Below are 230686 nucleotides of genomic sequence, written 5' to 3' on the forward strand. Positions count from 1 at the left end.
GCGGACCGGAAGGACCTGGAAGAAAAATACGCCCGCATCCGCGGGCTTTCCAGAACCGCCAACGGGGAACAGAGCGGCAAACAGAAGCTCGACTTCGAGCAATATGTTCAGGCGGCCTATTTCGGCCGCGTGCTGCAGCAGGCAAACCGGCGCCTTTCCGCCATGACCAACGGCAGGTATGTCCTGCTCCGAAGGGAAAATCCATCCGACCTGCGCTCCCGTTCCGGGCTGGAGATCGACGTGCTGGACAATTACAACGGCAAGACGCGTGACGTCCGCTCCCTTTCCGGCGGGGAATCCTTCAAGGCTTCGCTTTCGCTTGCGCTCGGCCTTTCGGACGTCGTGCAGAGCTTTGCGGGCGGCGTGCGGATCGAAACCATGTTCATCGACGAAGGATTCGGCTCCCTGGACGACGAGTCCCGCCAGCAGGCCATCGCGACGCTGGCCGGCCTTGCGGAAGGGGACCGGCTGGTTGGCATCATCTCCCACGTCGCCGAGCTGCGGGAGCAAATCGACCGGCAGATTATTATACAAAAAGGAGTATGCGGCAGCAAAATACGGATTGTTAAATAAATATGCCAAGATGCCTCGGATTCCGGCGAATTGCGGCGCCGCCCGGCGGAAATGACCCATGCGAACCGGATTCCGGCGGCTCGGCTCGAAAACGATCCGATATTGGAGTTTTGAAAAGAAATATTACTTTCCGTAACATTTGATTATAATATACTATATGTTATTTCAAAGCCGATTGAAGAAGCCGATGCTGCAATTCCAGCATCGGCTTTTTTCTCAGTCAGCATTCCTTTTTAATAGAAGCATTGCACAAGGATCGGGAACAGCGGCATGGTCAAAGCGGAGAACAGCGTGGTCAGGGCAACGGCTTTCGAGCCGAGACGCGTATCCCCTCCGAACTGCGCCGCAAACATCACCGAATTTGCCGCGGACGGCGCCGAGGAAAGAATCAGGAGCGAAGTGAAAATCGTTCTGTCGACGTGCAGCGGAAGCAAAAGGCAGAAGCAGATCAGGGGGACCGCCAGCAGACGCGCCAGCGAAAGCACGTAAAGGCTGGCATCGTTAAAGAGTTCGCGGAAGGGGACCTGCGTAATGTAAACGCCGACCACCAGCATTGCAAGCGGCGTATTCATTTCGGAAAAACACTGCATCGGGGATAAAATCACTTCCGGCAAACGAACGGAAAAAACAAAAAGAACAAAGCCGGCCGCGAATCCAAGCACGCCCGGATTCACGATCGCATTTTTGCAGTCGATCTGCGGTTCCATCTTCATGCTGGAGACGCCGTGCGTCCACACAAACAAATTGAAAACGGCCATGAACACGGAAGCATAGGCCACTCCCTGGCTTCCCAGAACCGCGTCCACCAGCGGCAGGCCCACAAAGCCGCAGTTGGAATACGCCACGGCGAAACGGAGGATTTTCCTTCGCTCCGGCGGAGCTTTTCGGAACAGCAGATAGCTGAAGCCGATGGCGGCCACGGCGCAGACGGCGGAAAGCGCGCCGGAGAGGAGAAGGCTGCCCACGCTGACTTTGCCGAGCATATCCTGCAGGGACGTGATGATCACGCAGGGAGTGACGACCCAAAAAAGGACGGAGGTCATTTCTTTCGCCCCGCCGTCCGAAATAAAATTTATTTTACCGCAGACATAGCCCGCCCCGATCATCAAAAACAGGATGGCTACCTTGAGCAGAACACTGAGGAATAAGGATATCATTTCTAACCACCCTGCCGCATCAGGCTGACTTTCCGGCATTGGCCGGAAAGTCGAATTTCCTGTTTTTATGAGATATAGTTAAGTATAAAGCGCCCGGTTCCTTCTGTCAAGGATTCCAAAGCGCAAATAAATTTTATAATTCTTTTTTCCATTTTAACCCGGCGGCCAGTATGATATGATAAACAAACAAATGAAAGCTGTCCGGGATAAAGGGGAGTAGCTGAATTTCGGAAGGTCAACAACCGTTGCGCAAGCTTCTGGCCTCCGATCCAAACTCTTTTGGAAAGCAAGACCTTTACCAGAAATGTTTGTTTCTGGCAGGGGTCTTTTTCTTTTCCTCCGCCGAAACTGCAAATAATGAGAGAGGGATGCGTGATTTGCTGAAAAATCAGGATACCATAAGAAGGGAATCCGTTTGGAAGGAGGAGCTGCCCTTGAATAGCTATCTGAAAGAATCCGCCGACGTACTGCGGGAACTCAACAGCCGCACCGACGGCCTTTCACCGGAGGAGGCGAAGCGCCGGCTGCTGGAGCAGGGGCCGAACCGGCTGAAGGACGCCGAAAAAAAATCATTTCTGTCCCGGCTGAAAGAACAGCTCATGAATCCGATGATTTTGATCCTGCTGGCCGCGGCGGTCATTTCCGGACTGATGGGAGAAATGACGGACGCCTCCGTTATTTTGTTCGTGGTCCTGCTCAACTCCATCCTTGGGATCGTGCAGGAGAACAAATCCGAAAAGGCGATTGAGGCACTGCAGAAAATGACTGCCTCCCGGGCCAAAGTGCGTCGCGGCGGTGAGATCTCCTCCATTCCCTCCTCCGAACTGGTGAGGGGCGACATCGTCCTATTGGAGGCGGGGGACGCCGTCCCCGCGGATTTGCGCCTTCTGGAGGCGGCTTCGCTGAAAATGGAAGAGGCCGCGCTGACCGGCGAATCCGTCCCCGTGGACAAAACATCGGACGCTCTCCAGGCCTCGGAGGGAGTTCCTCTGGGCGACCGGACCAATATGGCCTATCTGGGGGGCAGCACCGTTTACGGCCGCGGAACAGGCGTTGTCACAGCGACTGGAATGAACACTGAAATGGGGAAAATCGCAGACACGCTGGCCAAAGCGAAAGAAGAAGAAACCCCGCTGCAGCGGCGGCTGGATCAGCTCAGCCGCCTGCTGAGCATCGGAGTGCTCGCCATCTGCGCGTTCGTGTTTGCGTTCAGCCTTTTTACCCTGCACGATTACAGCTCTCAGGCCGTGCTGAACACCTTTCTGCTGGCGGTCAGCCTGGCCGTCGCCGCCGTTCCGGAAGGTCTTGCGGCCGTGGTGACGATCGTGCTTTCGATCGGCGTTTCCAAAATGTCGGCCCGAAATGCGATTATCCGAAAACTGACGGCGGTGGAGACTCTTGGATGCACCCAGGTGATCTGCACGGATAAAACCGGGACCCTGACTCAAAACAAAATGACGGTAGTCGATACGTTCGGCGAACGCACGCTGCTGCCAAAAGCTTTCGCCCTGTGCAGCGATTCCCGCCTGAACCCCCAGAGCGGCGAAATCGTCGGCGAGCCGACCGAAAACGCGCTGGTCGCCTTCGCGCTGAAGGAAGGCTTCGACAAAAACGGATTGGAAGCCGGATTTCCGCGCAGGGGCGAGGCCCCGTTCGACTCGATGCGCAAAATGATGACCACTGTGCACGTCCTTCCGGAGGGCGGGCTGATCCAGTACACAAAAGGCGCGCCGGATGAAATCTTAAAGCGCTGCGGCAGCGTGATGCGGGACGGAGCCGTTCTTCCGATGACGGAGGAGTTCCGCCGGGAAATTCTCGACGCGAACCGTGACATGGCGGGCCGGGCCCTGCGGGTCCTGGCCGCCGCGCAGAAGCCGCTGTCCGCCCTGCCGGACGGCTTTACTCCGGAAAAGCTGGAAACCGGCCTGACTTTTCTGGGCCTTGCCGGCATGATCGACCCCGTGAGGGAAGAAGCCGCGGAAGCCGTGCGCGAATGCCGCCGGGCCGGAATCCGCCCGGTTATGATTACCGGGGACCACAAGGATACCGCGGCGGCCATCGCCGCCCAGATCGGCATCGCGGGACCCGGGGAAACCGTCATGACCGGCAGCGAGCTGGACCGCCTCTCCGACGGGGAGCTCAGGGAAGCCGTGCAGCGCTGCGGGGCCTACGCCCGGGTGCAGCCGGAGCATAAAGTCCGCATTGTCAGCGCTTTGAAAGACCTCGGCCTGATCACCGCCATGACCGGTGACGGCGTGAACGACGCTCCCGCCCTGAAAACGGCGGATATCGGCGTCGGGATGGGCATCACCGGCACGGATGTGACCAAAAACGCGGCGGACATGGTGCTGGCCGACGACAATTTCGCCACCATCGTCTACGCGGTTCGGGAAGGGCGCAGGATCTACGACAACATCCTGAAAACCATCCAGTTCCTGCTCTCCTCCAACCTCAGCGAAGTGATCTCCATTTTTGTCGCGACTCTGCTCGGCTTCTCCCTGTTCCGGCCGATCCATATTCTTTGGATCAACCTGATCACCGATAGTCTGCCGGCCGTCGCTCTTGGGACGGAACCGGCCGAAAAAGGGATCATGGGACGCCCGCCCCGCGGCAAAAGCGAAAGCCTGTTCGCGGACGGACTCGGAGCCGACGTTCTCTACCAGGGCGCCGCGGTCGCCGCGCTGACCCTGCTCGTCTACTGGATCGGCAGCCAAAGCGGGCCGGACGTCGGCACCACCATGGCCTTCGTCACCCTGTCGATGTGCGAAATCTTTCACTCGTTTAATCTGCGTTCCCGCAGAGGCTCCGTATTTCTTCTGCACGGTCAGAATAAGATCCTTCTCGGCACCATGCTGGCCGCTCTGCTGCTGACCTTCGCAATGGTCGAGCTTCCGTTTCTGGCCTCCGTCTTCTCAATGGTGTCGCTGACGGCGCGCCAGTACATGATCTCCATCGGAACGGCGCTGCTGATTCTGCCCATCGTGGAAGCGGTGAAGGCGGTCCAGCGTTTTTTGAGCCGCTGACCGGCTCCGGGTTGCAGCGATGTGATATAATAGGGGAAAAAAGGGGAAATACAGATGAACGCTGAAATCCGGTATTTGTATCACAGCGGTTTCTCGTTGGAAACCGCCGGTCATTTTCTGATCTTTGATTATTATCTCGACACTCCGAAGGGCTGCGGGCTGTCGAAAGGGGTCATTGATCCGGAGGAAATCCGCGATAAGAACGTCGTCGTTTTCGCCTCCCACAGCCATCCGGATCATTACAGCCCAAAAATTTTCAGTTGGAGGAAAGCCGTCGCGAACATTCGCTATGTCCTCGCGGATGAGATCCACGCGCCCGAGGACGCCGTGAAAATCGCGCCGGGCGAAACCGCCGACCTGGGCGGCCTGACCGTGCGCGCGCTGGAATCGACCGATCTGGGCGTTGCGTTTTTGGTCCATACCGACGGACTGTGCGTCTACCATGCGGGCGATCTGAACTGGTGGCACTGGGATGGCGAACCGGAGGAGGACAACGAAGAGATGGGCCGGCGCTACCGGGAACAGATCGACAAACTGCGCGGCGAGGAAATCGACGTGGCCTTTCTGCCTGTCGATCCCAGGCAGGAGCAGAACGCGCTGCTCGGCCTGACTTATTTTATGAAAACGGTCGGAGCAGAATCCGTCGTTCCGATGCATTCATTTGGGAAACTGGAATTTTACGAATCGCTGAAAACCGATCCCTCATTGAAACCCTGGTTGAACAAGGTGCTGTTTTACCGGGACCGGGGAGATGTCATGACCTATCAAAAGCGCTGAAAAGCTATAAAGGGAGGCTCCCGTGCGGGGAGCCTCCCTTTTTTTAGACCGGACGAAAATCCGTTAATCCTGCAGCTTCAGCTGGCTCAGCGTGTTCTTGAGCACCTGGGCAAGGCGGTTCAGTTCCTGGCTGGTCGCGGAGCTCTGCTCCGCCGTTGCGGAATTGGACTGCACTACGGCAGAAATTTGCTCGGAGCCCTGATTGATCTGCCCGATCGCCCTTGCCTCCTCGGCCGCGGATTTCGAGATGGCTCCAAACAGAGTGGTCATCGACTCGACGCTGTCCACAATTTCCTTCAGGGACGTGGCTGTCTCATCCGCTATTCTGCGCCCTTCCGTCACGGCGCCGATCGAATCCTGAATCAGCACGGAGGTGTTCTTTGCCGCTTCCGAGCTCTTTCCGGCCAGGTTGCGCACTTCGTCCGCAACAACCGAAAATCCCTTGCCGGCCTCTCCCGCCCTCGCGGCTTCCACCGCCGCGTTCAGCGCGAGGATATTGGTCTGGAATGCGATGTCCTCAATCGTCTTGTTGATCTTTTCGATCTTTCCGGAGGATTCTTCGATCCGGGCCATTGCGGCAATCATTTTTTCCATCTGTTCGCTTCCGTGCGTGACCTGGTTCCTTGCGTCCAGAGCGATCGAATCCGCCTTTTTAGCGGATTGGGCGCTCTCGTCCACCTTCTGATTGACTTCTTTCAAAGAAGCCGAAAGCTGTTCGATGGTTCCCGCCTGCTCCGTGGCTCCCTGAGCCAGCGCGTGAGCGCCCTCCGCCACCTGCTGCGATCCCCCCGCAACCTGATCGGCCATTTGGCTGATCTCACCGAACGTAGAATTCATAGACTGGATGATCGCGTTCAGCGCGTCTTTGATGGCGGTGAAGTCGCCCTGGTAATCCCGCTGCGGAGTCACGGTGAAATCACCGTCCGCCATGCCTCCCAGGACGGCGGAAATTTCCTCGATATACCCGTTCAGGGATTCCACGGTGGACCCGAAAGTCTTCGAGAGCGATTCGATTTCGTCCTTTGTGCGGACGGCGGGAACCTCTGAATGCAGGTCTCCGTCCGCAAGGGTTTCAATGCGGCCCGCAAGGGACAAAACCGGCTTTACGATCGGAACGGCAACTCTGTTGGAAACCAGGATCGACAAAAGGATGAACGCGGCGATGAGTCCAAGCATGATGCAGATCGCCGTATACATTCCGGACAGCATCTCGGATCTGACGGCCACCACGCCGATCGACCAGTCCGTGTTCGAAATCGGAAGGTAGGAAACGTAGACCTGCTGCCCTTCAAGCGTCGTCAGATCCCCTCCCGTTTTTGCCTCCGCCATCTTCTTGACGACCTCCGCGATACCGGAATAGGAGGGATCTTTTTTCGCAAGCTCTATGTAATTGACAGAGTCAAGGACATTGTTTATTTTTTTATCCGCGATAATTTTCCCGGCATTGTCCACAATAAAGCCATAGCCCGATTGGCCGATTGAAACGCTGTTCAGGAGGCTGTTCAGCGTGCCGATCGAGATGGAGCACGTGAGGACGCGGGGCAAACCGCCTTCTTCATCGTTGATGGGAGTCGCCATTGTGACCAGCATCCCGCTGTCCTCCTGGGAAAAATAGGTGCTGGAGGTGGCAAAGCGGCCATCCAGCGCTTTTTTAAAATAGTCTTCGCCGCTGATGTCCTTGCCTCTGACCGTTTTGCCCGTACTTTCGGCCAGATCGACTTTGAAGAAGCCGTGAACCATGCTCTGATAATCCAGTTCTTTGGCCAGGTCGTCGTTCGACAGCGACTTGTCAAAAAGCTTGCTGTCCTCTGAAATATCCGAAACCGCAGTGCGGAATTTATCCAGTGAATTGTCCACAACCTGGCTGTAGGCATTCGCGGATTGAGCCACCTCATCCTCCATAAAGCTCATGGAATTCTGATAAATCAAAAGCACTGACATCCCGCCGAAAACGATGCAAATGGAAACTGTGATCATCATAAAGCGAAGAAGAAGCTTTCTCTTCAGTCCCTTTTGGCGAACGGCTCTTTTTTTCGCAGTCGGGCCGGATTTTGCACGGATCAGCTTTTTTCTTTTAAAATGTGTTTGAAAAAACGACTTGAAATGAATTTTTTTCAATTTCAGCAACTCCCGGTAATGATTTATTTTGTATGAAGGACAATCAGATCCGCAATTTGCTGCAAGGGCGCCTGCTTCACCACGGCCCCGATCTCAAAGGCTGCCATCGGCATCCCGTAAACGACGCAGGTAGCCTCATCCTGACCGATGGTGTAAGCGCCCGCTTCTCTCATGCGCAGAAGGCCTTCGGCGCCGTCCCTCCCCATTCCTGTAAGAAGCACGCCGACTGCTTCCGGCCCGGCCGTCTCGGCCGCGGAGTCAAACAAAACTCCGACCGACGGGCAGTGCCCGTTCACGCGTTCCCCGCGAACGCATTTGACATAATATCCCGCCCTGTCTTTTTTCAGCATAAGATGCAGCCCGCCCGGCGCAATCAGGGCGCTTCCCCGGCCGACACGGTCGCCGTCCCGCGCCTCCGAAACCCGGATTCCGGAAATTCCGTTCAGGCGCTGGGCGTACATTTTGGTAAAGCCGGACGGCATATGCTGGACAATGACAATTCCGGGCAGGCCGTCGGGCAGGCGTTTCAGAATCTCCGCCGTCGCGTCCGTCCCTCCGGTGGAGGCGCCGATCAAAATCACGCGCTCCGGTTTTGCCGGCGGGGGCGGCGCCTTCGCCTTGGGCGCGTGCGCGCCCGCGGGTATGGCGGAAGCAACGGCGATCTTAGCTTTCACGCAGGCCTCGCTGCAAAAGGCCCGCCAGCTTTTCCTGTCCTGATCCCCGGGGAGCTGAACCAGATCGTCGGCTTCCATTCCGCGGACGCTCACGGCATCCTCGTCCGGCCTGACCAGGGCAACCAAAGGGATGCCGGCCGCTTCGATCAGAGAGGCCGCGCTCCCGCCGAACAGCCTCGCCCCCGCAATGACCACATCCGGCTCAAACGTGTTCAGCACGGAAACTGCCTGTGAAATACTGCTCACAGTCCTGATCTCGCCAAACGCGGAGTCCCCGGACATGCCTTCCTTCATTGCGGAGAGAATGTGTGGAGAGTCGTCTGCTATCAGGGCTTTTATTGGTCGAAAGGGCATAGCGCTTATCCTTTCTGATAAATAGAAGGTTCGATATATCGCAGCGGAATCACATCCCGCTGAACGGTTTCCGAGTGGCCGATCAGCAAATATCCGCCGGGTTTCAAGCTTTCATAGAATTTCCGAATCAGATTGTTTTTGGTTTCCTGATCAAAATAGATCATGACGTTCCTGCAGAAGATCAAATCAAACGGCTGATGAAACGGAAACGGATCCATCAGGTTCAGGCTACGGAAAATAACCTCTTTCTTAATCTCTTCGCTCAGAACATAGGCCTGCCCCTCCCGGACGCGAAAGTACCTTGTCCGCCACCCGTCCGGAAGGTTCCGGAGGGACTCCGCGGAATAAACCCCCTGCCGTGCCGCCTCCAGCACCCTTGTGGAGATATCGGTGGCCAGAATCCGGTAGTCCCAGCCGGAACACGGTCCGAACCACTCCCGCATCACCATGACCGCCGTGTAGGCCTCCTCCCCTGTGGAACACCCCGCGCTCCAGACCCGCAGGCATCTGTCCGGCCGGTTGTCCGTCAGTTCAGGAAGAATGACATCTTTCAAAAATTCAAAATGCCGCGGTTCCCGCATAAAGTAAGTGTGGTTGGTCGTCAGGCGGTTCATCATGGTATTCAATTCGTCCGGACTGCTGCGGATGAGACTGAAATACTCCGTAAAGCTGGAGATGTTTTTTTCGGCAAGTACAGAAAAAAGGCGCGCCTCAATCAGGAGGCGCTTTTTCCCGAGGTTAATGCCGAAGTTTGTGCGGATAAAGCTCACAAGCTCCTGAAATTCCCCGTCGGTTAAATGGATCATTCGGCCTCCCATATTTTCCGTTTCAGCTGGCATTGTACAGGTTCTGCACATTTAAGATCAGGCTGATGCTGCCGTCCCCGAGGATCGCACAGCCGTCGATCCCGTTTTTCTTGATTTTGAACTGATTCAGGTAAGCAGGGAGAGGCTTGACGACCACCTGCTGCTCGCCGAGCAGCGCGTCCGCGAAAATGCAGAAGGAGTTGTCGTGGGTGCCCACCAGGATCATGATTCCGCCGCCGATATCCTCTACCTCCGTATCGAGGTGATAGGCCTTGTGAAGGCGGACGACCGGATAATAGCGTTCGCGCACCATGATGATCTCATGCATGTCGGTATCGTACATAATGTTCTCGTCCCTCGCTTTGAAGGACTGAAGAATATTCTTGATCGGAATCGTGAACATCGTGTCCCCGACGGAGATTTTCATGCCGTTGACAATCGCAAGGGTAAGCGGTATTTTGAAAATGACCCTGGTCCCCTCTCCCTGCTTGCTTTCCACCGTAACTTCCCCGCCGATTTTCTCCACGTTCTCCTTGACGACATCCATGCCGACGCCGCGCCCGGAAAACTCCGTCACCACGTCGTTGGTGGAAAATCCCGGCATCAGGATAAACTGGTTCACCTCATGGTCCGTGTAATCGTCGGCCGGTTTGGTCAGCAATCCCTTTTTATTGGCTTTGTCGAGCACCGCCTTACGGTCGATGCCCGCGCCGTCGTCGGAAACCGTGATCAGGATCTCGCCTCCTGTGTTTTGCGCAGAAAGCGTGATGGTCCCCATTTTGGGCTTCGAGGTTTTCGCCCTTTCCTTTTTTGATTCGATTCCGTGGTCCATCCCGTTGCGGACCAGGTGCATAATAGGATCCGCAATGCTGTCCACAATGGTCTTGTCGACCTCGGTTTCTTCGCCGATCAGGACGAGCTGGACCTCCTTGTCAAGCTTTTTGCTCATGTCGCGAACAATCCGATTCATCTTCTGGAAAACGGTGGAAACGGGAACCATCCGGATGGACATGACAATTTCCTGCAGTTCATCGGTCAGCTTGCGCAGCTGCCGCGATGATTTTGTAAAGTTGTTGTCCAGCCCTGCCTGCTGAAGCGCCGGTGTTGAGGTAACCATCGATTCCATAATCACGATTTCCCCCATCAGGTCCATCAGGCTGTCCAGCTTGGAGAGATTGACGTTGATGAGGCTTTGCTTGACCGGCGAATGGGTCTGCTGGGCCGCTTTTTGCGGCTGGAGGCCGGCGGCGGACTGCCCTGCGGACTGCCGCTTTTTCAGCGCTTCGCCCAGGATGGAATAGGTTTTCGTATAAGTAAATGCCTCAACGGCCGGAATCGCCTGGTCGCGCGCCTTTGGCTCACGGAAAAACAGGTAGAAGCCGTCTTTCTGGATTTGGGAAGCGGTGGTCTTGTCCGTTTCGATCTCACGGGGCTGGTAATCGAATTCGTCGCAGGAGTCCTGCAGGCTGTTGACCAGCATAAACGCTCGCAGATTTTCCATCTGCGCATCCTCGTCGAAAAAGATTCGGATGGCAAACGGAAATCCTTTTTCGGACTCCTCTTCCAACAGCCCGGCTTCCAGGCCGGAAACGGCCGCGGCGTCCTTCCGGGCGGCTTCCTGCGCCGCGCCCTGGTCCGCCTCGGCTGCGGGAACCGCCGCATCGGCGGAAATCTTTTTGAGGAAACCGTTAATTTCCTGCTCCAACGTGCCGATATTGTTTGTGAGCGGCTGTCCCTCCTGGACTTTCTTCACTTCCGCCTTGAGAAAATCCCCCGATCGGAACATCAGGTCGAACAGGCCTTCCAGGTCTTTTTCGCCGATTCCCTTTTCCCTGACGAAAGCAAAAAGGTCTTCCATCTTGTGGGAGATGACCGCCAGGCTGTTGAACTGCATCATGGCGGATGAACCTTTAATGGTGTGCATGATCCGAAAAATTTCGTTGATGCTGTCCTGATCCAGATTTTTGTTCTTTTCACTTTCTATCAGAATATCGTCCAGATGCTCCAGCAGATCAGTCGTTTCAAACAAATAGACGTCCAACATGGATTCGTTTCCGCTTTCCATATATGTCTCTCTCCCATCCTATTAATGAAAACTGGGTTTCCGGAATCCGGATGATAGGTTTCACCGATTCCTTATTTATTACATTTATTGCTTTTTATTATATCGACCATTTTCTAATAAAATTAACAGAATTTCTCCTGATTTTATGAAAGAGGTGCTTTTATGCCGGAAAACCTGCGTATCACCGCTCCGGTCCCAAACAGCGACGGAATTCTGAAGCCGAATCCGTCCGCTCAGTCGTCTCCGGTCGAGCCCATGGAACCGGCCAGAGTGAATCGGCCCAACGCGCAGGATCAAAATACCGATTCGGCGTCCCTGAACCTGTTGCTTGGCAAAAACTCCGTATTCGGAAAATTCATTCAGCAGCTCAGGCAGACGCCGGCGCTTTCAGAAACACTCGGCAAGCTGCTCTTCACCGCCGTGCGCAAAATGGAGGCCTCCCCGTCCTCTCTGCCGGAAAGCTCCGTTTTGAGGGAGCTGGCGTCCGGTCTGACGGCAGAACAGGAGGACCTGGTGAAAAGCCTGATCTCCCAGCAGAAGGGCAGCAGCCTGTTCTCCGGGCCGCTTTTTCAACTGCTGGGCCGCATTTCGGAACAGGCCGGGGACCCGCAGCTGGACCTGAGGGTCGCCTCGTTTCTGAAAGCTTTCGACGGTTTTTTCTCCGTGAAGGATACGACCGCGGCGATCGCTTCAAACCTTGACAGGATCGGCCGGCAGATTCCGGCCGGCGACGCGAAGCAGCTCGCGCTTCTCGCTGAAAAGCTCAACACGGCGGATCCGGAAAGACTGCTGGGCAGCAACCTGAATCTTTTGAAAAAAGAAATACTTCCGTTTCTGTCCGCATATGTTTCAAAGAGCAGCGATTACGGCGAAATGCGGGAAACGATCTCCCTTCTCCTGCAGAACGCCTCGATTCTGAATATAAGCTCCCGTGAAAATCTGGAGGCTCAGTACCGGCGGCTGGTTTCTTATTGTGACCGCCGCGTCGGGGAACCGATGCTCCGGCTGATGCGCTCCTTCTACGAAGAGGCGGTCAGCCCGGAGCGCGGAAAGACCGAAAATCATTTTTTTCGGTCCCTGGTTTCCCTGCTTTCCCAAGGCGGAGGGTCGGACGCGCCGGAAACCGACAAAGCGGTCTATGCGGATATCAGCCGGTCCCTGCTTCTGGACAACAGCGTCTATATGCCGTTCACTCACATTCTTCTGCCGGCGGTCGTCCAGGGCAGATTTCTGTTCGCCCAGATCTGGATCGAAAAAAAAGGCAGCCGGGAAGAGGAACGCGCTCCCGCCGGCAAGACTGCGGAACCGATCCGCCTGTACCTGACATTCACCATTCAGGATCTGGGATATTTCGAGGCGAGGGTTGAGCTGACAGGCAAGAAGGTCGACCTGGCCCTCTCCTGCCCGGAAAAACTGCTTGCAAAGAGAGGACCCATCGCGTCTTCTCTGGGGCAAATCCTTGTAAAAAACGGCCTTGCATCCGGGGACATCCGTCTGTCCTGCTGTGAAAAGCCCGAAGTCCCGGATCTGATTGTCCGGAAGATAATGGAAAGGAAGCGGACGGTCGATGTCACCATTTGAAAAGCTTCAGAAAGCGGCCGCTCTGAAATATGACGAAAACTCGGACGGCGCTCCCATCGTGGTCGCGTCCGGAATGGGCGATACCGCCAGGCAGATCGTAAGCCTTGCGGAAAAGAACGGCGTGCCGGTATTCCGCGACGATTCCCTCGCGACGCTTCTGTCCCGGCTGGACGCGGGCGTCCAGATTCCTCCGGAGCTGTACCGCGCCGTCGTCGATATCTATATCTATTTTCTCGGCTTTCACGCCGATTCCGCCGGCAACGTGGCGGAGCAGCCTGAAATGGAACAGGAAAAAAGCTAGGCCGACAAAATTCTGATAAGTTTTTGTCTTTGCGCTAACATTTCAGTCCAATAGGACGATAATAGATAATGGGAAACTGAAAGCGTATTTGACAAAAAGCGAATAAGGTGAGGAAACATGAAAAAGACAAAAAAGAGCGCAAAAGGCACGTTCTCCGTCATGGAGAACATCCCTTCGGAAAAGCATCTGACCTTCTTCATCGACCGGCAGCTCTATGCCCTGCCGACTTCCCAGGTTGTTGAAATCATCCGGCTGCAGCCCATCACCCTGATGCCGAACCTTCCCGACTACGTGAAGGGCGTCATCAATCTGAGGGGAAAGATTGTCCCTCTCATCGATATGAGGCTCAAATTTTCAAAGGAATCCATTCCATACGACAACTTGACCAGCATCGTCATTGTGGAGAACGGCGACATGACGGCCGGCCTGATCGTCGATTCGGTCAAGGATGTCAGGGATATTGCAAAAAGCCAGATTTTCGACGCGCCGAAGTACAAGAAAAGCGTCGGTGACCGGTATGTCGCCGCCATCGCGTCTTTGGGAAAAGAATCCGCCATGGTCCTGGATATCGCGCGCGTCCTTTCGGAGCGCGGCGCCGATTCCGCGCCGGCGCGCCATTCTGCGGATCAGATGCTGAAAACCGCAGCCGAATAAATCCGGTTCAGAGAGCAATGCAAGACAAAGTTGGGGGGCTTACCATCGAATGCTGCCAATTCCTGAGGACTACCTCCGGTCGCCATGTGAAGTCAAGGCCATGGACAACAAGCCGATCCTGACAGGCTATCTTGGCTGGATAGGGGAAGACGGGATCCAAATCGTAAACAAGGCGGAACCGCTTCCCATCGTCCACTGCAATACCACTGTCAGAATCAGCGTATTCAGCACCGCGCTGGGATTCCGCGTTCTGGTCGGGAAAGTATACCTTTCGTCGCCGGAATTTATCCGGATTTCGGACGTGCAAAGTTTGGCAGACTATGAAAAAAGAAATTTTTTCCGCGTCAGGGTTGATATTGAAACAGAGGCCTTCCCTGAAAACGAGGAAGGCGAAATTCGGAAGGGCAGTGAGGCCATCGCGGTCAGCATCAAAGATCTCAGCCTGAGCGGTCTTTATTTTTTCAGTTCCAGGAAACTGGAGGTCGGCGACCGGCTGTCCGTCAGGCTGAGCCTTTACGATTCGGCCGTCTTCCTCAGCTGCAGAGTTGTGCGCAGGCTCCTGCTGGAGCGGGCGCAGGAGGATGGGTACGGATGTGAGTTCCTGAACAACTCCGGCCCCAAGGGCGATCTTTTATGCAAATATCTTTTCGATTGCCAGCGGGAACAGATCCGCACGATGAAGGAACGGCAGCTGTGAGCGACCCGGAACCGAACCACGCGGGCCAGCGTCCCTGAAGAATCATAATTTACTCTACGAGGTGAATCATATGCAAAACAACTTGGCGGAAGAGGGAATTGGCCAAGACAGCGAACAGGCCGCCCTGATGACCAAATATCTCACTTTCTGGACGGACGGCGAACTGTTCGGCCTTCCGATTTCGGATGTCGTGCAGATTATCAGCATGCAGGGAATCACGCCGCTTCCGGATTTTCCGGACTACGCAAAGGGCGTCATCAACCTGCGCGGGAATATCATACCGGTCATCGATATCCGCGTGCGTTTCGGCAAGCCCGAAGCCGAATACAATGAAAACACCTGCATTATCGTGACCAGCATCGAGGATTCCTACATGGGCTTCATCGTGGATGCGGTCGACGAGGTCACCGATCTTGATGAAGACAGCATCTCTCCGCCGCCGAAGGTTTCCAAGGATATCACCAACCGTTATCTGACGGGAATCGGACAAATCGAAGAGAAGGTCATTCTTCTTCTGGACGTCGCAAAGATTCTTTCGGAAAACGAACTGACGGAAGTACATGAAACCGCCGCTCAGAACAAAAGCGCCGAAGCAGCGGACAAGCATCCGGAAACCCCGGTTGTAGATCTGCGGGCTGCTGCGGTGAAAAAAAACGAAGGAGAGTAATCGGAGTATGCATCCATATCTTAATTTGAAGATCCGTGGAAAATTGATTCTGAACATCACCGTTATTTCCCTGCTATTTGTTATCCCTTATGTAGTCTGTCTCATCATGATTTCGGCGAACAAGGGAAATCCGGATGCTTTGTTGAGCGCCGTAAGGACCATGACCCCGATTATGGTCGCCGCTTTCGTCGTGATCTGGCTGATCGGCATTTATATGGTCGCGAGGTTTTCCAGACATATGGCCGGCGCGATCGATGAAATTTCCAGAGTCTCCAAGGAGATTTCCGAAGGCAAGCTGGACGTTAAAGTGAGTTACGAATCAAATGCCGAACTGGGCCGGCTGGCCAAATCCGTCAATGAGCTTTCCGAGAAGCTGACCACGGCCGTCAGGGAGATCATTTCCCTTCTGGATAAGATGGCAGAAGGGGATCTGACGGCGGAATCCCACGTTGTGTGGGAGGGAGACTGGGCGCGGATTAACAATTCGATGAAAAATATTTTTCAATCCCTGAATTCAATTTTCTCAAAGGTCCAAAGCGCGTCGGATCAGACTTCCAGCGGCTCCGAACAGGTGGCAAGCGGCTCCCAGGCTCTGGCGCAGGGTGCAACGGAACAGGCAAGTTCGATCGAACAGCTGTCCGCGACGATCCTCGAAGTCTCCGGCCATGTGAAAAAGAATGCCGCGAACGCCGCGGAAGCAAACCGCTCTTCCAGCGAAGAAGAGCAGAAGCTGAAAGACGCCAGCGCCAAAATGGATGAAATGCTGAAAGCCATGGGAGAAATCAGCGAAACTTCCAAGCAGATCGGCAATATTATCAAAACGATTGACGACATCGCTTTTCAGACGAATATTCTCGCTTTGAACGCGGCTGTGGAAGCGGCCCGGGCGGGCGCCGCCGGCAAGGGCTTTGCCGTCGTCGCGGATGAAGTCCGGAACCTTGCCAGCAAAAGCGCGGAAGCGGCGAAAGATACAACCAGCCTGATCGAGAACGCCGTAAAGTCGGTCAATAACGGCACAAAGGTGGCCGACGTCACGGAAAAGACCCTTCAGGAAGTCATTCAGTCCGCGAACCGCACCAACGAGCTGGTCAACGAGATCGCAAACGCCTCCAACCAGCAGGCGACGTCCATCGGCCAGATCACACAGGGCATTCAGCAAATTTCCGCCGTCGTGCAAACGAACTCCGCGACAGCGGAGCAGAGCGCCGCCGCAAGCGAGGAGCTGGCCGCCCAGGCGAAAGAGCTGAAACGCACTGTATCCGGCGTCAAGCTGCGTGACGACGACGCGCGGGCACAGAAGAAGGGTCCTGAGAAAAAGCCGGCGGCAGTCCCCGTAAAAGAACAGCTGGAAGCCAGCGGCAGACCCTCGGAAAAACAAAGCGGGGAAAAACGCAAGGCGCAGCCGCAGCGTCCGGCCGCCGTGCCTGTGCATGCCCAGGCCGCGGGCGATGACAAATACGTCTGATATTTAACGCACAGATCGTCAGGGACGTCCTCAAAAACCGAGGGCGTCCCTCTTTTTCATCCGCCGGCAGGAAACGTCACGGCCCGCTTTTGTGCGTATAAATCCCAAAAGACCGAACTTTCTCATAAATATTTCACCCGGCGTGCCGATATATGTTACAGATCGGATTTTATTGACAAATTCTACCGGTCACAGGAGGAATCCCCATGAGTTCATCCAGTTCAGCTACTTCTTCGGCAAATCTTCAGACTTCATCAATCTACCGTCTGACCGGTACAAACCTGTACTCGGGGCTGGATACGGACAGCATTATCAAGGCTCTTGTATCCAATACGCAGAGCAGGATTGACAAACAGCAGCAGTTGGAACAAATCGCCGAGTGGAAAAGGGATTTATACCGCGATGTAACTTCCTCCATGCAGGATTTTGAAAACACCTATTTTTCCTATACCAGCGATACCAACCTGTTGAGTTCGACATTTTTTAAAACCTCCGGCATCAGCAGTTCTTCCAGCGTGGTCAGCGCGACGGGCAACGCCGGCAATGCGGACAGCCTTGTGATCAACAGCATTTCGCAAATCGCCTCCAAGGCTTCCTACAATTCCACCCAGCAGGTGTCGGACGAGGCGATCACCTCCGGTGAAATTTACGACAGCTGGACGCAGTCTGCCGTCGGCGGCAAGTCGCTCATTGTCAATTATAACGGCACTGATTATACCCTGACCATGAGCAGTTCGGTCAAGCTGGATTCCGAGAACATGTCCGCGACGGATGCGGACGGTTACAACGTTGAATTAAAGAAGATTGTGGACGGACTGAACAGCCAGATCAGCCAAAACAGTTCGCTGAACGGAAAAGTCAGCTTTTCACTGAATCAGGACAACAGCATCGTGCTTTCAGCCGCGAATTCTGCCGATACGGTCGGCGTCTCGGCCTATAAGACAAGCAGCGACACGACCAGCGGCCCGGCATTCCTGAGCGCTCTGGGCCTCACGGAAGGAAGCGGAACGGGATCGGTTTCCGGCTCCGCGATCGACACGGACCCCGCCACAAGCAGCCTTTTCAATAAAACCGTATCCTCCTCGTCCTACCTGAAATTCACCATCGGCAGCGACGAATACACGGTCAAGATGGGGACCGATATAACCATATTGGGTGCTACGGACGGCGGATATGCCTCCGCCATCGCGACCCAGCTCCAAAAACAGATCGACGCGAATTCCGACCTCAAGAGCAAAATAAGCGTGACGGCCGACACCGGCACCGGGAAAATCACTTTCACCTCCCTGGACGGCAGCGACCTTTCCGTCAGCGGAGGGTCGCAGAACCTGCTGCAGGGGCTCGGGATCAATACGTCCGACACCGGCACCAGCGTCCAGACCTCAGGGGTGGACGCGTCCGCCCTCTTCCAATCCTATTTCGGCGATGCGCTGGCTGGCAGCACCATGACGTTCAGCCTGGACGGCGTTTCAAAAACCGTCACGTTCGACGCCACCGAGGAAGCGGAATACTCCACCGTCGGCGACTCCAGCAGCGGTCTGATCCATTACCTGCAGGGCAAACTGACAAATTTATTCGGCACGGATTCGTCCACCGGGGATCCGAAAATTCAGGTTGCCGCGACCGGCGAAGGCGGGATCCAGTTCACGACAGACGACAGCACTTCCGTGCTTTCCGTCACTTCCTCCGACAGTTCCAATGTTCTGAACCAATACGGAGCGCTGCGGATTTCCTACGGGGAAACCAATCGCGTGGAGACCAGCAAGACGCTGAGTGAGCTTGCCGGCGAATTGAAACAGACCCTGACGGCCGGTGACGACGGCCAGTACACGATTTCCATCAACGGCAAGACGCTTTCCTTCGACGGGGACACGACGCTTTCCAAAGTGATCTCCCAGATAAACGACGACGAGGATATGGGCGTGACCGTCGCTTATTCCCAGACGACTAATTCCTTCCGCATCACGGCGGACGACAGCGGTTCCCAGAGCGAAATCGAATTCAGCGACGTCAGCGGAAATCTCGCTTCCGCTCTGTTCGGCACTTATGATTCGGATCATCTGACCGCCGGCAAGGATCTGAAAATGAACGTCACCATCAATGGAACTACAACGGATATTGTCCGCTCTTCCAACACAACGACCCTGGATGGAATCAACCTGACCGTTACCGGCACCACCGACGAAGCCGTCACGCTTTCCTCGGAGAGCAACGTGGACGATCTCGCGGATAAAATCGTCGATTTCATCAATGATTACAACAAAATCATCGACAAAGTAAATACCCTTACCTCGCAGATGCCGAATACGGATGAGGATTATGTGCCCCTTACCGACGCGCAAAAAGAAGACATGACGGACGACGAAATCGACAAATGGAATACGGAAGCCAAAAAGGGCCTGCTGCAGAATGATTCCGCGCTGAACGGAATTCTGAACGACCTGCGCGAGGCCATGACGAATGTTGTGAGTTCCGCCGGACTGTCGCTGAACCAGCTGGGAATTTCGACGCAGGCCTACGATTACACCTCCGGCGGCCAGCTGGTCGTGGATACGGATACCCTCAAGGAAAAGCTTCAAAGCGACCCGGATACCGTAATAAAGTTTTTCACGGACGAGGACGGCGTTTCGTCACGGGTGAAAGACGTGCTGGACAAATATGTCGGCACATTCGGCGGCGACGGAGTCCTTCTGCAGCTTGCCGGCACAAGTTCCGACGCGAACGATACCAGCCAGCTGACGACGCAGATCAAACAGTACAAAAGCACCATCTCGGACCTCAAAGACCAACTGCAGACGGAAGAGGACCGGTATTGGACAAAATTCACCGCAATGGAGCAGTCGCTCAGCATACTGACCTCGCAAAGCGACTACCTGACCTCTATGTTCAGCAGCGACTCCTGATCCCGGCAGCGATTAAGAAAACAGAAGGGGAAAACTGAAATGGCGGACAACAACAATTTGATCATGCAGTATCAGGAGCAGTCGATTCTCACCATGTCGCGGGGCGAGCTTCTGGTCAAATTATATGACGAACTGCTGAAAAGCCTGAGATATGCTTCCATTCTTTTCGGCCAGGAACAAATGGAAGGCGCGAAGAAATACACTGCAAAAGCAAAGGACATCGTCAATTACCTCTTTGCCATTCTGGACGACCGATACAGCATCTCCGCGAGTCTGAAACAGATTTATTCCCGTATACTCGGACAGATCATCAAGGCCAATGTCTCCGGGGATCCGGCCGTCCTGAACGAAGTCATCTCAGCCGTGCAGGAACTGAGAACCGCCTGGGCCACGGCGGAAAAAGCAACCCGAATGCAAAACGGCGCAGGTGGAAAACAGCAGGCCGCCCTGTAAGGGCGGCCCCTTTCACAGGAGGTGTAAATACCGTGGCAATCTCGGAAGAACTGCAGGCCTGTCTGGACCAAAAACAGGTTCTCTTAACCCGCCTGCTGAACCTGTCCCGTCAGATTGAAACCCAGTGTTCCCGTGAAAAACCGGAAGATCCTTCCGCTTTGATCCGGCAGCGCCAGGTTTACATTGACCGGCTGAAAAAATGCGCGGACCGGATCGGTCTTTTGCTGGCAAAGCTCCCTCACGAGGAACGCGAGCGAACGGATTCGATTCTTTCCGCCCGATTGCCGAAGGCGCAGTGCAGCGCCGGGGAAGCGTCTGCCATGGAGCGGGAAGCGCAATGCCGCTCCCTGCTGAGGGAACTCTCCGCTTCCGACGCGGAGAGCAGGAGGCAAATGAAAAAGGAGTGCGACCGGCTTCAAAAGCTGGTCAACAACTCCCGCGGCAAGGGGAAAAAAGATTCCCTTTTTTCAAATTTTAAAACTTAAAGTCTCTTTTCTCCTTTTGCGAAGGATTTCACGACCACCATGCCCGTGTCCGTGTAAAAATAAACGGTGCGCCCATAGTTCAGCCCCGTATCCTCCGCCTGAATGCGGATTCCAAGATCCGCGAGCGTCTTTTTCACCGCGGCGATGTTTCTCGCTCCAATGCTGCCGAACGCGCTGTCGTCCGCGACTTCAAACATCTTGGCTCCGCCCGCGATCTTTGCCTGCATCCTGGCGCGCAGGCATCCCATTGCCTCCATGTCCCCGACCATCACCGGCAGACAGGAATCCGCGTAGCGGTTGATTTGGTCCCCGGCGTTATTCTCCGGCCGGCAGGGCAGCATAATATGGGCAAGTCCTCCGATTTTTAAAGCCGCATCATAGAGACAGATGCCAATACATGACCCCAGCGCGTAGGTGACCAGCGCGCCGGGGTTTTGTGTTATTTTCACGTCCGAAATGCCTACCGTGATCAATTCGCTCATAGCTGAATCCCCAGACTGCTCATTAGTTTATTCAGTGAGGCAATGTCCGGGATCAGCATCATATTCGCTGAAATCGTCTTGCTTGCGCTGAGAAAGTCATCCTCGATAAAAATGATTTTATCGGACACGGAACCCATTTCCGCGGCGGGAACCGTGAGCAGGGCTCCGGCCATGTCTGCCGTGACGGCCGGCACGGAAATTTTAATTTCAAGGTTGGAAAGAGACGCGATCGAAGCCGCATAGGCGCCGATCATGATGTTGCCGATTTCCGAAAGCGCGGAATACTCCATGTCGGAAAGGGACGCGCAGTCCGCCCCGCTTTCGCCAAGCAGGGTCTCCAGCAAAGACTGCGTGAATTCCTGCTCGATGACAAACATCATAAGGCCGTGAATATCTCCGTTCAGCTCCACCAGAATCGCCACGACCGGCGTTTCCGGCCCGCCAAGCGCGCGGTCCGCCTCGCTGATATCCAGAATGCGCACAACGGGCGTCACCATGTCCACTTCGCGGTTCAGCATCTGCGAAAGGGAGGTCGCCGCGTTTCCCGCTCCAATGTTGCCGATTTCCTTTAAGACATCAATATGCATCTCATTTAGCTGGCTCAAATTTTCTATTGCCATAGGCACGCCTCGCTTTCAGGATCATGTGCGGTCAACAGGCTGTATCGGCGAGCTGACAATATGTTCGTGATCCGCATAGAATTTTGTCGCGCTGTAATCGGAAGAAAGGGTCTCGGTAAAACTGCCGATCGTCATCCTTGTTCCCGCATAGGCGATGCGCAGCGCAGCGACTTTGAAATCCAAAATTGCCAGGCCGCTCTGGTCCGCCGTCCCCATCGCGCTGATTTTCGTCTTCAGGTAATCGATTCTGGATTCCGCCAGTTCTTTTTGAGAATTGGCGCTTTTCAGTAATTTTTTGGCTTTCAGGGAAAGCGGATCTTTCTGGAGAAACAGGGCGATCGTCTCCGCCTGGGAACACAGGGTCTGAAGATTCTTCTCCTCCTCCGAGAGCTCCGCTTTGACGGAATCCAGGCTTTCCTCTTCTCTGCCTGTAAGCAGGCCGTCCAGCACGCCGGACACAATGAGGACCTCCGTGCGGGCGCCCCCGCTGCCGATCGTGTTGGCGGTAATGGAGCGTCCCGCCTGATAGCGCCCCCCGGCCAGAAGGCCTTTCCTGCCGCGGGCCATAATTGAATTTCCCGCCTTGACCATGCTGTTAAAAATGACGTCGGCCCGCAGATCGCCGGCACATTCAACCGTTGCGTTCTCAATGTACTGGGCGGAAACACTTCCCTTGGCAATCAATTTTCCCCGGCTCATCCCGTTCATTCCGCAGGATATGGCGATATTCCCGCCGGCCTCCAGCATGGCTCCTTCCACCATGCCGCGGACATTGATATCCATTCCGGCTTTGATGGAAAAGCCTTCCAGGACATCTCCCTGAACGATGACGGTCCCGAGAAAATCGATATTCCCGGAAGAGCTGTCCACATCACCGCGCACAACAAACACTTCACTGATGCTGAGGTTCGCGTTCTTATATTCGATACAGCCGTCCGAGTCCGCGGTCAGAGTCAGCCCGTCCTCCGAAACTGCCGTATTCTTTCCCTGGGGAAAGCTCGGAATTTTCCCGCGCCGGTATTCCACCGGATTGTTATAGACATCGATTCCGTTTTCCCCGGGTTCGGGGGGAAGGATCCTGCACAGCACATCGCCCTTTTTCACATTCTGCACGATTCCAAGATTGCGGTAATCCACCGTGCCGTCTTCGCGCTCCTCCGGCATGAAATTCTGCTCCCTCTGGAACAGATACTCCAGTTTGCCGTCCTTTTCGTCCACCGGAGAAAGACCCCTGGCACAGACAAGGTCGAGAAAATATTTTTTGTTTTCACAATAATCGCGGATGACGCTTTCCAGCACGCCGTAAACGATTCCGTTTTCCTTTAAAAACGCCACGATTTCCTCAAAGGAAACCGACTGGCCATGAAAGGCCGTTTTAACCCTGATGGTTGCTTCCAGCCGGTCCGACGACACGCTCAGCTGTATTTCCGGTTTTTTCAATTCTTCCTTCTGATCTGATTCCGCCATCCGATTCCCCTTATCGTCCGGTGCATTCAATTTTTACTCCCCCTCCTGCATGAAAAACATTCATCGCAGACTGTTGACCGTCTGCGTGGTATTGTCCGAAATAGAAAGGATATTCGCATTAAAGGAAAACGCCTTCTGTGAATTGATCAGCGCCGTCATCTCATCCGCCAGATTCACCGCCGAATCCTCAATGCTTCCCTGAATCGCCTGAACATTGGAATCTATCGCCAAACCGGAAGCTGCGGTCTCCTCCAGATAATTGTCCCCCGACTTTTTAAGCCCGCCGCAGTTCCGAAAGGAATAAACGCCTACGCTCTGCTTCTCGTTTTCGTCCTTCACCGAAATCGCGTTCCCGGACTGGTCCAGCACAAGCCCCCCATGCGAATCCGAGAGGAAAAAGCCGCCGTCGGAGTTTTTCGAGAGCTGGAAGCCACCGTTGCGCGTGAAACGGACGAGGCCATCCGAACATCTCACTGCGAAAAACGCATTCTCAGCGGGAAGCGCGTAATCAAGCGGACGGTTGGTCCGCTCAACGCTTCCCTGACCGAAAACCGTGTCCGTTTTGTCGGCGCGGTCCCCATGGCCGACCTTCAGGCTGTTTTCCGTCTCCGGCCCGTGCACGCCCGTGTAAACCAGGTCTGCAAATGAAACTTTGTCCGGCTTAAACCCCTGCGTCGACGCATTCGCGATGTTATTGGAAGTCACATCCATCTTCTGCTGCTGCGCGATGGCGCCGGCGGCAGCCGTGTAAAAGGATGTCATCATAACGTTCCCCTCCCCTCCTTAAAGTTTTGAAATATCCACCGCCTGATCCAGCACGGTATCATACATCTTCAGCGCCTGCGAGCAGGTCTGGAGCTCACGCTGGGAGGAAAGGGCGTTTGTCATCTCCTCCGCCATGTCCACATTGGAGCCTTCCAGCGATTTCCATAAAATGTTCGGATCTGTGACCGGAACGGCGGAAGCACCCTGGAACATCCCCTCCCCCACCGTTCTCAGCGCGGCGTTGTCCGGAAAGCGGTAGACGGCCAGACTGCCTGCGGAGCGGCCTTCCGCAGTCAGATTGCCCTGCCCGTCCGACGAAAGGTCGTCCGTTCCGGGACGGATCGGTCCGCCGTCGGTGCCCAGCACTCTGCCCTGCCCCTTGAGGACCAGATAGCCGTCTTCATCCAGATTGAAGCTTCCGTTTCTCGTGTAAACGGTCCCGCCGTCTCCCTGGACGGCAAAAAAGCCGTCGCCATTGATGGCAAAATCCAGCTTTCTGTCCGTCTGCGAGACGGTCCCTCCGGAAAAATCGGTCACGGCTTCGTCCGCGGTGTTCATCAGCGAAGCCGTGCCGACGGGCGTTCTCTGCCCATCGACCCTCTCAATGACCATGCTGCCGAATGTTTTCGGCATGACCCGGGACTTTTTAAATCCGTTGGTGTCGGTGTTCGCCACATTGTTGCTGATTGTATTCAGGACCCTGCTCTGTGTCAGGATGCCGGAACCCAGCATATAGAACCCTCTGACCATATCGAGTCTTTCCTCCTTTCACTGTTTCAGATAACTTTCCAGGCTTCTTTTCAGCTTTCTCAGCGCGCTGGAATGGATCTGCGACACGCGTGATTCGCTGATCCCCATCACGTGGGAGATTTCCTTGATTTTCAGCTGTTCCTTATAATAAAGGGAAATGACGATTCTCTCCTTTTCCTCCAGCAGGTCGATGTCGCGCTGGAGCATGCTGCTCAGTTCCTTTTCCGCGACGGTCTGTTCCGGGCCGTCGGAAGAATCAGCGCCGCGCAGCGCAAGGCTCTCCACTCCCTTTTCATAAACCAATTCCTCAAAGGAAAGCATGTTCATCGAGCAGGTTTCCGCCAGCATTTTTTCGTACTCCGAAAGGCTGATCTTCATGTAGTCCGCGGTTTCCTGTTCCGTCGGGCTGCGGCCGAACCGCTGGTTCAGGACTTCGTCCGCCTCGTTCAGCGCCTTTGCCATCTTTTTCAGCCTGCGCGGAAAACAGTCCTGGCGCCGTATGTAATCAATCATCGCGCCCCGGATCTTGATGGATGCAAAAGTCTCAAATTTAACATTTTTCAAAAGATCGAATTTAGACACGGCGTCCATCAGCGCAATCAGGCCCTCGCTTATTATATCGTCCAGATAATTAAAATACTGATAGTGCCCTACAATTTTTATCGCGATACACCGCACAAGGTAACTGTACTGACAGATCAGCTCATTGCGCGTTTCGACGTCCCCGGTTCTGTTGTACCGGGCCCAGAGCTCGCGGACCGGCAGCTCCCGCTCCCTGATCCCGTAATCTTTCGTCATACAGCCCCTCTCCCTTCCGCAATCTGTCTATCAGTCCAGCGTCACGTTGGCGACCGCCTGAATCTGCACGTTGTTGTCAAGTTCGTTAAAGGAAAGCACCACGGCACGCGGATAAAACTGCTGCAGCAGTTTGCTGAAATAGATCCGCACCACCGGGGAAGTGAGGATCACCGGGGTGGCAACCACGTCCTTCACCTTGGAAACGCAGTCGGTCAGCTTCATAATGATCTTCTGGGTCGTCTGCGGGTCCAGCGACAGGTAAGTCCCGTGCTCGTTTTTGCTGATGGAACCCACGATCGCTTTTTCCACCTCGCTGTCCAGCGTGATCACCCGGATCTGACCGCCGTCCGCCCACTTGCGCGTGATGGTCCTGCGCAGCGCCTGCCGCACATATTCCGTCATCATATCCGGGTCGCGCGCCGCGGCGGCGTTGTTGGAAATCGTCTCCAGAATCGTTTCCATGTCCCGGATGGGAACGCCTTCCTTCAGCAGGGAGCAAAGCACTTTCTGAAGGTTGCTCTGTGTCATCACATTCGGCACCACGTCGGAGACAAGGGAGGCGTCGTAGCCCTTGACGCTCTCGAGAAGCTGCCCCACTTCCTGCCGGGAGAGCAGCTCGTCCGCGTGGCGGCGCACGGTTTCCGAAAGATGGGTAATGACGACCGAAAGCGGGTCGATGACGGTGTACCCGTAAATCTCCGCCATATCCTTTTTGTCCGGGGTGATCCACTTGCTTGGGATGCCGTAAGCCGGCTCGATGGTGTCGATGCCGTCGATCTCACCCGTCAGGTTGCCCGGGTCCAGCGCCAGGTAATAGTCCATCAGGATTTCTCCGCGGGCGACTTCCTCTCCTCTGATCTTAATGACATACTGGTTCGGGTTGAGAAGCCCGTTGTCACGCAGGCGGATGGAAGGAACAACCATGCCCATATCCACCGCGAACTGTTTGCGGAACGTCACCAGCCGCTCGATGAAGCTGCTGCCGCTCGATTCATCCACCAGCGGGATCAGGCTGTAGCCAAACTCCATTTCGACCGCGTCCAGAGGAAGCAGGCTGTAAATATGGTCGATATTTTTGTAGTAGGAGGTCTCGTCGTCCTGGGGCGCGGCGGCGCCGGCGCTCTCCCCCTGTTCGACCACCGCTGACTGCTCCAGTTTTCTGCGCAGCATCAGGCCGGAACCGATCAAAAAGGCGGAAAGCAGCACAAGCTGGACATGGGGCATGCTGGGAATCAGGTTCAGGGCAAACACGCCGCACCCGGCCAGCAGGATCACCATCGGCTGCGAGGAGAACTGGCGGGAAACGTCCTCCCCCAGCGTGGAGCTGGAAGCCGCGCGGGTCACGATCATGCCCGTCGCCGTGGAGATCAGCAGCGCGGGCACCTGCGAAACCAGGCCGTCGCCGACCGTGGCGATGGAGTAGATATTCAGCACCTCGCCGAACGACTGCCCGCCCTGCACCATGCCGACAATCAGCCCGCCGATGAAGTTGATGAACGTGATGACGATGGACATGATCGCGTCGCCCTTGACGAATTTGCTCGCGCCGTCCATGGAGCCGTAGAATTCCGCTTCGCGCTGGACATCATCGCGGCGCTGGCGGGCCGTCTGCTCATCGATCAACCCGGAGTTCAGGTCCGCGTCGATCGCCATCTGCTTGCCGGGCATCGCGTCCAGGCGGAACCGCGCCGCCACTTCGGAAACCCGTTCCGCGCCCTTGGTGATAACCAGGAACTGCACGAGGACGATAATCAGAAACACGACAAAGCCGACGACGATATTGCCCTGCAGGACAAACGTGCCGAACGTCTTGATCACCTGGCCGGCCGAACCGGAATTGGACAGGATCAGCCGCGTGGAGGAAATGTTCAGCGCAAGCCGAAACAGCGTGGTGATCAGAAGGATGGACGGGAAAACGGAAAAGTCCAGCGCGCTTCTGATGTACATGGTCAGGAGCAGGATCACCAGCGATAAGGAGATATTGAGGATGAACATCATGTCCAGCAGGGGAGCCGGAAGCGGAATAATGATGAGCGCGATAATGAAAATGACAAAAAGCGATACGACGTGGTTGAGCAGTTTCATCTTTCCTCTCCTTCCTGCTTCAGGCGGTAGACCCATGCCATGACCTCGGCCATCGCCTGATAAAATTCCTGCGGGATCTGAGCGTTGACCTCGACCGCCGCGTAGAGGGCATGCGCGAGCGGCCTGTCCTCTTTCATCGGAATGTGGTGCTGCTGCGCGATCTCAATGATTTTCAGGGCCAGATAGTCCTGTCCTTTGGCCACCACGACGGGCGCGCCGTCCTCCTCCGCGCGATACCGGAGCGCTACGGCGACATGCGTCGGATTCCGGACGATCACGTCTGCCTGAGGCACCTGCTGCATCATGCGCCGCCCTGAGATTTTGCGCTGTACCTGGCGGATTCTCCCCTTCGTTTCAGGGTTTCCCTCCAGTTCCTTGTACTCTTCCTTCAATTCCTGCTTTGTCATGCGGATATTGCGCTCAAAGTCCCACCACTGAAAAAAGTAGTCTGCCGCGGCAATCGCGATGAACACGAGCGTCATCTGGATGACCATATCCATGATGTCGTTCAGTATTCCAACCGCCGATTCCAGCAGGTCGCTGCCCATCATCGCGATGCAGCCCGCACAGATCTTCCTCATCTGCAGGTACATGACGTATCCGATCGCGGCCGTCTTGGCGATCGATTTCAGCAGTTCCGCAACCGATCGGATCGAAAACAGGCGCTTGAATCCTTCGATGGGGTTGATGTTGGAAAATTTGAATTTGATTTTTTCGCCGGAAAATTTGAATCTGGTCTGCATGCCTGTCGCCAATACGGCCGCGAGCAAGGACGAGAACAGAACGGGAGAGGACACGAGCAGAATCGCAACCCAGGCGTCCCGAAGAACATCCATGGCCCCCGACTGCGTCAGGGAGCTTTTGGTGGCGGCATAGGAAAGATACGTGACGATGAAATTGGACAGATAGCGGTAAAGATAAGGGAAGGCGATGCGGAGCATGACAAAGACCGCCAGAATGGAAAGGGAACTGACTACGTCGGCGCTTTGAAAGAGATTGCCCTTCTTCCGTTCGTCCTCCCGCTTTTTCGGCGTCGCTTTTTCCGTTTTGTTTTCCGACGAAGCCCCCGGCACCGCAATCCCCCCCTTCCACTAAGCCAGCGCGGCGTACAGACCGCTGATCCGGTCAAACATCAGGGTCGTCAGCCGCTCGAGAAACGAAGCGTAAGGCGGGACAAGGATGAGCATCACAAGAAAACCGATTAAAATCTTGAGCTGGATCTGGACGGTGAAGACATCAATCTGGGGCACCGCGCGCATCATCAGGCCGGTGCCGATCTCCCCGAGCAGCTGCACCGCCACCATCGGCAGCGACAGCTTCACCGCATAAACCAGCATTTGCCCCAAAAGAGCGGCAAGGCCGCCGAACAGGCTCGCTTTCAGCTGGAGCCCGTCGCCGTAGGGAACAACGGCGCCTAGCCTGACGAATACCTGAATCAGAGTGAGGTGCGCATTGGTGGCGAAAAACATCAGAAGATACATCGCATTGAGCAGCGAGGCGGAAAGCGGCATGGAAACGTCGCTCTGGGGGTCGTAAATTTTCGACATGGAAATGCCCACCTGCATATCCGACATTTCTCCGCCCATCACGATGACCGAAAGAAACAGCTGAATGATATAGCCGATCATAAAGCCGACCAGAAGCTCCTTCAGCCCGGAGACAAAAAGGACGAGAAAGGAGTGGATCTGAAGCGAGCGGTCCGGCGTCAGGCGGTAAGTAAACAGGGAAAGCATCAGCGTCAGCCCGATCTTGACTAGATTCGGCAGGTTGCGCCTGCCAAGGATCGGGTTAAAGAAAACGCAGCCCGTCATGCGCAGGAAGATCAGCATGAGAAGTGTGTAATTGTAATCCAGTTTCATATCCGCCCCGTTTTCAGTTCAGGGAAACAATCAGGCCAAAGATATACTGCATAAAATCGTTCATGACCTGCATGATCCACGGCCCCAGCAGGACCAAGACGGCGGCGATGGTGAACAGCTTCGGGACAAAGGCCACCGTCTGTTCATGGATCTGAGTCGCCGCCTGGAGGATGGATATGACAAGGCCGACCAACATGCTTGCAATCAGAATCGGGCTGGCGATTTTGAGGATGACCAGCATGGCGGCATGCATGATCTCCATGACTTTTGAAACGGTCATCTTTGAGCCTCCTTCAACCGCCTACAGGTGGAAACCTGAGGCCAGTGTTTTAAACAGCAGATCCCATCCGTCCACCAGAACAAACAGCAGCAGCTTGAACGGAAGGGATATCGTCGCCGGCGGGAGCATGATCATGCCCATGGACATCAGAGTGCTGGAGACGATCATGTCGATGATCATGAACGGGATGTAAAGGAGAAAGCCGATGATAAACGCCCGCTTGAGTTCGCTGGTCATAAATGCCGGGATCACCAGGGTGATCGGCATCTGCTCCGCGGGGGTCTTGCTGTCCTGCTTTGCAAGGTTGACAAACAGGTTCAGGTCTTCCTTTTTGGTGTTTTTCAGCATGAATTCCTTGAGCGGCACGCTCGCCTTCTGAAGGAACTCCTCCTGCGTGATCTTTTCCTCCTTGTACGGCTGATAGGCGTCCGTGTTGATTTTGGTCACGACCGGGGACATGATGAACAGAGTCAGGAAAAGGGAAATGCCGATCACCACCTGGTTCGGCGGCGTCTGCTGCAGCCCGAGAGCGTTGCGCAGAAAAGAGAGAACGATCACAATGCGCGTGAAACAGGTCGTCATAATCAGGATGGACGGCAGGAGCGCGAGGAGGGTGAGCATCTCAATGATTTCCAGGGTATTCGCGCCGTTCCCGTTAATATTGACGTCCACCGCGGCGGCCGAGGCCCTCATGGGCAGAAACACGGCTGCAAGAAAAAAAACTCCCGTCAAAAGCAACGCCTTTTTTGCGATTCTGCACCGGAGCGGCTTTTTTTCTTCAGTGCTTGTCAAGCTTATGTTTTTTACCATGGCCAGTCAAATCCAATCTGCCCTTCAGCGCGGCGTTCAGAGCATCCACAAAACTCCGCCCGTTCCCGGGTTCGGAAGAACGAAGCTCCATTTCGTCGATTTCCTTCAAAATTTCAACCCTGTCGGATGAAAACCCGATGAGATAGCAGCGGCCGCAGATCCGCGCGATGGCAAGCCCCTTGTCCTGGGCCAGCGCAACACGCTCCAGAATGCGGATGTTGGCCGTGTTCGCCGCGCTGTTCGCCTTTTTTGCCACAAACCGGCTGAGAAGGAAACACAGGTACAGGATGGCGGCAATTGCAACCAGCGCAAAAAGCAGCGGGAGAAGATCCGATGCATAGCTCATGCTCAGCCTCATTCAAATTCCTCCGCGGCTTTTCAGCCCAGGATACCCTTTACGGTTTTCATGATGCGGTCCGCCTTGAACGGCTTGACGATAAAATCCTTTGCACCCTGTTTGAGCGCGTCGACCACCATCGCCTCCTGCCCCATGGCGGAGCACATGATGATGTTGGCGTCCGGGTCCTGCGCCCTAATTTCCTTCAGCGCCTGCAGCCCGTCCATCACGGGCATCGTGATGTCCATGATGACCAGATCCGGCTTTTCGGCGGCGTAGTTCGTAACGGCAATCTGTCCGTTATTCGCTTCGATAATGTCGGTATAGCCGTTTTTTGACAGGGTGTCTTTAATCATCATCCTCATAAAAGCAGCGTCATCCACCAGCATGATTTTCTTTTCCATCGAGTATCCTCCTAAAACTTTGGAATAAATGTATTTTTAATTAGACCAGTTTCATAATCTCTTCGCTGTTCATTACTTCCGTAATCCGGACACCGTAGAAGTCATCCACCACCACGACGTTCCCTTTCGCAATGGCCTGTCCATTGACAAAAACATCGACCTGGGATCCGGCCTGTTTGTTTAATTCCACAATGGTTCCCGTGGAAAAGTCCAGGATTTCCTTGATTTTTTTGGAAGTTCGCCCGATTTCCACCGTGATTTGCAGTGGGACGGATAGAATCATGTTCAGATTGTTGCTCTCCCCCTTGGTGAGGGGCGGCTCAGGCTCGTCGAAGCTCGGGTAAGCCGCATTCCGGATATTGAGCTCGGAAGGAGCCGGCGGCGCGGAGGCTGCCGTCGGAGCCGGCTGGGGACCCGGCTGCTGCGGGGGCGCTGTCTCCCCCGCGGGCTGAGGTTCCGGGGGCGGGACCGGCTGAGACGCCGCCGGGGCGTGCACCGGCGCCTCCGGCGACGGGGCCGCGGCATTCTCCCGCTGGGCGGAATCCAGTCCAAAATTGGAAACCAGTTCCTTTGCCAGGGAAATCGGCATGACATTGATAAACTGGCTGTTGATCATGTTTCCTATCATCAAGTTGAAATAGACCGCGACGATATCTTCGTTGCCCTCAAAGTATTTCTCCTTGAACTTTTCGGAATTGTCAATGGAGAAAGAATTCGGCGGAGAAATATTGATGCTTCTGTTCAGGAACTGGGAAAGCGCCGTGGCGGCGGCACCCATCATCTGGTTCATCACTTCGCAGATCGCGCCGACATTCATCTCGTCCATGACGAATTCCTGGTCGGAAAAATCCGTCTGGAGCAGCAGGCCCACGATGACCTTGACGTCCGACTCCTTCAGAATCAGCAGATTTTTTCCGGAAAGCCCCTGAACATAATTAATTTCGACGGCGATGGCGGGCTCATATGTTTTGATATCGAATTCGCTGGTCTTCATCAGCTTAACCTCCGGCGTCGTGATGTTGACCGGCTGCCCAAGCAGTTCCGATACGGAGGTGGCGGAGGAACCCAGACTGATATTCAGAATTTCGCCGATCGCGTCTATCTCCATATCGGAAAGCAGCTTCTCTTGCTTTGGCTCCAAAACAATCACCTTTTTTCAAATATATAGTTAGTAAAGGACTTTCCCTATTTTAACGGCGTAATTTTTTTTCTTTACGCCGATCCTGCCTGTAAACCATCTCAGCTTTTCAACTTGCAGGACAACGGAGTCGTCCGCGACGGGTGACTCCAGCGGAATGACATCGCCCCTTTGCAGCTCGAGCAGGTCCCTTAGGGTGATTTCTGTTTTTCCAAGAAGCGCCGAAACGGTCAGCGGCGTATCTTTCAGGCTCTCAAGGATCTGTTCCCTGCGCTGTTTTTCCACCGCCGGGTCAAGTTTTCGATTGATTTTCACATATTTGGAATCAAAAATTTTGAAAATCTCTTCCAGCGAGCTGGCGGGAAGACAGATGTTGATGTTTCCCTTCAAGTCATTGAGCGTCACCTCGATGACAACGATGGCCGCGGACTCGTCCGGCTGGATGAACTGGATGAGCTGGGAGTTGGTTTCAATTCCATCCAGCGTGTGTTCCACGTCGACATAGTTCCCCCACGCGTCTTTTAAAATGGGAGCAATCTGCTGAAAGAGGTAATTCAAAAGCGAAAGCTCAATCTCGGTATAATCGCGGTCGACCTGATAACCGGTCCCGCTGCCCCCAAGCATCCGGTCCAGGATACAAAAGGAAATCGGCCTGGTCATTTCGACAAGGATCTGCTTGTCCTCAATGCCGTACTCCGCGCTGTGCAGCCCCATCACTCCGATCAGCACGGAATCGCTCAGCGCGTTGCCGAATTCCTTGTACTCTTCTTCTTCCACCTGAAGCACTTCCGCCTGGCAGTTCATGCGCAGGACTCCCGAAAGATGCAGGCTGAACAGCCGTGAAAAGCTCTCAAATATATTCTGCAAAAGCCTGATTTGCTCTCTTGTAAACTTTTTTGGGGAAAGAAAGTCGTAGTCCTTGACCTTCGGTCCGGAACTTTGCTCTTCGATTTCCTGAAAATCCATACTGCCGCTCTGCAGGCTCCCCAGCAGATCGTCTATCTGCTGCTGCGATAAAACTTCCGCCATACATACCCACCATTCCTTGCAAGGATTCTGTCACTTCCGGCCGCCGCGGCCGGCGAAAGATTAAGAACAGGCGTCACCCCGAGCTGCCGGGCGCCGCTTTGCTGGAGGCGTTGATCTCTTCATAGACTTTTTCCAGAACATCATCCGTCGTCCCATTCTTGGAGATGTAAATCTCAACCCGCCGGTTCTTCGCCCTGGTCGCTTCCGTCCCGTCGTCCGGGACGATCGGGCGGTATTCGCCGTAGCCTTCACTGACCATCTTCGCCCCGCCGATGATTCCCTTCGCCTGAACGTAAAGCAGAACGTTTTTCGCCCTGTCATCGGAAAGGCCGCGATCGAACGCCTGCCGTTCCGGCGTATTGGTCGCCGAGACCTTCGCCGTATGCCCATAAAAGCGGATTTCACCGATCTGGTCCGGAATATTGGCCATCGCGTTGCAAAGGTAATCGAGAATCACCTTTCCCTGCGTACGGAGGACGGAACTGTCCCCGTCGAAGAAAATGCTGTTCCGGAAAGAAAGGAACGTATATCCGTCCCCTTTATAGATCTTGACATTGTCGTCCAGATGATTCTTTTCAATATAATTTTTCAAATAGGCGTAGAGCTGGTCAAAATTCGTCACCTTGTCCACGAGCGGCTGGGATTCCTGGCCCAGTCCTTCGTCCGACGCGGCGGCGTCCGGCGCCCTGGAGGCGGTGAGCGCGGAGGGATCGATCACGACCTGCTGTTCACTGTTCACCGGATTCTTGGCGACGTTGGCAGTCAGCGCAAGAACCAGCTTCTGCCATTTGCTGGAGTTTAGGGTCGACATGGAAAACAGGAGAACAAAAAATGTCAGCAGCAGCGTCACCATATCCGCATAGGTATCCAGCCAGCTTGGGCCTCCGGAAGAATCATCCTGTTTCTTTTTTCTCATATTGCCACCTCATTCCCCGATATCTATATCGAATGAGCGTTATTTTTTGCTCTTTTTTTCTTTTTTAGGCTTTTTCCCTGTTTCCTGGTCTTCTCCCCTTTGCTTTTCACAGAGGAATGCATTCAGCCGCTGCTCGATATGCTTTGGGTTGTCCCCCGCCTGAATGGCGATGACCCCCTCCACAACGATCTCTTTGCAGAGGCGCTCCTCGTTATGGCGCATATGCAGCTTGTGGCCGATGGGAACCAGAATCAGGTTGGCCGCCAAAGACCCGTAAAACGTGGTGACCAGAGCGACGGACATTCCCTGCCCAAGGGCACTGGCCCCGCTGGAAGAGTCCATATTCAGGTTGCCCAGCATGTTGATCAGACCGATCAGCGTGCCGATCATTCCGAAAGCCGGCGCAAATGTGGAAGCTTTTTCAAAAAACTGCCAGCCCGCGGCATGGCGTTCGTCCAGAGAATCCAGTTCATTGTCCAGCATTTCCTTTACCTTTTCCGGGTCGATTGCGTCCACGATCAGCAAAATGCTGTTCTTGAGAAAAGAATCGGAATCGTCGAGCGCGTTCGCCTTTTCTTCCAGCGAAAGCAAACCCTTTTTCCGGGCCTCCTGCGCAAATTCCACGATGAGTCCTATGTACTTCTGGGGATCGTACCGGTTCCTCTGCAGGGTGATTTTCAGCTGGGCGGGGATTTTTTTGAAATAGGAAATCGGAAAAGCAATCAGGGTGGAGGCGATGGTTCCGCCGAAGGTGATCGCCATGCTCTGATAATCGATAAATCCCTTCATCGCGCTCATATCGGTAAAGTTGGTAATACCGAAAAAAATCAGGCCAAGGCCGGCGATCAAGCCGATAATTCCTGTAAAATCCATGAACTTAACACTTCCCTGAACCTAAGATTTATTTCTGGGGTTTGAGTCCTTCAATACAGATCATGTTTTTATAAATCATCCGCTGATAGGCGATGATTTTCCTGAGAATGTCCTCCCGCTCTTCCTGAACCAGAAAATATTTTCCGGTCGTGAGCGAGATCTTGGTTTCCGGTATGCTTTCAACCGTTTCGATCAGATTGCAGTTCAGCATAAAAGGGGTGCCGTTCAATTGCGTCAGTTCGATCATTTTCCTTCCCCCATCCACAGAAATCGCCGTCCCTTCCCGGGAACCGGGAAGGGGTGGCGCGTTCCTTAACGGACCATGTTGACCAGGGTTTCCAGCATCGTGTCCGCGACCGTGATGATCTTGGAGTTCGCCTGGTAGCCTCTTTCGGTGGTGATCATGTTGGAAAATTCGTTCGCGAGGTCCACGTTGGAGGACTCCAGCGCACCGGTCACCAGTTTGCCGGTAGCGCCTCCGCCCGGCACCGCGTAGGCAGCATCGCCAGAGTTTTTGGTGGCTTTATAATAGTTGCCGCCCTCCTGCTCAAGCCCGGCGGGATTTACAAAGTGCGCCAGCGCAATTCCTCCGATTACTACCGGGTCCCCCGAACTGGAGTCTATCCCCGTGATGGTGCCGTCTGCGGCAATGGAAATACTGCTGTATGATTTTGACGTACCGCAAGTAATAGTATCAGGATCACCACTTGCAAAAGTTTTGTCCTGAGCGCCTAACACTAAATTGCCGTTCCCGTCGACCAAATCGCCGGAACTGTCGAACGAAAGGGCGCCGACGCGGGTGTATTTGTAGCCGCTCGCCCCGTCCCTGACAACGAAATAGCCTTCGCCGTTGATGTAGCAGTCGCCGCTGTACCCGGTGGTCGACATGCCGGCGCGCCCGGTGTCCACCGAAACGGAAGACGCGGTGGAGCCGTAGCCGACCTGGCTCGGATTGACGCCGCCCGTGCCGTTTGTAGTGTTCGGCGCCGTCGCGTCGGTCAAGGTCTGGTACAGCACGTCGCTGAACAGGGCGCGCGAGGATTTGAACCCATAGGTGTTCACGTTCGCGACGTTGTTGCCGATCACGTCCAGCGCCGTCTGGTGCGCCTTGAGTCCGGCCACGCCGGAGGACATTGCTCTCATCATAGTAGATTACCTCTCCTTCGTTTGGAACCGCACGGGCTTCTCCGTCATTCAAAGCCCGATAACCCCCTCGAAAGGTCCGGTTATAAGATTACGGCTCCGTCAATATTGGTGAATATATTTTCCTTCATTTCCCCGCCGCTCATCATCGTGACGACCGTCGAACTGGGAACATTGACGATAAACGCGGTGTCTCCGCTCATCATTAATGCGTCGCGAACGCCTTTTTCCTTCGCTTTCGCGGCCGCGCCGTTCATCTTCTCCATCAGTTCGGGGGAAACCTCGATCTGCCTTGCGTCCATTCGCTGCAGCGCGTGCTTGGAAAAGGTCAGGCCGCCCTGCACGTTTTTCAAGACTTCGGAAAAACTGTTCTTGCCCGCGGCGCCGGTTTCTTTGGTTCCCGGGCTTTTGCCGTCCGGCTGGGCCGGATAAGCCGGGCCGATCCAGGCGGAATAATTTTTCCGGAACTGGATGTCGTTCATTGTTTCGCCGCCTTTGGTTTCAAGTGGTATCCGGGGTACTTGCGGGATCTGTGGAATCATCTGCGGAATCATCCGTGGAACCGTCGGAAGAAGAACCGCCCGACGAGGCGTCCTTCATCACCATAACCACATCGGAAAGATTGTAAACCGTGTTGTCGCTGTCCAGCAAAATCGCGCAGCCGTCGGACCCAAAAGCTGTGTTTTCGACGACGCCCTGTTTGATGACATATTGGCCGGTCGTGTCGTAGGTCCCCACTTTCACGGTTTTTCCCACAAGGGAAGCCGCGTATTGATACTGCGAATACTGAGTGAGCTGGCTCATCGCCTGCAGGGATGAAAACTGCGCCAGCTCCGCGATGAATTCCGTGTTGTCCGTCGGGTTCATCACGTCCTGATTTTCAAACTGCGCGGCCAGGAGCATCAGAAAGTCGTTCATATCCAGCGTGGAGTCCGAGCTTGTCGTCGACTCAGTATGGTTCGCTGAAGATTCCAGGCCGGACGAATAGGTGCGGTTCAGGGTCCCGTAATTGGTAATTCCAAGGTTATTCAAACTTTTTCCCTCCTTTTGTTACCGTGCGTATGCGCCGATCCGCTGGATCATGGAAAGAAAGTCGCCTGTGTTCAGTTCGGCAGACACGGATTCAACGCCGTTTGATTTGTCCCTGCGCGGCTCGTCCCGCTTTTGGCGCCGGTTCCCGGAGGCGTCCCCGCCGTCCGACTGCTGCCCGTACCACTGCGCCGCCTGCTGGTCCGGAGTTACCGTCTGCACGTTCTGCCCGGTGGAAGCCTGCAGGATGCTGCGGATCTCGGAAGAGCCGGAAAGCAGAAGGCTTTGAGTCTTGGGGTCCGCCGCCGCAATTTCCACGGTCAGCAGCCCGTCCTGAGAAGTGAGCTTTACGGAAACCTTCCCCAGCGATTTTGGATAAAGGTCCATCTGAAACTCGGTTTTTCCGCTCCGCAACTGATGCACGGCCGCGTCCGCCACCTGCCGGGACGGAGAGGTCTCCGCCTGTGCCGGCTCGCCGGAAACCTTGATGACGACCTTTCCATTGCCATAAAGGGCCGGCAACCCGCCGTTTGCGGCGGCAGCGCCGCCCGTGCCGGAATCTTTGGCATCCGGAGGATGAGTCTGTGCCGGGCCGGCCGCTCCTTGCAGGGGCTGCGCCGTCCCGTCCTCCGCAGCATTTTTCCCTTCCGCGCCGGTTGTCCGGCTGTCTCTCTGTGCGTCGGACGGACCCCGGGTTTCACGGTCATAAGAGCCGGGAGCCGACGCCGCGACCTGCCGCCTGAAATCGGGACTCTGAAATTCCCGACGCCCTGAATCGGCCGGAGCGGATGCCTGCTGACCCGAAATCCCATCGTTCTGCGCAGGCGGTTCCGAAACGGTCCGGTCCGCCGTTCTGGGCGACGCGGAGTCTTGGCCTGAAACCCGGGCCGTCTCTCCTTCGGGCGGGAAAGCCTGTCCGGTTTGCCCCGGCCGGCCTGCCTGCTCCTGCGGCGGAATCCCCGCCGCCAAAACCGCGCCGGTGCCGTCCGATGCGGAACCGCCGGGTCCCGCCGCCGGCTGATCTTTTCCCTGGAAAGCCGGCTGACCTTTCACCGAAGCGAAAGCGGCGGCGGCATCCGGCGAAACGAGCGTCTCCGACGGCAGCGCGCTTTGCGGCGCCTGGCCGGCGTTCGTCCCAGCCGGAGCCGATTGATCCGCTTCTGCTGTCCGTTCCTTTTTCCTGCCGCTGCCGGCCTTATCCGCTTTGGAATCCTGTTCCTGATCGGCGGTCTTTCGAGCGGAACCGCCCGCGCCCTGTGTCGAACCGGACTGTCCCGCGGCGGCTTTCAGCATGGAGCGGAACTGATCCGTATCCTGCGTTCCGCGCGACGTTTGCCCGGTCGAAGGCACGTTCGCGTTTACTGTGCTGATGATCTGCTGTACCATTGCAATTCACCTCCTTTCAAGGAAAATCTCTATCTAAAAAATACATTTAGACAGCAATGCTGTTACGCCGTGCGGCACCCCGAGGAGTCCTTCCGCCGCGAGACAAATTCCTCGATCAGCTGCTCCTGTTCCTTCCGCCCCTGGGCTTCGTAATCCTTCCGCTGCGATTCCCGGAGTTTTTCCAGCCCCGAGATGTCGCTTTTCATTTTTACGATTTCCTCCTGCTTGGCGGCCGCCGCCCTTTGCACGGCCGCCCGCTGCGACTCCAATTTGCGCACCTGGCGGTCCAGTTCGGCAAAATATCTTTTGTAAACCGCAATGCCGCACGGTTCCACCCCGGCCTTCATCTCCAGAACCAGCGTCCGGTTCAGGTCCGAATATTCCTGCTTCATCCTGAAAATCCCCTGTTCCAATTCGCGAATTTTCATTTGGAGCTGCGCCATTTCATTTTTGAGCATATCCAGCGTTTCCTCTTTGTAACGCAGGACGCTTTCAAGGGAAAACACAAATTTTTTCAATATTAAATCCCCTTCATCCTGTTTTCGGTCTCCTCATAGGAAAACGATTCGTCCACCCGCTGCGTGAGAAACTGATTGATCTGGTCGATTTTGCCGACGGCTTCGTCAAGCCTTTTGTTCATGCCGGGTTTATAGGCGCCGATGGAAATCAGGTCGTAATTCTGATTGTAAGTGGAAAGAAGATTCCTGAGCCGGGCCGCGGCCGCCTGATGCTCCTCCGAGGTGATGTCCGTCATAAGCCTGGAGATGCTGGCCCCCACGTCGATGGCAGGGTAATGGTTCCTCGCCGCAAGAGTTCTGGAAAGCACGATGTGCCCGTCCAGAATTCCGCGCACGGTGTCCGAAATCGGCTCGTTCGTATCGTCTCCCTCCACCAGGACCGTGTAAATCCCGGTGATGGAACCCGTTTTGAAATTCCCGCTCCGCTCCAGCAATTTTGGGAGCTGCGCGTAAATGGACGGCGTATATCCCCTCGCGATGGGGGGTTCGCCCGCCGCCAGCCCGATTTCCCGCTGCGCCATGGCAAAACGCGTCAGAGAATCCATCATCAGCAGAACGTCTTTTCCCTTGTCGCGGAAGTATTCCGCGATGGCCGTGGCCACGGAAGCGCATCTGGCCCGGAACATGGCCGGCTGGTCGGAGGTGGCCACCACCAGCACCGAGCGGGCGAGCCCATCCTTCCCCAGGTCCTTCTCGATGAACTCCTTCACTTCCCTGCCGCGCTCGCCGACCAGGGCGATCACGTTGATATCCGACCGTACATTTTTCGCGATCATCCCCATCAGCGTGCTTTTTCCCACGCCGCTTCCGGAAAAAATACCGATTCTCTGGCCTTTGCCGATCGTAAGGGGCCCGTCGATTGCCTTGATGCCGAACGTCATGGTCTCGCTGATGCGGGGCCGTTCCAAAGGGTTCACGCAGGAGGAATCCACGTCGTAGCGCGCTTCGGCCTCGATGTCCCCCAATCCGTCGATCGGTCTTCCGGCGGCGTCCACGGTCCTGCCCTTCAGCCCTTCTCCGACCGGAACGCGCAGCTTGTGCCCGGTCGATTCCACAATGCTGCCCGGCCCCACCCCGCGGATGTCCCCGTAAGCCATCAGCAGCACGTTGCCGTCGCGGAACCCGACCGCCTCCGCTTCGACGGGCGGTTCCCCGTTCTGGCCGCCAATGGTGCAAATATCGCCGATTCTGGCGTCAAGGCCAGTGGTTTCCATCATCATGCCGACGATATTTTTCACTTTTCCCTTGTAACAGAGCGGGTCGATCTTTGTGACGATTTCACAGGCAGACCGTAAATCAACCATCTGGCTTGTTCCTTTCAGGAGTTACCCCATTTCGGTTTGGCCGGATTCCTCCAGCGCCGACTGAATTTTTCTCAACTGGGTGTCGATTCCCGCGTCGATGACCTGATCCGGCATCTCGATGACGCAGGATTCGTCGCTGATTCCCGTTGTAACGACCACCTTTACGCGGTCGGATACGGCCTGAAGCTCCTGCGCGATAGAGACGTCGGCCTTGGTCAGCAGATTTGCCGTGTTTCCTGAAACATAGATGCGCACCCACGCCTGGTTGCGATAGGAATCGACCGCGTTCTGGATGATGGTGTGCAGCGTTTTCGGGTCGGTTTCCAGCTCCTTTTTGACAATGGCCCTCGCTATGGTCACCGCGAGATCCTTCAGGTCGGATTCAAATTTCGAAAGGATTTCCGTTTTGGATTTTTCAACGGACTGGATCATCTCGCCAAGCTCATTGAGGCATTGCCGGTTTTCCGCCTCCGCCTTTTTTGCCCCCTCTGAAAGGCCCTGCCTCATGCCGGACTCCATTCCGGACTTTTCGCCCTCTTCCCGGCCATGCGCGAAACCCTCCCGGTATCCCTGTTCTTGGGATTCCCGAAGCTCCCGGTCCGCATGTTCCGCGCAGTCGCGGAGCTGTTCCGAACGGTAATTCTGCGCTGATTCCACAATCTGCTTTGCTTTCTGGAAGGCCTGATCGAGAACCAATCTGCATTGGGCATCCGGCGATACGTCCGCGCCGGCGGCCGCGCCGGGGCTTTCGATAAACGGGTTGTACTGGGAGGCTTTGATTACCTTACTCAATAATCTCGTCCTTCCCTCCCTTAGAAATTACCAGCTCGCCTTCGCTTTCCAGGCGGCGGATCACGCCGACGATGCGCTGCTGCGCCTCTTCCACGTCCCTCAGGCGGACATTGTGCGTATATTCCAGATCCGATCTGACCGTTTCGGCCGAACGCGAAGACATGTTGGCAAAAATCGTGTCGGCAACCTCTTTATTGGCCCCTTTGAGCGCATAGACAAGGTCTTTCGGATCGACCTCGCGCAGAAAACGCTGGATGGACATGTTGTCCAGGATGACAATATCCTCGAACACGAACATCTTCTGACGGATCTCCTCCGACAGCTCCGCGTTTTTGCGGCCCAGCTCGTCGAAAATCGACTTTTCGTTGGTGCGGTCCATGTTGTTCATGATATCGGCGACGTAATCCACTCCGCCGAACTGGGTCATGTCAACGCTCAGGACATTGGAGAATTTATCGGAAAGGTTGTTTTCCACGATCTTGACCACGTCCGGCATGATCCGGTCCATGGTGGCGATCCGCTGGACGACATCCGCCCTCTTTTCCGGCGGAAGGTCCGCGATGACTGTCGCGGCCTGGTCCGCGCGGGCATAGGAGAGAATCAGCGCGATCGTCTGCGGATGTTCATTCTGAATGGCGGTCAGGAGGTTTTTGTAATCCGCCTTTCTCAAGAACTCAAAAGCCTTGGAGCGAAGCGACTTGGTCACCCGTTCCAGAAGCGAGCTCGCCATCTGCGCGCCGTAGGCCTTTTCCAGGACGTTGCGGGCGTACTCCACTCCCCCGTCCGTAATGACCTTCTGGGTCAGGCAAAGATTGTAAAAATCGCCGAGGATATTTTCCACTTCATCGGGCGGCAGATTGGTCGTCCGCGCGATTTCATACGTGAGCTGTTCGACTTCCTCTTCGCGGAGATATTTGTAGATTTTAGAGGCGGCGTCGGTCCCAAGCGCGATAATGACGGAAGCGGCTTTCTGTGCCCCGGTAACCTTGTGTTCAGGCATTGTCGTCCTCCCCCTTCAGCCAGCTGCGGATCAGCTGAGCCGCAATCTCCGGATTCTGGGAAGAAAATTCCTGCAGGTCCTTGCGGACCTTTTCCTCTTTTCCTCCGGTCTCCTTGCGGATCTGCTCGATGGATTCCGTGGGAATGTCGGAAACGGGGGAACGGCCCAGCCCCTCCAGGCTGATTTCTTCCCCCTGCGCCAGGTTTTTCTCAAGCTCTTTGATCCGCTTTTTCCTTCGCCTTGAAAGGAAGACGACCGTCAGGATTACGATCAGGAGGAATCCGCCGGCGCCGGCCGCGAGAATTTTCCAATCGAACGGAAGGGCGTAGCCGGCCGGCTGCGCATTGGCGGGCTGCGCGGAGCTGTAGAAATTTCTGCTCATGACGTCCACCTTGTCGGCACTGACGCCCGAGGCAAAGGCCACCGCGTTTTTCAGGTTGTTTATCTCCGTGTCCGTCATTCCGGGGTCGTTGACGATCACGGAAACGGTTACATCCTGCAGCGCCGCGGCGTCGCCCTGGACCTGTTCCTGAACCTGGCTGACAAGGTATTTATACGACGCGCTGTCTTTTGACGTGATGATGTTTCCGTTGACCGTCACGCCTGGATACGTCGTCGTCTCCGTATTGGATTCGGCCCCGGCAGCTCCGCCGGTTCCGGAGGCATCCTGGGTCACCTCGTGCTGTTCCTCGCTTTCGCTGACGACCCCTTTCCCGTCACTGGTCGTCGGCTGATAGGTAATGATATTCTTGATTGTCTTGTCAAGGTCCATCTGGCTTTTGACGCTGACGCTGACATTGTTCTGCCCGTAAATCTCCGACAGGTGGTCCACAATCTTTTTTTCCAGACTGTCTTCATATTGCTTTTCAATTTTCAGCTTGAATTCCGTCAGGTTCATCTGGACGCTGCCGGAACTGTCGGAATCCGCGGACTCCAGCTCTTCTCCCGTGGAATTGTCAATCACGGAGACGTCCTCTGTTTTCATGTTGGGGACGCTTTTGGAGACCAGCTGCTTGATCCCGTTCACCTGCTTGGCGCTCAGGGCCTGTCCCGATTTCAGCTTGATCGCGACCGAGGCGGTGGGAGCGCTCTCCTTGTCGTCCCAGGCATAATCCGATTCATCCGGGATGCTGATGGTCACATAGGCGTTTTCGATCGGGTCCTGGGTCTTGATCACGTCCTCCAGCCTCTGGTTCAACTGATATTTCTCGATGACTTTTTTTTCATAATCGGTCGTCATCGCATTGATATTGCTGGTGAAAAAATCGTAAGTCGGAGCCGATTTCGGATGCCCTTCGTTCGCGAGCTGCATTCGCACGGAATCTTCCTTGTCCGACGGAACGTAAATGGAATCGTCGTCCTCCCGGTAAGAGATGCCGCTGTCTTTCAGCTCCGTCATGACCTCAACCGCTTCGTCATGGTCAAGCCCCGAGTACAGAACCACATACTGCGTACGGTTCAAAAGCAGTCCCAGAACGACGGACAGCAGAACTACCCCGCCCAGAGAAATGAAAATAATTTTTTTCGTCTTTGAAGATAGTTTCATCCAAAAGTTCTTGACTGGCTGTATGTATTTCTTAACTTCCTTCATCATTCGGCTCAGAACCGCCCTTTGCGAGAATTCGTCAGACGCTCATTCTCATAATCTCATTGTAGGAATCAAGGACCTTGTTCCGCATCTGGACCAGCAGATCAACGGACAGGCTGGCTTTCTGTGACGCAATGTAAATATCGTGCAGATTATCCGACTGTCCGGTCGTCATTTGATAGACCTGGTCGTTCAGAGAGGCGTCCGTCTGCTTGACATTGTCCACGGCCTCCTGAAACAGCGACTGGAACGGCAGCCCCGCGGGCTGCGCCTGGCTTCCCCCGGAAACGCCGAGCTCCTCCGGCGTGCTCAGCTTCTGAATAGGCACAATTGGATTCATTGTTTATCACTTCCAGATTTCCAGCGCTTTGCTGGCCATGCTTTTGACCGCGTTAAGCGCGTTAATATTGGCTGAATAAGCCCTGGTCACCGACATCATGTCCAGTGTTTCCTTGGTGACGTCGACATTCGGCATCTGAACATACCCCTGCTCGTCCGCGTCCGGGTTGGACGGGTCGTAGACCGTGTTAAACGGGGTCTGGTCCTCTACGATCCCCTCCACCTTCACTCCGCCGGGGACCTGGGAAGAAGCATCTAGCTCATTGTTCAGAATCGAGCCAAAGCCGTCTTCCGCGCCGTCCGCCGAGCGGTAAACCACCATTTTTCTGCGGTACGGTCCGCCCGCGTCGGTGCGGGTGGTCGAAGCGTTCGCGAGATTCTCGGAAATAACGTCCATTCTGAGCCGGCTGGCCGTCAGCGCGGACCCGCTGATGTCCAGTGAACTGAGAAAAGCCATAAAAAAGCCCTCCTGTTTTTCTTAATCTTAAAATTATTTAGATCTATTTAAGTTCCGCCGCCGATTGCGGTTTTCAGCCTGGAAAATACATCGGAGACTGTCTGAAGAGAATAATAATAGTTCATTTGCGTTCTAAGAGACTCAATATCCTGTTGCTCCAGATCCACTCCGTTGCCGTCCGCGCGGAACATTTCGTCCTCCGCCTCCGCCGTTTCCGGCTGCACGCTCTCAATGCCGCGCATCTGCCCGCCGGCCGTCTCACCGCCTGCGACCTGGGCACGCAGCTGATCTTCGAACGAAACGCTCTTGGTCTTGTAACCCGGTGTTTCAAAATTGGCAATATTGTCCGAGACCGCCTGTTGCCTTGCCCACAGGCCGTCCAGATCCTTGCCGAGCAGCGACGTCGTCACGCTATCGATCCAGTTCATCGTTTCCACCGTCTTCCTTTCGTCCGCCATATTATGAAAAAATTCAACACTAGTGAATATTTATTTATTTTTGCTTTTCCCCGGAAAGTTCGGCGATTGATTTTTCATACATATAGCGATGGTGTTTTTCCCATCTTTTATAAATGAAGGAATGCTAGATATTGGGATGAAAAAAGGAAAAATATTCTTGATATATTATCATACAGTATGCGACAAAAGTCAACATATTTCGAGCTTTTATCGAAATTTTCTCTGTCAATTATAGAAATAAACGCTTAATGAAAACGCCGGTCAAGCTTCCCGTTTTACAAATCGGACTTTTTCGCCGCCCAAACTAAATTTTTGAATGGAACAGCCGATAAACAATTCAGAGGTGAACGTCGGATGCGGATCAAAGACACTGGTTTTTCCCTGTTTCCTTATTCACAGATCAAGGACAAGGGAAGTGCGGCACAAACGGAGGCCGCTGTAAAAAACACGAAAGAAGCGTTTCAGGGCAATAGGAGCCAGGGTGTTCGCGCCGACAGGATCGAGCTTTCCCCCCGTCAGGAGGAGTCGTCCGATCGGCTGATCGACAGCCTGAAAAACAGCATCTGCGAAGAATTTGGCAGAGACGCCGGCGCGGCGAGACTCCAGTACCTGAAGGACGCCGTAACCAGCGGAAGCTATTCGGTGGATTCCGGCGCGCTGGCTGAGATGCTTCTGTCCGAATGATATCGTCCTGCGGGCAGCGGGAGGAGGGAGTAACCGGATAATGGATGAAAAAACATCCGAAAACATGATTTCTTATTTCGCCCGGCTGCTGGAGTTCTACCGGAAATTCCTGGATTTTGAAACCGAGAAGCAGGGATATCTGGAACAGGACAAGCTGGACAGGCTGGACGAATGCATGAAACGGGAACAGGCCTTTGTCCTGAAGGCACGGGGCCTGGAGCAGGAGCGCGCCAGGCTGATGCAGAAAACCCCGCAGCCTCAGGCGAATTTTCGGGAGATCATCCCCCTGTTTCCCTCTGGAAGCAGGGAACAGATTCAGGAGCTGTATGAAAAACTTTCTTCCGTGCTGGCCGAGTTGAAAGAGACAAACCGCCGGAACAGCCTGCTGACGGAGCGCAAGCTTCGCCGGGCGTCCGGCGTCCTGAACCGGCTGAAGGGCCGGACGGAACTGCAGAAAATTTACGGGCGGAAAGCCGGGGACGGCTCCCCGTCCGCCGGTTTTCTTTCTAAAAAAATATAGAAAGGCGGCGTATGCCATGAGTTCAACCTTTGACGGATTATATATTGCAAAAAGCGGGGTGCAGGCTGCGCGGACCAATCTGAACACCACCGGTCAGAACATCGCCAACGCAAACACGGCCGGCTATACGCGCCAGCGGGTGGATCAGAGTTCCGTCGCCCCCACCAGCATCAACATGCTTTACGCGGGGACCGGCGCAATCGTCGGCGAGGGCGTGACGACAACCGGGATCAGCCAGCTCAGAAACAAGTTTTTAGACGGACAGTACCGCACGCAGAACGCGCAGTCCGGGCTGACCTCCACGCAGCTCAGCGCCCTGCAGGACATCGAGGACGCGCTGAACGAAACCTCCACCGATGGGATCAGCGCCGCTTACAGCGCCCTTGTCAAACAGCTGGAGGGCCTGACTTCCAGCGGCAGTTCGACCGCGACGGAAAGCACCGTCAAGGAAGCGGCCTCCCTGCTGGCCACAAAGCTCAACACGGCGGCGAACCAGCTTGAAACCATCCGGAACCAGCAGTATAATTATCTGGATCAATACGGGGTGGACAAAGTAAACACCCTGCTGAAGAACATCTCAAGCCTGAGCGACCAGATCAAAAGCGCGGATCTTGCCGGCTCCCCCGCTCTGGAACTGCTGGACGAGCGGAACTCGATGATCGACGAGCTGTCGCAATACGTCAATGTGAAAGTGGTAGAAACGCCGACCGATGTCGGCGCGGGCAAATCGGTGGACACGCTGTCGATCTATCTGGCGGACAGCAAAGGCGATGCGCTCTCCGGCTCTTACCCTCTGGTCGACGGCAACCAGTATTCCGAACTTGGCGTGACCGGCAGCGCCGAATCCGCCGGCCTCACGGTCTCGGGCCTGACAAAGGACGGCGTCAATTTCTCGGTCGAATCCGGAGCGATCGCCACCGATTCGGACGGCAAGCTGACGTCTGACATCGACTCAACTTACGATTTCACCTTGGGAAACGGCACCGCCGTATCCATCAATATTACGGCCAGCGCCGGAGACACGATGGAGGACCTTCTCGCGAACGCCCAAACGGCCTTAAATGATGCCTCGCTCAACGTCACCGTGGGACTCTCCAGCGACGGGACGCGGCTGACCTTCACGCCGACCGACGGCTCCGAATTGTCCGTCACCGACTCCGGGAGCGACCCGCTCGGCCTGTCCCATTCGTCTCTGGACCGCGGCATTGGGAATGACGACTTTCAGGGCGGCAGCCTGAGCGGATACCTCAGCCTGCTCAACGACAACGGCGAATACGATAAAACCTCCGCCGACGATACCACCAACAACAGCCGCGGAATCGGATATTACGAAAACATGCTGGATACGCTGGCGCAGCAGCTGGCCAGCGTGATGAACGCCGACAACAGCACCAACGATACCGGGGACAACAAGCCGATTTTTACGGACTCCGCCGGCAATACCGTCGACGCGTCGGGCAATTCCACCATCACCGCCGCCAATATCCGGGTTTCCCCGAAATGGGACGATCCACAGTACAGCGAAGGGTATCTCACCCTTTCAAAGGACACTTCGAATTCCGGCGACGATTCAAGCGGCTCCAACAGCAATATCACGCAGATGATCACCGACCTGACAACCAGCAAGTACACGCTTTCCACTCCGAACGGCGTCAGCCTCTTCACGGGGACGATGCAGGAAGCCGTGGACAACGTTTCTCTCACGCTTGGGCAGGACATCGACGCGGTCGACGCGCAGGACACGGCAAACTCCACCATGCTGAACAATATCGACACGCGCCGGCAGGCGCAGTCGTCCGTGGATATCAACGAAGAGGCCATCAACCTGATCGTCTACAATCAGGCTTTGTCGGCTTCGGCCCGGTTCATGACGACGGTGGACGAATGTCTTGATACGCTTATCAACAACATGGGCATCGTAGGAAGGGGTTAATCAGCCATGAGAATTACAAGCGGGATGATTTCCAGGCAGTACAACAGCAACTTGAATCAGGCGACTTACCAGCTCAATAAGGCCGCCACCACCGCTTACGATTACCGCGCGTTTGAAAAGCCCTCCGAAGACCCGTTTCTGGCCGGGCAGACCTTTCAGGTCCGCCGGCAGCTTGGTCTGAATGAGAGTTATTCTTCCAACATTTCAAGTCTGAAAGGCGAGGTTTCTTCCGCGACCAGCACGCTGGACACGGTTTACGGCATTCTGACGAACGCAAAGACCAGCATTCTGGCGGCCATCACCGCCTCAACAAGCGAGTCCGACCGGGACATCTATGCAAATAAACTGGAGACGATGCAAAAAGCGATTCTTTCCGACATGAACGCCGAATACGGGAACCGCTATCTCTTCTCCGGCGCGGGCGGATACGGCGAGGCCCCGTTTTCCGTCGACAGCAGCGGCAACCTGCTGTACCGCGGCATCAACGTCGACACAGGCGAAAACACCAACGGCGCTTCCGCCACAATCAGCTACGACTACACGGACGCCGACAATGTCACAACGGCGAAGACCATGCAGATCGATTTCGGGACCGGCATTTACGATAAGCTGAACGGCTATACCGTTTCCCTCTCCGTCAGCGGCACTTCCAACACCGTCTCGGTCGATACCGCTGGAAAGACCATTTCCATCACAATGGAAAACGGCGCCACTAAGCAGGGGCTTCAGGATTTTCTCCAGGGCAGCGATTTTCAGTCGGCGCTCTCTTCCATTGATTCGAGCATTACCGCCGACGACGTAAAGCAGATCACCATCAGCGGTCTGGACGAGCCCGGTGTGGGAGACGACGCCATCAGCGAAAGCGGAACGGTTTCTTCCTCCGTTTCGGGCGATTTTTCCGCCTTTAGCTACAACGACGCCGACAACATCTCAGGAACCCTCCGGATCAATTTCAGCGGAGCCTCGACTTCCTACGAAGGGTATACCGTCTCCCTCGGCACGGGGGCATCCACAAACACGGTCAGCGTCGATAACGACAATAAGACAATTACCATCCGGCTGCAGGATGGCGCAACGCGAAGCGATTTGCAGTCCCTCCTTCAGTCGCAGGTAGACGGCGGTATCGACGTCACTTTGGACGCGGGGGACGCAATTTATGAACCCAAAACTTCCATCTCGTCCGGAATAACCAATTTCGTCGATCTCGCGGATCTGGCAAAGGAAACCTCTTATGTGGATATTGGCCTCGGAATAAAAACGGACGCGAACGGGAACGTGGTTGATCAGAGTGCTTTCAACGCCGCGATGCCGGGCATCAGTTTTCTCGGCTACGGGACGACCACGGAGGGCGGAACCAGTATTCCGAACAATGCTTATTCCCTGCTCGGCAGGATGGCCGACATCCTTCGAGACGGCAGCATGAGCGGCGAGGACCTGATAGACACGCTGGAGCCGTACACTGACGCTTTCAACGACGCTATGGATGAATTCTCCTCCCAGAAGGCGCAGCTCGGGACCGACGCCACCTTTTTGGACAGCACCAGCACCTTTATTACCAATGTCAACCTGAATCTGACCCAAAAGGACGAGGATGTCGAATATGTCGACACAACAGACGCCATCACTAATTATTCCATGCAGATATTCTGCTATCAGGCGGCCCTGCAGGTCGGCAGCAGCATTTTGCAGCCGACCCTGCTGGATTTCATGAAATAACGACAATCGGCGGACCGAGCGCCGCATGTTTCGGAAGGGAAAGTTTACATGCTGATCGCCATCGAAGGCCGTGACTGCCCGGTTTGTGAGACCATCCGTCAAAGTCAGCCGGACGGCGGCCTCGCTTATCTTCCTTCCGTTTCAGTCCGCTTTCTTCTGGAACCCCGGGAGCTGCGTCTCCAATATGAAGCCGGGCGCCTGCGTTACGACCTGAACTGCGGCGGCGATTTCCGCTCCGGGCCCGGCGACGCGATCCAGCTTTACCGCAAGACCGCCGCGATGTTTGCAGCCGCGCCTTCGGGGCCGGACGGCGGGCCTTTCAACGAAATCGCCTGAACAGACCTCCGGCCGGGACGCGGCTCCGCCGGTCACGGCTCTGGGAAATCCCGCGTTTTGAGTTTTTTCCGCCGCTCCGGGAAAATGAACGGCGGAAATTGCCGGTTTCGTCTGGCAAGATTGTTCCGGGATACTCCCGGAACAATCTTGAATTTCGGGCCGCAGCGCCATACTGCCGGAAAGGAGAATTCCTATGAAATCAACATCCGCCGGGGCGGAGCCAAACGCCGGGAATCAAAAAAATATCATTCGGTTTGAAGATGGAATCTACGGTTTCGAATCAGTGAAGGAATTTGTTCTGCTGCAGCAGGACGAAACACAGGCGATCTGGTCCCTGCAGGCGGCGGATTCTCCCTATCCCTCCCTGATTGTCATCGATCCCTTTTTGATTTTTCCGGATTACGGCCCCGTCCTCTCTCCCGCGGATCTGGAGCACCTGGGAAATCCAAGGAAAGAAGATCTCTGCATTCTGGCGGTCGCAGTAATCAAGCGGGAGCTGAAAGATTCCGTCGTAAACCTGAAAAGTCCGGTGGCCATCAACGTTCCGGGAAAGACCGGCAGGCAGGTAATCCTGGAAGACAGCAGCTATCCCATTCGCTGCAAACTGTTTCGAAGCGGCACGGCGGGGAGGGACTGACATGCTGGTAATCACAAGGAAAACCTCCGAGTCCATCCTGATCGGCGACGAGATCGAGATCACTGTAACCGAAATCGGTGCGGAGCGGGTCAAAATCGGAATCAACGCCCCAAAGGGCGTTCCGATCCTGCGGAAGGAGCTGCTGGAAACGCGCGAGCTGAACCGGGAGGCCAGCGCTGCCTCCGGACCGCGCGAAATGGCGGAACTGCTCAAGCTGCTGCATTTGCATGGAGTGGAGGAGCAGGCGGACCCGAAAAAAAAATAGGGAAAAAAGTCTAATATTATCGCCGATCCTGCCGATATATAGCATAGGTCCGGTTGGAAGATTCTTCCGCCTGTTTTCGCTCTCACAAGGGCCCGTGCGGCGAAGCCGCCGGAAGGGCTCCGTCGGACCGATCAGGAAAGAGAAAGGACTCTCTTTCCCCGCGAACGGCGGATACGCCGCGCGGAAATTGATTCAGGAGGAATAAAATTATGCGTATTAATCACAACATTGCCGCTTTAAATGCTTCCAACCGCTTGAAGGCGAACGACAACTCCATCAGCAAAAACCTGCAGAAGCTGTCTTCCGGCTACCGCATCAACAGCGCCGCGGATGACGCCGCGGGCCTTGCGGTTTCCGAAAAAATGCGCGCCCAGATCAATGGCCTGAACCAGGCGGAAGACAATGCGCAGAACGGCATTTCGCTCATTCAGACGGCCGAGGGCGGCCTGAACGAGACCGAATCCATCCTGCAGAGGATGAACACGCTGGCCGTTGAATCCGCGAACGGAACCTATCAGGATACGGATGACCGCGCTAACCTTCAAAAAGAGGTTACTGCTTTGATTTCGGAAGTGGACCGCATTGCAAGTTCCACGAACTTCAATGGAACCACTTTGCTGGATGGCACCGCTACAAACCTCGTTTTCCAGATTGGTTCCGACAATACCACCTCTCAGCAGGTATCGCTCTCAATCGCAACCATGACCGCAACAGGACTCACCATTGATGGTGTCAGCATCGGCTCGCAGACAGATGCAGAGGCCGCAATTGACACCATAAAGGCCGCAATTAAGGCGGTTTCCGGTGCGCGTGCGGACCTCGGTGCAATGCAGAATCGTCTGGAACACACCACCAACAACCTCTCCACCATGAGTGAAAACCTGACCAGCGCGGAAAGCACGATCCGCGACGTGGACATGTCTTCCGAAATGGTCGACCTGACCAAGAACCAGATTCTGGAGCAGGCCGCGACCTCGATGCTCGCTCAGGCGAACGCTCAGCCGCAGAATGTTCTGTCCCTTCTCAAGGGCTGATTCGATTCCCTTTCCCAAGGCAATACGTGAACAGGGCTTCCGGATTTCTCCGGAAGCCCTGTTTTTGCAGCGTGACACCTGTGCATTCAGCGACCCGCCCATATAGCGCAGGAAAAAGAGCAGCCAAGTCTGGCGGGACAGTTTTTGACTGTTCCCGCCGATTTCTAAAGCATAGGGCGCGCCCCTCCGGAACAAGGGCCGGGCAAATATATGGCAGGCCAACGGAAGCGGCGCCTCGCCGCTACTGGGGCAAATGGGCAGCCAGTTCGTTCATATCCGGCTCCGTGTGTGTCAGTGTCCTGAATCTCACTACATCCGGGTCGTCCGGCAACAGCCGTGCCAGCTGAGCCGTGTAGCGCCCTGCTTCCTCCAGCTTTCCCTGCGCAATCAGCGCCTTGATGTTCTCCTTGACCCGTCCTGCCAGCGTTCTGAACTCCTCCGCCTTTTCCTTTCTCTCTTTCTCCTTTTGCTGAAACTGCTCCAACAGCAGAGAGATCGGCTTTTTCATCACCGGATAACCGTGCAGGGCGTGACGCAGATTTGCAATATAAGCCACATCATTCCCCTGGCCGCGCGCGGAAAGCGCCAGATTGATATAATACCAAAACCGGTGTTCCCTTGGAAGGGCGGAAACAGATTCCGGGGAAAGCAGTTCCGGACGGTACAGCATCCGGAGATATTGGGCGCTTTGAGACGCATATTCCCAAAACAGGGCTATGACTTCCTCGTCGCCGAGGCCCTGAGTAAGAATCACCTGTTCTTTCAGACAAAGAAGCCAAAAAGCTCTCTGCATCGATTTGCCGGAATCCGGCCCGCGATAATTTTTTATCACCTCCAAGAAATCCAGATGCTGCGTTTGCATATTGACCGCACAGCCCTTCAGATCCTCCGCGCCGATTTTTCTCAGCAAGGGAGTGATATCGGCCTGTTCCTTCATCCCGTAAAACAGAACGTCGTATAAGGTCGCGTCCCAATCCCCGTCCCACTGGAAAAACCAGCTGAGTTCCCTTTGCGCGGCATTCCGGTTTCCGCTGCGTTCCGCATCCCGCAGGCGGTTTATCCGCACATAGGCATCGTCGTCATCCGTCATCGCGGAGATTTCCCGCGTTGCAAATGTCCGTTTATCCAAATCTTCCGGCAGTTGACTCTCCATCGTTCTCCGAAGGGAATCCCTGATTTCCTCCCCGGCGCCGCAGGCTTTCCGATAAAACCCGGACACACACGTCCAGTCTCCGGTTTTGCCGCCAAACCCATATAAAAACTTTACTTCAGGTGCCAGTAATTCTTCAAATGAGATTTCCAGGCTGTCAAGAATATGCCTTGCCTCGCTGATGCGGTTCAGGGAAAGGAAGGATTCTCCCAAAATACAAAGCGCTCTTTCCCGGCTCAGCGGAGAAAAAAGCTGCAGGGCCGAAAACAGGGTGCAATACTGATTCAACTGGCCCAAACGATTTTTCTCATACAGTTTCAGATAGGCTTTCCCGTGATCAATGGAACGCTCATAGTCCCCGACTGAAAAGGCGGCGGACTGCGCGCAGCCATGAAAATCGATCCAGAGGACCTCCGTTTCCGCATTATGGGGGACGTCGTTTTCCAACAAGCGAAACAGCTTGTCACTTTTATTCTCTTTCATATATGCGGTGGCGAGGATATGCAGCAGGGAAAGCCTCCAATGGGGATCAGGATTCTCCCGCTCGATCTGCAGGCCGAAATTGCAGTATTGTTCCGCCCGGGCCGGGTCTTCCGACAGAAACTGCATGGCGGACTGAAGATAGGCTTTCAGGTTCTTCGGATGGTCTTTTATCTCCAATTCAAGCAGAGTTGTGTTCCTGCTTCGCTTTTTTCTTTTTTCCGCCTCACAGTGAAATATATAACCGTAATGGTGAACATAGTCATTCACAAACTTGATTGGCTTCACGGCCGGAATATTTTCATGGATAACATTGACAAACCGGATTCCCTGATATACCCGGTAAACACGCATCGCATGAAAATCGTTATACCGTTTTCCGTCAAAATTATTGTAATTTCTCTGGATATAGGAAGCCGACCCGTACCGGTCACATTCGCCGCTTGTAAAAAAATCAATGAGTTCGTTCGTATCCTCGAACCATTCGTCTCCGTCGAGGAACATGAACCACTCGCCGCGCGCCGCCTTGAGGCCGGTGTTCCGGGCGGCCGAGAAATCGTCGCACCACTGGAAGTGAATGATGTGATCGGTGTATTTTTCCGCGATTTTCACCGTGCGGTCCGTGCTGCCGGTGTCGGTGATGATCAGCTCGCTCTCCACCGCCTCCATCAGCGGCTTTAAAGAGCTCAGGCAGCGGTCGAGCGTCTTCTCCTCGTTCTTTACGATCATGCCGATGGTCAGCCGAATTGGATGCCCGTGGTACGGACCTTCTCCTGAAATTCGGATGATGTGTTCCTTGGAAACATTCTCCTGTCTCACACGTGCTTTCATCTATGTAATTCCTCCGATTCGTCATTAAAAACTATTTTTATTATATATCGGCAGAGCAGGACAAAGTCTTACTATATTTTAAACAAATCGGCGACAGAATGTGCTATGATTGAAGAAAATACCGGGTGGATCGTTTTCCGGTCCGCCCTATGGAAAGAAGCGCGCGGAACACATGATTTCCATCAGTGTCTGTATGATTGTAAAAAATGAAGAGGCCGTACTGGCGCGGTGCCTGGACTGTCTGACCGGAATCGCGGATGAAATTATTGTGGTCGACACCGGTTCCACCGATTCCACCCCCGGAATCGCCCGAAAATACACGGAAAAGATTTTCCCGTTCCAATGGCGGGACGATTTTGCCGAAGCCAGAAACTTCGCCTTTTCCAAAGCGACAAAGGATTATATTTACTCCGCCGACGCGGACGAAGTGATCGACGGGGAAAACCGGGAAAAGTTCCGGCTGCTGAAGCAGACGCTCTCTCCCGAAACCGAGCTGGTTGAAATGCGCTATGCGAATCAGCTTCAATTCAACACAAATTACAATTACGACGTGGAGTACCGGCCCAAGCTGTTCCGGCGCGTGCGCGGTTTTCACTGGGTGGAACCCGTCCATGAAACGGTCGATCTGTCGCTTCACATGCTTGAGAGCGACATTGTGATCACCCATTGTCCGTCGGAACTTCACGCAAAGAGGGATTTCCTGATTTTTCAGGAAATGGTCCGGAAGGGTCCGCTGAATTCCCGGCTGCACCGGATGTATGCAAAAGAACTGTTCTTCGCGGGAGAAAGCGGGGACTTCCTCTCCGCCTGCCCCTATTTTGAAAGCACGCTGCACGAAGAATCCAGGAGCCTCGACGACATCCGTGTTTCCCAGTGCGTGGCGGCAAGATGCGCCCGCTTGCAGGAGAATTCGGTGAACCTCTTCAAAACGGCTCTGAAAAATGTGATCGGCGGTACGCCGTGCGCCGAAGTCTGCTGCGAACTTGGAGAATACTTTCAGAGCGCAGGAGACTGCGAGGAGGCCGCAACCTGGTTTTACACAGCGGCATTTGGGGCGGAAAGCGAAATTGATCTCCGCGCTTCCGGAATTTTTCCGCTCCGGAAACTGGCGGACTGCTATGAGGCGCTCGGCCTTCCGGAGGAGGCGCAGACATACCGGGCCAAGGCCGGGAACTGGAAGGCGCCCGGTCCCGACAGCACAATTTCAAAATAATTTCATAGAACATTGCTTGACTTCACATAATAGGTATGCTATGGTATGGACAGAGTAAGTTTCTGCTAACTTTTGGTAAACGGAAAGAGGGGTCAAGCATGCCTGATTACAGGATTAAATCCGTAAAGGGTTTGGAAATGATCGATTCACGCGGCAACCCGACTGTCGAAGCGGCGGTGGAACTGGCGAGCGGAGCGGTTGGGCGCGGCGCGGTGCCAAGCGGCGCCTCCACCGGCACATATGAGGCGCTGGAACTTCGCGACGGGGATCCGTCCCGCTTCGGCGGAAAGGGCGTTCTGAAAGCTGTGGCAAACATTGACGGGCCCCTCTGCAACGCAGTCTGCGGGCTTGACGCAACCGACACGTCGGCGGTCGACAGCGCGCTGCTGAGCGCCGACGGTTCTCCGGACAAATCCCGCCTGGGGGCCAACGCCATTCTGGCCGTTTCCCTTGCGGCAGCCAGAGCGGGAGCAAACGGCCTGGGACTTTCGCTTTACCGTTTTCTGGGCGGTATCGGCGCGGACACTTTGCCCGTGCCGATGATGAATATTCTGAACGGGGGCGCGCACGCGGCGAACAACGTCGATATTCAGGAATTCCTGATTATGCCGGCCGGGGCGCCTTCCTTCAGGGAAGGCCTTCGCTGGTGCGCGGAAGTGTTCCATACGCTGGCGGGCATTCTGAAGTCCAAGGGCCTTTCCACCTCCGTCGGCGATGAGGGCGGATATGCGCCGAACCTGAAAACCGACGAGGAAGCAATTGAACTGATCCTGCAGGCGGTTGAGAAGGCCGGCTACCAGCCCGGCAGGGACTTTGTCCTGGCCGTTGATGCCGCCGCCAGCGAGTGGGCATCCCCCGAGGGGTACCGGCTGCCAAAGAAGGGAACGCGGTATACGACGGACCAGCTGATCGCTTATTGGAAGCAGCTTGCGGGCAAATACCCGATCCGTTCCATTGAGGATCCTCTGGGTGAAGAGGATTGGCAGGGCTGGGCCAAGATCACGGAGGCGCTGGGCTCCAAAATCCAGCTGATCGGCGACGATCTCTTTGTGACCAATACAAAGCGGCTGGAAAAGGGCATCACCATGAACTGCGCGAACTCGATCCTGATCAAGCTCAATCAGATCGGTTCCCTGACCGAAACGATCCGGGCCATCAAAATGGCGCACGGAACCGGTTACACGGCGGTCATTTCCCACCGCTCCGGCGAAACGGAAGATACCACGATCGCCGATCTTGCTGTCGCCATGAACGCCGGGCAGATCAAAACAGGCGCTCCGAGCCGCAGTGAGCGCGTTTCAAAGTACAACCAGCTTCTGCGAATCGAGGCACAGCTGGGGACCGCGGCGGTCTACCCGGGAGCGGACTGTTTCCATCAAAAATAGGGATACAAAACCAAATCACCGCACCCCCGGCAATGCCGGGGGTGTTTCGTGTCAGTAAGGCCCTGACCGGTCAACTGTAAAAAGCAGCGGCAGCCCTCCGGGAGGGCCGCCGCTGTTCCAATCTCAAATCAGGAAACTGCAGTCTTCGTTTTTAAGTGGAATCGATTCAGTTCCTTTTGGAGCAGATCCGCCTGCCCGGACAGTTCTTCACTCGCCGCGGCGCTTTCTTCCGCGGATGCGGAATTGGTCTGGATCACGCTTGAAATCTGCTCAATGCCCTGCGAAATCTGTTCGGCGGCCCCGGATTGTGTTGACGCCGCGCCGTCGATTTTCGCAACCGCCTCGTTGACTTTGACAATTCGGGTGGAAATCTCCTCCAGAGCTTTCGCGGTTTTTTCCGCGATTCCGGTGCCGTCCTTCACCTTCGCAATCGTGCCTTCAATCAGCGCCGTCGTCTGGCTGGCGGCATTGGCGGATTTGCCGGCCAGGGCCCGCACCTCGTCGGCGACGACGGCAAACCCTTTTCCGGCCTCTCCGGCGCGCGCCGCCTCAACTGCGGCGTTCAGGGCAAGAATATTGGTCTGAAAGGCGATTTCGTCGATCGCCTTGATAATCTTCCGGATTTCATCGGAGGACGCATCAATCTCTTCCATCGCGACAAGCATCTGTTTCATCTGGCGATTGCTCATCTGAATATCTTCCGTTGTTTCCGCCATGTAAGAATTAACTTTGCTGATATGTTCCGACGTTTCCTGAATGCTTGCCGAGATTTCCTGCGTGGAAGAGGACAGCTCCTCCACGGACGCAGCCTGTTCGGTCGCCCCCTGGGCCAGCTGCTGGGCCGCGGCCGAGACCTGCCTGGCGCCGCTGTCTACCTGACTGGAAGTCGACTGAATGATTTCAAACGTATGATTCAGCTTCCGAAGAATCTCACGGTAGGAATCCGTGATTGGGGCAAAGTCTCCCGCGTAGTTCTGGGTGATCTCCATGGTAAGGTCACCGTCTGCAATCCGGTTCAGAGTTTCCGAGATTTCACATACATCTTTTTTTAGAAGAGAAAACGCGGCGTTAAGGGACGACGAAATGGTGCCGATTTCATTCTGTGAGCGGCAATCGATCCGAAGCCCCAGATTTCCTTTGGAAAACTCCCGCGCCACGTCCGCGATCGTTTGGATCGGCTGCGAAACCTCTCTGGAGAGCCAAAGATGAGAGAAGGCAGCGGTAAGAATAAAAACAACGCAGAATACGGCCATCACCGCAATCATCCACACCGCGGACTGTTTCAGCCGGGTAAGATCCTGCCCGTTCAGGACCTGAAGCAATGCATAAATCCCCATTGCGGCGGACAGAATACCACCTGCCGAAATCACATATTGTATTCCTGTAAGCAGTTTTGAAATTTTAACATTCCGAATGCCTTTTTTCATTTTCATCAGCCGTAAAACCCTTCTCTTTCCAGCAAAATACGACATCGCTTATTTTCGATGAAAGTCATAGAATCCGCAAATCAGTCAGATTGTCCCACAATTCTACATATTTCAAACTGGTTCTACCTTAATGAATTATATATTCATAAAATTGATATGTCAATATATATATCATGAATTTAGTTGATATTGTATTTACTTTTTGAATACAGACTTTGTAGAATGGAATCGAAAGGGCTGATATGAATGAACAGAATCCGTTTTTTGCGTACGCAGAAAGCGATGAAGCAGGAGGAGCTCGCAAGGGTAATCCATGTCAGTCAGTCCTCTTTGTCGGGATACGAAAACGAAAAATATGAGCCGGATAAAAAGACCCTTCTGCGGCTCGCATCCTTTTTCGGGGTCTCGATTGATTACCTGCTGGGAATAGACGACACCTGTTCCCACGGTACGGGTGTCTCGGTGAAAATCCCCGTTTATTCCATCCTGCGGTCGGAGCAGCCAACAGGTCCCTGCGGCTCGGTCCTCTATTTTCTGGACTTTGAACCGTATTGGAAAGAGAACGGCGAGTATTTCGGCATCCAAGTGAGCGGCAATCTGATGGAACCGCGTATTTTTGACGGCGATATCGCCATCGCCCGGCGGCAGAATACCGTCATGGACGGCGATATCGCGGTTGTACAGATAGCGCATAAAAACGCGGAGATCATTCGCGTGGTTCATCACGGAAGCGGAATCATTCTGCTCCCCTATAACCCTAAATGCAAAGTTCTTTCCTACACGGAGAAAGAAATTGCGGAGCTGCCCGTAAAAGTTCTCGGAAAAGTGGTCGAATTTCACGGAAAGTGCTGAAAAAAGCCGGAACCGCCTCGTCCGGTTCCGGCTTTCATTCCGCTGATTTTCGATTTTACTCAAAAGATCGGGTAGTCCTGCCCGCCGTCGTGAAAATACTTTGCCCCGATTCCGGACTGCGCAACGTATTCCTGGAGATTCTTTTTCATCTGCGTGAGAAACGGGTCGTTTTTTCCATAATCAGAGAGCATCTTTTTCGCGGTGCCGCTGTGCGGGGCGCAAAAATCGCGGATGGAATCCGCAAAATAGGAGCCGTCCTTCGCATAGGTATGGCCGTCCGGCTTCCAGGACGTCCCGCCTTTTAAAAAACGGAGCTCCATTGGCATCTTGCTGCCGCTGACCGGATTCAGGGCGTCCCCGTCCAGCTCATATTCCTCAGAGAGGACGGTGGCAAAAACCCGCAGCCCGCCGTTTTCTTCAAAGCTGCCGTAGATCACCGGAGCGCTGACGACCACATTCCCGGAAGCGTAGGGTTCCGAATAAAATGTTCCGAGCGCCTGATAAACGGCGCTTTCCACCGCGTCGTCCGTATGATGCGTGTAGGCCGGCAGCATCGTTTGCCGGTCGTTGAACTCCTCTTGTGCCTTTTTCAGGGCTTCTTCGGCCTCACTGACTTTTTTCCGCTGTTCGGACAAATCCGCAGCTCCGCTTTTTGTCCGGTCTTCCAGCTCCGCCTGTGCCTGCTTTAAAGTCTCCTGCGCCCGTGCGATTTGCTCCCGAAGCTCCGACAAACCCGATTTCGAGCCGCTGCTTCCCGAGGCTGCTCCCGCAGATTCCAGGTTCTGCATCAGCGGGTAGGAATTTTCAATCGTAATCAGCGCGCTCCCGTCTTTGGAGAGCGCATATCGCTTGTTTTCCCGGGGGCTCTGATTGGATTCGGCCTGGTTGAAAAGATAGCAGTCCGCACCGCCGAATTTCTGCTCCCTGAGGATCATCAGCTGCACGGAAGCGCCCAATCGTTTCCCCAGTGCGGTCCAGGCTTCGTCGGCGGTAAGAAGGCCGCTGATCTCACGTCCGTTGATTTTTGTAAAATCTTCCGCGCCGCGGCCGTTGAGCTCCAGTAAGAATTTTTCCATTTCGCTCTCGCCCTGTGAAAGCATTCTCACATCCGTCTGCTCAAGCTTCATTGCCTGCTCCTGCGTATAGGTGAAAGTCATCTCATAATCGGGCCCGGTAACCTGAAAGGTGACCCGGCCGACATTCTGGATCAGGCTGAGCAGGAGCATCGCGTTGCGGTATGCCCAGGCCAGATCCGCCTGAGAGAGGGTCTGGTCGCTCCGCGCCGTATAGCTGACTGTCAGCCCATACGGTTCGGCGCTTGTCTGAAGAAACATCTCCTTCTGCGACAACCCGTCGGGCAGAGGCGGCAGCGCGCCGAGCACTCTTCCGACCGCGCTGGCATCGCCGATATACTCCGTGCGGGTCTGAAGCAGCTTCCGGGCAAGAGGCTCCTGCTGAGCCAGGTTTCCTTTCCAGCCGGACGACGGCGTCCCATAGGCGATAAACGCGCCGCAGGCGGCCGTCAGGGCAAGGACGATGCACAGTGCCGCCGCTCCGCGGCGCTTCTTCTTTGTATCCAGAATCATTTCAAGACGGCGTTTCAGTTCTTTTTTTCCGCTGCCGAAGCAGGTGGAGAGTACCGACCGGCGCAGGATACCCTTCTGTGCAACGGAAAGGACGGCGCGGCCGTATTCCGCCCGAAACGCGGGCTTTGCCCCCCGGAGCGCAACCTCATCGCAGGAGAGCTCCAGATCCCGATTTACTTCCCGCGCCATCAGCCAGACGAGCGGGTTGAACCAATGGACAGCGCAGACGACGGCCAAAAGCAGTTTGTACCACAGATCCCGCCGATGAAAGTGCGTCAGTTCGTGCCGGAAAACCGCGCGGAGCTCTCCGACGGAGAACGAATCGTGCGGAAGAAGCAGGGCCGGATGGAACAGCCCGATCATCATTGGGCTGTTCTCTTTTTTGCATCGCATCAGGCGGGGGCCCTTTTCGATCCCGGCCGCGGCACATTCCTCCCGGAACAGACGCAAAACTTCACCGTCGGGCTCCGCTTTGCTCCAGCGCAAGAGCCTTCTTCGGAGGAATACGCTGGAGCTCACCGTCCATAACAGGCAGCCGGCAGCGCCCGCCGCCCATGTCATGGCAAGCAAAGTCCCAAGCGGAACCTCGCCTGCTCCCTCCTGCTGCGGGACGGATTCGGCCTTCTCCCTGTACGCTCCCCTGTCCTTTTCAGAAACCGTGTCCGGCACGGAAACGGCACTTTGCGGCGCGGGGGCCGCAAGCGTGAAAGTTTGTTGCGGCGCGGGGATCGCGATGACCGGCGACGGCGCTTCGAAATGGACCGGGACCAGCAGCCGCACAGCGAGCGCCAGCCAGACCCAGTACTTCCACTGGGCGGCGTAGGTTTTCCGGACTGCCCTGCCCGCGAGAAGCAGGGCCAGAATCAAGGCGGAAGCCCCTATTGAAATTTCCGCGAAGTTTCCCGCAAGGCGGATCAGCAGGTTCATGGCTCCGCCGTCCTTTCTTCCAGAAAAGCCCGCAGGTCCTCCAGATCCTCTTCCGTAATCGAATGGCTGTCGTACAGTGACGCGACCAGCCTCGTCACGGAATTGCCGTTCAGCTTTTCCAGAACGCTCCGGTTTTCGTCCGCCAGATATTCCTCTTCCCCGACCAGCGGCGTATAACAGCGGTTCTTCCCCCGCTTCTCGCTGGTCAGAAAGCCGCGCGCAATCAGCCGGTTCAAAAGGGTTTGAAGCGCGGAAACATTCCACGGTTTTTCACGCTCCAGCATTTCGCGGACGCGGGCGGTAGCGACCGGATACCCGCCGCAGTTCCAGACGGCCTGCATTACTTTGAGTTCGGTTCCGGGCAGCCGGGTAAATCGACGCATGGCGTAAGCAACTCCTACAACTGTAATATATTATATATCTTACAATTGTAGGAGTCGTTTGTCAAGTTTTTTCAAATCGCCCGCCGCCCCGCCATCCGAAAGCACCGGGGCCTTTCCTGCTCCCGCAAGGAAATCGCGGAGCTGCCCATAAATATTCTCGGCAACGGTATCAGATTTTCCACTCTAGGACGCCGCGGTTGAGAACAGCCTTGCCGGTGTTTTTGTCCACAAAGCGGAAATAAAGCTGGCCGTCCTTCATCTTCCAGCCCTGCAGCCGGACCGGAGTGCCGGGCAACAGCGGGCTGCTCATCTGCGCGGCCATGTGGGTGAGGCGCTCCGGCTCGCCGGGGACCAGCTCGCCAATGGCCATCCGGCAGGCAAAGCCGAAGGAGCACAGGCCCTGCATGATAGGCTGGTCGAACTTCATGTTCCTGGCATACTCGGGATCCACATGGATCAGGTTGGTGTCGCCGGTCAGGCGATAGAGCAGGTTCTGCACGGGGCTCACATAGTCGTCCACAGTAAAGTCGGGATCCCTCTCGGGGATGACGACGCTGCTTTTGGGCATGGGGTTGCCGCCGAAGCCGCCGGCCTCATGGAAGAAGGTGGAGGAATAGTTGGTGCATACCAGATTGCCGGCCTCGTCGCGGACGTCGATCCTGGTCTTTACCACAGCGCCGCGGCCCTCGCCGCGGTCATACACGTCCACGATCTCATCCTGCCACTGGAAGGTGCCCTTGATGGGGTCGATGGGACGATACCAGAAGATCTCGTGGTCCATGTTCAGGAATGCGATGGTGGGCTTGATGATCTCATCCGCCAGCATGGAAGCGGGCAGAGGCATCCACTGGCGGGGGCGGACATTGACGGTGCCCCAATAGGGGACGGCGCCGTAGGTGGGAATCGCCTTTATGTATTTCTCATAGGTGTACGTCAGGTCCTCCCTGTGGGCCCCGACGGCCAAGGCATAGAGCGCGATATCGCGCCAGTTGTACTCCATGTAGCGGGGCTCCATCTTTTTGCCGACCAGGACCTCCGCAAGATTGATGGAATGGTCCATAACGATTCATCCTCTCAAATAAAATGTTTTTGGTAAGAACCATAACGCACAGCGGGATAGCCGCTGTGGTTCCCTGGCAAACGCTTATTTGCCGGCGAGGACAGCGCGGGAGATGACGACCTTGTGGATCTCGGAAGTGCCCTCGTAGATCTCGGTGATCTTGGCGTCGCGGTACATTCTCTCCAGAGGATAGTCCTGCATATAGCCGTAGCCGCCGTGGATCTGCAGGGCCAGGTTGGTGACATAGCGCGCATTCTCGGAGGCGTTGTACTTGGCCATGGCCGCCTCCTTGGTGTGAGGCAGACCGTTTGCATCCAGATATGCCGCATAATAGGTCAGCCATCTGGCGGCCTCGGTCTTGGTGGCCATATCGGCCAGATACCACTGGATGCCCTGCAGGCTGGCGATGGGGCCGCCGAACTGCTGGCGTTCGCGGGCGTACTTGACCGCCAGATCAAGGGCGCCTTCGGCAATGCCCACCGCCTGGGCCGCCACGCCGATGCGGGCGCCGTCCAGCGCCATCATCGCATAGCTGAAGCCCTTGCCCTCCACGCCGATGAGGTTCTCCTTGGGAACACGGCAGTCCTGAAGCACCAGCTCCGTCGTCTCGGACCCGCGCAGGCCCATCTTGTTCTCAATTCTGCCGATGCTGAAGCCGGGAGTGCCCTTCTCCAGAATGATGCAGGACAGGCCCTTCAGCTTCTTTTCGGGCTGGGTCAGTGCAATGAGGGCAATGTACTTGGCACGGGCGCCGCCAGTGATGAAGCACTTGGTGCCGTTGATGACAAACTCGCCGGCCTTTTCGTCCAGAATGGCGGTGGTCCGGGCGGCGCCGGCATCGGAACCCGCACCCGGCTCGGTCAGGGCGAAAGCGCCCAGCGCGCCGTTGGCCAGCTCCGGCAGATATTTCTTTTTTTGTTCCTCTGTGCCGTGTGCCAGAATAATGGAAGGGCAGACCATATGGACGGACAGAGTGGCTGCGGTGGAGGCGCACTTCTTGGCGATCTCCTCAACCACAAGCGCTTTTTCAAGGGCACCGCCGCCGGAGCCGCCGTACCCTTCGGGAGTACACAGGCCGGTAAAGCCCTGCTCCGCCATCATGGCAAACAGCTCTTCGGGGAAGCGGTGGTCTTCGTCGATGTCCGCCGCGCGGGGAGCCACTTCCTTCTCAGCGAAATTGCGTGCCATCTGCTGTACCGCCAACTGGTCTTCCGTCAAACTGAAATCCATAAACAATTCCTCCCAAATCAGTTTTTCGCATATAAGGTTAAAGTTGAGGATCCCTCCAGCCAGGTAAAACAGCGCGTGATGCGAGAAGCCCCTATAATTGTAAAATATAAACATATTTTACAATTATAGGGGCTTCTCGTCAAGCTTTTTTTTAAATTCCGCTCCTTACAGTTTTGGACCCGTTTTCCGTCTCTGCATGTGATAGGCGATTCGCGCAACCGCCGCCTGCGGAAGAAACCGTTCCCCAAACAAAGCGGCCTTCATCTGAAATCCGGGCACGATCACGGTTTTGCGCGCGAACATTTTGTCAAGCGCGTAACGCGCGACATACTCGCTTGAACGCCCTTTTACGCTGAAACGCACGTCGGCGACGGAGTCGAATTCCGTCCGTACCGGTCCCGGACAAAGCGCTCCGATGTAAACATGGCCGCCGTCGCGGCGCAGCTCCTCCGCGAGCGCCTGCGTCAGTCGCAGGACATAGGCTTTGGAGGCATAGTAGCTGGAGAGCAGCGGCCCCGGCTGAAACGCGGCCAAGGAAGCCACGTTCAGAATATATCCTGAACCGCGCTTCTTGAAATCCCTGTAAAACAGCTTCGTCAGGATATGGACGGCCCGGATATTGACATTGATCAGATTCAACTCCCTCTCCAGGTCCGTCTCGTCAAACGGCCCGAACACGCCGAATCCGGCACAGTTGATCAGAATGTCGATGCGGTCGCCGCAAACCTGCCGGTACAGGTCATAGCACTGGTCTTTGCGGGACAGGTCCACCCCAACGACGCTCACATGCGTATTCAGTTTCCGCGCGAGTTCTTCCATCCGGGGAACGCGCCGGGCGGCAAGGACCAGATCGAACCCCCGGCGGCTGAGTTCGCGCGCAAAGTCCCTGCCGATGCCGGAGCTTGCGCCCGTGACCAATGCCTTCATTTTGTCCCCTCCCCCTGGATCGCTTTTTCATAGACAGGCGTATAACGCAGCTTCCCGCCGGGACGCTCCGACTGATACAGGGTGAATTTTTCCACCGGCATTTTCATGGCGGGCACGACAAAAGCTCCATGATCGTATTCCCGTTTTAAGACCGCCTGCCGCGCCAACGTCAGATGAGGGCGGAATCCGCGTCTCTCCAGAGTGAGCCCGCGGTTTCGCAATTGAGCACTCAACTGGCGATGAAGGGAAACCAAAGGCTCTGAACGTTCCACGCCGGCCCAGAAGATATCTCCGCCTTCCCTGCGGAAATAGCCAAATCCGCCGACGTGCAGAGGGAACGGCAAAACGCTGACGGCATCCATTGACTCCCGCACCAGCCCCGCTTTTTCCGCAGGGATTTCGCCCAGAAAGACAAGGGTCAGGTGCAGATTCTCGATTTGCGTGAATCTTCCGCTTTCACAGCAGGGCCGCAGCCTTTGAATCACTTCTTCCAGGGTTCCCCTGATTTCCGGGCTCAGCGCAACGGCAATGAACAGACGCGTAAAACCACCTCCACTTACAGCACGTCTTTTTTTTATTATATCACAATCCTGCATCAATTTTAATCACGAAGTCACGCAATTTTTTATGAACAGAAGCGGCGCGGGAATCCCGCGCCGCTTCTGTCAGATATGATTCCGCCAATTGCAGCCTTTGCCGCACCCGGGAACAAAGCGGTCCGGCCGGCAAACCTTTTCATCCGGAGCCCTCGGGCGCCTTACCGCCCGGTCCCGGCGGTCCGGCCAGCGGTTGACGCGGCCTTCCTCCAGATAAACAAGCTCGTTTCCAAGATAGTTCATAGCCGCCTCCTCAGACGGAAATCCTTCCTACATTCAGAATCTGGGCGGAACCCGTCATTGCGGCGGGGTCGAGAATCGCTTTCAGCTTCTCTCCGCTCAGGACCTTCCTGCTTTCCACCAGTTTCAGCACCGGCACGCCAGTTCTCAGCGATTCTTTCGCAAGCTCCGCCGACTTGGCGTACCCGATATAGGGGCAGAGTGCGGTGATGACCCCAACGCTTTCCTCCAGGTGCCTGCGGCAGATATCGCGGTTTGCCGTGATTCCGGCCACACAGTTGTCCACCAGGGTTTTTACCGCTCCCGCAAGGCTTCTGGCGGATTCAAACAGACTATAGAACAGCACCGGTTCGAAGGCGTTGAGTTCCAACTGGCCCGCTTCCGCGGCGAGGACCGCCGTACTGTCATTGCCGATAATCCGGAACGCCACCTGGGAAACGACTTCCGGAATCACCGGATTGACTTTCCCCGGCATGATGGAGGAGCCGTTCTGCCGTGCGGGAAGATTGATTTCCATCAGGCCGGTCCTCGGCCCGCTGGAAAGGAGCCTGAAATCATTTGCCATTTTGGACAGATTCACCGCGCAGGTTTTCATTGCGCCGGACACCGCCACAAACCCGTCAAGATTTTGCGTGCCGTCAATCAGGTTTTCCGCCTGCACCAGCTTAAAGCCGCAGATTTTTTGAAGATTCGCCGTAATATTATACAGATAGGCCGGAGCCGCATTGACCGAAGTCCCGATCGCCGTGCCGCCCATGTTGACGCTGCGCAATTCGTCCTGCACCTTCTGCAAACGGGCGATATCCCGCTTGACCGCCGCGGCCCAAGCTCCGAATTCCTGGCCCAGGCGGATCGGGACGGCATCCTGCAGCTGAGTGCGCCCCATTTTCAGCACATCGTCAAATTCCGCTTCCTTCTTCCCGAGCGCCTCCGCCAGGCGTTCCATCTGGCGAAGCGCCTCCGGGATCAGCCTCAGCATTGTCAGCTTTCCCGCCGTCGGAAAAACGTCGTTTGTCGACTGCGACATATTGACGTGGTCGTTTGGGTGGACGATGGAATAATCCCCCCTTTCTCCGCCGAGAAGCTCGATCGCCCGGTTGGCGATCACCTCGTTTGCGTTCATATTGGCGGACGTTCCGGCGCCGCCCTGAATCGGATCTACAATAAACTGACTGTGCAGACGCCCCGCAATGACCTCATCGCACGCCGCAATAACCGCGTTCGCAACAGAGGCCTTCAGATCCCCCGCGTTCCGGTTCGTCACCGCGGCGGCTTTTTTAATCTGCGCCAGCGAAACAATAAAATACGGATCCATGTGCCTGCCGGTAATCTTGAAATTGTTTCTGGCCCGCAGCGCCTGGATCCCGTAATAGGCTCCCGCGGGAACTTTCAGACTTCCTACGGAATCCGTCTCTGTTCTCGTTTTCATGTTTTTCGTGCCGCCTCATTTCGGACTTGACCTCATATCCCGATTTGTTTTGACGGAAGTACTTTAACATGTTCCGGAGGTTCCGTAAATAGCTTTCGCTCCTTTTCGTGATATTTTTATTTTTATGCGCGTTCTCTTTATGTAAGTAAGTTCGCCGTTCCGATACTTAATTTTGTTAAGTGCCCGGATCTTTCTTATTTTCACGCCTGCATCACCCGCTCCTGGAAAAGTATCCGGGCGCCGGACAACCTGAAAATAAATAATTTTGCGTTTTTTCCTTTTCGGCATTGAAAAAGGACTCACACTGTTTATAATAAAATAAAGTGCAAAGGGGCAAACCGTTGGTCTTTACGGTTTTTTCCTTTGCATTTTTTATTTTCTTCCACTGTCACTGTGGCAAAAGAAGAATTGTAATTGGCGCGACAGAAAATAGGAAAAATATTTATTTTGCGCACTTGAAAATATTTTAAAATGATTTATAATTAAATAAATTGCGAAGGGGCATGTCAGTTTAATTTTCTGGCTTGTTCCTTTTTTATTTTAATATCCCGCCTGTAAATAATAAATAATGTTAATCTTTTATGAGGTGATGAATCATGGACAAAATCGACGCCACATTGATTTCCGCCCTACAGGAAAACGCGCGGATTCCAATCAAAACGCTGACGAAAAAAGTCTTTCTGTCATCCCCCGCAATTTCCGCCAGAATCGAAAAACTGGAAAAGCAGGGACTGATCAGCGGCTATCACGCGTCGGTGAACCAGTATAAACTCGGGTATCATATCAAGGCGTTTATCAACCTGCAGATGTCCCCGAATCAAAAGCCGGAATTCTACCCTTTTATCCGCTCCTGCCCCAACGTGGTGGAATGCAACTGTGTCACCGGAAACTACTCCATGCTCATCAAGGTCATTTATCACAGCACCATGGAACTGGATGAATTTATCGGCCAACTGCAGAAATTCGGACCGACGGAAACACAGATCGTGTTTTCAACCCCAGTGGAGCCACGTGGCATCACGGTTCTGGAAAGCGACTCATGTGAAAATTGAAAAAGGGCTGAACGCGGCCCTGAAAAAATCGAACCAGCGGGATACGCTTTGATTTGGCAAAACCATTCAAAGCGTATCCCGCTTATTTTTATAGAAAAAGGCTCCTCCCGCTTTCATCCGCCACACGAAGGAAAAGCTTGTGGTCAGCAAAAGCGGAAAGGAACCATCAAATCCGGCCGGGCTGTCAATTGGCGGCGTTTTTTTTATATTTCAGCCGCGTGGCGATTCCGCCGCGGATATGGCGCTGAGATTTGTTGAACTCCAAAATGATCTTGACCTTTTTATAGAGCTGCGGATCAATGGCTTTCAAGCGCTGCGCAACGTCTTTATGTACCGTGCTCTTGCTCACGCCAAATTTTTTTGCCGTGCTGCGCACAGTCGCTTTGTTCTGTACAATATATTCGCCAAGCTCCACGGCGCGTTCTTCCACAATACCTTTCACTGCTCCACCCTCCAAACGAATCCGATTGCTAATAGGTATGCAGGAGGATGGTATTTTAGTACAAGGAGAAAACTCGCAAAAGGGCAGTAAGCCGCTTCTTCATGTCTTCCTCTCATACCTCGAACGCTTTATCCGCGAAGAAACGGACAGTTTATTATCATGTTTTTTAATAGACGACGGCCGATCCTAATGCGCATGTTTATACTCAACGCCAAAGTAAACACTTGACATCGCCACGGATTTTCATATTAGATCGGGGAGTCGCTACTCATCCGACACGAGATAAAACGGCGATTCCCCTCAAAAAATTATGGAACCTAAGGATTGGTTTCGAATCTCTACATCTGATTTATATATTGCCGCATACCCTCGATCATATAATATCCAGCCATAGCCCCCTGGTCTGGAGTTCCAACTGCTCTCGCTGCAAAAACCGCAGCTTTTCCATACTTCGGTTTCATCTCTTTTGTGGTCTCCATTCCAACCGCCGCACCCTCTGCCGCCGCGTCAATTACGGTTTTCAGGGTAGCACCTGCCATAGAGGCGGCGATAGCCGCTCTCTTCGCTCCGGCATCGAGAGCGTCTAATACTGTTCGATCCCCAAGCTGACATTTCCCACGCTTTTGAATTCCCGCGGCAAACGCGGCTAAATAGTCGGAGAGTTCGGCAGGGCCGATTCTGCTCTTACCCCTCAGTGCCTTCCCGCCTTCCATAACGCCGCTGGCCATCAGCGTCCCCATTGTGGAGGGCACAACAGAAGCCATCTTCACGCCCGCTTTCATCAGAACCTTTCCAATATCACCCGGCTCCGCATACTGACGAATAAGATCCGGCAACGAACCATAACCCTTGCACATGGTCAGACCCAAATCGCCGTCGCCCATTTTTGCATCCATTTGGCAGAGTTCTTCTTTTTTTTCTGAAAAAGTCTCCGCAATACAGATGAACAGTTCCGGCAACTCCTGTAAAGTAATTATATCCATAGCCTTTCGCTCTCCTTATGTCTGGGTATAAAACGGGGTTTTTACCGGCAAATCAATCTGGTCCTTCATTTCCTGATCGACCATTCTGCAAATGGAAACGGATGCGCCCGCCATCTCCATGGAAGTGGCATACTCTCCCACAAAGCTGCGGTATATACGGATTCCCCTCTGAACCAGAAGTTTCCGAATGGAGTCGTATAAAATATAAAGTTCTTCCGCTGAGGTCGCCCCAAGCCCATTGACCAGAACGCAGGCTTCTTCACCGGAATTGACGGGCATATCGTTCAGCAGAGTTTCAAGCGATTCTTTTGCCAGCTCATCGGCGGTTTTCAAAGGACCGTTCCATACACCCGGTTCTCCGTGGATTCCCATACCCATGGCCATCTCATTCTCGGCCAAGGTAAAATTCGGATGACCGACTTCTGGGATAATGCAGGGAGTCAAAGCAAACCCCACCGTGCGAGTATTGTCCTTTGCCTTCCGGGCCGCCTCAAGGACCTCATCTAGCGTACCGCCTCCGGCCGCCTTTGCGCCGGCACATTTGTACATAAAGAAGATCCCCGCCACGCCGCGCCGCGCACGCGAATCCGCGTTGGAGTTAACATCGTCCGCACCGACAATGGAGCGAGTCTGAATGTCATCCATTTCACACATTTCTGCGGCCATGTCGAAATTCATGATATCCCCGGTATAGTTCCCATAAAGATAAAGAATTCCTCCGCCCGATTCCACCTCTTTGGAAATGCTGTAGATCTGGTCAGCCGACGGAGATTGAAACACGCCCCCCACGCCGCAGCCATCCAGCAAATTCTCTCCTACATAACCAAGGAACAAAGGCAGATGTCCCGTGCCGCCGCCCGTAACAATGGCAACTTTTCCGGGCCTTTTTTCTGCCGTGCAGTAACAGCGGAGATCGTCCGCCGCGTATTTGACCTGATCCCCGTGAGCGGCATAGATTCCCCTGAGCATGTCCTCAACATATGTTTCGGGTTTGTTTATGATTTTTTTCATTTAAAATTCCTCCAGCAATTTTCCCATCCAAGTTACTGCCGGATGTTACGGGATCAGACGATCACCTTACGGTAATCCAGGCGCTTCATCGCCGCCAGGAGATCCGCTTCCTGCTCCGGTGTCAGATTCTCCATCGGGCGGCGCATCTTTGTGGTGGCAATCACGCCTTCGCTCTTTAAGATCACTTTATATGCCGCGATATTGTTGATCGAGCACATTACAGCATTCAGCACATTGGTCCGGCGCTGATATTTGGTTGCCAGCTCATAGTCCTTCGCCTCAACGGCTTCCCATATTTTGGCATAGTGCTCCGGAATGCACATCGCGTTGCCGGAAACGGTACCGTCGCCGCCCACGGCGCACAGCGCTTCAAATAGATGATCCGGTCCGACAAGAACGCTGAACGTCTGGTTTCGGATCAGCATGAGCTGCTGCAGTCTGGTAAAATCGGGATAGCTGTATTTGATACCGACCACATTCGGACATTTCTTTGCAATCGCCTCCGCCGTCGCCGGATTGATGTCGTTCACGGCATTCTGCGGAATGCTGTACAAATAGACCGGGAAATCCACCGGTACGCTCTTTGCCACAGCTTCATAAAAATTCACCAGTCCCTGGTCGCTCAGTTTATAGAAAACAGGAGTGACAACGCCGATCCCATCCGCGCCTACCGCTACCGCATGCTTTGCAAGTTCAATTGTATCGGCCAGATTCCATGCGCCGACCTGCGCAAAAACGGGAACACGTCTGTTGGCATATTTGACAACCGTCTCCGTGACCAGCTTGCGCTCTTCGACGGTCAGATACATCATCTCACCGGTTGTGCCGCAGGGATACAGGCACTGCAGCCCATTGTCGATGCAATGATCCACCAGATGTTTCAAACTTTCGACATCAATTTTGTCTTCTTCCGTAAGCGGGGTCACAATAGGGACAACCGTGCCAAATAATTTCTGCATACTCTTTTGCATGTTGAAGACTCCTTTTGTTTTATTTCATCCTCTCAAACTGAACTGAGAGGATTCATGCTAATTCCCGTAAAATATCCAAAACGTCTCACCTAACGCGTCGTGTTCCCTTCCGGAACCGGTCCCCGCGAAAAGCGTAGTTGGGGAGTTATCATAAAAAAAGAAATGCAAAGCGATTCTTTCTGTTAAACATAATGTTAGCATCGGAGCCGTAGAAAGTCAAGCATATTTTTCATATCTGAAACTATATTTTCATTCCTAAAAACAGTTGTTCAATATTTTCAGGAATTGATTTTTATTGCTTTTCGTGTTATTGTTTGGGTTAATAAAATTCCTTTTGGTGTTGAAACGAGTGGAGGAGGACAGAATATGGGAAAGCAGTTCAGAAGTCAAAAGATTTTATCCCGGCCCGTCTGGTCCAGCATCCGGGCTTTGTACAAAGGAATGGGTTACAGCGACTACGACCTTTCCAGGCCTTTGATCGGCATCGCCAATTCCTGGAGCAGGGCGAATCCGGGGCACGACAATCTGCGGCAGGTGGCGGACTGCGTCAAGGACGGAATTCTGCAGGCCGGCGGCACCCCTGTGGAGTTTGGAATCATCGGCCCGTGCGACGGGATGGCATGCGGAAATGACGGTATGCATTATATCCTGCCGGCCCGGGATCTCATTGCAAACGAAGTGGAGATCATGGCCCAGGTCAATCATCTGGACGGTCTGGTTTTGTTGGGCAGCTGCGACAAGGTGGTTCCGGGCCTCTTGATGGCCGCCGCCCGCCTGGACATTCCCGCCCTCCTCGTCAACGGCGGTCCCGCTCTGGGCGGATGTCTGTTTGACGGGCGCGAGTCGGACAACTCCAGCATGGTTGAAGCATTGGGAATGCTGAGCAAAGGCCTCATCACCGAGCAGGAGTACATTCGTTTGGAAGCGGAGTCCAATCCCTCCTGCGGTTCCTGCTCCTTTCTGGGCACAGCCAACACCATGTGCGCCATTACGGAAGCCCTTGGTATGTGTCTGCCCGGCAGCAGCATGATTCCGGCAGTTCTGGCGGAACGCCGGCGCGCCGCCCAGGAATCCGGGCGACGTATCGTAAAGATGGCGGAGGACGGTTTGACTTCCCGAAAACTGATCAATAAGAAGGGACTGCGCAACGCCCTGCGGCTCGGCATGGCGATCGGCGGTTCCACAAACATGGCGCTGCACTTTCCAGCCATCGCTTATGAAGCCGAATGCGAATTTACAATGAATGAAATCGACGAAATCGCCCGCCGCACACCCCATTTGGCCATGATCTATCCGAACGGTTCCGAAAACGTGCCGGCTTTTTATAGAGCGGGCGGCGTGCCGGCTGTTATGAAGCAGCTGGAAACGCTCTTAGAAACGGACGCCATGACCTGTACCGGAAAAAGTTGGGCTCAGGTCCTTGCGGATCTTCCCCCAGTGGAAAACAATATCATTCATTCCATTCCTCACGCCTGGCATCAGTGGGGAAGCCTCGCAGTGCTGCGCGGGAATCTGGCCCCGCATACGGCCGTCACAAAGCCCACCGCCATCGACCCTTCCATGCTGCGCTTTGAAGGAGTCGCGGCCTGTTTCGACTCAGAAGATGCAGCCGGTGAGGCGGTGATGGCTGGCCGCATCCGTTCCGGGACAGTTCTGGTGGTCCGCTACGAAGGGCCCAAAGGGGGACCGGGCATGCGGGAAATGGTCCGATTAATGAAGCTGCTTTACGGTCAGAATCTGGCGCTCTCCACCGCCGTCATCACGGACGGAAGATTTTCCGGCACAAACAACGGCTGTTTTGTAGGGCATATCTCTCCCGAGGCCAGCGAGGGCGGTCCCATCGCGGTAGTCCGCGACGGGGACAGAATCCGAATCGACGTGGAAAAGGGCACACTGGACCTGCTGATTCCTGATACGGAGCTTAAATCCCGTCTCGCGCAGTTTACACCGCGGCCTCCTAAAAAGCTGAAGGGGTATTTGAATTTGTACGCCCGTTTAGCTGAATCCGCCGATAAAGGTGCCATTCTCCGCAACCGGTAAATCATCCCCATAGTGAATATTCCAGCAGAGAAGCCAGGGCGGCAGCCGATTTTGCCGTCCCGGCGTTTTCATGTTTTTCAAAGCATTTCTTCCGAAAGCAATTTCATTTTCACTCGGAAAAGCCTAAACGTTTTTCTTTAGGCGCTGCTTAATCATAAAAAGCTTTCGATCACGAGCGTACAGTCTTCTCTAATCCGTTATTCAGCATATAAATATTCGCAGATAATGTGCATTATAACAATTGACGAAACCTTTTTGATGTGGTATATATAGAATATGTAAAACGTTTGGCATATAATTTAGGCGAAAAATTTGGCTGATTATTCGTATTTTAAGTCTATTACTTCTAATATCTTTTGATATTTTCGTATTGATCGGGAAAATTTATGTCTCGTCTGATCTTCATATATACAATCGTTTTACATTTAACATGTTTTCTTATCTAACAGCAAATACACTTTCATTCATTCAACCTGCCAAACCTAAAATATCGCAATCATCTAAACGAATCCATTGGAGGAGATTCTTTTGAATGTATCTTTAAAAACAATTGCTCAGATGACCGGCCTTTCGGTAACGACGGTGTCCCACGCAATCAACGGGACCCGGGCGGTTTCAAAACGAAGCAAGCGGCTGGTAGAGGAAGCCATCCGGCAAACTGGGTATACCCCCAATCTCGCGGCCCAGATGCTGAAGACTAACCGTTCGAAAATCGTAGCCCTTTTGATCCCGGCGACAGAGCCAAACAACTCCACTAACAGTTTCTTCTTTGACGTTCTGAACGGAGCCAGGGAACATCTAGCCGCAAATGATTATGACCTGATGATTGCTACTTTCCCCGAGCTGGAATTGGAAAAGCAGCTGGACAATTTCCAATTGTTAAAAAAGCGCCTGGTGGACGGAATCCTTTTGGTTCCGCCAACAAGGCACTTAAAAGTTCTGGAAAAGATCTGCGCGTTTAACCTGCCGCTGGTCCTCCTTGACCGCCGTGTCGAAGGAAGCAGGCTGCCGATGGTCTATTCCGATAATGTGGAAGGGGCCTGCCGGGCCGTTCATACTCTGGCGGAGGGGGGGCGTGAACGCATCGCATTTTTGGGTGGAAATATGGAATTTTCCACAACTTACGACCGTTATCTGGGATATTGCCGCGGGATGCAGGAGCTTTCTCTTCCCACCCAAGAAGAGCTGATTTTCAAAAATTTGAAATACAGCGTTAAGGATGGAGAAAAAGCCACGGAGCTTTTGATGCGGGAAAAAGCGGACGCCATTTTTGTGGCGAACAATGTCCTTCTCCTCGGGGTACTCAGCTATTTCAACGCCCATGGGATTCAATCACCAGAAGACGTATCCGTCGTGAGCTACGATGACAGCGACTGGATGCAGGTTACCAACCCGACCATTACAGCAACCTTTCAAAATCCTTACCGTATTGGTGAAGAAGGTGCAGAGCTGCTGATGCGCACTTTGAACGGAGAAGACACTACCGGAATCAAAATTGTTCTTCCCTGTGAAATAATCCTGCGCCGATCGCATTTGGGGAATCCGGATCGCGCCGGGGAAGCCCCGGTGTAAGATATGACTGCCTTTAAGCATAGAAAAGCAAAGTCTGAGAGAGCTCTTCGGCACTTTTTTGCAGTTGCTGCAGCAAAAAAGAGAAGTGTTCCGTATTCTTGTAGTTTGAGATACTGCCCGTGATTCCCAGTGCCGCGACGCATGTGTCTCTGCTGAAAACCGGAATCGCAAGACAGCCGATTCCTTTCGCATATTCCTCCATATCCACCGCATAGCCGTGCTGACGGCTCATAATCGTTTCCGTAACAAATGCTTCCGCATCGGTAATCGTCTTTTCTGTGGCGCGGGTAAACTGCATCTTATGAAGACATTCGGTTTGCTGTTCCCCGGAAAGATAACTGAACAGGATCTTTCCGGCGGCGCTGGTGTGTATATTCAAAGGAGTGTACAAGGGTGCCACCACGTTGACATTTGTAGTCGAAGCCGACAATGTCTGACTGATATACTGCAAAGTTCCATTTTTCATCACAGCCAACTGTACTGTCTGTTTCAGCTTCTCCGCCAAGTCGCGCATAAATGGCTCAGCCTTTGCCTGAAGAGAAATCCCCTGTTCATAAGAGACAGCCAAAAACGAGATCTGCCCTCCCAGCACATATGTGGTCTGCCCGCCGGCATGCTCCTTCACATAACCGCGGCTGACCAAGTTCTTCACCAAGCGGAACGCCGACGCGATGGGAATGTCCAAATCGCCCGCCAATGTTTTTAAGGTAACCGGACGGTTGGCCTTTGCCAAATACTCCAGAATATTCAACGCCCGCTCCAAGGCGGGAACAGTTATGTTTTGTGGCTTCATATTTCTTCTACATCCTTCTTTTGCAGCCGCTTTGGCTTTCCAAGGGGTTGGAACCTTGGATTCATTTTTTTCGCATTTGTTCTAATATTATATTACTTCAACACCCATATTATTTCCAGACAGAAAATTGCGAATTCTTTCACAAGAGATTCTAAAATCTTGCACAAAACAGAAATTGTATATTTTGACGTTCTATATTGTAATATAAGCAGAATGATACAGCGGTAAACAATACCGTCAGTAGATATTCGATATTTTTTAACTTTTCACCTGTCAAGTTAGATTCGTTTGCTTTTTATTATTAAAAAATGTCTTATATTGTGAGTTATTATAAAATTTTTATGGCTATTTTGTTGAATAAGCCAAATTGTGGAAATTAACTACTTTCTTCCTTGACTTTTAAATTGCATGGACATAAAATGAAATTGTAATTTCATATGTTGTCTTTCTATTTCATATGTAAAAATTATAATTGCATTTGTTAAGATGCGTAAACGCACTTAAAGGAGGCACTTATGTCAAGGAAGCCGGTTTTAGGAGTTTTAGGTTTTTCCGATGGTGATCCTGAGGTACATCTTCAACTGAAGGGAATCGTGCAAGCTCAGGTGGACGCCATCGTGGACGCTCTGAGAGCGGACGGAAGGATAGACGTACTCGTCACTGATACGCAGGTAAACAGTGTACAAAGTGCAAAACATCTCGCGGAAGAAATGAAGAAAAAGAACGTGGACGCCACTTTGTTTTCTTATGGTGTGTTCGCATTCCCCAATTTCAGCGCGATTGCCGCCCAAAACGGAAAGGGACCTTTCCTGTTAGCGGCAAATCTCAATCCGGACTGGCCGGGCATGGTGGCCATGCTGGCTGCCGGAGGAGCTCTTCACCATCTTGGCATCGATCATTTCCGAGTTGCAGGCGATGTTCAGCAACCTGATGTTCTGGAGCAAATCGTCACTTTTGCCCGTTGTGCCATGGTTGTTAATTCGTTGAACGGTATGAAATACGGTTTGTTCGGTGGCCGCAGCCTGGGAATGTACAGTTCCACGGTTTCCATGCAGGACTGGCAAAAACTTTTCGGAATCGATGTGGAGCATATCGACCAGTCCGAAATCGTCAGGGAAGCGGAGAACATCCCTGAGGAAGAAGTGGAGAAAGCGTTCCGCTGGCTGACCCAGAACGTGGGAAAAATCGCCTATAACGGCACAACCTTCACGCCGGAAAAGCTGAAGACCCAGATCCGTCATTACCAGGCCACTAAAAAATTGATTGATGAAAATCAGCTCGATTTTATAGGGGTTAAATGTCACTATGAAATGAGCCGCCATTACTGCACCGAATGTCTTTCCGCGGCATTTCTGAATGATCCCTATGACTGGGACGGCCCGAAACCTCCCTGTGTCTGCGCCTGCGAAGCGGACAGCGACGCGGCTCTGACCATGGAGATTCTGAAGCTTCTCACCGACGACCCGGTCATCTTTATGGATGTGCGGCATTACGACGCGGAAAACGATGTGATGGTATTCTGCAACTGCGGTTCCCAGTCCACATACTACGCGGCGGCCAGTGACGACTATAAGGAAAATCTGGCCAAAGTTACGCTCTATCCCGCGCTGGACATCTATGCGGGCGGCGGCTGCCATGTAAATATGCAGACAAAACCCGGCAAGGCGACGATCGCGCGCCTCTGCCGCAGCGAGGGAAAATACCGCATGGTGATCATTCCGTGCGAATTTGTCTCAATGCCGGTGGAAAAGGAAGCGGAGACAACAAAAGAATGGCCCCATGTTTTTGCCAAGCTGCCTTTTGATCATCAGATTTTTCTGAACAACTTTGACGCCAACCACTGCCATGCGGTATACGGCAATCACGTGGATGAACTCAAAATGATCTGCAAAATGCTGCACATTGAGATTGACATGTTAGAAGCATAAACGAGGGAGTTGTCTGAAATGAAAGTGCTGTCAGCTCTGCCGAACTATCGGAATCTGTGCCCGGATGGCATCAGGCTGCTGAAAGAAAACGGCTGCGAACTTGTCATAAACGAACTCGGCCGGCCCATGGGCTTTGGCGACCTCAAAGATATTGTCGCCGATGTTGACGGCGTGGTGGCCGGCGTCGACGTCTGGGACGAAAAGCTGCTGTCTTTAGCCCCAAAGCTGAAAGCGATTGCCCGCTTTGGCGTAGGGGTGGACAATTTGGACTTAAAGGCCTGTGAGCGGCGCGGGATTACAGTAACAAATTGCCCCGGAGTCAATACAAACTCCGTCGCGGAACATGCTTTGATGCTGATTTTGGGCCTGCTGCGCCATCTGGGAGAATGCGACCGGTCCATCCGGGAGGGCCGCTGGTCCCGGGTTATGCACCATGAACTGCGCGGACAAACCGTCGGCCTTCTGGGATTCGGTTCGGTCGGGCGCAGCCTCTGCGAAAAATTGGAGCCTTTTCACGTGCGGGTTCTCGCTTACGATAAATACCCGGATGAAAAAGCCGCCGCTCAGCTCGGCGTGAAGCTGACAAGCCAAAACGAGGTCTTGGCCCAGGCCGATATTTTAAGCCTGCACACACCGGCCACACCCGAGACCGCTCACATGATCAACCGGGACACAATCGGCCTGATGAAAAGCGGCGTGATGCTTATCAACACCGCGCGCGGTTCCGTGGTAGACGAAGCCGCGGTTTATGCCGCCATGAAGGAAGGAAAAGTAGCCGGTTACGGCACCGATGTATTCGACGGCGAACCGCCCGCCGTGGATAATCCGCTTTTCAGCATGCAGCAATACCTGTGTACGCCGCACGTTGCCGCAGAATCCTATGAGAACTGGACGCAGACGGGCGTCATCACCGCGCAGGCCTTGCTGGACGTCTTCTCCGGCAGGGTTCCGCAGCACAAACTGGTATAAAGGCAGGGGTGAAAAATCATGCAGAGAATTCTGAATCATCCGGATAACATCGTGGATGAAATGCTGAAAGGCTTTCTGAAAGCGCATTCCGATCTGGTGGAAAGCCCCGGACATTCCCGTGTGGTAAAAGCGAAAAACATTCCATCGGAAAAAGTAGCCGTTGTGACCGGCGGGGGAAGCGGCCACAAGCCGGCATTTATCGGCTATGTCGGCAGGGGAATGTGCGATGCGGCCGCCGTCGGCGAAATTTTCTCCTCCCCTACCGCGGCCGCGTTTCTGGAAGCTTTCAGGGCCACTGATACCGGAAAGGGCGTGGCCTGCCTGTACGGCAATTACTCCGGGGACAACATGAATGTAAAAATGGCCGTGAAGATGGCCGGGAAACAGGGAATTACCGTAAAAACCGTAGTGGCAAACGACGACGTGGCCAGCGCCCCGAAGGACCAGAGGGAAAAGCGCAGAGGCGTGGCGGGTGAAATCCTGATGTGGAAAGCCGCCGGCGCGAAGGCGGCTCAGGGCGCCGGTCTTGACGAAGTGATCGCCGTTGCGCAAAAGGCGATCGACAACTGCCGCAGCGTGGGCATCGGGCTGCAGCCATGCACGCTTCCCTCGGTGGGGCATCCTAATTTTGAGATCAAGCCAGGCACCATGGAAGTCGGCATCGGCCATCACGGGGAACCCGGCGTCGAGGTTTGTCCACTGGAATCCGCTTCGCAGATCGCCCGCCGCATGACGGACATCGTCCTCCCGGATTATCCGTTCTTGGCCGGCGATGAAGTTGTGGTGCTGGTGTCCGGCCTGGGCGCAACTCCGCTGATGGAGCAGTACGTTCTTTATAACGAGATTGAAACCATTCTGACAAAAAAGGGAATCCGGATTCACCGCTCCTACGTGGGCAACTATTTTACTTCTCTTGATATGATGGGGGCGACCCTGACCGTCATGAAAGTGGACAGCGAACTGAAAGAATTAGTGGACGCATCGGCCTGCACAGTGGGCCTGAAGCAGTTCTGAATCGGGAAGAAGGCAAAAAATGGACGATTTTGAAAACAGCGCGGGAAAATCCGTGCTGTTGGCGATGGTCAAGGCCATTCAGGAAAACAGGACGTTCCTCGGCGATGTGGACGGGCTGATCGGCGACGGAGATCACGGCGCAAATATGGCGAAGGGATTTACCGTTTTCGAAAATCGTTTTGCCGCGGAAGAAACCGGATTCTCCGAGGGCCTGGACGAATTGGGAAACATTCTGTTCAACGAAATCGGCGGCTCCATGGGACCGATTTACGGCACGATTTTCATGGATATGGCCGAAGCGGCCGAGGGAGCCGATGAAATTGATCTTCCCCTGCTGGCGAAAATGCTGGAAGCGGGTCTGAACGGGCTGTATGAGATTGTGGACGCGCGGGTTGGTGACAAGACTCTGGTCGATACCCTCTCCCCTTCGGTGGAAATCCTGAAAAAAACCGCGGCGGCGGGCACGCCGTTTGCGGAGGCCTTGAAAGAAATGAAAAAAGCCGCACTGGCGGGCCGTAACTCCACAAAAGATCTGATTGCCAAGTACGGCCGCGCAAGCCGTCTTGGAGAACGCTCCAAAGGGGTTCTGGATGCGGGGGCCGCCTCCTGCTGCATTATCCTGACCTCCATGGCGGACGGTATTTTAGCTTTGCTTCAGAACGGAGGGAATCTGCAGTGAAACTTGCCATTGGCTGCGATGAAGCAGCTTATCGTTTAAAGGTCATCTTGAAAGAGCATCTGGCGAAAAATCACCCGGGCTGGGACGTAAAGGACTTCGGAGCCGATGCCGGCGCGGCCGTTCTTTATCCCGACGTCGCTTTTCCGGTCGCCGACGCGGTCGCCCGGGGCAAATATGAGCGCGCCATTCTTTTGTGCGGCACGGGGATCGGCATGTGCATCTGCGCAAACAAGGTTCCCGGCGTCCGTGCGGCTGTCTGCCACGATCCTTTCTCGGCGGAGCGCAGCCGCAAAAGCAACAACGCTCAGATTCTTTGCATGGGCGAGCGGGTGATCGGCACGGAACTGGCCAAAACTCTCGTTGATATCTGGTTAAGCTGTGATTTTTCAGGAGGCGGAAGCGCGCCGAAGGTTGCCAGGATCAACGAACTGGAGCGGGCCCATATCGCAGAATCAAGCAGATAATTGCTGATTCAAATACAGGTTTAAAGTGTCAATTGCAGGAACAGGAGGCAGGAAATGAAAAAAATTTTTAAATCCCTTAACGCAAATTTCGAGCGCGTTTGCATGATCGTTCTCTTTATCGCGATGTTCTGCGTCGTACTGGCAGGGATCTCTTCCCGGCTGGCCGGCAGCCCGTTTGGCTGGACGGAGGAAGCTTCCCGCCTAACCTTCGTGTGGATGATCTTTTTTGGCCTATCCTATGGAACCATGTACGACAAGCATATCCGCGTGACAGTGCTGGTCGACAAATTCGGCCCCACCTTTTCCGCAGGAGTTACGATCTTCTGGGATATCGTCACCGCGCTGGTTTTCATCTGGATCGCGGTATACGGCTGCAAGTACGTCGGCTACAGCGCAAATGCCAGGACTTTCGCAATGGACCTGAACAAAGGCACAATCGCATTCATCATCCCGTTCAGCGCTTGCCTCAACGTATTCCGCACCTTCCAAAAGCTAATTCTGGAGCATATTCCCACCCTGAAAGCTGCGAAACAAACATCACATTAAGGAGGAGCGTAATCAGATATGAGCTTTGCTTTCATTATCTACCTGATTGTTTTTTTCGGCTTTTTGTTCTGCGGAGCGCCGATCTATATGTCTCTGCTCTCCAGCGGCATCGCCTACTGCTTCCTGCACGGCGGAATTAACAACATGGCGGTCATGGCCAAGATGTACGGCAGCCTGGACAACTTTGTTCTGCTGGCAATCCCTATGTTCATGATGGCCGGCATCGTCATGAACAACGGCGGGATTACGGACCGCATCTTCAATTTCTGCCGCGCGCTGGTCGGCCATCTGCCCGGTGGTCTCGCCTATGTGAACGTTCTGGCCTCCTTCATTTTCTCCGGCATGTCGGGTTCCGCTCTGGCAGACGTCGGAGGACTGGGCAACGTGGAAATCAAGGCCATGCGCGACGAAGGCTACGACGATAATACGATTTTCGGCGTTACCGCCGCGTCCGCCACCATGGGTCCCATCGTTCCGCCTTCCATCCCGATGGTCATTTACGGTTCGGCCGCTTCGGTTTCCGTCGGCACCCTGTTCATGGCCGGGATCGGACCCGGAGTAGTCATCGGACTTGTTCTCTGCGTTGCGGTCTTTTTCATCGCAAAAAAGCGCAATTACAGCGTACACGGCAAATCCACCCTGCGTGATGTCGGACACACGCTGAAAAAAAGCTTCTTCGCGCTGCTGATGCCCGTTATTATCATGGGCGGCATCTGGTCCGGTTACTTCACTCCGACCGAGGCGTCCTGCATCGCGATTGCCTACTGTATTTTTGTGGTCTGCCTGATCTACCACGACATGCCTGTGAAAAGCCTTATGGGCTGCGTGGATGAGACCGTTTCAGGCATTGTGCCGGCGCTGTCCATCGTTTCTTCCGCCTCTCTCTTCGGCTGGGTGCTCCAGTTTGAACATCTGGGACAGAATCTGCTCACCGGCATGCTGAGCGTCACAAACAACAAATGGGTTATTTTGCTGATGATCGACGTCATCCTGCTTTTCTTCGGCATGATCCTCGACTCCACCCCTTGCATTCTTCTGTTCGTCCCCGTGTTTCAGCCGCTGGTGAAGGCCGTTGGGATCAGCCAAATCCACCTCGGCGTCGTCGTCGTCCTGAACCTGATGATCGGTCTGATGACTCCGCCTTACGGCCAGTCCCTGTTCATGCTTTCGGGCGCGACCGGAGTCCCGTTCAACAAAGTGGTCCGCTACGTTGTTCCGTGGCTGATTCCAATGCTCGTCGCCCTGCTGATTGTCACGATGATTCCGGAGGTCACGCTGTTTATCCCGCAGTTACTGGGCCTCGCCGTATAAAACCTTTTGGGAGTAATTTTGATTTAACATCTTATGTTAAATATAATTTTGAGAGGAGTTATCATGATGAAAAAAGTTCTTTCACTTTTGCTTGCACTGGGAGTGACGGTTTCCATGTCGGCATGTGGTTCCTCCGGATCCGCTTCCTCCGGCGCAACGTCAAGCGCGGCAGCCTCTTCCGAAGCAGGCTCTTCCGAAACAGCCTCCACGTCTTCCGCCGCCGGCGGTTCCAGTGACATCTATCCCGGAATGTGCTTCTGGCACGACGACGATCCCAAACCGGACACGAACGTCAAAATCACTTCCACGGACAAAATCAAATGGACGATTGCAGCCTGTCTGGTAGAGGATAATCCCCAATCCGTCTGCCTGAAAGAAATTGCGGATGACCTTTCAAAAGCTACAAACGGGAACTTTACCTGGGACATTTATTACAACAGTAATCTGGGCAGCGAGTCCGAGGCGCTGGAACTGGTGCGCAACAACACCGCACAGTTCGTAACCTCCAACGTCACTACCGTTCCTCAGTACGTGGATACGATCGGGGTCTTTGCTTTGCCCTATTTGTTTCACAGCGAGCAGGACGAACTGACTTATCTGTCCACCAGCAAGGATTGCTTCGCTCTGTGGAAACAGCTCGAAGACAGCTCTAATTTGGTCACTTTAGGCTTCAACTGTTCCGGTTCCCGCTGCCTTTCCACCAAAGGGTACAAACAAATCAAGGCCCCGGCGGATCTGAAAGGCTGCAAGGTTCGCTGCATGGAAGCTCAGGTCTGGAAAGACGTTATTTCCGCACTGGGCGCAACCCCTGTTCCGACCGCTTACACCGAGCTGTACACCGCGTTGCAGACCGGCGTTGTTCAAGGCCAGGACAACCCCGCATCCAACACGGTCGACGGCAAGTTCTACGAAGTCCTCGACACCTTCTATAAAACCAACCACTGCTACCTGTGCTCCGGCTACTACACCAATACGGAAAGCTGGAAAGCCCTGCCGGATGATTACAAAGCCCTGCTCGAAGGCCTGATGAATAAATACCTGGCCAACGATTACCATACCCGGATCTCCGCTTTCACGGACCAGTGCTATCAGACCATGGAAAAGGCAAATGTCAAAATTGTCGAGCAGGATCAACTGGATATGCAGGCATTCTATGACAACGCTTCCAAGATGATCGACGAAAAATACATGAGCAACAAGAAATATGCCGACATTATCAACGATATCAAGACTACATTCAAATACTGATTTTTCCGCAGGCATATTTTAAAATCGGGATGCAGCAACATGGCGCTCAGTCGAGGGCCGGGCGCCATGTTCTTTGTTAGATCTGGCAAAGCCGATCGTTTTTATGGCCTCTGACGCTGCAGCATATATGACCGGAGTTGACTTGGAAATCAGCGGAGGCAAGTTTGCCGCTCAAGACTGTGCGATGACATGGCGCATGAAAGCCGCGGAATCGGACGGTTCTGATCGCACCTAAAACATAAAACCGTTTTAGAAAACTTTTACAACTGCGTGAAAGAAGGAATTTCCATATGGGAAAAGTGTTAGTGTCGGCTTCTCATTTTGATATCCTTTGCAAAGGAGCCTGGACCCTGCTGGAAAAAAACGGGCATAAAGTCATATTTGACTCTTTGCGCCCTTTTCCCGCATACAGCTATGAGGAACTTTTACAGATTCTGCCGGATATCGACGCGGCAATTATTGGAATGGATCTCTATGATGAAAAAGTGTTCAAAATTGCTCCCAAGCTAAAATGCGTCTGTAAATTCGGCGTCGGCGTAGACAACGTCAATCTGGCGGATGCTACGAAATACGATGTTAAGGTCTGTAATTGCCCGGGCCAAAATTCAAACGCTGTGGCGGAACTGACCATAGGTTTCATCATTGACGTGCTGCGCGGCATCACGCCTCTTCACAAGGCTATGGAGAAAAGTTCCTGGCCGCGCTACCTTGGCGAAGAATTAGCCGGCAAAACAGTCGGGCTTTTCGGTTTCGGAGCAATTGCCCGCCTGGTGGCAAAGAAACTTTCCGCTTTTGACATGAAAATCAAGGCTTACGATCTGTATCCCAATGAAAGCGCCGCAAAGGAGCTTGGCATAGAAATGGTAAGCCAGGATGAAATCATCGAAACCTGTGACATCATCAGTCTCCACGCTCCCGCTACAAAAGAAAATTATCACCTGTTCGGTGCAAAAACGTTTGCCCGGATGAAGAACGGCGCTTATCTAATCAATGCGGCCCGCGGCGCATTGGTGGATCTTGACGCTCTGGCCGAGGCACTGAAGTCCGGTAAAATCGCCGGCGCGGCACTGGATGCCTTTGAGGAAGAGCCGCTTCCCTCCAGTGCTTCCATCCTGCAGTGTGAAAACATCGTGCTTACGCCTCATACGGGAGCCGAAACCCGTCAGGCTTATGACAAAGTCAGTATGGTCGCCGCTCAAAATGTAGTCGATACGCTGGCAGGACGCGAACCAAAATATTGGGTTAATCGCTGACAGCTTATCTAATGGAGTGTTGAGGATGGAACAGCTTTTACAAGGTAAAATCGCCGTCATTACCGGAGCTTCCCGCGGAATCGGCAAAGGGATCGCCATGAAGTTCGCACAGGAAGGAGCTGTGACGGTCCTCGTGGGACGCCGGCTTTTCGCACTGCGGGAAGTTCAGTCCGAGATTCAAGCAGCGGGAGGCAAAGCGTCGTGCATAGCCGCCGATGTAACAATTGACAGCCAAGTAACAGATTTGGCCGGCGCCGTCATAAAGGAATACGGGCGCATCGATATTTTGATAAACAATGCAGGAATCAGCAAAGAAATGCCTTTGCTCGAAATGCCTGTAGAAATATTTGATGAAATTATGACGGCAAACCTGCGCAGCGTAATGCTGGTGACAAAAGCGTTTCTTCCCGCTATGGTCCGCCAGAAATATGGAAATATTATCAATATCGGAAGCGGAGCAGCTTTGCGCGGGTTGCCGGGCAGCACAGCCTACTCCGTCAGCAAGGCAGGCGTTGTCTGCCTGACGCAGGCTCTGGGAGATGAAGTACGTCCGCTGGGAATTCGGGTCAACGTGATCTGTCCCGGTCCCGTCGATACCGAGCTATTCCAGAAATCGGCCAAACGCGAATACATTCTGAAGGCCGGCGGCGACGTGTTCCGTACTGAAACAGTGGCAAACGGAGCGCTTTTCCTGGCAAGCGATCTCAGCAAGGGCATGAACAGTCAGATTTTGACGCTGCGCGGCTTTAATCGCTGGTAATTTCCAAGCCCACTTCTAATTTGCAGGAAAGCAAAGAGCTTTCAAAAAAACAACAATTTTATTCATTGATGAAACAAACAGTCCATCAGACAATTATCTTCACATTTGTCAGGAAAGGACTCGATCTATTATGCTCAGAAAACCCAATATTTTAGTGGTGGGAAGTTTTATGACGGACCTGATCGCATCGGCGCCAAGAGTTCCGGAGCTGGGAGAAACAGTCGTAGGGACATCGTTCCAGATCGCACCCGGCGGCAAGGGCGCCAACCAGGCCGTCCAATGTGCGCGGCTTTGCGCCAACGTAACCATTGCCGGCTGTGTCGGCGATGACGCCTTCGGGAAAAAAATGCTGAATACGGTCCGTGAATCCGGCGTTGACATTTCCCATGTAAAAGTAAGCCGTGGACATTCTTCCGGTGTCGGCAACATTCAGTTGGAGGTTTCCGAGAATAGAACTCAAAACCGCATTTTGGTGGTGCCTGGCGCCAATTACGATCTGACTCCGGATGACCTGAGCTGGCTTGAAAATTCTATCGGCAGTTATGACTTGGTCATGCTGCAGTTGGAACTCACCATGGAAGTAACCAAGTTCGTGGCCGCCTGCGCCCACACGGCCGGGGTTCCCGTCATGCTGAATCCCGCGCCGGCCACACCACTGGACAGTGGGCTGCTTTCCTGCATTACCTATCTTTCGCCCAACGAGTACGAGGCGGCGTCGCTGAGCGGTCTGCCCTTGCACACGGACGGGTCCGGCATCAACCGGGAAGATTTAAACAAGGTTATCAGCAAGCTGCGTTCCAGAGGCATCAGCAACGTCATTATCACATTGGGCAACAACGGCGCCGTCAGCGCCGATGCCACCGGCATCCAGTACACCCCCTGCGTCGACTTGCTGGATGTCAAGGATCCGACTGCCGCCGGGGATTCTTTCGTCGCCGCTTTTTGCACCGGCATAACCGCGGGTCTCTCTTCCCGCGAAGCACTTGACTTTGCCAGCCATACCGCTGCCATAACGGTTTCCCGCATGGGCGCCCTGCCTTCCTTGCCCACACTGAGTGACGTTCAGGATCTGATGATAAGAAACGGTTTCGCAAAATTTGATCCCTTATTGCTAAACGCATTGAAATAGAGAACCGTTGATTTTTATAGACAGGCGCAGTTACTCGCCGCGTCCGCTAAGTTTCCAATCGGAAAGGAAGCATCGTCATGCTGAAAGAAACAAGCAAACAAGCAATTGAGCAGTTCCTTGCCTCCGCGCAAAAGGAATTTACAACATTCTGCGTTGGCCTCAGCGCCTCCTCTTACGAAAAAGCTGCTGAAATCATACTTGACGCCCAAAAAAGAGGCGGACGGATTCACATCACCGGAATCGGAAAACCCGGCCATGTATCCTCTTATATGGCTTCCCTATTCTCTTCCACCGGAAATCCCTGCTATTTTCTGGATGGAACCGAGGCTGTTCACGGTTCCTGCGGGCAGCTGGTCGCAGGAGACGTGGTAATTTGTATCTCCAACAGCGGTGAAACACCGGAAATGAAAGCCACGGCCACAGCGATCCGAAACAATGGGTGCAAGCTGATTGCCGTCACCGGGAATCCCTCCAGTTGGTTGGGAACTTTTTGCGACACTTGCCTTTCCGCCGGTGTGAACACAGAAGGAGGCCCTCTGAACCGTGCGCCGCGAAATTCTATCCTGGCGGAAACTTTAACGCTTCAGGCGCTTTCAGTTGCTCTGCAAACGGAACGTGGCTGGACGCCCGTGGAATACGTCCGCTGCCACCCTGGAGGAAAACTGGGGCAATTGCGGAAAAATGAAACTTAAGGAGCTGCTGTTAATGCTGACCGGAGATTGTATTCATCCTGAACTGATGAGGGTCCTTTCCCTGCTGGGACACGGAGACAAAGTCCTGATCGCCGACGGGAACTATCCGCTTGCCTCGAAAACGGGAGAAGCAGAAAAAGTGTGGCTGGGATTAAAGCCCGGCCTTCCCTCTACCATTGATGTATTGGAAACCCTGCAAAGCATCATCAATATTGAAAAGGCCGAAGTGATGGATCCAGGGGATGGATCCAGTCCAAAAATTTTTGACGAATTTCAAAAGCGATTGGGCAATATGGAACTTTGCAAGCTGAAGCGCTTCCCGTTCTACGACGCTTGCTGTGAACCCTCCCTTCGCTTGGCCATTTCCACGGGTGAAAAGCGCACTTTCGCCAATATTCTAATTACCGTCGGCGTCGCATAGGAAATAAGCCACGCAGATCCGCGCATCTTTCCGGACCGATACTCAGGAAATGAATTCCCGAAGTATGAATCTTAACCTTTCCTAAAAGAACCCGTCCATCGCGTCAAGCGAAGGGCGGGTCCTCTTTTATCATTTTCCGCCTCAAGGCCGGTCAGGAAAACAACTCCTTCTGATAGGAAATCATTTCTTTTCCAAGAACTTTTTCCGCTTCCCGGAACAGATTTTCCCGATGCATCCCCATGCCGAGAATCAAACGGTTCCGGGGGATTTTCAGAAGAACGACGTTCCTGCCGTCCTGAATTTCCGCACTGGATAAGGGAAGTCCGGTCAACGCGTCAAGGGTGCACAGCAGATCCGGAAACGTGCCGATCCTCTCCCCGTTTTTTTCCATTGTCATATACTCGTTCCAGAAAGTCAGCTCATAATCGTCCTGCCCGGTCATCACGTGGAGGGAGCCCGCATCGTACCCGCCGCCCATGCGCAGCGCACAGTTGCGGGTCACGCCGGCACACACGGCCTCCGCGTCATATCCGTCCGCCAGAAAACTCAGGACGCCGCTCACATCGCCCGAATGCTCCAGAAAGCCCCTGCCGATCTCCAGTGCCTGCGCGATGGCGCCGACCGCGGCATGCGTTTCAGCATATTGCGCAGAGACGGGGTTGCGCAGCACGCAGCACATCCCGCCGGAGGCGACCGCCGTCTGCCGGATGAGATGGGATGCGGCCGGCAGGCTTCCCCTTGCGACGGTTTCCACGTATTTTTCACCCTTGCCGCCGCAGGCGGACTGTACCGTCACATAATCCGGGAACTGGTCCAAACCCATGCTTCCCATCATTCCGGTCGGGTGGGCCCGGCCGTTGCTCGGCGCATCCACCAGCGGAATTCCCGTGAGTGCGGAAAGGATCCAACCGTTGGAGGTGGAAACTCCTCCATTTTCACAACTGGTAAGGCCCGAAATTTTCGTTCCGTTGAAATTTTCAAAATTCTGAAAAGCCGTTTTCCAGTGTTCCGCCTTCACGCAGGTATCCTTCGCCGAGGGCGCCCCCACCATCGAAACGTTGACGACCGTTTCGTCCGGAGACAGCTCCCCGGGCTTCAGCAGCTTTAAACGGTCCGTATGGTGAAAGGTTTCCTCCAGCGCATCCAGTCCCAGCCGGATGCTTCCTCCGCCTCCGCCGCCCAGCAGCAGCCCTCCGTAAAGCGCCTGAAGGCAAAGCTCTTTTGTCAGTTCCGTCATTCGAATTCCTCCGCTTGTTTTATCCCTGCCGAAAGCCGTCTCCCTTGAGAAAAAGAGTGGCTTTCAGCCGTTCATCTGTTTCCGGACGGACTCAAAACAGGCAAAGGTTCCCTCGGCCAGGACCGGGTCGATCACGGGGATGTCGGTCGCTCTCTCGATCTCCTTTGCGATGCCGATCGTGGTCAGTCCGGTGCAGGCAAGCGCGATCACTTCCGCGCCCAGATTCTTCAGTTCCCCGGCTTTTCTGATGCAGTTCGCCTTTCCCTCCGGCGTCATCAGGTCCAGCGTGCTGTTCACGCCCTCCGGCCTCGCGACCGCGACGATCCGATCCGGAACCATGCGCAGATAAGCCTTGGGCGCGTAATCCGTTATTCCGAGAACGGCGATTTTCCGCCCGTATTTCATGGCGAGGGCGGCCGTGGTCTCCCCTCCGCCCGTCACCGGGATTCCCGGAAGCGCGCGGCGGATCTCCTCCACTCCGGGATCGTCCGCGCAGCTGACGACGATCATGTCCACGCCCGCAAACGACTTCGCCGTCTCCACGATTTTGGGCACCGCGATCTGTTCCAGCTCGTGGCTGTGAATCCCTTCCCACTGATCCGGAATGCATTTGGAAACGCACCGGATTCCGGGGAAATGCTCTTCGATGATCCTTCCGTGCAGCCCGACAAAGTCCGGGTCGTCGGATGTCAGGACCCGGATCACGCCGACTTGAAATTCTTTCATTGCCGATTCCTCCCGGCGTTTGCCATCATACGGCAAACGAGCCTTTGTCAATGATCAGGGTATCGTCAAAATACAGAGTTGGGTTCAGGATGATTCCATCCATATGGCAGTCCGCCTTGTTGGTCCCGCCGAAAGACGTATTGGTCCCGAACGCGATATGCACGGTCCCGTAAACCTTCTCATCCTCAAGGATCACGCCGTTGAGAACCGCCGCCCGATTCGTCCCGATTCCGAGTTCTCCCACCGTCGCGTTCCGTTCGTTTTCCAGCAAGATATTCAGCATTTCGCTCTTGTCGCCCGTAATCTCCCGCAGCTTTCCGTCCCGGATCACCACATGAAGGGGCGAATCCAGCTTTCCGATTCCGACCATGGAACCGTCGATCACCATTTCCCCGTTGACTCCGTTTTCCAGCGGCGCGATGTACGCCTCTCCCGACGGGAGATTCCCACACTGTCCGGGGAGCCTGTAGACGCCGGGACTGGGCACTCCGCTGCGTCCCTCCAGATTCAGAGTCAGGACGCAGCCGTCCTTTTCGATCCGCGCCGTCCTGCATTTTGTCAGCAGCTCCGTGATTTTCGCCGTCAGCTTTTCCACTTCTCCGTAATCCGCGGTCATGGCGCCCGCCCCGAACATTTCCTCCGTAATGCCCGGCATGGTGGCCACGCGGGTCCCGGCCTTCGCGGCGTTGATCCTCGCGTTCGTGTGGGTCAGCGACTTGGCGGTGGGGCAGACGACGATATCCGCGGCCTTCATGGCCTCTGCGACGACTCTGGGCGGCTCTTCCCCGTTCAGGCTGCGTTCCTTCATCACCGTCATGACCGCCTCGCAGCCTAAAGCCCGGGCGCCCTCGTAAAGCGCCCGGGCGATTTTAACCCTTGTATCGTCCGTGACAATATAAACTTCTTCCCCCGGCTTCGCATCCAGACAGGAAGCCAGGATTCTTTTGGAAGTTTCAGTTAAATCCATGTTTTCCCTCCTATTCCACGTCCGTCAGTTCGGAAATCACTCTCGCCAGCAGGGTCCTCGGGAGCACAACCAGCTTCCCGGTCTCTCTGGCAAACATGTTTTTCATCTTCTGCGTAAAGCCGATGCAGTCCAGGACCACCAGGTCCGCATCCATTTTTCTGATTTCCCGCGCGGCTCTTTCAAGGTCCTCCCACGGGCCGTAGGGAGAAGCCGGCACCACCTTCACCGTATCCACGAAATCGGACCACTTCTTTTCGCACTGTTCCACCTGAAGCGGCGACGGGGTTACCGTGACAATATTGGAATTCTTGGTCAGAAGGGGCACGACCCGGTTCAGAATATTGCACGGATAAACAAGCGGGACATTGGAGGTGAGGCTGCCGGGAAAATCGCCGGTGCAGAAGAACATGATGAGCCTCACGCCCTCCGCTTCCAGTTCATGGATGCAGTTTTGGAGCCTCGGGAGAATGTACCGTTCGGCAAACGTCACAGAGGAACCGTCCGTCAGTCTGGAAACCAGCACGTAATCCCCCTGTTCCGGCTTGAACTCCGCGATCTGTCCCGCCGTGAGGCCGTCAAGTCCTCCCCGCTGGAGCAGTTCGATCCTTCCGTCGAAAATATCCATAATATCGGCCGTGACGTCCACCCGGGGTGCCTGACCGATCGTAATCGCGCCTATTTTCATGGCAGATTCTCCTTCCCTGAGTTTATTCCGTTTTTCCCAAAGTCATCAGATGGTCCATCGGCCCGTACAGCTTCTGGAGCAGCGCATATTCGTCTTCGTCATAAAACTTCAGGTCCCCCGCGCCATAGGATTTGGCGACTTCCAGCATAAAACGGGAAGCCTCTTCCACGTCCGAAAAGTGGCTTGCACCCGTGGCACAGCCCGGAACCATGGTCTCCGTCGTGACGGCTACGCCCACAACCGGGGCATCGGTCGCCGTAGCAGGCTGAAGAATGCTGTTCAGATGAAATACATTATTTCCATAGGGGGTGATATCCTGAGTTGCCAGAGGGAACACATAAGGCAGACGCCCCGTTGTAATCTGCATTTTTTCCAGCAGATCCTCCGAAGTGCGCAGGATGTATCCTCCCTTTACGGTCGGGGAGATGGCGAACCCCCTCGTGTTGATCACGCGGTTCCCCTTTGTGGTGTCTACCGACAGGATCGCGTCCAGCTCGGGGGAAACTTCTTCCCTGTTGACCTGAGCCATTTCGACCGGAGACCCCATGAACGGAACCGGCTTGTGCGGCTGTGTCGGTGCATGCGGACAGATCTGAGTGGAAACGAAGACGTCGCCTTCCAGAACATCCCCTTTCTTCCGCATATCCAAAAGCTTCGCGGCAACGGTGATCGCCGCCAGCGCGCCGTCCCCGTCGGATACGAATCCGATCACATCGGGCCGCGCGCCGATTCCGCCCAGACGGCCCAGAATTCCGATCGTGGGCGCGCTGCCGCCCGAGGCCTTCCCCCTGGAGCCGGGAATCCTGACCTTGACCATATCGGTGCTTCCGCTGGGGCCTTTCAGCTCGTAGACTTCAATATTCGCATCCGGCTGGATGCCTCTTAAGTAAGTTTCCACATCTTTTCCGGTAACGGTGCTGCTGTCCAGAACATCAAACGCTTCCATCAGTTGCTTTAATAACATTCATTTTACCTCCATCGCTTTCAATTGTTAATAAAAATCAGAATTATTGCACGCAGTCCACCAGTTTGGCAGCCGCGTCACGAAGCATCTGGTAAAAACCGGCTTCATCGGACATGGTTTTGCGTTTGCCGTTTTCAATGATTTCAACCAGTTCTTTCAGACTGCTGTTTTCAGGGTCGTCCGCCAGCATCAGTTTACAGAGGCGCTCCGCCGCCTCGATCATCCTCAAGGGCCCGTAAATCCTGGGTTCTCCTTCCAAACCGGCCGCGCCGGCTACCAGATACGCCAGAAGTTCAAACGATTCGTTTCGGATCATGGTTCCTCCTCCCAGGCATTCCTGTGCAGGATCTCGTCCAGAGGCCTCAGGCGGCGGGGGCGGGGACTGTCTTCCGGAAAGCCGACGGAAATCAACAGCTCCATCCGGTAATACCCCGGAAGCTTTAACAGCTTTTTCACGGCGTCCGGGTTGTAGGACTTGATCGCGCACGTGCCGAGTCCCAGCTCCACCGCCTTCAGCATGATGTTTTCAGCGGCCATGGACGCGTCCATGATGCACCCGTATGCCTCCGAATTCGGAGAGCCGTGTTCCAGAGCGTAGTTCATGTCCGAGCAGACCGCGATCAGGACGGGAGGCTTCCCGCTGAGCCCCGGACTGAACAGTTCCACCTTCCGGACCAGCTCCGGATCCGTGAGCAGGAAAAACTGCCACGCCTGAAGATTACTTGCGCTGGGCGCCAGCGCTCCCGCCTTCACCAGCTGCAGCAAGAGTTCCTCCGGCACAGGTTTGGGACTGAAGCCGCGGATACTCCTTCTCTTCTGAATCGCTTCCGATAATTCCATTGTTCCTTCTCCTTTCCGCACGGATTCAGGGACCGCATCGTCTGAATCCTCCGATTCCCTGCTGCGCAAAAGAACTGCCGCGGCTGTTGTAGCGCTGCAGCAGTCCCTTATGTAGGAAAACTATTTCTTCTTTGCCAGTCCCAGCGTCGCGGTAAAGAAGCTGTACACAGCCGCGCCCGCCAAAGCGCCCGCGCCGAGGATGTTCAAAACCTGCTCGTTTTCCTTATTGCGCTTCACCGCGACCAGCCGGATCAGCAGGCCGATAAGAATGGTGATTCCATTCATAATGTTGCCGACCAGCAGCCCCGTTGCAAAGAGGATGCCGATCTGCCGCTTTCCGCCGACCAACTGGATGATAGCGCCCGGGATCGCCCAGATGAAAAGCCATTTGGCGACTTCGGCGTTGGTTCCGGCCGCGATGGTGGTGGCGAAAGTCTTACTCACCGGGGCAAACAGGCCCTGGCCGAAATACCGGTTGGCCAGAAACGCCACCATGCAAAACGCAATCACAAAGGAGATCATTTCACTGTAATACTGCTGTTTCCTGCCCTCTTTTTCCAGCTCCGGATCGGCGCCCGAACCCCTCAGGATATAACCGCACTTGAGGTCATACGCCATATCGGAAAACGCGGGTCCGGTTGCCGCGGTGTACCCGACCAGGATGGCAAGCGGCATCTGGGGAAACCCGAGGAGCATTCCCACCAGCAGGAAGATCAGCGCGGTGGCAAACCCCGGGAACCAGCCGGAGTACATGGCCGAGATGCCGACGATCAGCTCCGAGGCAATCGCGGCAAACGCCGAGAAAATCACCCAGAGAATCAGGGAGATAAAGCTCATATCGCTGACAATGCCGGTAATCAGCGCCAGCAGTACCGCCGTCCCCAGATAGGCGACATAACCCCATCCAAGCGTCTTTTTCAGGGTGCCCATGCTGGTGGTGAATTTTCCGGCCTCCGCGTCATTCCCGCCCTTGCTCTTTTTGAACAGCATGCGCGCGCACTGTAGCAGCGACACCGCGCCGGCGCCGATCATGATCCCGTGAGGCATATAATTGATCATCGCCAGATCGGTGGATACAAAGTTCGTGCCGAAGAGATTGGAAATCAGAGCTGCGTCGTGACCGAACAGCGACAGGGTGAAACCGTTGACCTTGATGACGCCGATGACCAGGGAGCCGACGCCAAGGGCCAGCATGGCAAAGAAATCGCCGAACCAGGAAACTCCAAGCAGATCGGTGGGAAGCCCTGCGACTTTTCCGACGCAGCCGATGACCACGCCCACAACCAGAAGCAATGCCTTGCGCCCTTTTTCAACGACCGCAAGAATGGATTCCGCAGCGGCGACGCCCGGAGGCCATGCCCCTTCCGCGGGGAACATCTCGGAGTCGAACGATTTATAGAGGATGGTCGCGTCGATGCAGGTGGCGAGGAAGACACCGATCAGCATCGGGAACATCAGGTCGGCGCGCCCCATGACGACCGGAACGCCGATCGGCAGAAGCAGACTGTTGGCCGCTGAGAAAGTCGCGCCGGAGATTGCCGTCTGAATCAGGTTCTGCCTGTGAATGCTCCTGTATTTTTGCAAAACCGCAACCGGGATGCGGGAAATCAGAATCGCAAATAAGGCGCCTATGATGGACGTGTTCGGGGTGACGCCGGTCCGCACGATCAGTTCCAGCCCGATAATCGCGCCCAAAATGCACATGATGATATTTAGGATCAGTACGGTGGGCTCCCACGCCTTCGGATGCTCCGATGCGGAGATCATCTGATCCTGTGGGATTTTTTCTTTTTCCATAATCCACTCTCCTTGTCGATTGGTCCTGACCGGCCGGCATACCGCGCATCCGGCGGCGGTGCGGTCTCTTTCAAGGCCGGCAGAAGATGCAGCCGCAAGCGCATCTTCTGTTTATAATCTCTCTGCTCCGGATTTCCCTGCTTCTCCTTTCTCCGAGTCGGTAAATCAGTCTGAAACGGCGCTGGAACGATTCCAAAGGGATATATAAAAATGGCGCTCTACTTAATAAAGAAGTACAGCACCATTACTGTCTGATTCTGAATCGGTCTATTTCAGAATTTCAAAAATTCTTTTTTACGCCGTAACCCGATCCGATGCTTTTTCTGTCCGTGTCTTTTATTGTAGCAATTTTACAATTCGAAGTCGATATTCATGCTGAAACAAAATGAAGGATTTTCATATGCATTATGCACATCTATAGATAACGCCTGATTTTCAGGGCAAACCCGAACCGGTACAGATTTTCATTTTGAGATAAATCCACTCCGGTGATCTTCTCAATTTTACCGATGCGATTCGCAAGCGTATTCCGATGGATAAACAGCTTCTCGGCGGTTTTCTGGCGGGCGCCCATATTCTCGGTCAAAACGGCCAGGGTTTTCGCCAGGTCGGTTCCGCGCTGCCGGTCATACTGTTCCAGCTTGCCGATCGTATTCTCCACATACCGGCGGAAGTATACCGTGGAGCAGCTCTTCAGGATTGCCTGTTCGAACCGCACATTCGAAATCATCTGAACCGGGCCGCCGGAGCCCGGGGCCCTGCCTATGGCAATCGCATCGCAGGCTTCCCCGTAATGAAACGGGAGTTCCGCATAAGAGGCACAGGGATCCGAAATCCCGACGGTGACGGAAAGGCCGTGCCGACATTCAATCAGGCTGCGGATTCTGTTGAAAGTCGCCGTGATTTTTTCCGCGGCGACTGATTTCGGCAGCAGAGTTACGAACTTGTCGCTGTGTATGATGACGGCGCAGGGAAAATTCTGCGACAACAGGTGATCCCGAATCAGCTGATGGAGGGATTCCTTTAGATTTTGAATCTTTTCCTCGCTGAGGTTCTGACTCACCGCTTCAAACCGGTCGATATCCGCAACGGCCACGCGCACCGGCGGCAGCGGCCATCGGAGAAGCCTCGCCCGGCTTTCGGCCTCTTCTTTTGTCTTGACATTCCCGGCGAGAAGATCCAGAAAAAGGCTGTTTTGCAGGAAACGCATGTGTTCGTCCAGCTTTTGCAGCTTGGAAATTTCAAGCGCGACGCTGATGGAGGCATGATTGAGCGCGATCAGCTGCATATCGTCCAGATCCGGACCCTGACAAAGAACGATGATGTATCCGCAGATTTGTTTTTTCACCGAAACGCTGCGCACAAACAAGGCGGGCACCTCCGGATTTTCCAGACGGAACAGAACATCGTTTCCGGCAATCTGAGAGGAAATTTGCTTGCTCAGCCTTCGGCCGCCGCTCTGATCGGCTTCGAAAATAGAATCCGGAATCGAAGATCCCTTTCCGGCGGCGGCCAGGACCGAATAGGTGCGGGACACAATGAACACCGGAAGCGCAATCAGATTGGCCAGGGTTTTCGCAATGTTGTCAAAACTGCCGTTATTCAGTTCCAGTTCCAGAAACTTCCGGTTCATGCGTTCGGAAAACTCAAGATTGTGGTAATGCTCGTCCACAATCGCTTTCATCAGCGGCATTGTGATTTCCACAGTCGGAATCTCCTTGGGGATCTCGATCAGAGGAACGCCCATCTCGTCGGCCAACCGGATGGTCTCGCCGGAGATATCTCCCAAAAACCTCGTTTTAATGGCAAGGCCCGCCGCGCCGGCCTTTTGCAGATCGACGATCAGGCGGGGAAGCGCTTCCGGGTCGTCTTTGATGGAATATCCGGTCGTGATCAGAAGCAGATTCTTTTTCAGCCATGGCTGTATATTGGGGACCTCCATGGTGTCGATATAACTGACCTTCCGATTAAGACCGTCTTTTCCCGCAATCAGCTTGCAGGACGACAGGGCCCCGATTTTCAACGCGTCCGAAACAACAATTGACAATTCTGTTTCACCCTTTTCCTCCAAAGGGCCAAGCCCTTTTTATAGTATTATATCACTTCACGGTTCGCCGCGCAGCGCTTCCGCTTTCCCGTTACGCGCCGGACGCAGGGCGGGCACTACGCCGCGCCCGTCTTGTCGGATGCGGCCGCCCGCTTTCCGGAGCGGTTGCTTTTTGTGCCGCCCGGCCGGTTCCGGCAGTCAGCGCATGATTGCGAGCGAACCGATCGGATCCCACGGAGCAAGCTCGGCAGGTTCCCTCTCCAATGCCGCTTTTTGATCCTCGCTGAGATATTTTTTATCCACGACCACCTGACAAACATATTCCCGAAACCAATCGCTGCTCATCACAAAAAAGCCCTTTTCCCCAACGTCTTTTCCCCAGCTGTTTTCCACCTTCCATTTCGTGGCGCCGCTCTCCGTAAGATTGACTCCAAGCAGCATCATGGCGTGCGTCAGGTAGCTCTGGCCGTAATCGAGCATGTCGGCCTTCGACATCCCAAGCTCCGTATTCAGAACATCCTCATAGCGATATAGGGAGGTATCCATAATGCCCAGGTCCCCGTCGGACATTTTTCCCACGTCCGAGCCGAACCAGACCGGGTCCCCGTCGCGGATCTGGCGGCAGGCCATCCGCTCCAGTTCCGACGCCTCCAGATTCAGATAGACAACGGGCCTGCCTTCGACCACATTTCCAAGATACTGAACCGAATAGGTGCGGCCGAACGGCTTATCCTCCGTCGGGGCATTGATCACGCTCACATAATCGTCCAGGAACGCTCCGAAATATTTTTTGTAGAACTGAAGCGGGGTCAGACCGCGGTCGCGATGGAATCTGTTCTCCTTATCGCGGTATTCGAAATCAAAGGTCCGCGGCGGTTCCCCGAGAAAGCAGCACAGAAGGCCATAGAATTCCCTCAGCATATCCATTTTTTCAGCCCTGAGCCGGTCCTCTCTTTTTCCTGCTTCCGCCATTCTGCGAAGCATGATTCCGTCGCGACGCAGCTTCTTGCACAAGATGCCGTTCATCCGGGAAGAATTGCTGCTTGGGGATGTCTCCGGCATGGCGTATTGGGGAAGGACCCCGTATTTTTTGATCACGGAAACCAGCATATCCCACTGGCCGCCGTCTCCCAGCAGATGATCAAAGAGCCACATGACGATACGGCTGCCCTTGCCTTCGTTCGCGGTTTCTATTACGCTCTCGAGAAAATAGTTGGCCTTTTCGAGTTTATCCCAGAACATGATATAGGTCTGGGACAGCTCAAAATCTGGAGTTTTAAAATGGAGCGTCTTGTTCAGCCGGTAACGAAGGACGTTCATTCCCGCAAAGATCCAGCATCTTCCGCTTTTTTTCTGATTCGTAATCTCCATAGGCTCGATTTCATCCGAGAACAGCCGGGACATGCGCACAGACGCCTCACGGCTGAAAGCCGTGCCGGCAATCCCGTTTTTCATGACGCTGTCCGAAATATTTTTCAACGGCCCGGTTCGATAGCACTGTGAAGACTCTTGGAGCACATCTTCCGTAATCGCAAAATCTTTCCGCATTATCTCCATCTTCCTTCTGAAATTTTCAATGGGCGGCTCATCTCTTTCGATATTCTTCCTTTCATCTCCCTCTTACCGGTCACGCCGTTCTTTCGTTAACCTATAGCAAAGCTTAACACCGCTGTAAAAAGCTGTCAACGGAATGGCACGCCCATTGCTTTCCCTTCAGCCCGGCACTAAATTATGACAAGAGCCGCCCAAGCACCCTCCTTCCTCTTTGCAGCTGAGGCTTTCAGGGTATTTGAGCGGCTCTTTATTTCTGTCTGTGCGGTTGAAAATGCCGGTCCGGCGCGGTTCTTCGGTATTTGCCCTCCGTTGTTGGCTGCGGTGCGCGCCGCGCTGCGGGCCGGGCCGCCGTTTCCAAAACCGCTGTAAATAATTTGCGGAACCATCACCCTCAATTAAAGGAGGCCGCGCCGAAGCACTTTGCGGCATGTCATTTGTTTAATGGGTAAAGGTCAGGCCGGCCGCCGATCAATCCCGGCGGTTTTTGCATTCTCCTCAGTTCTCAGCTTGAACACACCTACGCTGTCCCTCAGCAGATTCGCCTGGCCCGAGAACTCCTCACTCGCCGAAGCACATTCCTCCGACGCAGCCGCGTTGCTCTGCACGACCTGGGAAACCTGCTGGATTCCCTGCCTGACCTGCCCCAGCGCCTCCGCCTGATCGTTAGACTCCGTGGCGATACTGCCGATCAGTTCCGTGATCTTCGTCACTCCCGCCATGATCTTGTGGAGCGCTTCGGCGGTTTCGCCCGCCATTTTCGTCCCTGCCGCAACCTTTTGGGCTGAGTCCTCAATGAGTTCGGTAGTCTCCTTCGCCGCTTCCGCCGATTTGGCGGCAAGATTTCTGACTTCTTCGGCGACAACCGCGAATCCTTTTCCGTACTGGCCCGCTCTGGCCGCTTCCACCGCCGCGTTCAGCGCCAGTATATTCGTCTGAAAAGCAATATCGTTGATCGACTTGACGATTTTGCCGATGTTATCCGAAGAAACGCCGATCTCGTTCATGGCGCGAATCATTTCCGACATCCGGGTGCCGCCGTCTTCCGCATCCTTTTCAATTTTCAGCGCCAGTCCATTGGTTTCCCTCGCGTTCTTTGCGTTCTGGGCAGTCTGAGAGGCAATCTCCTCAAGGGACGCCGTCAGCTCTTCCACGGAGCCGGCCTGTTCGGTGGCTCCCTGCGCGATCGACGTGCTGGAGTCGGACACAAGCTTCGAGCCGGAGTTCACCTGGCTCGAAGAGGACACGACGGAAATCACCAGATCGTTCAGGTCTTTTATAAGCCGGGAAAGCGCTTTGCCAAGAACGTCAAACTCAGACCGGACCGCGATGGATACCGTCAGATCTCCGCCTGCAATCGCCTGCACCTTGTTTGCCTGCTCCACGGTGCTTGCCACCACTCTGTTAAACGACAAGGCAAGGGTCCCGACCTCATCTTTCCTCTGCTTCAGGAGCATATCCTTTTCCTCGGCGACTTTGTTCACATCGATGTCTCCGACCGCGAGCATCTCCGCGAATCTCCCCAGTTTGGCAAGAGGCTTGCTGATCAGCCCGGATATGTAAGATCTTAAAAACAATCCCAAGGCGAAGGATGCGACGATCACCGCAATCATGATAAAGATCGTTCTCCACCCCGACGCCCTGTCGTCGGCCAGTTGCTGCGACGCAACGGACATATCGTATTTTACCATGGAATCGAACGCTTCTTCCGTGTTCTCAACTTGTTTGCCCGAGTTTTGAATCAGCGCCAGAATATCTGTATTCGGCTTCCCGGATTCTGCGTCCTGAACGATTGCTTTAACGGCGTTTTTATAGCTGCCATACGCAGTTTTTGCCTTATTGTAATTGTCCTGGTCCCGACTGTCCGAAACGGTTTTATTGTAATTGTCTAACTGCGCATCAACAGAGTCCAGCTCCGCCGAAATTTTATCGCAATACGTTTCTTTATCCGTATTATAATAGATATACAAATCCCTGACCGCTGCCCCGGTGCTCAAAAAATCGGCTTGCGCCTGCGCGGAATATACAATGCCTAAAGTACATTGGTTATAGGTTTCTTCCCGGTCATTGTTCATTTTGATCAAGCTGGTTATACCCAGAATCCCAATGATCAACGCCAGGCACAGAATAGAGAGAAACCCAACCGTCAATTTACTGGAAATTTTGAGATTTTCAAACCACTTCTTCATTTTTTTACCCCCGAATAATTTGTTCATTTCCTGCAAAAATAGATTCTGCAAAGTTTTTGGTGTGTCAGTCATCGTTAAAAGCCATGAATAGGCTACGGGCGAATTTGCTGCGTCAATGGAATATCACCGCAGTTTATTTGAAACTGTGACAACCCGGAACAAGCCGCGTGGTGACCGTGCCTTTCAGACGGAGGCGACCAGATCTTTGACGGCGAATAGTGACAGTTCCATATGTGTGATATACATTTGGTTGAACTTTTCAATCGCCACTTTTTTCTGTTCCATCAGGGAATGCGCGTAGATGTTCAGGGTGATGGAAACATTCGAATGCCCCAGCAATTCGCTGAGAGTCTTGATATCGACGCCCAGCTCCAGCGCCCGCGTGGCGAACGAATGCCTGATGGCGTGAAATTTGCGGTAAGGCACCCCGGAATCCGCCAGTATCCGCTGATAAAACCTTTGATAGGTGCGTGGATCCATGGGAGCCGCCGAATCCGAAAAAATATAATTATCCTCTTTCTCGCATTTCCACTGATCGAACAATCTGAGCAGAAAATCGGGCAGGGGAATTTTTCTGACGGATTTTTGGCTTTTGGGAGTGCCGACAAGCAGCACTGTTTTATTTGTTCCAGGCTCAAAATTTTTTGTGCGGGAAACCGTGCGCACAATGGACATGGTCCCCGCCTCAAAATCCAAATCGCTCCATCTTAAAGCGCACAATTCTCCCAGCCGTATTCCGGTATAAAAGCACAACAATATGCCCAAAGCCCGTTTATCGTCAGACTGAAAGATTGTATTCTCAACCAGCCGCTGTTCCCTGACGGAAAAAACTTGTACGGACCCATTTTCAATCTTTGGCAGTTTAATCATCCGAAGGACGGAAGAAAGATCCGTGGAGTCCCTAAGAATTTCTCTCAGAGCGGTTTTAAAAACAGACAGGATCTTCTTCCGGTATGAAGCGGAAATCTTCTGATTCCCATCGATTGAATTTACAAACAGAGAGACGGACGAAGCCGTGATTCCTCCACTTTCTACTTCTTTGAAAAAGGGAATGACATATTTATGCACGCAGCGATAATAGTTCTCATAGGTAGACGGTTTTACCTTGTTGAGGACATTGTTTTTCAGCCAAAGCTCAAATAATTCCGACGGCTCTTCTTGCTTGGAATGTTTACAGAGGCACCGGAGATCCTGGTCTTTCTTTTTCTTTTCCTTCACTTCTTTATAGCTTCTTGCGTAGACAGACCGGTATTTTCCGTCCGGCATTAGAATGCGTCCTTCCCAGCGTCCATCTTTTCGTTTATAAATATTTTCACCTCTGCGCGGCATTTTCATTTGCTCCTCTCAAAATGTGACGTCGATCTTGACGGCGAATCAATCATAACGGCCCGGGTTTGTGCCTGCCATGATAAAAGAAAAGAGTATTTCCGCCGCATTCGGCTGTTTACCAACGCCAGGCGTCAAATTAAATTATGACTACAACTAATATTCGGTCAAAAGGCGCCGATATATAGTATAAATCCGGGTCACAGTTTCAAATAAACTGCGGTGATTATTCCATTGGAAAATGCCGCTTTGGGGCTGCCGCCGAGATGAAAGGGCAGCAAATATTTTTCGTAAGACAGAGGACCCGAATCAATTGGAGCTTAAAGCAGGACGGCAGGAAGATTTTCTTCCTGCCGTCCTGCTTTTCCCGATTTTCACCGTGTTCCCCCTAAATAGATCCGTCCTCCAGCGGTTTTATAAAAAATTATTGAAAAAAGGCGAAATGGAGCGCGATTGGAAAATAGCGGCCTTTTTTGTTTGGAAAATGTTTGGAACCCCATAGTATAATGGCTGCAAGATTATTTTGGAGGAATGTACGGTTGGATGCTTTAAGCCAAAAACAGGAGAGCAGGTTCCTTCACCTTGTAAAAAGGATCTGGGACGGCCCCATGGGAGATTTTACAGAGGAGGAATGGATGGAATCGGAACTGGCGGACATTCCGCATAAGGAGTGGCTCGACACTGCCGGGAAAGTTGCGGCGGAATTGACGGAACCGGCAGTCATACGAAAGCCTGCCGAGAAAAAAGATCCTGTCCCCGACGGCAGGGAACCCGCTAAAAGTCAAAAAAATGTCACCGTGATTGCCTCGGATACCGTCGTTTTCGGCGATATCCGTTCGGAAGGCGATATTGACATCCTCGGAACAGTCCATGGAGCAGTCATTTCCTCCGGAACTGTAAAAATCGGAGGGAAACAATACGGCGATGTGCAGGGACTATCCATTTATGCGGGATCCTGTACCATTCGGGGAAACCTGACGGCTTCCGAAGAAGTCTCCGCCGACACAAAAACCGTGATTGTAGGATCTGTGAAATGCAAAAATCTAAGGCTGGGTGGAAAGCTGAGAGGAAATATCGACGTCTCGGAAAACGTAAACTGCGGATGCAACGCCGTCGTAATCGGAGACATCACTTCAAAAACCATCACATTAGAGACCGGTGCGAAGCTGTCCGGCAAGCTGAAGATCGCGGACGGAAGCATGGAGCAATTCGGTGTGAAGGACGAGGCGGAAACAGTCTCTCTTTCGTCCGGCACATGAACGCAAAAGAATAAGAAGGGCTCCGGGGCCTCGATTGACTGCACCCCGAAAAGCCGCCGTATGATACGGCGGCTTTTCTTTTTGGGGTCAGGTCCGGGCGGCGGCAACGGCAGTAAAAATTCAGAAACGCGGCAAAATCAGGGAGAAACCGTATTTGGGCGCGCAGATTATCGATAAATGTGTTAATATGTACTTAGTTATATTCCCGCCGCCGATGCGGCCGCTTCCCTGACTTCTTCAGAATTTTCCGTTTCGGAGAAAAGCCGTGTGCCAACATGAAAAATCCAGTCATGCAGTCCAAACTTCAGTTTCCACGCTCCGGCAAAAAAATGATCCCAAGAAGCCGCCTGCTGGATCAGACCTGCCATTTTTCCGACAAAAAAATCACCTGCGTCGTGGCGCCCGCGGGATATGGAAAAACCACATTTGCCATGCAATTCGCAAAGCGTGCGTCAATTCCCTGCATGTGGTATCATTTGGACCGTACGGATAATGATCCCGTACAGTTTTACCAATACCTGACCGCAGGGCTTGAAAAGGTGATTCCCGGTGCCGATCTTGAATCGCCGGTCATGGATGACGAGGAAATCAGCCCGGAGAACCGAAGAGAATTTTTGCTGAATTCCGCCGTTTGTGAATTAGAAAAAAAGTCTTCCGACGGTCTGCTGCTGGTCTTCGATGATTTTCATCTGATTTCAGAACCCGAAATCCTGCGGTTTCTGGAGCGCTTAATCACCTGTCTGCCGCCCTTTGTACATGCGGTGCTGGCCTGCCGGTATCTGCCGGACATCAATCTGCTTCGGCTCAGAGCCTCCGGTCTGGTACAGGAGGTAGGCCAACGGGACCTTGCTTTCAGCCGTCAGGAAATCAATGCGCTTTTCGATATGAACGATATTTCTCCGGCTTCCGGGGGCGCCATGGAAAGGCTCCGGAACACGATGGACGGTTGGCCGCTCGGTCTGGCCGTGCTCAAATTCTACCGGAACTTCGGAGACCTGAAGGAAGAGGCGGTTTCGGAAAAAAGTCAAAAAGAACTGTTTCATTATTTTCTGAACGATCTGATGAATGATCTCCCCGGAGAACTGCGGTCTTTTCTGATCCGGACATCCGTCCTTGAGGAACTGACACCGAAAGCCTGCGATTTTTTGCTGGATTCCGGCCACAGCGCCGGGTTCCTCTCCCGGCTGGAACAGATCAATCTGTTCATGACGGCAAGCGGAGGCGGCGGGGAACTGTCTTTCAGGCTGCATCCCCTCTTTCGCGAATTTTTGCTCACCCAGCTTTCCGACGGGAAATCTTCCGCCTACGAGCGGGCCGGCCGGTTTTACGAAAGCCGGGACTTTTTCGAGCAGGCCATTCCCTGCTACTTTTCGGCCGGTCTCGACGGTCTCGCAGCGAAATGCATTGAGAAAAGCGCGCTGTTCCTTTTATCACAGGGAAAAGTTTCAACGGTCGAGCATTGGATGCGGCATCTTGGGGAGAAAGGATTCCCCGACACTCCCGGATTGATATTGGCAAGAGGGGCTCTTTTTTCCTATAAAGGAAATTTTGTGGCGGCCGAACCTTGGATCGACAGGGCCATGAAACTTTACTGTGGTGGAAAAAATCCAGCCGCAATGTATTGGCTGACAATCCACAAGGCGCGCATCCTCCGCTACCGGTCGTCATTCCAGGAAAGCCTGAATCTGCTGGATTCCCTTTCGATGGATTCGAAAGAAATCCCCTTTGAATACCGCATGGAGGCGGCCGGAGAAATCATCTACAGCCTATGGCTGAGCGGGAATGTGGTGCGGGCCATCGAAACGGCGGAACGGGCGATCGCCGAAGCGAAGAGCCACGGCAAGGAATCGGGCGCAAGAACGGTAAACCGCCTTCTGGCCTATATGGCTGTGCTATACTACAACCAGGGGGAGTATACGAACGCGCTTCTGTATTACCAAAGCGCGCTGAAGGCGAACGGCTGGAATTACGACGCCCTGGAATTCCATTCCGTCAACCTGTTCGCCGCCTGGATCGAAAGGGAACGCGGCGACCCGGAAAAAGCGATTTCCATGATGAAGGAATCCGTCGGGCGAAAAAAGCGCCTCGGGTTCACGGAAGACCTTCACCTGCTGTATTACAACATGTCGCTTGCGAGCCACGACCTGCACGACGAGCTGGCCGCCCGGCTCTATATGGACCTCGCGCTGCAGAGCTTCCGCGATTCCGGCGGCAGTCTGGAGCATTACACGGAGATGATGGAGGCAATCCGGTATACCATCTTTTCCGACTCCTTTATGGATTTTGACACGGCGGAGAAAATGCTGGACTCCTGTGTGCAAAAGCTGACCCGGAAAAAGGACTCCCTTCTTCTTTATTCTTCCTTTCATTTCGCCGTGGCCTATCTGCGGATCGGCCGCAGGGAAAAGGCCAAAAGCTACCTGGAACTGCCGCTCAAGATGAGCCGGCAGACCGGCCTGAAACAATTTGTCGCCCTGCTTTCCGGCCTGATGGCCAATATTCTGATCAGCGAAGGAGAGGAAGCCGCCGCGCTCCCCTTCGCATCCGTCAGTATCCGGTATTCCGCGGCGGAGCAGTACGTTCAGACCTATCTGACCTTCCCTGAAATGCGCCCGTGCCTGAGGCTGGCGATCGAAAATGAAATCGAGCCGGATTTCTGTCACCGGCTGATTCTGCGCCTGGGCCCACAGGCGGAACCCCAGCTGATTGAACTTCTTAAGAGTCCAAAGGAACCTATCAGGCTGAAAGCAGCCGAATGGCTGATTCAGCAGGGCGGTCCCGTCAGCCTTCTGGAGATCCTTTTTTACGACTCCTCCGAAGCGGTGCGGGAGAAAGCGTTTGCCTTTCTCCGTTCCGGAGCTATCCCCGACCATCTGCGAAGACCGATGTACGTGCGCTGCATGGGACCTTTTGAGGCTTTTTCCGCCGAAGACTGGGAAAGGCCTCTGAAATGGCGCACCGCCAAGGCTAAAGAGCTGTTTTCATACCTGATCCATTGGAAGGGACGTCCCGTCCCTACGGAACGCATCCTGGGGGATCTTTGGCCGGACGCATCTCCTGAGAAAGGACGCGACCTGTTCCATACCAATCTGACGTATATCAAAAGCATCCTGAAACGCTGCGGACTGGAGGATTCACTGAACAAAACCCAGCCAGGGTATTGGCTGGATCCTTCGCGAATTGTCTGCGACAGCTGGCTTTTGGAAAGCGGGGAACTGCTTTACTGCAGGGGAAAATCCAACGGCCTGTATCTGGAAGACGTCTATTCCGACTGGCCAGCCGAAAAACGCTCCGGGCTGGAGGCCCGGTTCTCCGACCCTGTTTAGAAATCAGGACCTCCCCGACGGGGTACTTGTTATACCCGTCCGAATATTGTAAAATAGACTAGATTCCGTTATTAAATAATCAAACAGGTGATTTTTTGTATCGCGCTTGTATTTTTGATCTTGACGGCACTTTGGCGAACACCCTGTACTCCATCGCGCACTTTTCCAATCAGGCGCTGAAACAGTGCGGATATCCGATCATTCCGGAGGAAGATTACCGCAGAATCGTCGGCGACGGGGCGGACATGCAGATCCGCCGGATGCTGACCGCCGTTTCCGGCGGCCGTGCGTTTACGGAGCGGGAAGCCGAGGTGCTGAAAGGTGTTTACAGCTCGCTTTATGAAAGCGACCCGACGTATTTAATCCGCGAATATCCTGGCATGAGAGAAACGCTGGCAGAGCTGAAAACAGCCGGCATCGCGACGGCGATTCTTTCCAATAAGCCCGACGCGTGGACAAAGGCGATTATCTCTTCTCTGTTTCCCAGGGGGACTTTCGGCCTTTGTTTCGGCCAGCAGCCCGGCATTCCCCGCAAACCGTCGCCGGAGGGCGCGCTGAGGATCGCGGGAAAATTCGGGCTGCCGCCAAAGGAGATCCTTTATATCGGAGACACGAATACGGATATGAAAACCGGGAGCAACGCCGGCATGGACACGGCGGGAGCCCTCTGGGGATTCCGGGACCGCAGGGAGCTGGAAGAAAACGGCGCTGTCTATCTGCTGAAAACGCCGATAGAGATTCTGCCGGTGATGAACTGCAAGAGGTGAATTATGAAACGGATCTTCCGTTTTTTCCGGACAAATTTCCGGCTGGGGCTGCGCGTTGTCAAAACGGGCATTGCAGTGACATTCTGTATCGCGATTTCCAATCTTCTGCACCTGAACCAGCCGTTTATCGCCGTGATCGCTACGGTGATCTCCATGGGGAAATCCATCGACCTTTCCGTAAAAACCGGAAAGAACAAAATGGCCGGAGTTGTGATCGGCTCCGCCGTGGGGACCGCGTTCGCCGCCATCCTGCCGGGAAATGCCGGGCTATGCGGAATCGGCGTGATTCTCTCGCTGTATCTGTGCCATTTATTTCACCTTGAAAGCGCGGGAGTTCTGTCCAGCTTTTCCTTCGCCGCAGTGATGTTCGGCGCGGCCCAGAGCGCCCCCTGGAAATACGCCCTCCCCTGCATGGGAGCCGCGCTGCTCGGCATCGCCGTCGCGGTTGTGGTCAACCTGACCGTCATGCCGCCGAATTACGCCGTGGAAATCAAAAAAGCATACGCGGAATTGATCGGAAGAACCGCGGCGGCCATCGAAGACGCCTCCGCGAGGAGGACGGTCAGCACCAAACCGGTCGCCGAAGAAATCGAAACACTGTCGCGCACGCTGTGGCTGTATATCTCGGAGGCAAAAATCCTGCGCTGGAACGACGATGAGGTGTTCCGCATTTCCTCCAGCATCTCGCTGTACCGGATGGTCCTGGACGAGCTGAAGGCCGTCGAGGTCATGGAACTGACGGAGGACGGCGCGCCGAACGAGGAAATTCTGACGGTCTACCGCTATCACATGAAAAGGATGCGGGAGCTTTTCGAACGCGCGAAGAACTCATAACGCCCCGGCCTTGTTTTTCGTTCCGCCGGCATCCCGAATCGTCGGCCTTCTGAACCGCCGCCGGGCGCCTTTTAAAAAAGCAGCCTGGAAGCGTTGTACGCTTCCAGGCTGCTCGGTTTATTAAAGGTTTCTTGCATAGCCGTCAGGTTTAGAACGCGACGTCCTCGCCATAATACGCACAGGTGAGAACCTTCAGCATCTCTTCCACCCCCGTCGCCCTCGGATTGGAGCCCGTGCAGGGGTCCTTCACCGCATTTTCGGCGATGGTCTGCGCATGGGCTTTGAAATCCTCCTCGCTCACGCCGTTTTCGCGGTAGGTCGGCTGAATGCTGAGCTTTTTGTTGAGCGCGCGGACGGCCTCGACCAGAGAATCCGTGAGCTGCTTATCCGTCGCTCCCGGCAGACAGAGCATCTTTGCGATCTGGGCATAGCGCTCCATGCAGACTCTGGAGTTGTACTGGATGACGAACGGCAGCAGGATCGCGTTGCAGCAGCCGTGCGGGATGTGGAATACCGCGCCGGTTTTGTGCGCGATGCTGTGCGCGATGCCGAGCATCGCGTTGGAGAACGCCATGCCGGCCAGGCACTGCGCGACGTGCATCTTGCCGCGCGCCTCTTTGTCGCCGTTGTAGGAGTCGAGAAGGCTGTCAAAAACATCGGAAATTGCCTTGAGCGCCAGAGCGTCCGAGAAATCGGAGCGGGCGGAAGCGACGTACGCTTCAATGGCATGGGTCAGCGCGTCCATTCCTGTGTGCGCGGTCAGGGTCTTCGGCATGGCCTGCGGAATATCGGTATCCAGCACCGCGATATCCGGCGTGATCTCAAAATCGGCCAGAGGATACTTGATGTTGGTCGAGTAGTCCGTGATGACGGAAAACGCCGTGACCTCGGACGCCGTCCCGCTGGTGGAGGGGATTCCGACAAAGATGGCTTTCTTCCTCAGCTTCGGCATGGTGAACGGATCTTTGATATCATCGAACGTTTTATCCGGATATTCGTAGAACACCCACATGGCCTTTGCGGCGTCCATCGGGGAGCCTCCGCCGATCGCGACGATCACATCCGGCTCAAATTCGCGCATGGCTTTCGCGCCGTCGAACACGCGTTCAATGGAAGGATCCGGCTCGACGCCCTCGTAAATCCTGGTTTCCAGTCCCGCTCCCTTCAGCACGTCCTCCAGCTTCTGCAGGAACCCTGTTTTCCTCATGGAATGACCGCCGGTCACGATAAATGCCTTTTTGTAGCCCTTCAGATTTTTCAGCTCTTCAATCGCTCCGGATCCGAAATAAATATCACGCGGTAAAGTGAATCTCGCCATGGCAATTCCTCCTTGATGCTTTGTTTGTTATTTATTAAACAATCTATCCTTATCTTACCATACTGCTCCGGCAGTTTCAAGCACTCGAAAAATTATTTTTTCTTGTCGATCAGCCGCAGCAGCGCCTCCGGATCGCCGACCGGTGGAAAACAGGCATGCCCGGTGCAGACATAGGCGCGCGGTTTTCCTGTTTCACGTTCCGCGCCAAAATCTCCGCGGTTGACGCGGACGGTCAGGAACGGCCGGTATCCGTCGCGAAGCACGGCGAGCATCGGATCCAGTTCGCCCTCTTCCCTCGCTGTCAGCGCAACGTCCGTCCCTCCGCCGCTCAGGTACAGGACCGCACAGGCCGCGGTCGGGCAAGCGGCCGGAATCCGGGTAAATTCAATCGGAAACGCTTCCAGCGTGCGGACCGCGCGTTCTTCCAGCTCCGGTTTTTCCGCAAGGCGGGAAAGACGGACCATCTGCCACGCTTGGACGGCGTTGGCGGACGGCAGAGAGGAATCCGCGATTTCCTTGCTCCGCGCAGGCGACCGGGCGGCCCTGTTCTCCGAAAGGAAAAAGCCCCCGTTCTCCCTGTCCTCAAACCGGTCGGCAAACACCCGTTCCAGGCGCAGAGCGTGATGCAGCCATTCGCCCTCTTGGCCTGCCTCATACAGTTCGATCAATCCCCAGAGAAGGAAAGCGTAATCGTCGGCGAATCCCGGAACCTCCGACGGGCCGTTTCGGTAAACGGAAATCAGGGAACCGTCCTGTTCCATCATGTTTTTCAGAACAAAATCCGCCGCTTTGCGCGCCTGCCGCAGATACTTTTCCTCCCCGAACGCTCGGGCGGCGACGGAGAGCGCTGCAATGGCGAGCCCGGTGCGGGAGGCGAGAATCTTGTCGTCCAAAAAGGGTGGGACTCGGCGGTTCCGGTATGCCAATACCCTGCGGCGGCAGGAATCGGCAAATTCGCGGCGCCCTTCCGGGATTTCCCCCTGGAGCAGGTTCGGGACGTTTTTCCCTTCAAAGTTTCCCTGCTCGGTAATCCCGTACAGGCGGCAGAATTCCTCCGCGTCCGGTCCGAGCACCGAACGGAGCTCCGCCGGTGTAAAGGCATAGTACTTGCCCTCTTCCCCTTCGGAATCCGCGTCCTCCGCCGTGTAAAATCCGCCGTTTTCCGCCTGCATCCGACCCGTGAGGTAGGAGAGAATCTCTTCCGCCGCGCGCCGGTATTCTTCCTTCCCGGTGGCCTGCCAGCACTCGGTATATGCCATGCTGAGAAGAGCGTTATCCGACAGCATCTTTTCAAAATGGGGAATCAGCCATAGATCGTCCGTCGAATAGCGGCAGAAGCCGAAGCCGATCTGGTCGCAGATGCCTCCCAGCCGCATCCGGGTCAGGGTCGTTTCGCACATTTGCAGAGCCCCCCGATCCCCGGACGCGGCATACCAGCGCAGCAGGAACAGCAGGTTCTGCGGGCTCGGGAATTTCGGGGCACTGGAAAAGCCCCCGTTCTTTTCGTCAAAGCTCTGTTGCAGAGAGTGAAAGACACGCTCGGGCAGAAGGCTGTCCACCGGAGCCGGGGTCTGGGCGCGCGGCGCGGTTTCCAGCCGTACCCGCCCGACAAAATCCGCGATTCCAGCGCGGTCGGTTTTCCACAGGGCACTCACTTTTTTCAGCAGGGTCAGGAATCCGGCCATTCCCGGCCGGTCGTATTTTGGGAAATAGGTGCCGGCGAAGAACGGCCCGCCCTCGGGATCGAGAAAAACGCTGAGCGGCCATCCCCCCGACCCGGTCATCCGCTGGCAAACTTCCATATAATAGCCGTCGACGTCCGGCCGCTCCTCCCGGTCGACCTTGACGCTGAGAAAGCCGCGGTTCAGTGCCGCCGCCACCTCTTCATCCTCAAAGCACTCCCGTTCCATCACATGGCACCAGTGGCAGGTGGAGTAGCCGATCGAGAGGAACACCGGCTTATCCTCTGCTTTCGCGCGCTCGAACGCCTCCTCTCCCCACGGATACCAGTCGACCGGGTTATATGCATGCTGAAGCAGGTAGGGAGATTTTTCATAAATCAGCCTGTTGGCCGCCTTCTTTGTTTCCATTGTTCCACCCCTCTTTAATACGCTGATAGTATGATCATTCCGCATTCAAACCATACGAATCGGGATGGACCGGGAGATTTATCTTTTTTTACGTATAAGAAAATAAAAAACCACCGGTTCTCCCTGGGAGGAAAACCGATGGCCTGAAAAATCAGCATACTAAGGTGCAAAACAGGAATGGAAAATCAGATCAGATGGTTGTACGGAAGCGCCCAGCAGAACAGCAGGAACAGAGAAGTAGCGATGCCCACCACGACCAGCAGACGGCCGTAGGTCCTGTCCCGCTTGTAGTCCGCAGGATTCCGCTCCGCTTCCGGAACCACCATCAGCTTCTCACGATAACCGATTTCAGTATCCGTGGCAGGATGCCTCCACGAGCCGATCACCGCGAAAAGCAGGCTCAGATAAAGCCCAATGAAGAAAGGGTCCAGAAAATTGACAAAGAAAGAATTAAACGGGGGGATTCCAAGGCCAACCAGGCATTTGGGGAAGATAAATCCGAGAAAGCCGGCAATCATGGACCAGCGCGCGCCGGCGGCCGACAATTTTTTGCTTACGATGCCGCCGACGGCCGGCACGGCCCACGAAGCCGCGATGATCGTGGAAGCGAACCATGAAATGATGCGAATGGAACTCAAATCAAGGAAGGACAAAATAAGAGAAACAATGCCGAAGATCAGCATCACAAGACGGCTCACTTCCAGCTGCCGCTTCTCGTCTTTGAATCTGACGTGCACGATGTCAGACGTAATGGAAAACCCGATGACGGAAAGGAACGTGGAAGCCGAGGATAATCCTGCCGCCATGATCCCGGAGAGCATAAACGTTCCCGCCAGCTTTGGCATGACGTTGAACGAGGCCCAGATCAGCACCCGCTGCGCATCCTTCATCCCCGGATTCAGATTGATCACGGAGACGGAGACCAGGTTCAGATAAAGCAGAAACACAACTGTGCAAACGGCGGCGATCGCGCCGGAACGGAAAATAACATGCTCTGTTTTGGCCATCATGTTCCGGCCCGCCTGCCATGGCGATACGCCCACCGTGATGAACCAGATGATGCCCATTGTGACGGAATACAGGATGGAGCCGAGAACGGTGTCCGCGCCGGTTCCGGCGATATTGCCATGGTAATCCAGCAGACCCTTCGGCGTCGCCGGGTTATTCATCAGATTTGTCAAAAGGCTTCCGATGCCTCCCTGAGCGTTGAACACATAAACACCGCCGATGATCGTGGCAAACAGAAAAACCATGGACATCATGGTATCCGTCAGGATGACGCCCTTCGAGCCCGAATAAAACGTAAAACCGGTAAAACATCCCCACGCAAGAATCAGGCAGAGCCATTTCGGCAGACCGAGCAGCTCCTGCATCAGGATCCCGACACCGGAGATGCAGGCCAGCAGGTACGCCGTCAGCGAGATCACCGTCGTAATGCCTGCCACACGGCGGATTTTCGGGTCGTTGTAGCGGGTTCCAAAGTATTCAGGCATCGTCTCACACTCGGAACGGCGCAGATAGCGGCCGAAGAACAGAGGACCAAAGATGTATCCACAGGCGCAGATGCTGTTCAGGAGCACCAGCGAAGTGATGTTGCCGTTATAGCACCAGGCCTGATCTCCCATGAAGCCGTTGACAGACAGCATGGAAGCAAACAGAGTGCCCGCAATCAGAATTGTCGGCGCGTTGCGGCTGCTGACGTAATAGTCGTCAAGATTCTTAACGCTTCGGCCGGCCCAGATGCCTACAATCAGATAAGCAGCCAGACAGGCCATAACGCCTATTAAATAAATATTCATAAGTTACCCTCTTTACGTGAAGCAAGTCTCCTCCACAGACCGGAGAATGTCAGGAGCTGTGACCGCAGTTCCCGGTGTCATCCGGGCCATCCTGCTTTGATTCGTCATTTCCGAGTAGCTTATCGGCCTTTGGACGGCTTTTTTTCTGTTCCGACAGGATCTGCCTTTCTTCTTTCTTCAGGATAAGATTCATAAAAATTCCGGACACGGCCAATATGCCGCCAATAAAAATCGAAAAAACAACTTCTCCCATAGTAACCCCCTTCTCCGTCAAAATTGCACCCATATCGGTCCTGCCGCAACAATCGACAAGATGGCATGGAAGGAGCGGCTGTCAATCAGCCGTTCCTTCCTTTCGCCATTTTGAGCATAAAGTATACTATGAAGCATTTTTGCCCGGAAATCATTTCAGGCCCATATGCGACGCGATCACCATTCTCTGCACCTCGGACGTGCCCTCGTAGATCTCGGTGATCTTGGCATCGCGCATCATGCGCTCGATGGGGTATTCCCGGGTGTAGCCGTAGCCGCCGTAGAGCTGCAGGCAGCGGCGGGCCACGTCGCTGGCGGTTTCGGAAGCAAAAAGCTTGGCTTCCGCGGCAAGGTGCATGTAAGGCTCGTGGTCCTGTTTCGCCTGCGCGGCGCGGTAGACGAGCAAACGGGAGGCGTCGACTTTCGTCTGCATATCCGCAAGCTGGAACTGCGTATTCTGGAACTGGCTGATCCTTTTGCCGAACTGCTCGCGCTGCTTGACATACTCGACGGTCACGTCGATCGCGCCCTGCGCGATGCCCAGGGCCTGCGCGGCAATCCCGATGCGGCCGCCGTCCAAAGTGCTCATTGCAACCTTAAAGCCCTTATTCACTTCGCCCAGCAGATTCTCTTTCGGAACCTTCACATTGTCGAAAATGAGTTCATAAGTGGCGGAGCCGCGGATCCCCATTTTCTTTTCCTTTGCTCCGAAGGTGAACCCGGGCATGCCCTTTTCCAGAACGAACGCGCTGATGCCTTTGTTGCCCAGGCCCTTATCCGTCATGGCGAAAATAACATAGGTGTCGGCGTAGCTGCCGTTGGTGATAAAAATCTTGCTTCCGTTCAGCAGCCAATGGTCTCCCTGATCCACGGCCGTGGTCGTTTGCCTTGCGGCATCCGTGCCGGCGGATGGTTCCGTGAGGCCGAACGCGCCCAGCTTTTCACCGGAAGCCAGAGGCGGCAGATATTTCTGCTTCTGCTCCTCCGTGCCATACTCCAGAATGGGCCAGCAGCAAAGGGACGTATGCGCGGAAATCGTCACGCCGGTGCTGGCACAGGCCTTGGAGATTTCCTCGACGGCCAGAACATATTCCAGCTGGCCCATCCCGCCGCCGCCGTACTCTTCGGGGACGGGAATTCCCAGCAGGCCGATCTCTCCCATCTGCGGGATCAGTTCCGCGGGAAAACGCTCCTCCTCGTCAAGGGAAGCGGCGATGGGTCTGATCGCTTTGTCCGTAAACTCACGGAACATGCTCTGCAACAGCTGCTGTTCATCGTTCAACAAAAAATCCATATTTCATACTCCTAACAAGAATGTTTGCACTTTGGGCGGCGGATGGTTTTATCAGTCCCTATACTGCTTGAGGATCGACCTGGCGGCGATTCTGGTCTGGATTTCGCCGGTACCGCCGGAGATCCGGGTGATGCGCAGGTCGCGGTAGATGCGGCTGACGCGGTGCCCGCAGTAGCCGAAGCCGCCCAGAATCTGCATGGCATGGTCCACAATTTCGTTGGCGCTTTCGGAACAGTACTGCTTGGCAATGGAGGCCTCCGCGCGGGTCAGGCAGCCGTTGTCTTTGTTCCAGGCAAAATGCAGCAGCATGTCGCGCATGGAATAAACGCGCATGGCCATTTCCATAATGTGGTTCTGAATCAGCTGGAACTTGCCGATCTCCTGTCCGAACGCGGTGCGCTGGTTCGCGTAGCGGCAGGCGTCCTCATAGGCGCACAGAGCCTGGCCGTAGGCATTGAACGCGTCGATCAGGCGTTCGTAATCGAACCCCTTGGAAGTGGCCATCAGGCCGTTGCCTTCGAAGCTGAACATATCCTTTTCTTCAATCTCGACATTGTCGAACCACACATCGTTGACATCTTCCATGTCGAGTCCCATGGTCTCCATGCGCTCTTTTTTGCACTGGGGAACATTGGTGGGAACAAACCACAGCGTCAGCTGCTCCGGATTGTCTGAATTCTTGCAGAGGGCAAGAATATAATCACTGCGCTGGGCGCCGCTGATGAAATGCTTGTGGCCGTTGATATAAACCTTCCCGTTTTTGCGGGTATAGGTTGTCATGATGGTGTTGCTGGACAAATCAGTGCCCGCCGTGGGTTCGGAAAAACCCTGCGCGAACGCCGAGTCCCCTTCAAAGAACATGGGCATAAACTTGTCGATCTGCTCCTTGGTTCCGCATTCCAGCAGAGAGTCCGCCTTCACATGGTCCCAGTACAGATAGATGGGCGCGCCCGCGCGGCCCAGGGCCTCCATGACCAGAAACATGGTGACGGCGCCTTCCCCTTCGCCTCCGGCTTCCTTGGGCAGGAACATGCTGAAGCAGCCCAGTTCCCGCAGGATATCCCAGAACTTTTGCGGATGCTCGTGCTTTTCGCAGCACTCTTTGAAGTATGTCTCCAGATTCTCTCGCTTCATGGCCTCGTCAATGGCCTGAACCATCAGTTCCTGTTCTTCCGTCAATCTAAAATCCATTTTATGAACCTCCAACTCAAGTTTTTATCACTTACACGTCGCCTCAATCGACATGGCAACGCGGAGTGCTTTGTTTTTACCTGATTTATAAACGGCGCGATGAATGGGCCCGCAGCTCAGCTGGCTTTCAGCGGCAGCGGTCTGCCCAGAGCGTCTCTTCTCTTTTCGATCATTTTGCTTTCGACAAGGGTCAGCACAAAGCAGAGTACGAGCATGCCGCAGATGAACCCGATCGAGATCTGGTTGCCTTTTACGTCGCCGTATTTATCGACCCAATTGCCGCAGAGAACATAGATGAATGCATCGGAAATGCAGCCGATTCCGTTGTACAGACCAATCGCCGTGCCGTGATAGGCAACCGGAACTCCGATCTCGGAAATGGGGGTCATCCAGCAGGGAGCCTGCATGCCGTAGCCAATGGTGCAGCACACCACAAGCAGGATGCCGACCCAGAAGTAATCGCCGCCGACAGGGAAAATAAAGAAGGCTGCCATGCCGACCAGGGTGATGACGAGCAGCAGGCGGATGACCTTCATGGAGGAACCCCATTTATCGATCATAAAACCGGAAACCGGGCTCAGGATCACGCGGCCGATGTACTGACGGAAAACGCCGATGAAGGTGACGATCCCCAGAGGCACCATATATACGCTGCCCATCATGGACACGGCGCGGATTCCCGCGCAGGTAATCATCAGCATCGTGAAATAGATCAGGGAGGCGACCCAGATTTCGGGCATCAGAAGGACCTTGCTCACGTTCTTCATCTCGAATTTGGGCTTTTCCTTATTGGTGTCAAGCTGGGTCCAGTCGTTGAACCGGTCTTCCTTCAGGGAGAAGTAGCAGACCACCGCGCAGACAACGGCCAGGCCGATGAACAGGTACATCAGGGGACGCCAGCCGGCCATTCCCATTTTGGTGACAAAGTAGGAGCCCAACGCGCCGATGACGGAGCCGCCCAGGGAATAGATCGCCCAGAAGTAGCCGGTGTTCTTCCCTTCGGTCTCCGGAGTGGAAACGCCTTTGACGATCTTGCCGAACAGAGTATAGTAAACGCCCATCATAATACAGGACGCAAACAGCATGACCATGTAAATGTTGAAGTTCTTGAGCCCGGCCAGAATCATGAAAAACACAACGGTGAACGCCATGCAGGCAAGGAAAGATTTTCTCATGGAAACCTTATCCGCGACCATGCCGCCCACAGGCCAGCAGACGATCATGACAAGGCCGGTAATCGTGCCCAGATAACCCATCTGCGTGTTGGTGGCCCCAAAATATTTCTGCATCAAATCATAATAGCTGTAATACATCCAGATGGTCATGCAGCAAGTCGTGTAGCCTAACCCGACCAGGAACAACATCAGCCATTTGTAGCCTTTCGATACCTTGTTAACCATTATTATTTCCCTCACTCATATTTTTAAAGTGTCGTTTGTCTGCGGGGGGACTTACCGGCCTTTCCACTGGGGTTTGCGTTTCTCCAGAAATGCCTCGGGGCCTTCTTTGGCATCCTCGGTTTTTTCAATGTAATCCCAGCAGCGGTCGCAGAAGCGCTGGGCATCCTCAAGGGAAACCTGAGGGGCAATATGGAAGATTTCTTTGGTCAGTTTCAGGGAAATGGGGGCGTTGTTTGCAATGGTATGCGCCAGCTCCAGCGCCTTCTCCATGACCTGCTCTTTGGGAACCACATAGTTGACCAGGCCGACCTCCCTGGCGCGCTCGGCACTGATCAGCGTCCCTGTCAGGCACATCTCCATGGCGACTTTGCGGGAAATGTCGCGGGAAAGGCGGGCCAGGCCGCCGGTCGTAGCCAACAAACCGACTTTCACCTCCGAAAGGCCGAACCGCGCATGTTCCGCCGCGACGATCAGGTCGCATGCCAGAGCAATCTCCAGGCCGCCGGCCACCGCAGTGCCGTTCGCCGCGCAGATGATGGGCTTTGACGAAACGCGGGCGGTCATGCCGCCGAAGCCGTGTTCCATCACAGTCTGGCATTCGCCCGCTTCGTCGAACGCCGCCAGGTCCTCTCCGGCGCAAAAGCTGCGCTCCCCGGCGCCGGTCAGGATAATCACCCGGACCTCCGGATTCTTTTCCGCACCGTTCAGGATCTCCTCCATCGCCGCGGAAGTCGCGGGGTCAAGAGCATTCCTGCGCTCGTTACGGTTGATTGTCACAATCAAAACGCCGTCGGTGAGTTCGGTCAGTACATTTTTTTCGCTCAAAATGATCACCTCAACATTATATTTTGTAAAAATTCAAGATCCGGCCCGAAAAGATTCTTCCCCTTTCCGCAGAGGTCCCCTCCCGCAGGCTTTTTCCTGAAAATTTAACAACAAAGGAACATCGTTTCCGCAGTCCAAGCCGTACACGATCAGCGGATATCGAATTTGCGGATGAGTTTATGCAGAAACTGGCGCGAGATTTTGATGCTGTGAGCTGTCTGTGAGACATTGTAATTTGTCACTTCCAGCGCGTGTTTGATGAAAAACCGGTTGAACTGTCTGTTGAATTCATTGAGCACGTAGTTATGGGCGGATTTGTAATCGATGCCGACGCCGCTCTCGATATGGCCGAAGACATTTTCAAAATCGAGACCGCTGATCTCCCGCGTTTCCACGGCGATCGGCGTGTTCTGCATCAGCAGGGCGGGCAGATCCTCCATCTGAACACAGGTGTCGCATTCCCCCATCACCGCGGCCGCATGCTCGATGGTGTGCTGCAGTTCCCTGACGTTTCCCGGCCACCCGTACTGGAAGAAGTGCTGCATGACCTGATCGGAGCACTTTTCAATATTGCGGGAAAAATCGCTGTTGGCCTTTTGAATGAAATGGTTGACGAGAATGGGAATATCGCTGGTGCGTTCCCTCAGCGGCGGGATCCGGATGGTCACCACCGCGATCCGGTAGAACAGGTCCGGCTTCAGTTTTCCGGCCTTCATATAGTCAAGGGGATTCACGTTCATTGCGGTGATGATGCGGGGATTGACTTTGATCTCCCTGTTGCTGCCCACCCGCCGGACGACCTTATATTCCAGCACCCGCAGCAGCTTCGCCTGCATTTCCGGGGAAAGTGCCTGAATTTCGTCAAGGAAGATGGTCCCGTCGGAGCTCTGCTCAAAGAGGCCCGCCTTTTCAACCGCCCCCGTGTAGGCGCCCTTGGTCACACCGAACAGAATGCTTTCCAGCAGAGTGTCCGGAATCGCGGCGCAGTTGACCGAAATAAAAGGCTTGCTGTTCTTCGTACTCTCGCTGTGGATGCTTTCCGCAAACATCTGTTTCCCTGTTCCGGTCTCTCCGACGAGAAGAATGGAAGAATCGCTTTTCGCCACCTTCCGACAGAGTTCAATGGTCTCCTCCATATTGGCCGAGGCATAGATGATGTCGTCAAAGGTGAACAAGTTTCCCGTCTGGACCGAAGCGGGACAGTCGGATTTCCTCTTTTCGGTGCCGTCATACTCATCCACCAGACTTTTCACGTTCGAAAAAGGTTTGTAGACCGTGATTGCCCCAATCAGCGTTCCTTCCACGATCAGGGGATAGGCGCTGTAGAGCCAGAGGTACCTCTTCCCTGTCGCTACGGACAGAAAACTCATCAGGTAATCGCGGATCGGGATGCCCGTGTGCAGGACCCTCATCACTTTGGAGGTGTCGTCGGTCAGCCCATAAATATCCTTTACATTTTTCCCGATCATGTCCTTTGGCTCTATGTCGGCAAAATTGCTGTTTTCCGAGCAGTAGACATAGACGCCTTCCGTGTCGACAATCTCCACAACGTTCCCGATCGCCGCCAGCGCGTCCAGGACAAGCCGGGTTTCTTCTGACAATTGTATCTTCAATCCCCCCGTTTCTTCTGAATTGCTTCTTTCCAACTAATACAGCTTCATCGCCATTCTGAGACAGGGATTGTGGGTTCGCTCGGTATTCAGCGTTGTGGCGGGGCCGTGCCCCGGAAAGACCCGGAAATCTCCGCTCAGCGCCGCCAGACGGGCAAGGGATTTCATCATGGCCCGATTGTCCCCGCCCTCAAAGTCCGTTCTTCCTATGCCGCCCTGAAACAGCGTATCTCCCGTAAACAACGCGTTCCCGGAGATCAGAGTGACAGAGCCCGGGGTATGCCCCGGTGTGCAGATCACTCGCAAGGAAAGGCCGCCGGCGGAAATGCTGTCCCCTTCTTCGCAGCGGCGAAGATTCCGGAAAGCGGAAACAGTTGGGTAAATCTGTCCCTCGTACTCCTCCGTGGTCTTCTTTGGACAGTCCAGCGGATGACAGTAAACCGGCAGGCGCGGCCAGCGTTCCTGCAGATAGGGAACCGCCAGGATGTGATCAAAATGGCCGTGGGTCAGCAGGACCGCTTCGGGCACCGTTCCCAGCTTCTTCAGCGCCCTGCAGATTTCAGGCCCGTCGTCCGCCGGATCGATCACGGCGCAGCTGCCGGTACCCGGACCCTGAAGCACATAACAGTTCGTTTCATAATCTCCCAATATCAACTGTTTAATCTGCACCTTTGTCTCCGTTTCATGAGTGGTGTCTGGACCAAACTCTCCGCTCCCGGTCGAAGCCGGAAGTCAGATCAGATGGCTTCCAATCACTTCGGCATCGTACATCGCTTTGATTTCCTTGTCGGAATAGCCCAGTTCTTTCATAATATCGTCGGTGTCCTGTCCAAGCAGCGGCGAGCCGCGTTTGATTTCGCAGGATGCGTTATTGAAACGGATGGGATTCTTATAAAACCGTGTCGCGCCGATTTTGTCCTGCTGCACGATCTCCGTCACTTCCGTCGTATTGCAATGTTTGGACGTATACGCCTCGATAAACGGCAGAACCCCGGACGCCGGCACCCCCGCGTTCAGGAGCTTCTCCTCGATCTGAGAGCGGAACAAAGTTTTTGTGACGGCCTCGAGTTCCTTCACGAGGGCATCCCGGTTCCGAACGCGGGACGCGTTGTCGGCAAAAAGCGGGTTTTCCTTCAGCCGCGGAACATCCAGCGCAGCGCACAGGCTCCGCCACCGCTCCTCACTGTCGGCAATGATGACGGCGAAACCGTCGCGGGCCTCAAAGATGCCATAGGGGGCGGTGAAGCGGTCATGGTTGCCGAACCTCGGCTGAGCGGTCCCGTTCCTGGCGTAATCCATCAGGGTCTCCTCGCAGGAACGCATGGCCACGTCCGCCATGGCTACGTCCACCCTGCAGCCCTTGCCCGTTCTGCGCGCCTCGATCAGCGCCATCAGCGCCGCGTTCATCGTATAGATCCCCGTCAGCGTATCGCAGATGCTGTTGCCCGCTTTCATGGGAGCGCCCTCCGGTTCCCCGTTGCTGCCCGCGAAGCCTCCTCTCGCCGCCGCGATGGCATCGTAGCAGGGGTACTTCGCCATTGGGCCGGAAGCGCCGAAGCCGCTCAGGGAAATAAATGCGATGCGGGGATTAATCTCCTTCAGCTTCTCATAGCCCAATCCCAGCCGGTCGATGGAACCGCTCTTGAAATTTTCCAAAACGATATCACAGTGCTTTACCATCTCATAGATGATGGCCTTGCCCTCGGGCTTCGCCAGGTTCATCTCGATGCTCTGCTTGTTCTTGTTGTACGATACGAACAGGGTGCTCAGGTCATTGACGAAGGGTCCCCAGGTGCGCGCCTGATCGCCGTCGCCGTATTTTTCCACCTTCCAGACCTCCGCGCCCAGATCAGCAAACTGCCATGCAACAAAGGAGCCGGAAACCGCGATGGTAAAATCCAGTACCTTCAGGCCTTTTAAAACGCCCTCGGTTTCAAATGCAGCCATGATGATTCTCCTTTTCAATGATTTTAAATGATTTGATCCTTTTTCAGATCCGCGATTTCGCTGTCCGGTATCGACAGGAGTTCTTTCAGCACGGATTCGGTATGTTCCCCAAGGGCGGGAGCCGGAGCAATCTCGTTGTCGTTTTCGTTGTCACGCAGGAATTTGGCCGGCTTGCCGATCTGAAGGGTCTTCCCCATTCTCGGGTCGGAGACCGGCAGGATCATCTCCCGCGCCTTCACCTGGTCATCGTGCGCCAGTTCATTGACTGTGTAGCAGGGAGCGCCGGGAACCATCGCTTCCTTGCAGATGCGGTCCGCCTCCTCGATGGTGATGGACGCGAAGTAATCCTTCAGCTGCAGGTCAAGGTCGCCGAAGTAATGTTCCATGGACCTCACGGGGTCTCGGCTGTATCTCGGGTCCTCGATCCAGTCGTTCCGGCCGGCCGATTTGCTGAACGACCACCACTGCTGGTCGCTGCCGATGCTCAGGGCGAACCAGCCGTTCCTGCACTTGAAGGTGTCGGTGGGGTTGGCGGTGGGAAATCCGTTCCCGATCCGTTTTGGCAGCTCGTTCATTCCGACCAGGCACTGGGCGTACGTATCGTCGATGGACATCACAGCCTGCCAGGACGACACGGAGACCTTTTGGCCCTCGCCGGTCTCCATGGCTTTCAGCCAGGCGGCCATCATGCCTGCGGTCAGGTGCCAGCCGCCGTAATAATAGCTCAGGGGAAATCCGATGCGGGTCGGTTTTTCCGGGAAGCCCGTCTGCGCAAGGAGGCCGCTCCGCGCCATGACCACCAGATCGTAGTCCGGGTAATCTTTCCAGGGGCCTTCCTCGCCAAACGGGGTCAAAATCCCGTAAACCAGCTTCGGGTTAAGCTGTTTCACCGTCTCGTATCCCAGTCCCCAGCCCTTCAGCGCCTCTTCCGAAATATTGGCGGCCATCATATCAAAATGCGGGACCATTCTGCGGATAATCTCCTGACCCTGCGGCTTCGTGACGTCGACTGTCACGCTTTTTTTACCCCGGTTGTAATAGGCCTGGTAAATCCCCTCGGGGTGGTCGCCGTCCGATCCCCTTTTACGGATCGAATCGCCGGAACCCGGTTTTTCTATTTTGACGACCTCTGCTCCATAATCCGCGAACATGCTTCCTATATAAGGGTTCCCATCGGTCAGATCCAGTATCCTCAATCCTGTCAGCGGCTTCATGAACTCCTTCTCCTTTCAGTGTGTCAAAACGATGTGGCGGCCTTCCGCATCGGAAAGCCCGGATAAAATTTGCTCAAATATGTCTGTTGTTTTATTGGAGCAAACTGCGTGCCAACTAAGAAAAAAGAACTTACCATAAAATGAATCGTCTCAATTCCGCAAAGCGGCGAATTCAGAGCATCATGAAATCGACCCCCGTCCCGTTTTGTTTTTAACGATTTCGTCCTCACTTTTACACCGCCCGGAAAATGGACGATATTTTTTATTCCGCAGTGCTTCCGGGCCGCTGTAGGCGGAAACCGGACGTCCCAAAATCGTCAAATACTAGTTTACACTGTAATCGTTTCATTTACACTCATTTGTAAACAAATACTTTACAGATTCTTTTTTCTGTAAAATCCATCCTTCCTCCGGCCGGCGGATGGAAAGATGTTCCACTGGAAGGATCCGCAGCGTTCGTTTTCTGCGGGATCAGGCGTTTCAGCGCTTTCCCGGAGCGGTTCCGGCCCTGATTTCCCGGCGCAAGGGTGTGATTTATCCCGCGGGCTCAAATTTGGCACGTAAATTGCGAGATAATAGATATGACTCCGCTTTGAGTCAATTAATATATCATTAATGGGAAGGTGCACAATGAAAATTATCACATGCTGCAAAATAGTCCCGGATGAGCAGGAGATCCAGGTCCTGCCCGGCAAAGAGCTTGATTTGACCAAAGCGTCTTGGAAAATCAGCCAGTACGACCTGAACGCCATCGAGGCCGCCAAGAAGCTCTCCGCTGAGATTCCGAGCACTCTCACCGCTCTGAGCATCGGCAATTCAAATGCGCTGGAAGGCTCCAAAATCCGTAAGGACATCCTTTCCCGCGGTCCCGACGAGCTGTCACTGGTCATCGACGACACCCACCATTTCTCCGATTCTTTGGAAACCGCAGGGGCCATTGCCACCGCGCTGAAGAATTCCGATGGTTTTGATCTCGTGCTGTGCGGCACCGGGTCCGGTGATCTGTATTCTCAGGAAGTCGGGGTCCAGATCGGCGCCCTGCTGGGGATCCCCACAGTCAACAACGTCACCAATATCAAGGTCAAGGGGAACGCTTTGGAGGTCGAACGCACCCTTGAAGATGAGATTGAGATTTTAGAGGTTTCCATTCCTGCGGTTCTCTCCGTCTCCTCGGACATCAACGTTCCTTCCGTCCCCGCCATGAAGGAAATCATGCGCGCCGGTAAAAAGCCGGTCCACATTCTGGACATTGCGCTGACCGACGCCGCTTCTTCCGTCGAGCAGCTGAGCCAGCTTGTCCCGGAACAGCAGGAACGCCGGATGGAAATCATCGAGGGCGATAACGAAGAAGCCGTGGAATCCCTGTACCAGTTCCTCAGGAAGGAAATCCTGTAAGAACGGTAAAATAAAGGAGGTACTGAATATGGCAGTTCAATCAATTTTTGTAATAACGGATAAAGCCGATGCTTTGGCCGAGCTCTGCTACGGCGCAAGGAAACTGGCCGATCAGGTGACGGCCGTTGTGTTCGGGGACCGCCCGGCGGCTGAAAAGGCCGCCGCCTGCGGTGCCCAGACCATTTTTTACGGCCCGGTCGAATCCTGCCGGCCGGAGGATTACTGCAAGGCGATCGCCGAAGAAGTCCGGAAAGTTCCGTCCGCGCTGGTGCTACTGAACAACTCCATCCGCTGCCGCTGCATTGCGGGCACTCTCGGCGCTTATCTGAATACTGCGGTCATGACCTGCGTCAATGAAATTTCTCCGGAAGGCGGCCGCATCGTCTGTAAACGGACCGTGTACGGCGGCTCCGCCGTGCGCAGCCAGGTCTTTACGGGAGCCTACGGCGTGGTCACGGCAGGCAACGGCATTTTCGGCGACATCGATACCGTCTTTCCTGCCGCGGACAGCATTGCGGAGATTCCGGGGAAACCCGAATGCGCCGTCAGACTGGTTGCCCGCAACGAGAAGAAAGGCGGCGGCGCAAACCTGGCCGCTGCAAAACGCATCGTGGATGTGGGGCGCGGTCTGGCCGCTCAGGAGGACCTGGACATGTGCCGTCAGTTGGCGTCTCTGCTGGGCGCCGAGCTGGGCTGTTCCCGTCCCGTGGCGGAAAATAACAAATGGATGCCTATCGCCAATTACATCGGACTTACCGGGGTAACGGTAAAACCGGACCTTCTCTTTTCCATGGGTGTTTCCGGACAGGTACAGCACATTGCGGGCATTAATAAATCCAAGGTCATCGTGGCCGTCAACAAAGACAAAAGCGCGCCCATTTTCAAGAACGCCGACTTCGGCCTGGTGGGTGACATCTACAAGGTGATTCCGGAGCTGATTAAAAAGCTGTCCTGATTTTTCTCCGGCTGTTTCGTGCGGCAAAGCCCGTGGGCTTTGCCGCCCCATGGCATCCGGACATTTTTCAGCTGCGTTGAAGAAGCTGTGCCGCGGCAGCGCAGCCTCCCTTTCTCCGACTACAAATAGAATTGAGATAATGCATATGACTAACATCGTTGGCAACCGTACTCTGCGCAGCCAATGGGATGAAACCGTCCGGTTTTACAAAGACAGGACGTTCCTGGAATTCGTATCCGTAGAAGATGAAGTCACCTCCTACTCCTATTCCGATTTTGACAGGATGGTGAAACAGACCGCGAACCTGTTCCTCGAACTGGGGATCAAACAGAACGAACTGGTCGCCACCCATCTGCACAACACGCCCCAGTATCTGATCTGCTGGCTGGCCCTGGCACAGATCGGCGCCGTTACCGTCCCGATGAATGAACACTATAAACTGGATGAGAGCGCCTACGTGTTACAAAAGTGTGGGATTCACCGCCTGATCGCCGAGCCGAGATCCATCGATCTATTCGCCGAAGAACAAAGCGCGCTGGGGCTCGATACCATTATCCTTACTGCGGGCGGCGGCGAACGGCCCGGTCTGGTCTGTCTGGAAAAGGAAATGCCCAGGCAGCCCGCCGCGCTGAAGGAAAACCGGACCGTTTCCCCCGACGACACGGCCGTGATTCTTTTTACATCCGGGACTACGCGCCACCCAAAGGGTGCCGTCTATACGCACAGCAACGTGGTTTACGGCGGCCTGTTGCATGTGGCTCAGATGGGAATGAGCGAGGGGGACCGGTTTCTCTCTTCCATGCCCTGCTATCATATGGACTTTCAGGAGATGGCCGCCATGCCGGTGATCTGCACGGGCAGCACGCTGATTATGGTGGAACACTACAGTGCGCGGCGTTTCTGGAGCCAGGTCTGCCGATATAAGGCCAATTTTACGGATACCATGTCGATCATGAACCGTACCATGATGATGCAGCCGGTGCAGCCCTGGGAGAAAGACCACTGTCTCAAGCAAATTTACTTTTCGATGGGACTGTGCGACATAGAAAAAGAGCGTTTTGAGTCCCGCTTCCATGTCCGTCTTCTCAACTCTTACGGAATGACGGAGACGGTCTCCGGCGTCACCTGCGTGCCGCTGACCGGAGACCAGCACTGGCCTTCCGTCGGGCGCCCGGCTCTCTCCTACGAAATCAAAATCATCGACTGCGACGGCAATGAGGTGCCTCCAAACACTCCGGGGGAAATCTGCGTTCACGGGGTTCCCGGAAAAACCATCATTCCGGGATACTATCAGGACCCGAAGGCCTCGGCGAAACTGATCGACCGGGACAACTGGCTCCACTCCGGAGACATGGGCTATCTGGACGAAGGCGGCTGGCTGTTCTTCATGGACCGCATGAGCGATATGATTAAGCGGTCGGGAGAAAACATCAGCAGCGAAGAAGTGGAATATGTGCTTACTTCCCACGAAAAGATTGCGGACGCCGCGGTGATCGGCGTGCCGGACCCTATTCGGGATCAGGCCGTGAAGGCTTACGTTCAGTTGGCGGAAAACCAATCGATGACGGAGTCTGAAGTCGTGGAATATTGTTCGCAGCATCTGTCAAAATTCAAGGTTCCCACCGTTGTCGAATTTGTCGGCGAATTTCCGCGGACCGCCACAGGTAAAATCAAAAAGCAGCTATTACGTCAAAAATCTCTCTCTTCGCCGCACTGCCCGCCAAAATCCACGTAACAGAACAGCAGCCCCGATTTTTTGTCCGGAACCAGCTTTTATCAGATATTGACAAAAAGCCTACGCTATAACGTTAGCACGGAACAGCGCCCGGCATTGCTCCGAACGAGCATGCCGGGCGCTGTTCCGCGTCATAAGCCAAATTCTCTCAGGCCGCCTACCTGCTCAAATCCGGCGCAATCGCCTCTGTCCTTCATTACCACGGTTCCATTTTTCATTAGAAGCACCGCCGAGCCGCAGCAGGGAAATTCCCGGATGACGCGCGTCATATCCCCCAGAAGCGGCGCCTTCAGCTCCTGCCCGCCGCCTGCGCGGACCCGGATCTCCAATCGGCAGCCGCCCTGCCGGGCAACCAGCCCGATATCGTTTCCGGACCGAAACACCCGCTCCAGACGGCCTCCGTAATAGGTCGCAAGGCGGTACTCCCGGCCGCTGATCCGGCAGACGCAAAGCAGTCCGGAAAACGAAAAGAGCCCAACCGGGACCCGCGCCGCGGCGAGCATGACGCTGTCTCCCGGTTGGGAAAAGCGATTCGACTGGTACCAGACCCACGCTTTCGGAAAAGATTTCCCCGCGTCCCGCTCGATATAGCCCGCTCCCCCCGCAAAATCCACTGTTTTTCCATTGATGTTCAGCTCGCCGTCAATCTTATGGTTCATGCTGACGACGTCGTGGCTGCATTCGAGAAACCGGAGATAGGAAAAGGGCCCCATAACCGTGGGGCAGTAAACGCTCCGGCGAATCGGCTGAAACGCGGAGTACCGCAGCCTGCCGGAGACCCGAATCCCGCCCTGCGAAACGGAGAGGTCCGCCCCGGCGGCGCTGAATACGCTGTCTCCAACGCTGACGAAAAGCTTTTTCGGGTCGGTGTGAAAAGATTCGGCCGGATATCGGAAAAAGCGGGATCCCTCCCGGGAAATCATCTGGAGGAACGCCGTGCATTTCCCATCGGACCCCGTCGCCAGCCCCGGGATGAAGGAATACACCCGCCCTTCCGCGCTGTGTTTGAAGTACCAGCCCTCAAAGCAGCGCGGACCGGCCGCGCCCGTCAGTCCGGCCCCCTCTTTTCCAGCGGAAGGAACGCGGGATTTCCCAGAACGTTCCCATCCGCGTCGAACCGGGACCCGTGACAGGGACAGTCCCACGTATGCTCTTCCGGATTCCACCGCAGAGGGCAGCGCATGTGCGTGCAGAATGGCTTGACCCCGTGCAGGTTCCCATCCTCGTCGCGGTAGGCTCCGATTTTCGCGCCGTCAAATTCCACGATCCCCCCTTCTCCGTCCTTCAGCTCCGCCACGCCGCCTTTGGGGATTTCCGTATATCCCCGCAAAAAATTCTCCGCCGTGTCCGCAGCCTCCCGAAAGAACTTCCCGGCCTGCATCCCAAGATCCACGCGTTTAGGCGAAAAGACATCGGCCACTTCGCTTTTGCCGGAAACAATCAGGTCAGACAGAAGGTTAGCCGCCGCCATGCTGCCCGTCATTCCCCATTTCCGGAAACCCGTCGCAAGATAGACGCGGTCGCCAAACTGCCGGTAGCGTCCGATCAGGGGAATCCCGTCGTTCGTTTCGCAGTCCTGCGCCGACCAGCGGCAGGCGACGGATGAGGCCGGGTAGAGCTTTTTCGCCTCCTCCTCCAGTTTCTCAAAGTGGGACACGTCGGTCTCATGCCCCGTCTTGTGCGCGCCCCATCCAAGCAGAAGAAGATCTTCTCCGTCCACGCGGGCGCTGCGGAACGAGAGCCCCGCATCCTCACAGTCAAGGTACATGCCGGCAAGCTCCGGGGCTCCCCGCAGGGCGGCAAGGTAGGAACGGTTCTGTACGATCCGTGCGAAATAGAACCCCTTCAGGTTGGTAAACGGGTAATGGGAACAAAGGAGAACGCTTTTGCCGTAAACATGGCCCGTTCCGGTCAGGATCCTGTTGTCGTCCAGGGCAACGGCCGGCGTGTTTTCATAGATCTTTACGCCGCGGTCCCGAAGGATCTCCGCGAGGCGGCAGGCGAATTTCATCGGGTGGAACTTTGCCTGCCCCGAAAACCGGACCGCCCCCAGTGTCGGAAACGGCAGTTCTTCGCACCGCTCCGTGAACGACGCTTCGATGGACAGCCGTCGGGCCGCCTCCGCCTCCTCCTTCACACGCTGCGCTCCCTCCGGCGTACAGGCATAAAGATAAGCGTCGCAGGGGACAAAATCGCAGTCGATGCTCTCCGTCCGCACGATCTGCACAAAGCGTGAGACCGCTTCTTCATTCGCCTTCGCATACTGCCAGGCGGCCTTGGTGCCCATCCCCTTTTCCAGCGCGGCGTAAATCAGGCCGTGCTGAGAAGTGATTTTCCCCGTCGTTCCTGCGGTCGTTCCGTTCAGGATTTTGCCCGCTTCAAGAATTACGATATCCCGCACCCCCTTGCGCAGCAGCTCGTAAGCGCACAAAAGGCCGCAGAGTCCTCCCCCTACAATCACCGCGTCAGCATTGCAGTCCCCGTTCAGCCTGGGGAACTCGGGTGGTTTTACCGTCTGCCAACAGGATTGAAACCGGTGCTCCTCCATCCTTTCGATCACATCCTTTTGCCATATTTTTACCGGCTTTGGGGAAATCATTCGCCCCTGGACCAATTCGTCCGACCCGATCCGCTAATCGGCGGTATCATGCCCAGTTTTCGTCAAGTCCCTCTTCCGCAATTATGCAAAACCATGAATTTTGAGCAAGAGATTGACTATTAGTCATTTTTGATTTATACTAGCAGCGCAAAGAATAAATGACCATTAGTCATTTTTTAAAAGGTGGTCTCTTATGGGAGGAAAACTGCTGGAAAATAAGAAAATCAAGATGGCAAAGCTCTACGACGCGGCCTACGACCTGTTCACCTCAAAGGGTGTCCACGCCACCGTGGTGGATGAAATCGTGCGCCGGGCCGGCGTGGCAAAGGGGACCTTCTACCTTTATTGCACGGATAAATACGACCTTGTGAACAAAGTGATCCTGAAAAGGACCTCCGGGATGCTCGAAAGGACCATGAAGGCGCTGGCGCATGAAAAAGAAAAGCGGTCCCTCAGTTTCCAGGAGAGCGTCGTCTTTTTCGTCGATTCCCTGGTCCAGGCGTTCCGGAACGACACCCCCTTCCTGGAGCTGGTTTTCAAAAACCTGTCCCCTTCCCTGTTCGAGCGCCTCTTCGGCTGTACGGAACTTGAGGATGTGCGCAGGGAGTTCGTTGAGAACTTCACGCTCGGCGGCGGCACCAGCGAAGCCGCGGGACAGCGCCTTTACCTGATCGTCTGCATGGTCGGCGCCGTCTGCTACAGTTCCCTCATCATGAATATGCCCTATGGATTTGACGAGGTCCGGCCGGAACTTTACCGGTCGATCGAGAAAATCCTCGCCTGAACATCCCGGCCCTGCCGCCGGATAGACTTGTATTCACAAGAAACGGAGAGATGCCGATTGCTTTCCCGATTTGCCAAAATTCTGACCCGCCACCCGACGGTGGTTGCTCTACTTGCCGTCCTGCTGTTGATTCCGTGCGCCTTCGGCTATTTTAAAACGGGGGTCAACTACGATATCCTGTCTTATCTCCCCAAAAACCTGGATTCCGTCAAGGGGGAAGACGTTCTGGAAGACACGTTCCACGACGCCGCGACCTCCATGCTGGTGATCGAGGGCATGCCGGAGAAGGACATCGCCGATTTAAAAGACAAAATCAAAAACGTCCCCGGCGTGAACGACTGCGTGTGGATCGACGACATCGCGGATCTGAGCGTCCCGAGAGACATGCTTCCCGATAAGGTAAAAGACCTGTTTTACAGCGACCGCTCCACCATGATGCTCATTACCTACAACGGCTCCACATCCTCCGAAGAAACGTTCGACGCCATCGCGAACATCAAGAAGCTGCTGAACAAACAGTGCTACCTCAGCGGCTTTTCCGCCATGCAGCGAGACATGAAAAACCTTCTGCTGGGAGAAATGCCGTTTTATATTCTGCTTGCGGGCGGGCTCTGCCTGGTCGTGATGTTGTTCTGCATGGAGTCCTGGGTTCTGCCGTTCGTTTTTCTGGGCGGCATCGGGATCGCCATTATTTACAATATGGGCACCAATGTTTTCCTCGGGGAAATTTCCTACATCACCCAGGCGATCGCGGCCGTCCTGCAGCTCGCCGTCACCATGGACTACTCCATCTTCCTGATCAACCGCTACGACGAGGAAACCCCGAAATTTGAGGACCGCCGCGACGCGATGGCCAGCGCGATCCAAAGCACGTTTCTGTCCCTCGCGGGCAGCTCGCTGACCACGGTAGCCGGATTTCTCGCGCTCTGCTTCATGGAGCTTACCATCGGCAAGGACATCGGCATCGTCATGATGAAGGGCGTCATCCTCGGCGTACTCAGCACCGTGACCGTTCTGCCGTCCCTGATCCTGCTGTTCGACAAGCCGATCCACAAATACAGGCACCGTCCTCTGATTCCAAAATTCGACCGGGGCGCGGACTTCCTGATCCGGCACCGCAGGGTCATGATCCTGCTGCTTCTGCTGCTGATCGGCCCTTCGTTCTACATGCAGTCCCACGCCGCGGTTTACTACAACCTGGACAAAACCCTGCCCGCGACGCTGGATTCCAGGGTCGCGACCGACAAGCTGAAAAAAGAATTCGACATGGCGACGACGCACTTCGTCATTCTCGACAACAATCTCCCGTCCTATAAAATGAAGGATATGATCGGGCAGATCAAAGATCTGGACGGCGTGAAAAACGTGCTGGGCTACGACGACCTGATCGGCCCGGCGGTGCCGGACGACTTCATCCCCCAGAAGGTCAAGGAACTCTGTAAAAAGGACGGGAAGCAGATCATCATGATCAATTCCCGCTATGCGGCTGCGGACAACAGCGAAAACGCCCAGATCGACCGGATCACAAAGATCACCAAGCAATTCGACCCCTCCTCCCAGGTGACGGGCGAGGGGGCTCTGACCAAGGACCTGGTTGAAATCGCGGACCACGACTTCACCGTGACGGGCTACATATCCGCCGTGCTGATGCTGGTGATCATCGCTTTGGTGTTCAAATCCGCCGCCGTTCCGTTCATTCTGGTATCGGTCATTGAGCTGGCCATATACATTAACCTCGGGGTGCCGTTCCTGACAGGCGAAACGATTCCGTTTATTTCCCCCATCGTCATCAACTGCGTGCAGATGGGCGCGACCGTCGACTACTCCATCCTGATGACCACGCGCTTCCAGGAGGAGCTGAAAGCGGGGAAGAGCCGCATGGAGGCGGTCCGGGCCGCCAGCGTCACTTCGTTCCCGTCCATCATCACCAGCTCGCTGGTGTTTTTCTGCGCGACCACGGGCGTTTCGTGGATCTCCCAGATGGGGATCATTTCAAGCATCTGCGCGATGCTCGCGCGCGGCGCCATCGTCAGCGCGGTGATCATCATCACCCTGCTGCCCGCCGTCCTTTACGTAACCGAGCCGTTCCTCCGGAAGCTGAGCTACCATTTTGACACCAACTGAAGATTCTTTCCGCAAAGGAGGTTTTTTACCATGAGAAAAAAGATCTGTTCCCGCGCAGGCCGGATCGGCTGCCTGTTGCTCGCCGTGATTTTTGCGGCGTCCGGGCCCACGGCGGCCGCGGCCAGCGGAGAATCGACCAAAAAGGACGAGACCGTCTACGTCAGCCTGAACGCCAGCGGCGGCGTGCTGAACACCACGGTCTCCGACTGGCTGCATTCCAACTCCGGCGCCGCCCGGGTCGCGGACCGGTCCAACCTGAAGGAGATCAAGAACGTAAAATCCTCGGAACAGCCCGTTCAAACCGGGGAAAGCCTGACCTGGTCCATGGCCGGCAGCGGCGGCAACGGGGCCGATATTTACTACCAGGGAACGACCGCCGCCGCGACGCCTTTGAAAATTTCCGTTTCCTACTCTCTGAACGGCAAATCTGTAACGCCGGAGGAAATCGCCGGAAAATCGGGCAAGGTGAAAATTCGGATCGATGTGAAAAACACCGACGCCCGCACCGTTTCCGTTAACGGGAAGAGCCTCGTGATGTACACGCCGATGACGGCGGTCGTGGCCGCCACCCTTCCGTCCGACACCTTCCGGAACGTTTCAGTCAGCAAGGGAAAAGTCATCTCCGACGGAAACAACCAGTTCGTCACGTTTCTCTGCATGCCGGGCCTCTCGGAAAGCCTTGACCTGAAAAACTGCGGCGTCGACGGATTCGACACGATCGACCTCCCGGAGAGCCTCGAAATCACGGCGGACGCGGCCAACTTCACCTTGGGCTCGATCGCCGTCGCGGCGACGCCGGAGCTGCCCGACGAGGACGACCTCGGCAGCGAGGGCAGCATCGACGACCTGAAAGACGACCTCGACAAGCTGGGCCAAATGCAGGACAATATCAATGAGGCCGACCCGGGCAAAGACATCCGTTCCCTGTTCACCAACCCGGACCGCACCGCGGCCGCGCGCCTGATCGTGGACGACGTGTTCGACTTTTACGACCTTGACACCGCCGCCCTGGACCTCCTGCCGAAATATGTGACCGATCAGAATATCAGCCTGTACGACCGCGTCACGTCGGACATCGACAAGGCAGACCTGAAATACGTGATGGACAACAAGGTCATCCGGGGGCTGAACGACCGCCTGACCGACCAGAATGTCGAGAAAGCCAAGACGCTGCTGGGGGATTACGACGACATCGAAACCTTCCAGATCGGCAAGCTGGACCGGGTGATCCACGTCCTGGACAAATACGATAAAAATTACGACCATCTGAACGACGCGATGAAAGACGCGAAGCACATCCTGAACCGCCTGGACGAAAGCGACGTCGACACGCTGGCCGCGCTGAGCGAAACGGACGTGCGAGACTCGCTCGCCAACACGCTGAAAAGCATGCAGGAGCTTTCCTCCTCCGGCCTGCTGTCCCCTTCGTTCCAGCTGAAGAACAACGATGTGAAGGCCCTGATGGAAGCAATTTTGAGCAATCATCCGGACTTGCTGGAAGAAGCCCTGGAAGGAAAGCTCTCCGCCATGGAAGACAAAAACGGCCTCATTCCGGTTTCTGACCTGCTCTCCATGCTGCAAAGCTCCGGGCTGGACAGCGCCGCGATCAATACCATTACGGCCAACATGACCGCCGCCGTCATGGGGGACCCTTCCTCCAACGCGGTGATCCCGCTGACGGATGTCCAATCCGTTTTAGGCCCCCTGCTAAGCAGCCTGCCGGCCGAGCAGCAGGCCGCGGTTATTCAGCAGCTCGCCGGAATGGCCGATGAAAGCGGGAACGTCGGAGTTCAGGACCTGCTCAGCCTTGCCGGTAGTCTGGGGCTTTCACTCGATGAGGGCACAACAGCCGAACTGGCCGAAAAGGTTCTGCTGCCGGAGGAGGAAGCGGGAGCACAGATACAGACGCTTCTTCAGGACGGCGATATCAAAGACGCTCTGCTTTCCGGCATGCTGGATTCTTCCACCATCTCCGGGCTGACGGATTCGCTGAACCGTCTGCTCTCAAGCTCCGCCAGCCTGAATTCGAGCCTGACAAAGCAGCTCGGCAGCGACTACGTTTCCAAGCTGACGGGCACCATGGCCAACATGGGCCACCTCAAGGGCTACATCGACGACCTTCAGGACGATCTCGACGATCTCGATGAAGATGACCAGGCGGACCTTGAGGATGATTTCGACGATGCAAAGGACCTGCTGCTGAACAAGGACGACATGGATTATCTGATCACCTGGGCCAAAAAGCTCAGAAGCATGAAGACCGACATGGACGGCAACACGGAGAACATCTCCATCCTGCGCGACCTGATCAATCTGAACGACGATCCGAAAATCAAGAATTTCCGCGCCACGGTGCCGGCTTTGCAGACGGATATGGACGACTCCAGACCGATTCTGGACGCGGTCAAGGCGGAACTTGACGAGCCGGCCAACAGCGCCAGCCTGCACAAGATGCCGGAGACGAGCGCGGTGCTGACCCGAATGGAAAACGACATCCGCAGGAACAGGGAAATCATGAATATTTTCCAGCTGACCACACAGCCGAACACGGTGTCGCTCTTTCAGGATACCTTCGCCAAGCTGGACGAATTCACGGAAAAGGGCACAACGGACAACATGCTCACCCTCCTGGATAAAAAGGACGCGTACACCGATCTGTCCGACCAGTACAAAATCTTTACCGAAGCCGCGGACGGCGCCGAGACCAGTGTGAAATTCGTCTATAAAACGGCCGAGATCAAAGAGCCTGAAAAAGCTGAGACAAAAGCGGTCCAGACCTCCGAATCCTCCGGCAGCTCCGGATCCGGTTCCGGATTCTGGGGACGGATCCGCTCCGCGTGGAATAATGCCGCGAGCACGATCAGCCGCCTGTTCTGAGGAATTGAAAAGCGGCGTAACACGGGCCCGGGCGGCCGGCATCAAAATGCCGGCCGCCCGGGCCCATTTCCACGCTCAAAAGCGCGGTATCTCTTTCCCTAGCTGACAACGACCGTTTCGCTGGCACAGCTGTTGGTCGTCGGATCGATCGCATAAATCCTCACCGTGCCCGCAGCGACCGCATGAATCTTACCGGTATCCCGGTCCACCGTGGCAATGGAGTCCGAGGATGAAATCCACAGCAATGTTGCCGCGTTTACCGTTACACCGTTCAGCGCAATACCGCTGATGGTATAGTCGGAACCAGCATTCATGGAGGCGGTCTGCTGTGGAAAAACCAATCCCACCGCACTGCTGGTAATGGTATGCGCCACGCTGGAGGTGCCGGAAACGGAAATCGGCAAAACCGCTGAAACCCAGTCGTCGGTCGCACCCTTCTTATACCAAAAGCTGACCGTCGTTTCGCCCGGGCTGACCGCCGTGACGACAACGCGGTTCTTGCTGTCGATGGAAGCGCATGCGACGGTGTCATCGCCAACGCCCAGATGCAGAACCCCGAAATAAGTGTCCGACAAATAGCTGCTGTTGGCCGCCAGGCTGACACCCGGCAGATTCACGGTGGAAACCGCGCTTTCCGCCGTCGTGGCGGAAGCCGTCATCACGGCCCACGTTCCGATCACAAAAACGGCCGTCAAGGCGGAAACCGCCAGTGGAATGAATTTTCTCAGGGATCGAATCCGGCTCATAGTGTTCTCCTCTCTGTCTTCCCGGTCACGCCTGCGCGACGTCTTCCTCATTGCCTTCAAAAAGTTCTCCGTCTATGATTTTAACAATTCTTTTGGCGCTGGTCGCAACATGCCGGTCGTGGGTAATCATGACAATCGTGTTTCCCATTTCGTTCAGCTGCTGAAACAGCTTCAGGACCTCCTCGCCCGTCGAGCGGTCCAGAGCGCCGGTCGGCTCGTCGGCAAGAAGAAGCTTCGGCGAGCCGACCAGCGCGCGCGCGATCGCCGTCCGCTGCTGCTGCCCGCCCGAAAGCTCGTTCGGCTTGTGTCCGGCTCGTTCCTTCATCCCGAGGAGGTCCAGCTTTTCCATGGAAAGGGCCTCCGCCTCCTTCCGCGACATTCCGCGGATCAGAAGAGGGATCATGGTGTTCTGCAGAACGGTATACTTCTGAATCAAATGATATTTCTGAAAAATGAAGCCGATCTGCTGATTCCTCAGAATCGTGAGCTGGGCATCGTTCATGCCGTTGACGTGGGACCCCGTCAGCCAGTATTCTCCCTCCTGAAAGCGGTCCATACATCCGATAATATTCATCAGCGTGCTCTTTCCGGAGCCCGATGGGCCGAGGATCGCAAGATATTCGCCGTCCATCACATCAAGGGAAATCCCTTTGAGTACTTCCAGCCTGTTTTCCCCCTGATTGTAGAATTTTTTAATCTGTTCCATCCGGATGATCTGTTCCAAACTTATTCCCCCGATGACACCCTACTCGGACAGCACCGCAACCTTTACGATCCCCTGCGTCCCGTCGCTGAGCGTTTTTTCTGTGATCTGCAAAATCATTCCCTTGGTGATGCTGGAAAAATCACGTGTCCTCTGAGTCATTTGAGCGGCCCCGGCCGTACCGCCGGAGCCTCCCGACTTTCCGCCCGACCCGGCCTGCGTCCTTCCGCTGCCTCCTGAAAACCCGCCGGCCGACGCACTGCCCTGCGCGTTCCCCTGCGAGCCTCCCTGTGAACCGCCCGTTCCGGAGGACCGCGAGCTTTCCGACCCGCCTTCGGCCAGGGTCAGTCCGACCGGGATCAAGAGCGTCTTGGTTTCACCTGTCAGGGCAATCAGGCCGGAAGATGAAGAATTTCCGCTTTTTTCCGACGCGGCGGACGAAGAGGCAGACGAAACCGCGGAGGAGGAATATCCTTTTCTGCTGGATGTTCTATTCTCAGCGCCCTTCAGGGTTCCGATGGCAAGCGTAACCTGATTTCCCACCACCGAAGTGACCTTGCCGACGATTTGAGTTCCTGCGGACTGATCTCCGGATAATGTTCCCGCCTGGACGCTTTTTTGATTCCCTTTGGAGCAGGCCGCGAGAGGGACCAGCAGCAAAGCCGCGCAAATCCACGCGCAGAACTTATGGGCAAATTTCATGGGGATTTCCTCCTATTCCTGTGTCAACGCTTCAATCGGCATCAAAGCCGCCGCTTTCCAAGCGGGGTAGAAGCCAAAAACAGTGCCCGTGCTGACTGCGAAGACCATCGAATAAAGCGCGCTGGCCGCAACCGGCTCGACCGTCATTCCACTCAGGCGCACAAGCGGGATCAGTGCAAAGCCTGAAACGACGCCCAGCAGGCCCCCAAAGACGCTGATAAAAGTCGCTTCCAGCAAAAATTGCAGCAGGATCACTTTTTTGGAGCTTCCCAGCGCTTTTAATATGCCGATTTCCTGCGTTCTCTCCTTGACCGAAACGAACATTACGTTCATAATCCCGATCCCGCCCACGATAAAGACGATGGCCGCTACGATCATCAGCAGCATGGACAGCGTTTTGGCGGAAGAGGTAGCCGACTCGAGCGTGCTGCCCGCATCCGTGACGTTAAAGGCGTTCTCCGACACACTGGAGTGGTTTTCCATGAGAACGGACTTGATTTCCGTTATTTTGTCGCTGACAGTGTTCACGTCGGAAGCGATCGCCATGATCTGCGGGTCCGCGTCTTTTCCGTAGATGTATTTAACCGCCGTCTGATAGGGGACAAAAATGGAGTCGTCTGGGCTGGTCCCGGAAGAGACGGAGCCCATCTCATTCAGGACGCCCACGATCTCATATTTTTTGCCCTCGATCGAGATGCTGTCGCCGTAGGCCGAATAGGCGCTGCCGAAGATGCTCTGCGCGACGGTATAACCGACGACCGCCACCTTGCTCTTGTCCTCGTCGTCCTCATCCGTTATGAATTCGCCCTGCAGCAGATCGAGATTGCACATATCCTGATAGGAGCTTTCCACCCCTACCACCGTCTCATCCGTCTCCTCGTCCAGCTCGCCGCCGTCCACGGAGCTGGTGTCGGACGTATACATGGAGACGTAGGAGAGGCCGGAGACCAGGGACTGGATATCCTCTTCATCCGTTGTCGTCAGCGTGACCGCTTTGCCGTTGGCACCCCCGCCGCCCATTCCGCCCGGCATCCCTCCGCCGAAGCTGCCTCCGCTTTTACGCGTGCTTCCGCCGCCGCCGGGCATTCCTCCGCCAGTCCCGCCGCCCGGCATTCCTCCGCCGGGAAATCCGCCGCCGCCCATCATGCCTCCCATCATCTGGTCCTGCATCTGGGCCGAAGTGCTTGCAGCCACGTTGATGGACCCCGCATTCAGGGTCTTATATTCGTTCTGCACCTCCACCTCACCGCCATGCCCGACGGCGATGACCATGATGATGGTCGCGGAGCCGACGATCACGCCGAGGGAAGTCAAAAATACCTTAAACTTGCTTTCCATGATATTGATCCAGACCAGATGCATGATTTCGCTCAAACGCATCTGGTTCATCGACAGTTTCCGCTTTGTCATTTGCTGCTCACCGTGCTTTCCGCCAGAACGGTCTCCCCTTTCTCCAGTCCGCTGGTAATTTCAACATTGGTCCCGTCGGAAAATCCCGTCTTCACCGTCTTTTTCGAGGTGCTGCCGTCGCTGTTTTTCACCAGCACGCTGGAAACGCCGTCCTGGAATGTAATCGCCCGGTCGCTGACATGCAGAACATTTTCCACCGCGTGCTGAACCATCGTCGCATCCGCGCTCATCCCGTCGTAAACCGTCCCGACATCCGAGACCTTTTCCGTGCTCTTCACCACAACCGTATAGGTGACGGAGGACGAGCCGCTCCGGGCGGGCTCCGCCGTGATGCTGTCCACCGCCGCGTCCAGCGTCTGATCGTCATAGGCGGAAAGGCTGATGGACGCCTCCTGGCCGACGCTTACATTGGTGATGTCATCCTCCGAAACGGAGACGGAAACGGAAATGGAATCGTTGCCGGAAATCGTCAGGATGGTTTCGTCCGCGGTGACGCTTTGCCCGCCCTTATAGGAAACACTCGCGACAATCCCATCGCACGGACTGCTGACAACGCCGTTGTTGGAAAGCGCGCTGTTGATCTCATCCATCTCATTCTGCAGCTTGTCATAGGAATCCTGAGCGACCGTGACGGCTTCATTGAGCTGGTTGACCGTCAGTTGGTAGGTACCCTCCGCGTTTTCCGCCGTACTCAGGTCCGTCTGCTCGGTCTGCTGCGCGCTGACGGAGGAAATCTCCGCGCTTTTCTGGGCTTTTTCCAGGTTATACTGATCCGTCTCCACGCTGGCCTTCAGAGACGTGACCTTATCGTCGATTTCCGTCTTCGACATTTCCGTGTCGTTGGATTTGTACTTATCTTCGAATGTCTCTTTATAGTCGTTGTAGGCGGAGGAATAATTGGTGTATTCCGCCGTATACTGCGCGACCTTGCTCTCCAGCGCCTGTTTCTGCGTGATCACCGTATTGGCGATGGTGTCGTAGTAAGCATCGTAGGAATCGCGTGCCTCGTCCAGCATGTCATCCCATTCGTCCTCGTCGTAGCCGTCGACCGTCGTGTCGCCCCTTTTCGCCGCGAGATACTTTTGCTCATCGGTGTCGACGGCGGATTTCAGGCTTTCATAGGTGCTGATGACGCTGTCATTGTCGTCCTCAAAATCGCTGAGCTGCGTCTCGTAGCTGGTCTTGCAGCTTTGGGCGTCATTCATCCATTTTTCAAGGTCCTGCAGCTTCCCGTAGTCCGCCGCCCAGCTTTTCTGCAGCGTCTCGTATTCGGCAAGGCTCTTCTGGTCGCTCTGCAGCGTGCTCTGAGCCGAAGAGATGTCATGGGCGATCTGAGCCTGCGTCAGTTCCCGCGTGATGGGCGCGGAGGTCGCCAGATATTTGCTCGCCTCGTAGGTGATTTTTGCGGTTTCCAGCTTCGCCTTCTGGTCGTTGAGCGCCGACTGGAGCGAAATTTTCGCTTCCTCCAGCTTCTGCCTGGTATCCGAGCTGCCGTCGGCCACGCTGTTCAGGTCGATCTGAAGAATGGGGTCCCCTTTTTTAACCGAAGTTCCGGACTTGACCAGAACGGAGCCAATCTCACAGTCAATGGGCAGAGCAACCGTTTCATCCTCCAAAGCCACCGTTCCGGATTCCGTCGTGCCGACCGTGACGTCGCCCTCGCTGACGGTATATTCCCGGTAAGACGTTTCGCTTTGAGAGGACTTGCCCTTCCAAAGCGTGAAAACTGCAATCAGAATTCCGACTGAAGCCACCACTCCGACGGTCACAAGGATGGCAATCCGCTTGTGCAGTTTAGCGAAATCCTTTACTGCGCCCATTTTCCCATGCATCACAGAACCTCCGATTCTTCCGATCCCTTAGTCTGGAATTTATTACTAATGTTACTGGAAGAATATGAGGAAAGATTGAAATGCAAATGAGAAAAACATGAAAAAAAGCCGAACCGTCCTTACGGTTCGGCTTTTTCTTTCTCCTGGCGGCAGGGGCCGTGAAGGTTCGGCAGGCAAACGGTGAATTTTGTCCCCTGACCGGGCCGGCTTTCCACTCTGATCTCTCCCCTGTGCCGTTCGACGATCCACTTCGCAATGGAAAGGCCCAGGCCGGAGGACCCTTTTCCCCTGGTCCTCGCCTCGTCAGCCTTGTAAAAACGGTCGAAAATATGCGGAAGGTCTTTTTCCGAAATTCCGATTCCGGTATCCGCGACCTCCAGCTCCACGCGCCCCTCCCTCTCCCGGCAGGAGATGGTAATGTCCCCGCCCGGCGGCGTGTATTTGATGCTGTTGTCGACGATCGCGCGCAAAGCCTGCTTCAAAAGGGCGTAATCCGCGGTCAGGAACACTTCGTCGTCGATCCGCTCGGTCAGCCGATGGTTTTCGTCGATCATTCGCGTCTCTTCCGCGATCTCCCGCATCATTTCGGTGACGCTAAACCGCTCGAAGCGCACATGCTGTGTCTTCCGGTCCGCGCGGGCGAGAAACAGGAGACGGTCCACCAGCTGCTGCATGTTGCCGGTCTCCTCAATGATCTTCTGAACGGATTCCTGAAGCACGTCCGGATTCTCGCTGCCCCACCGGCGGAGCAGGTTCGCGTAACCCGACACGACGGAAAGAGGCGTGCGCAGTTCGTGGGACGCGTCGGAAACAAAGCGGTTCTGCTTCTCATACGATTCCTGGATCCGGTCCAGCATGCCGTTGAACGTTTCCGCCAGCTCCCGGAACTCATCGTGGGAATCCACCGTGTCGATCCGCGTGCTCAGGTCGCTTGCCGTGATCGAGCGCGCCGTTTGGGTCATGTCGTACACGGGTCTCAGCATTTTGCGGATCAGCACTCCGCCGAATACGGCGGAAAGCAAAAGCAGCAGAACAATCAGCGCGATAAAAGCGCCGACCGACAGGCCGTTAAGGCCCGGATAGTCGCTGCTGACCACACGGATCATCAGATGCCGCGCAGGCGCGTTGACTCTTCGCACGGTATCCATATGCCCCGCCACATTGATGCCCGCATCGCCGTAGGAGGTGATGCGGCCCGTATCGGTATCTTTGATTTCAATATAGATCCGGTTCGCCTCGGCAAAACTTTTCAGTCCCGTTTCCGGGTCCGCGTCAAAATCCGAAGAACGGGAACCGAAAGGATTGTCCGGCTCCGGCAGTTTGGGCCTTTCATACCGCCCGGACACAAAGGAGGCGAGCTTGTCAAGATTTTGAGACCGCACGGCATAGGTCGTGTAGGCGCTGGTCAGGCCGACCACCACCGCGACCAGGATCAGGCTGAAAAGGAGCGTATAAACCGCCGCTGTCTTAAAGGCAAAGGGAATCCGGATCCTCTTTGCCTCGCGGCCGCGGCGGTGAAAAATTTTATATTTCATAAGTTTTGATAATATACCCCACACCCCGTATGGTATGGATCAGCTCGATGTGAAACCGGTAGTCGATCTTATTGCGGAGATACCGGATATAGACGTCCACCAGATTGGTTTCGCCGCTGAAATCGTATTCCCATACCTTTTCCATCAGTTTGTCGCGGGAACAGACGATATCGTGGTTTTCCATCAGGTAACAGAGAAGGTCAAACTCCCGCTTCGTCAGCTGGATCGGCTGGCCGTCATAGCCGGCCTCGCGGGTGGAACGGTCCACGGTAAGAAGGCCGATCTGCAAAACATTCCTTCTGCCGCCCTCTGCGGTCCCGTTCTTCTTCAGCGCGGCCCGCATGCGGGCGAGCAACTCCTCAATGGCGAACGGCTTGGTCAGATAATCGTCGGCTCCGCCGTCCAGGCCAAGCACCTTGTCGCTGACGGCGTCCCTCGCGGTCAGCATGATGACCGGCGTATCCGAAACCCTGCGGAATTTCTGCAAAACCTCCATGCCGTCCAGCCCGGGCAGCATGATATCCAGCAGGACCAAATCGAATTTCTCCTGCGTCGCGCGCTGCAAGCCGCGCAGCCCGTCGTATTCCTTTTCGACCGAATACCCCTCGTGCTCCAGCTCCAACTGCAGAAAACGCACGCTGTTCCGGTCGTCGTCAATGATCAGGACCCTGTTCCGAGCCATCTTCCTTCCCCGCTTTCGCCGCCTTACTATTTCAGCATAGAAGAAAAATATGAGGAAGATATAAAAAGGTTATGAAAATTACATGAGAAAAGTATCCTGCCCCGCCTGCAGCACATCCCCGCTGTCCGACAGGGAAAGCGTGCGTTCCATCAGCTCCTGCGCAAAAAGCTCCAGGAACCGGCTGTAGTCGTCCGCGGTAAACGACACCGCGGAAAGCACGGAAGTCCCTGCGGAAGCCGCCGCGGCCGTTCCGCTCTCCGCCGCCCCGGAGGGGACGGAAACGTCCCCTCCGGCATAGGACAGAACCTTTTCCACATAATTCTGCGTCTCGCTGAACGGAGGCACGCCGCCGTACTTGTCCACGTTTCCGCTGCCCGCGTTGTAGGCGGCGACCGCCAGCTTTGCGTCGCCGTATTTTCCGAGCAGCGAGCCGAGGTACTTCGCCCCTCCCATGATATTCTGCTCCGGATCGAACGAATCCGTCACGCCGAGGGATCTCGCCGTCGACGGCATTAGCTGCATGATCCCCTGCGCGCCGCAGCGTGAAACCGCGTCCGCCTGAAACCCGGATTCCGCCTTCGCAACCGCCTTCAGCAGATTTTCCGGAACGCCGTACGTCCGGGAAGCGCGATCAAAAATATCGTCCAGCCCCTGCCCGCCGCTCACCGCGTTTTTCAGCGCGGCGGCAAAGCCGCCCGTCCCGGAACTCGTCCGGGCTGCCTGGACCGCCCGTGCCGTCTGGCACCGGGCGGAGAAAACCGCTTCTGTTTTCATTTGGAAATTCCCTCTTTTTCCCGCTCTTTTTTCTTATCATACCTTAATTTTTCCCAAAAATCAATGGCGCGGGCGGGATTTCTTCCTTTCACTGCAAAACGGCTCTCCACATAGTATGAATCAGACGTTCATTCTGAAAAAGGGGGAACCGGAAATGTCTTTCGGAATCGCGCTGGCCGGCGGCGGCATCCGGGGCGCGGCGCATGTGGGGGTCCTTCTCGCTCTGGAGGAAAACGGCCTGTGCCCGGGATCCGTCGCGGGCACCAGCGCCGGCGGAATCGTGGCGGGGCTCTATGCAGCCGGTCTTTCCGCGGCCCGCATGAAAGAGATGGTCCTCAAATTTTCCGGCGGCGGGGCGGAGTTCTTCGACCCGGATCTCTCCGGGCTGGCCACCATGATCCCAAGCCTTCTGGTCCGCAGGACCTCCGGCTTCTCCGGGCTGCTGAAGGGAAACCGTCTGGAAAATTATCTGTACCGACTGACAGAAGGGAAATTCCTTTCCGAATCGCGCGTCCGGGTCGTGATCCCCAGCGTGGACCTCTGTTCCGGCGACACCGTCGCCTGCACCAATACATTGAAGGGGATCCGCCCGCTCCGCCGGGTCAGGTGGACGGACCGGATGCGCTTTTCCGAGGCAATGCGCGCCACCGCGTCGCTGCCCGCCGTGTTCCGGCCGAAGATCATCGACCACATGTGCCTGGTCGACGGCGGCGTGACCGACGTCCTGCCGGTCGACCTGCTGATCGCGGCCGGGGAGCGGAACGTCCTCGCGGTGGACGTTTCGGAGGATTACAAAATGCCGGAAAACATCAGCCTGATCGAGGTGGCGTCGCATTCCCTCGCGATCATGGAAACCCGCCTGCGCGAGTGCGTCACGCGCGGGGAGAAAATGCTTCTCGACCCCGACCTGCCCGAAACCGACGGGGTCTTAAACCTCCGCCAGATGCCCATGTGCATGGAGGCCGGGTACCGCGCCGCCAAACGCGCAATGCCCCGCATCCGGAGCCTGTTCGCATAGAAAAAAAGAGGAGCCGCTGTCAGCCGGCTCCTCTCTCGTTTTAATTTATTCACGGACCGGATGCTCCTGCAGGTACCGCAGCGCGGAATGCGCGGCGTTCGCCCCGTCGGAAACCGCCGTCACGATCTGGTACAGCGCCTTTTTCCGCAGGTCCCCGGCGGCAAACACGCCCGGAAGCGGCGTTTCGCAGGTTTCCGGCGCTTCGACGAAGCCGTCTTTCAAAGGGAGAACGCCTTCCAGCAGGCGGGTGTTCGGCTGAACGCCGATGGACACGAAGACGCCGTCGACATCCAGGACCTTCCCCTTTTCTCCGCCCCGGTCTTTCAGGACCAGATGTTCCACCTTCTGGGAGCCCTGGATCTCCGCGGCCTGATACCCATACAGGAACTCGATGTTGCCGCGTTCCCGCGCCCGTTCGCTCAGGTACTCCATCGCGCGGAGCTTTTCCCCGCGCACGACGACGAGGACTTTTTTGCACAGGCCGGAAAGCTCGACCGCGTCGCCGATCGCCGTGTTGCCGCCCCCGATCACCGCGACCGCCCGGTTCCGGAAGAAATTGCCGTCGCAGGTCGCGCAGTAGGAGACGCCCCGGCCCGCAAATTCCTGTTCCCCCGGCACGTTCAGCTTTCTGCGCTCCGAGCCCTGCGCCAGAATGACGGCTTTCGCCCGATATTCGTTCCCCGCCGCGCGCACGGCCTTCACCGCCCCGGAAAGCTCCAGTTTCTCCGCGCTTTCCTCCACGATCCGCACCCCGGCGGAGCGGACATGCTCCAGCAGCCTTTGCGCCAGATCGGACCCGTAGATCGTGGAAAAGCCGGGGTAATTCTCCACGACATTGGTGTAAGCCACCTGCCCGCCCTGTGCGGGACCCGTCAAAAGCACCGTCGAAAGCCCCGCGCGGGCCGCATAGATCGCCGCGGTCATTCCCGCCGGCCCGCCGCCCGAAATCAACACGTCATACAGCATATCCCGCACCCCGCATCCGTCAAAATTCCGCTTCCGCAGCCGTTACAGACCGGCTTCGATAAAAGGCTCAAGCTCCGCCGGCGTCACGGTCGGTTCAAAGCGGCGCACGCTCTCGCCGTCGCGGCCGATCAGGAATTTTGTGAAATTCCACTTGATCCCGTTCCCGGTCAGATTGTCCGGGTAGTGCTCCTTGATGACGCCGTAAATGACCTTTCCCATTTCCTTGTCAAGCTCAAACTCCTGAAACGGCGCCTTTTCCTTCAGCCAGGTGTAAAGTGAATCCGCTTTCGGGCCGTTGACGTCGATTTTTGAGAAAAGCGGGAAGGTCACGCCGTAATTCAGCTTGCAGAACGAAGAGATCTCGTCGTTGGTTCCGGGGTCCTGCTCCAGAAACTGATTGCACGGGAAGCCGAGGATCACCAGCCCGCGGTCCTTATAAGTCTGATAGAGCTTTTCCAGCCCTTCATACTGCGGAGTAAAACCGCATTTGCTCGCCGTGTTGACTACCATCACCAGCTTGCCTTTGTAATCGGAAAGGGAAACCTCGTTCCCTTTTATGTTTTTTGCTTTAAAATCATACAGGCTCATTTTACTCCAACCTTTCTTTATGGCGATTTGTTATTGTTTTCCTGTTTCTGTTCTTACTATACCACGGGAAAGGCGTTTTGTAAATAGTAATAATTATTATTTTTTATTTTTAATCCTTATCTTAATGCCAGGATCACGCATAAAAGCAGAATTTTCCGCAAAATCATTGCGTTTCGTACTATTTTAGACTAATTAAACAAATAGTAAAACACAAAGGGATTCCTTCTGCGATTTACTGTTGTTTGCCTGCGGCCCGGTGCCCCTTAACCTAAATTTCATCAATTAATCTACTTTTGCGCTCAGGCCGCGCGGGGCTGATCTTTTGCGGGCCTAAGGCCCGGTGGCTCTTAACCTTTTATTTCTTCTATTTTCTTTTTCTGTCCAGGCCGGACTGGCCCCGCCTTTCTGATATAGCAGAAAGGCGGCAAAGACTATGCAGGGGGACTTCAACTTCCCGTCGGGAGGGGCACCTAAACGTCCCCCTGCACCCCGGCACCTGTCATGAAGAACAGTTTTGTTATCAAGCCAGAGCTTCCCATTGAACGATTCCCAATCTTACGCCGTATGTAAAAAGGTAATTTTCTGAAAATTTTCAGCTTTTAGGTAAATACTCTGTGGCTTTAATTTTTCAGCCCCCGTCGTCAATGAAAAGCAGTTGTTAGAAGAACAGAAAAAATCTTCTTGACGGCTCCCGAGGGGTGTTAGGGGGACCATCCGGTCCGGACGTGCCTACGGCATACCCGGCTGAGAAGACATCGTTGCTTCCCTGTTTTTTCGCCGCTCCGGGAAAGGAAAGCGTAGATGCAGCGGTACGCTGCCCCCCACCCGTACTTTGCTTCCTTTCGGGCAGGCTGAGCATGCATGCGTGTTTTCCACTCAGAGTTTGCTGAGTGAAAACCAAAGGTGAGTGCAAGACTGCTTCTGACTACTATCCTTAGTCATGATCCGCCGTAGGCGAGTAAGACGCTGTGCGTCCCCGCGCGGCCTGAGCGCAAAAGAGAAAATAAGAAGAAATAAAAGGTTAAGAAGCACTGGGCAATAAGAACTTAGAAAGCTATAAAATATAAAATCGAATATTGCCAGTTGAATTTTGGTAAATTCAGGATTATAATGGATGTGCAAGGTAAATAAAAAACGCAATGCAGGGATGGAGTGGTAGGACACTTCACCCCCTGCATACGGAGAGCCACCCTCCATACACCACGGAATTCACCGCGCATTGCAGGACTTATTATACTTCCTTTTTCTGTTTTTGTACAGAGGTGAGGAAGGATGATCCCCCGTCCTGATTGCGCGCGCGCCGGTGTATGGAATGACCAGATTCCGTACCGGCGCTTTTTGTTTCCTTGCGGGCAACGATGACGTTGCATCCAACGGCCCACCGTTCAGCAAACAGTGAAATAATCGGCTGAGACAGGTGGGACGGAGGCAGGAATCTCCCGACGGCACATTACGCCACTTTCAAAACCCCGGTTTCCAAAGCGTTGGGGAAAAAGCTGATGGACAGCTTTCCCTGAGCATTGGCCGCCGCAGGCGCGAACGGGCCGAATGGCCTGGGAGATTCCCGGAACCGTCCTGCCAAACCAAACCGCGAATTTTCACCGTTCTGTCCGGCAGGCCGAAGGGTGCGGCGACACGCCGCCCGCCGGCGAAACAGACGTGTGTGAGAAAAAACTGTGGAAAAAGCAATTCAACCCCTACCGTACCCGGCGCGCGCGGAGCGTTTTGCCGGCAAAACAGGGAGCGGAGCGCCTTACCTGATGGCGCTCCGCTCCCGATTTTTTCGCTAAAGCCGCAAACAGAAAAACAGGGCGCTCCCTTCGGGAGCGCCCCAGGGAGCGGCGGGCCTACCGCTCAAAATCCGTGCCGCCGAACTCGGAAAGCGTGAGTCCCCTGTTGTGGTCGAGCGCCCACTGGATGCTCCAGCTGTTGCAGAACAGCAGCAGGTTGCTGCCGCGCACGTCCTGCACCCGTTTCGTGTCGCTGGTCAGGTCGAGCGCCTTGAGGTCCAGGTCCGTGTTTTCGATCCAGCGGATTTCCTCATACGGCAGCGGCGACATGCGGATTTCCACATTGTATTCGTTTTTCAGCCGGTACTGGAGCACGTCGAACTGAAGGGTGCCGACCACCCCGACCACGACTTCCTCCAGGCCGGAATCCGGCTCGTGAAAAATCTGGATCGCGCCTTCCTGCGCGATCTGGGTCATCCCCTTGACGAACTGCTTCCGCTTCATGGTGTCCACCTGCTGCACGCGGGCGAAATGCTCCGGCGCGAACGTCGGGATTCCCTCGAAGCGGAACGGCTTGTCAGCCGCGCAGAGCGTGTCCCCGATCGAAAAGATGCCGGGATCGAACAGGCCGATGATGTCCCCCGCGTACGCTTCCTCGATGATCTCGCGGTCCTGCGCCATCAGGTGCTGCGGCTGCGCGAGCTTGACCTTGCCCCCGCCCTGCACGTGGGTGACCTCCATGCCCTTTTCAAACCGGCCGGAGCAGATGCGGATGAAGGCGATGCGGTCGCGGTGCGCCTTGTTCATGTTCGCCTGGATCTTGAAGACGAACGCCGAAAAATCCGGATCGAACGGGTCGACCACGCCGGCGTCCGACTGGCGCGGCAGCGGCGGGGTGGTCATTTGCAGGAACTCCTTCAAAAACGGTTCCACGCCGAAATTGGTCAGAGCGGAACCGAAGAAGACCGGCGAGAGCTTTCCCTGCCGCACGGCTTCCAGGTCGAAGCCGTCGCCCGCGCCGTCCAGCAGCTCCACGTCGCCGCGCAGCTTTTCGGCAAAATCCGCTCCGATCCCGTCCCCAAGCCGCGGGTCGTCCAGAGCGATTTCGGTGGACCGGACCTCTTTGGACTCAAAAACGGAATCGCTGTTCGCGTGAAAGATCAGAATCTTTTTCGATTCCCGGTCGTAAACGCCCTGGAATTCCTTCCCGGAGCCGATCGGCCAGTTGACCGGGCAGGTCCGGATGCCGAGGACGTTCTCGATCTCCTCCATCAGGTCGAACGGGTCGCGGGCGTCGCGGTCCATTTTGTTGATAAACGTGATGATCGGGATGTGCCGCAGGGTGCAGACCTTGAACAGCTTGCGCGTCTGCCGCTCGACGCCCTTGGAGGCGTCCAGCACCATCACGGCGGAATCCGCCGCCATCAGCGTGCGGTAGGTGTCCTCCGAAAAGTCCTGGTGTCCCGGAGTGTCCAGGATATTGATGCAGCACCCGCCGTACTGGAACTGCATCGCGGAAGAGGTCACGGAAATTCCCCTTTGTTTTTCGATTTCCATCCAGTCGGAAACCGCGTGCCGCTGTGCCTTTTTTCCCTTGACGGACCCGGCCAGCGCAATCGCCCCGCCGTACAGCAGCAGCTTTTCCGTCAGAGTCGTTTTGCCCGCGTCCGGGTGGGATATGATGGCAAAAGTCCTTCTTCTGCCGATCTCGCTTCGATAGTCAGACAATTGATTTCCTCCAGCCTGTGCAATAGTATTCTTATTTTAAGACTTTCCGCGCAAATAATCAAATGGCAGAGCAAAATATTTTACTCCGCCGTTTTGCGGCCGCGCGCCTTTTTCGACGGATTGAAGCCATTGAAAACACGATTGCAACATGATAGAATAAAGCTATCCCTGAAGCAGTTTTGGAGGAAAGATATGAACGGAGCAAGCAGCATCAATCCATCCCGTCAGGTAAAAATCACGGCGGACAGCACCTGTGATCTTTCCGACGCCGTTTTAAAAAAATACGACATCGACCTCATTCCCCTGTATGTTACGCTCGGGGAAAAATCCTACCGCGACAAAACCGAGATTTCTCCCGAGGATTTGTACGCGTATGTCAGGCAGACCGGAAGGCTCCCGAAAACCTCGGCCGTCACGGTCAAGGACTACCTGGACCGGTTCACTCCGTACAAGCTGGCGGGCAGAAGCGTGATCCACTTCACCATCAGCAGCTCCATGTCCGCCTGCTACCAGAACGCCGTCAACGCGGCGAACGAGCTGGGAAACGTGCGCGTGATCGACAGCGCGAACCTTTCCACGGCAATCGGGCAGCTTGCCGTCCGCGCGGCGGAGCTCGCCGCGTCCGGGCTGGACGCGGACCGCATCGTTCACGCCGTGACGGACCTGATCCCCAAAGTGGAGACCAGCTTCGTGATCGACACGCTGACCTACCTGCACAAGGGCGGCCGCTGCTCCGCCGTCGCCGCGCTCGGCGCCAACCTGCTCTCGCTCAAGCCCTGCATCGAGGTGCGGGACGGCGGGATGGTCGTCGGCAAAAAATACCGCGGCAGCCTGGAAAAATGCCTTGCCGCCTATGTGTCGGACCGCCTCCGCGGCCGGTCCGACATCGACTACCGGCGGCTGTTCGTCACGCACTCTTCCCTGCCGCCGCGCCTTGCGGACACCGTCATCCGGCAGATCGGCAAGCTGGCCCCGTTTGAGGAAATTATTGAAACGGACGCGAACAGCACGGTCTGCACCCACTGCGGGCCCGGCACGCTCGGAATCATTTTCCTGAGAAAATAGACCGAAAAACATATAAAAACGCGCCCCGAACGGCTTTCTTGAGCCGAACCGGGGCGCGTTTTCAGGCATCCTCATCGTTCCGAAAAGCGTAAAAATTACCGGTACGGTTTTCTGCTGTCGGTCAGGCCGACGAGATAATCGACACTGGTTTTATAATATTGCGCAAGCTGAATCACAACGTTCAGCGGAATTTCCCTCTCCCCGCGCTCATATTTGGAGTATAAGGACTGATCGCACATCAGATACTCCGCCACCTGCCTCTGGGTCAGGTCATGGTCCTCCCGCATATCGCGTATTCTTAATCTCATTTTCATCACCAAGGAAAGTATATCTTAGGACTATAAGTCCTATTGACGTATTGGACTATTTGTCCTAAAATGATATAGGGGTGATATGGAAATGGCGGATTATCAAAAAATGTACGTCAGATTGTTCAACGAGGTGACCGATGTGATCGAGGAGCTGCGGCAGGCCCAGAGGGACACGGAGCAGCTGTATCTCAACAGCGCCGGTTCCGAACCGCTGATGCTGAACACAGGGAACAAGAAGCAGGCGGGACAATAAAACAGGGCGTCCTCCAAAAAAATTGGAGGACGCCCTGTCCCGGTACGGCCGGAAGCGGCGCTTTATCCTTTCGCCCTTGCGCTGACCGGGATGCGGATGGCCCGGCTGACCGGCTTCCAGGCCGCCACGGAAATCCCGAAGTCCACCATGCTGTGCACCAGCCCGCCGAGGCCGACCAGAAGCAGGACGGAAGTGACGTATCCGCTTGAGTAGGTCGCGCTGGAAAGCTGGCCACCGAAGAAGAAAAGCGTCACGACGGCCACTTCGCACGCGGCGTGGATCACACTGAGGAAAAAGCCGAACAGAAAACTGCCCGCTGAAAAAGTCATCTGGGCCGGATGCTTTCTGAGCATCACCGCGCCGATCAGAGCAAACACGATGTGGCTCAGCGCGCGCAACGTGATCACCAGCGGCAGGCCGGACAGGAAAAAGCCAAGCGTCGTGCCCAGCGTGACCGCCGCCGCGACTCCCGGCGAGATGAACATGGCCAGGAAGATCGGGACATGGCTGGCCAGCGTGAACGAAGCCGGACCGATCCATATCTTCGGGAAAGTCATCGGGATGACGATCCCGACGGCGCACAGCAACGCCGCGATGGTCATGGTCTGAATCGATTGGGTCTGAGTTTTGCGGTTCATGGAATCTCACTCTCCTCATCCGATCCCCTCCGCGGGAATCGTCAGTCTTGATACGTGTCTTTACACATGTTAAGACAATATTACCAGAAGAGCGGCGAAAAGTCAAGTCCCGCTTTACTCGCGCTCAAACAGGATCGCTTCCTGCTTCAGCTTTTCCAGCACGCGCCGGTACGCCTCCTCATTCGGGCAGGAGATGGTGTGAAGGTGCACGCCGCCCGTGAGGTCGCACAGCGGCAGCGCCCGCCCCTTTTCCAGCCGGCGGAGGAAATCGTCCGCGTCAAACCTGGAAAAGACCTGCAGCCGCCCGGATATCTGGCCGTAGACGGCGTGCTCCACGATCACGTCCAGCACTCCGCAGCCGTTGTCCACCACGGCGTACAGCTCGCGGGCGATCCCGTCCCGGTCATGCCGGCAGGCGATGGTCCTGACCAGTTCCCCCGGCCTGGTATCCGCGCTTTCCAGAAGATAGCCCCGCGGCGTCGCGGTGATCGGCTGGTTTGCCGCGCGCAGGAGCGCGATATCCCCGACGATCACCTGCCGGCTCACTTTCAGTCTTTCCGCCAGAGTTCCCGCGCTGACGGGCTTGTCGCCGCTTTTCAGCAGCTCCAGAATATTCTCTCTGCGTTCCAATGGATTCACCGCCGGTCACTCCTTTTTCTTTCATTCCTTATTGCTTAGGTTCACAGGTCCCTCATAAACAGTGACGCAGTTGCGCCCGCGTTCCTTTGACTGGTAAAGCGCCTGATCCGCCATGCGCATCAGCTTGTCCAGAGTCTGCCCAAGAAAATCCTTTCTAGCGATGCCGATACTGACCGTGATATGGAATTTTTTCTGACGATAACAAAAATCGTACTTCTCCATGCTCTTCCGCACCGTTTCCGCATCGCTCCGAACCTCGTCGTCGCCAAGGCCCGACAGCAGGGCCGCGAACTCCTCTCCCCCGACCCGCGCGATCAGATTCCCGCGGGGAAAGGCCCCTTTCAGAATCTCGCCGAAGCCCTGAATGACCCTGTCTCCCATCGGATGGCCGAATTGGTCATTCACATTCTTGAAATAGTCCAGATCCATCATCAGGAGGTGGACCGCGCCGCCCTTTTCCTCCGATTCCAGCATTCGCTTCTGTCCGATCTGGAGAAAAGCCCGCCGGTTGCCAAGCCCGCTGAGTTCATCTGTCATGGCCTGCCGCTTTAGGTCTTCATTCAATTTGTAGGTCTCCGTAACATCGCGGACGGTTTTAATCCTCCCCTGCGTTCCACCGCGGCCGTCAATATTCTTTGTGCTGATTTCGTAATATCGCTTTTCCCCGTTGAATCTGATCCTGACGATGCGGGTTTCCGGGTCCAAAAGACCTTCCATGAGCTTCGGATGCCGCCGGAACAGCGCGGGAATCTGTTTGTCCGTAAGGCTGATATCCAATTTTTGAAATAAATTTTTTGCGCTTGTGTTGTAATCGATGATTTTGTTTTGCCGGTTCATCAGCAGAATCGCGTCTCTGCCGGATTCGAACACCCTGCTTCTTGCGATGGATTTGGTTTCAAGGAAATCATACTTCTGGATCGCCAGAATCACCATGACGCAGGTGGCGGGGAGGCACAGCGCCATATAATCGAGGTACATTCCCAATGGTTTAAAAAACGAAAGGACCAAACCGGTAGCCGCGAAGAAAGAAGCACCCGTGATCAGGCTGATTTTCCCTTTCGCATTTTCCTCCGTTTGAAAAGAGTCGTACAGAAACAGACCCAGCGTAACCAGAATCATCATCATGGAGTGAACCGCCTGGACATAGTTCCAGGGTCCGGGCTCCTTTATCATGCGCAGCGCGCCCGATTCGGTGACAAAACTGAGGGAGGCAAAATAAAGATGGTGGTGATCGTTGGTGAACCTCAGCACCAGCGTGACAAGCGGAACGATGTAGATCGCCGCAAGCCATATTTTTTTATGGCGGGTATAATATCCGGTATACATCAGTCCGACCGTGAGCCACAGCGCGGAAACGAACGGGATTCCGATATATTCCACCCGGTTCCAGAACAGGATCTGACGAATGCTGTCAGAGTTCAGTTCCATCGCATATCCGACAATATAGAAACAAACCGCAAAACATAAGAGTACGGCCGTACGCGCATAATCCGAGTCATTCAAAGATGTGATATGGGCACTGGAATAGACCGCCGCTACAACCATGAAAAAAAAATACAAGCTGACGACGTCGACAAGAATCATGGAAAATTCCTCATTCCGCCTTACCTGCGACCGGCACCGCCGCCTCTCCGGTCCGAGGTTGGGCGCGATGGCGCCGGGACATTGCAGTCAGGACAAAAAAATATCCGAGAGGCACAATTACTCCCGGACATTAACGATTATCATCCCAAACGTTTACAAAGGAATCCATATCAAAAGCCCATTTTGCTTAATGGAAACGAAGAATCATGATAATCTGCCTTTGCCCATTAAATTTATCATGATTATAACATCAACGGAATGTTTTGTAAACTTAGAACAACGTTTTCAACCTGTTCACAGCCCTGTTTCTTTAGATATTCCGCCAGTGCCGGTGAGACAAAGGTTTCCCTTTCAAGTTTCCGGTCGGTTTCCCGAATCCGCTTTATGGAGTAAGCGGATTAACAGATGCCATTCTGACGGTTGAACTCGTTGAGCAGACAGTGGACCTCCTGAGCCGATCTGCAACTCAGGGCACTTTGAACCAGAGCGCTGCATGCTTCCTTACTTTGCCTATGAATCAAATACTTTATTTTTGGAATCATTCCCGCCGGCATGCTGATCTCGTCGATGCCCAAGCCGATATGAAGTGAAACGGCGGCAGTTTCCGCACCCATATTTCCGCAGATTCCAACGGGGATTCCGTTTGCATGGGCCGCGTCGCTGACACGCTTTATCAGCAACAGAACGGCAGGATTACAATAATCGTATAAATAAGACACCTTTTCGTTGCCTCTGTCGGCGGCAAGCGTGTATTGAATCAGATCGTTCGTTCCAATGCTGAAGAAATCGGCTTCTTTAGCCAGCACATCGGCCATAATCGCTGCGGATGGCACTTCAATCATGATGCCGGTCTTTATCGATTCATCAAAAGCGATCTGTTCGGCTTTCAACTGCGCCTTCGCATTCTCAAGGCAGTCCTTCGCGGCCCGAAGCTCTTCCAGCCCCGAAATCATAGGAAACATAATTTTCAGCTTTCCATAGGCGCTGGCTCTCAAAACAGCTCTGAGCTGTACTGAAAAAAGGTCTTTCCGGGCAAGGCAGAGCCGGATTGCCCGATACCCCAGAAACGGATTGCTCTCGCGGGGAATCGGGATGGATTTTACCGGTTTGTCGCCTCCTGCGTCAAGGGTGCGGATCATAACCTCTTTGTTGGAATAGGCCTGGACAACTTTTTTATATTCCAGGAATTGGTCTTCTTCGCTTGGAAGTTTATCCCGGTTAAAGTACAAAGCCTCTGTCCGGAAAAGCCCCACGGATTCACTGCCCTGCCGGATGGAAAGGTCCGCATCCAGCCCCGACCCGATGTTTGCGCCCACTATCAGCCGATAGCCGTCCTTTGTTACGGCGCTTTGGTCCTTATATTTTTCTAAAATCTTTTTTTCTTCAATTTCGGCTTCCATCTTCGCCTTGTAGGCTGCGACGGTAGTTTCATTCGGAAACAGAATACAGGTTCCCCGCTCTCCGTCGACGATCACTTCGTCCCCGTCATCGACCATGTCCGTTAAGCCCGCTATTCCCACCACGGCGGGAATCCCGAGCGACCGCGCAAAAATAGAAGTATGAGACGTCGCCCCGCCCTTTTCCGTCGCAAACGCCAAAATCACATTTTTATTCAGCTGAACGGTATCGGAGGGAGACAGATCTCTTGAAATCAAAATGATCGGATTCTGAATATCCGATAAATCCGGCCTGTCTCCGCCGGATAAAACCGCCAGAAGCCGGTTGCCGGCATCTCTTACATCAGCGGCGCGTTCCCGCATATAGGCGTTTTTCATAGCTTCAAAGACAGCCGCAAAACGTTCTGTGATTTCACCAGTCGCTTTTTCGGGAGAGTACCGCTTCTCACGGATCAGCTTTATGATTCCGGGGGCAAACGCGGGATCCGCAAGAATTCCTTTTTGCCCTTTCAGCACGCCGATTTTGTCCTTGCCAATGGAATCGGCGGAGCGGCGGATAATTCCGTCCAGTTCCAAAGCGGCCTGCTCAACCGCTTTACGCAGACGTTCGATCTCCGGCTCGATCTGTGTCTCATCGAGGAATGGATTTGGATCGGTTCCCTTATTATGAGAAAGGAGCCGGACTTTCCCGATCCGAATCCCTTCGGAAACACCGATGCCCCGTACAGTCTTTTCCGTCATGGACTCTCCTCCATATACTTTTCCGTCACTGCAGTTCGATTTTAATTGCTCACTCGCCGAAATTTGTTTCAAACAGTTTTTCCACCACCGCCATGGCTTCCGTTTCATCGCGCCCTTCTACGACGACTTCAACAATTTCACCCTGTTCAATGCCTAAACTCATCAATCCCAAGATGCTCTTGGCGTCCGCTTCTTCCTGTCCCGGCTTTCCCAGCATAATACGCGATTGAAACGGGGTTGCCTTTTCCATTAACACCTGTGCGGGCCTCAAATGGAACCCTTCCGCACAGTTCATAACAAAGTTCTTAGTAAGCATATTTTCGATTCCTTTCCGCACCTGGCTCAACTTGGTTACGCCTCGACCGATTCAATCAAAGAAAGGATATCGTCCGCGGTCACAGCCTGCTCCAATCTTTCCCTGAAATCTTCATGCATGAGTTTTTTAGAGAGGGCAATTAAGATTTTCAAATGATCATTGCCCGCATTTTTTTCCGGAACTCCGATCAAAAACACATTGCTGACTTTCTTGCCATCGAAAGAATTCCAGTCCACCGGCTTTTTCAGCTTTGCGAAGGCAACGCAGGGCTTTCTTACGCCATCCGATTTTCCGTGCGGAATAGCAACGCCGAATCCGATCCCGGTGGTTCCTTTGCTTTCGCGTTCGCGAACGGCGGAAAGATATTTTTCCCTGTCTAAGATATAACCTCCACGGAACATCCCGTCGATCATCGCTTCCACTGCCGCATCGCGATCAGCCGCGGCAAGATCTAAAAAAATGATATTTTTGTCCATGATATCGGCGATATTCATAAAAGCCCTCCACAGTTCTCATCAGCTTATTCCATGATACGGCCTCGTATCAGAGCGATACGGAGCCGTATTTATGACTTTGTCACCCGGTTACTTTATCTTTCTTCAATACCAAAACAAGCAATGCAGTTACAACCGCGCCGATCGCGATGGCCAGCAGATACAGGAAGACATTGCTCACAGCGTTCGGAATCAGCATAACGAACAATCCGCCGTGGGGCGCACGGAGCAGGCATCCGAAAGCTTCCGAAAGCCCGCCGGCGATTGCCGACCCGATCATGCAGGAAGGAATGACACGGAGGGGGTCCGCTGCCGCAAACGGAATAGCACCTTCCGTAATAAATGAAAGGCCCAGAACCAGGGCTGCCTTTCCGGCTTCTCTCTCTTCGTTGTTAAACTTTCTTTTGGAAATAAAAGTGGCGATTGCGAGACCCAAAGGAGGGGTCATGCCGGCAGCCATAACGGCTGCCATCGGAGCATAGACGCTGCTTGCAATCAAAGCGGTCCCGACAGTATAAGCCGCTTTGTTGATCGGGCCTCCCATATCGGTAGCCATCATGGCCCCCATGATCACACCCAGCAGAATTGCGTTGGCCGTACCCATGTCCTTCAGCCATGCAACCAGTGCGTTCATCAGCATAGTGAACGGAGTCCCGATGACAAAGACCATCAGCAAGCCAACCACCAGCGTTGAAATAAAGGGAATGATCAGGATCGGTTTGAGGCTTTCAAGGCTTTTGGGAAGACGCAGTTTGTCTCTCAGGAGTTTTGAAATATAACCTGCGATAAATCCCGCAAAAATGCCGCCTAAAAAACCCGCGCCCAGAGTCGAGGAAAGAGCGCCGCCGATTAATCCGGGGGCCAGGCCGGGACGGTCCGCGATGGAGAACGCAATATAGCCGGAAAGAACCGTCACCATCAGCCCCATTGCCGAATCGCCGATCGTTTTCAGCCCCCATGCCAGCGTTCCGGTTTGCTTAAACGCATAAATCCCGAACATGAAAGAACATGCGATCAGCAGGCCGCCAGCAACGACAATCGGAATCATGAAGGAAACGCCGGACATCAAGTGCTTGTATGGACCTGTCCTTTGGGCGGACCTTTCCGCCTTGATTTTCTGTACATTTTCTACATAGTTTGCAGTCTCCGATCCCGTTTCTACGGATTTCGCATCCATGGCAAGAGCCCTTTCGATCAGGGCATTTGGATCTTTGATTGCCGCGCCCGCTCCCACTCTTACAACGGGCTTTCCTTTGAACCTTCCCTCGTCGGCATCCATGTCGGCGGCCACGATAATTGCATGTGCCTCGGCAATTTCCGCCGGGGTCAGCTCGTTTTCCACTCCGACAGCTCCCCGCGTCTCAACCTTGATTGGAACACCCTTTTCCTTCGCCGCCTTTTGAAGCGACTCAGCCGCCATATATGTATGCGCTATTCCGGTTGGACAAGCTGTTACCCCCAAAAGCTTTTTCATAAAAAATCCTCCCTTTATAAATAATATATCAGAAAGCGCTAAATTGAAGTAACAGTTACTTTTTCAAGAGACTGAAGGACTTCATCCCGGGTACAAATCTGCGTCCCTTCTTTGGAGGCAGTGATGCTTCCGGCAGCTGTAGTTATTTTTGCAATGTCGTACAGTGAACTGCGATTCAGAATCGAGTATGCGAGGGCCGCGACCATGGAATCCCCGGAACCGGTGGCGCTTTTCACGCAGATGTTCCAGGAATCCACCTTAAAGGTTTCTTCCCGGTTCGCGACGACGGCGCCGTCGGCCCCCATGGAAACTATCACAATTTCAATTCCTGTCCGAATCAAATTTGCCGCTGCCTCGGCGACTTCTTCCTTGAAATTGAATTTACGGCCCTGAAGCATTTCAAGTTCATGAAGGTTCGGCTTCACAGCGTAGGGAATTGCTTCGATTCCCTCCTTTAAAGCCAACCCGTCCGCATCCAGCAGGGTTTTCACTCCCGCTGCTTTTGCAGCTGAAATACAGCCGGAATAAAAATCAGCCGGTACGCCGGGCGGGAGGCTCCCGCTCAGAACAACAATTCCTGTATTCTCTAAAAACGCGGCAAATTTCTGTTGGAAACAGGACAGCACTTTCTCCGACACGAAAAAGCCCGTTTCGTTGATTTCCGTCGTCTTTTTTACACTGGAATCGAAAATTTTCAGGTTGGTGCGTGTTTCTCCTGAAATTTCAAGAAAATCGGCGGAAATTGCGTCTTTTTTCAACGCGTTGAGCAAGAGCTTTCCCTGGTCTCCGGCAATCAGCCCTGTCACCGTAACGTTGACGCCGAAATTTTTCAGCGCCTTCGCAACATTTATGCCTTTTCCCCCGGGATCCGCACGGGAATCAAGGACCCGATTCAGTCCGAAGGGATTCAGTTTTTCAATGGTAATCGTTTTATCAATGGAAGGATTCATAGCAACCGTCAAAATGTTTTGCTTCATTCAGCATTCACCCCTCAATTGGCAGATTTACCCCCTGATCCGTTGACGTCCACAAGATATAATCTGACATTATTCTTTTCAAATTCGATTTTCTGATTTTCCGAGATGGCATTTCCCGTAATACAGGCATCGATCTCCGAGACACTTCCGAACTTTGCAAAAGAAATATGCCCGATCTTCGTATGGTCTGCCAGAATATAGACCTGATCGGCGACGCTCATCATTTTTTGCTTAATGGATGCCTCTACCACGTTAGGTGTGGTCAGACCCACATTCATGTCGATCCCGTTCGTTGCGATAAACGCCTTATCCACCCGGATCCGGTTCAGTGACTCTTCCGCCAGCGGTCCCGCCAAAGCCATGGTATTCGTCCTGAGAATCCCACCGGTCGACATAATGTTGATATCCTTGATGGATGAAAGTTTTTGAAGCAATAGGATGGAATTTGTCACAACTGTCAGATCCTTGAAGCGGGAGAGCTCAGAAGCCAGATACAGGGTGGTGGTTCCGGAATCTATCATCAGGGAATCTCCGTCTTTGATAAGTTCCGCCGCCCTTTGCGCGATCAGGGCTTTTTCATTTCGAAATTGGTCTTCTTTTTCGCTGTAAGTCGGTTCAAATCCCACGGATTGCAGATAAACCGCACCGCCATGCGTCCGCTTCAGCAGATTCCGGTTTTCCAATTCGGTCAGGTCACGGCGGATTGTTGAATCCGATACCTGAAACAAAACACAGAGCTCCTGCACGGAAGCTCTGGACTTATTTTGCACATAACCAGCAATTTTTTGCAGCCTTTCTTCTTCGAACATCAAAGTCCTTCACTCTCATTTCAGTTTGTCATGACTGTGCATGACCATATATGATTGTTTGTGACGTTAATTATATTATCACAGTAGTTCTATATTGTCAATAGTAAACTCAAATTCAGTTATATATCATACAGCTTTAGCAAATTGGTATAATTTGATAACAAAATGTATAATTCGATTGGAATCTGAGGTGATTAGAGCATATGCAAAACAGTCACAAACGATTATATCGATCATATTCAGTCACAGAAGAGAAGAAGATGGCTCCCCTAATTTGCTTTCATGTCCAGTCGTAAAATACTTTTCCCGTACTAAATTATATTAATTCGGTAAAATGACCGCGAAAGTATCGTAATTGCCTTGAAAACGGTTTGAATGTTAAATTCTTGTCCGGCTACAAATCAGGAGGTTTGGTGGGCGAGTCCTCCGCCGGCAACATGACATGGCATATCCATCCCATATCTGTCAAAATCTCACTTCACCCGCAGGGTGCGAAGACAGGCTTTCTGCTCGTCTGTAATGCGGTAGCTCTCAACGGCCTTTTGAATTGCCTTGTTATGAACCCATTTTTCCAGCCGATTCTGCCGGATATAAGGAATCGCCGCATCCCACTGCTTGGCCAGCGCCGTGGCAAAGTACCAGGCGATCATCATATTGACATAGTATTCCTCTGAACGGATGCTCGCTGCCCAGGCGGGATGCTCAGGTGCAAAATTCTCGTCCAAAAAGTGCGTCATCAGCATCCCGATGCCAAAGCGGATGGTGTAAGTACGGTCGGAAGCCATCCATCTCCGGATCTCCCGCAAAAGCTCCCGCCGGTGTTTTTTGAACACCCTGGGGTTCATCAAATCGCAGGTGGCCCAGTTGTCAACGTAGGGCAGAAAGTCGTCGATTGCCGCCACCGCTGCACTGTAGTCCCCGATCTGCTCCACCAGAAAGCCGTGGAGGTTGTTTTCATCATAATATTGATGGGGAAGCATTTTTAAAAACTCCGCCGTTTCCGGCTCTTTGAACAATTCCTTCGCCAGTTTCCGCAGTTCCGGCGTGCGCACACCAATTACCCGCTCCGGTGCCACCGTGGGCATCAGCTTGCATTGAAAATTCTTGTATTTCAGGTCTTGCAGGGCAAACAGCCGGGACTGGACGCCCGTTTTCACATCATGCATAACCACACGCTCCTATGACTAGATCAGAATCCCTTCACAGTGGTCCACTTCGTGCTGGATGATCTGCGCCGCGAAGCCGGTGAAGGTTTTTAGGCGGGTCTGAAACTTCTCGTTCTGGTATTGTACCTTAATGGACCTGAAGCGTTTAACGTTCCGGATGCCGGTAAGGGACAGGCAGCCCTCTTCCGTCCCGTATGGATCAGACTTCCTCACGATCTCCGGGTTGAACAGCACCATGTATTTTCCCTCGTTATCAAGGGCGATGATCCGTTTATTCACGCCGATCATGTTGGCCGCCATACCCACGCAGCCGTCCTTGTGGGCAATCAGTGTTGCCAGCAAATCCGCCGCCGCACCGAGATCGTCCGCCGTGGCCGGCTCGGCCTTTTGCACGAGGAACGTCTCGTCCCTGCAAATTTCCCGAATCATGTGTTGTTCTCCTCCCAGCTTTTTAGCATATCGAGCTGTTCCGGCGTATGGAACCAGTGCCCGCCGTTTTCCATAACAGCGAGCTTACAGCCAAAACGACTGGCAAAGGCATTCACCGTACCCCGGCCGGTCAGATTGTCCTGACCGGCATACAGAATTGCCGTTGGGGCAGCCCATTCCACGATGGGGTGCGCTTTCGCATATTGGAGATAGTCCCAGGAGAGCGTTTCGCCAAAGTCGGTGGGAATCTTGCCCTCCCGTTCTAACCGCTCTTCGTCGACGGACGCCCAGAGCATCATATTTCGAATCAGCTTCTCCATGTCCAGCACCGGCGAAACAAACAGAGCCTGTTCCGGCGGTGTGTCCGGAAAGGCCAGCATGGAAAACCACGCCCCAATGCTGTTGGCGCGAAGGGAAACATGCGCCCAGCGCCGCCGGAGATACGCCATGACCTCCCATAGCTCCGGCACCACATGCCACGGGTCAAATCCGGTTTCGGCTTTTCGTTCCCCGTGTTGGGGCAGATCGATGGCCAGCACCTGAGCATCCCTGAGGCAGGCGATTTCCGCGAAGGCTTCCCCCTCCTCTTTGTACCCGCACTTGCCGTGAACGAATAACCAGACAAAGTCAGCATCTTCACCGTACAAAACGGCAGGGATGTTATGGATTTGAAATTTTATCGCAGTCATGGAAATACCTCCTCTATTGACATGTAATCTGCAATTTGTCCTTATTTTTTATCATAGCACAGGTCATTACAAATCACAATCGCACCTAAGACAAGGCCACCTGTCAAAATCGGCAGGTGGCCTCGGCTGGTCTCTTTACAGCTGGAACAGCTGCCCCGGCAGCTTCAGTTTTTCCTTTGGTGGAAACTGTGCGTCAAAGGCTTCCGCTTCTGCGTCATCAACAAAATAGCCCTCCGGTTCCTTGTACGAGCCGGTAATGCCGTCCAGGAAGCCGGGCTTAAGCTCCTTGATGAGGAAATACGGCACTTCCCCGTCCCTCGGCTCGGCAGAATAGTGGATGCCTTTTGTGCTGGCCACCACAAAGCCGGACTTTCCGTAGAAACCGATATTGCCGGTGATTGCCAGCGCGCCCGCGCCCAGCTTTCCGGCCTTGTCCATCGAGTGCCGAAGGAGAATCGTGCCGTAGCCCAGACGCTGGCAGTCCGGTGCAATGCTGATGGGGCCGAAAGTCATGATGGGGACGGTTCTTCCGTCGTCCGCCTTGATTGCGGAGCGAACGTACATCACATGACCGATGATTTCCCCGTCCTTCTCCATGACGAGATCCAGCTCCGGGATGAACTCTTCTCTGTCACGAAACCGGTGCAGGACATAGTGCTCCGTGCATCCGGGACGGTACACGTTCCAGAACGCCTCGCGGGTCAGATTCTCTGCCGCACGGTGATCGGCTTTGGTTTCGGGGCGAATGCGGTAGTTGTTTTTCATGGGTAAAATCCTCCTAAAAATTGTTGATTGTCAATTTTGTGGAGGTTCGGCGAGATTGTTTGGCGCAAACCTCCCGGTCAGCCCACAATCTCCAAGGTGTTGTTCTTCTTCAAACAGCAGTCTCCTAAAATTAAATTTCATCAGGCCTTACGGCTGGATGTACTTCTGATTATAAGTCTTTCATCACAGAATGACCAGCTATTTATGCGGCGCTCCTAAGGCTGAATCAAACGGAGGTTAAATTTGCTTCAAGTTTTCCTCCTGACAGGATACCGAATGACGGCTTCCCATTTGTCCGGCGCCGTCTTCTTGAAGTCAAAGGACATACGCTTTACTCCTTCTTGAACATGAAAGCTCTGTTCGGGTCCCGCTCAGCCGCCGTCAGCTCGATGAAAAGTTCCTCGGCGGCAGAAATGCCTGCGGCAAACAGAACAATAAAAAGAATCCGGCGGGATTGGGTCAGCGTGAGGGACAGCGGATACAGCGCCAGCAGCACGCCGGTCAGACAGCAGAGAAGATACAGCGCCAAAAACGCCTCTGCCGCCAGCAGCCCCAACGCCTCCCTGTGTTCACTTTTTGGCATGCCTTTACGAATTTCAGCGGCACATCCATCCGCGCTGCCGCCTGCTCCTCGGTCATGCCGCCGTCCAGAAAGCGGCGGCAGACAGATTTCATGTTTTCCCCCACCTCAATGATGTGGCGATCCGGGTCGTAGAAGCGCACTACCCGCTGACCCCAGCGGTGTTCCTTGACCGGGTGGACATACTTGACAGATTCCTCCTGCAGCTTCCGGGCAAAGACGTCGAAATCGTCCTCTTCAAAATAGAGCTCCCCGGTATTGGCACCCAAAGAAACGGGTCTGCCCTCCAGAAAGTCCTGCCAAGTGTCCAGCGTTTGCAGGCAGACGCCGCCGGTAAGCGTCACATTGGACCCGAAATCCATGACGACGCGCAGGCCCAGAATTCGTTTGTAGAAATCGATGGAAGCGGCCAAATCGGATACCGCCAGCAGGGGATTTTTGAATTTCATAACACGACCTCATTTCTTTTTTCGCGGCCTGGGCAGCGGCGTGATAGGTTCTAATATTCCAATCACCGGCCGAACCTTTTCTGTGTCCTCAATATCCAGAATGTAATCTCTTTGCCGCCCGCCGCCCATCCCGGCAGTCGACCCTATCGTCGTCGCCGCTAATGTAATCAAGAAGTATGTCATATGAGAATAACCCGACCCAATGACTGTGCATGTTTTCGTTATCCATATCGAATTCATACCTTTTCATAAGCTCAAACAGTGTAATTGTAAAGGTGGTAGCATATTCGTCCTCTGTATGTTCTACAAATTTCTTTCCTATCGTAAGCGCTTCTATTTTGCTTAAGTGCTCCTCCACGAATAGTTGTCAAGTGAAGTAACAAGATTCCACACTTTATCTATATCACAATGTAATACAGCTTTTATATTTGCTATTGCCATAATGTCCACCCGTTTCGTTACAAACAAGTTGCGCCGGGCAATCAAAGAAATTGCCCGGCGTCAGCCTAAGCGTATCACTTAATCCAGCTTCATTCGGTCGTCTCGTTTAAAATGCTTCCGTGAGGGATTCCCTTCGACCCTCCAGATCTGCTTCCGCTTTAGGTCGTAAACAATGGACCAGACAGTGTCGGCGTTTTGCCTGCGGTCGTACTGACACATAAAGCCATATCTCCCGGACAGCACATTCTCCGCAAAGGTCACGGTATAATCACCCTTGTTATGCTCTAGCGCATTACGCGCGGTTTGATAGCGCTCATCCGAATGCCAGTCGTCGATTTCAGGATTGCGGTACGGCCGCATCTTTTCAGAATTAAAGTTGTTGGCGGTTGCGACAAACCGCTCCCCGGCGCGGGGAAAGATGACCTCCATTTCACCGGGGTTGCATTCCACCACGGCGATTTCGCCGCCTTTGTCCGCTATGGTCAGCGTCTGCGCCGATGAGATAGGGAGCTTGCGCAGTGCCTCTATCGCTTCGGCGGTGGTTTTGCATTTCTCCAAAAGATAGCGCAGCAGCATCCCGGCGTTGAGGCCCGGCTTTCGCAGGTGCGGATAGACAAAGGTCAGTCCAACCGCCAGCCCGCGCTGGTTGACGCCGTCCTCCATCTCCACGAAGGCGGTTGTGTTTCCGTTGAACCCATAACCGCCTTCAAGACGATACAGACAGTTCATGTAGAGCTTTTCCAGGCTCACAAGGAAATCACTGTTTCGCGCAAAAACGATCTCATCCTCCGTGCTAAAGGCAAAGCAGGTGCATTTGTGATCAGGCTCGAAGCAGTACATGCAAAAAAGCAGAGCTTGGAGGGTTTCCACAGGCACCTCGTTTCCGTCCGCGATACCCCGGATTTCCTCCAGAGCCTCGGGAAAATACCTTTGGTATTCTTTAACGCATTCTCCGGCAAAGGCGTATTTGTCCTCCGTCAGCGCAAAGGTTGGGCAGTGGTCGAGCTTTTTCCCGTTCTTGAGCAGCAAGCGGCCCCATTTGTACCCAGCCTCATAGTGAGTTCCGGTAAATCTTCCATGATACATTTTTAACTCTCCAATCATTGAATTGAGAGTTGACGTCATCTCTTGACTCAAGCGTAATCGAATAAAAATTTTATGTCAAGCACTATATTATTCTTCAGGTAACGGGACAGAAAACGGGTCGATTCCCGATAAATTGGAATCGGCCCGCTCAGTTCGTTTTCAGGGTTGGATTACAGCCACACAGCCCAGTCCCCATAATCGAATGTTCCGCTGCCGTGATGCAGCTTGCCTTCCGCTTTCAGCTGACGGAAGGCGTCACGCATTCTGGGGATTATTTCCGGCCCGATATCCAGACTGTGATGCGCCGGAAAGACCCGCCGGACCGGGAGCGCGGCAACGCACTCTAATGATTTCAGATAGGCTTCCGGGTCGGTGGAGGGGTAATAGGCAAACAGGGTGTCCTTGTAAACCAGGTCGCCGGTAAAAAGGCAGCCCCTCTCCCTTTCATAAAAGCACATGTGCCCCGGTGAATGGCCGGGCGTGTGCAGTACCCGCAGGACGCGCCCGCCGATGTCAATCAAATCGTTATCCTTCAATACTCTCGTGGGCGTCCCCTGAAAGAACTCGTAGATGTTTACATCATATTCTTCCGGCAGATCGCAGCGGTCTGTCACCATGCCCCTGATCTGCTCCATGCCCAGAGGGAATTCTCCGCTGAGCCAATTCAATTCGTCTTCGTGAGCGTAAAAATCCGGGAAGTATTTGTGCCCGCCGACGTGGTCCCAATGAACATGGGTCGCCACGGCGGTGACCGGCTTGTCGGTCAGCTTTCTCACTTCGTCGTAAATATTGCAGATGCCGAGGCCGGTGTCGATCAGGAGCGCTCTTTCCGTGCCGACGAGCAGATAGCAGTGCGTTTCCTCCCAATGCCGGTACTCGCTGATGATATGTGTGTTCTCGTCTATATGGTCTATCGTAAACCAATCACCCATCTCATGGTTCCTTTCTAACTTGTCTCATGTATAACAACCACAGCAAAGGTTCGGCTACAGCTGATATAAGCTGTCCCGATAGTCCTTCACATACATAGTACCGGATATTGCTCCTGCCGCGTGAAACGACGGCGTGGCCCTCTGTCTCAAGCTTTTCCAGAGAATAAACCGCTTTGTTTTATGATGCAATGAGACGGTTCTAATTTTTTGCGTTATTCTTTCATAAGCGGCTGACATGACGGGCAGTAATACACCGCTCCTCCCAGATAGGCCTCTTTTACAAGCTCTCCTCCGCACCGCGGGCAGCCGGAGGCAAGCGTGTTCTTTGACAGCTTCACCCGGTAGCCGCCCGGGCACCCGAAGAGGTCCTTTTCCGTGTCCCGCCCGCCGTGTTCCGTCATATCGCGCAGAACCGAAACGATGCAGGAAAAAAGATTGTTCCACTCTGCTTCGCTGAGTGTCCCGATTTTGCGTTTTGGGTGGATTCCGGCGGTAAACAGGATGTCCTGCAGCACGCCGTTGCCGATACCGGGAAAGCGCTGCTCCGTGGCAAGAAACGCTTTCGCGCTCAGGGTCGGTTTGTTCTCCGCCATCAATTTGCAGTAATACGGTTCAAACTGCTCGAAAAACGGGGAAACCGCCGTTCTGCTTTTGAGGTAGTATTCGTTATCATACGTACCGTCATGGAGGATGATGCCGCCGTACATGGCGACGGTGAAGACCAGAGCCGTCCCGTCGTCAAATTCCATCAGCAGCTGATGATTTTTCGGCGCGTCGGCGCGGTTTACGAGCCGCGCGTTGACCCCGTCGTTGAAGCACAGCCGTTTCCCGTTATCAAACGCCATTTCCGCGAAGATGCCGAACCCCTCGGCTGATCGAATGGCGCTTCCGCTCACCGCCGCGTCGTATTCCGCCGGATCGCCGGCATACCAGCAGAATTTATGCGCTTTTGAAGGCGGGTGGACGCGGCGCACCCTCTTCCCGACGACGGCACCGTTCATCTGCTTTGCGATTGTGATTGCTTCAGGCAATTCCATCATAAGCGGTTTCTCCTTCGAAATAAGCTGTGGTTCACTTCCCAAATTCGCCGATCAGCATGGCTACGTATCTACAGAAAAAGAAGCGGGAGAAGTGTCCGTGGCCTTTACCTGCAGCCAGCGTGACGAGGTTCGAAATTTGCACGATGTGTCCGGAGCGATACAGGCCCAGCCCGGCATGAAGCACAGGGCGTTGTATTTACTCATCGCAATGGCTCTTTCGCAGGATTCCTTCCTATTTCACGGCATTCAGAATAAAAAGGGAGGCATCCTGATTCATGAAGATTCCTTTCCCATGATAAAAGGTGTGTGCCGTGGCGGACGCGAATCCGGTTTCCCTGAGTAATTGAATCAGTTCTTCCTGCTCAAATCCGTTGTGAACCATTTCGGAAACAACGGCATCGTTTTTGTCAAAATCAGCGATGATTAAATGGCCGTCTTTTTTCAGCACACTGTATAATGAGGTTAAAATAGACCGGCTGTCCGGGATATGCAGAAGGACCTGGGATAGGATAACATAGTCAGCGAGCAATCCGTCTGGCACTTCTTTTAAAAAATCGCAGCACAGTGTACGGGCTCGCGGAATCTGCCCGGCTGCAATTTTTCGGTCAACCTGTTCGATCATCCGGGCGGACGGATCGACAAAAAGCACGGACTGGAACAAGCCGAGCAACTGCAAGCCGACCAAACCTGTGCCGCAGCCGTAATCCACAGCGGTTTTTCCTTCCGTGCCGCTCAGTTCGGCGCGGATTGCCTGAGCGATCCGATTAGCAACCTCGACCCTGGTATCCGTATCGTAATGGCTTGCCATCGCTTCCCAAATGTTGTTTGTTTCCATAAAGTTCTCCTGTTTTTCGAAATTTAATTCTCGCTCAAGATTTTGATATGGCGCAAGGATTAATAGCCGTAGTTCCCGTCAATTAAAATCACTTTAATTCGCTCCTTGACAAACTGTCCGGCGATCAAAACGAAATCGTTGCAGATTCTCTGCGGGTGACTACAGTCCACACATTTGCCAAGCTTTACGCAGGGCGTCTCCTTGCGCAGACGCTTCGCGTCCAGCGGTGCCGCAATCTGCCGCGCGCGGAGGATCGCACTTTCGGCGGAGTCCGTGAGCTTGTTGACACCGGCTACGACAATCACCTGCTTCGGGCCGTACAGCATCGGCGCGACGCGGCTCCCGTTGCCGTCAATGTTGAACAGCTTACCGTCCATGGTTACGGCGTTTACCCCGGTGAAGAAGGTGTCGGCGGTAAAATTTTTCAGATAAATCTTCAGCTTCTGCTCCGACGTCAGCCCCGGCTGATGCTTGTCGTAAAACATGTAGTTTCCGCTGCGGAGAAGATCAAAGACACCTGTTTCCTCCAGAGTTACAGAATCCCCGCATCCGACGGTTTCGCCCCTATGGATCAGCGTGGGAATTAGGGACAGCAGATCCGAACGATTCTCCACGAAGTAGCCGCCCATATTATGCCGTTGCAGATTTTGAATGGTTTTGCAGACTTTTTGCTCCATTCAGGATTTCCCCTTTATCCAAAATTTACAAAGCAGTCAGCATGTCGTACAGCTTAACGACTGTCTTCCAGTTGCGTACGGTAGCCGAATCGAATTCTCTCGCGGCGCGTAGGGCCAGTTTCGATTTGCGGATGCTTTGACAGCAAAGGAGGTATCCCTCTCTTATCCCCATTCGCAGCAGATCCGGGCCGGTATTCTCTCTGCACAGGCTGTCAATCTGCACCTGTTCGTGAGGGTGATCCAGAAAATAGACGTAAAGGTGCTCGACCTGCGGATCGGCTGCTTCGGCGGCGGCAATCTCCGCCGCCGAGAACGGTAGGGAGTCGATCAGGGCTTTAATTTCATCGATGTTTCGTATGATGACATCGCCTTTCAATCTAAAGCGCTCCGAAAATCCGGCGTGAATCGTCTTTTGTAAGGCCGCTTCCTCCAAATTTGTTTCAAAAACCGCATTCCCGCTTTGAATATAGGTTCGGACGCTGCTCAATCCCAAATCAAGAAAGAGCCGCTTCAAATCATCCATTTTTACAAGGTTTTTTCCGCCGACGTTGATTCCCCGGAACAGGGCCGCATATTTCATAGGGCATCTCCCTTGTCTGTGAAAACCGGTTTAAAAGAGAATGGGATTTTTATTTTCCCTTGGATAAAGAATGCTGTCCCGGAATACGCCGTCACCCCAGATTTCGCTTTCGGACAGGGTGGTCTCAATCAGTTCGATCAGCTGGTTATTGATGAGCACCATTGCGCAGCGACAGCCGGCGAACGGCTGAAATTTTCCCGGCTGCCGAAGACCACTTTTCATTTTTATCTTCATCTGCGAATTTTGTATGTGCCTATTATACCATGCTTATCTCCAAATGTGTCCCATCACCATCACAGAAATGTGGTGGCTTTTTTATATTCAGAATCAATTCAGAAAGGAAGCATGCCCTATGGCAAAACAGCCGAAAACCAGCGCGCCTCCGCGGGAAGATGCCCGCATTCAGGAATTTCCCGGCATGATCGCACCTTCCATCATAAAATTCAACACGGATTACTTTATCTGCGGTAACACCTTCCGATTCGTTTGGGTGCTTCGTGAATATCCGGCCTCCACGGAGGAACAGACAATCCTACGCTACCTGGGTGGAAAGGACGGCGCAGCGAGGTTTTGGGCGTCCGCTGGGGTTCCATTGACTTCGAGAAGAACACAATCGCCATCGAGCATAAAGTCATTGATGGATGTGCCGCTGGGCAGGAGGGCCTGTTGCTGACGGATGAGATGAAAACCAAATCCAGCCGCCGGACACTCCCACTGCTTCCGATGCCGGAACGTGTTCTGCAAGAAACAAAGGCCCGTCAGGAGGAGTATCGCAGAGCATGCAGGAAGGGATATTGCAAGAAGTATCTGGAGTATGTCTGCGTGGACAGTCTGGGAAACCTGCTGAGTCCGGCCTTTCTGAGCGCGCACTTTTCCTACCTTCTTCAGAAGAACGGTCTGCGGCATATCCGTTTTCATGATCTGCGCCACACCTGCGCCAGCCTGCTGGTTGCTGAGAGAGTGGATATGAAGCGCATTCAGCTCTGGTTGGGGCACAGCAATTCTTCCACCACTGCCGACATTTACGCTCACCTGGACTTTGCGAGCAAACGCGAAACCGGGGTGGTGATAGGAAGTTTGTTGGATGGGTCACTTGATAGGGATAGAACGACGGATAAAGCGAAGCTTTGTATGCCAGATGAAGAGTCTGAGATCCAAATCACCAGAGGGACAAAAACGTGAAAAACAGCCACGGAAGAATCCTTCCATGGCTGACGTTGGCGGAAGCGGTGGGATTCGAACCCACGAGACCTTGCGGTCTACCTGATTTCGAGCCGTTGGGGAAACGGCACGGTATCTCCCAGAACATCACGGTTCATCACGGGAAAAACCGCCGTGAAACCTAGTGTTTCCAAGACTTTGAGCCAGCAAACCCTGATAAAATAAGGACTCATAAGCGCTCTGGTTTATCAACCGGATTTCAGACAAAAATGCCGCTGTTTTGCTTATTTTCTGCAAAAGTGCAAGAAAACTGCAAGATGAAATTCCCTGACGCCATGCGCCTTTCAAGAACCGACCTTGTAAAATTGCAAGAAGCAAGACCCTGATTTTAGAATGATTCTCCTTTCTGCCGTCGGCAAACAACGGAAAGGAAGAATTTAAATGACACAGGAACAACTCCGTAAAAAGCTGGAGCGGCAGTTCAAAAAATATCCCGACTGCGTATTTCCCGAGGACGTATCCAAAATGCTCCGCCTCGGTATCAACACCGTTTACCACATGCTGAAGGGCAACCTGATCTCCTGTTATCTTGTGACCAACAAATATCATGTGGCCAAGCAGGACGTGATTGACTTTGTTCTCGCCAGCGGCTACACCGAATGCATCTCGCCCACCGACCAGCGCAAGGAAATCCAAAAGTACTGCGCCAAGCCGCGAACTGCTTCTGAGATTTCGAGTATACTGGGGATATCCAACCAATACTGCCGAAAGGTGCTGCTGGCGCCCATGTGCCGGGAGAAGATGTTGGAATCCTATGTTTCCTCAGGTAATGACCGTTACAAGGGCGTGGTGCTATATCAGTGCAAAAAGCAGAAGTCCGAACGAGGTTCCCAAAAATGAGCAAGTATGCCGATTTGAAGGACCGGTATCCTGAAGACCTGACTCTGGACGAAATGCGCACGATCTTGCATATCAGCAAGCGTAAAGCGAGCTATATGTTGAAGAATGGCTACATCCCCTGCAAAGACAGCGGCAAGAAGACGCGCAACTTTCGGGTCAAGCTGAAGGATGTCATTTCTTATCTGGAAGAGATGGAAGAGCATCCGGAAAAGTATATGCTTCCCAGCGGAGCCTTTTCTTCTGCCACTCCGCATCAGCACGGCAAAGGGGCACAAAGGCTGCCTGTAGAAGAATTCCACCTCTGGCTGGAGGATGAGTGGTTTGCCGCACCGGATGCCATGACCAAAAGAAAAATGGCTCAGTTGACCGGCTATTCCGATAGCGCCTTTCAAGGCTGGATCTCTACGGGAAAACTGCGATGCGTTTCACTTTATAACCAATCTGTAACGGCCAAGGTATGGTTAATTGATTTTTACTGCCATGACGGCTACCTCATTATACATAAATCGAAAAAGCATCAGAAACTGCTGAATCGTTTTTTTGAGGAATATCATGGCGAAACCGCGCGGCGTTGATATTTTGATGAACTTAGGCTAAAATAGAAACCGGCTCTGTTTTAGCCTGAGTTTTTATTCAGCCAGGAGGTTGACAAGATGGAAAAATTCATTCCCTATGAGAAACTGTCCAAGAAAAAGCGACGGGAGCTTGCCATAGCACGGCGAGAAAGTTGGGGCGCACTGAATCCCGTTACCCGCAAGCCAGAAAATCCAAAAGCCTACAATCGGAAAAAGGCACGGAAATGGAGTGATGAATCACCCATGACCGTGCCTTTTGATTTGAATTATTTATCCCGCACGGAATATTTCACTTTATTTCCGTATTTTTGTGCTGACAAAAGGCCAAGGTCCTCAAATTTTAGCACGAAACCGCGTATCGTGGCATAGGCGGCGTTGCCGAAATCCCGTTCAAGCTGTTTGGTCGAAAATTCGCCGTTCCCGTATGCGGACAGGGCAAAGTTCCAAAGGTCCTTTTCTTTCTCTGTGATTTGGCCGTCATCCAATGCTTTGTTGAAAGTCGCCATCGTGTTGACCTGCGGCAGCGCACTGCCGAGTTTGTTGTATACATTTTCAATGAAGTAGACTAAGAACGGCGTTACATCCATCACGCCGCTAATCTTCGTATTTCTCTCGACTAGCGAATAGGCACTGTAATATCCCTTTCGGCTTCGCTCGATGTAGCTGGAGAACGGGATAAACAACGTTGATGAGTAACCCTGCCTCTTCAAGTACCATAGATGTATAAGTCTGGCCATGCGACCGTTGCCGTCAAAATACGGATGCAGATAAGCAATATAGAAATGGATAACCGCCGCCTTGAGCAAGTCGTTCATCGTGCTTTCAGCATTGATGAAGGTTACGAATTTGCTCATATATTCAGGAAGCTCTTCATAAGGCAGGCCGGTATGCTCCAGTTCCTGACCAATGATATACACACTGTCGTGACGATAGAAGACGCCCGGCTTTAGTTTGTCGTTTTCCGGCAAGTATTGGCCGATAGCTATATCATAAAGAGTGTGTATGTTATCCTCAGTGATCTCGTTGTCAGGATCAGAAATAAACTCAAGGCCCTTTTTCATGCCAAAGATACGGTTCTCACTCTCGTCGGCAGGCGCGTAGCCGCGCAGTATTTTTCTTACGCTATCGCGTGAGAAATCAATGCTTTCTATGGTAAGCGAAGATGCAATTTCGTCCTCCATTGCCTTGAGCCCAAAAACTTCGTTTGAGCTTTGGGGCGTGAGGAGGCGTTTTACTGCCTTCATCCGTACCTGTGCCGCATTTTCCATATAGACAAGATTGTTCCCGGAAAAGTCAGGGATGGGCATGGTTTTATAAACGCTGGATTTTAACAGCGATATGAGTTCTTGCATGTTGACATCTGGAAACTTGTATCTTATTTTTTTCAGATCGGTAATGCTTTTATCTGAAAGTATCTTGGCATAGAGCGCCGCATCCATATACTCACCTCATCTTACGATATTATTTAGTATCATTATGTATCAGTATAATGCAAATTATACCGATATGCAAGGGTAATTGACTATTGCAAAAAGATAAATGGTTTTCTCGACGCAGGGTTATAGTTAAACTGGGAGAGCGCCTGCATGGCATGCAGGAGGTCAGCGGTTCGATCCCGCTTATCTCCACCAAAAACAATAAGCCACAAGGCCAAAACCTTGTGGCTTGCGTTTTATCTACGGCGACCGGACACTTGATAAATATCAGGGGAATGCGGAGATCAGTCATCTCATGATGGGTAATCCTTGATATCCTCATTTTCATAGAGCGATCCCATTACCAAAAGCGAGGGAAGAGCTATGTTTTCCAATTGGAGGACATAGCTCTTTTTTTATATCCAAACGCGAAAATCCTAATAATCGCGGGCGTTATAAAAATGGAGTAGCTATTCCGTTCTCTTCGTGGTATCCTGTGTGCTTGACAAATCAAAAGAAGGAGATGAATATTGGTGAGCGTAAACGCCAAAGAAGAAGAATATAAGCATGTGGAGCTGTTCGGCCGGCCCGCGCTTTTCACGAATTCCCGCATTGACCGCGGCACCGTGCCGGAAGGCTTCCACTGCTACGACCTGCGCGGCTCGGACCGCGACCCCGGAAAACCGACGACGGTGGAAAATCGGGTGGCCGTCAATCACGCCGGTACGGTGCTGACAGCCGAGCCAATCACCATTCCCAGGGAGGGCTTTCGCCGATTGCGCGGCGGCCTCAACTTTCTCGGTGAATGTCTGACGCTCCCGGAATTCTGTGAAAAGCAAAATCTCAGGCTCCCACCCGACGACCGGAAGTTTATTCTGCGGCCTGCCTCTTCCAGTGAGGCGGGCCTTTTTTTCGCCCTGCCGAAAGGACGGGACGCGGAGCTTGGAACCATTGGCCATATGCGGATCGATTTCGGCGGTGAAGGAAAGGAGTTCTGGCACACATGGTGGCCGAGGGGCGACGAGGAATTGAACAGCCCCGAATTCAAAGCGGAGCTGAAAGAGCTGGTGAATGAACTGAAGGAAACCGGTCCGCTGAAAAGTCTCAGCGCCATGTCCGGCTACTGCGCCGGGTATGGCGGCCAGATCGAGGGCGGCGGGCGGCAGGACTATGGCTACATCGTGGAAACGGAGCATTACTGCTACTGCCTGCGGTGCAATCCCGGTCCCGGAGATTATCAGGCGTACCTTGCGGCTTTCGATCTGCGGGTACAACAGAGGATGAATATGAAACAGAAAACGCCCGCGCAGGATTGCGGCCTTGAAGATGGAATCGAGGATCAGACGCCCGAACAGGGCATCACGATGGGAGGCTTATGAGATGAGACAGCATCCGAAATGGCTGGAGTTTTTACGCGAGCAGTACCCGCCGGGCACACGTATCCGGCTCGCACAGATGAACGATCCCTATTCCCCCGTGCCGCCCGGCACCGAGGGGACGCTCGAGTACATCGACGACGCGGGCCAGTTCCAGATAAATTGGGACAACGGCCGCACCCTCGCGCTCATCCCCAGTGAGGATCACTTTTCCGTCATTCCGCGGCCGCTCCAGACTCTCAAGCTCTACATGCCGCTCACCGTCACCACCTATGAGCGCGACGAATACGGCGACATGGACAACGATCCCGTCGAGCTTGACAGCCGGACGGTCCTTCCCTATGAGGATCATATCCTCGCCGCCATTCTGAAGGAGCGCGCGCCGGAGGAAGCGGAGCGCGGCCTCATGAAATACTATGGCGCGGACGACGCTGTAAACGACAAGGTGCGGTCTTATGTTTTCACGGTGGAACGTGTCCAGGGCCAATTGATGGGAGTCGCTGAGTGCCGCATCAAGAGCGAACTGACAGCTGAGGAACTGGAACGGCTAAAGGGGAACATCTCCGGCCAGGCGTCCGATGGGTTCGGGGAAGGCTTCGAGCAGCGGCCGATCAAGACCCCGGACGGTGAGATTTACGTCAGCCTGTGGAGCAGCGAGAAAGGCTGGAACATCATGACGCAGGATGAGCTGGAGCAGAGCCAGCAGATGGGAGGCATGCGGCTTGATCAACAATAAAAGAATCATGGAGCTGGAGATCAGCCGTCCCGGTACGTTCGGCTCGAATACTTCGTCGACAATTGCGTTGCCCGCCACCCCCTATGAGCTGTTGGATGCACTGGACAGGGCGCGCGTGACCGACGAACGGGTTATCTACTCCACGGAAATCCTGCGCTGCGAACTGGACTACCTGCCCCAATTTCTCAGCCCCAGCTCCAACCTGTATGAAATGAACCATCTCTCCCAGCGGCTGGCCTCACTCAGCGATTGGGAGCTGGACTGCTTCGAAGGGATGGTGATGATGGACGCTATCCAGAACAGCTATGCTTTGATCCCTGTGGATCGGCTGATCAACATGACCGCCAGTATGGAGCACTGTCAGATCGCCTACGAAGCACACAACGACGAATCCCTCGGCAAATTTTATGCGGAAAACGGCTTCGTGCCGCAACTGGACAGCCTGCCGGACAATATCTACGCATGGCTGGACTTCGGCAAGATCGGAAAAGAGATTCGCGAGGGCGAAGGCGGCGTCTTTACCCCGCACGGCTATGTGGTGCAGAACGGTATGATCGCGCGGCTGTATCAGAGCGGAGAGGCCGTCCCCGCCGAGAAGCCGGACTACACGGTGCTCCTGCGCGTGACCAAAGGGTATTTCAACGATCCCGAATCTGACAACGGTCTCTCCGCGCTCCTGAAGCTGCCCGCCGGCGATCAGGAGCTTTTTCAAGCGGTGAAGGAGGTGGACGCGGTATCGCCGGAGGACTGCTCGTTTGTCGCCGTGGACTGCGCCATTCCGCAATTGACGGAGAAAATCACAGATGAGCTGGAAGCAACAAATGGCGATTGCTACGGTCTGGTCAACGAACTGGCGGGACAGCTCCGGCATCTTGACCGCGAGGGCGGCGTCCCCATTTGCAAGGCGATGCTGATGTTGGCGCCCAGGGACATCTCTCTGGAGGAAGCGCTCGACCTCGCGTATCAGACCGATGAATTCAGGCTTCTGCGGGAAACCGCGACCCCTGCGGATTACGCGAAAGCGGAGCTTGCGAAATGTACAATCCCGCTGAAAGAGGAACTGTTTGCCAGTGACGCGGCCCTCTGCTCTTACGGTGAAAGGCTCATGGAGCGCGACAAGGCTTCCTCCACCGAATACGGTGCCCTCGTCTCACGGGGCGGCCGGACGGTGGAACAGTGCCTGAATCGGCCCGAACCGCAGATGGAAATGAGGTGAATGAATCATACTTTTATCCAGAGATGTGCAACCGTAGACAGAATAAACTTTGCGTCGCCTTTTGATTTTAACGAAGATCAAAAGGCACTTTTTTGTTTCAGGAGGAAAAATGTTGGCAGGACAATCGAATACGGTTAACAAACGGCGCCGCCTTTGCAAAAAGGCAGCGCCGTTTCCGTTATAAGGAGATGAACCATGGATCAGAAAACAAAAGAAAAACCCGGAACAGGATCGGCGGGCCCTCCGAAGCCGGTAACCCTCCCGCTTCCCAAAGAGCTGTCCCGCTGCAAAGGCTGCCCGTACCCTGGAATCGGCTTCATCTGCTGGAACACGGACGGGACTTGCATACGCACGGATGAGGAAGAAATGAACCGCCGCGATGGAAGAAGGCGGCGCAAGTGAACAGCATCATCAGCTGGATCGGCGGGAAGAAAGCTCTGCGCGACCAGATCTACCGGCGGATGCCGATTCAGATAGGACGATATGTCGAGGTGTTCGGCGGGGGCGGCTGGGTGTTGTTCGGACGAAGGCCCGACTCCGCTATGGAGGTGTATAACGACTTCAATGCCAATCTTGTCAACCTTTTTCGCTGCGTCCGCGACCGCCCGTTCGCGCTTCTGAAGGAACTGAACTTTCTGCCCCTTAACGGGCGGGACGAATTCGGCGTCCTCAAAAAGTATCTCGAAAAAGAGGAATTCACCAGCTCCTACCTGAAAGAGGAACTGGAGATCGCCGAGCGTTACCTGGCTCCTCCGGAGTATGAGGAAATCAAGCCGATCCTGCTCGAAAACGCAACGATGAATGACGTCAAGCGGGCCGCGGCCTTTTACAAACTCGTCCGCCTGAGCTACGGCAGCGGCTGCACCAGCTACGGCTGCCAGCCCTTCGATATCCGCAAGACCTTCCATTTGTTGTGGGAAGGCAGCCGGAGGCTCCGCGACACGGTTATAGAGAACAAAGACTTCGAGGCCCTCATCCGGCAGTACGAGCGGGATGACGCCTTCTATTACTGCGACCCGCCGTATTACCAGACGGAAGGTCATTACGCCGTGGCGTTTGGCCTCGAGGACCATTACCGTCTGCGGGACACGCTCGCTTCCTGCAAGGGGAAATGGCTGGTGAGCTATAACGACTGCGCATTCATCCGTGAGCTCTACCATGACTTTCAGATCGAGGCGGTCAGCCGCCTGAGCAACCTTGCCCAGCGGTATGACGGCGGCTGCGAATACGCCGAAGTCCTTATCGCCAACTATGACACCAGTGAAAGACTGCGCGAACTGCCGGTGCAGATGAATCTCTTCGGTTCGTCCGACGCCGGCCTTTTTTGCTATGCAAAAGCATAGCAAAAAAATAAATTCAACCGCGCCACATGCGCGAAAACTTCATGCGCTCCCGCCTCGTTTGCATCCATCGTGGCGCGCGATAATCCGCGCATGAAGTTTTATGACCAAACGGCCCAAATCAAGGAGGAAAATGCAATGAGATTACTTGAAACCAGCGCCGCCGTCGACCGGAAAGGGCGCCTCAGAATTCCCGAGGAAGTCTCCATTCAGCTGGAGCTTTCCCCCGGCGATGAAATCCGTGCCCTGATCTGCGACGATTCGCACACTCTGCAGGCTCTGTGGCGGGAGTTCGTTTCCCGCCACGGCGTGGAGGATGAACAGGATCCGGCTGACAACGAGGCTTTGGAGGAAGTTGTGCTTCCCGGGGAGATGCTGGCGCAGGCGGGGTTCCGCGCCGGCGACGAGCTTGACGCCGTCTGCGGCGAGCGGAAGATCGTCATTACGGCCTCGGACGAAGCGCCCGGCCGTCTCGACCCTCTTGACAGCCTGCCGGACGATCTGCGCAGGCTGTGCGGTGATCTCGGATTCAACCCCGGCACGGTTCGGAACGTGATGCGGGAAGGAGGTTATTTCCGTGAATAAGCCGATTTACAAGATTCTCGACGCCAAGGGGCGCGTGCTGATCCCGCGGGAAGCGCGCTCAGCCGCGGGCATGGACTACGGCGACATTGTCCGTCTGGATGTTCAGAACGGCCGGGTGTCGGTCAAAAAGGTCAACATCGTCGAGGTTGGGGACAAATCTCCGGAGGCGGTGGAAGCATTCGTGCACGCCGCCATCCGGGAGATGCCGGAGGATAGCCAGATCGCCATCGCCGCCCGGCTGCTGGAGCTGATCCAGCAGAGAAAGGAAGGCCGCCATGGATGAGAAACCGGCCTATGGCGAGGAAGACTGCGTCCAAACCGGAACCGGCATGTTCATCTCCGGTTATGTGATCGTCCTCAAGCCGGAAGCATTGCCACAAGATCAGCACGGTATCCGTCAGCTCCTCTTCTGCGAAGGCGGATGGGGCAGCGGCCCGGACGAACCCGACGGTTCTTCCGTGCGCGCCGTTTCCCTCGCCAACGGGGAATGTGTTCGCCGGAAACGCAGCGAGATCCTTGGGTTGCTGAAAACCGAGTTGCTTCCCGACCGCGCGCGGCTTCAGCTGTCACAGATCCGGCCCCTGGATTCGGAGGTTCCCAAGGCGCCGCAATTTTTCGGTTACTGCTTCCTGCCGGACGGGCGCTATGCCGCGGGTGTTCCTCTTTCCGATGAGATGGAGGTGCGGGAGTACATCGACACGCAGCGCGGATACCAGCACCGCGTCATGATCTGCGACAGCGAAGACAGCTGTGTATTCGAAATGACCGCGGGTAAGGTCATTTTCCCTACACAGGAGGACATCGAGCGCTTGAATGAAGAACAAACGCTGTCGGACGCGCCCGTATCCGGCGGGATGGAAATGAAACCGTGAATTTCCGAGAAAGTGAGGCGATCCGGCAATGAAGAATATTGAAATCCGAAACGGCCGCGTCCTGTATTACGGCAATGAAGCGGGCTATGTGGAAAACGGTAGGGCCGTGGTCGACCCCATCTTCCAAAGCGATGAGCTCTCGGACTTTCTTACAAAGGAGAAGCTCGAGACTCTATGGACCAACGGTGTATACGACCGGCTCACTGCCGCGAGAGAAACCACAGCGGCGGGCGCGGAGGTCCCCGCAGCCGGGCGGGCCCATGGTTTCCCCGACCGCCCGCCGCTGAAAAGCTGCCGGATATGGCAGCTGAAGCCGAACGTGGATGTCCGCATGAAATTCGTCGGCTACGACGAGCTGCTGAAGAACTTCGGCGAGCCGGATCCCGGCAATTACCAGATTGCCTACGACGGGCAGGTGGAAACCAACGATCTGGAGGAACTCTACACCAAATTCAACATCGATCATCCGCCCGGTTACGAGGGGCACAGCCTTTCCATGTCGGACGTGGTGGAGCTGTACGACGAAACGGGCAGCTCCTTCCACTATGTCGACCATTTCGGCTTTAAAGAGATCGGATTTGACCCACCCGGGCAGGAGATGCGCCAGGGGCCCGCCCTGAATCCCTGAAAGGTGCTTTGAGATTTAAAACAAAATACATGGAGGTGTGGAATGAACCACGAAAACAACGACGGAAAGGAAAAAAATAAAAAGCGCAAAAGGGTGCTGCCGATTATCCTGCTCATCCTTTTGCTTGCGATCATCGGCATCACCTTTTCTTTTTGCCATGCCGGGACACCGAATGGTGGCGGCCCGTCCCCATCCAGCCAATCGGCCCCTTCTTCTTCCCTCGACGATAACGGCAACGCCTTACCGGGCGGGTACGTTCCCAAATCCCGGCAGGAGATCCTGTCCGAGCTGCGGGAAGAGGAGGTCGTAGTCACCGACAAAGTAAGCGAACAGATCGCTTTTTCAAGCGGCGTCAAGGGCGCGGTCGGCACATGGACGGTGGAGAACCCGGCATCCAACAAGGTGATTGAGCAGTGCGCTGTCATACTGAACGGACAGACCGTCGCGGAATCGGTGCCGATCTATCCGGGCCAGCATATTGAGCAGATCACCCTCTCCCAGAAGGTAGCCCCTGGTACTTACGACGTCATCGCAAATATCAAATATTACAGCACGGATACCAAGTCACTGCTTGGTCAGGCGGATTACCGCCTCAAGCTCACCGTTTCGTAAAGCCGGATTTCCGGCTTACAATCAGATTTATAAGGAGGATTCCCCATGAAAAAGGGTATCAAAAAACTGCTTGCGGGCATCGTCACCCTCGCCATGCTTTCCCTCGCGGCGGTTCCGGCGTTTGCCGCGACCACCACAACCGACTCGGGAACCGGCAGCGTCACCGGCTCTGTAACCATCAACGGATCCATTTCGCCGCTGACGATCAGCGTGACGCACCCCATCAACGTCGCCTACGCCATCAGCCCCGACGCCGGCACGTTCACTTCACCGGACATCGGCATCACCAACAACACCAAAACGGCGGTCAACGTCACCGTCCAGTCCCTCGCCGCAGCATCCGGCGGTACGCTGACCTTCACCGATGTCGACCCCGCGTCCAAGTCGTGGAATACACTGAACAACGCGGATTCCAAAAAATACATCGCGCTCGGCGTGAAAGCAAAGGACTCCACCGGCTGGAACTCCGGTTACAGCACCGCCACCCATTGGGCGACCACCCCGTCGCCGCTGCTGGTCGGATCGCTGAATCCCGCCACGAACGGGATCCTGACGCTTACGGCGGATTACGGCCTTGCCTTCGACGCAGCCTACACCGCAAACCACAGCCTCGTGTTCCTGTTCCAGCTCACATAACCGATAACGGACAGGCGACCGGAGGCACACAGTTTCCGGCCGCTGTCTGTCCCCCGGAAAGGAGGTCAAACTCTTCATGCATCGCTTCAAGCGCCTGTGTTGCGTCCCGCTCCTTGCCTGCTTTCTCCTGTTCACGTCCATTTTGCCCGGCATCACGGCCTCCGCGGCAACCACCCTGACACTTTCTGCAACGCCGAATCCCGCAGAAAATTATGTTGCTTTGAGCTGGACAAACAGCGACAAAAGCCAGCCGTACAGCTACATGCTGTACAGCAAATCATCCCATGATTCGACGTTCCAAAGTATTCCATCAAAGGCCAGCGTGAAAGTGCTGAACATCTACCCCGACGTAACGCCCACCGTCAGCTTTACGACATGGACAGAACAAGGCTATACCCTGCCGAAGTCGGCATCGCTGAAAGCGTGGATGGAGGTGCCGAACCAATATGACCCCAAGGGCTACGGCAAAGGCTTGATTTCGGTTGATCCCGTATCCATTACCAGTTATAATGCCAATCCGAACGCATACCTGAAGAATTCAGACGGCTTGTATAAATATGACACCTTATATTTTGGAGCATGGGATGCCTTTGCCAGCGAGGATCTCTCTGCTGTGGCGGAGACCGCCACCGACGCTTTCATTAAAACCGGCAGAGGGGTGCTGTTCGGTCATGACACGATGGTTGACAATGAAGCCTTTTACCTATCCGAACAGCACCCTTGTTACCTCGGGTCTGGGCACCAATAATTTCTATCTCGCCAGCTGGAGCAATGCCGCAATGATCCAGACAGGTCACTCCAATGGCGACGCTACCCCCGATGAGCAGCGGGTGACGGCGAACACCCTTTTCTATTTAAGCCAGATCACCACCGATACGAGTTGGTCTGATCACAAGGGGCAGGATTTGGACGCACCGGATGCGCCAGCCATTTCAGGCATCACCCATAATTCCGGGCGAACACAATACACGGTCAGCTACTCCTCGCAGGACAATGCTACTGGTTATCAGTATTATGTGGAAAGCACCGGTGAAAACGATGGTATGAAATACGATTCGCCTACCATCAGCACCAGCATCGAAAGCGGGATGAAGGGTTACTCCATTGCCGTCGACAATAACCCATCCGGGGTTCCTGACGGCTCCATCACCACCACAGCAGGAAGTTACACTTTTGCGCGGCCATCCGGCAGCGGTTTTTATGTTCACATTGCCGCTGCCGACAACGTAGGAAATGTTTCAGCAGTCTCGACCTATCATGTGGACGAGCTCGTTTCTGTCACACATCCGGTCAGCGTCGGCTATGCGATCAACCCCAACAGCGCGGCTCCTTTTACGGCGCCGGATGTCCAAATCGTCAACAATTCCACGATCCCCATTCGGGTTTCCGTCCAGAGCCTATCCGCATCCGCTGGCGGTTCGCTCAAGCTGAACGATGTGCCGCCGTCCAAGTATACGGATTGGAGCAAGCTGACATCCGTACAGACCAGATCGGATATTGCCCTCGGGCTTGGGATCAGGGAAACAGCAACCGGAAGCGGCACATGGTCGGAGATCGACCGAACAGCCCCGCTCTATGCCTCAGATATCGCAGGCCGGACTTTCCTCGGCATTCTGAACCCCAACGGTGCCGCGGGGACCCTGGCGCTCACGGCGAAATACGGTCTTGCCTGGGATAAAGCCTACACTTCGGTTCACAGCCTTTCGCTGTTTTTCGATCTTACAGATTGAAAACGGATTTTTTCCACTGACAGCGGAGGGCTGTCTTTTTATGCCCAAATTTGAAAATACAGGAGGAACAAGTCATGAGTGAAATGCAGAAAGCACAGGCCGCCGCGCCCGAAAGCCCGGCGCAGCCCATGCAGGTGGATGTGAAAATCGGCTCTATCCGTCCGGAGGGCAACGTCAAAGCCTACGCTTCAGTCAACCTGAACGGCTGCTTTGCTATCCGCAATGTCAAGGTGCTCGAAAGCAGCAAGGGGCTGTTCGTCAGCATGCCGAGCTACCGGGCCAGGAACGGCGAGTACCGGGACATTTGCTTCCCGGTCACCAAAGAATTCCGGGAGCAGCTCAACGGCGCGGTGTTGGACGCCTATCACCAGGCGCTGATCCAGGGGCAGAAGGAGGCCCTCAAGCAGCAGTCTCCCGAGGCTCCGAAGCAGGAAGCCGGAATGCAGATGACGGGCGTGTGACGCCCGCCATTTTTTCACCCCAAAGCATAAACAAAAATTTTTGACGGAGGTACTTCATGAAAAAGAAAATATCCAGCGCGAAAAAGGGGTTCGCGTGTAGGCTGCTCCGGTTTTATGCCAGAGTGTCATCACGGAGGGCGGAGGGGTTCGTGGACAGCGCCATCAAAATCCTAATCGCCGTCGTCATCGGCGCCCTGCTCCTCGCCGGCCTGTACGCCCTGTTCGGCAACACCATCCTGCCGACCGTGACCCAGCGGATCAAAGATATGTTCAACTATGCCGGGTAAGCGGCCATGGCCTGGATTCGAGCCGCCGCTTTTTTTCTTCTGCTGTCGGCGGCGGCTGCCGGTGATCTCAGAAACAGGGAGATTCCGAGGGGCGACATTCCCGGCATATTTCTTGCCGGACTCCTCTGTTTTAACCCCATCAAACTGTTTGGAATTTTTGCGGGCGCCCCCGTTTTTGTCCTCGCTCTGATCTGCAAGGACAGGCTGGGTTTCGGGGACGTATGGCTGACCATCGCGGCCGGGTTCGTCGTTGGATTTGAGCATGGATTGTGGGCACAGATCATCGCCTACAGCTCCATGCTCTTTTTTTACGTCGGCTGTCGGATCTATCGGAAGTACAGGCCGCATGGAAGGGTGCTGAACCAGCCATACCCCCTCGCGCCTTTTATCTCATTCGGATTTATCGCGGCCTATTTTCTATGAATATTGGAGGGATTATCTCGTGAGCTTTTTCAAAAACCGCACCGTTCTTGGGGCGCTCTGCATTTTGCTTTCACTCCTCATTTGTTTTGCGGTCACGCCCCTTTTTAACGCCGGAGTTTCGCATAAGACGAGCATCGTGCGCGTCACGAAGGATATTCAGGCCGGGCAGCAGATCACCAAAGACATGGTGCAGACCGTGGAAGTCGGAGGTTATAACCTGCCTTCAAATGTACTGAAAAGCCCGGACAGTGTTGTAGGAAAATACGCCGCTGCGGATCTCGCTCCCGGCGACTATGTTCTCAGCACGAAAATTACCGGCACTCCTACCGTGTCAAACGCCTATCTATCGGACCTCAATGGGAGCAGGCAGGCTGTTTCCGTGACACTTAAAACCCTTGCGGAAGGGGTTTCCGGCAAACTGCAACCGGGCGATATTGTCTCGGTTCTAGCCCCGGACTACCAGAACCAGGGCAGCACCGTCACCCCGAAGGAACTGCAGTATGTGGAGGTCATCGGCGTGACCACCAGTGAGGGCGCGGATGCCGACCAGCGTGACGCTGGATCCAATTCGTCTTCAACGGAAGATGCAGAAAAGAATTTGCCAAGCACCGTCACCCTGCTGGCGACGCCGGAGCAGAGCGCCATCCTCGCGGGGCTGGACGCGGACGGGAAGCTGCACCTTGCCCTTGTCTACCGGGGCGGCAAGGACAACGCTCAGAAATTCCTCGACGCACAGGACAAGGCCCTAAAAGAGCTGTACCCGGACGCCTCCAGTACGGTGCTGACGGATTCTTCCGGCCCGGCTCAGGGAAGCAGCTCTTCTCAGACCGCCTCTCCCTCCGGCGAGGGGGGACAGTAATGTTTCATTTTCAGACCGGAAGCCTTTTCTCCCGGAGCTCCGGCGCGCCCAAGGCGGATCCCGAACCGGAGCCTTCCACACAAATTCTGGCCGTATGGGGCAGCCCCGGCAGCGGGAAGACCACGGTCAGCGTCAAGCTGGCCCAATACCTGACGGGTCAGCGCCGCAACGTGCTGCTTCTGCTCTGTGACAGCACGACGCCCATGCTGCCCTGTATCTGCCCGCCCGCCGATCTCGAGTGCGAGTGTTCCCTTGGGAGTGTCCTTGCCGCCTCGCATATCACCGCGAGCCTGATCCGGCACAACTGCATCACCCATAAGCGCATCAGCCACCTGAGCATTCTCGGGATGCGCAAAGGGGAAAACGTCTTTACCTACCCGCCATATAACTCTGAGCTTGCGGCGGAACTGATCGCCGGTCTGCGGGAGGTCGCACCCTATGTGATCATCGACTGTGGCAGCGCCATCGCCCACGATATTCTGTCGGCGGTGGCGCTCATGGACTCCGACGCCGTTCTGCGGCTGGTCGGTTGTGACCTGAAATCCGTCAGCTACCTGTCCTCCCAGCTCCCGCTCCTCAAGGACAACAAATGGGACGCGGAAAAACAGTATAAGGCGGCAAGCAATATCCGGGCCAATCAGGCCAGCGAGAATATGGAGCAGATTCTTGGCAGCGTCGCATTCAGGCTTCCCCATTCCGACGAACTGGAAAACCAGATGCTCGCGGGAGATCTGTTTCGGGATCTGTCGCTCAAGGAAAGTCGGGGTTTTCGCAAAGAAATCCAGAAAATCAGCAAGGAGGTGTTCGACGTTTGAAGCCCATTCATATGACAGACAGCCAGAACCTGTTTTTTACACCTGCAGATGAAGCCAGAGACTTCGGAGAGGTTCTGCGGGAAGTTCAGGGATATATCTCCACTCACTACGCCTCTTTGCTTTCGGCGGGGGCGGGCCTTGAATCCAAGGCGCAGCTCAAACGGTACATCGCGCAGTATGTGCGGGAAAACCGGATCGCCGTCTCCGGCATGGACCAACCCCGGCTCGTAGAGGCGCTACACACCGAGATGGCAGAATTCGGTTTCCTGACCCGTTACATTTTCGGCTCCGGAATTGAAGAAATCGACGTCAACGCCTGGGACGACGTGGAGGTGCAGTACAGCGACGGCAGCATCAGAAAGCTCGATGAGCATTTCGATTCCCCGGCGCACGCCGTCAGCGTCATCCGCCGTATGCTCCACATATCGGGCATGGTGCTTGACAACGCATCTCCGGCCGTGCTGGGGCATTTGAGCAAAAACATCCGCATCGCCACGCTCAAGGATCCTCTGGTGGACGAGGACGTGGCGGTGGCCGCGTCCATCCGGATCGTCAACCCGCAGAACATGGGGCGTGACGATTTTATTCGCCTCGGCACGGCAACGGAGGACATGCTGGATTTTCTCTCCGAGTGTCTGCGCTACGGCATTTCCATCTGCGTCGCGGGGCCGACCGGATCCGGCAAGACCACACTTGCGGGCTGGCTCCTGACCACCATACCGGACAACAAACGCATCTTTACCATCGAATCCGGAAGCCGCGAGCTTTCGCTGGTGAGAAGGGATGCAAACGGGAAAATCCGCAACAGCGTCATCCACACGCTGACCCGCGACAGCGAGAACGGCCGGCAGCGGATCGACCAGACCGATCTGCTGGACATCGCCCTGCGTTTCAACCCCGATTATGTTGTTGTAGGTGAAATGCGCGGACCCGAGGCGGACGCGGCGCAGGAAGCCGCCCGCACCGGCATCGCTGTCGTCACCACCATCCACGCCAACTCCTGCCAGGCAACCTATTCCCGCATGGTGTCCCTGTGCAAGCGCGCCGTCGATACGCCCGACGCGACCCTCATGGGCTATGTCACCGAGGCGTTCCCGCTGATTGTATTCTGCAAACAGCTGGAAAACCGGCAGCGCCGTGTAATGGAAGTAATGGAGTGCGAAATCCTGCCGGATGGCGCGAGAAATTTCCGCCCCATCTTCCAGTTCGCCATCGGCGAAAACCGCATTGAAGACGGCCGGTTCATCATCAGCGGCAGTCACAGCGTGGTACAGGGCATCTCTCCGAGCCTGCAGAGGCGGCTCATTGAAAACGGCATGCCGCAGGACATCTTCAAACGAATTCTGCAGATTGGAGGCGAGGCCGCATGACCGCAATAGAGCTGTTTGCCTGCGCCGGCCTGATCGCCGGCGCATTTATGATTCTGAAGCTCTCGCCGCTGGAATTCGCGGACGGACTGTTCGGCTTTCTGCTGAAACGGCCCCGGAGCATCCGGGATGAGATCAATGAAACCACCAGGCGAAAAAAGCCGTCATTCCTGCGCCGTGAAATCAGAGAGGCGCAGGAAATCCTCCGGATGACCGGACAGAGCGAACGCTTTTCCATGGTCTGCGCGGCGTCGCTCCTGTTCTTCGCTCTCGGAGCGTGCGTTGCCATTCTAATGCAGAATGTGATTCTGGTGCCGGTTCTGGCGGTGGGGCTCGCGTTCCTGCCGTTTCTCTATGTCAGGACGACGGCGGAGCACTTCAAAAAAAACGTCGCCGCCGAACTGGAAACGGCGCTCTCCATTGTCACATCGGCCTATTTGCGCAATGAGGATCTGCTGACCTCGATAGAGGAAAACCTGCCCTATCTGAACCCGCCGGTGAAGAATGTTTTTGCGGAATTTACCGCGCGGGTCAAGCTCATCGACCCCGACGTCGAAGCGGCAATCCGGGAGATGAAACCCAAAATTCAAAACGAAGTGTTTCAGGAATGGTGCGATGCCGTCGCCACGTGTCAATACGATCGGAGCCTGAAAAGCACGCTGACGCCGATTGTTACCAAGCTCTCCGACGTCCGCGTGGTCAACGCCGAGTTGGACTACTTGGTGTTTGAACCGCGAAAGGAATTCGTCATCATGGCGCTGTTGGTTGTCGGCAACATCCCGCTCATGTATTTCCTCAACCGGAGCTGGTACGCGGCGCTGATGCACAGCCTCGCGGGCCAGATCGTCCTTGCGGCCTGTGCCGCGGCGATTTTCATCAGCGGTGCCTTCGTGATCAAACTGACAAAGCCCATCCGCTACAGGAGGTGACGTGGATGACGGGTCTGCTGTTTCTTTTTGCAGCCCTGCTTGCGGCGGGGCTGTTTTTCCTTCTATCCGATTTGCTGAAGCTTCCGACGCTGGCCGCGGCCAAGGCTTTGCTGAGCGCCGGGAAGCCCCGGAAAAAAGCCGCCAAAAGCGTGGAGGCTTACCTCATGACGTGTGCCGGCAAGCTGGCAAGGTTTATCCGCATGAACGAATACAAACGCAGCCGGTTGGAGAACACCCTCAAGGCGGCTGGAATCCCCATGACGCCGGAGCTTTATACCGCATACGCCATTGTAAAAGGAGGCGCGATCGCCGTATTGGCAATTCTCTGCCTGTTTCTTCTGCCGCTGCTGGCTCCGGTGCTGATGCTGCTTGCCGCCCTTGTATATTTCAAAGAAGTCCGAAAGGCGGACGAGCAGCTCAAGGCGAAACGCGAGCAGATTGAAAGCGAGCTGCCCCGCTTTGTGGCGACCATTGAGCAATCCCTCAAATCCAGCCGCGACGTGCTGGCGATGCTGGAGCATTACAAGCAAAACGCGGGCGAAGCCTTTGCGAACGAGCTGGGAATTCTGACCGCCGACATGCGCTCCTCCTCCTATGAGGCGGCGCTGACCCGCTTTGAGGCCCGGTTCAATTCGCCTCGTATATCCGATGTGACGCGCGGCCTGATCGGGGTGCTGCGGGGCGACGACGGAGCGGTATACTTCCAGATGCTCGATCACGACTTCAAGGCGCTGGAGCTCCAGCGGCTGCGCGGCGAGGCGCTTAAAATTCCGCCGAAGATCCGCGTCTATTCCTTTGTGATGCTGATGTGTTTCCTGTTCACATGGCTCGCCGTCATGGCGATCTCAATCATGAAATCCCTCGGCACCATGTTTTAGCGGCGAACCGCCGCTGATATGACGCGGGTGCAGACAGCATCCAGCGGAAAACAAGGCACCCGGGATCCTGAATATATCCATGTATGTGAGGAAGGGAGGTTTATAGATGGACCATCAGAAAACGCTGCAGGAGCTTCAGGAAAAGCTCGATGAAAATTACAATGCCTTTGTGCAGGGATGGTTAAATCTCGACACACCGACCCTGATCGAAAAAGCGGAGGAAATCGCCGCAACCAAAACGGTATACAAGGCGTTCCGGGCCAGCCATTTCAGGGACATGGAATATCTGCTCCGGTTTCGGAACCCTCTGGAGGTTGTGCGGGATCAGTGGATGGAGGAAGAATCCTATGCGCCCGATGAGGATATGGAGCATGTTCTCTGGTCGGTCGCGGACCGCGGGGATGCGGAGCATAGTTATGAACTTGACGAGGATTTTCACCCTCCGGAACAGCAGGGGGTGAAACTGTGCTGAAACGGCTCCGCTCCCGCCGCGGGGAAGGTTATATCGACATCGCGGTGCTGGTGCTCTGCGCCATGCTGGTCATCGCTTTCGCGGTCAAACTGTTTCCCGTGTATATAGAGAAAAACCAGCTGGACTCCTTTGCCACGGAGCTGTGCCGGGAAGCGGAGATCTCAGGCCGCATCGGTACGGAAACGGACGCACGGGCGCGGGAACTGGAGGAACAGACCGGGCTGCACCCGTCTGTCGACTGGTCAAGGACAGGTAAAATCCCGCTCGATCAGGAATTCACAGTGACGGTGTCCGCACAGGCAAATATCGGGCTGTTCGGCGGACTCGGCAGTTTTCCGATCAATCTGGAAGGAAAGGCCAACGGGAAAAGCGAAATTTACTGGAAATGAGGTGAAGGAAAACGTGCGCAAAAAACTGAAGCATATTCTGAAAGACCGGCGCGGGTTTTCTTTCCCGCTGGTTGTGGCGGTCGCCCTCGCGCTGGTGCTCATCCTGTGCGGGATCTCCGAATACCTGCGTCTATGCATCATCGCGTCGGGCGTCCGGGATGCGGTGCAGTCTGCCGTCGTCGCTACCGTAACCGACAATTACAGCAACGTTTATCACGGAATCCGTGAGGGATATTCCGGTGGATATCGACCCAGCGGCTCTTCCTGGGTCGGAAGCGTCAGTACCGGCGATATCTACGGGCGGCTTGATCGGAACCTCGGCCTTACAAATGAAAGCGGAGCCCATGTAAAGGAAGCAGACGGTGCGGAGGAATTCAAGATATCTGGTTTGTCGGTGACCATTCAAAACGCACCGCTGGCGCCCTCCAACCCTGCAAACAGTCCGGTCTTTGCGGCCGACGCGACGATTCAACTGGAAGTACCGGTGAGCTTCGGTGGTAAGACGCTTTCTCCAATGCACGCCACATTGAAAGTTCGGGCAAAATATATGCCTGTTTTCTAAAAAAATCGCAGTAGCAATAGACTTTTTACCCTTTCTGTGATAGTGTGTGAAACAAGAGGAAACAAACGGAAAAAAGAAAAAAGGAGGTCAAACTCCATGAAGAAATTACCTGACAGAGCCAAAAGGTCGCTGACCATCGCCGGCATCGGCGTGGTGTGTGTGGCTGTGATAATCGGGATTTCCTATCAGCTTAAGGCCGAGGGAGCCAAAGACGTTGACGTCACACCGTCCTCCTCAGCCTCCTCCAGCGAAGTGACTGTCTCACCTATCGGGACGGATAATAATACAACGGAAAGCACGGCGCCTTCTTCGTCCGCATCCTCCCAGGCACAGGAAGCTTCAAGCAAGGCGGATCAGGCGATCCAGCCCGATGTATCGAAACCCGCGGCACCTTCCTCCAAGCCTGCCGCACAGGGCAGCACCACCAATCCTTCCAAGGCACCGACGTATAGCTCGAAGGATACTTCTCCAGGCAAGGGATCCGGAGATCAAAACTTTCAGAAAAAAGACGGGAAAATCTATGTCCCCGGATTTGGATGGGTAACGAACAACGGCGGCGGTGGCTCGGGAAGTACAGCGAGCGATATGTATGAAAACGGAAACAAGGTCGGACAGATGGACTGAGTCAAATTTCAAAATTTAAAACAGTATTTAAGACGCACAGCATAGTTAGGCTGTGCGTCTTTTCCATTTTGGAGGCGATTATGAAGCGGCTATTCAGCATCTTTCTTTCTCTGGCATTGCTACTGACGCTTTGCACTCCGCTCAGCGCCTATGCCGATGGGGACGGGGACGGAAACATCGATCATGGAGGCGGCGGGCTCGGAAACGGAAGCGACGAGAATTTCTGGAACTCCGGTGATGAAGGTGTCCGAGTAACCGTCATCCGGGCCAGCGACCATGCGGTGGCGTCAGCTTCCGTGGATTTCACCAACAGGCATCCGGATAATATTATTATCAACTTTGGAAAAGTAAGCAAGATCGCCTACAACAACGGCCATGCGCTGGCACTGAATACCGGCCGGTATTCTTATGTCAATCCGGCGCAGCCGCTTCCCAAGATCATCAACTCCGATCAGGGGCAGTCCAGTATCGAAGTGATAAAAAGTTATTTCACTGACGAACAGGTGCTCCGAAGTATTGCAAACCTGACTGGCTTTAGCTACTCGATTCTTACCAATGGCAATTACAAAATTCTGTTGGAACCTATCGCATATTTCACTTTTTATGGCGCACGGGTGGCGATGACCGCTACGGAAGCCGCATTGTACGATCAGAGACTCGGAGGCGACCTTCGTTCCAAGATGGCGTCCCTGACGCACAAGAATTTGCCGCTTTCTATGTTTCTCGATACCTCGGATCTTGGTTACCCCGCCTGGACGGGTTCCAGAGATGATCGCGTGTCCGACTCCACGATTATTTCCTCTCTCGGTCTCGGCATCGTCCGCTTTTCCGCAGCCGAACCGCCAACGCAGGTCAGCACTCAGAATTACACTTACCGTGTCAACACCGAAGTTATCACACCGGTGACTGTCAGCGGCGGGCAGTCGGATCCCGACCACCCGGTAACGGTAAGATTCAATATCGGCGGCAGAAACTATGCGGTTGGCAACGTATATTATCCTGACGGCGACAGTCAGCTGGCTTGGGTGCGCTGGACAACGCCTTCCACGCCGCAGTCCATGGCCATTCATGTGTCTGCAACGGGCAGAGGAAGCACCAGTGAAGGCACGATCAACGCGAGCATTGTGGATCTTTCCGGTCATGACCCGCCTGATCCCAACGCCGATGACCGAAACAGCGGCTATTCCCCGGCGAGTATGCCAAGCAATCCACAAAAAACTTCGGCCTCATGGAACGTATGGCGGCCCGTATGGCATGCCGATTGGGTGTGGGTTTCGGACTGGGTTTGGCACGGCGACGACACCAGCGGTTCTTGGGAGGACAACGGCAGTTGGGTTGATCACGGCTGGTGGGACTTTGCCTGCGATACCTATTCCGCGAGCCTTTCCGCATCCATGAGCATCACGCCGGACGGCAAAGACCCGACTGCATCCGACGAAACAATCAAAAGCGGATATGGGATCAATCAGACCGCTGCGGCGTCTGTCAGCACCAATCAGTCCTCGGCGGTAACTGGCGCTCAAACCGCCGTCACCTACTTCCCCGAATTTGGGTATAAGACGTATTGGCGCCTGCTGGACCCGACAGCCGGCGGGTTCAACGCACGGTTTGAATTTGCCCCCAACCGCTATTCCACCTACAACCGGCGCACTCATTTCACACCGCTTTGGATGCCGGACGGAAGCTATACTCCATACACCTTTTTGGAAGATTGTTGGACCCCGACCGGCATGCTCAGCATGAATCTGACCGACTCAGTGACAATTAGGGGAAACCTGTGGTCGGACTGGCGCGCCATCCCGGCATTACCCTGAACCATCCGCAGATAAAGAAGAAGGCCGTAGGCATCATGCTCTGCGGCCTTGAATTTTATCCTACAATGAAAGGTGTGAAAGCATATATGAAAAAGCGGAAGAAGTTTGTGATTCTCATTTGCATGGCTTTAGTGATGCTCTCCGTGTTTTGTATCACAGCGTCCGCAGCCGGCAGCGGCGACGTGGCGGGGGCGGTACAGAGTACCTGGTCGACTGCTTCCCAGCAGATCAAGACGGTGGTCAACAAAGTGGTTTTCCCCGCTATTGATCTGATTCTTGCTGTTTTCTTCTTTGCAAAACTTGGCACGGCTTATTTCGACTACAGAAAGCAGGGCCAATTTGAGTGGGCCGCGCCAGCCATTTTGTTTGCGTGCTTAGTTTTCACCTTGACGGCCCCCCTTTATATCTGGGGTGTCATCGGGATGTAGCCAATTGACCGGTCAGCCTAATCCCGGTGTTATAAGGTCTAACCAGCAGACCGCTTGGCGTTTCCGATATTTTGTTTGTTATTTTCTTGCTTTGTAAAGGGCAATTCGGTATACGGTGGCTTTTTATTTTGCGCAAAGGAAGTGAATGCTGTGTTCATCTGGAATTTCGTAGCCGGAACCGTGCTCAATCAGATTATCGACTGGATCTATAGTCAGATCGTCGGCTTCCTTGGAAACTTTTTCGCGCAGATGGGAGACATGGGCGCCGAGCTGTTCGACATGGATTGGGTGAAGTCCATCGTTCTCTTTTTCGTTTACCTGGCCTGGGCACTATACGGCACGGGTCTTGTGGTGGCGGTTTTCGAGTGCGCCATTGAGTATCAGTCCGGCCGCGGCAGCATCAAAGACACAGCCCTCAACGCCATCAAGGGTTTTATGGCAGTAGGGCTTTTTTCGACCGTGCCGGTGGAGCTGTATAAGCTGTCCGTATCCCTACAGAGCAGCCTGACGGCGGGCATTACCGGCTATGGTTCGGGAATCAGCGGCCTTGCAAGCTCAATCATCACCGGGCTTAACTCGGCAGGCACACTGGAACAGGCGGCAAGCACCAATGTATTCGGCGGGCTCGGCGCCATTACCAGCCCCATTCTGATCTTGTTTATCCTCATTCTCATGGGGTACGCCGTGATTAAAGTATTTTTCAGCAACCTCAAACGCGGCGGAATCCTGCTGATCCAGATCGCAGTGGGAAGTCTGTATATGTTCAGCGTCCCGCGCGGCTACATTGACGGATTTGTATCATGGTGCAAACAGATCGTCGGGTTGTGCCTGACGACGTTTCTGCAGGCGACCATCCTCTGCGCCGGTCTGCTGGTGGTCAAAGACCATGCCCTGCTGGGGCTTGGGCTGATGCTGTCGGCCGGCGAAATTCCCCGCATTGCCGGGGCTTTCGGACTTGATACGTCAACCAAGGCCAACCTCATGAGCGCGGCGTATGCCGCACAAACCGCAGTGTCTATCACCCGCACCATTGCGAAGGCGGTGGCGAAGTAAACGAAAAGAAGGGATGAAGTTTGAAACTGGTATATATCTGTTCCCCATACGCGGGGAGCATTGAGGAAAATGTCCGCTTTGCCAAAGCCGCGTGCCGGTACGCTATGAAGCAGGGCTGCGCACCCATTGCCCCGCACCTTCTGTACCCGCAGTTTTTGAACGACGCCGTTCCCATGGAAAGAGAAGCCGGTATCCTAATGGGGCTGCGGGTTTTAGCCTCCTGCGAAGAACTGTGGGTGTGTGGAAATCATACCAGCGAGGGCATGGAAAAAGAAATTGCTGAAGCAAAGCGGCTCGGCATTCCGGTCCGCAGGATATCGGCTGAACAAATTCAGAAAAAACAAGCCATCAGGCAGTACGGCATTCTGGCGCGCCGCAGCGCCTTGTCGGTCTGCGGCTTCGCCGAGGCGTGGGTGAAACAGGATGGAGAGCCGGTAACATTTGACACCTACGAGGAAGCGGCCGCCGAAGCAGGGCAGCTTAATGAAGGAATAGGGCCCGTCAACCGGACGGTAGAATATTTTCCGCAGGAAAGATGTCCCCTGCCGGAAGAAACGCCCTCCTTCGGCATGAGCATGCGGCTATGAGCACTTCACTGACCATGGGCAGTCTATTCGACGGGATAGGCGGCTTTCCCCTGGCTGGCAGCCGGCAGGGCTTCACCCCTCTGTGGGCCAGCGAGATCGAGCCGTTTCCCATCCGGGTGACCAAACTTCATTTTTCAAATATGATTCACGTAGGCGACATTACGCAGCTCAACGGGGCAGATTTGCCCCCTGTGGACGTGGTCTGCGGGGGCAGCCCGTGCCAGGATCTGAGCACTGCGGGAAAGCGGGCGGGGCTCCAGGGCGCGCGTTCCGGGCTGTTTATGGAACAGATCCGGGTGATCAAGGAGATGAGAACACATGACGCAGGAACCGGACGGACAGCTGACGCTGTTCGCCCCCAATACATGGTCTGGGAGAACGTCCCCGGCGCCTTCTCCAGCGCCGATGGAGAGGATTTCCGTATCGTGCTGGAGGAAACCTGCCGAATTGTCAACGGCGCCATATCTGTTCCTCGACCTCCGGGCGGGGTGTGGTACGCTGCTGGGTGCATTATGGGAGATCAATTCTCCCTCGCTTGGAGAATATACGACGCTCAATACTGGGGCCTCGCCCAGCGCCGCAAAAGGGTGTACCTTGTCGCAGATTTTGGAGGCTGTACCGCACCCGAAATATTATTTGAGCAAGACCGCCTGTTTGGGGATCCTGCGCCGGGCGAGGAAACGCGGGAAAGACCTCCCGCCGGTGCTGCAAATGGCTCTGGAGATTCAGGCAGGGATCCGGTCAACATAGGCGCGGATAGCAGTCTTGTTGCCTTTGCCTGCAACCAGCGGGACGAGGTGCGGAATCTCCATAATGTGTCCGGCGCCATTCAAGCCCAGCCGGGGATGAAGCAGCAGACTTTTATCGCTCATCCGTCCAAGGAAACGCAGACTTCCAACTGCCTGACTCCATGGGACACCCAGCAGAAGCGGATCTTTACGGAAAAAAGTGTCGCTCCGACGCTTGCCGGTGTGGATGGAAACGGCGGCAGAAACCCCGGTGGACTCCTGCTGTCTGCGGGCGTAGTCAGCAAAGGAAACGGCGAGTGCTTTCTCACACCTGAACAGCATACGGCTCTTTCATCGGGTGGCGGGCAGGCAGGCCAGGGGTATCCCTGCGTCCTGACCGCCGCCTTTTCCACGGGGGCCGGTGCTGCGGCGGGCGGCATCGGATATCGTGAGGAATGCGCGCCGACCCTTAAAGCGACCGAAGGCGGCAACATGGTGCCAGGCGTTCTGTGTCTGAACGATCAGGGCGGGAGCCGCATCGATCTGAGCGGCAACCTCTCCGGTACGCTCCGGGCGCAGGAGCATGGGCACACGCCTCTCGTGATGGGCGAACCGGAGTTATATGAAAACCACGGGATCGATTCCCGCTACACCGGGCCGCACGGCGTGGCGCCCACAATATCCGCGCGGTACGGAACGGGCGGCAACAACGTGCCGCTGATCAGCCAGCCGAGCGAAGGGGTCGGCTCCGACCTTCCTACCGGTCAGAGTTACTGCATCGCCGGCAACATTATCGACCGGCAGGATCATAACGGCGGCAACGGGATCGGCGTTCAACCAAACATCAGCTACACGCTGAACACCGCGGACCGGCATTGTGTCTTTTCTCAGCAACGAAGCGACGAGTACACGCCGAACGGCGTGGTCAGCACCCAGAGTGCCCGCCAGTATAAAGATGCGACCGATCTCGTGTGCGACACCGACATCGCGGGAATCAACTGCCGTGCCGGATCGGAAAAGGGCGACCTGTGCGGTACGCCACAGTCTCATCCAGGCGGCGGCTCTCTCAGTACCCAGCATTCGGTCCGGACCGGAAAGCTCATCCGGCGGCTGACACCGCTCGAATGCGAACGGCTCCAGGGCTTTCCCGATCACTGGACGGATATCCCCGGCGCATGTGACAGCGCGCGGTACAAGGCCCTCGGAAACAGCGTGGCGATCCCCTGTGTGGAGCATGTGCTCCGGGGGATCGCTTATTTTTTGCTCAAAATCAGAAATGAAAAGGACTGATTGCATGTATATCTATCCGGACAATCTCCGGGCGAAGCCCACCCTCTGGCTGTGGGAGTTGCGGGATCTCGGCGTGATCGGCGTCGGCCTTCTCCTCGCGGTGCTTGCGTTGGCTCAGCTGCGATTTCTGCCGCCTATTGTCCTCGTCGCGCTTTACGCCTTTTTGAGTATCCGCTTCGACGACACCAGCATTTTGAATTTCATCAAAAATGCAGCGGCTTTCTTCCTCACGAAACAGCAGTATTTTGAATGGGGGCTGTCGGACGCTGCGAATCCGCCTGATATGGGACCGCGTGGAAGGAGCAAAAACTTATGAGCAGGCAAACAAAAAAACAGGCAAGGCAGCGGCAGACCACCCGCCAGCTGATCAACACAAAAGCCATCACCGATTACAGCCTGCAAACCTATCGGAACGACGAACTGGTCTATTTTATCGTGCAGCCCACAAATATCTCCGTGCTGTCTGAAGAAAGCCTGTCCGCCCGGATCTATGCGCTGATGACCGTCCTCAAGGGGATTGCGGAATTGGAGTTTATATGCTTAAACAGCCGCGAAAATTTCGAGGGCAACAAGCAATTTCTGCGCACGCGGCTTGAAAAGGAACAGAATCCGGCTATCCGTGCTCTGTTGGAGGCCGACCTGAACCATCTGGATCGTATCCAGATGCAGATGGCGACGGCGCGGGAATTTCTGGTCGTGCTGCGCCTGCGGAATGAGAAGCAAGGCGAAATTTATTCCTATCTTAACCGCATTGAGAAGACCCTGCGGGAACAGGGCTTCTCCGCCAAACGCGCAGATTCAGAGGACATCAAATGCCTTTTGGCCGTTTACTTCGAACAGAATGTCACCTCTGAAAAGTTTGAGGATTTCGACGGGGAGCGTTGGTTGATTCCAGACGAATAGCGGCGCCGGTTCTTGTTGGGTTTGGTAATAGACTTGACACAGAATTTCGGATATTGTGTATCCAAAGGGGTCCCCTTGGATTACATATTTACGGTTAAGGACGTGTAAAACGATGAAGGATGTTGACGAGGCGCTGAGCGACTATCTGGAAACCTATGAGGCCGATGAGATCTTCAACGACCATTTTTCCGGCATCCGCAGAGCGTTTATTGCGGGCTTTAAGGCGGCGGGAGGCGAAGTTCCGCCGATACAGCCCGTATTCAGGATCATACGGTCAGATCATCCTCCCAAATGATTGGAGGAATAACGGAGAATATATTTGGGATGTTTTTGAATCGGCACTTACCCAGCTGTGCGAATCCATAGCGTTCAATGCCGTTCGCATTTGTGGATCCGGACACCAACCTTACCGCTCTTTTGTTGCTAAGGCCACAAAAGAAGCAACCGTAAAGCCGATGCAGTACATCGGCTTTACGGTTTGTCCATAATCGGACAGAAAAATCCGATTTATACTGTTCACTCATCACAAGAATGAAACGCCATCAATTCAAATATCTGCCCATCTATGCTGATTGTTTCGTCAATAGGGATCACTGTGCCGTCGGTCATAACGACAACCCGTTCATATTCGTCTATCTTTTTAGCTGAGCCGACAGCGGTAACATAGGCACCGCCTTTTTTCTTCGCATCCGGCTGGAAATAGGTGATCGTGATTTCGGGATGCTCTTTAATCCGATCCGTTATGATTTGCAGCTTTTCTCGCAGAGCGTCCTTCGCATATTCGTCCAACTCTACTCTCTCGTCAGTCAGTCTTGCGGTTTCTTTGATTGCGGCTTCATAACCGGTCAGTGCGGCAAACGGGGAAAACTGAGCTGCCCGGTCAATAGCGGTCATATGGGAACGTGTCGCGGAGATATGGTGAGGGAGATTGATGATGTCGTCATATGTCCTTTTCATGCCTTGTGCCCTCCAATCTGCCTGTTCCGATCTATTGTGGTAGCGCCTTCCTCCAGATTCATACCCCTTAGAATGGCGTTCTTGCCGTGTTTCTTTTTTATCTCCAGCATTGTTTTCTGCACCTTTTTTTCTCGTGCAAGTTCGGCTTTTTCATCCTCTTTTTTCGCCTGCGCAGCCGCGTAATCCGTAAAGAGATCAAGCTGTTCAAAGTTGTCCGCCTTTTGAACAGTTCCCTCATCAACAACATGATTTGCTGTAATGTTGACTCTTCTGATCAGGAGATTTTTGTCAATGATGCGGTCAAACAGCTTTGCGACGGCATCCAATATTAGCTTTGTAGACGAGGTCGGTCTGCCAAGATTTATTGAACCATGCGCGGATTTCGGAACGGCGCGTCCATAGTGATCCATGGTAATTGCCCCGTGATATGATTTTTTTATCGTCGGATTTGTCAGATTTTCGATATCATATCCGGCCGTCAAGACAAGCTGGTCGGTCACAAGCCGTTTATCCACCAGATCGAGTACCAGCAGATCGGTCATTTCCCGCACGATCAGCTTCGCTTTGTCAAAAGTATAGGCGGATTGCAGCACCTGCCCCGATCCAACACTGTTTGAGCCTGGCTTATATGCTTTAATATCGGCAATCGTGCATGGCTCCCACCCCCATGCGTGGTCGATCAGCAGCTCGGCGTTGACGCCGAACAGTCTGTACAGTAAATCCTCGTTATAGTAATCGGTAGGTTTACCGAGAGAGCATCTCGCAATATCCCCCATCGTAAAGAGGCCGTGTTCCTCCAGATTCTTGGCATATCCTTTTCCGACGCGCCAAAAGTCTGTTAAAGGCCGGTGCGACCACAGCAGGCGACGGTAGCTCATTTCGTCTAATTCAGCGATCCGCATACCGTTGTTATCAGCCGGTATGTGCTTTGCCTGGATATCCATAGCGATCTTGCTGAGGTACAGGTTTGCGCCAATTCCCGCCGTTGCTGTAATGCCAGTTGTTTTGAGTACATCCAGAATCATTTCCTTGGCAAGCTCACGGGCTGAGAGATTGTAGGTGTTCAGATATGCGGTGGCATCAATAAACACCTCGTCAATGGAGTAGACATGAATATCCTCGGGCGCGATGTACTTCAGGTAGATATTGTAAATCCGTGTGCTGTACTCTATATAATAGGCCATTCTTGGCGTTGCGACAATATAATCCAACGAAAGACCCGGTGAGGATTTCAGTTCGGTATCGTTACAGGAGGCACCGGAAAAGGCTCGTCCCGGTGCTTTGCGCAGCTGTCCCGCATTTACTTCCTTGACCTTCTGTACGACCTCAAACAGCCTCGCCCTGCCGGGGATGCCGTATGCTTTGAGGGAAGGAGAGACGGCGAGGCAGATGGTTTTTTCGGTGCGGCTTGCATCAGCGACAACGAGGTTGGTGGTCAGCGGATCAAGCCCTCGTTCCACGCACTCGACCGAAGCGTAGAAGGATTTTAGATCGATTGCGATATAGGTCCTGTTCTCCATGCTTATTCTCCGGCCTCCTCCTTTAAAAGTCATCTGTTTGCAGATTGAAATTACAGAGTTCCCATTTTACGTTTCCCCACTATGCTTCATGAAAAACCACGTTTCAGGGGTACCATTCGTTGAAATATATAGTACATTACCCTAAAATTAGAAACCAAGTTGTTTCAGCGTTTTCACAATGTCTGATAAAGTGCATTTAACATCGCACTTATTATACCATGCTTAACCGCAAGAGGGTCCGTGCCGTCACAGAGATGTGGCGGTTTTTTTATCCAAAATCCAATCGGGAAGGAAGATGCCAAATGGCAAAGCAGCAGAAGACGAAAACGCCGCCGCAGGAGGATATCCGCATGCAGGAATTTCTGGACATGATCGCACCCTCGGTGATCAAGTTTTTCACGGATTATTTTATCTGCGGCAACACATTTCGGTGCGTTTGGGCTTTGCGTGAATACCCGACGACGACCGATGAGCAGGCCATCTTACGCTATCTCGGAGAAAAAGACGGCGTAACCCTGCACCTCTACACCAGGCATGTCACACCCATGGAGGAAAAGAAAATCATCTCAAATGCTGCGAACAAAAACCGTATGCAGCGGAGCAGCACACAGGATCTTCAACAAACCGTCACAGCTGAGTCGAATTTACAAGACGTCACCACCCTTGTCACACAGATGCACCGGAGTAAGGAGCCGCTTCTGCATACGGCGGTTTACATCGAGCTCTCCGCCCACAGTCTGGAACAGCTCGGTCTGCTTCAAACCGAAGTGCTGACAGAACTCATTCGTTCCAAGCTCAATGTGGATAAACTCCTGCTCCGCCAGCAGCAGGGATTCCAGAGCGTCATCCCCTCAGGCTGGAATGCGTTTTCCAGCCAATTTGAGCGGGTCGTGCCCGCAAGCTCCGCCGCCAACCTGTACCCCTTTAATTATTCGGGCAAAACAGATCCCCATGGCTTTTACCTGGGCCGCGATAAGTTCGGCTCGAATATAATCGTGGACTTCGACAAGCGGGACGATGATAAAACCAACAGCAATATTTTGATCCTTGGCAATAGCGGCCAGGGCAAAAGCCACCTTTTGAAGCTGATCCTCTGCAATATCCTTGAATCCGGAAAAAGCGTGATCTGCCTCGATCCGGAACATGAATACGTCGATCTGGCCGAAAACCTCGGGGGGTGTTTTGCCGACCTCATGAGCGGTCAATATATGATAAACCCTTTGGAGCCCAAGACCTGGGACGAAGGCGGCAGCCCCGAGGACAAGGAAGCGCCCCAGGCATTCCGGCAGCGGACAAAGCTCAGCCAGCATGTTTCTTTCCTGAAGGACTTTTTCCGCTGTTACAAGAATTTTTCCGACCGCCACATCGATGTTATCGAAATCATGCTGGGTAAGCTCTATGAAAAATGGGGGCTCAGCGACCGCACCGATTTCAGCAAGCTGGAGGCCGCTGATTACCCCATCCTTTCCGACCTGTACGCGCTGATTGAGGATGAGTACAAAAGCTACGACCAGGCAAAATATCAGCTCTACACCGCCGAGCTCCTGCAGGAAATCCTGCTGGGGCTCCACTCCATGTGCCAGGGCGCCGAGAGCAAATTCTTCAACGGCCATACCAATGTGACTTCCAACCGCTTTATTGTGTTTGGCGTCAAGGGATTACTGCAGGCCAGCCGGAATGTCAAGAGCGCTCTCCTGTTCAACGTCCTTTCCTTTATGTCCGACAAACTGCTGACCGAAGGCAATACGGCCGCCAGCATCGACGAGCTGTATCTGTTCCTGACCAACAATGGCGGCGGCAACGGTAACAATTATGTGGTCATTGAGTATATTCGAAGCTGCATGAAGCGGGTACGGAAAAAGGACTCCGCCATGATTCTGGCCTCGCAGAATCTCGAAGATTTCAACATCGAGGGCATCAGGGAGCTGACGAAGCCGCTGTTTTCCATCCCCACGCACGCGTTCCTCTTCAACGCTGGCAACATCGACAAGCATTTTTACATCGACTCCCTGCAGCTCGAGGAATCCGAGTACAACCTGATCCGTTACCCCCAGCGGGGCGTCTGCTTGTATAAATGCGGCAACGAGCGGTATAACCTGATGGTCACCGCACCGGAGTACAAATCAAAACTCTTCGGTACGGCCGGAGGCCGCTGATCATCGGAAAAGAGATGAAAAATTTTGGACATGAAAGAACAGCGGTTCGGGATTGAAATCGAGATGACAGGCTTGACCCGTGAGGCTGCCGCACGTGTGCTGTCCGAACATTTCGGGAATCCCGTCAGCCGCGACGGGGGGTATTACGGCGAATATTCTGTTTTGGACAGTGAGAGCCGCCGCTGGAAGGTCATGAGCGACGGCAGTATTACCTGTCAGAAAAGAGAAGGAGGCCGGCTCGTCCCCGCGGACAATAATTACAGCGTGGAACTGGTCAGCCCCATCTGCCATTGGGGTGATATTGAAACCATCCAGGAGATTGTGCGAAAACTTCGCGGCGCCGGCATGATCGCCGATAAAAGCTGTGGGATCCATGTGCATGTAGACGCCTCCCCGCACAACGCGAACACTCTGCGCAACATCACCAATATCATGGCCTCGAAAGAGGATCTGATCTATAAGGCGATGCAGGTCGAGGTGGCCCGTGAACACCAATATTGCAGAAAGGTTGATCAGAGATTCCTTGAAGAACTTAACCGAAAGAAGCCAAAGACGCTCAATGAGGTCAGCCGCATCTGGTACGGCGGCGCAGACCGGAGCTACCACCATTATGACGATTCCCGTTACCACTGCCTGAACTTACATAGCGTGTTCCAAAAGGGCACGATTGAGTTCAGGCTTTTTAATTCCACCACTCATGCGGGAAAAATCAAGGCGTACATCCAGTTCTGCCTTGCCATTTCCGCACAGGCCCTCAACCAGCGTTGCGCCAGCAGACAGAAAACCCACAGCACCAATGAAAAATATACTTTCCGAACGTGGCTGTTGAGATTGGGGTTGATTGGGGATGAATTCAAGACAGCAAGACTCCATCTCCTCGAGCACTTGGATGGCTGTATCGCATGGAAGGATCCCGAGCAGGCTATACAGCAAAAGCAAAGGTTACGACAGAAAAAAGAAAAAGAACTGGAATTGGACGCAGAAAGCCAAACCCAGCAGGAGGCCGCGGCAGCCACACCGCAGGAGGAAATTACGGAAAATGAACAACAGGAACAGGCCGGGGAGGATGAGTCCCCGGCCTTTGTCATGCGTATGTAAACATATAAAGGAGATGTGTTTCTATGAGTAAACCTATGCTGTATATCGCTTACGGCAGCAACCTCAACCTTCCGCAGATGGCGTATCGCTGCCCGACCGCCAAAGTGGTGGGAGCGAGCGAAATCAAGGATTATGAACTGCTGTTCCGCGGCGGCGGTCGGGGGGCAGTAGCCACCGTGGAGCCACTCAAGGACTCGAATGTTCCCATTCTGCTGTGGAAGATCCGACCTGCCGACGAGCAGGCACTTGATCGGTATGAAGGATATCCCCATTTTTATCACAAAGAGGTCCTGCCGGTGGAACTCGGAGGAAAGACGCAGCCGGCCATGGTCTACATCATGAACGATGGGCATCCTTTCGGTGCTCCATCGGATTACTACCTGGAAACCATCATGGAAGGCTATAAGACAGCGGGCTTTAATACGGATTTTCTGGAAAGATCCGTGGAGAAGTCCATCCGGCTGGCCGAAGAACAAGAGCAGGTCAAGCGGGAATCACCGGATATGGAACAAGGCAGTCTGTTCGACATGAAATGGAAGTAACGCTCAATCAATTATTGAAATAGGATCGACTGGTAAAACGGACGCCCCATTACTCGCCGGGGCGTCTGTTCTTTTCTGCCCAAAGGAGGAGTGTTATATGGCCGCACCCGCTGTGGCCCTTGCAGTTAAGGCGGCGATTGCCGCCGCCACAGACAAACGGACGTGGAAGGTGATTGCAGTAATCATCGCCGCTGCCCTGATGCCTTTTATTCTCGCCATCCTTTTACTCATGAGTTTTCTTTCCGGGGGCGCGGCACACAACAATGATGCTGTGAATCTCGCCTTCCACGGAGGGATGATCTCCTCGGATGTCCCTTCTGAATATCGGCAGCATATCGAAGAAATGCAAGATGCGTTCAGGCAACTGGACGATGCGATCGCACAGCTGCCTATTGAATCCGGGGACGGAAGCCTTGACTCCACGCGGGTCAAGGCTGTTTTTTATTCTCTGTATTTCGGCGCCGATTCCCTGCAGGAGGTGGACTACGATTCGTTTGCCGGTTGCTTTGTGAAAACGGAAATCCGCACCCGCACTGTTCAGAATCCGGATGGAACTCAGACTGAACAGAGTTATGACGCAATTGCTCCGTTGACTGATCTCAATCAGGTCTATAAGAATATTGAAAGACTCCTTGGCCGGGCCGTCACCGACGATGAAAAATCCAATGCCGACGAAATCTATCAACATACTTTTGGCGAGAGCGGCACAGGGCCTTCGGACTCATCACAAATTCTCTCCACTGCCGGCCTGATTTCCCCTATCGGAAGTAACTGGCGGGCACTGGTTACCTCGGAATTCGGCCCTCGCATTGACCCGATCAACGGAAAAGCCACTGTTCATACCGGCATCGATCTGGGCATACCGACCGGCACACAGGTTCATGCGGCGAAGGACGGAACAGTTTCCAAGGTTGCCTGGGATCCTGACGGCTATGGAAACTATCTAATGATCGACCATGGCGGTGGGCTGGTCACGCTGTACGGACACTGCTCCCAAATTATCGCCCACGTAGGGCAAGCTGTCAAAGCTGGCGACGTCGTCGCACTGTCCGGAAACACTGGCCACAGCACCGGCAGCCACCTGCACTTTGAAGTGCGCATCAATGGCAAGGCGGTCAACCCCAGAGGGTATCTGCCGTAAAGCAGACTCTGCAGGGAACCTTTCAATATAAACCGATTGAAGCCGTCTCTTGGGGAACGGCTTTTTGTGCTTCGAAGGAGGTAAGCAGGTTGAAACTCAATGGCATGTAATCCGAGGAGCAATCATACGGAGGCGGGCCCATGCGGCTTGCCTTCTTTTTTCAAGAAAGGTGTGATTCAGATGATGATCAAACTCGGTGTCGATAACGGCAACTACAACACAAAATCCTCAGAAGGGATGCTGTACGCCTCCGGGTACGCGGCAAGCGATAAGGAATTCATCACGGATGAGATGCAGCTCTGCTATAGCGGCAGATATTACGCCATTGGCGAAAAGCGGATGCGGTTTCAGCAGGACAAAACGAAAGATCCGGACACCTTTCTTCTGACGTTGCCGGCCATTGCGTCCGCCATGAAAAAGGCGGGTGTTCAGGAAGCAGATGTCCTTCTGGGCGTAGGGCTGCCCATCGAAGCATACGGAATGCAGAAAGACGCCTTCCGCCAATATTTTCTGCGCGGAAATCTGACTTTCCGGTTTGAAGGAGCGGATTACCGCTGCCACATTGCGGATTGCAAAGTGTTCGCCCAAGGGCATGCGGCACTCTGCCGGTACTATCCTCAGCTCCGGGGATACCGCAGCATTACCCTGGCCGACATCGGGGGGTATACGGTAGATGTTCTAACCATGCATGGCTCCAGGCTGGACCGATCGAGCTGCACAAGCCTCCGGATGGGCACCATCACGCTCTATACCCGCATTCAGGACATCCTGCGGCAACGGGACATCCTGCTGACCGACGAACTTGTCACCGATGCCATCCGCGGTAAAATTCAGCACGCGGATCAGGACTTCATACGGCAGACCGTGGAACAGGAAATGCAGAGGTATACCAGGGAATTACTTAACACACTGCGGGAAAGGGGACTTGACCTGAAGCTCCCCACCGTGTTCGCGGGCGGCGGAGCGGAGCTGCTCGACGGCCTGCTGCGTGGCGGCAGCGTCAATACGGTGGCTGTTCTGAACCGCTTCGCCAACGCGGACGGTTATCGTCTGCTGTTGGGGTGAGCAAGATGAGAAAACGCTTCAACGTCTCCTTTGATTTGCAAGCCGCACGGCACAGAGAAGCGGCCCGCCTGCTTGATGAACAGCCTGTCGGGCAGCGCACGGAGTTTATTGTGGATTGTATCCTGCGATATGACCAGTCGGTGAAACTGGAGAAGATCGTCCGCACGGCCATTCAGGAGGAACTGCAGCATTTCACCGATTACCAAGCGCCGTCCGACCTGCCTGCTTCCTCTGCTGTTCTGCAACTGGATGAGGCAAATCTTTCTGATGTGCCGGACAGCCTGCTCCACGCGATGGATGATCCATAATACCCACCCAAGCACCTTATTGGGTGCCAGCACTCTCACAAGCGGGCACCGCATATCGGTATCATGCGCCCTGTTAGGTGTTTGGAGCATCAAATTCCGTACAGACTCACTTTCGCATGCACCCTGTTAGGTGCTTGGCCTCATACCTTTTGAGCCCTGCCGATTACAAGACCGATTGTTGAAACCGAGAATGGAAAGGATGAATGATCCTATGAAACAGGCAGCTTTTAAAATGCAGATTTCTTATGACGCCGAAAAACTGTGCGCCCTCCAAAGATATATGAAAGACGAATCCGAGCTGCGATCCGGCATGGAGTCCCTGTTGGATACCCTTTATCAGTCCCATGTGCCGGCCGAAGTCCGGGAGGCCATTGACAAACGGAATATGGCTCAGTCAGGGGAAGAACCGGAAACGCTGGAGCAGTTTGTGCGGGAGCATCCAAACGACATGATCCAGATCATGTCGCCGGGCGGCTATGTCACTATCGCTCCCGACAAACCGCTGAGTGAGCTGTTCGCCCATGCGGGCGAGCGCGGTACGGAAATCCCGGTCACATGGGAGGAACTGAGGGAGCAGACTGTCGAGAGTTGCCATTACCATCCGGCTGATCGAAGCTGGAACCTGCTGACAGTCGATTCCTCCCTGAACCAGCCGACCCAGGCACCCGAAATGCGGATGTAAGGTGCCGACATAGGATCAGAGCCCGTAGACGCTGACCTTGAAACAGCGAAGTCTGCTTCTCGCCCATGTCACCGCCCGTGTGCCCCCGTGTCGCTTTTTTTCAGCAGGGATCGCACGGTTACACCCATGAGGCGATAAGACCCAGTGCTGGGGCTTTGTGCGGAAGTTTGAGACAGGAGAAGCTCCGCTTTCGGGGAATGAACCATGGGGTGGAAAACGATGCGGGTTAAAGCAGCGGGGTCGCGGTGCGTCCCCGCTGCGGCTCACACCGCCCCGCAATGCGGGTCGGGGAACGTTTTGCTCCGGGGTCGGATTTCGGCCCCTGGGGTCGGTTCCGGGGTCGGCGGCGAAAAAAAAGGCCGGAAACCCGCATCTTTACGCCTTTACAGAGGGGTCATGACAGGAGTCATGGCCCTTTTTGTATAAAACAGAATGGAGGAAAACAATGCCGGAAGAAAGAGTAAACAAGAAGAAATTCCCGCTGTGGATGTACCCGGAAACACGCACTCTGATCGAGAAATGGTACAAACAGGACAACTGCCAGAGTCAGAGCGAGTTCATCGAAAAGGCCGTCCGTTTCTACTGCGGCTACATTTCGGCGGAGGACGGCGTGCGCTATCTGCCCGCCGCCATCACGTCCGCCATGACCGGAATGGTGGACAGTCTGGAAAGCCGGATGGCTCGCCTTATTTTCAAACTGGCTGTCGAGATGAGCATGATGATGAACATCCTCGCGGCAAACGCAGATGTGGACGAAACCATGCTGCGCAGGCTGCGCGGCAAGTGCGTGAACGACGTTAAAAGGTCTGTCGGTTCCGTCACCTTCGAGGATGTGGTGAAATTCCAGAAGGGTGAGTAACGGCCATGCCGAAAATCATCTTTAAGTGCCGGTATCTCAAGGACGGAACCCATGCCGCCAACCTCGTGAAATACATGGCGACGCGCGAGGGCGTGGAGAAGCTTCCGGCGAATATCCGCGCCCTGCCCTCCACGGCAAAACAGCGACGGCTCATCGGTGATCTGCTGGCTCAGTTTCCAGACACCGCGGACCTGCTCGAATATGAAGACTACCAGAAGCAGCCGACTATTGAAAACGCCTCGGAATTCATCACAGCGGCGCTGGAGCAGAACATGGATCCGCTTGGGCGCAAGGACGTGTATGTTCAATATATCGCCACCCGCCCTCGTGTGGAGAAATCCGGCACGCATGGCCTGTTCTCGGATGCCGAGGCGCCACCAATATTGTCCGAGGTGGCGGAGGAAGTCTCCCGCCACACGGGAAACGTCTGGACACCGATTATCAGCCTGCGGCGGGAGGACGCCGCCCGGCTCGGGTATGACCATGCCGCGGCGTGGATGGCGCTTCTGCGCAAACAGCGCAACCTGTTTTCCGAGCAGATGAAGATCTCCCCGGAAAACCTGCGCTGGTACGCAGCTTTTCACGATGAAGGCCACCATCCGCACTGCCACATGATCGTCTATTCCGTTGATCCCCGCGAGGGTTACGTCACCAAACCCGCCATCAACGAAATGCGGAGTACGCTGGCGCATGAAATCTTCCAGCAGGACCTGATGCAGATTTATCCGGATCAGACCGCACGCCGCAACGAGCTCGCCGAACAGAGCCGTGTCGCGCTTTCCGAAATCATCGGGCAGATGGAATCCGGTGTCTACGAAAACAAGGTTATTGAAGATATGCTCTCCCGGCTTTCCGAACGCCTGAAATACACCTCGGGCAGAAAACAGTACGGTTACCTCAAAGCGGAGCTCAAGACCCTCGTCGATCAGATCGTGGATGAGCTCTCAAAGGACGCGCGGATGGCGGAAGCCTACCGGGCATGGTACAAGTTACATAACGAGATTCTGCACACTTACGCCGACAAGCTGCCCGACCCGCTTCCGCTTTCCCAGCAAAAGGAATTCAAGCACATCAAGAACATCGTGATCGAAGAAGCTCTGCGTATCGGCGAGCGGCAGATCATGTTTGAGGGCGACGAGGGCATTGAGGCTCAGGCGGAAACGGCAGCGGATCAGACCGATCCGGTGTATGAGCCGGAGGATGAGCCAGACGATGAATCCCCAGAAGACGGGAATTTTCCGAACAGCACATCGGAAGGCCCGGAACCCATTGAAAGTCCGCCCGCGACACCCCACCCATATATCGAATGGAGCGACCGCTACAAACAGGCCCGTGAATTTTTGTACGGGAAAGACGATATGGAGCCGGATTTAGCTCAGGCGCTCCGGCTGTTTCAAGAAGAAGCCGATGCTGGAAACGCACTCGCCATGCATGATCTCGGACGCATGTACGCAGACGGACTGGGGATAGAAGCCGATGCGGGGATTTCTTTCACCTGGTACGAAAAGGCCCTCACAGCCTTTTATGAGATTAAAATGGGGAAAAGCCACCGCTATGTGGAATACCGCATCGGCAAGATGCATGCTGCCGGTCACGGCATCGATCAGGACTATGAAGAAGCGGCAGGCTGGTTTGAGGAATCTGCCTCGGAGAACTACAAGTACGCACAGTATTCCCTCGCCGGCCTGTACTACCGGGGCCAGGGCGTGGAACTGAATTATAATACAGCGTTTGCGCTGTATCAGAAAGCGGCGCGGCAGCACTTCCCGTATGCGTCCTATGAACTGGCGAAGATGTACCGGGACGGCATCGGCACGGCAAAAGATAAAAATGCGGCCGCCGACTGCTTCCGGGAAGCCTTTCTTGGATTTCAGCAACTGGAGGCACAAAGCCGCGACGACAAGCTCCAGTACCGCCTCGGGCAGATGCTCTACACCGGCACCGGAACGGAACGGGATATCGGCGCTGCGGTGCAATACCTCGAAAAATCGGCCAAGCTCGGAAACGTCTATGCCCAATGCCTGCTTGGGAAAATTTATCTGGCTGTTGAAAGTCCGTTGAATCCGGATGAAGATACCCACGCGGATCCCGAAAGGGGCGTTTTCTGGCTCACCAAAGCTGTGGATGCCGGAAATGACTCCGCCGAGTATCTGTTAGGAAAGCTCTACCGGGACGGCCTGTATGTGGAGCGAAACGCGGAAAAAGCCGTCGCACTGTTCACCGCGGCGGCCGACCAGAAGAACCCCTATGCCGCCTACGCCTTGGGAAAGTTGTGCCTCGAAGGAACGGCTGTCGCAAAGGATATGGGCGTCGCAGCCAGATGGCTGACATTCTCGGCCGGCCTCGGCAATGCGTATACGCAGTACGCGCTGGCAAAGCTGTATCTGGCTGGCGAAGATGTGCCAAAGAATATTCATCAGGCGGTGGATCTGCTTACAAAGGCGGCCCTGCAGAACAATTCCTTCGCCCAATACCGCCTCGGCAAGCTGTACCTTCTGGGAGAGGAAGTTCCCAAAGATGTGGAGGCCGCCGTCAAGTGGCTCACAGCTTCCGCGGAGCTGGACAACCAATATGCGCAATACATGCTCGGCAAGCTCTACCTGATGGGGCAGGATGTTCCACGCGACCGCGAAGCCGCCGTTCGATGGCTGACGGCTTCCGCCGGGCAGGGCAATCCATACGCCCGGTTTTTCCTCAATCATCTGGACTCGTTCCGTGATCCGTCCCCGATGCTGGCGGTCACCCGGCTCCTGCACCACCTGAGCCGGATCTTCCGGCAGCAGCAAAGTAGGCTGTACGGAGGCCCCGGCATGGGAACGGACAGCAAGCTCCGCCGCCGGCTCCGGCAGAAGAAGATGGCAATGGGTCACGCGCCCGACGAGCGGGCGCCCGAACAGAGCTATTAAAAGGAGGCGCACATTTGATGCGAAAACAGTATCCACAGACAAAAGAGATCCCGCCCGCCAAAATCAATATGGTGCTGGATAAGCCGTCCGTACATCAGCGGACGGCCTTTTTTCGCCGGTGCGGGAAACGCAAACGCTGAAAGGAAGGATCCTTCATGTCCTATATCCCGTTCACAGAGGAAGAAAAACAAAGGGCCAACTCGGTTGACCTCGTGGACTTTTTACAGAGGCAGGGCGAGCAGCTCATCCGCTCCGGGCATGAGTGGCGCTGGAAACGGCATGACAGCGTGACTATCCGCGGCAGCGAGTGGTTTCGGCATTCCCGCAAGGAGGGAGGCCACGCGATTGACTTCGTCCAGCGGTTCTATGACATGGATTTCCCCGAAGCGGTCACCTTTCTGCTCGGCGGCGAGGGCGGCCTGGAATGGAACCAGACCGAGAAAAGCGCGCCGCCGCCCAAGAAAGACTTTGCACTCCCGGAAGCCAATCCGGACATGCGCCGGGTGTTCGCCTATCTGCTCAAACAGCGGTTCATCGATCCGAGCGTGCTGTCGTATTTCGCACGCGAACACCTGATCTATGAGGATAAAGAGTACCACAACGCTGTGTTTGTCGGTGTGGATGAAAATAGTATTCCCCGTCACGCGCACAAACGCGGCACCTACACCAAAGGCGAGCCTTACAAGGGCAACGTGGAGGGAAGCGACCCGAAATACAGCTTTCACTACATCGGCGAGGACGACACCCTTTATGTGTTCGAGGCGCCGATCGATATGCTCTCTTTTATTTCTCTTCACCTGAAAGACTGGCAAAAACACAGCTATGTCACGCTGGACGGTGTGTCTGAGCACGCGATGCTTCAGCAGCTCAAAAGCCATCCGAACCTGAAAAATATAGTGCTGTGCCTTGATCACGACGAGGCCGGGATTGAGGCCACCGGCAGACTGAAGGACATCCTTGCCGAACATGACTACTACGACCCCGCCTATATGGATATCCCTGTGCTCCAGTCCCGGTACAAGGACTGGAACGAGGATATCAAAGCAAAGCACGGCATTACCCCCATCCCGGCCGGGGAGCATCCAAAGCTCGTTCTGCTGCCGGAGATCTGCGAAAATCTTTCCTCCGTATGCGAAACCCTGTCGGCCGTTCCGGACCCGGCCGCTGTCATCCGGGAATATCACCGGAGGCTGACGCCGCTGGTCGATTCCGAAAAGCTCGCTGCCGCCAATTCGGAGATCGTGGGAGCTTGCCTGCAGAAAATGGCGGCGGGCGCGCTGCTTTCCGCGCAGCGGGAGCTTCGGCAAATGGAACGGCCGGAAACGGTCGGGCAGCTGATTGGAAACCTGCGCGACAGCTATAGGCCCCACCTGGACCGGGGCTGGATGCGAACTAAAGCGGCAGATATCCGCGAGGATGCGGTGAATATCGACCGGCAGTCACTCGCACCCGGCATCCGCACGCTGCAGGATCGGCAGACGCTGGTTTCAGATTATATGCGCCTCGCACTTGACTGCATAAAGGCGCAGCTTTTTGTCCGGCTGGAACTGTCCCAGCCGCTCCAGGCGCCGAAGGAATCGGCGCTAAATTTTAAGATGAGCTTGTGAAGGAGGTCTATTTATGATTATTTCTCCGGTTGTCACTCTGCTGATCGCCGGATTCCTGATGTTCGCCGTCATCGGGCTTCTGTCCCTGCTGGCGCATTACTATACCCTCAACGGCATCAAATCCCGGACGGTGGGCGACGGCCAGCACGGTACGGCCCGTTGGGCGACCAAATCCGAAATCAAGCACACCTATTCGGAAGTCCCTTTTGAGCCGGAACTCTGGCGGCAGGGCAAAAACCTTCCTTCCGCACAGGGCCTGATTATCGGCTGGCATAAAGCGCCGCTGTTTGACCGGACCGCTCCACACGGCTACGCGCTGGTTGATGACGACGATATTCACTGCCTCATGATCGGGGCTGCGGGCGTAGGGAAAACCGCAAACTTTTTATATCCCAACCTCGAATACGCCTGTGCGGCCGGCATGAGCTTTCTTACGACCGACACCAAGGGAGATCTGTATCGCAATTATGGGGGGATCGCAAAAGAGTGTTACGGTTACGACGTTGCCGTGATTGATCTGCGCAATCCGACCAAAAGCGACGGATTTAACCTGAATCATCTCGTCAACCGGTACATGGACGCCTATCTACGGGACGATACCAACCTGGCGTATAAGGCGAAAGCCGAGAAGTATGCCAAGATTACGGCGAAAACCATCATCGGATCTGGCGGGTTCGATATTGCCACGGCAGGCCAGAACGCCTTTTTTTACGATGCGGCGGAAGGTCTGTTGACCTCGGTCATCCTTCTGCTCGCGGAATTCTGCCCTCCGAAGAAGCGTCACATCGTCTCCGTCTTCAAACTGATTCAGGACCTGCTCGCACCGAGCGGCGTGAAGGGCAGGACTCTGTTCCAGTTGCTGATGGCGCATCTTCCGGACGACCACAAGACAAAATGGTTCGCGGGCGCGGCGCTCAACAGCGCGGATATGGCGATGCAGAGCGTCCTTTCCACGGCGCTTTCCAGGCTCAACGCATTCCTGGATTCCGAACTGGAGCAGGTTCTGTGCTTCGATACCGCCATAGACGCGGAAAAATTCTGCACGGAGAAAAGCGCCGTTTTTCTTGTCATGCCGGAAGAAGATAACACGAAATATTTTATTATCTCGCTGATCGTCCAACAGCTTTACCGTGAAATCCTCTCGGTGGCCGACGAGCACGGCGGGAAGCTGCCCAACCGTGTCATGATGTACCTTGATGAGATAGGGACCATTCCAAAAATAGAGTCAGCCGAGATGATGTTCTCATCCAGTCGCTCACGGCGGGTGTCTATAACAGCCATCATCCAGAGCCTTGCTCAGTTGGAGAAAAATTACGGAAAAGAAGGCGCCGCCATCATCGTGGATAACTGCCAGGACACGATTTTCGGAGGTTTCGCGCCCAACAGCGAGTCGGCGGAAACCCTGTCCAAATCGCTGGGAACCCGAACGGTGATGAGCGGGACCGTTAACCGAGGCAAAAGCGACGGCTCGCAGAACCTCGAAATGATCGAGCGTCCGCTCCTTTCGCCGGACGAACTCAAATCCATGCCCAAGGGCAGATTCGTTGTGACGAAAACCGGCGCTTATCCAATGCGCACCCGGCTCAAGCTGTTTAAGGATTGGGGTATCACCTTCGGAAAGCCTTATGAGGTTGAGGAAAAGTCGGCCCGGAAGGTGGAGTACGCCGACCGGTTCGAGCTGGAGGAAGAACTCATCCGCAGGAATGCGGCTTATACGGTTGACCCGGACATAGCTGAAGGTGAACCCAGTACACACGGTGGGATCGAGCATGCGCCTGCGCAGGAGATAAATGGTTTTCCTCGAAGAAAAGATCCCGTTCGCATCGAATAGGAGTGATATGTCGTGGGGTATTTTACATCTTTGTATGCTTCTGAGCTTCCTCACCGCGCGGTTGCCGTGTATATGTACCTGCGCGACCGAGCCGATAAGGACGGCAAATGCTACCCGGCGATCGGTACCATCGCACGGGAGCTGAAGCTGTCCAAAAGCACGGTCAAACGGGCTATCGCCGATCTTGAAAAAAGCGACCACCTCTGCAAAGAGCCGAGGTGGCGCGAAAACGGCGGAAAATCCTCCAATCTGTATCACATAAGGTAAACGCTGAAAAAGTATCTGCTCTGCCAAGAAGAAAGTCTGCCCACAGGTGAACCGTGGAACGGTTCATGGTGAACCATGAAAGCGAACCTCCTACTCTAAGCAGATCTAAATCAGAGAAAAGACAAGCGGAAAGGTTTATTTTTCTTTCTTCCTTTCTTTCACCGGTATGGGAGTAACCTCCGCTGTATCCGGGTCAATCAGAATAATTCCCTTGTTCTTTTCTCTGGCGTATGTAACGAGATGAGCGGCAGATTCCACAAAAACGAGCATCTGTTCTTTGTAAACCGCCAGAACGGAACCGGAGCGGTTCACCAGTATTCATTGCAGCGGGGATAAAAACTGTTTTTAAGTAAGCGTCAAAAACGCCGTCACCTTGACAGAATCAATTGGTGTCGCGCTAAGTTTTTCATTGCTCCTGAATGTCCGGCACATCCGGTGTCAGATATTTGCTTTTGAGCGCGCGCAGAACATCGCTGATGGTGGAAACCGATGCCACATTCTGTATTTCCACCCCCGCTTCCCGAAGCGGGTTGTTACGACGGCTCCCGTAGTTGGTGCCTCTTTTGGGGGATCCAGTTCAGCAAATACCGTTCGCGGGTCGGCGATGATTTCTCCATCCGGCTGGCTGCAGGCCAGCAGTGCTTCGAGCCGTACTCTCCGGGAAAAGGTACACAAGCCGCGCAATAAAGTCATCAGATCCGCGCCGGGAAAACGAGTCAATCTGCTGGTGTACATTCGGGCCAAACTCCGCGCCGGAAAAGGCATCGGCTACGAACGGTGGGCCAGGATTTTCAACCACAAACACGGCATCCAACAGATCCGGAATATTTTTTTTTCTATTGACAATAATTTATGATAATGATAATATAACGATTAAGCAATCGTTTAATCGTTATATTAGGGGGGCTTATCCATGTCGACGAAGGTATTTATGCTTAATGGGTTGGACTGCGCCAACTGTGCCGCAAAAATAGAAACAGAAATTAAAAACATTGAAGGGATTAAGTTCGCTTCAGTAGATTATGTTTCTAAGAGACTTACTTGGGAAGCTGAGTCGAATACCAATGTTCCTATGTTAGTGGAGAAGATAGAAAGCATCGTAAAAAAAATAGAACCGGATGTGAAAATTGCTTTAGTGAAAAATCCTTCTAAATCTAAAATAGAAGAAAAAGATGACGACGATGAAGAAGGGCATAAAAAAGAGATAGTCGAACTGGTGATTGGAGGAACTTTATTTGTTGTTGGATTGATTTTTAAATTTCAAAACTGGCTTGAACTTACCATATTTTTAATAAGCTATATCATTGTTGGCAGAAAAGTTGTTTTAAGCGCAATAAAGGGGATCGTACGAGGTCAGGTATTCAGTGAGCACTTCCTGATGAGTGTTGCTACAATCGGTGCCTTCTTTGTTGGAGAGTATCCGGAAGGCGTCGCCGTTATGTTGTTCTATCTGGTTGGGGAATTATTCGAGGATATGGCCGTGGATAATTCCAGAAAGTCAATCAGTGAATTAATGGATATAAGACCTGATTATGCAAATTTACAGGTTGGCGAAGAACTCAAAAAAGTATCTCCTGATGAAGTAAATATCGGTAATAAGATCGTAGTAAAACCGGGAGAAAAAATTCCTCTTGACGGCAAGGTCATAGAAGGCACTTCAATGGTTGATACAGCGGCATTGACCGGAGAATCCGTTCCACGTGAGTTAAAACCCGGAAGTGATGCTTTGAGCGGGTTTGTAAATAAGAATGGCGTTTTGACTATTGAAGTTACAAAAGGATTCGGAGAATCTACAGTTTCAAAAATCTTGGATTTAGTACAGAATGCCAGCAACAAAAAAGCGCCAACTGAAAAATTTATAACAAAATTTGCGCGTTACTATACTCCGGTTGTTGTATTTGGAGCATTGGCATTAGCAATTATTCCGCCTTTGGTTATTCCAGGAGCATCCTTCTCTGACTGGATTTACCGAGGGTTAGTATTCTTGGTGGTTTCCTGCCCCTGCGCGTTAGTGCTTTCAATACCATTGGGATTCCTTGGGGGAATTGGGGGAGCTTCAAAAAAGGGAATATTAGTAAAAGGCGGCAACTACCTTGAAGCATTGAACAATGTTGAAGCAGTTGTTTTTGATAAGACGGGGACTTTAACCAAAGGTGTATTCAAGGTTACAAAAGCGATTTCTGAAAACGGTTATACAGAGGATGAACTGATCAAATATGCGGCATATGCTGAAAGCTATTCAAATCATCCGATTGCACTTTCAATTATAGCTGCTTATCATGCTGAAATTGATAAATATAAAATTGAAAATTATCAGGAAATAGCGGGACATGGAATTAAGGTCAATGTCAATGGAAAGGAAGTACTCGTTGGAAATACTAAATTAATGATCAGTGAAAACATCCAATACACTGATGTGGATACGTTAGGCACAGTAGTACATGTGGCCATAGACAAAAAGTATGCGGGCAGTATCATAATTTCAGATGAGGTGAAAGAAGACTCTGCAAAAACAATTAAAGAGTTGAAAGCGCTTGGCGTTAGAAAAACAGTTATGCTTACTGGCGACTTGAAGAAGGTGGCAGACAATATCGGCAAGGAATTAGGTTTAGACAAGGTTTATTCTGAACTGTTACCCGCCGATAAAGTTGAAAAAGTTGAATCCCTGGAAGCCCAAAAATCTCACAAGGGAAAGATTGTATTTGTTGGTGATGGAATTAACGATGCGCCGGTACTTGCAAGAGCCGACATCGGTATCGCTATGGGAGGCTTGGGCTCGGACGCTGCGATTGAGGCCGCAGATGTAGTGATTATGACTGATGAACCTCATAAAGTAGCATCAGCGATAAAAATTGCGAAAAGAACGAGAAACATTGTATCTCAGAATATCGTGTTTGCATTAGGAGTTAAAGCCATATTCCTCGTATTAGGAGCATTGGGGTTAGCTTCCATGTGGGCGGCCGTGTTTGCAGATATGGGGGTTGCTCTGATTGCAGTTGTTAACGCAATGAGAGCTCTGAATACGAAAAAAATATGAATCTTTTTATGATTATATCTTATATTGTTTATATGAAAGGGTGGCTATAATGTCTGAAAACCACGAAAACATGACAGATCAAGAAAATGCAATGTGTGATATCACTATTGTTCATCAGGATATATTAGATAAAGTGAAAAAAGAAATAACTGACGATGATACTTTGTATAATATGGCTGGTATATTTAAAGTACTCAGCGATCCTACACGCCTAAAAATTATAAATGCGCTTATGCTTTCTGAAATGTGCGTGTGTGATATTGCAGCTTTGCTGAATATGTCGAAGCCTGCTATTTCGCATCATCTAAAATCGTTACGGCAAACCCACTTAATTAAATACAGGCGTGACGGGAAAATCGCTTATTATTCACTGAATGATGCACATATTAAAATGATGTTTGATCTATGTATAACGCATATCAAAAAATAATGATACAGGTATTAGTTTAGCTGAAATGAGGCGGGGGTGCGCCGGCTGATCTACACCACCAATGTTATTGAAGGCTTCAACCGGCAGCTCCGAAAGGTGACGAAGGCGAAATCGGTCTTTCCGACGGATGACAGCCTGCTCAAGATGCTGTATCTGGCCATGATGGACATCACGAAAAAATTGACCGGCAGGCGGCAGGACTGGAGCGTGATCCACGCCCAACTGGCCGTATATTTTGCCGGCCGGATGCTGTGCTTTCTTTTATGTCTATGTCCATACACTTTCCGCTCAGTCGTCGGGGCCGGTATAAGGACGGTACTTATCATGGATTTGGCGCCGGATTTCGGGGAGGAACAACGACGGTGACGGTCGAAGTTTCAGGCGGGAAAATTACTGCAATCCAAGTGGATTCCAGCGAGGATGCTCCGAGCTTTTTCAATGCTGCGTACACAATGGTTTCCAATGAAATCATCAGCAACCAGACAGCGGAAGTGGACGCTGTATCCGGCGCGACATACAGCAGCAGGGGCATTATGGATGCAGTTTCCAATGCCTTGGCTCAAGCATAATGATTCATTTAAAGATGCAAATATTGGGGATGAATTTCCGTCTACAGGTTTATTGGGTCTAAGCAAGGTTTCCGTTCCCCTCAGCGGAACAGATTGAAACGAACTGAGCCAATCGCGCGGCAATAACATGGAACAACGCTCGAAACCCATATCGTTTTGAAAAGCACTTTTCCGGCAGATAATTCATATTATGGGTTAAAATCAACGGGAGAGGATCGGAAGATATGCCTGATGAAGAATTAAGAGACTATGGCCCCATACCAATAGTAGTGAATATTGAAGCGGTTACGGAGCAAAACAATACCTTCCGTACCGCTTTCTGGACAGGGAATCATCTGCAGCTTACGCTGATGAGCATTCGTGTGAACGATGATATCGGCTTGGAAATGCACCCTGATGTTGACCAGTTTATCCGCATCGAGCAGGGCGAAGGGCTTGCGAAGTTCGGAAACCGGAGAGACAATATGAATTTTCAAAAGCGAGTCGGGCCAAGCGATGCCATTGTCATACCAGCCGGGACATGGCATAACGTCGTCAATGTAGGCACCGTACCCTTAAAAGTATATTCGATTTATGCACCTCCCCAACATCCTTGGGGAACCGTTCACAAAACGAAAGACGACGCAATAGCAACAGGGACATAAAATAACGGTATCATCAAGCGCTTTGGAGTATTTGAATTCGGGCCCAAGTCCCATTGGAATAATGATGCAGAAAAAGATTTGAACAGATGACTAAGGCAGGATCAGCCTACTGTACGCTATTCCTGCCTGTCCAATTTTGAGGCTAAAAGGGAGAGGCTCTCAGCGGCTGAAGGCAGATTTATATGAAAGGCGGAGGATTATCATGAGCTATACGCATCCGAACGGACAGCCGCAGGGCACGGCACAGAAGTTTACGGATAAACTCAGGGAAATCCTGATCAGTGAAATCATCGCGATTAACGGTTACCAAACCCACATCGCCAACTCGGACATTTCTGAAATAAACGATGCCTGGCACAGTATTATGCTCGACGAAAAGCAGCATTACGGCTGGGTGCTGAAGCTGCTCCGCAAATATGATCCGGAGCAGTATAAACAGTTTTTAGCTCATAAGGACGACAACCCCGGGCCCCAGACACCGGTGTCGCTCTCCCATTCCCAGTCCGGCGGTGCGGCCATTCTGAACGATATCCGGGACGATATCAAGGGAGAACTCGAGGCCGTGATTCTGTATGAAGCGCAGCTGCCAAAATATCCATATCGGGATATCCGCACCACCTTGCAGGCCGTGATTGACGACGAAAAAGGGCACGCGGAGCATCTTACCAGGCTATTGCTAAAATATGACGTCGATCCGTATGATGAACTGGTTTGATTCCGGGCATTTCAGGGAACCGACAAACTTGAACGGCCATGAAATCCATTGGGGATGTCACGGCCGTTCTGATTTTACTGTTAATTCTTTCTCAGATGTTTTACAAGTTTTACGATTTCGACCCAAAGTACCGACGCCGCCGACATCACGATTACGGCGATCGCTTCCGGTCCGGTCAGCGGAGCCAGCTTCACAAAGGCTGAAAGCGGAGTGTATAAGAGCAGGACAAGCATGGAAATGGTTCCCGCAAAGGCCGCCCACATCACCTTGTCTTTGATCAGACGGTGGAATGACTGGAATGCAAAATCCGTTTGGGAACTGTTGACCAGAACCAAAAGCAGATTGCTTAGAAAAATAATGGAAAGGCCCATTGCACGGGCAACCGGAGCGTTTACGGCTGGATCTGCCATAAGAACCGTATAATAGGTTCCAAAAGAAGAGGCAAAAACCGTCAGCCCCTGCAGAATGCTTCTGAAGAGACCTTTCGCTCTCATCAGTTTTTCTTTCGGATCACGGGGATCGCGTTCCATCACATTCTGTTCCGCGGGCTGCCGTTCAAAAATGATGGAGCAGGTCGGGTCGATAATCAGTTCCAAAAGGACGACATGGATGGGCAGTAACATAAGGTTCGCCGGATTTACTTTCAGAAGAGGGGCCAACAGACAGGAAAACGCGATTGGAATGTGAATCGTGAACACATATCCGACCGCTTTTTTGATGTTGTCGTAAATCCGCCTGCCGTCCCTGATGGTATCCACAATCGTCGAAAAATTATCGTCAAGCAGGATGAGATCGGCGGCTTCGCGGGACACCTCCGAACCGCGCTTTCCCATCGCGATGCCGATATCGGCATATTTGAGCGCGGGGGCGTCGTTGACCCCGTCGCCCGTCATTGCCACGATCTCGCCGTTTGCCTTGAAAGCCTTCACGATGCGCATCTTATGCTCCGGGACGACGCGGGAAAAAATGCTGACGGAACGGACACGTCTCTGAAGTTCCTCATCCGTCATCCGGTCGATCTCGTCGCCAGTGACGGATTTCCCGCATGGCATGCCGATCTGCTTCGCGATCGCGCCTGCCGTGATGCCGTTGTCGCCCGTAATCATCACAACGCGGACGCCTGCCTTCCTGCAGCGGAGGATATCCGCTTTTACGGATTCCCTCGGAGGATCCGCAAGGCCAACCAATCCGCAGAACTGAAGGCGGCATTGGGCCAAAGAAGCGGGAACTTCGCCCGCCGTTCCAACGTCCATTCTGCCAACCGCGATCACGCGGAGCCCGCGTGCCGCCATATCGGCGGCTTTTTCCTGCGCTTTGTCCCGTTCGTCCGAATTGAGATTACATAAAGCGAGGACCTTTTCCGGCGAGCCTTTCGCGGCGATCAGGATTTCATTGCCGCGTCTCCAGACATGGCCCATCATTTTTGCCTCATGAGTGAAGGAATATTCCCGAATCAGCTTGCCGCCGAACAGGAAATCCCTGGACAGGCCCCTGCCTTCACAATACGAAATCATGGCCTTTTCCATAGGGTCATATGCGTCCGGTTCGCAGGCCATCCCCATGACCGCGCAGAGGTCCCGCTCTTTGTTTTCCTCTGTCCACGTATCGCATACGGTCATCTGATTCATCGTAATGGTGCCGGTCTTATCAACGCAAAGAACCGACACGGCGCCGAGCGTTTCCACGGAAGCCAGCCTGCGCATCAGCGAATGCTTTTTTGCAAGCCGCCATGCGCCCATGGAAAGGAAGACTGTCAAAATAACCGGGAACTCTTCCGGGATCATGGCCATGGCGAGCGTGACGCCGGAAAGGATGCTTTCGATCAGCCTGTCGGTAAATTGGTGGTCCGGGATATTCAGCCAGGTGAAGCAGCCTACCAATACAAACAGGACCGCCGCAATAACCGCGCAAAGCTTCACGAGCCCGCGGGTCTGCCTCTGAAGCGGCGACGGGGCTTCCGGTGCGCCGACGACATTTGTACCGATTTTCCCGAACTCGGTGGCTTTGCCGATTTGATCCACGCGGACCAGCGCGCTTCCCTGCGTCACAAGAGTCCCCGCGTAGCAGTGGTCGCGCCGCCAGTGCCCGCCGTCTGCATCGGCGGTCCCGAGCGCGACCTTCCAAACGCCTTCCGCTTCGCCCGTCATGGACGACTCGTCGACGCACAAATCGTTCGCCTGAAGGATCTCCCCGTCCGCCGGGATCTTGTCGCCTTCGGCAATCAGCATGATATCCTCCGGGACAAGATCGGCGCTGTCGATCCGCCGCTCCGCTCCGTCCCGCAGCACCGTAATGCGCGGCGCCGCGAGATCCTTTAAGGCGTTCAGAGTCTTGTCGGTTTTCCAGCCCTGAATCACATCGATACTGATCATACCCGATACAAAGATCAGCATAACAACTCCGTCGCGCGGCTCACCCAGCAAAAAATAGATGACCGCCGTCACGATGAGCAGCAAAAACATAGGTTCCGACAAGGCTTTCAAAATCTCTTGAAGAACATTCTTTTTCTTTTTCGGAATCAATTCGTTCCTGCCGAATCGCTTTTGACGTTGCACGGCTTCCGCCGTTGTCAGGCCGGTTGGATTTATGGTTTTCTTTCGTTCTGTCATAAAAGTTACCTCCATCATGCTTCTCAGCATTTATGCGACAGCTCTATGGCATTGCAAAGATACAGCTGCAGCCTCAAAAGGGTACAAAAATACCTGTGAGACAACATACTGTCCCACAGGTTCTGATCAACCTGTTGCCGCGAGGCCCAGCCCCATAAACCCAATATCGGGTTTATCGCCTGCTCAGTTTGTACTGTAGATTAAATGCAGCGCAGAGAGATGAAAGATATTTTATCATATTCATTTACTCACGTCAAGTGATTAAAAACAAAAATATAAGATTCCTATCATGAATTTTATGGCGGATCCTGAGAGAAAACCTATTTTTGATTTTTCCTTTTTTTAGAAATCCAAACAACAAAACCGACCCCTCCGACCGCCATCACGGCGAGAGCAATGTAGGTATAGAGATTCATGGATTGGCTGACGCGTTCCCAGCCGGCTCCGGCAAAAGCGCCCAGCAGCACCAGAACCACATTCCAAATTGCGGAGCCGAGGATAGTGTACAAAAGGAACCTGCCTCTGCGCATCCGCGCCATCCCCGCAGGGATGGAGATGAGGCTTCGGACTAATGGAATAAACCGGCAAAAAAAGACGGTGGAGGCACCGCGCCGATTAAACCAGTTATCCGCCCGTTCCACATCCCCTTTTTTCAGCCCGAGGACATGTCCCCATTTCCCGATGAACCTGTCCATTTTCTCGGCCGGAAGCAGCCGTCCGACGCCGTAAAGGACGATTGCCCCGGCCACCGACCCGATGGTGGCGGACAAGGTGACGATCCAGATGTTCATGCTGGTGTAAGTGGTCATGAAGCCGCCGAAAGTCAGGATCAGCTCGGACGGAATGGGAGGAAACAGGTTCTCGATTGCGATCAGCAGTGCTATCCCCACGTATCCGTACTGGTTCATAATATGGATGACCCATTCCTGCATTTTGAACTTCCTTTCAAAAATCCGAGTTTTTAATCTTTGCTTGTCTGCCGTTCCAAAGCGAGTAAACCAGCAGGGATATGGCGGCCCCGAACAGCCAGCCGCCCAGAACATCGCTCGCATAGTGGACGCCCAGATAGACTCGGCTGAATCCGATCAGGCCCGCCAAGGCGATGCACAGGGAAGAAAGAAATAGTTTTCGGGAAAAACTTCCAAGATACCGGATGATCATCAAGATCAGCATGACATAGAGCGACGCGTTGATCATCGCATGGCCGCTGGGAAAGCTGTAGCCCGTTTCGCTGATCAGCCGGAGGACATTCGGGCGTCCCCTCGCGAAAATCTGCTTCAGGAGGACGTTGAACACACCGGACATTATCACTACCGCCGAAGTAGGCAGTGCGATGGTTCTCCTCGTTTTTGGTGCGAGAAACAGTGACAGGCAGAACACAATTACAGTAATTGGATCGCCGAGATGGGTGATCACCTTCATCATTGCAGTCAAAACGGGTGACATATTTTCCACTGCTTCCCCATAAAACCATCCTTCAAAGCGAATAGTGATTCCGGCATAGATACATACAGCGAGCATCGCAAATAAAATGACCGGCATCACCACAAGCCATATGATGCGTTTATTCATCCCGTCCCTACTCTCCTCCATCCAGTGCGCTGCCGCAGTGTTTGCAGTACCGGTCGTCTTCGCTCCCCGGCATATGGCACCGAGGACATATTTTTCCGAGTTTCGCCCCGCAGCAGGTACAGTAGGCGTTGTCTTTGTTTTGCACGGCTCCGCACCGGTAACAGGTCTGGCGGCTTTGCCGGTACAAAAGAAAAACGAGCCATCCGGCCAGATTGGTAAAAAGCGTGGCGATCCCCCATACCGCCGCGTCCATCCGGGCCTTGAGGGCCTGCGCGTAAACCCAGAGGGCCAGAAGGACCCAGTAAACCATGAAGGAAAGGACGGCGAGGGCGGCTGCGGCCTTCAGATAGAATTCGCCGCGCGGGACCGGCTGAGCGCTGCTGATAAAATAAATTTTTCCGCCGCCCGGCTCGTCCGCCAGGTAAGAGAGCAGATAGTTTTTCTGCTGCCGGTCTTGCTTTTTATAAAAGGAGCGATCCTGCATCTCCTGCTCCGCCTCTTCGTCGATTCCGAGCAGTTCTTTCGAGGCTTTCAGCCTACCGCCGTCCAGCAAGCGGAAATGCAGGTTCGGATTCGTCGCATCCGTGAAATAACGATTTTGGCCATCCGGTTTCTCCACAAGGTTCAGAGAACCTTCCTTTGACAAATCCGAATGCTTTGCGGCGAACAAAATCCGGTTTTGTCCGTCCAAAATCAAAATGTCCACCAGATCCGGCGAGGAAGCCGCCAATTGATTCAGCTCGGGCTTTAATCCCTCGTATCCGCTCTTCATGCCGATTGCCTGTTCGCTCACTCTGCGGTACCCTTGGGCAAGGACGATCCTGTCCCGGAAAGTATGGACCAGAAAGCCGGCCGACAGGATTCCGGCCAGGACCGCAAGGACCAGGTAAACGGTCACCGCTTTCTTGAAATTGAATTTTTTGATGGCAGCGTCAAAGTGATTCATTTTCGGAACCTCCCGATTTCCTGCTGAAAATCAGCGGGGACAGTAGGCAAAAGCCGACGGAAAGGAACAGGACGGACGGAATGCAGAAACTCCAGAGACTGACTCCGAGAAAGACGAGCAATCCAGGGAGCAGAAGAAACAGGCAACAGGCGACGACGAAGGCGGCGCGCAGAGCACGATCCCTGCGCCGCCGGCAGATTTCAAGACATTTTCTATCGATCTCGCTATCCAGCCTGGACAGAATCACATTTTTATCCTGTTTTATAACAAAAGCCCCCTTTTCAGCTTTTTCCTCAATTTGGTCATGCCGTTGTGGATGCGGCTTTTCACTGTTTTTGGGTCGCAGGAGAACCGATCGGCTATTTCCCGAAGCGTTTGCTGTTCGCAGTATTTCAACCGGATGGCGGCGGCCTGCTCGGGCGGCAGACTTTCCAGCGCCTTTTTTAGTTTTTCCGCCTGCATACGGTTCAGCACCCTGTCCTGCACATCGAAGGAAGACGGCAAGTCCTGCTCCTCAAAGCTCAGTGTTTCCGGCTTGCTCCGCCTTAGAAAATCAAGATAGCAGTTTTTGGCGATTGTCATTACCCAAGTGGAAAAAGCAGTTTTTTTGCGGACGTCGAATCGGTCGATGCCCCGAATCAGCTTCACGAATGTGTCCTGCGTCAGGTCTTCGCTGAGGGAAGAATCGTTCGTCAGCTTGAAAAGGAATTTTGAGACGTAGGGATAATAAAAGACGATCAGGTCCTGAAACGCTTCCTTTTCCCCTTTTTGAGCCTTCAAAATCAAAGAACGCTCATTCAAACCCTCACCGCCTTTTGACTCTGCTTATTACACGCAGCGGACGGAAAAAAGTTGCAGGGAATCGCAAAAAACAGAATGCCCGTTTTCCGGCATGTGCGGATTCCCGGGTGAAGGCATGGAAAAAGCAGCGAACCCGTCGGACAAGCCGGCAGATCGCTGCATTGGGCCTGAGCCGGGGCGGATATCCGCACGGCCCGAGCGGGCGTATTATCGATCTTTCTTTTGAGGAATCGCTTTGAATTTCTGATTTGCTTCCAGTTTGCATTCTTCGCGCAGGCTCCAGAAAATTTTGAACTCCAGCTTTTCGACTTCCCGCTGCTGCTTATAGCTGACGCGCAGAGTGGCTTCCCGCGGGATCGTGACGTCCCTGCCGAGCTCCGGCAGCAGCGCCTGGATGCGGTTTCCGTTTTTTCGCAGAGAGTCCAGTCTGCTTCCGATGCCGTCGAGCAGGTCGAGGGATTTGCCGGGCGTGTCCTCGGAAACCATGTACCGCTCGTTTTGGTTGATATAGTTCGTCGAATCCCCGGCGGCGAGCCAGCGGACCAGCGCTTCCCGGCTGAAGCGCCATTCGCGGCCGATTTTCCGGGCGGGGATATGCTCCTCCCGGAGCAGTTTAATCAGCGTCTTTTCGCTGATTCCCAAAAATTCCGATGCCTGACTCAGATTTAAGATGTCGTTGTCCATGTTGTTCCTCCTCCCGAACCGTCTGCGGAATATAGTATAATACTTCCAACCTAAAATGGCAAGCCGAATGGAAATTAAATTCACTATGAAAGAACTTAACGGTAATCTGGCGGTATTTTTAATCTTTTCCAACGCCTTTCCGGCATCTTCGGCGGGCAAACCGGCTTTGCTCTTTCAATTTTCCACTATTGTAATTGATGTTGGCACTAAGTACGCTTATCATATGATTATATTCCGTTATACATTGACTTTATTCAGTATTTGCGCTATCATAAGATAAATTTGTAATTCTCTGTTTTCACGGCGGCATGACGGCGGATTTGTGCCGGCGCGGTCGGCTTTTGTTTTGAAGGAAAGTACGGGAGTATGCGGCACGAATACGGGGGCGTTTGTTTTGTCGAAAAAAAAGATGATAATCGTTTCCAATATTTTTCTGATCGGGCTGGTCAGCTTTTTTATGGATATGAGTACGGAAATGATCTACCCGATCATTCCTCTGTACCTGACGGCGGTTCTCGGGGCGACGCCGGCCATCGTCGGCGTGATCGAAGGCGTTGCGGAAAGCGTCGCTTCCCTTCTGAAAGTGGCGAGCGGCTACATCGGGGATCGATATCAAAATAAAAAACGGTTGGCTTTCCTCGGATATTCCGCCTCCGTGCTCTATAAGTTCGTCCTTCTGATAGCCGGCTCGTGGGGCGGCGTGCTGGCGGCGCGGGTGATCGACCGCACCGGCAAGGGGATCCGGACCGCCCCGCGCGACGCTTTGGTGGCGCAGTCGAGCGAAAAAGGGAAACTGGGCGGTTCCTACGGTTTACATAAGATGCTCGATATGGCGGGGTCTTCGCTCGGGGCCCTTTTTGCTTTCCTGTTTATCGCCATCGGAAT

Annotated in this window: 231 protein-coding genes, 3 pseudogenes and 1 riboswitch (2 of these 235 running past the window's edge); of the genes and pseudogenes, 112 read left to right on the forward strand and 122 right to left on the reverse strand. The window is 54.2% G+C overall.

Going from position 1 to position 230686, the window contains the following annotated elements; all coding sequences use genetic code 11:
- A protein-coding gene (locus tag VA597_RS14630) for an SMC family ATPase (RefSeq protein WP_326974796.1) crosses the window boundary here: on the forward strand, window positions 1-573 show its 3' portion. The gene continues 2574 nt to the left of window position 1, outside the view; 573 of the gene's 3147 nt are visible here — the last part of the coding sequence; its start codon lies off the left edge, out of view; the stop codon is at window positions 571-573.
- A 233-nt stretch (window positions 574-806) separates the two neighbouring features.
- On the opposite strand, the gene VA597_RS14635 is transcribed toward VA597_RS14630, so the two are convergent.
- Window positions 807-1730, reverse strand: coding sequence for an AEC family transporter (locus VA597_RS14635; protein WP_164919086.1), 924 nt, complete (start codon window positions 1728-1730; stop codon window positions 807-809).
- Between the two features lie 434 nt (window positions 1731-2164).
- On the opposite strand from VA597_RS14635, the gene VA597_RS14640 reads away from it, so the two are divergent.
- The gene (locus VA597_RS14640; protein ID WP_243112534.1) at window positions 2165-4753 is read left to right on the forward strand and encodes a cation-translocating P-type ATPase; all 2589 of its coding nucleotides are present in this window, start codon (window positions 2165-2167) and stop codon (window positions 4751-4753) included.
- A gap of 54 nt (window positions 4754-4807) precedes the next feature.
- On the forward strand, window positions 4808-5530 hold the full coding sequence (locus tag VA597_RS14645; protein ID WP_128743667.1) for an MBL fold metallo-hydrolase: 723 nt from the start codon (window positions 4808-4810) through the stop codon (window positions 5528-5530).
- Between the two features lie 63 nt (window positions 5531-5593).
- On the opposite strand, the gene VA597_RS14650 is transcribed toward VA597_RS14645, so the two are convergent.
- The 4 genes from VA597_RS14650 to VA597_RS14665 form a co-directional block, all read right to left on the reverse strand.
- Window positions 5594-7510: a methyl-accepting chemotaxis protein gene (locus VA597_RS14650; RefSeq protein ID WP_326974797.1), complete on the reverse strand. Its 1917-nt coding sequence runs from the start codon at window positions 7508-7510 to the stop codon at window positions 5594-5596.
- Between the two features lie 161 nt (window positions 7511-7671).
- Window positions 7672-8616 carry a CheB methylesterase domain-containing protein gene (locus VA597_RS14655; RefSeq protein ID WP_326974798.1) on the reverse strand — a complete coding sequence of 315 codons (945 nt, stop codon included), beginning with the start codon at window positions 8614-8616 and terminating at the stop codon, window positions 7672-7674.
- 65 nt (window positions 8617-8681) lie between these two features.
- Complete coding sequence (locus VA597_RS14660) at window positions 8682-9482, reverse strand: CheR family methyltransferase (RefSeq protein ID WP_128743670.1); 801 nt, start codon at window positions 9480-9482, stop codon at window positions 8682-8684.
- A 22-nt stretch (window positions 9483-9504) separates the two neighbouring features.
- Window positions 9505-11547, reverse strand: coding sequence for a chemotaxis protein CheA (locus VA597_RS14665; RefSeq protein WP_326974799.1), 2043 nt, complete (start codon window positions 11545-11547; stop codon window positions 9505-9507).
- A gap of 162 nt (window positions 11548-11709) precedes the next feature.
- On the opposite strand from VA597_RS14665, the gene VA597_RS14670 reads away from it, so the two are divergent.
- The 9 genes from VA597_RS14670 (at window position 11710) to VA597_RS14710 (ending at window position 20753) form a co-directional block, all read left to right on the forward strand.
- Window positions 11710-13128 carry a hypothetical protein gene (locus VA597_RS14670; protein WP_326974800.1) on the forward strand — a complete coding sequence of 473 codons (1419 nt, stop codon included), beginning with the start codon at window positions 11710-11712 and terminating at the stop codon, window positions 13126-13128.
- Window positions 13115-13429: an EscU/YscU/HrcU family type III secretion system export apparatus switch protein gene (locus VA597_RS14675; RefSeq protein WP_326974801.1), complete on the forward strand. Its 315-nt coding sequence runs from the start codon at window positions 13115-13117 to the stop codon at window positions 13427-13429. Before VA597_RS14670 ends, VA597_RS14675 begins: the two co-directional genes overlap by 14 nt.
- A 117-nt stretch (window positions 13430-13546) precedes the next feature.
- On the forward strand, window positions 13547-14083 hold the full coding sequence (locus tag VA597_RS14680) for a chemotaxis protein CheW (protein WP_128743674.1): 537 nt from the start codon (window positions 13547-13549) through the stop codon (window positions 14081-14083).
- A 49-nt stretch (window positions 14084-14132) separates the two neighbouring features.
- Window positions 14133-14780: a PilZ domain-containing protein gene (locus tag VA597_RS14685; protein ID WP_128743675.1), complete on the forward strand. Its 648-nt coding sequence runs from the start codon at window positions 14133-14135 to the stop codon at window positions 14778-14780.
- Window positions 14781-14850: 70 nt separating this feature from the next.
- The gene (locus VA597_RS14690; protein WP_243112536.1) at window positions 14851-15447 is read left to right on the forward strand and encodes a chemotaxis protein CheW; all 597 of its coding nucleotides are present in this window, start codon (window positions 14851-14853) and stop codon (window positions 15445-15447) included.
- A 7-nt stretch (window positions 15448-15454) separates the two neighbouring features.
- On the forward strand, window positions 15455-16912 hold the full coding sequence (locus VA597_RS14695; RefSeq protein WP_128743676.1) for a methyl-accepting chemotaxis protein: 1458 nt from the start codon (window positions 15455-15457) through the stop codon (window positions 16910-16912).
- Between the two features lie 206 nt (window positions 16913-17118).
- Complete coding sequence (gene fliD, locus VA597_RS14700; protein WP_128743677.1) at window positions 17119-19815, forward strand: flagellar filament capping protein FliD; 2697 nt, start codon at window positions 17119-17121, stop codon at window positions 19813-19815.
- A 39-nt stretch (window positions 19816-19854) separates the two neighbouring features.
- Window positions 19855-20268 carry a flagellar export chaperone FliS gene (fliS, locus tag VA597_RS14705; protein WP_128743678.1) on the forward strand — a complete coding sequence of 138 codons (414 nt, stop codon included), beginning with the start codon at window positions 19855-19857 and terminating at the stop codon, window positions 20266-20268.
- A 32-nt stretch (window positions 20269-20300) separates the two neighbouring features.
- On the forward strand, window positions 20301-20753 hold the full coding sequence (locus VA597_RS14710; protein WP_128743679.1) for a hypothetical protein: 453 nt from the start codon (window positions 20301-20303) through the stop codon (window positions 20751-20753).
- Here the strand turns inward: VA597_RS14710 and VA597_RS14715 are convergent.
- From VA597_RS14715 to flgB, 30 genes are all read right to left on the reverse strand, one after another.
- A complete protein-coding gene (locus VA597_RS14715; RefSeq protein ID WP_128743680.1) occupies window positions 20750-21235 on the reverse strand; it encodes a chemotaxis protein CheD in 486 nt (161 codons plus the stop codon). The genes VA597_RS14710 and VA597_RS14715 overlap by 4 nt on opposite strands.
- Window positions 21232-21855: a chemotaxis protein CheC gene (locus tag VA597_RS14720; RefSeq protein ID WP_243112537.1), complete on the reverse strand. Its 624-nt coding sequence runs from the start codon at window positions 21853-21855 to the stop codon at window positions 21232-21234. Before VA597_RS14720 ends, VA597_RS14715 begins: the two co-directional genes overlap by 4 nt.
- 21 nt (window positions 21856-21876) lie before the next feature.
- Window positions 21877-23352 carry a DUF342 domain-containing protein gene (locus VA597_RS14725; RefSeq protein WP_326974802.1) on the reverse strand — a complete coding sequence of 492 codons (1476 nt, stop codon included), beginning with the start codon at window positions 23350-23352 and terminating at the stop codon, window positions 21877-21879.
- A 30-nt stretch (window positions 23353-23382) separates the two neighbouring features.
- Window positions 23383-24087: a flagellar hook-basal body protein gene (locus VA597_RS14730; protein ID WP_128743682.1), complete on the reverse strand. Its 705-nt coding sequence runs from the start codon at window positions 24085-24087 to the stop codon at window positions 23383-23385.
- Between the two features lie 18 nt (window positions 24088-24105).
- On the reverse strand, window positions 24106-24837 hold the full coding sequence (locus tag VA597_RS14735; protein WP_128743683.1) for a flagellar hook-basal body protein: 732 nt from the start codon (window positions 24835-24837) through the stop codon (window positions 24106-24108).
- Between the two features lie 18 nt (window positions 24838-24855).
- Complete coding sequence (locus tag VA597_RS14740) at window positions 24856-25635, reverse strand: sigma-70 family RNA polymerase sigma factor (protein ID WP_128743684.1); 780 nt, start codon at window positions 25633-25635, stop codon at window positions 24856-24858.
- 30 nt (window positions 25636-25665) lie between these two features.
- Entirely contained in the window at window positions 25666-27720 is a 2055-nt protein-coding gene (gene flhA / locus VA597_RS14745) for a flagellar biosynthesis protein FlhA (protein ID WP_128743685.1), read from the reverse strand.
- The gene (gene flhB / locus VA597_RS14750) at window positions 27717-28793 is read right to left on the reverse strand and encodes a flagellar biosynthesis protein FlhB (protein WP_128743686.1); all 1077 of its coding nucleotides are present in this window, start codon (window positions 28791-28793) and stop codon (window positions 27717-27719) included. The genes flhA and flhB overlap by 4 nt, the downstream gene beginning before the upstream one ends.
- A gap of 18 nt (window positions 28794-28811) precedes the next feature.
- On the reverse strand, window positions 28812-29579 hold the full coding sequence (locus tag VA597_RS14755; protein WP_128743687.1) for a flagellar biosynthetic protein FliR: 768 nt from the start codon (window positions 29577-29579) through the stop codon (window positions 28812-28814).
- 13 nt (window positions 29580-29592) lie between these two features.
- Complete coding sequence (gene fliQ / locus VA597_RS14760) at window positions 29593-29859, reverse strand: flagellar biosynthesis protein FliQ (RefSeq protein ID WP_128743688.1); 267 nt, start codon at window positions 29857-29859, stop codon at window positions 29593-29595.
- A gap of 21 nt (window positions 29860-29880) precedes the next feature.
- The gene (gene fliP / locus VA597_RS14765) at window positions 29881-30552 is read right to left on the reverse strand and encodes a flagellar type III secretion system pore protein FliP (RefSeq protein ID WP_305764112.1); all 672 of its coding nucleotides are present in this window, start codon (window positions 30550-30552) and stop codon (window positions 29881-29883) included.
- Window positions 30553-30637: 85 nt separating this feature from the next.
- Window positions 30638-31027 (reverse strand): FliO/MopB family protein, encoded by a 390-nt coding sequence (locus tag VA597_RS14770; protein ID WP_243112538.1) that lies wholly within the window; start codon window positions 31025-31027, stop codon window positions 30638-30640.
- 20 nt (window positions 31028-31047) lie between these two features.
- The gene (locus VA597_RS14775; protein WP_128743690.1) at window positions 31048-31410 is read right to left on the reverse strand and encodes a response regulator; all 363 of its coding nucleotides are present in this window, start codon (window positions 31408-31410) and stop codon (window positions 31048-31050) included.
- Window positions 31411-31450: 40 nt separating this feature from the next.
- The gene (gene fliY / locus VA597_RS14780) at window positions 31451-32551 is read right to left on the reverse strand and encodes a flagellar motor switch phosphatase FliY (protein ID WP_326974804.1); all 1101 of its coding nucleotides are present in this window, start codon (window positions 32549-32551) and stop codon (window positions 31451-31453) included.
- 27 nt (window positions 32552-32578) lie between these two features.
- Window positions 32579-33577 carry a flagellar motor switch protein FliM gene (gene fliM, locus VA597_RS14785; protein WP_128743691.1) on the reverse strand — a complete coding sequence of 333 codons (999 nt, stop codon included), beginning with the start codon at window positions 33575-33577 and terminating at the stop codon, window positions 32579-32581.
- Between the two features lie 73 nt (window positions 33578-33650).
- Complete coding sequence (locus VA597_RS14790) at window positions 33651-34493, reverse strand: OmpA/MotB family protein (RefSeq protein ID WP_128743692.1); 843 nt, start codon at window positions 34491-34493, stop codon at window positions 33651-33653.
- 39 nt (window positions 34494-34532) lie between these two features.
- Window positions 34533-35366 (reverse strand): motility protein A, encoded by an 834-nt coding sequence (locus VA597_RS14795; protein ID WP_128743693.1) that lies wholly within the window; start codon window positions 35364-35366, stop codon window positions 34533-34535.
- 28 nt (window positions 35367-35394) lie between these two features.
- Window positions 35395-35613 (reverse strand): flagellar FlbD family protein, encoded by a 219-nt coding sequence (locus tag VA597_RS14800; RefSeq protein WP_128743694.1) that lies wholly within the window; start codon window positions 35611-35613, stop codon window positions 35395-35397.
- A 65-nt stretch (window positions 35614-35678) separates the two neighbouring features.
- Window positions 35679-36512, reverse strand: a complete 834-nt coding sequence (locus VA597_RS14805) for a flagellar hook-basal body complex protein (RefSeq protein WP_128743695.1) — start codon at window positions 36510-36512, stop codon at window positions 35679-35681.
- 80 nt (window positions 36513-36592) lie between these two features.
- Window positions 36593-36991, reverse strand: a complete 399-nt coding sequence (locus VA597_RS14810; RefSeq protein ID WP_128743696.1) for a TIGR02530 family flagellar biosynthesis protein — start codon at window positions 36989-36991, stop codon at window positions 36593-36595.
- 19 nt (window positions 36992-37010) lie between these two features.
- Window positions 37011-37541 carry a flagellar hook assembly protein FlgD gene (locus tag VA597_RS14815; RefSeq protein ID WP_128743697.1) on the reverse strand — a complete coding sequence of 177 codons (531 nt, stop codon included), beginning with the start codon at window positions 37539-37541 and terminating at the stop codon, window positions 37011-37013.
- 18 nt (window positions 37542-37559) lie between these two features.
- The gene (locus VA597_RS14820; protein WP_128743698.1) at window positions 37560-38924 is read right to left on the reverse strand and encodes a flagellar hook-length control protein FliK; all 1365 of its coding nucleotides are present in this window, start codon (window positions 38922-38924) and stop codon (window positions 37560-37562) included.
- A 62-nt stretch (window positions 38925-38986) separates the two neighbouring features.
- Entirely contained in the window at window positions 38987-39442 is a 456-nt protein-coding gene (locus tag VA597_RS14825; protein ID WP_128743699.1) for a flagellar export protein FliJ, read from the reverse strand.
- A 2-nt stretch (window positions 39443-39444) separates the two neighbouring features.
- Window positions 39445-40746 (reverse strand): flagellar protein export ATPase FliI, encoded by a 1302-nt coding sequence (gene fliI / locus VA597_RS14830; RefSeq protein WP_128743700.1) that lies wholly within the window; start codon window positions 40744-40746, stop codon window positions 39445-39447.
- 21 nt (window positions 40747-40767) lie between these two features.
- Window positions 40768-41538, reverse strand: a complete 771-nt coding sequence (locus VA597_RS14835; RefSeq protein WP_128743701.1) for a FliH/SctL family protein — start codon at window positions 41536-41538, stop codon at window positions 40768-40770.
- Entirely contained in the window at window positions 41531-42538 is a 1008-nt protein-coding gene (gene fliG / locus VA597_RS14840; protein ID WP_128743702.1) for a flagellar motor switch protein FliG, read from the reverse strand. Before fliG ends, VA597_RS14835 begins: the two co-directional genes overlap by 8 nt.
- Window positions 42531-44132 (reverse strand): flagellar basal-body MS-ring/collar protein FliF, encoded by a 1602-nt coding sequence (gene fliF / locus VA597_RS14845; protein WP_128743703.1) that lies wholly within the window; start codon window positions 44130-44132, stop codon window positions 42531-42533. Before fliF ends, fliG begins: the two co-directional genes overlap by 8 nt.
- A gap of 31 nt (window positions 44133-44163) precedes the next feature.
- A complete protein-coding gene (gene fliE / locus VA597_RS14850; RefSeq protein ID WP_128743704.1) occupies window positions 44164-44466 on the reverse strand; it encodes a flagellar hook-basal body complex protein FliE in 303 nt (100 codons plus the stop codon).
- A gap of 6 nt (window positions 44467-44472) precedes the next feature.
- Window positions 44473-44922, reverse strand: a complete 450-nt coding sequence (gene flgC / locus VA597_RS14855; RefSeq protein WP_128743705.1) for a flagellar basal body rod protein FlgC — start codon at window positions 44920-44922, stop codon at window positions 44473-44475.
- A 47-nt stretch (window positions 44923-44969) separates the two neighbouring features.
- Window positions 44970-45380 (reverse strand): flagellar basal body rod protein FlgB, encoded by a 411-nt coding sequence (gene flgB / locus VA597_RS14860; protein WP_326974806.1) that lies wholly within the window; start codon window positions 45378-45380, stop codon window positions 44970-44972.
- A 354-nt stretch (window positions 45381-45734) separates the two neighbouring features.
- Here flgB and VA597_RS14865 point away from each other — a divergent pair, with 354 nt between their 5' ends.
- The 8 genes from VA597_RS14865 (at window position 45735) to VA597_RS14900 (ending at window position 52505) form a co-directional block, all read left to right on the forward strand.
- Window positions 45735-46064, forward strand: a complete 330-nt coding sequence (locus tag VA597_RS14865) for a flagellar biosynthesis anti-sigma factor FlgM (RefSeq protein WP_128743707.1) — start codon at window positions 45735-45737, stop codon at window positions 46062-46064.
- 40 nt (window positions 46065-46104) lie between these two features.
- Complete coding sequence (locus VA597_RS14870) at window positions 46105-46584, forward strand: flagellar protein FlgN (protein ID WP_128743708.1); 480 nt, start codon at window positions 46105-46107, stop codon at window positions 46582-46584.
- Between the two features lie 16 nt (window positions 46585-46600).
- Complete coding sequence (gene flgK / locus VA597_RS14875; protein WP_128743709.1) at window positions 46601-48517, forward strand: flagellar hook-associated protein FlgK; 1917 nt, start codon at window positions 46601-46603, stop codon at window positions 48515-48517.
- A 6-nt stretch (window positions 48518-48523) separates the two neighbouring features.
- On the forward strand, window positions 48524-50233 hold the full coding sequence (locus VA597_RS14880) for a flagellin N-terminal helical domain-containing protein (RefSeq protein ID WP_326974807.1): 1710 nt from the start codon (window positions 48524-48526) through the stop codon (window positions 50231-50233).
- Between the two features lie 48 nt (window positions 50234-50281).
- Window positions 50282-50569 carry a hypothetical protein gene (locus VA597_RS14885; RefSeq protein WP_128743711.1) on the forward strand — a complete coding sequence of 96 codons (288 nt, stop codon included), beginning with the start codon at window positions 50282-50284 and terminating at the stop codon, window positions 50567-50569.
- 193 nt (window positions 50570-50762) lie between these two features.
- Complete coding sequence (gene fliW / locus VA597_RS14890; RefSeq protein WP_326974809.1) at window positions 50763-51206, forward strand: flagellar assembly protein FliW; 444 nt, start codon at window positions 50763-50765, stop codon at window positions 51204-51206.
- Window position 51207: 1 nt separating this feature from the next.
- Complete coding sequence (locus VA597_RS14895) at window positions 51208-51471, forward strand: carbon storage regulator (protein WP_128743713.1); 264 nt, start codon at window positions 51208-51210, stop codon at window positions 51469-51471.
- A gap of 209 nt (window positions 51472-51680) precedes the next feature.
- Window positions 51681-52505 (forward strand): flagellin N-terminal helical domain-containing protein, encoded by an 825-nt coding sequence (locus tag VA597_RS14900; protein WP_326974810.1) that lies wholly within the window; start codon window positions 51681-51683, stop codon window positions 52503-52505.
- Window positions 52506-52746: 241 nt separating this feature from the next.
- On the opposite strand, the gene VA597_RS14905 is transcribed toward VA597_RS14900, so the two are convergent.
- The gene (locus VA597_RS14905) at window positions 52747-54966 is read right to left on the reverse strand and encodes a glycosyltransferase (protein WP_128743715.1); all 2220 of its coding nucleotides are present in this window, start codon (window positions 54964-54966) and stop codon (window positions 52747-52749) included.
- 109 nt (window positions 54967-55075) lie between these two features.
- Between VA597_RS14905 and VA597_RS14910 the strand changes: the two genes are divergently transcribed.
- A complete protein-coding gene (locus tag VA597_RS14910) occupies window positions 55076-56179 on the forward strand; it encodes a glycosyltransferase family 2 protein (protein WP_243112540.1) in 1104 nt (367 codons plus the stop codon).
- Window positions 56180-56277: 98 nt separating this feature from the next.
- Entirely contained in the window at window positions 56278-57564 is a 1287-nt protein-coding gene (gene eno / locus VA597_RS14915; protein ID WP_128743716.1) for a phosphopyruvate hydratase, read from the forward strand.
- Between the two features lie 128 nt (window positions 57565-57692).
- On the opposite strand, the gene VA597_RS14920 is transcribed toward eno, so the two are convergent.
- Window positions 57693-58997, reverse strand: coding sequence for a methyl-accepting chemotaxis protein (locus tag VA597_RS14920; RefSeq protein WP_164919087.1), 1305 nt, complete (start codon window positions 58995-58997; stop codon window positions 57693-57695).
- Window positions 58998-59237: 240 nt separating this feature from the next.
- Here VA597_RS14920 and VA597_RS14925 point away from each other — a divergent pair, with 240 nt between their 5' ends.
- A complete protein-coding gene (locus tag VA597_RS14925) occupies window positions 59238-59843 on the forward strand; it encodes a LexA family protein (RefSeq protein ID WP_128743718.1) in 606 nt (201 codons plus the stop codon).
- A 59-nt stretch (window positions 59844-59902) separates the two neighbouring features.
- On the opposite strand, the gene VA597_RS14930 is transcribed toward VA597_RS14925, so the two are convergent.
- From VA597_RS14930 to VA597_RS14965, 8 genes are all read right to left on the reverse strand, one after another.
- Window positions 59903-62356 (reverse strand): M56 family metallopeptidase, encoded by a 2454-nt coding sequence (locus tag VA597_RS14930; RefSeq protein ID WP_326974813.1) that lies wholly within the window; start codon window positions 62354-62356, stop codon window positions 59903-59905.
- Window positions 62353-62739, reverse strand: coding sequence for a BlaI/MecI/CopY family transcriptional regulator (locus VA597_RS14935; protein WP_128743720.1), 387 nt, complete (start codon window positions 62737-62739; stop codon window positions 62353-62355). Before VA597_RS14935 ends, VA597_RS14930 begins: the two co-directional genes overlap by 4 nt.
- Before the next feature lie 169 nt (window positions 62740-62908).
- Window positions 62909-63799, reverse strand: a complete 891-nt coding sequence (locus tag VA597_RS14940; protein ID WP_128743721.1) for a MaoC/PaaZ C-terminal domain-containing protein — start codon at window positions 63797-63799, stop codon at window positions 62909-62911.
- A gap of 84 nt (window positions 63800-63883) precedes the next feature.
- Window positions 63884-65029: an acryloyl-CoA reductase gene (acrC, locus tag VA597_RS14945; RefSeq protein WP_128743722.1), complete on the reverse strand. Its 1146-nt coding sequence runs from the start codon at window positions 65027-65029 to the stop codon at window positions 63884-63886.
- Window positions 65030-65194: 165 nt separating this feature from the next.
- Complete coding sequence (locus tag VA597_RS14950; RefSeq protein WP_128743723.1) at window positions 65195-65956, reverse strand: SDR family NAD(P)-dependent oxidoreductase; 762 nt, start codon at window positions 65954-65956, stop codon at window positions 65195-65197.
- Window positions 65953-66552 (reverse strand): RNA 2',3'-cyclic phosphodiesterase, encoded by a 600-nt coding sequence (thpR, locus tag VA597_RS14955; protein ID WP_128743724.1) that lies wholly within the window; start codon window positions 66550-66552, stop codon window positions 65953-65955. The genes VA597_RS14950 and thpR overlap by 4 nt, the downstream gene beginning before the upstream one ends.
- 69 nt (window positions 66553-66621) lie before the next feature.
- Window positions 66622-66795, reverse strand: coding sequence for a hypothetical protein (locus VA597_RS14960; RefSeq protein WP_164919088.1), 174 nt, complete (start codon window positions 66793-66795; stop codon window positions 66622-66624).
- 10 nt (window positions 66796-66805) lie between these two features.
- Window positions 66806-68221 (reverse strand): aspartate ammonia-lyase, encoded by a 1416-nt coding sequence (locus VA597_RS14965; protein ID WP_128743725.1) that lies wholly within the window; start codon window positions 68219-68221, stop codon window positions 66806-66808.
- A gap of 596 nt (window positions 68222-68817) precedes the next feature.
- Here VA597_RS14965 and VA597_RS14970 point away from each other — a divergent pair.
- Entirely contained in the window at window positions 68818-69273 is a 456-nt protein-coding gene (locus tag VA597_RS14970; RefSeq protein WP_128743726.1) for an Lrp/AsnC family transcriptional regulator, read from the forward strand.
- Between the two features lie 184 nt (window positions 69274-69457).
- On the opposite strand, the gene spoIIID is transcribed toward VA597_RS14970, so the two are convergent.
- The 4 genes from spoIIID to VA597_RS14990 all read right to left on the reverse strand — a co-directional run bounded on the left by spoIIID (window position 69458) and on the right by VA597_RS14990 (window position 72668).
- Window positions 69458-69715 (reverse strand): sporulation transcriptional regulator SpoIIID, encoded by a 258-nt coding sequence (gene spoIIID / locus VA597_RS14975; RefSeq protein WP_128743727.1) that lies wholly within the window; start codon window positions 69713-69715, stop codon window positions 69458-69460.
- Window positions 69716-70053: 338 nt separating this feature from the next.
- On the reverse strand, window positions 70054-70611 hold the full coding sequence (locus tag VA597_RS14980; RefSeq protein WP_442872780.1) for a dihydroxyacetone kinase subunit L: 558 nt from the start codon (window positions 70609-70611) through the stop codon (window positions 70054-70056).
- A 102-nt stretch (window positions 70612-70713) separates the two neighbouring features.
- The gene (locus tag VA597_RS14985) at window positions 70714-71709 is read right to left on the reverse strand and encodes a dihydroxyacetone kinase subunit DhaK (protein ID WP_128743729.1); all 996 of its coding nucleotides are present in this window, start codon (window positions 71707-71709) and stop codon (window positions 70714-70716) included.
- 53 nt (window positions 71710-71762) lie between these two features.
- Window positions 71763-72668, reverse strand: coding sequence for a dihydrodipicolinate synthase family protein (locus VA597_RS14990; RefSeq protein ID WP_128744350.1), 906 nt, complete (start codon window positions 72666-72668; stop codon window positions 71763-71765).
- A 378-nt stretch (window positions 72669-73046) separates the two neighbouring features.
- On the opposite strand from VA597_RS14990, the gene ilvD reads away from it, so the two are divergent.
- Both ilvD and VA597_RS15000 read left to right on the forward strand, forming a co-directional pair.
- Window positions 73047-74720 (forward strand): dihydroxy-acid dehydratase, encoded by a 1674-nt coding sequence (ilvD, locus tag VA597_RS14995; RefSeq protein WP_128743730.1) that lies wholly within the window; start codon window positions 73047-73049, stop codon window positions 74718-74720.
- Between the two features lie 528 nt (window positions 74721-75248).
- Window positions 75249-76292: a LacI family DNA-binding transcriptional regulator gene (locus VA597_RS15000; RefSeq protein WP_128743731.1), complete on the forward strand. Its 1044-nt coding sequence runs from the start codon at window positions 75249-75251 to the stop codon at window positions 76290-76292.
- 13 nt (window positions 76293-76305) lie between these two features.
- Here VA597_RS15000 and VA597_RS15005 read toward each other — a convergent pair whose 3' ends face one another.
- Complete coding sequence (locus VA597_RS15005) at window positions 76306-77085, reverse strand: IclR family transcriptional regulator (protein WP_128743732.1); 780 nt, start codon at window positions 77083-77085, stop codon at window positions 76306-76308.
- 515 nt (window positions 77086-77600) lie between these two features.
- On the opposite strand from VA597_RS15005, the gene VA597_RS15010 reads away from it, so the two are divergent.
- The 13 genes from VA597_RS15010 to VA597_RS15070 all read left to right on the forward strand — a co-directional run bounded on the left by VA597_RS15010 (window position 77601) and on the right by VA597_RS15070 (window position 89499).
- Window positions 77601-79013 (forward strand): L-fucose/L-arabinose isomerase family protein, encoded by a 1413-nt coding sequence (locus tag VA597_RS15010; RefSeq protein ID WP_128743733.1) that lies wholly within the window; start codon window positions 77601-77603, stop codon window positions 79011-79013.
- Window positions 79014-79031: 18 nt separating this feature from the next.
- On the forward strand, window positions 79032-79982 hold the full coding sequence (locus VA597_RS15015) for a phosphoglycerate dehydrogenase (RefSeq protein ID WP_128743734.1): 951 nt from the start codon (window positions 79032-79034) through the stop codon (window positions 79980-79982).
- 18 nt (window positions 79983-80000) lie between these two features.
- Window positions 80001-80996, forward strand: coding sequence for a dihydroxyacetone kinase subunit DhaK (locus tag VA597_RS15020; RefSeq protein WP_128743735.1), 996 nt, complete (start codon window positions 80001-80003; stop codon window positions 80994-80996).
- 19 nt (window positions 80997-81015) lie between these two features.
- Window positions 81016-81675, forward strand: a complete 660-nt coding sequence (gene dhaL / locus VA597_RS15025; RefSeq protein WP_128743736.1) for a dihydroxyacetone kinase subunit DhaL — start codon at window positions 81016-81018, stop codon at window positions 81673-81675.
- The gene (rpiB, locus tag VA597_RS15030) at window positions 81672-82139 is read left to right on the forward strand and encodes a ribose 5-phosphate isomerase B (RefSeq protein ID WP_128743737.1); all 468 of its coding nucleotides are present in this window, start codon (window positions 81672-81674) and stop codon (window positions 82137-82139) included. The genes dhaL and rpiB overlap by 4 nt, the downstream gene beginning before the upstream one ends.
- Window positions 82140-82193: 54 nt before the next feature.
- Window positions 82194-82685: a TRAP transporter small permease gene (locus VA597_RS15035; RefSeq protein ID WP_128743738.1), complete on the forward strand. Its 492-nt coding sequence runs from the start codon at window positions 82194-82196 to the stop codon at window positions 82683-82685.
- 18 nt (window positions 82686-82703) lie between these two features.
- Window positions 82704-83996, forward strand: coding sequence for a TRAP transporter large permease (locus VA597_RS15040; RefSeq protein ID WP_128743739.1), 1293 nt, complete (start codon window positions 82704-82706; stop codon window positions 83994-83996).
- 63 nt (window positions 83997-84059) lie between these two features.
- Window positions 84060-85244, forward strand: a complete 1185-nt coding sequence (locus tag VA597_RS15045) for a TRAP transporter substrate-binding protein (protein WP_326974815.1) — start codon at window positions 84060-84062, stop codon at window positions 85242-85244.
- A 290-nt stretch (window positions 85245-85534) separates the two neighbouring features.
- The gene (locus VA597_RS15050; RefSeq protein WP_128743741.1) at window positions 85535-86497 is read left to right on the forward strand and encodes a phosphoglycerate dehydrogenase; all 963 of its coding nucleotides are present in this window, start codon (window positions 85535-85537) and stop codon (window positions 86495-86497) included.
- 25 nt (window positions 86498-86522) lie between these two features.
- Complete coding sequence (locus tag VA597_RS15055; protein WP_128743742.1) at window positions 86523-87257, forward strand: SDR family NAD(P)-dependent oxidoreductase; 735 nt, start codon at window positions 86523-86525, stop codon at window positions 87255-87257.
- Window positions 87258-87387: 130 nt separating this feature from the next.
- Window positions 87388-88386, forward strand: coding sequence for a ribokinase (locus tag VA597_RS15060; protein WP_128743743.1), 999 nt, complete (start codon window positions 87388-87390; stop codon window positions 88384-88386).
- Window positions 88387-88463: 77 nt separating this feature from the next.
- Window positions 88464-89078, forward strand: coding sequence for a KpsF/GutQ family sugar-phosphate isomerase (locus tag VA597_RS15065; RefSeq protein ID WP_128743744.1), 615 nt, complete (start codon window positions 88464-88466; stop codon window positions 89076-89078).
- Window positions 89068-89499 carry an RbsD/FucU family protein gene (locus tag VA597_RS15070; protein ID WP_326974817.1) on the forward strand — a complete coding sequence of 144 codons (432 nt, stop codon included), beginning with the start codon at window positions 89068-89070 and terminating at the stop codon, window positions 89497-89499. Before VA597_RS15065 ends, VA597_RS15070 begins: the two co-directional genes overlap by 11 nt.
- 151 nt (window positions 89500-89650) lie before the next feature.
- On the opposite strand, the gene VA597_RS15075 is transcribed toward VA597_RS15070, so the two are convergent.
- From VA597_RS15075 to VA597_RS15130, 12 genes are all read right to left on the reverse strand, one after another.
- Entirely contained in the window at window positions 89651-90736 is a 1086-nt protein-coding gene (locus VA597_RS15075; protein ID WP_326974818.1) for an S-methyl thiohydantoin desulfurase domain-containing protein, read from the reverse strand.
- A gap of 63 nt (window positions 90737-90799) precedes the next feature.
- Window positions 90800-91462, reverse strand: coding sequence for an aspartate/glutamate racemase family protein (locus VA597_RS15080; protein ID WP_326974819.1), 663 nt, complete (start codon window positions 91460-91462; stop codon window positions 90800-90802).
- A gap of 25 nt (window positions 91463-91487) precedes the next feature.
- Window positions 91488-92429, reverse strand: a complete 942-nt coding sequence (locus VA597_RS15085) for an aminopeptidase (protein WP_326974820.1) — start codon at window positions 92427-92429, stop codon at window positions 91488-91490.
- A 10-nt stretch (window positions 92430-92439) separates the two neighbouring features.
- Window positions 92440-93114 (reverse strand): AroM family protein, encoded by a 675-nt coding sequence (locus VA597_RS15090; RefSeq protein WP_326974821.1) that lies wholly within the window; start codon window positions 93112-93114, stop codon window positions 92440-92442.
- Between the two features lie 22 nt (window positions 93115-93136).
- Complete coding sequence (locus VA597_RS15095; RefSeq protein WP_326974822.1) at window positions 93137-94078, reverse strand: DUF1177 domain-containing protein; 942 nt, start codon at window positions 94076-94078, stop codon at window positions 93137-93139.
- Window positions 94079-94121: 43 nt separating this feature from the next.
- The gene (locus VA597_RS15100) at window positions 94122-94394 is read right to left on the reverse strand and encodes a DUF6092 family protein (RefSeq protein WP_128743750.1); all 273 of its coding nucleotides are present in this window, start codon (window positions 94392-94394) and stop codon (window positions 94122-94124) included.
- Entirely contained in the window at window positions 94391-94918 is a 528-nt protein-coding gene (locus tag VA597_RS15105; RefSeq protein WP_326974823.1) for a nitroreductase family protein, read from the reverse strand. Before VA597_RS15105 ends, VA597_RS15100 begins: the two co-directional genes overlap by 4 nt.
- Before the next feature lie 120 nt (window positions 94919-95038).
- Window positions 95039-96715, reverse strand: coding sequence for an OPT/YSL family transporter (locus VA597_RS15110; protein ID WP_128743752.1), 1677 nt, complete (start codon window positions 96713-96715; stop codon window positions 95039-95041).
- 415 nt (window positions 96716-97130) lie between these two features.
- Entirely contained in the window at window positions 97131-98762 is a 1632-nt protein-coding gene (locus tag VA597_RS15115; RefSeq protein WP_164919089.1) for a PucR family transcriptional regulator, read from the reverse strand.
- Between the two features lie 198 nt (window positions 98763-98960).
- Window positions 98961-100319 carry an aminopeptidase C gene (locus VA597_RS15120; RefSeq protein ID WP_326974824.1) on the reverse strand — a complete coding sequence of 453 codons (1359 nt, stop codon included), beginning with the start codon at window positions 100317-100319 and terminating at the stop codon, window positions 98961-98963.
- Window positions 100320-100768: 449 nt separating this feature from the next.
- The gene (locus VA597_RS15125) at window positions 100769-102502 is read right to left on the reverse strand and encodes a methyl-accepting chemotaxis protein (protein WP_326974825.1); all 1734 of its coding nucleotides are present in this window, start codon (window positions 102500-102502) and stop codon (window positions 100769-100771) included.
- A 183-nt stretch (window positions 102503-102685) separates the two neighbouring features.
- On the reverse strand, window positions 102686-103768 hold the full coding sequence (locus VA597_RS15130) for a tyrosine-type recombinase/integrase (RefSeq protein WP_326974826.1): 1083 nt from the start codon (window positions 103766-103768) through the stop codon (window positions 102686-102688).
- Between the two features lie 301 nt (window positions 103769-104069).
- On the opposite strand from VA597_RS15130, the gene VA597_RS15135 reads away from it, so the two are divergent.
- The 5 genes from VA597_RS15135 to VA597_RS15155 all read left to right on the forward strand — a co-directional run bounded on the left by VA597_RS15135 (window position 104070) and on the right by VA597_RS15155 (window position 110014).
- The gene (locus VA597_RS15135; protein ID WP_326974827.1) at window positions 104070-104330 is read left to right on the forward strand and encodes a hypothetical protein; all 261 of its coding nucleotides are present in this window, start codon (window positions 104070-104072) and stop codon (window positions 104328-104330) included.
- Window positions 104331-104367: 37 nt separating this feature from the next.
- Complete coding sequence (locus VA597_RS15140) at window positions 104368-105087, forward strand: bactofilin family protein (protein ID WP_164919090.1); 720 nt, start codon at window positions 104368-104370, stop codon at window positions 105085-105087.
- A 275-nt stretch (window positions 105088-105362) separates the two neighbouring features.
- A complete protein-coding gene (locus tag VA597_RS15145) occupies window positions 105363-108413 on the forward strand; it encodes a hypothetical protein (protein ID WP_128743758.1) in 3051 nt (1016 codons plus the stop codon).
- Window positions 108414-108508: 95 nt separating this feature from the next.
- Window positions 108509-109180, forward strand: coding sequence for an HAD family hydrolase (locus tag VA597_RS15150; RefSeq protein WP_128743759.1), 672 nt, complete (start codon window positions 108509-108511; stop codon window positions 109178-109180).
- A 3-nt stretch (window positions 109181-109183) separates the two neighbouring features.
- Window positions 109184-110014: an FUSC family protein gene (locus VA597_RS15155; protein ID WP_128743760.1), complete on the forward strand. Its 831-nt coding sequence runs from the start codon at window positions 109184-109186 to the stop codon at window positions 110012-110014.
- Between the two features lie 148 nt (window positions 110015-110162).
- Here VA597_RS15155 and VA597_RS15160 read toward each other — a convergent pair whose 3' ends face one another.
- From VA597_RS15160 to VA597_RS15215, 12 genes are all read right to left on the reverse strand, one after another.
- On the reverse strand, window positions 110163-111332 hold the full coding sequence (locus VA597_RS15160) for an iron-containing alcohol dehydrogenase (protein WP_128743761.1): 1170 nt from the start codon (window positions 111330-111332) through the stop codon (window positions 110163-110165).
- Between the two features lie 92 nt (window positions 111333-111424).
- On the reverse strand, window positions 111425-113422 hold the full coding sequence (locus VA597_RS15165) for a thioredoxin domain-containing protein (RefSeq protein WP_326974828.1): 1998 nt from the start codon (window positions 113420-113422) through the stop codon (window positions 111425-111427).
- Window positions 113423-113607: 185 nt separating this feature from the next.
- Window positions 113608-115221: a sodium:solute symporter family protein gene (locus VA597_RS15170; RefSeq protein WP_326974829.1), complete on the reverse strand. Its 1614-nt coding sequence runs from the start codon at window positions 115219-115221 to the stop codon at window positions 113608-113610.
- A gap of 49 nt (window positions 115222-115270) precedes the next feature.
- On the reverse strand, window positions 115271-115507 hold the full coding sequence (locus VA597_RS15175) for a hypothetical protein (RefSeq protein WP_128743764.1): 237 nt from the start codon (window positions 115505-115507) through the stop codon (window positions 115271-115273).
- A 117-nt stretch (window positions 115508-115624) separates the two neighbouring features.
- A complete protein-coding gene (locus VA597_RS15180; protein WP_128743765.1) occupies window positions 115625-116767 on the reverse strand; it encodes an acyl-CoA dehydrogenase in 1143 nt (380 codons plus the stop codon).
- Window positions 116768-116818: 51 nt separating this feature from the next.
- Entirely contained in the window at window positions 116819-117958 is a 1140-nt protein-coding gene (locus VA597_RS15185; protein ID WP_128743766.1) for an acyl-CoA dehydrogenase family protein, read from the reverse strand.
- A gap of 116 nt (window positions 117959-118074) precedes the next feature.
- Window positions 118075-119358, reverse strand: coding sequence for an MFS transporter (locus VA597_RS15190; RefSeq protein ID WP_326974831.1), 1284 nt, complete (start codon window positions 119356-119358; stop codon window positions 118075-118077).
- Between the two features lie 51 nt (window positions 119359-119409).
- Window positions 119410-120183 (reverse strand): enoyl-CoA hydratase/isomerase family protein, encoded by a 774-nt coding sequence (locus VA597_RS15195; protein WP_442872781.1) that lies wholly within the window; start codon window positions 120181-120183, stop codon window positions 119410-119412.
- Window positions 120184-120332: 149 nt separating this feature from the next.
- Window positions 120333-121784 (reverse strand): sigma-54 interaction domain-containing protein, encoded by a 1452-nt coding sequence (locus VA597_RS15200; RefSeq protein ID WP_326974833.1) that lies wholly within the window; start codon window positions 121782-121784, stop codon window positions 120333-120335.
- 45 nt (window positions 121785-121829) lie between these two features.
- Entirely contained in the window at window positions 121830-122441 is a 612-nt protein-coding gene (locus tag VA597_RS15205) for an MBL fold metallo-hydrolase (protein WP_326974834.1), read from the reverse strand.
- Between the two features lie 84 nt (window positions 122442-122525).
- Window positions 122526-123740 carry a CaiB/BaiF CoA transferase family protein gene (locus VA597_RS15210; RefSeq protein ID WP_128743771.1) on the reverse strand — a complete coding sequence of 405 codons (1215 nt, stop codon included), beginning with the start codon at window positions 123738-123740 and terminating at the stop codon, window positions 122526-122528.
- A gap of 23 nt (window positions 123741-123763) precedes the next feature.
- Complete coding sequence (locus VA597_RS15215) at window positions 123764-124954, reverse strand: CaiB/BaiF CoA transferase family protein (RefSeq protein WP_128743772.1); 1191 nt, start codon at window positions 124952-124954, stop codon at window positions 123764-123766.
- Between the two features lie 630 nt (window positions 124955-125584).
- Between VA597_RS15215 and fixA the strand changes: the two genes are divergently transcribed.
- The 3 genes from fixA (at window position 125585) to VA597_RS15230 (ending at window position 129039) form a co-directional block, all read left to right on the forward strand.
- The gene (gene fixA / locus VA597_RS15220; protein WP_128743773.1) at window positions 125585-126349 is read left to right on the forward strand and encodes a putative electron transfer flavoprotein FixA; all 765 of its coding nucleotides are present in this window, start codon (window positions 125585-125587) and stop codon (window positions 126347-126349) included.
- A 28-nt stretch (window positions 126350-126377) separates the two neighbouring features.
- Window positions 126378-127304 carry an electron transfer flavoprotein subunit alpha/FixB family protein gene (locus VA597_RS15225; protein WP_128743774.1) on the forward strand — a complete coding sequence of 309 codons (927 nt, stop codon included), beginning with the start codon at window positions 126378-126380 and terminating at the stop codon, window positions 127302-127304.
- 145 nt (window positions 127305-127449) lie between these two features.
- The gene (locus VA597_RS15230) at window positions 127450-129039 is read left to right on the forward strand and encodes an AMP-binding protein (RefSeq protein WP_128743775.1); all 1590 of its coding nucleotides are present in this window, start codon (window positions 127450-127452) and stop codon (window positions 129037-129039) included.
- 131 nt (window positions 129040-129170) lie between these two features.
- Here the strand turns inward: VA597_RS15230 and VA597_RS15235 are convergent, their stop codons facing one another.
- A complete protein-coding gene (locus VA597_RS15235) occupies window positions 129171-130184 on the reverse strand; it encodes a tocopherol cyclase family protein (protein WP_128743776.1) in 1014 nt (337 codons plus the stop codon).
- Entirely contained in the window at window positions 130088-131599 is a 1512-nt protein-coding gene (locus VA597_RS15240) for an FAD-dependent oxidoreductase (RefSeq protein ID WP_326974835.1), read from the reverse strand. Before VA597_RS15240 ends, VA597_RS15235 begins: the two co-directional genes overlap by 97 nt.
- Before the next feature lie 232 nt (window positions 131600-131831).
- Here VA597_RS15240 and VA597_RS15245 point away from each other — a divergent pair, with 232 nt between their 5' ends.
- Genes VA597_RS15245 through VA597_RS15255 form a run of 3 tightly spaced genes read left to right on the forward strand, consistent with a single transcriptional unit; the run spans window position 131832 to window position 137423 of the window.
- On the forward strand, window positions 131832-132422 hold the full coding sequence (locus tag VA597_RS15245) for a TetR/AcrR family transcriptional regulator (RefSeq protein ID WP_128743778.1): 591 nt from the start codon (window positions 131832-131834) through the stop codon (window positions 132420-132422).
- 57 nt (window positions 132423-132479) lie between these two features.
- Window positions 132480-134546: an efflux RND transporter permease subunit gene (locus VA597_RS15250; RefSeq protein WP_128743779.1), complete on the forward strand. Its 2067-nt coding sequence runs from the start codon at window positions 132480-132482 to the stop codon at window positions 134544-134546.
- 30 nt (window positions 134547-134576) lie between these two features.
- Entirely contained in the window at window positions 134577-137423 is a 2847-nt protein-coding gene (locus tag VA597_RS15255) for a hypothetical protein (protein WP_128743780.1), read from the forward strand.
- Between the two features lie 98 nt (window positions 137424-137521).
- On the opposite strand, the gene VA597_RS15260 is transcribed toward VA597_RS15255, so the two are convergent.
- The 8 genes from VA597_RS15260 to VA597_RS15295 form a co-directional block, all read right to left on the reverse strand.
- Window positions 137522-138169 (reverse strand): pilus assembly protein N-terminal domain-containing protein, encoded by a 648-nt coding sequence (locus tag VA597_RS15260; RefSeq protein ID WP_164919093.1) that lies wholly within the window; start codon window positions 138167-138169, stop codon window positions 137522-137524.
- Between the two features lie 25 nt (window positions 138170-138194).
- Window positions 138195-138893: an ABC transporter ATP-binding protein gene (locus VA597_RS15265; protein ID WP_326974836.1), complete on the reverse strand. Its 699-nt coding sequence runs from the start codon at window positions 138891-138893 to the stop codon at window positions 138195-138197.
- Between the two features lie 21 nt (window positions 138894-138914).
- Window positions 138915-139574 (reverse strand): hypothetical protein, encoded by a 660-nt coding sequence (locus VA597_RS15270; protein WP_128743782.1) that lies wholly within the window; start codon window positions 139572-139574, stop codon window positions 138915-138917.
- A 12-nt stretch (window positions 139575-139586) separates the two neighbouring features.
- The gene (locus tag VA597_RS15275) at window positions 139587-140984 is read right to left on the reverse strand and encodes an ABC transporter permease (RefSeq protein ID WP_243112545.1); all 1398 of its coding nucleotides are present in this window, start codon (window positions 140982-140984) and stop codon (window positions 139587-139589) included.
- A complete protein-coding gene (locus VA597_RS15280) occupies window positions 140981-142816 on the reverse strand; it encodes an HlyD family efflux transporter periplasmic adaptor subunit (protein ID WP_128743783.1) in 1836 nt (611 codons plus the stop codon). The genes VA597_RS15275 and VA597_RS15280 overlap by 4 nt, the downstream gene beginning before the upstream one ends.
- 119 nt (window positions 142817-142935) lie before the next feature.
- Window positions 142936-144351: a HAMP domain-containing sensor histidine kinase gene (locus VA597_RS15285; protein WP_128743784.1), complete on the reverse strand. Its 1416-nt coding sequence runs from the start codon at window positions 144349-144351 to the stop codon at window positions 142936-142938.
- Window positions 144341-145033, reverse strand: a complete 693-nt coding sequence (locus tag VA597_RS15290) for a response regulator transcription factor (RefSeq protein ID WP_128743785.1) — start codon at window positions 145031-145033, stop codon at window positions 144341-144343. Before VA597_RS15290 ends, VA597_RS15285 begins: the two co-directional genes overlap by 11 nt.
- Before the next feature lie 78 nt (window positions 145034-145111).
- Window positions 145112-145807 carry a lytic transglycosylase domain-containing protein gene (locus VA597_RS15295; protein WP_128743786.1) on the reverse strand — a complete coding sequence of 232 codons (696 nt, stop codon included), beginning with the start codon at window positions 145805-145807 and terminating at the stop codon, window positions 145112-145114.
- A 115-nt stretch (window positions 145808-145922) separates the two neighbouring features.
- Here VA597_RS15295 and VA597_RS15300 point away from each other — a divergent pair, with 115 nt between their 5' ends.
- Window positions 145923-146825 carry a patatin-like phospholipase family protein gene (locus VA597_RS15300; protein WP_326974837.1) on the forward strand — a complete coding sequence of 301 codons (903 nt, stop codon included), beginning with the start codon at window positions 145923-145925 and terminating at the stop codon, window positions 146823-146825.
- Window positions 146826-146870: 45 nt separating this feature from the next.
- Here VA597_RS15300 and VA597_RS15305 read toward each other — a convergent pair whose 3' ends face one another.
- Window positions 146871-147791, reverse strand: a complete 921-nt coding sequence (locus VA597_RS15305) for an NAD(P)/FAD-dependent oxidoreductase (RefSeq protein WP_243112546.1) — start codon at window positions 147789-147791, stop codon at window positions 146871-146873.
- Window positions 147792-147833: 42 nt separating this feature from the next.
- The gene (locus tag VA597_RS15310; RefSeq protein ID WP_128743788.1) at window positions 147834-148379 is read right to left on the reverse strand and encodes a glutathione peroxidase; all 546 of its coding nucleotides are present in this window, start codon (window positions 148377-148379) and stop codon (window positions 147834-147836) included.
- Between the two features lie 1548 nt (window positions 148380-149927).
- Here VA597_RS15310 and VA597_RS15315 point away from each other — a divergent pair.
- Complete coding sequence (locus VA597_RS15315; RefSeq protein ID WP_128743789.1) at window positions 149928-150140, forward strand: hypothetical protein; 213 nt, start codon at window positions 149928-149930, stop codon at window positions 150138-150140.
- A gap of 86 nt (window positions 150141-150226) precedes the next feature.
- Here VA597_RS15315 and VA597_RS15320 read toward each other — a convergent pair whose 3' ends face one another.
- Window positions 150227-151837, reverse strand: coding sequence for a peptide chain release factor 3 (locus VA597_RS15320; protein WP_326974838.1), 1611 nt, complete (start codon window positions 151835-151837; stop codon window positions 150227-150229).
- A gap of 192 nt (window positions 151838-152029) precedes the next feature.
- Between VA597_RS15320 and VA597_RS15325 the strand changes: the two genes are divergently transcribed.
- On the forward strand, window positions 152030-152902 hold the full coding sequence (locus tag VA597_RS15325) for a DegV family protein (RefSeq protein WP_128743791.1): 873 nt from the start codon (window positions 152030-152032) through the stop codon (window positions 152900-152902).
- 95 nt (window positions 152903-152997) lie between these two features.
- Here the strand turns inward: VA597_RS15325 and VA597_RS15330 are convergent, their stop codons facing one another.
- Window positions 152998-153210 carry a helix-turn-helix domain-containing protein gene (locus VA597_RS15330; RefSeq protein WP_205703171.1) on the reverse strand — a complete coding sequence of 71 codons (213 nt, stop codon included), beginning with the start codon at window positions 153208-153210 and terminating at the stop codon, window positions 152998-153000.
- Between the two features lie 91 nt (window positions 153211-153301).
- Between VA597_RS15330 and VA597_RS15335 the strand changes: the two genes are divergently transcribed.
- Window positions 153302-153466 carry a hypothetical protein gene (locus tag VA597_RS15335; RefSeq protein WP_164919094.1) on the forward strand — a complete coding sequence of 55 codons (165 nt, stop codon included), beginning with the start codon at window positions 153302-153304 and terminating at the stop codon, window positions 153464-153466.
- 62 nt (window positions 153467-153528) lie between these two features.
- Here the strand turns inward: VA597_RS15335 and VA597_RS15340 are convergent, their stop codons facing one another.
- From VA597_RS15340 to VA597_RS15445, 22 genes are all read right to left on the reverse strand, one after another.
- Window positions 153529-154104: a hypothetical protein gene (locus tag VA597_RS15340; RefSeq protein WP_164919095.1), complete on the reverse strand. Its 576-nt coding sequence runs from the start codon at window positions 154102-154104 to the stop codon at window positions 153529-153531.
- A 114-nt stretch (window positions 154105-154218) separates the two neighbouring features.
- A complete protein-coding gene (locus tag VA597_RS15345; RefSeq protein ID WP_128743794.1) occupies window positions 154219-154743 on the reverse strand; it encodes a transcription repressor NadR in 525 nt (174 codons plus the stop codon).
- A 21-nt stretch (window positions 154744-154764) separates the two neighbouring features.
- Entirely contained in the window at window positions 154765-156327 is a 1563-nt protein-coding gene (locus VA597_RS15350; RefSeq protein WP_128743795.1) for a histidine kinase N-terminal 7TM domain-containing diguanylate cyclase, read from the reverse strand.
- A gap of 398 nt (window positions 156328-156725) precedes the next feature.
- Window positions 156726-158465 carry a phosphoenolpyruvate--protein phosphotransferase gene (gene ptsP / locus VA597_RS15355; protein ID WP_164919096.1) on the reverse strand — a complete coding sequence of 580 codons (1740 nt, stop codon included), beginning with the start codon at window positions 158463-158465 and terminating at the stop codon, window positions 156726-156728.
- Window positions 158466-158514: 49 nt separating this feature from the next.
- Window positions 158515-158781 (reverse strand): HPr family phosphocarrier protein, encoded by a 267-nt coding sequence (locus VA597_RS15360; protein WP_128743797.1) that lies wholly within the window; start codon window positions 158779-158781, stop codon window positions 158515-158517.
- 35 nt (window positions 158782-158816) lie between these two features.
- Complete coding sequence (locus VA597_RS15365) at window positions 158817-159275, reverse strand: PTS sugar transporter subunit IIA (RefSeq protein WP_128743798.1); 459 nt, start codon at window positions 159273-159275, stop codon at window positions 158817-158819.
- An 82-nt stretch (window positions 159276-159357) separates the two neighbouring features.
- A complete protein-coding gene (locus VA597_RS15370; protein WP_326974839.1) occupies window positions 159358-160749 on the reverse strand; it encodes a PTS fructose transporter subunit IIC in 1392 nt (463 codons plus the stop codon).
- Between the two features lie 38 nt (window positions 160750-160787).
- Complete coding sequence (gene pfkB, locus VA597_RS15375; protein ID WP_128743800.1) at window positions 160788-161726, reverse strand: 1-phosphofructokinase; 939 nt, start codon at window positions 161724-161726, stop codon at window positions 160788-160790.
- Between the two features lie 14 nt (window positions 161727-161740).
- Window positions 161741-162535 carry a DeoR/GlpR family DNA-binding transcription regulator gene (locus VA597_RS15380; protein WP_128743801.1) on the reverse strand — a complete coding sequence of 265 codons (795 nt, stop codon included), beginning with the start codon at window positions 162533-162535 and terminating at the stop codon, window positions 161741-161743.
- A 473-nt stretch (window positions 162536-163008) separates the two neighbouring features.
- Window positions 163009-163701, reverse strand: a complete 693-nt coding sequence (locus VA597_RS15385) for a DNA alkylation repair protein (protein ID WP_128743802.1) — start codon at window positions 163699-163701, stop codon at window positions 163009-163011.
- An 18-nt stretch (window positions 163702-163719) separates the two neighbouring features.
- Window positions 163720-164130 (reverse strand): peptide deformylase, encoded by a 411-nt coding sequence (locus tag VA597_RS15390; protein ID WP_128743803.1) that lies wholly within the window; start codon window positions 164128-164130, stop codon window positions 163720-163722.
- Window positions 164127-164819, reverse strand: coding sequence for an alpha/beta hydrolase (locus tag VA597_RS15395; protein ID WP_128743804.1), 693 nt, complete (start codon window positions 164817-164819; stop codon window positions 164127-164129). The genes VA597_RS15390 and VA597_RS15395 overlap by 4 nt, the downstream gene beginning before the upstream one ends.
- A gap of 135 nt (window positions 164820-164954) precedes the next feature.
- Window positions 164955-165584, reverse strand: coding sequence for a GNAT family N-acetyltransferase (locus VA597_RS15400; protein ID WP_128743805.1), 630 nt, complete (start codon window positions 165582-165584; stop codon window positions 164955-164957).
- Window positions 165585-165915: 331 nt separating this feature from the next.
- Entirely contained in the window at window positions 165916-166113 is a 198-nt protein-coding gene (locus VA597_RS15405) for a hypothetical protein (RefSeq protein ID WP_128743806.1), read from the reverse strand.
- The gene (locus VA597_RS15410; protein WP_128743807.1) at window positions 166086-166613 is read right to left on the reverse strand and encodes a VOC family protein; all 528 of its coding nucleotides are present in this window, start codon (window positions 166611-166613) and stop codon (window positions 166086-166088) included. Before VA597_RS15410 ends, VA597_RS15405 begins: the two co-directional genes overlap by 28 nt.
- A gap of 519 nt (window positions 166614-167132) precedes the next feature.
- A complete protein-coding gene (locus VA597_RS15415; protein ID WP_128743808.1) occupies window positions 167133-168140 on the reverse strand; it encodes a C45 family autoproteolytic acyltransferase/hydolase in 1008 nt (335 codons plus the stop codon).
- A 170-nt stretch (window positions 168141-168310) separates the two neighbouring features.
- Window positions 168311-169072, reverse strand: a complete 762-nt coding sequence (locus VA597_RS15420) for an MBL fold metallo-hydrolase (protein ID WP_128743809.1) — start codon at window positions 169070-169072, stop codon at window positions 168311-168313.
- Window positions 169073-169284: 212 nt separating this feature from the next.
- The gene (locus VA597_RS15425; RefSeq protein ID WP_128743810.1) at window positions 169285-170112 is read right to left on the reverse strand and encodes a DNA-formamidopyrimidine glycosylase family protein; all 828 of its coding nucleotides are present in this window, start codon (window positions 170110-170112) and stop codon (window positions 169285-169287) included.
- Window positions 170113-170344: 232 nt separating this feature from the next.
- Window positions 170345-170947, reverse strand: a complete 603-nt coding sequence (locus VA597_RS15430; protein ID WP_128743812.1) for a class I SAM-dependent methyltransferase — start codon at window positions 170945-170947, stop codon at window positions 170345-170347.
- 59 nt (window positions 170948-171006) lie between these two features.
- Window positions 171007-171624, reverse strand: coding sequence for a lactate utilization protein (locus VA597_RS15435; protein WP_128743813.1), 618 nt, complete (start codon window positions 171622-171624; stop codon window positions 171007-171009).
- A gap of 25 nt (window positions 171625-171649) precedes the next feature.
- Window positions 171650-172204, reverse strand: coding sequence for a DUF1697 domain-containing protein (locus VA597_RS15440; RefSeq protein WP_128743814.1), 555 nt, complete (start codon window positions 172202-172204; stop codon window positions 171650-171652).
- A gap of 30 nt (window positions 172205-172234) precedes the next feature.
- The gene (locus VA597_RS15445) at window positions 172235-172426 is read right to left on the reverse strand and encodes a hypothetical protein (protein WP_128743815.1); all 192 of its coding nucleotides are present in this window, start codon (window positions 172424-172426) and stop codon (window positions 172235-172237) included.
- Between the two features lie 130 nt (window positions 172427-172556).
- Here VA597_RS15445 and VA597_RS15450 point away from each other — a divergent pair.
- A pseudogene (locus VA597_RS15450) lies at window positions 172557-172763 on the forward strand (type VI secretion protein); the annotation flags it as partial.
- 11 nt (window positions 172764-172774) lie between these two features.
- Window positions 172775-173386, forward strand: a complete 612-nt coding sequence (locus VA597_RS15455) for a site-specific integrase (RefSeq protein WP_164919097.1) — start codon at window positions 172775-172777, stop codon at window positions 173384-173386.
- A gap of 126 nt (window positions 173387-173512) precedes the next feature.
- Here the strand turns inward: VA597_RS15455 and VA597_RS15460 are convergent, their stop codons facing one another.
- Window positions 173513-173743: a hypothetical protein gene (locus VA597_RS15460; RefSeq protein ID WP_326974840.1), complete on the reverse strand. Its 231-nt coding sequence runs from the start codon at window positions 173741-173743 to the stop codon at window positions 173513-173515.
- A gap of 63 nt (window positions 173744-173806) precedes the next feature.
- On the opposite strand from VA597_RS15460, the gene VA597_RS15465 reads away from it, so the two are divergent.
- Both VA597_RS15465 and VA597_RS15470 read left to right on the forward strand, forming a co-directional pair.
- A complete protein-coding gene (locus tag VA597_RS15465) occupies window positions 173807-174265 on the forward strand; it encodes a helix-turn-helix domain-containing protein (RefSeq protein ID WP_212506717.1) in 459 nt (152 codons plus the stop codon).
- A gap of 65 nt (window positions 174266-174330) precedes the next feature.
- Window positions 174331-174840 (forward strand): DNA-binding protein, encoded by a 510-nt coding sequence (locus VA597_RS15470; RefSeq protein ID WP_326974841.1) that lies wholly within the window; start codon window positions 174331-174333, stop codon window positions 174838-174840.
- A gap of 266 nt (window positions 174841-175106) precedes the next feature.
- Here VA597_RS15470 and VA597_RS15475 read toward each other — a convergent pair whose 3' ends face one another.
- On the reverse strand, window positions 175107-176279 hold the full coding sequence (locus VA597_RS15475) for a Fic family protein (RefSeq protein ID WP_326974842.1): 1173 nt from the start codon (window positions 176277-176279) through the stop codon (window positions 175107-175109).
- A gap of 509 nt (window positions 176280-176788) precedes the next feature.
- On the opposite strand from VA597_RS15475, the gene VA597_RS15480 reads away from it, so the two are divergent.
- From VA597_RS15480 to VA597_RS15640, 33 genes are all read left to right on the forward strand, one after another.
- Entirely contained in the window at window positions 176789-177634 is an 846-nt protein-coding gene (locus VA597_RS15480; RefSeq protein ID WP_212508581.1) for an LPD28 domain-containing protein, read from the forward strand.
- Between the two features lies 1 nt (window position 177635).
- Window positions 177636-178367, forward strand: coding sequence for a DUF4314 domain-containing protein (locus VA597_RS15485; RefSeq protein ID WP_174193227.1), 732 nt, complete (start codon window positions 177636-177638; stop codon window positions 178365-178367).
- Complete coding sequence (locus VA597_RS15490; protein ID WP_326974843.1) at window positions 178354-179583, forward strand: antirestriction protein ArdA; 1230 nt, start codon at window positions 178354-178356, stop codon at window positions 179581-179583. Before VA597_RS15485 ends, VA597_RS15490 begins: the two co-directional genes overlap by 14 nt.
- Window positions 179584-179778: 195 nt before the next feature.
- Window positions 179779-179985 carry a hypothetical protein gene (locus VA597_RS15495; protein ID WP_212506713.1) on the forward strand — a complete coding sequence of 69 codons (207 nt, stop codon included), beginning with the start codon at window positions 179779-179781 and terminating at the stop codon, window positions 179983-179985.
- Complete coding sequence (locus VA597_RS15500) at window positions 179982-180926, forward strand: DNA adenine methylase (RefSeq protein WP_326974844.1); 945 nt, start codon at window positions 179982-179984, stop codon at window positions 180924-180926. Before VA597_RS15495 ends, VA597_RS15500 begins: the two co-directional genes overlap by 4 nt.
- A gap of 135 nt (window positions 180927-181061) precedes the next feature.
- Window positions 181062-181508, forward strand: coding sequence for an AbrB/MazE/SpoVT family DNA-binding domain-containing protein (locus VA597_RS15505; RefSeq protein WP_326974845.1), 447 nt, complete (start codon window positions 181062-181064; stop codon window positions 181506-181508).
- The gene (locus VA597_RS15510) at window positions 181495-181791 is read left to right on the forward strand and encodes an AbrB/MazE/SpoVT family DNA-binding domain-containing protein (RefSeq protein ID WP_433406858.1); all 297 of its coding nucleotides are present in this window, start codon (window positions 181495-181497) and stop codon (window positions 181789-181791) included. Before VA597_RS15505 ends, VA597_RS15510 begins: the two co-directional genes overlap by 14 nt.
- A complete protein-coding gene (locus tag VA597_RS15515) occupies window positions 181784-182380 on the forward strand; it encodes a hypothetical protein (protein ID WP_212506709.1) in 597 nt (198 codons plus the stop codon). Before VA597_RS15510 ends, VA597_RS15515 begins: the two co-directional genes overlap by 8 nt.
- A gap of 28 nt (window positions 182381-182408) precedes the next feature.
- Entirely contained in the window at window positions 182409-183008 is a 600-nt protein-coding gene (locus VA597_RS15520) for a YodL domain-containing protein (RefSeq protein WP_326974846.1), read from the forward strand.
- Window positions 183009-183050: 42 nt separating this feature from the next.
- On the forward strand, window positions 183051-183620 hold the full coding sequence (locus tag VA597_RS15525) for a hypothetical protein (protein WP_326974847.1): 570 nt from the start codon (window positions 183051-183053) through the stop codon (window positions 183618-183620).
- A 45-nt stretch (window positions 183621-183665) separates the two neighbouring features.
- Window positions 183666-184256, forward strand: coding sequence for a hypothetical protein (locus tag VA597_RS15530; RefSeq protein WP_326974848.1), 591 nt, complete (start codon window positions 183666-183668; stop codon window positions 184254-184256).
- Window positions 184257-184332: 76 nt separating this feature from the next.
- Window positions 184333-185004 carry a hypothetical protein gene (locus VA597_RS15535; protein ID WP_326974849.1) on the forward strand — a complete coding sequence of 224 codons (672 nt, stop codon included), beginning with the start codon at window positions 184333-184335 and terminating at the stop codon, window positions 185002-185004.
- A 31-nt stretch (window positions 185005-185035) separates the two neighbouring features.
- Window positions 185036-185986, forward strand: a complete 951-nt coding sequence (locus VA597_RS15540; protein WP_326974851.1) for a hypothetical protein — start codon at window positions 185036-185038, stop codon at window positions 185984-185986.
- Between the two features lie 83 nt (window positions 185987-186069).
- Complete coding sequence (locus VA597_RS15545; RefSeq protein WP_212508580.1) at window positions 186070-186447, forward strand: SpoVG family protein; 378 nt, start codon at window positions 186070-186072, stop codon at window positions 186445-186447.
- A gap of 56 nt (window positions 186448-186503) precedes the next feature.
- Window positions 186504-186734: a DUF6133 family protein gene (locus tag VA597_RS15550; RefSeq protein WP_212506704.1), complete on the forward strand. Its 231-nt coding sequence runs from the start codon at window positions 186504-186506 to the stop codon at window positions 186732-186734.
- 6 nt (window positions 186735-186740) lie between these two features.
- A complete protein-coding gene (locus VA597_RS15555) occupies window positions 186741-187157 on the forward strand; it encodes a prepilin peptidase (protein WP_212506703.1) in 417 nt (138 codons plus the stop codon).
- Window positions 187158-187176: 19 nt separating this feature from the next.
- Entirely contained in the window at window positions 187177-188016 is an 840-nt protein-coding gene (gene cpaB, locus VA597_RS15560) for a Flp pilus assembly protein CpaB (RefSeq protein WP_212506702.1), read from the forward strand.
- Window positions 188016-188831 carry a nucleotide-binding protein gene (locus VA597_RS15565; RefSeq protein ID WP_212506701.1) on the forward strand — a complete coding sequence of 272 codons (816 nt, stop codon included), beginning with the start codon at window positions 188016-188018 and terminating at the stop codon, window positions 188829-188831. The genes cpaB and VA597_RS15565 overlap by 1 nt, the downstream gene beginning before the upstream one ends.
- Window positions 188832-188842: 11 nt before the next feature.
- Window positions 188843-190201: a type II/IV secretion system ATPase subunit gene (locus VA597_RS15570; RefSeq protein WP_212508579.1), complete on the forward strand. Its 1359-nt coding sequence runs from the start codon at window positions 188843-188845 to the stop codon at window positions 190199-190201.
- Window positions 190198-191127 carry a type II secretion system F family protein gene (locus VA597_RS15575; protein WP_212506700.1) on the forward strand — a complete coding sequence of 310 codons (930 nt, stop codon included), beginning with the start codon at window positions 190198-190200 and terminating at the stop codon, window positions 191125-191127. Before VA597_RS15570 ends, VA597_RS15575 begins: the two co-directional genes overlap by 4 nt.
- 5 nt (window positions 191128-191132) lie before the next feature.
- Window positions 191133-192005: a secretion protein F gene (locus VA597_RS15580; RefSeq protein ID WP_212506699.1), complete on the forward strand. Its 873-nt coding sequence runs from the start codon at window positions 191133-191135 to the stop codon at window positions 192003-192005.
- Window positions 192006-192111: 106 nt separating this feature from the next.
- Window positions 192112-192477 (forward strand): DUF3848 domain-containing protein, encoded by a 366-nt coding sequence (locus tag VA597_RS15585; protein ID WP_212506698.1) that lies wholly within the window; start codon window positions 192112-192114, stop codon window positions 192475-192477.
- Window positions 192471-192866 (forward strand): DUF4320 family protein, encoded by a 396-nt coding sequence (locus VA597_RS15590; RefSeq protein WP_212506697.1) that lies wholly within the window; start codon window positions 192471-192473, stop codon window positions 192864-192866. Before VA597_RS15585 ends, VA597_RS15590 begins: the two co-directional genes overlap by 7 nt.
- A gap of 13 nt (window positions 192867-192879) precedes the next feature.
- On the forward strand, window positions 192880-193428 hold the full coding sequence (locus VA597_RS15595) for a hypothetical protein (protein WP_212506696.1): 549 nt from the start codon (window positions 192880-192882) through the stop codon (window positions 193426-193428).
- A 96-nt stretch (window positions 193429-193524) separates the two neighbouring features.
- Window positions 193525-194052 carry a DUF6550 family protein gene (locus VA597_RS15600; protein WP_212506695.1) on the forward strand — a complete coding sequence of 176 codons (528 nt, stop codon included), beginning with the start codon at window positions 193525-193527 and terminating at the stop codon, window positions 194050-194052.
- Window positions 194053-194132: 80 nt separating this feature from the next.
- Entirely contained in the window at window positions 194133-195866 is a 1734-nt protein-coding gene (locus VA597_RS15605) for a hypothetical protein (RefSeq protein ID WP_212506694.1), read from the forward strand.
- Window positions 195867-195952: 86 nt separating this feature from the next.
- On the forward strand, window positions 195953-196294 hold the full coding sequence (locus tag VA597_RS15610; protein WP_086036838.1) for a DUF3852 domain-containing protein: 342 nt from the start codon (window positions 195953-195955) through the stop codon (window positions 196292-196294).
- Window positions 196295-196444: 150 nt separating this feature from the next.
- Window positions 196445-197347, forward strand: coding sequence for a conjugal transfer protein TrbL family protein (locus tag VA597_RS15615; protein WP_212506693.1), 903 nt, complete (start codon window positions 196445-196447; stop codon window positions 197345-197347).
- Between the two features lie 20 nt (window positions 197348-197367).
- The gene (locus tag VA597_RS15620) at window positions 197368-197934 is read left to right on the forward strand and encodes a DUF7768 domain-containing protein (RefSeq protein WP_212506692.1); all 567 of its coding nucleotides are present in this window, start codon (window positions 197368-197370) and stop codon (window positions 197932-197934) included.
- Window positions 197931-199952 carry a DNA cytosine methyltransferase gene (locus VA597_RS15625; protein ID WP_246419245.1) on the forward strand — a complete coding sequence of 674 codons (2022 nt, stop codon included), beginning with the start codon at window positions 197931-197933 and terminating at the stop codon, window positions 199950-199952. Before VA597_RS15620 ends, VA597_RS15625 begins: the two co-directional genes overlap by 4 nt.
- A gap of 4 nt (window positions 199953-199956) precedes the next feature.
- Window positions 199957-200268 (forward strand): hypothetical protein, encoded by a 312-nt coding sequence (locus VA597_RS15630; protein ID WP_212506691.1) that lies wholly within the window; start codon window positions 199957-199959, stop codon window positions 200266-200268.
- On the forward strand, window positions 200265-200855 hold the full coding sequence (locus tag VA597_RS15635) for a hypothetical protein (RefSeq protein ID WP_212506690.1): 591 nt from the start codon (window positions 200265-200267) through the stop codon (window positions 200853-200855). The genes VA597_RS15630 and VA597_RS15635 overlap by 4 nt, the downstream gene beginning before the upstream one ends.
- A gap of 112 nt (window positions 200856-200967) precedes the next feature.
- Window positions 200968-201150: a hypothetical protein gene (locus tag VA597_RS15640; RefSeq protein WP_212506689.1), complete on the forward strand. Its 183-nt coding sequence runs from the start codon at window positions 200968-200970 to the stop codon at window positions 201148-201150.
- A 221-nt stretch (window positions 201151-201371) separates the two neighbouring features.
- On the opposite strand, the gene VA597_RS15645 is transcribed toward VA597_RS15640, so the two are convergent.
- Together VA597_RS15645 and VA597_RS15650 are read right to left on the reverse strand one after the other, a co-directional pair.
- Window positions 201372-201812, reverse strand: a complete 441-nt coding sequence (locus VA597_RS15645; protein ID WP_212506688.1) for a hypothetical protein — start codon at window positions 201810-201812, stop codon at window positions 201372-201374.
- The gene (locus VA597_RS15650; RefSeq protein ID WP_212506687.1) at window positions 201809-203332 is read right to left on the reverse strand and encodes a Y-family DNA polymerase; all 1524 of its coding nucleotides are present in this window, start codon (window positions 203330-203332) and stop codon (window positions 201809-201811) included. Before VA597_RS15650 ends, VA597_RS15645 begins: the two co-directional genes overlap by 4 nt.
- A 302-nt stretch (window positions 203333-203634) precedes the next feature.
- Between VA597_RS15650 and VA597_RS15655 the strand changes: the two genes are divergently transcribed.
- The 13 genes from VA597_RS15655 to VA597_RS15715 all read left to right on the forward strand — a co-directional run bounded on the left by VA597_RS15655 (window position 203635) and on the right by VA597_RS15715 (window position 217794).
- Window positions 203635-205488: a VirB4 family type IV secretion system protein gene (locus tag VA597_RS15655; protein WP_212506686.1), complete on the forward strand. Its 1854-nt coding sequence runs from the start codon at window positions 203635-203637 to the stop codon at window positions 205486-205488.
- A 24-nt stretch (window positions 205489-205512) separates the two neighbouring features.
- A complete protein-coding gene (locus VA597_RS15660) occupies window positions 205513-206586 on the forward strand; it encodes an amidoligase family protein (RefSeq protein WP_212506685.1) in 1074 nt (357 codons plus the stop codon).
- Window positions 206587-206609: 23 nt separating this feature from the next.
- On the forward strand, window positions 206610-207128 hold the full coding sequence (locus tag VA597_RS15665; RefSeq protein ID WP_212506684.1) for a gamma-glutamylcyclotransferase family protein: 519 nt from the start codon (window positions 206610-206612) through the stop codon (window positions 207126-207128).
- Window positions 207129-207225: 97 nt separating this feature from the next.
- Window positions 207226-208269 (forward strand): peptidoglycan DD-metalloendopeptidase family protein, encoded by a 1044-nt coding sequence (locus tag VA597_RS15670; RefSeq protein WP_212506683.1) that lies wholly within the window; start codon window positions 207226-207228, stop codon window positions 208267-208269.
- Between the two features lie 180 nt (window positions 208270-208449).
- A complete protein-coding gene (locus tag VA597_RS15675; RefSeq protein ID WP_246419237.1) occupies window positions 208450-209334 on the forward strand; it encodes a ParM/StbA family protein in 885 nt (294 codons plus the stop codon).
- A gap of 5 nt (window positions 209335-209339) precedes the next feature.
- Window positions 209340-209642, forward strand: a complete 303-nt coding sequence (locus VA597_RS15680; protein ID WP_212506682.1) for a plasmid segregation centromere-binding protein ParR — start codon at window positions 209340-209342, stop codon at window positions 209640-209642.
- A 232-nt stretch (window positions 209643-209874) separates the two neighbouring features.
- Window positions 209875-210324, forward strand: coding sequence for a hypothetical protein (locus tag VA597_RS15685; RefSeq protein WP_326974852.1), 450 nt, complete (start codon window positions 209875-209877; stop codon window positions 210322-210324).
- A gap of 445 nt (window positions 210325-210769) precedes the next feature.
- Window positions 210770-211183, forward strand: a complete 414-nt coding sequence (locus VA597_RS15690) for a hypothetical protein (protein ID WP_212506681.1) — start codon at window positions 210770-210772, stop codon at window positions 211181-211183.
- A gap of 5 nt (window positions 211184-211188) precedes the next feature.
- The gene (mobP3, locus tag VA597_RS15695; RefSeq protein ID WP_326974853.1) at window positions 211189-214089 is read left to right on the forward strand and encodes a MobP3 family relaxase; all 2901 of its coding nucleotides are present in this window, start codon (window positions 211189-211191) and stop codon (window positions 214087-214089) included.
- 14 nt (window positions 214090-214103) lie between these two features.
- The gene (locus VA597_RS15700) at window positions 214104-214229 is read left to right on the forward strand and encodes a hypothetical protein (RefSeq protein ID WP_326974854.1); all 126 of its coding nucleotides are present in this window, start codon (window positions 214104-214106) and stop codon (window positions 214227-214229) included.
- A gap of 15 nt (window positions 214230-214244) precedes the next feature.
- Window positions 214245-215696 (forward strand): DUF3991 and toprim domain-containing protein, encoded by a 1452-nt coding sequence (locus VA597_RS15705; protein ID WP_212506679.1) that lies wholly within the window; start codon window positions 214245-214247, stop codon window positions 215694-215696.
- 13 nt (window positions 215697-215709) lie between these two features.
- Entirely contained in the window at window positions 215710-217527 is a 1818-nt protein-coding gene (locus VA597_RS15710) for a VirD4-like conjugal transfer protein, CD1115 family (protein WP_212506678.1), read from the forward strand.
- A 12-nt stretch (window positions 217528-217539) separates the two neighbouring features.
- Window positions 217540-217794 carry a helix-turn-helix domain-containing protein gene (locus tag VA597_RS15715; protein ID WP_212506677.1) on the forward strand — a complete coding sequence of 85 codons (255 nt, stop codon included), beginning with the start codon at window positions 217540-217542 and terminating at the stop codon, window positions 217792-217794.
- Window positions 217795-217929: 135 nt separating this feature from the next.
- Here the strand turns inward: VA597_RS15715 and VA597_RS15720 are convergent, their stop codons facing one another.
- Entirely contained in the window at window positions 217930-218106 is a 177-nt protein-coding gene (locus tag VA597_RS15720; RefSeq protein ID WP_326974856.1) for a hypothetical protein, read from the reverse strand.
- A gap of 61 nt (window positions 218107-218167) precedes the next feature.
- Between VA597_RS15720 and VA597_RS17805 the strand changes: the two genes are divergently transcribed.
- The 7 genes and pseudogenes from VA597_RS17805 to VA597_RS15755 all read left to right on the forward strand — a co-directional run bounded on the left by VA597_RS17805 (window position 218168) and on the right by VA597_RS15755 (window position 223189).
- Window positions 218168-218650: a hypothetical protein gene (locus tag VA597_RS17805; protein ID WP_442872782.1), complete on the forward strand. Its 483-nt coding sequence runs from the start codon at window positions 218168-218170 to the stop codon at window positions 218648-218650.
- Window positions 218651-218707: 57 nt separating this feature from the next.
- On the forward strand, window positions 218708-220831 hold the full coding sequence (locus tag VA597_RS15730; protein WP_212506676.1) for a heavy metal translocating P-type ATPase: 2124 nt from the start codon (window positions 218708-218710) through the stop codon (window positions 220829-220831).
- A 49-nt stretch (window positions 220832-220880) separates the two neighbouring features.
- A complete protein-coding gene (locus tag VA597_RS15735; RefSeq protein WP_212506675.1) occupies window positions 220881-221261 on the forward strand; it encodes an ArsR/SmtB family transcription factor in 381 nt (126 codons plus the stop codon).
- A gap of 36 nt (window positions 221262-221297) precedes the next feature.
- Window positions 221298-221424, forward strand: a pseudogene (locus tag VA597_RS15740) (transposase); the annotation flags it as partial.
- Between the two features lie 199 nt (window positions 221425-221623).
- On the forward strand, window positions 221624-221830 hold the full coding sequence (locus tag VA597_RS15745; RefSeq protein WP_066648666.1) for an FMN-binding protein: 207 nt from the start codon (window positions 221624-221626) through the stop codon (window positions 221828-221830).
- Between the two features lie 236 nt (window positions 221831-222066).
- Window positions 222067-222474, forward strand: a pseudogene (locus VA597_RS15750) (cupin domain-containing protein); the annotation flags it as partial.
- A gap of 202 nt (window positions 222475-222676) precedes the next feature.
- A complete protein-coding gene (locus VA597_RS15755; protein WP_212506674.1) occupies window positions 222677-223189 on the forward strand; it encodes a ferritin-like domain-containing protein in 513 nt (170 codons plus the stop codon).
- A gap of 80 nt (window positions 223190-223269) precedes the next feature.
- Here VA597_RS15755 and VA597_RS15760 read toward each other — a convergent pair whose 3' ends face one another.
- The 7 genes from VA597_RS15760 to VA597_RS15790 form a co-directional block, all read right to left on the reverse strand.
- On the reverse strand, window positions 223270-225798 hold the full coding sequence (locus VA597_RS15760; RefSeq protein ID WP_212506673.1) for a cation-translocating P-type ATPase: 2529 nt from the start codon (window positions 225796-225798) through the stop codon (window positions 223270-223272).
- 106 nt (window positions 225799-225904) lie between these two features.
- A riboswitch (NiCo riboswitch) is annotated at window positions 225905-225995 on the reverse strand.
- Between the two features lie 123 nt (window positions 225996-226118).
- Window positions 226119-226730: a DedA family protein gene (locus tag VA597_RS15765; protein WP_212506672.1), complete on the reverse strand. Its 612-nt coding sequence runs from the start codon at window positions 226728-226730 to the stop codon at window positions 226119-226121.
- Window positions 226731-226743: 13 nt separating this feature from the next.
- Window positions 226744-227370 (reverse strand): phosphatase PAP2 family protein, encoded by a 627-nt coding sequence (locus VA597_RS15770; protein ID WP_212506671.1) that lies wholly within the window; start codon window positions 227368-227370, stop codon window positions 226744-226746.
- Window positions 227371-227377: 7 nt separating this feature from the next.
- Window positions 227378-228316, reverse strand: a complete 939-nt coding sequence (locus tag VA597_RS15775; protein WP_212506670.1) for a zinc ribbon domain-containing protein — start codon at window positions 228314-228316, stop codon at window positions 227378-227380.
- Window positions 228303-228563 carry a hypothetical protein gene (locus VA597_RS15780; protein ID WP_066648697.1) on the reverse strand — a complete coding sequence of 87 codons (261 nt, stop codon included), beginning with the start codon at window positions 228561-228563 and terminating at the stop codon, window positions 228303-228305. The genes VA597_RS15775 and VA597_RS15780 overlap by 14 nt, the downstream gene beginning before the upstream one ends.
- A 14-nt stretch (window positions 228564-228577) precedes the next feature.
- The gene (locus tag VA597_RS15785) at window positions 228578-229096 is read right to left on the reverse strand and encodes an RNA polymerase sigma factor (RefSeq protein ID WP_326974860.1); all 519 of its coding nucleotides are present in this window, start codon (window positions 229094-229096) and stop codon (window positions 228578-228580) included.
- Window positions 229097-229324: 228 nt separating this feature from the next.
- Entirely contained in the window at window positions 229325-229801 is a 477-nt protein-coding gene (locus VA597_RS15790) for a helix-turn-helix domain-containing protein (RefSeq protein ID WP_212506669.1), read from the reverse strand.
- 394 nt (window positions 229802-230195) lie between these two features.
- Between VA597_RS15790 and VA597_RS15795 the strand changes: the two genes are divergently transcribed.
- A protein-coding gene (locus tag VA597_RS15795) for an MFS transporter (RefSeq protein WP_246419221.1) crosses the window boundary here: on the forward strand, window positions 230196-230686 show its 5' end (the start). 700 nt of this gene lie beyond the right edge of the window; the window shows 491 of its 1191 coding nt (coding positions 1-491); the start codon lies at window positions 230196-230198; its stop codon lies beyond the right edge, outside the window.

The organism is Caproicibacter sp. BJN0012, assembly GCF_035986805.1.
GTDB lineage: Bacteria > Bacillota > Clostridia > Oscillospirales > Acutalibacteraceae > Caproicibacter.

Excerpts from the sequence above, each read along its gene's own strand:
- VA597_RS14635 (WP_164919086.1), bottom strand. The coding sequence starts at position 1,730 with ATGATATCCTTATTCCTCAGTGTTCTGCTCAAGGTAGCCATCCTGTTT.
- VA597_RS14645 (WP_128743667.1), top strand. The coding sequence starts at position 4,808 with ATGAACGCTGAAATCCGGTATTTGTATCACAGCGGTTTCTCGTTGGAA.
- VA597_RS14650 (WP_326974797.1), bottom strand. The coding sequence starts at position 7,510 with ATGATGATCACAGTTTCCATTTGCATCGTTTTCGGCGGGATGTCAGTG.
- VA597_RS14655 (WP_326974798.1), bottom strand. The coding sequence starts at position 8,616 with ATGAAGGAAGGCATGTCCGGGGACTCCGCGTTTGGCGAGATCAGGACT.
- VA597_RS14660 (WP_128743670.1), bottom strand. The coding sequence starts at position 9,482 with ATGATCCATTTAACCGACGGGGAATTTCAGGAGCTTGTGAGCTTTATC.
- VA597_RS14665 (WP_326974799.1), bottom strand. The coding sequence starts at position 11,547 with ATGGAAAGCGGAAACGAATCCATGTTGGACGTCTATTTGTTTGAAACG.
- VA597_RS14670 (WP_326974800.1), top strand. The coding sequence starts at position 11,710 with ATGCCGGAAAACCTGCGTATCACCGCTCCGGTCCCAAACAGCGACGGA.
- VA597_RS14675 (WP_326974801.1), top strand. The coding sequence starts at position 13,115 with ATGTCACCATTTGAAAAGCTTCAGAAAGCGGCCGCTCTGAAATATGAC.
- VA597_RS14680 (WP_128743674.1), top strand. The coding sequence starts at position 13,547 with ATGAAAAAGACAAAAAAGAGCGCAAAAGGCACGTTCTCCGTCATGGAG.
- VA597_RS14685 (WP_128743675.1), top strand. The coding sequence starts at position 14,133 with ATGCTGCCAATTCCTGAGGACTACCTCCGGTCGCCATGTGAAGTCAAG.
- VA597_RS14690 (WP_243112536.1), top strand. The coding sequence starts at position 14,851 with ATGCAAAACAACTTGGCGGAAGAGGGAATTGGCCAAGACAGCGAACAG.
- VA597_RS14695 (WP_128743676.1), top strand. The coding sequence starts at position 15,455 with ATGCATCCATATCTTAATTTGAAGATCCGTGGAAAATTGATTCTGAAC.
- fliD (WP_128743677.1), top strand. The coding sequence starts at position 17,119 with ATGAGTTCATCCAGTTCAGCTACTTCTTCGGCAAATCTTCAGACTTCA.
- fliS (WP_128743678.1), top strand. The coding sequence starts at position 19,855 with ATGGCGGACAACAACAATTTGATCATGCAGTATCAGGAGCAGTCGATT.
- VA597_RS14715 (WP_128743680.1), bottom strand. The coding sequence starts at position 21,235 with ATGAGCGAATTGATCACGGTAGGCATTTCGGACGTGAAAATAACACAA.
- VA597_RS14720 (WP_243112537.1), bottom strand. The coding sequence starts at position 21,855 with ATGGCAATAGAAAATTTGAGCCAGCTAAATGAGATGCATATTGATGTC.
- VA597_RS14730 (WP_128743682.1), bottom strand. The coding sequence starts at position 24,087 with ATGATGACATCCTTTTACACGGCTGCCGCCGGCGCCATCGCGCAGCAG.
- VA597_RS14735 (WP_128743683.1), bottom strand. The coding sequence starts at position 24,837 with ATGGTCAGAGGGTTCTATATGCTGGGTTCCGGCATCCTGACACAGAGC.
- VA597_RS14740 (WP_128743684.1), bottom strand. The coding sequence starts at position 25,635 with ATGACGAAAGATTACGGGATCAGGGAGCGGGAGCTGCCGGTCCGCGAG.
- flhA (WP_128743685.1), bottom strand. The coding sequence starts at position 27,720 with ATGAAACTGCTCAACCACGTCGTATCGCTTTTTGTCATTTTCATTATC.
- VA597_RS14755 (WP_128743687.1), bottom strand. The coding sequence starts at position 29,579 with ATGAAACTGGATTACAATTACACACTTCTCATGCTGATCTTCCTGCGC.
- fliQ (WP_128743688.1), bottom strand. The coding sequence starts at position 29,859 with ATGACCGTTTCAAAAGTCATGGAGATCATGCATGCCGCCATGCTGGTC.
- fliP (WP_305764112.1), bottom strand. The coding sequence starts at position 30,552 with ATGAGGGCCTCGGCCGCCGCGGTGGACGTCAATATTAACGGGAACGGC.
- VA597_RS14770 (WP_243112538.1), bottom strand. The coding sequence starts at position 31,027 with ATGAGGCTGAGCATGAGCTATGCATCGGATCTTCTCCCGCTGCTTTTT.
- VA597_RS14775 (WP_128743690.1), bottom strand. The coding sequence starts at position 31,410 with ATGGAAAAGAAAATCATGCTGGTGGATGACGCTGCTTTTATGAGGATG.
- fliM (WP_128743691.1), bottom strand. The coding sequence starts at position 33,577 with ATGGCGGAAGTTTTATCGCAGCAGCAGATAGACGATCTGCTGGGGAGC.
- VA597_RS14790 (WP_128743692.1), bottom strand. The coding sequence starts at position 34,493 with ATGAGAAAAAAGAAACAGGATGATTCTTCCGGAGGCCCAAGCTGGCTG.
- VA597_RS14795 (WP_128743693.1), bottom strand. The coding sequence starts at position 35,366 with ATGGATTTTACAGGAATTATCGGCTTGATCGCCGGCCTTGGCCTGATT.
- VA597_RS14800 (WP_128743694.1), bottom strand. The coding sequence starts at position 35,613 with ATGATCGAACTGACGCAATTGAACGGCACCCCTTTTATGCTGAACTGC.
- VA597_RS14805 (WP_128743695.1), bottom strand. The coding sequence starts at position 36,512 with ATGATGAGAGCAATGTCCTCCGGCGTGGCCGGACTCAAGGCGCACCAG.
- VA597_RS14810 (WP_128743696.1), bottom strand. The coding sequence starts at position 36,991 with ATGAACGACATCCAGTTCCGGAAAAATTATTCCGCCTGGATCGGCCCG.
- VA597_RS14820 (WP_128743698.1), bottom strand. The coding sequence starts at position 38,924 with ATGGTACAGCAGATCATCAGCACAGTAAACGCGAACGTGCCTTCGACC.
- fliI (WP_128743700.1), bottom strand. The coding sequence starts at position 40,746 with ATGGTTGATTTACGGTCTGCCTGTGAAATCGTCACAAAGATCGACCCG.
- fliG (WP_128743702.1), bottom strand. The coding sequence starts at position 42,538 with ATGCCTGAACACAAGGTTACCGGGGCACAGAAAGCCGCTTCCGTCATT.
- fliF (WP_128743703.1), bottom strand. The coding sequence starts at position 44,132 with ATGATGAAGGAAGTTAAGAAATACATACAGCCAGTCAAGAACTTTTGG.
- fliE (WP_128743704.1), bottom strand. The coding sequence starts at position 44,466 with ATGAATCCAATTGTGCCTATTCAGAAGCTGAGCACGCCGGAGGAGCTC.
- flgC (WP_128743705.1), bottom strand. The coding sequence starts at position 44,922 with ATGGCTTTTCTCAGTTCACTGGACATCAGCGGGTCCGCGCTGACGGCC.
- flgB (WP_326974806.1), bottom strand. The coding sequence starts at position 45,380 with ATGGCGGACGAAAGGAAGACGGTGGAAACGATGAACTGGATCGATAGC.
- VA597_RS14865 (WP_128743707.1), top strand. The coding sequence starts at position 45,735 with ATGCGGATCAAAGACACTGGTTTTTCCCTGTTTCCTTATTCACAGATC.
- VA597_RS14870 (WP_128743708.1), top strand. The coding sequence starts at position 46,105 with ATGGATGAAAAAACATCCGAAAACATGATTTCTTATTTCGCCCGGCTG.
- flgK (WP_128743709.1), top strand. The coding sequence starts at position 46,601 with ATGAGTTCAACCTTTGACGGATTATATATTGCAAAAAGCGGGGTGCAG.
- VA597_RS14880 (WP_326974807.1), top strand. The coding sequence starts at position 48,524 with ATGAGAATTACAAGCGGGATGATTTCCAGGCAGTACAACAGCAACTTG.
- VA597_RS14885 (WP_128743711.1), top strand. The coding sequence starts at position 50,282 with ATGCTGATCGCCATCGAAGGCCGTGACTGCCCGGTTTGTGAGACCATC.
- fliW (WP_326974809.1), top strand. The coding sequence starts at position 50,763 with ATGAAATCAACATCCGCCGGGGCGGAGCCAAACGCCGGGAATCAAAAA.
- VA597_RS14895 (WP_128743713.1), top strand. The coding sequence starts at position 51,208 with ATGCTGGTAATCACAAGGAAAACCTCCGAGTCCATCCTGATCGGCGAC.
- VA597_RS14900 (WP_326974810.1), top strand. The coding sequence starts at position 51,681 with ATGCGTATTAATCACAACATTGCCGCTTTAAATGCTTCCAACCGCTTG.
- VA597_RS14905 (WP_128743715.1), bottom strand. The coding sequence starts at position 54,966 with ATGAAAGCACGTGTGAGACAGGAGAATGTTTCCAAGGAACACATCATC.
- eno (WP_128743716.1), top strand. The coding sequence starts at position 56,278 with ATGCCTGATTACAGGATTAAATCCGTAAAGGGTTTGGAAATGATCGAT.
- VA597_RS14920 (WP_164919087.1), bottom strand. The coding sequence starts at position 58,997 with ATGAAAATGAAAAAAGGCATTCGGAATGTTAAAATTTCAAAACTGCTT.
- VA597_RS14925 (WP_128743718.1), top strand. The coding sequence starts at position 59,238 with ATGAACAGAATCCGTTTTTTGCGTACGCAGAAAGCGATGAAGCAGGAG.
- VA597_RS14930 (WP_326974813.1), bottom strand. The coding sequence starts at position 62,356 with ATGAACCTGCTGATCCGCCTTGCGGGAAACTTCGCGGAAATTTCAATA.
- VA597_RS14935 (WP_128743720.1), bottom strand. The coding sequence starts at position 62,739 with ATGCGTCGATTTACCCGGCTGCCCGGAACCGAACTCAAAGTAATGCAG.
- VA597_RS14940 (WP_128743721.1), bottom strand. The coding sequence starts at position 63,799 with ATGGACCATTCCATCAATCTTGCGGAGGTCCTGGTCGGCAAAAAGATG.
- acrC (WP_128743722.1), bottom strand. The coding sequence starts at position 65,029 with ATGGATTTCAGTTTGACGGAAGACCAGTTGGCGGTACAGCAGATGGCA.
- VA597_RS14950 (WP_128743723.1), bottom strand. The coding sequence starts at position 65,956 with ATGAAGGCATTGGTCACGGGCGCAAGCTCCGGCATCGGCAGGGACTTT.
- thpR (WP_128743724.1), bottom strand. The coding sequence starts at position 66,552 with ATGCAGGATTGTGATATAATAAAAAAAAGACGTGCTGTAAGTGGAGGT.
- VA597_RS14960 (WP_164919088.1), bottom strand. The coding sequence starts at position 66,795 with ATGAACTATCTTGGAAACGAGCTTGTTTATCTGGAGGAAGGCCGCGTC.
- VA597_RS14965 (WP_128743725.1), bottom strand. The coding sequence starts at position 68,221 with ATGAAAACGAGAACAGAGACGGATTCCGTAGGAAGTCTGAAAGTTCCC.
- VA597_RS14970 (WP_128743726.1), top strand. The coding sequence starts at position 68,818 with ATGGACAAAATCGACGCCACATTGATTTCCGCCCTACAGGAAAACGCG.
- VA597_RS14980 (WP_442872780.1), bottom strand. The coding sequence starts at position 70,611 with ATGGATGCAAAAATGGGCGACGGCGATTTGGGTCTGACCATGTGCAAG.
- VA597_RS14985 (WP_128743729.1), bottom strand. The coding sequence starts at position 71,709 with ATGAAAAAAATCATAAACAAACCCGAAACATATGTTGAGGACATGCTC.
- VA597_RS14990 (WP_128744350.1), bottom strand. The coding sequence starts at position 72,668 with ATGCAGAAATTATTTGGCACGGTTGTCCCTATTGTGACCCCGCTTACG.
- ilvD (WP_128743730.1), top strand. The coding sequence starts at position 73,047 with ATGGGAAAGCAGTTCAGAAGTCAAAAGATTTTATCCCGGCCCGTCTGG.
- VA597_RS15005 (WP_128743732.1), bottom strand. The coding sequence starts at position 77,085 with ATGAAGCCACAAAACATAACTGTTCCCGCCTTGGAGCGGGCGTTGAAT.
- VA597_RS15010 (WP_128743733.1), top strand. The coding sequence starts at position 77,601 with ATGTCAAGGAAGCCGGTTTTAGGAGTTTTAGGTTTTTCCGATGGTGAT.
- VA597_RS15015 (WP_128743734.1), top strand. The coding sequence starts at position 79,032 with ATGAAAGTGCTGTCAGCTCTGCCGAACTATCGGAATCTGTGCCCGGAT.
- VA597_RS15020 (WP_128743735.1), top strand. The coding sequence starts at position 80,001 with ATGCAGAGAATTCTGAATCATCCGGATAACATCGTGGATGAAATGCTG.
- dhaL (WP_128743736.1), top strand. The coding sequence starts at position 81,016 with ATGGACGATTTTGAAAACAGCGCGGGAAAATCCGTGCTGTTGGCGATG.
- VA597_RS15035 (WP_128743738.1), top strand. The coding sequence starts at position 82,194 with ATGAAAAAAATTTTTAAATCCCTTAACGCAAATTTCGAGCGCGTTTGC.
- VA597_RS15040 (WP_128743739.1), top strand. The coding sequence starts at position 82,704 with ATGAGCTTTGCTTTCATTATCTACCTGATTGTTTTTTTCGGCTTTTTG.
- VA597_RS15045 (WP_326974815.1), top strand. The coding sequence starts at position 84,060 with ATGATGAAAAAAGTTCTTTCACTTTTGCTTGCACTGGGAGTGACGGTT.
- VA597_RS15050 (WP_128743741.1), top strand. The coding sequence starts at position 85,535 with ATGGGAAAAGTGTTAGTGTCGGCTTCTCATTTTGATATCCTTTGCAAA.
- VA597_RS15055 (WP_128743742.1), top strand. The coding sequence starts at position 86,523 with ATGGAACAGCTTTTACAAGGTAAAATCGCCGTCATTACCGGAGCTTCC.
- VA597_RS15060 (WP_128743743.1), top strand. The coding sequence starts at position 87,388 with ATGCTCAGAAAACCCAATATTTTAGTGGTGGGAAGTTTTATGACGGAC.
- VA597_RS15065 (WP_128743744.1), top strand. The coding sequence starts at position 88,464 with ATGCTGAAAGAAACAAGCAAACAAGCAATTGAGCAGTTCCTTGCCTCC.
- VA597_RS15070 (WP_326974817.1), top strand. The coding sequence starts at position 89,068 with ATGAAACTTAAGGAGCTGCTGTTAATGCTGACCGGAGATTGTATTCAT.
- VA597_RS15075 (WP_326974818.1), bottom strand. The coding sequence starts at position 90,736 with ATGACGGAACTGACAAAAGAGCTTTGCCTTCAGGCGCTTTACGGAGGG.
- VA597_RS15080 (WP_326974819.1), bottom strand. The coding sequence starts at position 91,462 with ATGAAAGAATTTCAAGTCGGCGTGATCCGGGTCCTGACATCCGACGAC.
- VA597_RS15085 (WP_326974820.1), bottom strand. The coding sequence starts at position 92,429 with ATGGATTTAACTGAAACTTCCAAAAGAATCCTGGCTTCCTGTCTGGAT.
- VA597_RS15090 (WP_326974821.1), bottom strand. The coding sequence starts at position 93,114 with ATGAAAATAGGCGCGATTACGATCGGTCAGGCACCCCGGGTGGACGTC.
- VA597_RS15095 (WP_326974822.1), bottom strand. The coding sequence starts at position 94,078 with ATGTTATTAAAGCAACTGATGGAAGCGTTTGATGTTCTGGACAGCAGC.
- VA597_RS15100 (WP_128743750.1), bottom strand. The coding sequence starts at position 94,394 with ATGATCCGAAACGAATCGTTTGAACTTCTGGCGTATCTGGTAGCCGGC.
- VA597_RS15105 (WP_326974823.1), bottom strand. The coding sequence starts at position 94,918 with ATGGAATTATCGGAAGCGATTCAGAAGAGAAGGAGTATCCGCGGCTTC.
- VA597_RS15110 (WP_128743752.1), bottom strand. The coding sequence starts at position 96,715 with ATGGAAAAAGAAAAAATCCCACAGGATCAGATGATCTCCGCATCGGAG.
- VA597_RS15120 (WP_326974824.1), bottom strand. The coding sequence starts at position 100,319 with ATGGAGATAATGCGGAAAGATTTTGCGATTACGGAAGATGTGCTCCAA.
- VA597_RS15125 (WP_326974825.1), bottom strand. The coding sequence starts at position 102,502 with ATGAAGAAGTGGTTTGAAAATCTCAAAATTTCCAGTAAATTGACGGTT.
- VA597_RS15130 (WP_326974826.1), bottom strand. The coding sequence starts at position 103,768 with ATGCCGGACGGAAAATACCGGTCTGTCTACGCAAGAAGCTATAAAGAA.
- VA597_RS15135 (WP_326974827.1), top strand. The coding sequence starts at position 104,070 with ATGCCGCTTTGGGGCTGCCGCCGAGATGAAAGGGCAGCAAATATTTTT.
- VA597_RS15145 (WP_128743758.1), top strand. The coding sequence starts at position 105,363 with ATGAAAAATCCAGTCATGCAGTCCAAACTTCAGTTTCCACGCTCCGGC.
- VA597_RS15155 (WP_128743760.1), top strand. The coding sequence starts at position 109,184 with ATGAAACGGATCTTCCGTTTTTTCCGGACAAATTTCCGGCTGGGGCTG.
- VA597_RS15160 (WP_128743761.1), bottom strand. The coding sequence starts at position 111,332 with ATGGCGAGATTCACTTTACCGCGTGATATTTATTTCGGATCCGGAGCG.
- VA597_RS15165 (WP_326974828.1), bottom strand. The coding sequence starts at position 113,422 with ATGGAAACAAAGAAGGCGGCCAACAGGCTGATTTATGAAAAATCTCCC.
- VA597_RS15170 (WP_326974829.1), bottom strand. The coding sequence starts at position 115,221 with ATGAATATTTATTTAATAGGCGTTATGGCCTGTCTGGCTGCTTATCTG.
- VA597_RS15175 (WP_128743764.1), bottom strand. The coding sequence starts at position 115,507 with ATGGGTGCAATTTTGACGGAGAAGGGGGTTACTATGGGAGAAGTTGTT.
- VA597_RS15180 (WP_128743765.1), bottom strand. The coding sequence starts at position 116,767 with ATGGATTTTTTGTTGAACGATGAACAGCAGCTGTTGCAGAGCATGTTC.
- VA597_RS15185 (WP_128743766.1), bottom strand. The coding sequence starts at position 117,958 with ATGGATTTTAGATTGACGGAAGAACAGGAACTGATGGTTCAGGCCATT.
- VA597_RS15190 (WP_326974831.1), bottom strand. The coding sequence starts at position 119,358 with ATGGTTAACAAGGTATCGAAAGGCTACAAATGGCTGATGTTGTTCCTG.
- VA597_RS15210 (WP_128743771.1), bottom strand. The coding sequence starts at position 123,740 with ATGGCTGCATTTGAAACCGAGGGCGTTTTAAAAGGCCTGAAGGTACTG.
- VA597_RS15215 (WP_128743772.1), bottom strand. The coding sequence starts at position 124,954 with ATGAAGCCGCTGACAGGATTGAGGATACTGGATCTGACCGATGGGAAC.
- fixA (WP_128743773.1), top strand. The coding sequence starts at position 125,585 with ATGAAAATTATCACATGCTGCAAAATAGTCCCGGATGAGCAGGAGATC.
- VA597_RS15225 (WP_128743774.1), top strand. The coding sequence starts at position 126,378 with ATGGCAGTTCAATCAATTTTTGTAATAACGGATAAAGCCGATGCTTTG.
- VA597_RS15230 (WP_128743775.1), top strand. The coding sequence starts at position 127,450 with ATGACTAACATCGTTGGCAACCGTACTCTGCGCAGCCAATGGGATGAA.
- VA597_RS15245 (WP_128743778.1), top strand. The coding sequence starts at position 131,832 with ATGGGAGGAAAACTGCTGGAAAATAAGAAAATCAAGATGGCAAAGCTC.
- VA597_RS15255 (WP_128743780.1), top strand. The coding sequence starts at position 134,577 with ATGAGAAAAAAGATCTGTTCCCGCGCAGGCCGGATCGGCTGCCTGTTG.
- VA597_RS15260 (WP_164919093.1), bottom strand. The coding sequence starts at position 138,169 with ATGAGCCGGATTCGATCCCTGAGAAAATTCATTCCACTGGCGGTTTCC.
- VA597_RS15270 (WP_128743782.1), bottom strand. The coding sequence starts at position 139,574 with ATGAAATTTGCCCATAAGTTCTGCGCGTGGATTTGCGCGGCTTTGCTG.
- VA597_RS15275 (WP_243112545.1), bottom strand. The coding sequence starts at position 140,984 with ATGACAAAGCGGAAACTGTCGATGAACCAGATGCGTTTGAGCGAAATC.
- VA597_RS15280 (WP_128743783.1), bottom strand. The coding sequence starts at position 142,816 with ATGCATGGGAAAATGGGCGCAGTAAAGGATTTCGCTAAACTGCACAAG.
- VA597_RS15285 (WP_128743784.1), bottom strand. The coding sequence starts at position 144,351 with ATGAAATATAAAATTTTTCACCGCCGCGGCCGCGAGGCAAAGAGGATC.
- VA597_RS15290 (WP_128743785.1), bottom strand. The coding sequence starts at position 145,033 with ATGGCTCGGAACAGGGTCCTGATCATTGACGACGACCGGAACAGCGTG.
- VA597_RS15295 (WP_128743786.1), bottom strand. The coding sequence starts at position 145,807 with ATGAAAACAGAAGCGGTTTTCTCCGCCCGGTGCCAGACGGCACGGGCG.
- VA597_RS15300 (WP_326974837.1), top strand. The coding sequence starts at position 145,923 with ATGAATCAGACGTTCATTCTGAAAAAGGGGGAACCGGAAATGTCTTTC.
- VA597_RS15305 (WP_243112546.1), bottom strand. The coding sequence starts at position 147,791 with ATGCTGTATGACGTGTTGATTTCGGGCGGCGGGCCGGCGGGAATGACC.
- VA597_RS15310 (WP_128743788.1), bottom strand. The coding sequence starts at position 148,379 with ATGAGCCTGTATGATTTTAAAGCAAAAAACATAAAAGGGAACGAGGTT.
- VA597_RS15315 (WP_128743789.1), top strand. The coding sequence starts at position 149,928 with ATGGCCTGGGAGATTCCCGGAACCGTCCTGCCAAACCAAACCGCGAAT.
- VA597_RS15325 (WP_128743791.1), top strand. The coding sequence starts at position 152,030 with ATGAACGGAGCAAGCAGCATCAATCCATCCCGTCAGGTAAAAATCACG.
- VA597_RS15330 (WP_205703171.1), bottom strand. The coding sequence starts at position 153,210 with ATGAGATTAAGAATACGCGATATGCGGGAGGACCATGACCTGACCCAG.
- VA597_RS15335 (WP_164919094.1), top strand. The coding sequence starts at position 153,302 with ATGGCGGATTATCAAAAAATGTACGTCAGATTGTTCAACGAGGTGACC.
- VA597_RS15340 (WP_164919095.1), bottom strand. The coding sequence starts at position 154,104 with ATGAACCGCAAAACTCAGACCCAATCGATTCAGACCATGACCATCGCG.
- VA597_RS15350 (WP_128743795.1), bottom strand. The coding sequence starts at position 156,327 with ATGATTCTTGTCGACGTCGTCAGCTTGTATTTTTTTTTCATGGTTGTA.
- ptsP (WP_164919096.1), bottom strand. The coding sequence starts at position 158,465 with ATGACGGAAAAGACTGTACGGGGCATCGGTGTTTCCGAAGGGATTCGG.
- VA597_RS15360 (WP_128743797.1), bottom strand. The coding sequence starts at position 158,781 with ATGCTTACTAAGAACTTTGTTATGAACTGTGCGGAAGGGTTCCATTTG.
- VA597_RS15365 (WP_128743798.1), bottom strand. The coding sequence starts at position 159,275 with ATGAATATCGCCGATATCATGGACAAAAATATCATTTTTTTAGATCTT.
- VA597_RS15370 (WP_326974839.1), bottom strand. The coding sequence starts at position 160,749 with ATGAAAAAGCTTTTGGGGGTAACAGCTTGTCCAACCGGAATAGCGCAT.
- pfkB (WP_128743800.1), bottom strand. The coding sequence starts at position 161,726 with ATGAAGCAAAACATTTTGACGGTTGCTATGAATCCTTCCATTGATAAA.
- VA597_RS15380 (WP_128743801.1), bottom strand. The coding sequence starts at position 162,535 with ATGTTCGAAGAAGAAAGGCTGCAAAAAATTGCTGGTTATGTGCAAAAT.
- VA597_RS15385 (WP_128743802.1), bottom strand. The coding sequence starts at position 163,701 with ATGCATGATGTGAAAACGGGCGTCCAGTCCCGGCTGTTTGCCCTGCAA.
- VA597_RS15390 (WP_128743803.1), bottom strand. The coding sequence starts at position 164,130 with ATGATTCGGGAAATTTGCAGGGACGAGACGTTCCTCGTGCAAAAGGCC.
- VA597_RS15395 (WP_128743804.1), bottom strand. The coding sequence starts at position 164,819 with ATGACTGCGATAAAATTTCAAATCCATAACATCCCTGCCGTTTTGTAC.
- VA597_RS15400 (WP_128743805.1), bottom strand. The coding sequence starts at position 165,584 with ATGAAAAACAACTACCGCATTCGCCCCGAAACCAAAGCCGATCACCGT.
- VA597_RS15410 (WP_128743807.1), bottom strand. The coding sequence starts at position 166,613 with ATGAAATTCAAAAATCCCCTGCTGGCGGTATCCGATTTGGCCGCTTCC.
- VA597_RS15415 (WP_128743808.1), bottom strand. The coding sequence starts at position 168,140 with ATGTATCATGGAAGATTTACCGGAACTCACTATGAGGCTGGGTACAAA.
- VA597_RS15420 (WP_128743809.1), bottom strand. The coding sequence starts at position 169,072 with ATGGGTGATTGGTTTACGATAGACCATATAGACGAGAACACACATATC.
- VA597_RS15425 (WP_128743810.1), bottom strand. The coding sequence starts at position 170,112 with ATGATGGAATTGCCTGAAGCAATCACAATCGCAAAGCAGATGAACGGT.
- VA597_RS15430 (WP_128743812.1), bottom strand. The coding sequence starts at position 170,947 with ATGGAAACAAACAACATTTGGGAAGCGATGGCAAGCCATTACGATACG.
- VA597_RS15435 (WP_128743813.1), bottom strand. The coding sequence starts at position 171,624 with ATGGAGCAAAAAGTCTGCAAAACCATTCAAAATCTGCAACGGCATAAT.
- VA597_RS15440 (WP_128743814.1), bottom strand. The coding sequence starts at position 172,204 with ATGAAATATGCGGCCCTGTTCCGGGGAATCAACGTCGGCGGAAAAAAC.
- VA597_RS15445 (WP_128743815.1), bottom strand. The coding sequence starts at position 172,426 with ATGAAAAGTGGTCTTCGGCAGCCGGGAAAATTTCAGCCGTTCGCCGGC.
- VA597_RS15465 (WP_212506717.1), top strand. The coding sequence starts at position 173,807 with ATGACACAGGAACAACTCCGTAAAAAGCTGGAGCGGCAGTTCAAAAAA.
- VA597_RS15475 (WP_326974842.1), bottom strand. The coding sequence starts at position 176,279 with ATGGATGCGGCGCTCTATGCCAAGATACTTTCAGATAAAAGCATTACC.
- VA597_RS15485 (WP_174193227.1), top strand. The coding sequence starts at position 177,636 with ATGAGACAGCATCCGAAATGGCTGGAGTTTTTACGCGAGCAGTACCCG.
- VA597_RS15495 (WP_212506713.1), top strand. The coding sequence starts at position 179,779 with ATGGATCAGAAAACAAAAGAAAAACCCGGAACAGGATCGGCGGGCCCT.
- VA597_RS15505 (WP_326974845.1), top strand. The coding sequence starts at position 181,062 with ATGAGATTACTTGAAACCAGCGCCGCCGTCGACCGGAAAGGGCGCCTC.
- VA597_RS15515 (WP_212506709.1), top strand. The coding sequence starts at position 181,784 with ATGGATGAGAAACCGGCCTATGGCGAGGAAGACTGCGTCCAAACCGGA.
- VA597_RS15520 (WP_326974846.1), top strand. The coding sequence starts at position 182,409 with ATGAAGAATATTGAAATCCGAAACGGCCGCGTCCTGTATTACGGCAAT.
- VA597_RS15525 (WP_326974847.1), top strand. The coding sequence starts at position 183,051 with ATGAACCACGAAAACAACGACGGAAAGGAAAAAAATAAAAAGCGCAAA.
- VA597_RS15530 (WP_326974848.1), top strand. The coding sequence starts at position 183,666 with ATGAAAAAGGGTATCAAAAAACTGCTTGCGGGCATCGTCACCCTCGCC.
- VA597_RS15535 (WP_326974849.1), top strand. The coding sequence starts at position 184,333 with ATGCATCGCTTCAAGCGCCTGTGTTGCGTCCCGCTCCTTGCCTGCTTT.
- VA597_RS15540 (WP_326974851.1), top strand. The coding sequence starts at position 185,036 with ATGATCCAGACAGGTCACTCCAATGGCGACGCTACCCCCGATGAGCAG.
- VA597_RS15545 (WP_212508580.1), top strand. The coding sequence starts at position 186,070 with ATGCAGAAAGCACAGGCCGCCGCGCCCGAAAGCCCGGCGCAGCCCATG.
- VA597_RS15550 (WP_212506704.1), top strand. The coding sequence starts at position 186,504 with ATGAAAAAGAAAATATCCAGCGCGAAAAAGGGGTTCGCGTGTAGGCTG.
- VA597_RS15555 (WP_212506703.1), top strand. The coding sequence starts at position 186,741 with ATGGCCTGGATTCGAGCCGCCGCTTTTTTTCTTCTGCTGTCGGCGGCG.
- VA597_RS15565 (WP_212506701.1), top strand. The coding sequence starts at position 188,016 with ATGTTTCATTTTCAGACCGGAAGCCTTTTCTCCCGGAGCTCCGGCGCG.
- VA597_RS15570 (WP_212508579.1), top strand. The coding sequence starts at position 188,843 with ATGACAGACAGCCAGAACCTGTTTTTTACACCTGCAGATGAAGCCAGA.
- VA597_RS15575 (WP_212506700.1), top strand. The coding sequence starts at position 190,198 with ATGACCGCAATAGAGCTGTTTGCCTGCGCCGGCCTGATCGCCGGCGCA.
- VA597_RS15580 (WP_212506699.1), top strand. The coding sequence starts at position 191,133 with ATGACGGGTCTGCTGTTTCTTTTTGCAGCCCTGCTTGCGGCGGGGCTG.
- VA597_RS15585 (WP_212506698.1), top strand. The coding sequence starts at position 192,112 with ATGGACCATCAGAAAACGCTGCAGGAGCTTCAGGAAAAGCTCGATGAA.
- VA597_RS15600 (WP_212506695.1), top strand. The coding sequence starts at position 193,525 with ATGAAGAAATTACCTGACAGAGCCAAAAGGTCGCTGACCATCGCCGGC.
- VA597_RS15605 (WP_212506694.1), top strand. The coding sequence starts at position 194,133 with ATGAAGCGGCTATTCAGCATCTTTCTTTCTCTGGCATTGCTACTGACG.
- VA597_RS15610 (WP_086036838.1), top strand. The coding sequence starts at position 195,953 with ATGAAAAAGCGGAAGAAGTTTGTGATTCTCATTTGCATGGCTTTAGTG.
- VA597_RS15625 (WP_246419245.1), top strand. The coding sequence starts at position 197,931 with ATGAGCACTTCACTGACCATGGGCAGTCTATTCGACGGGATAGGCGGC.
- VA597_RS15630 (WP_212506691.1), top strand. The coding sequence starts at position 199,957 with ATGTATATCTATCCGGACAATCTCCGGGCGAAGCCCACCCTCTGGCTG.
- VA597_RS15635 (WP_212506690.1), top strand. The coding sequence starts at position 200,265 with ATGAGCAGGCAAACAAAAAAACAGGCAAGGCAGCGGCAGACCACCCGC.
- VA597_RS15640 (WP_212506689.1), top strand. The coding sequence starts at position 200,968 with ATGAAGGATGTTGACGAGGCGCTGAGCGACTATCTGGAAACCTATGAG.
- VA597_RS15645 (WP_212506688.1), bottom strand. The coding sequence starts at position 201,812 with ATGAAAAGGACATATGACGACATCATCAATCTCCCTCACCATATCTCC.
- VA597_RS15650 (WP_212506687.1), bottom strand. The coding sequence starts at position 203,332 with ATGGAGAACAGGACCTATATCGCAATCGATCTAAAATCCTTCTACGCT.
- VA597_RS15655 (WP_212506686.1), top strand. The coding sequence starts at position 203,635 with ATGGCAAAGCAGCAGAAGACGAAAACGCCGCCGCAGGAGGATATCCGC.
- VA597_RS15665 (WP_212506684.1), top strand. The coding sequence starts at position 206,610 with ATGAGTAAACCTATGCTGTATATCGCTTACGGCAGCAACCTCAACCTT.
- VA597_RS15670 (WP_212506683.1), top strand. The coding sequence starts at position 207,226 with ATGGCCGCACCCGCTGTGGCCCTTGCAGTTAAGGCGGCGATTGCCGCC.
- VA597_RS15675 (WP_246419237.1), top strand. The coding sequence starts at position 208,450 with ATGATGATCAAACTCGGTGTCGATAACGGCAACTACAACACAAAATCC.
- VA597_RS15680 (WP_212506682.1), top strand. The coding sequence starts at position 209,340 with ATGAGAAAACGCTTCAACGTCTCCTTTGATTTGCAAGCCGCACGGCAC.
- VA597_RS15685 (WP_326974852.1), top strand. The coding sequence starts at position 209,875 with ATGCAGATTTCTTATGACGCCGAAAAACTGTGCGCCCTCCAAAGATAT.
- VA597_RS15690 (WP_212506681.1), top strand. The coding sequence starts at position 210,770 with ATGCCGGAAGAAAGAGTAAACAAGAAGAAATTCCCGCTGTGGATGTAC.
- mobP3 (WP_326974853.1), top strand. The coding sequence starts at position 211,189 with ATGCCGAAAATCATCTTTAAGTGCCGGTATCTCAAGGACGGAACCCAT.
- VA597_RS15705 (WP_212506679.1), top strand. The coding sequence starts at position 214,245 with ATGTCCTATATCCCGTTCACAGAGGAAGAAAAACAAAGGGCCAACTCG.
- VA597_RS15710 (WP_212506678.1), top strand. The coding sequence starts at position 215,710 with ATGATTATTTCTCCGGTTGTCACTCTGCTGATCGCCGGATTCCTGATG.
- VA597_RS15730 (WP_212506676.1), top strand. The coding sequence starts at position 218,708 with ATGTCGACGAAGGTATTTATGCTTAATGGGTTGGACTGCGCCAACTGT.
- VA597_RS15735 (WP_212506675.1), top strand. The coding sequence starts at position 220,881 with ATGTCTGAAAACCACGAAAACATGACAGATCAAGAAAATGCAATGTGT.
- VA597_RS15755 (WP_212506674.1), top strand. The coding sequence starts at position 222,677 with ATGAGCTATACGCATCCGAACGGACAGCCGCAGGGCACGGCACAGAAG.
- VA597_RS15760 (WP_212506673.1), bottom strand. The coding sequence starts at position 225,798 with ATGACAGAACGAAAGAAAACCATAAATCCAACCGGCCTGACAACGGCG.
- VA597_RS15765 (WP_212506672.1), bottom strand. The coding sequence starts at position 226,730 with ATGCAGGAATGGGTCATCCATATTATGAACCAGTACGGATACGTGGGG.
- VA597_RS15770 (WP_212506671.1), bottom strand. The coding sequence starts at position 227,370 with ATGAATAAACGCATCATATGGCTTGTGGTGATGCCGGTCATTTTATTT.
- VA597_RS15775 (WP_212506670.1), bottom strand. The coding sequence starts at position 228,316 with ATGAATCACTTTGACGCTGCCATCAAAAAATTCAATTTCAAGAAAGCG.
- VA597_RS15790 (WP_212506669.1), bottom strand. The coding sequence starts at position 229,801 with ATGGACAACGACATCTTAAATCTGAGTCAGGCATCGGAATTTTTGGGA.